This window comes from Neopararhizobium haloflavum, from assembly GCF_002750855.1.
Lineage (GTDB): Bacteria > Pseudomonadota > Alphaproteobacteria > Rhizobiales > Rhizobiaceae > Georhizobium > Georhizobium haloflavum.
Map to the genome: position 1 here is coordinate 48,755 of NZ_NWUC01000001.1, position 230,686 is coordinate 279,440.

Annotated in this window: 216 protein-coding genes, 2 tRNA genes and 2 pseudogenes (1 of these 220 only partly in view); 136 read left to right on the top strand and 84 right to left on the bottom strand. The window is 62.8% G+C overall.

The genetic code is table 11. The features are described 5' to 3' along the window. Positions 1-15: 15 nt before the first annotated feature. Positions 16-147, top strand: a pseudogene (locus CN673_RS21540) (DUF2019 domain-containing protein); the annotation flags it as partial. A 110-nt stretch (positions 148-257) separates the two neighbouring features. On the opposite strand, the gene murA reads toward CN673_RS21540, so the two are convergent. Continuing rightward, positions 258-1,547: a UDP-N-acetylglucosamine 1-carboxyvinyltransferase gene (gene murA / locus CN673_RS00400; protein WP_099863896.1), complete on the bottom strand. Its 1,290-nt coding sequence runs from the start codon at positions 1,545-1,547 to the stop codon at positions 258-260. A gap of 209 nt (positions 1,548-1,756) precedes the next feature. Continuing rightward, entirely contained in the window at positions 1,757-1,954 is a 198-nt protein-coding gene (locus CN673_RS00405) for a hypothetical protein (protein WP_099864954.1), read from the bottom strand. A 142-nt stretch (positions 1,955-2,096) separates the two neighbouring features. Between CN673_RS00405 and CN673_RS00410 the strand changes: the two genes are divergently transcribed. Beyond that, a tRNA-Thr gene (locus tag CN673_RS00410) sits at positions 2,097-2,171 on the top strand. Positions 2,172-2,194: 23 nt separating this feature from the next. On the opposite strand, the gene CN673_RS00415 is transcribed toward CN673_RS00410, so the two are convergent. The 3 genes from CN673_RS00415 to CN673_RS00425 all read right to left on the bottom strand — a co-directional run bounded on the left by CN673_RS00415 (position 2,195) and on the right by CN673_RS00425 (position 5,948). Further along, positions 2,195-4,288, bottom strand: a complete 2,094-nt coding sequence (locus tag CN673_RS00415; protein WP_099863899.1) for a TRAP transporter permease — start codon at positions 4,286-4,288, stop codon at positions 2,195-2,197. A gap of 61 nt (positions 4,289-4,349) precedes the next feature. Continuing rightward, positions 4,350-5,360 (bottom strand): TAXI family TRAP transporter solute-binding subunit, encoded by a 1,011-nt coding sequence (locus tag CN673_RS00420; RefSeq protein ID WP_099863902.1) that lies wholly within the window; start codon positions 5,358-5,360, stop codon positions 4,350-4,352. A gap of 117 nt (positions 5,361-5,477) precedes the next feature. Further along, positions 5,478-5,948: a hypothetical protein gene (locus tag CN673_RS00425; protein WP_157928741.1), complete on the bottom strand. Its 471-nt coding sequence runs from the start codon at positions 5,946-5,948 to the stop codon at positions 5,478-5,480. A 312-nt stretch (positions 5,949-6,260) separates the two neighbouring features. Here CN673_RS00425 and CN673_RS00430 point away from each other — a divergent pair, with 312 nt between their 5' ends. Then, positions 6,261-6,656: a DUF1236 domain-containing protein gene (locus CN673_RS00430; protein WP_099863908.1), complete on the top strand. Its 396-nt coding sequence runs from the start codon at positions 6,261-6,263 to the stop codon at positions 6,654-6,656. Positions 6,657-6,956: 300 nt separating this feature from the next. Here CN673_RS00430 and CN673_RS00435 read toward each other — a convergent pair whose 3' ends face one another. Further along, entirely contained in the window at positions 6,957-7,178 is a 222-nt protein-coding gene (locus tag CN673_RS00435; RefSeq protein ID WP_099863910.1) for a helix-turn-helix domain-containing protein, read from the bottom strand. Positions 7,179-7,344: 166 nt separating this feature from the next. Next, positions 7,345-8,376 (bottom strand): AraC family transcriptional regulator, encoded by a 1,032-nt coding sequence (locus tag CN673_RS00440; protein ID WP_198585846.1) that lies wholly within the window; start codon positions 8,374-8,376, stop codon positions 7,345-7,347. A 425-nt stretch (positions 8,377-8,801) separates the two neighbouring features. Here CN673_RS00440 and CN673_RS00445 point away from each other — a divergent pair, with 425 nt between their 5' ends. The 11 genes from CN673_RS00445 (at position 8,802) to fliF (ending at position 18,603) form a co-directional block, all read left to right on the top strand. Then, positions 8,802-10,199: a methyl-accepting chemotaxis protein gene (locus tag CN673_RS00445; protein ID WP_099863916.1), complete on the top strand. Its 1,398-nt coding sequence runs from the start codon at positions 8,802-8,804 to the stop codon at positions 10,197-10,199. Positions 10,200-10,272: 73 nt separating this feature from the next. After that, complete coding sequence (locus CN673_RS00450) at positions 10,273-10,572, top strand: STAS domain-containing protein (RefSeq protein ID WP_099863919.1); 300 nt, start codon at positions 10,273-10,275, stop codon at positions 10,570-10,572. After that, positions 10,569-10,934 carry a response regulator gene (locus CN673_RS00455; RefSeq protein WP_099863921.1) on the top strand — a complete coding sequence of 122 codons (366 nt, stop codon included), beginning with the start codon at positions 10,569-10,571 and terminating at the stop codon, positions 10,932-10,934. Before CN673_RS00450 ends, CN673_RS00455 begins: the two co-directional genes overlap by 4 nt. A gap of 13 nt (positions 10,935-10,947) precedes the next feature. After that, complete coding sequence (locus CN673_RS00460) at positions 10,948-13,104, top strand: chemotaxis protein CheA (protein WP_099863923.1); 2,157 nt, start codon at positions 10,948-10,950, stop codon at positions 13,102-13,104. Between the two features lie 4 nt (positions 13,105-13,108). Further along, positions 13,109-13,576 carry a chemotaxis protein CheW gene (locus tag CN673_RS00465; RefSeq protein ID WP_099863926.1) on the top strand — a complete coding sequence of 156 codons (468 nt, stop codon included), beginning with the start codon at positions 13,109-13,111 and terminating at the stop codon, positions 13,574-13,576. After that, positions 13,573-14,490 (top strand): protein-glutamate O-methyltransferase, encoded by a 918-nt coding sequence (locus tag CN673_RS00470; RefSeq protein ID WP_099863929.1) that lies wholly within the window; start codon positions 13,573-13,575, stop codon positions 14,488-14,490. Before CN673_RS00465 ends, CN673_RS00470 begins: the two co-directional genes overlap by 4 nt. Continuing rightward, the gene (locus CN673_RS00475; protein WP_099863932.1) at positions 14,487-15,533 is read left to right on the top strand and encodes a protein-glutamate methylesterase/protein-glutamine glutaminase; all 1,047 of its coding nucleotides are present in this window, start codon (positions 14,487-14,489) and stop codon (positions 15,531-15,533) included. The genes CN673_RS00470 and CN673_RS00475 overlap by 4 nt, the downstream gene beginning before the upstream one ends. Beyond that, a complete protein-coding gene (locus CN673_RS00480; protein WP_099864955.1) occupies positions 15,533-15,922 on the top strand; it encodes a response regulator in 390 nt (129 codons plus the stop codon). The genes CN673_RS00475 and CN673_RS00480 overlap by 1 nt, the downstream gene beginning before the upstream one ends. A gap of 2 nt (positions 15,923-15,924) precedes the next feature. After that, positions 15,925-16,467 (top strand): chemotaxis protein CheD, encoded by a 543-nt coding sequence (locus CN673_RS00485; RefSeq protein WP_245409719.1) that lies wholly within the window; start codon positions 15,925-15,927, stop codon positions 16,465-16,467. A gap of 9 nt (positions 16,468-16,476) precedes the next feature. Continuing rightward, positions 16,477-16,839 carry a DUF8776 family protein gene (locus tag CN673_RS00490; RefSeq protein ID WP_099863938.1) on the top strand — a complete coding sequence of 121 codons (363 nt, stop codon included), beginning with the start codon at positions 16,477-16,479 and terminating at the stop codon, positions 16,837-16,839. A 99-nt stretch (positions 16,840-16,938) separates the two neighbouring features. Next, positions 16,939-18,603, top strand: coding sequence for a flagellar basal-body MS-ring/collar protein FliF (gene fliF, locus CN673_RS00495; protein WP_099863941.1), 1,665 nt, complete (start codon positions 16,939-16,941; stop codon positions 18,601-18,603). An 11-nt stretch (positions 18,604-18,614) separates the two neighbouring features. On the opposite strand, the gene CN673_RS00500 is transcribed toward fliF, so the two are convergent. Next, positions 18,615-19,046 (bottom strand): hypothetical protein, encoded by a 432-nt coding sequence (locus CN673_RS00500; protein ID WP_099863943.1) that lies wholly within the window; start codon positions 19,044-19,046, stop codon positions 18,615-18,617. A 434-nt stretch (positions 19,047-19,480) separates the two neighbouring features. Here CN673_RS00500 and visN point away from each other — a divergent pair, with 434 nt between their 5' ends. Both visN and CN673_RS00510 read left to right on the top strand, forming a co-directional pair. Further along, positions 19,481-20,152 carry a transcriptional regulator VisN gene (gene visN, locus CN673_RS00505; RefSeq protein WP_245409720.1) on the top strand — a complete coding sequence of 224 codons (672 nt, stop codon included), beginning with the start codon at positions 19,481-19,483 and terminating at the stop codon, positions 20,150-20,152. Positions 20,153-20,248: 96 nt separating this feature from the next. Then, a complete protein-coding gene (locus CN673_RS00510) occupies positions 20,249-20,983 on the top strand; it encodes a helix-turn-helix transcriptional regulator (protein WP_099863948.1) in 735 nt (244 codons plus the stop codon). Positions 20,984-21,071: 88 nt separating this feature from the next. On the opposite strand, the gene CN673_RS00515 is transcribed toward CN673_RS00510, so the two are convergent. From CN673_RS00515 to motA, 6 genes are all read right to left on the bottom strand, one after another. Further along, entirely contained in the window at positions 21,072-21,518 is a 447-nt protein-coding gene (locus tag CN673_RS00515) for a BspJ family T4SS effector nucleomodulin (RefSeq protein WP_099863950.1), read from the bottom strand. 10 nt (positions 21,519-21,528) lie between these two features. Then, complete coding sequence (gene flhB / locus CN673_RS00520) at positions 21,529-22,611, bottom strand: flagellar biosynthesis protein FlhB (RefSeq protein ID WP_099863953.1); 1,083 nt, start codon at positions 22,609-22,611, stop codon at positions 21,529-21,531. Positions 22,612-22,671: 60 nt separating this feature from the next. Beyond that, positions 22,672-23,703 (bottom strand): flagellar motor switch protein FliG, encoded by a 1,032-nt coding sequence (locus CN673_RS00525; RefSeq protein WP_099863955.1) that lies wholly within the window; start codon positions 23,701-23,703, stop codon positions 22,672-22,674. Positions 23,704-23,714: 11 nt separating this feature from the next. Next, the gene (gene fliN / locus CN673_RS21530; protein ID WP_306456947.1) at positions 23,715-24,188 is read right to left on the bottom strand and encodes a flagellar motor switch protein FliN; all 474 of its coding nucleotides are present in this window, start codon (positions 24,186-24,188) and stop codon (positions 23,715-23,717) included. Positions 24,189-24,250: 62 nt separating this feature from the next. After that, complete coding sequence (locus CN673_RS00535; RefSeq protein ID WP_157928743.1) at positions 24,251-25,171, bottom strand: FliM/FliN family flagellar motor switch protein; 921 nt, start codon at positions 25,169-25,171, stop codon at positions 24,251-24,253. Further along, the gene (gene motA / locus CN673_RS00540) at positions 25,171-26,043 is read right to left on the bottom strand and encodes a flagellar motor stator protein MotA (protein WP_099863959.1); all 873 of its coding nucleotides are present in this window, start codon (positions 26,041-26,043) and stop codon (positions 25,171-25,173) included. Before motA ends, CN673_RS00535 begins: the two co-directional genes overlap by 1 nt. 191 nt (positions 26,044-26,234) lie before the next feature. Between motA and CN673_RS00545 the strand changes: the two genes are divergently transcribed. The 38 genes from CN673_RS00545 to folD all read left to right on the top strand — a co-directional run bounded on the left by CN673_RS00545 (position 26,235) and on the right by folD (position 57,252). Next, positions 26,235-27,017: a DUF1217 domain-containing protein gene (locus tag CN673_RS00545; protein ID WP_099864956.1), complete on the top strand. Its 783-nt coding sequence runs from the start codon at positions 26,235-26,237 to the stop codon at positions 27,015-27,017. Between the two features lies 1 nt (position 27,018). After that, complete coding sequence (gene flgF, locus CN673_RS00550) at positions 27,019-27,744, top strand: flagellar basal-body rod protein FlgF (protein ID WP_099863960.1); 726 nt, start codon at positions 27,019-27,021, stop codon at positions 27,742-27,744. 15 nt (positions 27,745-27,759) lie between these two features. After that, positions 27,760-29,178: a flagellar protein export ATPase FliI gene (gene fliI / locus CN673_RS00555; protein WP_099863961.1), complete on the top strand. Its 1,419-nt coding sequence runs from the start codon at positions 27,760-27,762 to the stop codon at positions 29,176-29,178. Continuing rightward, entirely contained in the window at positions 29,175-29,717 is a 543-nt protein-coding gene (locus tag CN673_RS00560; RefSeq protein WP_099863962.1) for a flagellar protein, read from the top strand. Before fliI ends, CN673_RS00560 begins: the two co-directional genes overlap by 4 nt. Positions 29,718-29,793: 76 nt before the next feature. After that, entirely contained in the window at positions 29,794-30,174 is a 381-nt protein-coding gene (gene flgB, locus CN673_RS00565) for a flagellar basal body rod protein FlgB (protein ID WP_099863963.1), read from the top strand. A 2-nt stretch (positions 30,175-30,176) separates the two neighbouring features. Next, the gene (flgC, locus tag CN673_RS00570; RefSeq protein WP_099863964.1) at positions 30,177-30,596 is read left to right on the top strand and encodes a flagellar basal body rod protein FlgC; all 420 of its coding nucleotides are present in this window, start codon (positions 30,177-30,179) and stop codon (positions 30,594-30,596) included. Between the two features lie 2 nt (positions 30,597-30,598). Further along, positions 30,599-30,949 (top strand): flagellar hook-basal body complex protein FliE, encoded by a 351-nt coding sequence (gene fliE / locus CN673_RS00575; RefSeq protein ID WP_099864957.1) that lies wholly within the window; start codon positions 30,599-30,601, stop codon positions 30,947-30,949. A gap of 12 nt (positions 30,950-30,961) precedes the next feature. Next, a complete protein-coding gene (gene flgG, locus CN673_RS00580; RefSeq protein ID WP_099863965.1) occupies positions 30,962-31,750 on the top strand; it encodes a flagellar basal-body rod protein FlgG in 789 nt (262 codons plus the stop codon). A gap of 10 nt (positions 31,751-31,760) precedes the next feature. Continuing rightward, on the top strand, positions 31,761-32,231 hold the full coding sequence (gene flgA, locus CN673_RS00585) for a flagellar basal body P-ring formation chaperone FlgA (protein WP_245409721.1): 471 nt from the start codon (positions 31,761-31,763) through the stop codon (positions 32,229-32,231). A 50-nt stretch (positions 32,232-32,281) separates the two neighbouring features. Beyond that, positions 32,282-33,337: a flagellar basal body P-ring protein FlgI gene (locus CN673_RS00590; RefSeq protein WP_245409767.1), complete on the top strand. Its 1,056-nt coding sequence runs from the start codon at positions 32,282-32,284 to the stop codon at positions 33,335-33,337. Beyond that, positions 33,334-33,858 carry a MotE family protein gene (locus CN673_RS00595; RefSeq protein ID WP_099863967.1) on the top strand — a complete coding sequence of 175 codons (525 nt, stop codon included), beginning with the start codon at positions 33,334-33,336 and terminating at the stop codon, positions 33,856-33,858. The genes CN673_RS00590 and CN673_RS00595 overlap by 4 nt, the downstream gene beginning before the upstream one ends. Continuing rightward, complete coding sequence (flgH, locus tag CN673_RS00600; RefSeq protein WP_099863968.1) at positions 33,855-34,565, top strand: flagellar basal body L-ring protein FlgH; 711 nt, start codon at positions 33,855-33,857, stop codon at positions 34,563-34,565. Before CN673_RS00595 ends, flgH begins: the two co-directional genes overlap by 4 nt. Before the next feature lie 33 nt (positions 34,566-34,598). Further along, complete coding sequence (locus CN673_RS00605) at positions 34,599-35,099, top strand: flagellar basal body-associated FliL family protein (protein ID WP_099864959.1); 501 nt, start codon at positions 34,599-34,601, stop codon at positions 35,097-35,099. Next, positions 35,096-35,833: a flagellar type III secretion system pore protein FliP gene (gene fliP, locus CN673_RS00610; RefSeq protein WP_099863969.1), complete on the top strand. Its 738-nt coding sequence runs from the start codon at positions 35,096-35,098 to the stop codon at positions 35,831-35,833. The genes CN673_RS00605 and fliP overlap by 4 nt, the downstream gene beginning before the upstream one ends. Before the next feature lie 62 nt (positions 35,834-35,895). Next, positions 35,896-36,153, top strand: coding sequence for a type II toxin-antitoxin system prevent-host-death family antitoxin (locus CN673_RS00615; protein WP_099863970.1), 258 nt, complete (start codon positions 35,896-35,898; stop codon positions 36,151-36,153). Continuing rightward, a complete protein-coding gene (locus tag CN673_RS00620) occupies positions 36,150-36,560 on the top strand; it encodes a hypothetical protein (RefSeq protein ID WP_099863971.1) in 411 nt (136 codons plus the stop codon). Before CN673_RS00615 ends, CN673_RS00620 begins: the two co-directional genes overlap by 4 nt. A 220-nt stretch (positions 36,561-36,780) precedes the next feature. After that, positions 36,781-38,112 carry a flagellin N-terminal helical domain-containing protein gene (locus tag CN673_RS00625; RefSeq protein WP_099863972.1) on the top strand — a complete coding sequence of 444 codons (1,332 nt, stop codon included), beginning with the start codon at positions 36,781-36,783 and terminating at the stop codon, positions 38,110-38,112. A 291-nt stretch (positions 38,113-38,403) separates the two neighbouring features. Then, a complete protein-coding gene (locus CN673_RS21415; protein ID WP_099863973.1) occupies positions 38,404-39,654 on the top strand; it encodes a flagellin N-terminal helical domain-containing protein in 1,251 nt (416 codons plus the stop codon). Between the two features lie 163 nt (positions 39,655-39,817). Beyond that, positions 39,818-40,495: a hypothetical protein gene (locus CN673_RS00635; RefSeq protein ID WP_157928745.1), complete on the top strand. Its 678-nt coding sequence runs from the start codon at positions 39,818-39,820 to the stop codon at positions 40,493-40,495. Then, positions 40,492-41,745: a MotB family protein gene (locus CN673_RS00640; RefSeq protein WP_099863975.1), complete on the top strand. Its 1,254-nt coding sequence runs from the start codon at positions 40,492-40,494 to the stop codon at positions 41,743-41,745. The genes CN673_RS00635 and CN673_RS00640 overlap by 4 nt, the downstream gene beginning before the upstream one ends. Before the next feature lie 5 nt (positions 41,746-41,750). Next, positions 41,751-42,932: a MotC family chemotaxis protein gene (locus CN673_RS00645; RefSeq protein WP_157928746.1), complete on the top strand. Its 1,182-nt coding sequence runs from the start codon at positions 41,751-41,753 to the stop codon at positions 42,930-42,932. Beyond that, positions 42,929-44,395 carry a flagellar hook-length control protein FliK gene (gene fliK, locus CN673_RS00650; RefSeq protein WP_099863979.1) on the top strand — a complete coding sequence of 489 codons (1,467 nt, stop codon included), beginning with the start codon at positions 42,929-42,931 and terminating at the stop codon, positions 44,393-44,395. Before CN673_RS00645 ends, fliK begins: the two co-directional genes overlap by 4 nt. Continuing rightward, positions 44,361-44,918, top strand: coding sequence for a transglycosylase SLT domain-containing protein (locus CN673_RS00655; RefSeq protein WP_099863981.1), 558 nt, complete (start codon positions 44,361-44,363; stop codon positions 44,916-44,918). The genes fliK and CN673_RS00655 overlap by 35 nt, the downstream gene beginning before the upstream one ends. A gap of 254 nt (positions 44,919-45,172) precedes the next feature. Continuing rightward, positions 45,173-45,844 (top strand): response regulator transcription factor, encoded by a 672-nt coding sequence (locus CN673_RS00660; protein WP_099864960.1) that lies wholly within the window; start codon positions 45,173-45,175, stop codon positions 45,842-45,844. Between the two features lie 101 nt (positions 45,845-45,945). Further along, complete coding sequence (locus tag CN673_RS00665) at positions 45,946-47,175, top strand: flagellar hook protein FlgE (protein WP_099863984.1); 1,230 nt, start codon at positions 45,946-45,948, stop codon at positions 47,173-47,175. 23 nt (positions 47,176-47,198) lie between these two features. Continuing rightward, positions 47,199-48,617, top strand: coding sequence for a flagellar hook-associated protein FlgK (flgK, locus tag CN673_RS00670; RefSeq protein WP_099863987.1), 1,419 nt, complete (start codon positions 47,199-47,201; stop codon positions 48,615-48,617). Between the two features lie 4 nt (positions 48,618-48,621). After that, a complete protein-coding gene (locus CN673_RS00675; protein WP_099863989.1) occupies positions 48,622-49,650 on the top strand; it encodes a flagellar hook-associated family protein in 1,029 nt (342 codons plus the stop codon). A 46-nt stretch (positions 49,651-49,696) separates the two neighbouring features. Further along, positions 49,697-50,044, top strand: coding sequence for a flagellar biosynthesis regulator FlaF (flaF, locus tag CN673_RS00680; protein ID WP_099863992.1), 348 nt, complete (start codon positions 49,697-49,699; stop codon positions 50,042-50,044). Further along, positions 50,041-50,490 (top strand): flagellar biosynthesis repressor FlbT, encoded by a 450-nt coding sequence (gene flbT, locus CN673_RS00685; protein ID WP_099863994.1) that lies wholly within the window; start codon positions 50,041-50,043, stop codon positions 50,488-50,490. The genes flaF and flbT overlap by 4 nt, the downstream gene beginning before the upstream one ends. Continuing rightward, the gene (gene flgD, locus CN673_RS00690) at positions 50,481-50,885 is read left to right on the top strand and encodes a flagellar hook assembly protein FlgD (protein ID WP_099863997.1); all 405 of its coding nucleotides are present in this window, start codon (positions 50,481-50,483) and stop codon (positions 50,883-50,885) included. The genes flbT and flgD overlap by 10 nt, the downstream gene beginning before the upstream one ends. A 10-nt stretch (positions 50,886-50,895) precedes the next feature. Beyond that, entirely contained in the window at positions 50,896-51,162 is a 267-nt protein-coding gene (gene fliQ / locus CN673_RS00695; RefSeq protein WP_099863999.1) for a flagellar biosynthesis protein FliQ, read from the top strand. Between the two features lie 110 nt (positions 51,163-51,272). After that, complete coding sequence (gene flhA / locus CN673_RS00700; RefSeq protein WP_099864961.1) at positions 51,273-53,360, top strand: flagellar biosynthesis protein FlhA; 2,088 nt, start codon at positions 51,273-51,275, stop codon at positions 53,358-53,360. Continuing rightward, entirely contained in the window at positions 53,357-54,112 is a 756-nt protein-coding gene (gene fliR / locus CN673_RS00705) for a flagellar biosynthetic protein FliR (RefSeq protein ID WP_099864001.1), read from the top strand. The genes flhA and fliR overlap by 4 nt, the downstream gene beginning before the upstream one ends. Before the next feature lie 2 nt (positions 54,113-54,114). Continuing rightward, positions 54,115-54,504, top strand: a complete 390-nt coding sequence (locus CN673_RS00710; protein WP_099864003.1) for a hypothetical protein — start codon at positions 54,115-54,117, stop codon at positions 54,502-54,504. Between the two features lie 138 nt (positions 54,505-54,642). Continuing rightward, complete coding sequence (locus CN673_RS00715) at positions 54,643-55,224, top strand: rod-binding protein (RefSeq protein WP_099864005.1); 582 nt, start codon at positions 54,643-54,645, stop codon at positions 55,222-55,224. 79 nt (positions 55,225-55,303) lie between these two features. Next, positions 55,304-55,672 (top strand): hypothetical protein, encoded by a 369-nt coding sequence (locus CN673_RS00720; RefSeq protein ID WP_099864007.1) that lies wholly within the window; start codon positions 55,304-55,306, stop codon positions 55,670-55,672. Then, positions 55,669-56,190, top strand: coding sequence for a hypothetical protein (locus tag CN673_RS00725; RefSeq protein WP_198585847.1), 522 nt, complete (start codon positions 55,669-55,671; stop codon positions 56,188-56,190). The genes CN673_RS00720 and CN673_RS00725 overlap by 4 nt, the downstream gene beginning before the upstream one ends. Positions 56,191-56,349: 159 nt before the next feature. After that, the gene (gene folD / locus CN673_RS00730; protein ID WP_099864009.1) at positions 56,350-57,252 is read left to right on the top strand and encodes a bifunctional methylenetetrahydrofolate dehydrogenase/methenyltetrahydrofolate cyclohydrolase FolD; all 903 of its coding nucleotides are present in this window, start codon (positions 56,350-56,352) and stop codon (positions 57,250-57,252) included. A 7-nt stretch (positions 57,253-57,259) separates the two neighbouring features. On the opposite strand, the gene CN673_RS00735 is transcribed toward folD, so the two are convergent. Further along, a complete protein-coding gene (locus CN673_RS00735; protein ID WP_099864012.1) occupies positions 57,260-58,312 on the bottom strand; it encodes a LacI family DNA-binding transcriptional regulator in 1,053 nt (350 codons plus the stop codon). A 335-nt stretch (positions 58,313-58,647) separates the two neighbouring features. On the opposite strand from CN673_RS00735, the gene CN673_RS00740 reads away from it, so the two are divergent. The 6 genes from CN673_RS00740 to CN673_RS00765 all read left to right on the top strand — a co-directional run bounded on the left by CN673_RS00740 (position 58,648) and on the right by CN673_RS00765 (position 65,740). Then, entirely contained in the window at positions 58,648-60,003 is a 1,356-nt protein-coding gene (locus CN673_RS00740) for an ABC transporter substrate-binding protein (protein ID WP_099864014.1), read from the top strand. 85 nt (positions 60,004-60,088) lie between these two features. Then, a complete protein-coding gene (locus CN673_RS00745) occupies positions 60,089-61,069 on the top strand; it encodes a carbohydrate ABC transporter permease (RefSeq protein WP_099864016.1) in 981 nt (326 codons plus the stop codon). A 10-nt stretch (positions 61,070-61,079) separates the two neighbouring features. Further along, positions 61,080-62,246 carry a carbohydrate ABC transporter permease gene (locus tag CN673_RS00750; protein ID WP_099864018.1) on the top strand — a complete coding sequence of 389 codons (1,167 nt, stop codon included), beginning with the start codon at positions 61,080-61,082 and terminating at the stop codon, positions 62,244-62,246. Between the two features lie 19 nt (positions 62,247-62,265). Beyond that, complete coding sequence (gene bglA / locus CN673_RS00755; protein ID WP_099864020.1) at positions 62,266-63,936, top strand: beta-galactosidase BglA; 1,671 nt, start codon at positions 62,266-62,268, stop codon at positions 63,934-63,936. A 70-nt stretch (positions 63,937-64,006) separates the two neighbouring features. Continuing rightward, positions 64,007-65,107, top strand: a complete 1,101-nt coding sequence (locus CN673_RS00760; protein ID WP_099864023.1) for an ABC transporter ATP-binding protein — start codon at positions 64,007-64,009, stop codon at positions 65,105-65,107. Between the two features lie 81 nt (positions 65,108-65,188). Beyond that, a complete protein-coding gene (locus CN673_RS00765) occupies positions 65,189-65,740 on the top strand; it encodes a fasciclin domain-containing protein (protein WP_099864025.1) in 552 nt (183 codons plus the stop codon). Positions 65,741-65,828: 88 nt separating this feature from the next. On the opposite strand, the gene edd is transcribed toward CN673_RS00765, so the two are convergent. The 5 genes from edd to CN673_RS00790 form a co-directional block, all read right to left on the bottom strand. Next, positions 65,829-67,646 carry a phosphogluconate dehydratase gene (edd, locus tag CN673_RS00770; RefSeq protein WP_099864028.1) on the bottom strand — a complete coding sequence of 606 codons (1,818 nt, stop codon included), beginning with the start codon at positions 67,644-67,646 and terminating at the stop codon, positions 65,829-65,831. A gap of 54 nt (positions 67,647-67,700) precedes the next feature. Then, positions 67,701-68,402, bottom strand: coding sequence for a 6-phosphogluconolactonase (gene pgl, locus CN673_RS00775; RefSeq protein WP_099864030.1), 702 nt, complete (start codon positions 68,400-68,402; stop codon positions 67,701-67,703). Between the two features lie 5 nt (positions 68,403-68,407). Then, positions 68,408-69,883, bottom strand: a complete 1,476-nt coding sequence (gene zwf / locus CN673_RS00780; RefSeq protein ID WP_099864032.1) for a glucose-6-phosphate dehydrogenase — start codon at positions 69,881-69,883, stop codon at positions 68,408-68,410. A gap of 81 nt (positions 69,884-69,964) precedes the next feature. Next, the gene (locus tag CN673_RS00785; RefSeq protein ID WP_099864034.1) at positions 69,965-71,251 is read right to left on the bottom strand and encodes an NAD(P)/FAD-dependent oxidoreductase; all 1,287 of its coding nucleotides are present in this window, start codon (positions 71,249-71,251) and stop codon (positions 69,965-69,967) included. Between the two features lie 7 nt (positions 71,252-71,258). Continuing rightward, positions 71,259-72,698, bottom strand: a complete 1,440-nt coding sequence (locus CN673_RS00790) for a glutamine synthetase family protein (RefSeq protein WP_099864037.1) — start codon at positions 72,696-72,698, stop codon at positions 71,259-71,261. A gap of 173 nt (positions 72,699-72,871) precedes the next feature. On the opposite strand from CN673_RS00790, the gene CN673_RS21610 reads away from it, so the two are divergent. The 6 genes from CN673_RS21610 (at position 72,872) to CN673_RS00815 (ending at position 78,028) form a co-directional block, all read left to right on the top strand. Next, entirely contained in the window at positions 72,872-72,958 is an 87-nt protein-coding gene (locus CN673_RS21610; protein WP_114149032.1) for a small membrane protein YohP, read from the top strand. Positions 72,959-73,259: 301 nt separating this feature from the next. Beyond that, complete coding sequence (locus CN673_RS00795) at positions 73,260-73,865, top strand: hypothetical protein (protein WP_099864040.1); 606 nt, start codon at positions 73,260-73,262, stop codon at positions 73,863-73,865. A 29-nt stretch (positions 73,866-73,894) separates the two neighbouring features. After that, positions 73,895-75,880 carry a methyl-accepting chemotaxis protein gene (locus CN673_RS00800; protein ID WP_198585848.1) on the top strand — a complete coding sequence of 662 codons (1,986 nt, stop codon included), beginning with the start codon at positions 73,895-73,897 and terminating at the stop codon, positions 75,878-75,880. Between the two features lie 132 nt (positions 75,881-76,012). Further along, on the top strand, positions 76,013-76,762 hold the full coding sequence (locus tag CN673_RS00805) for a phosphatase PAP2 family protein (protein ID WP_099864045.1): 750 nt from the start codon (positions 76,013-76,015) through the stop codon (positions 76,760-76,762). Next, on the top strand, positions 76,759-77,598 hold the full coding sequence (locus tag CN673_RS00810; RefSeq protein ID WP_198585849.1) for a DUF1206 domain-containing protein: 840 nt from the start codon (positions 76,759-76,761) through the stop codon (positions 77,596-77,598). Before CN673_RS00805 ends, CN673_RS00810 begins: the two co-directional genes overlap by 4 nt. Beyond that, the gene (locus CN673_RS00815; RefSeq protein WP_198585850.1) at positions 77,591-78,028 is read left to right on the top strand and encodes a DUF4112 domain-containing protein; all 438 of its coding nucleotides are present in this window, start codon (positions 77,591-77,593) and stop codon (positions 78,026-78,028) included. Before CN673_RS00810 ends, CN673_RS00815 begins: the two co-directional genes overlap by 8 nt. An 89-nt stretch (positions 78,029-78,117) precedes the next feature. Here CN673_RS00815 and CN673_RS00820 read toward each other — a convergent pair whose 3' ends face one another. Together CN673_RS00820 and aceA are read right to left on the bottom strand one after the other, a co-directional pair. Continuing rightward, positions 78,118-78,351: an SMc00767 family acetate metabolism repressor gene (locus CN673_RS00820; RefSeq protein ID WP_099864051.1), complete on the bottom strand. Its 234-nt coding sequence runs from the start codon at positions 78,349-78,351 to the stop codon at positions 78,118-78,120. Positions 78,352-78,446: 95 nt separating this feature from the next. Then, entirely contained in the window at positions 78,447-79,754 is a 1,308-nt protein-coding gene (aceA, locus tag CN673_RS00825) for an isocitrate lyase (protein ID WP_099864053.1), read from the bottom strand. Between the two features lie 232 nt (positions 79,755-79,986). Between aceA and CN673_RS00830 the strand changes: the two genes are divergently transcribed. The 6 genes from CN673_RS00830 to CN673_RS00855 all read left to right on the top strand — a co-directional run bounded on the left by CN673_RS00830 (position 79,987) and on the right by CN673_RS00855 (position 86,422). Next, positions 79,987-81,423, top strand: a complete 1,437-nt coding sequence (locus CN673_RS00830; protein ID WP_099864055.1) for a helix-turn-helix domain-containing protein — start codon at positions 79,987-79,989, stop codon at positions 81,421-81,423. 178 nt (positions 81,424-81,601) lie between these two features. Next, positions 81,602-82,219, top strand: coding sequence for a L,D-transpeptidase (locus CN673_RS00835; RefSeq protein ID WP_099864057.1), 618 nt, complete (start codon positions 81,602-81,604; stop codon positions 82,217-82,219). Positions 82,220-82,410: 191 nt separating this feature from the next. Beyond that, on the top strand, positions 82,411-83,496 hold the full coding sequence (locus tag CN673_RS00840) for a polyamine ABC transporter substrate-binding protein (protein WP_099864962.1): 1,086 nt from the start codon (positions 82,411-82,413) through the stop codon (positions 83,494-83,496). Positions 83,497-83,565: 69 nt separating this feature from the next. Next, entirely contained in the window at positions 83,566-84,702 is a 1,137-nt protein-coding gene (locus CN673_RS00845; RefSeq protein WP_099864061.1) for an ABC transporter ATP-binding protein, read from the top strand. 2 nt (positions 84,703-84,704) lie between these two features. Further along, the gene (locus CN673_RS00850; protein WP_099864064.1) at positions 84,705-85,604 is read left to right on the top strand and encodes an ABC transporter permease subunit; all 900 of its coding nucleotides are present in this window, start codon (positions 84,705-84,707) and stop codon (positions 85,602-85,604) included. After that, positions 85,601-86,422, top strand: a complete 822-nt coding sequence (locus CN673_RS00855; RefSeq protein WP_099864067.1) for an ABC transporter permease — start codon at positions 85,601-85,603, stop codon at positions 86,420-86,422. The genes CN673_RS00850 and CN673_RS00855 overlap by 4 nt, the downstream gene beginning before the upstream one ends. A gap of 25 nt (positions 86,423-86,447) precedes the next feature. Here the strand turns inward: CN673_RS00855 and CN673_RS00860 are convergent, their stop codons facing one another. Beyond that, positions 86,448-88,337 carry an AsmA family protein gene (locus tag CN673_RS00860; RefSeq protein WP_099864070.1) on the bottom strand — a complete coding sequence of 630 codons (1,890 nt, stop codon included), beginning with the start codon at positions 88,335-88,337 and terminating at the stop codon, positions 86,448-86,450. Positions 88,338-88,504: 167 nt separating this feature from the next. On the opposite strand from CN673_RS00860, the gene CN673_RS00865 reads away from it, so the two are divergent. Beyond that, on the top strand, positions 88,505-90,466 hold the full coding sequence (locus tag CN673_RS00865; RefSeq protein ID WP_099864073.1) for an acetoacetate--CoA ligase: 1,962 nt from the start codon (positions 88,505-88,507) through the stop codon (positions 90,464-90,466). A gap of 258 nt (positions 90,467-90,724) precedes the next feature. Here the strand turns inward: CN673_RS00865 and CN673_RS00870 are convergent. Then, positions 90,725-93,112, bottom strand: a pseudogene (locus tag CN673_RS00870) (ATP-binding protein); the annotation flags it as partial. 1,130 nt (positions 93,113-94,242) lie between these two features. Here CN673_RS00870 and CN673_RS00875 point away from each other — a divergent pair. From CN673_RS00875 to CN673_RS00885, 3 genes are all read left to right on the top strand, one after another. Continuing rightward, positions 94,243-94,701 (top strand): phasin, encoded by a 459-nt coding sequence (locus CN673_RS00875; RefSeq protein ID WP_099864079.1) that lies wholly within the window; start codon positions 94,243-94,245, stop codon positions 94,699-94,701. A 205-nt stretch (positions 94,702-94,906) separates the two neighbouring features. Continuing rightward, a tRNA-His gene (locus CN673_RS00880) sits at positions 94,907-94,983 on the top strand. A gap of 208 nt (positions 94,984-95,191) precedes the next feature. Further along, positions 95,192-96,172 (top strand): PAS domain S-box protein, encoded by a 981-nt coding sequence (locus CN673_RS00885; RefSeq protein ID WP_245409722.1) that lies wholly within the window; start codon positions 95,192-95,194, stop codon positions 96,170-96,172. Between the two features lie 140 nt (positions 96,173-96,312). Here the strand turns inward: CN673_RS00885 and CN673_RS20770 are convergent, their stop codons facing one another. The 4 genes from CN673_RS20770 to CN673_RS00895 form a co-directional block, all read right to left on the bottom strand. Further along, positions 96,313-96,453, bottom strand: coding sequence for a hypothetical protein (locus tag CN673_RS20770; RefSeq protein WP_157928747.1), 141 nt, complete (start codon positions 96,451-96,453; stop codon positions 96,313-96,315). Positions 96,454-96,719: 266 nt separating this feature from the next. Continuing rightward, on the bottom strand, positions 96,720-96,875 hold the full coding sequence (locus CN673_RS20775; protein WP_157928748.1) for a hypothetical protein: 156 nt from the start codon (positions 96,873-96,875) through the stop codon (positions 96,720-96,722). Between the two features lie 88 nt (positions 96,876-96,963). Then, positions 96,964-98,403 carry a DUF4214 domain-containing protein gene (locus CN673_RS00890; RefSeq protein WP_099864084.1) on the bottom strand — a complete coding sequence of 480 codons (1,440 nt, stop codon included), beginning with the start codon at positions 98,401-98,403 and terminating at the stop codon, positions 96,964-96,966. A gap of 94 nt (positions 98,404-98,497) precedes the next feature. Next, positions 98,498-99,328 carry a DUF2793 domain-containing protein gene (locus CN673_RS00895; protein WP_099864087.1) on the bottom strand — a complete coding sequence of 277 codons (831 nt, stop codon included), beginning with the start codon at positions 99,326-99,328 and terminating at the stop codon, positions 98,498-98,500. A 199-nt stretch (positions 99,329-99,527) separates the two neighbouring features. On the opposite strand from CN673_RS00895, the gene CN673_RS00900 reads away from it, so the two are divergent. The 3 genes from CN673_RS00900 (at position 99,528) to CN673_RS00910 (ending at position 103,325) form a co-directional block, all read left to right on the top strand. Then, positions 99,528-100,970 carry a phosphohexomutase domain-containing protein gene (locus CN673_RS00900; RefSeq protein ID WP_099864090.1) on the top strand — a complete coding sequence of 481 codons (1,443 nt, stop codon included), beginning with the start codon at positions 99,528-99,530 and terminating at the stop codon, positions 100,968-100,970. A gap of 28 nt (positions 100,971-100,998) precedes the next feature. Then, complete coding sequence (locus CN673_RS00905) at positions 100,999-102,402, top strand: mannose-1-phosphate guanylyltransferase/mannose-6-phosphate isomerase (protein WP_099864094.1); 1,404 nt, start codon at positions 100,999-101,001, stop codon at positions 102,400-102,402. Positions 102,403-102,554: 152 nt separating this feature from the next. Continuing rightward, positions 102,555-103,325, top strand: coding sequence for a DUF8692 domain-containing protein (locus CN673_RS00910; RefSeq protein WP_157928749.1), 771 nt, complete (start codon positions 102,555-102,557; stop codon positions 103,323-103,325). Here CN673_RS00910 and CN673_RS00915 read toward each other — a convergent pair. Beyond that, positions 103,258-105,057 carry an NAD(P)/FAD-dependent oxidoreductase gene (locus CN673_RS00915; RefSeq protein WP_099864963.1) on the bottom strand — a complete coding sequence of 600 codons (1,800 nt, stop codon included), beginning with the start codon at positions 105,055-105,057 and terminating at the stop codon, positions 103,258-103,260. The genes CN673_RS00910 and CN673_RS00915 overlap by 68 nt on opposite strands. Positions 105,058-105,290: 233 nt before the next feature. On the opposite strand from CN673_RS00915, the gene galE reads away from it, so the two are divergent. The 3 genes from galE to CN673_RS00930 all read left to right on the top strand — a co-directional run bounded on the left by galE (position 105,291) and on the right by CN673_RS00930 (position 108,380). After that, on the top strand, positions 105,291-106,277 hold the full coding sequence (galE, locus tag CN673_RS00920; RefSeq protein ID WP_099864964.1) for a UDP-glucose 4-epimerase GalE: 987 nt from the start codon (positions 105,291-105,293) through the stop codon (positions 106,275-106,277). A gap of 100 nt (positions 106,278-106,377) precedes the next feature. Next, entirely contained in the window at positions 106,378-106,938 is a 561-nt protein-coding gene (locus CN673_RS00925; protein ID WP_099864099.1) for a thioredoxin family protein, read from the top strand. 107 nt (positions 106,939-107,045) lie between these two features. Then, complete coding sequence (locus tag CN673_RS00930; protein ID WP_099864101.1) at positions 107,046-108,380, top strand: MmgE/PrpD family protein; 1,335 nt, start codon at positions 107,046-107,048, stop codon at positions 108,378-108,380. 41 nt (positions 108,381-108,421) lie between these two features. Here CN673_RS00930 and CN673_RS00935 read toward each other — a convergent pair whose 3' ends face one another. After that, positions 108,422-109,270, bottom strand: a complete 849-nt coding sequence (locus CN673_RS00935; RefSeq protein WP_099864103.1) for an HTD2 family dehydratase — start codon at positions 109,268-109,270, stop codon at positions 108,422-108,424. Positions 109,271-109,278: 8 nt separating this feature from the next. After that, complete coding sequence (locus CN673_RS00940; protein ID WP_099864105.1) at positions 109,279-110,451, bottom strand: acyl-CoA dehydrogenase family protein; 1,173 nt, start codon at positions 110,449-110,451, stop codon at positions 109,279-109,281. A 125-nt stretch (positions 110,452-110,576) separates the two neighbouring features. On the opposite strand from CN673_RS00940, the gene CN673_RS00945 reads away from it, so the two are divergent. Next, the gene (locus CN673_RS00945) at positions 110,577-111,509 is read left to right on the top strand and encodes a LysR family transcriptional regulator (RefSeq protein WP_245409723.1); all 933 of its coding nucleotides are present in this window, start codon (positions 110,577-110,579) and stop codon (positions 111,507-111,509) included. Here the strand turns inward: CN673_RS00945 and CN673_RS00950 are convergent, their stop codons facing one another. The 5 genes from CN673_RS00950 to CN673_RS00970 form a co-directional block, all read right to left on the bottom strand. Further along, complete coding sequence (locus tag CN673_RS00950) at positions 111,510-112,658, bottom strand: CaiB/BaiF CoA transferase family protein (RefSeq protein ID WP_099864110.1); 1,149 nt, start codon at positions 112,656-112,658, stop codon at positions 111,510-111,512. It abuts the gene before it with no gap. Between the two features lie 100 nt (positions 112,659-112,758). After that, entirely contained in the window at positions 112,759-114,381 is a 1,623-nt protein-coding gene (locus CN673_RS00955) for an ABC transporter ATP-binding protein (protein WP_099864114.1), read from the bottom strand. Between the two features lie 2 nt (positions 114,382-114,383). After that, on the bottom strand, positions 114,384-115,514 hold the full coding sequence (locus CN673_RS00960) for an ABC transporter permease (protein WP_099864117.1): 1,131 nt from the start codon (positions 115,512-115,514) through the stop codon (positions 114,384-114,386). 12 nt (positions 115,515-115,526) lie between these two features. Further along, entirely contained in the window at positions 115,527-116,450 is a 924-nt protein-coding gene (gene oppB, locus CN673_RS00965; RefSeq protein WP_099864121.1) for an oligopeptide ABC transporter permease OppB, read from the bottom strand. Positions 116,451-116,636: 186 nt separating this feature from the next. Then, on the bottom strand, positions 116,637-118,211 hold the full coding sequence (locus CN673_RS00970) for a peptide ABC transporter substrate-binding protein (RefSeq protein ID WP_370853001.1): 1,575 nt from the start codon (positions 118,209-118,211) through the stop codon (positions 116,637-116,639). A gap of 292 nt (positions 118,212-118,503) precedes the next feature. Between CN673_RS00970 and CN673_RS00975 the strand changes: the two genes are divergently transcribed. The 6 genes from CN673_RS00975 (at position 118,504) to CN673_RS01000 (ending at position 125,295) form a co-directional block, all read left to right on the top strand. Further along, complete coding sequence (locus CN673_RS00975; RefSeq protein ID WP_099864126.1) at positions 118,504-119,721, top strand: acyl-CoA dehydrogenase; 1,218 nt, start codon at positions 118,504-118,506, stop codon at positions 119,719-119,721. Between the two features lie 106 nt (positions 119,722-119,827). Further along, positions 119,828-120,952, top strand: a complete 1,125-nt coding sequence (locus CN673_RS00980; protein ID WP_099864128.1) for a CaiB/BaiF CoA transferase family protein — start codon at positions 119,828-119,830, stop codon at positions 120,950-120,952. Positions 120,953-121,133: 181 nt separating this feature from the next. Then, positions 121,134-122,411: a sulfite dehydrogenase gene (soxC, locus tag CN673_RS00985; RefSeq protein ID WP_099864130.1), complete on the top strand. Its 1,278-nt coding sequence runs from the start codon at positions 121,134-121,136 to the stop codon at positions 122,409-122,411. Further along, complete coding sequence (locus tag CN673_RS00990; protein ID WP_198585851.1) at positions 122,395-123,543, top strand: c-type cytochrome; 1,149 nt, start codon at positions 122,395-122,397, stop codon at positions 123,541-123,543. The genes soxC and CN673_RS00990 overlap by 17 nt, the downstream gene beginning before the upstream one ends. 28 nt (positions 123,544-123,571) lie before the next feature. Beyond that, on the top strand, positions 123,572-123,952 hold the full coding sequence (locus tag CN673_RS00995) for a c-type cytochrome (protein ID WP_099864134.1): 381 nt from the start codon (positions 123,572-123,574) through the stop codon (positions 123,950-123,952). A gap of 38 nt (positions 123,953-123,990) precedes the next feature. Next, positions 123,991-125,295, top strand: a complete 1,305-nt coding sequence (locus CN673_RS01000; RefSeq protein WP_099864136.1) for an NAD(P)/FAD-dependent oxidoreductase — start codon at positions 123,991-123,993, stop codon at positions 125,293-125,295. 61 nt (positions 125,296-125,356) lie between these two features. Here CN673_RS01000 and CN673_RS01005 read toward each other — a convergent pair whose 3' ends face one another. The 3 genes from CN673_RS01005 to CN673_RS01015 form a co-directional block, all read right to left on the bottom strand. Further along, complete coding sequence (locus CN673_RS01005) at positions 125,357-125,884, bottom strand: hypothetical protein (RefSeq protein ID WP_099864139.1); 528 nt, start codon at positions 125,882-125,884, stop codon at positions 125,357-125,359. Between the two features lie 168 nt (positions 125,885-126,052). After that, entirely contained in the window at positions 126,053-127,828 is a 1,776-nt protein-coding gene (locus tag CN673_RS01010) for a sodium:solute symporter family protein (protein ID WP_099864142.1), read from the bottom strand. 19 nt (positions 127,829-127,847) lie between these two features. Then, positions 127,848-128,111 carry a DUF4212 domain-containing protein gene (locus tag CN673_RS01015; RefSeq protein WP_099864145.1) on the bottom strand — a complete coding sequence of 88 codons (264 nt, stop codon included), beginning with the start codon at positions 128,109-128,111 and terminating at the stop codon, positions 127,848-127,850. Positions 128,112-128,342: 231 nt separating this feature from the next. Between CN673_RS01015 and ggt the strand changes: the two genes are divergently transcribed. Further along, entirely contained in the window at positions 128,343-130,106 is a 1,764-nt protein-coding gene (gene ggt, locus CN673_RS01020) for a gamma-glutamyltransferase (protein ID WP_245409724.1), read from the top strand. Positions 130,107-130,150: 44 nt separating this feature from the next. On the opposite strand, the gene CN673_RS01025 is transcribed toward ggt, so the two are convergent. After that, on the bottom strand, positions 130,151-131,758 hold the full coding sequence (locus CN673_RS01025; protein WP_099864147.1) for a peroxidase family protein: 1,608 nt from the start codon (positions 131,756-131,758) through the stop codon (positions 130,151-130,153). Positions 131,759-132,281: 523 nt separating this feature from the next. Here CN673_RS01025 and CN673_RS01030 point away from each other — a divergent pair. Continuing rightward, positions 132,282-134,108 carry a monovalent cation:proton antiporter-2 (CPA2) family protein gene (locus tag CN673_RS01030; RefSeq protein ID WP_099864966.1) on the top strand — a complete coding sequence of 609 codons (1,827 nt, stop codon included), beginning with the start codon at positions 132,282-132,284 and terminating at the stop codon, positions 134,106-134,108. A gap of 11 nt (positions 134,109-134,119) precedes the next feature. Here the strand turns inward: CN673_RS01030 and CN673_RS01035 are convergent, their stop codons facing one another. The 9 genes from CN673_RS01035 to CN673_RS01075 form a co-directional block, all read right to left on the bottom strand. Then, entirely contained in the window at positions 134,120-135,175 is a 1,056-nt protein-coding gene (locus CN673_RS01035; RefSeq protein ID WP_099864149.1) for an acyltransferase family protein, read from the bottom strand. After that, positions 135,159-136,901, bottom strand: coding sequence for an AMP-binding protein (locus CN673_RS01040; RefSeq protein ID WP_198585852.1), 1,743 nt, complete (start codon positions 136,899-136,901; stop codon positions 135,159-135,161). The genes CN673_RS01035 and CN673_RS01040 overlap by 17 nt, the downstream gene beginning before the upstream one ends. Positions 136,902-137,031: 130 nt before the next feature. Beyond that, positions 137,032-137,946 (bottom strand): NAD(P)-dependent oxidoreductase, encoded by a 915-nt coding sequence (locus CN673_RS01045; protein ID WP_099864154.1) that lies wholly within the window; start codon positions 137,944-137,946, stop codon positions 137,032-137,034. A gap of 39 nt (positions 137,947-137,985) precedes the next feature. After that, entirely contained in the window at positions 137,986-139,119 is a 1,134-nt protein-coding gene (locus tag CN673_RS01050; RefSeq protein WP_099864156.1) for a Gfo/Idh/MocA family protein, read from the bottom strand. A gap of 13 nt (positions 139,120-139,132) precedes the next feature. Then, on the bottom strand, positions 139,133-139,894 hold the full coding sequence (locus CN673_RS01055) for a sugar phosphate isomerase/epimerase family protein (RefSeq protein ID WP_099864158.1): 762 nt from the start codon (positions 139,892-139,894) through the stop codon (positions 139,133-139,135). A 133-nt stretch (positions 139,895-140,027) separates the two neighbouring features. Then, positions 140,028-141,158: an ABC transporter ATP-binding protein gene (locus CN673_RS01060; protein ID WP_099864967.1), complete on the bottom strand. Its 1,131-nt coding sequence runs from the start codon at positions 141,156-141,158 to the stop codon at positions 140,028-140,030. A gap of 5 nt (positions 141,159-141,163) precedes the next feature. Beyond that, positions 141,164-142,084, bottom strand: a complete 921-nt coding sequence (locus tag CN673_RS01065) for a carbohydrate ABC transporter permease (RefSeq protein ID WP_099864161.1) — start codon at positions 142,082-142,084, stop codon at positions 141,164-141,166. After that, on the bottom strand, positions 142,081-142,971 hold the full coding sequence (locus CN673_RS01070; protein WP_099864165.1) for a carbohydrate ABC transporter permease: 891 nt from the start codon (positions 142,969-142,971) through the stop codon (positions 142,081-142,083). The genes CN673_RS01065 and CN673_RS01070 overlap by 4 nt, the downstream gene beginning before the upstream one ends. A 101-nt stretch (positions 142,972-143,072) precedes the next feature. Then, positions 143,073-144,311 (bottom strand): ABC transporter substrate-binding protein, encoded by a 1,239-nt coding sequence (locus CN673_RS01075; protein ID WP_099864968.1) that lies wholly within the window; start codon positions 144,309-144,311, stop codon positions 143,073-143,075. Between the two features lie 223 nt (positions 144,312-144,534). Between CN673_RS01075 and CN673_RS01080 the strand changes: the two genes are divergently transcribed. Further along, entirely contained in the window at positions 144,535-145,575 is a 1,041-nt protein-coding gene (locus CN673_RS01080) for a LacI family transcriptional regulator (protein ID WP_099864168.1), read from the top strand. A gap of 7 nt (positions 145,576-145,582) precedes the next feature. On the opposite strand, the gene CN673_RS01085 is transcribed toward CN673_RS01080, so the two are convergent. Together CN673_RS01085 and CN673_RS01090 are read right to left on the bottom strand one after the other, a co-directional pair. Next, the gene (locus tag CN673_RS01085; RefSeq protein ID WP_099864969.1) at positions 145,583-146,419 is read right to left on the bottom strand and encodes a hormone-sensitive lipase; all 837 of its coding nucleotides are present in this window, start codon (positions 146,417-146,419) and stop codon (positions 145,583-145,585) included. A gap of 19 nt (positions 146,420-146,438) precedes the next feature. Beyond that, the gene (locus CN673_RS01090) at positions 146,439-147,926 is read right to left on the bottom strand and encodes an NAD(P)H-hydrate dehydratase (RefSeq protein WP_099864170.1); all 1,488 of its coding nucleotides are present in this window, start codon (positions 147,924-147,926) and stop codon (positions 146,439-146,441) included. Between CN673_RS01090 and CN673_RS01095 the strand changes: the two genes are divergently transcribed. Next, complete coding sequence (locus CN673_RS01095; protein ID WP_245409725.1) at positions 147,921-148,763, top strand: HAD-IIB family hydrolase; 843 nt, start codon at positions 147,921-147,923, stop codon at positions 148,761-148,763. The genes CN673_RS01090 and CN673_RS01095 overlap by 6 nt on opposite strands. 10 nt (positions 148,764-148,773) lie before the next feature. After that, a complete protein-coding gene (locus CN673_RS01100; protein ID WP_099864172.1) occupies positions 148,774-149,988 on the top strand; it encodes a glycosyltransferase family protein in 1,215 nt (404 codons plus the stop codon). A gap of 12 nt (positions 149,989-150,000) precedes the next feature. Here the strand turns inward: CN673_RS01100 and CN673_RS01105 are convergent, their stop codons facing one another. Both CN673_RS01105 and CN673_RS01110 read right to left on the bottom strand, forming a co-directional pair. Further along, positions 150,001-151,752 (bottom strand): sugar phosphorylase, encoded by a 1,752-nt coding sequence (locus CN673_RS01105; RefSeq protein WP_099864174.1) that lies wholly within the window; start codon positions 151,750-151,752, stop codon positions 150,001-150,003. Between the two features lie 45 nt (positions 151,753-151,797). Then, entirely contained in the window at positions 151,798-152,967 is a 1,170-nt protein-coding gene (locus tag CN673_RS01110; protein ID WP_099864176.1) for an MFS transporter, read from the bottom strand. A 122-nt stretch (positions 152,968-153,089) separates the two neighbouring features. Between CN673_RS01110 and CN673_RS01115 the strand changes: the two genes are divergently transcribed. From CN673_RS01115 to CN673_RS01150, 8 genes are all read left to right on the top strand, one after another. Next, a complete protein-coding gene (locus CN673_RS01115; RefSeq protein ID WP_099864178.1) occupies positions 153,090-153,932 on the top strand; it encodes a fumarylacetoacetate hydrolase family protein in 843 nt (280 codons plus the stop codon). Between the two features lie 230 nt (positions 153,933-154,162). Next, positions 154,163-155,755 carry an ABC transporter substrate-binding protein gene (locus CN673_RS01120; protein WP_099864180.1) on the top strand — a complete coding sequence of 531 codons (1,593 nt, stop codon included), beginning with the start codon at positions 154,163-154,165 and terminating at the stop codon, positions 155,753-155,755. Between the two features lie 13 nt (positions 155,756-155,768). Further along, a complete protein-coding gene (locus CN673_RS01125) occupies positions 155,769-156,728 on the top strand; it encodes an ABC transporter permease (RefSeq protein ID WP_099864182.1) in 960 nt (319 codons plus the stop codon). 5 nt (positions 156,729-156,733) lie between these two features. Continuing rightward, positions 156,734-157,558, top strand: a complete 825-nt coding sequence (locus tag CN673_RS01130; RefSeq protein WP_099864971.1) for an ABC transporter permease — start codon at positions 156,734-156,736, stop codon at positions 157,556-157,558. After that, positions 157,551-159,182 carry an ABC transporter ATP-binding protein gene (locus tag CN673_RS01135; protein WP_099864184.1) on the top strand — a complete coding sequence of 544 codons (1,632 nt, stop codon included), beginning with the start codon at positions 157,551-157,553 and terminating at the stop codon, positions 159,180-159,182. Before CN673_RS01130 ends, CN673_RS01135 begins: the two co-directional genes overlap by 8 nt. A gap of 20 nt (positions 159,183-159,202) precedes the next feature. Next, entirely contained in the window at positions 159,203-159,922 is a 720-nt protein-coding gene (locus CN673_RS01140) for an HAD family hydrolase (RefSeq protein WP_157928751.1), read from the top strand. 30 nt (positions 159,923-159,952) lie between these two features. Next, complete coding sequence (locus CN673_RS01145; protein ID WP_503128204.1) at positions 159,953-160,579, top strand: gluconokinase; 627 nt, start codon at positions 159,953-159,955, stop codon at positions 160,577-160,579. A gap of 5 nt (positions 160,580-160,584) precedes the next feature. Then, on the top strand, positions 160,585-161,190 hold the full coding sequence (locus CN673_RS01150; protein WP_099864190.1) for a GNAT family N-acetyltransferase: 606 nt from the start codon (positions 160,585-160,587) through the stop codon (positions 161,188-161,190). Here the strand turns inward: CN673_RS01150 and pqqE are convergent. Genes pqqE through pqqC form a run of 3 tightly spaced genes read right to left on the bottom strand, consistent with a single transcriptional unit; the run spans position 161,175 to position 163,323 of the window. Beyond that, the gene (pqqE, locus tag CN673_RS01155; protein ID WP_099864193.1) at positions 161,175-162,296 is read right to left on the bottom strand and encodes a pyrroloquinoline quinone biosynthesis protein PqqE; all 1,122 of its coding nucleotides are present in this window, start codon (positions 162,294-162,296) and stop codon (positions 161,175-161,177) included. The two genes, CN673_RS01150 and pqqE, sit on opposite strands and share 16 nt — an antisense overlap. After that, positions 162,293-162,592, bottom strand: a complete 300-nt coding sequence (gene pqqD, locus CN673_RS01160; RefSeq protein ID WP_099864196.1) for a pyrroloquinoline quinone biosynthesis peptide chaperone PqqD — start codon at positions 162,590-162,592, stop codon at positions 162,293-162,295. The genes pqqE and pqqD overlap by 4 nt, the downstream gene beginning before the upstream one ends. Further along, a complete protein-coding gene (gene pqqC / locus CN673_RS01165; RefSeq protein ID WP_245409772.1) occupies positions 162,589-163,323 on the bottom strand; it encodes a pyrroloquinoline-quinone synthase PqqC in 735 nt (244 codons plus the stop codon). Before pqqC ends, pqqD begins: the two co-directional genes overlap by 4 nt. Here pqqC and CN673_RS21420 point away from each other — a divergent pair. Then, a complete protein-coding gene (locus CN673_RS21420) occupies positions 163,264-163,386 on the top strand; it encodes a hypothetical protein (RefSeq protein ID WP_280951161.1) in 123 nt (40 codons plus the stop codon). The genes pqqC and CN673_RS21420 overlap by 60 nt on opposite strands. Here CN673_RS21420 and pqqB read toward each other — a convergent pair. From pqqB to CN673_RS01200, 7 genes are all read right to left on the bottom strand, one after another. Beyond that, positions 163,359-164,270, bottom strand: a complete 912-nt coding sequence (pqqB, locus tag CN673_RS01170) for a pyrroloquinoline quinone biosynthesis protein PqqB (protein WP_099864202.1) — start codon at positions 164,268-164,270, stop codon at positions 163,359-163,361. The two genes, CN673_RS21420 and pqqB, sit on opposite strands and share 28 nt — an antisense overlap. Positions 164,271-164,317: 47 nt before the next feature. Then, the gene (gene pqqA, locus CN673_RS01175) at positions 164,318-164,413 is read right to left on the bottom strand and encodes a pyrroloquinoline quinone precursor peptide PqqA (protein WP_099864205.1); all 96 of its coding nucleotides are present in this window, start codon (positions 164,411-164,413) and stop codon (positions 164,318-164,320) included. Positions 164,414-164,581: 168 nt separating this feature from the next. Continuing rightward, positions 164,582-165,280 (bottom strand): ABC transporter ATP-binding protein, encoded by a 699-nt coding sequence (locus CN673_RS01180; RefSeq protein WP_099864208.1) that lies wholly within the window; start codon positions 165,278-165,280, stop codon positions 164,582-164,584. Continuing rightward, on the bottom strand, positions 165,273-166,013 hold the full coding sequence (locus CN673_RS01185; RefSeq protein WP_099864211.1) for an ABC transporter ATP-binding protein: 741 nt from the start codon (positions 166,011-166,013) through the stop codon (positions 165,273-165,275). The genes CN673_RS01180 and CN673_RS01185 overlap by 8 nt, the downstream gene beginning before the upstream one ends. Further along, positions 166,006-167,013 carry a branched-chain amino acid ABC transporter permease gene (locus CN673_RS01190; protein ID WP_099864214.1) on the bottom strand — a complete coding sequence of 336 codons (1,008 nt, stop codon included), beginning with the start codon at positions 167,011-167,013 and terminating at the stop codon, positions 166,006-166,008. Before CN673_RS01190 ends, CN673_RS01185 begins: the two co-directional genes overlap by 8 nt. 5 nt (positions 167,014-167,018) lie before the next feature. Further along, positions 167,019-167,879, bottom strand: a complete 861-nt coding sequence (locus CN673_RS01195) for a branched-chain amino acid ABC transporter permease (protein WP_099864217.1) — start codon at positions 167,877-167,879, stop codon at positions 167,019-167,021. A 74-nt stretch (positions 167,880-167,953) separates the two neighbouring features. Continuing rightward, positions 167,954-169,120, bottom strand: coding sequence for an ABC transporter substrate-binding protein (locus tag CN673_RS01200; RefSeq protein ID WP_099864972.1), 1,167 nt, complete (start codon positions 169,118-169,120; stop codon positions 167,954-167,956). Between the two features lie 376 nt (positions 169,121-169,496). Here CN673_RS01200 and CN673_RS01205 point away from each other — a divergent pair, with 376 nt between their 5' ends. The 9 genes from CN673_RS01205 (at position 169,497) to CN673_RS01245 (ending at position 180,135) form a co-directional block, all read left to right on the top strand. Next, a complete protein-coding gene (locus tag CN673_RS01205; RefSeq protein ID WP_099864220.1) occupies positions 169,497-171,053 on the top strand; it encodes a benzoate-CoA ligase family protein in 1,557 nt (518 codons plus the stop codon). Between the two features lie 2 nt (positions 171,054-171,055). Beyond that, positions 171,056-171,871, top strand: coding sequence for an alpha/beta fold hydrolase (locus tag CN673_RS01210; RefSeq protein WP_099864222.1), 816 nt, complete (start codon positions 171,056-171,058; stop codon positions 171,869-171,871). After that, positions 171,868-173,433 carry a 3,4-dehydroadipyl-CoA semialdehyde dehydrogenase gene (locus tag CN673_RS01215; RefSeq protein WP_099864224.1) on the top strand — a complete coding sequence of 522 codons (1,566 nt, stop codon included), beginning with the start codon at positions 171,868-171,870 and terminating at the stop codon, positions 173,431-173,433. Before CN673_RS01210 ends, CN673_RS01215 begins: the two co-directional genes overlap by 4 nt. Beyond that, a complete protein-coding gene (locus CN673_RS01220; protein WP_245409773.1) occupies positions 173,411-173,917 on the top strand; it encodes a DUF309 domain-containing protein in 507 nt (168 codons plus the stop codon). Before CN673_RS01215 ends, CN673_RS01220 begins: the two co-directional genes overlap by 23 nt. An 84-nt stretch (positions 173,918-174,001) precedes the next feature. Then, complete coding sequence (boxC, locus tag CN673_RS01225; protein WP_099864226.1) at positions 174,002-175,696, top strand: 2,3-epoxybenzoyl-CoA dihydrolase; 1,695 nt, start codon at positions 174,002-174,004, stop codon at positions 175,694-175,696. 155 nt (positions 175,697-175,851) lie between these two features. Beyond that, positions 175,852-177,303, top strand: coding sequence for a benzoyl-CoA 2,3-epoxidase subunit BoxB (gene boxB, locus CN673_RS01230; RefSeq protein ID WP_099864229.1), 1,452 nt, complete (start codon positions 175,852-175,854; stop codon positions 177,301-177,303). 189 nt (positions 177,304-177,492) lie between these two features. Next, positions 177,493-178,695 (top strand): benzoyl-CoA 2,3-epoxidase subunit BoxA, encoded by a 1,203-nt coding sequence (boxA, locus tag CN673_RS01235; protein WP_099864231.1) that lies wholly within the window; start codon positions 177,493-177,495, stop codon positions 178,693-178,695. Between the two features lie 2 nt (positions 178,696-178,697). After that, on the top strand, positions 178,698-179,129 hold the full coding sequence (locus CN673_RS01240) for an acyl-CoA thioesterase (protein WP_099864233.1): 432 nt from the start codon (positions 178,698-178,700) through the stop codon (positions 179,127-179,129). Between the two features lie 85 nt (positions 179,130-179,214). Continuing rightward, entirely contained in the window at positions 179,215-180,135 is a 921-nt protein-coding gene (locus tag CN673_RS01245; RefSeq protein ID WP_099864235.1) for a helix-turn-helix transcriptional regulator, read from the top strand. Here the strand turns inward: CN673_RS01245 and CN673_RS01250 are convergent, their stop codons facing one another. Next, positions 180,136-180,951 carry an enoyl-CoA hydratase-related protein gene (locus CN673_RS01250; protein ID WP_099864237.1) on the bottom strand — a complete coding sequence of 272 codons (816 nt, stop codon included), beginning with the start codon at positions 180,949-180,951 and terminating at the stop codon, positions 180,136-180,138. A gap of 87 nt (positions 180,952-181,038) precedes the next feature. Between CN673_RS01250 and CN673_RS01255 the strand changes: the two genes are divergently transcribed. Continuing rightward, entirely contained in the window at positions 181,039-183,108 is a 2,070-nt protein-coding gene (locus tag CN673_RS01255; RefSeq protein ID WP_099864240.1) for an FAD-dependent oxidoreductase, read from the top strand. Between the two features lie 109 nt (positions 183,109-183,217). On the opposite strand, the gene CN673_RS01260 is transcribed toward CN673_RS01255, so the two are convergent. Genes CN673_RS01260 through CN673_RS01275 form a run of 4 tightly spaced genes read right to left on the bottom strand, consistent with a single transcriptional unit; the run spans position 183,218 to position 187,747 of the window. Beyond that, a complete protein-coding gene (locus CN673_RS01260; protein ID WP_099864243.1) occupies positions 183,218-183,916 on the bottom strand; it encodes a glutathione S-transferase family protein in 699 nt (232 codons plus the stop codon). Positions 183,917-183,929: 13 nt separating this feature from the next. Beyond that, on the bottom strand, positions 183,930-184,970 hold the full coding sequence (gene gtdA / locus CN673_RS01265; RefSeq protein ID WP_099864246.1) for a gentisate 1,2-dioxygenase: 1,041 nt from the start codon (positions 184,968-184,970) through the stop codon (positions 183,930-183,932). Between the two features lie 15 nt (positions 184,971-184,985). Further along, complete coding sequence (locus CN673_RS01270; RefSeq protein ID WP_099864249.1) at positions 184,986-186,608, bottom strand: benzoate-CoA ligase family protein; 1,623 nt, start codon at positions 186,606-186,608, stop codon at positions 184,986-184,988. Then, positions 186,605-187,747 carry an FAD-dependent monooxygenase gene (locus CN673_RS01275; protein ID WP_245409774.1) on the bottom strand — a complete coding sequence of 381 codons (1,143 nt, stop codon included), beginning with the start codon at positions 187,745-187,747 and terminating at the stop codon, positions 186,605-186,607. The genes CN673_RS01270 and CN673_RS01275 overlap by 4 nt, the downstream gene beginning before the upstream one ends. Positions 187,748-187,842: 95 nt before the next feature. Here CN673_RS01275 and CN673_RS01280 point away from each other — a divergent pair, with 95 nt between their 5' ends. The 5 genes from CN673_RS01280 to CN673_RS01300 all read left to right on the top strand — a co-directional run bounded on the left by CN673_RS01280 (position 187,843) and on the right by CN673_RS01300 (position 191,768). Then, on the top strand, positions 187,843-188,265 hold the full coding sequence (locus tag CN673_RS01280; RefSeq protein WP_099864255.1) for an acyl-CoA thioesterase: 423 nt from the start codon (positions 187,843-187,845) through the stop codon (positions 188,263-188,265). After that, positions 188,258-189,058, top strand: a complete 801-nt coding sequence (locus tag CN673_RS01285) for an IclR family transcriptional regulator (protein ID WP_099864259.1) — start codon at positions 188,258-188,260, stop codon at positions 189,056-189,058. The genes CN673_RS01280 and CN673_RS01285 overlap by 8 nt, the downstream gene beginning before the upstream one ends. A 112-nt stretch (positions 189,059-189,170) precedes the next feature. Then, positions 189,171-189,860 carry an exopolysaccharide biosynthesis protein gene (locus CN673_RS01290; protein ID WP_099864262.1) on the top strand — a complete coding sequence of 230 codons (690 nt, stop codon included), beginning with the start codon at positions 189,171-189,173 and terminating at the stop codon, positions 189,858-189,860. Between the two features lie 26 nt (positions 189,861-189,886). After that, positions 189,887-191,458 (top strand): TerC family protein, encoded by a 1,572-nt coding sequence (locus CN673_RS01295; protein ID WP_099864265.1) that lies wholly within the window; start codon positions 189,887-189,889, stop codon positions 191,456-191,458. A 13-nt stretch (positions 191,459-191,471) separates the two neighbouring features. After that, positions 191,472-191,768, top strand: coding sequence for a hypothetical protein (locus tag CN673_RS01300; RefSeq protein ID WP_157928752.1), 297 nt, complete (start codon positions 191,472-191,474; stop codon positions 191,766-191,768). Between the two features lie 7 nt (positions 191,769-191,775). On the opposite strand, the gene CN673_RS01305 is transcribed toward CN673_RS01300, so the two are convergent. The 3 genes from CN673_RS01305 to CN673_RS01315 are packed head-to-tail and all read right to left on the bottom strand — an operon-like array spanning position 191,776 to position 194,843. Next, positions 191,776-193,398 carry a DUF6311 domain-containing protein gene (locus CN673_RS01305; protein ID WP_099864270.1) on the bottom strand — a complete coding sequence of 541 codons (1,623 nt, stop codon included), beginning with the start codon at positions 193,396-193,398 and terminating at the stop codon, positions 191,776-191,778. Between the two features lie 28 nt (positions 193,399-193,426). Continuing rightward, positions 193,427-193,855 (bottom strand): GtrA family protein, encoded by a 429-nt coding sequence (locus CN673_RS01310; RefSeq protein ID WP_099864273.1) that lies wholly within the window; start codon positions 193,853-193,855, stop codon positions 193,427-193,429. Next, on the bottom strand, positions 193,842-194,843 hold the full coding sequence (locus CN673_RS01315; RefSeq protein ID WP_245409726.1) for a glycosyltransferase family 2 protein: 1,002 nt from the start codon (positions 194,841-194,843) through the stop codon (positions 193,842-193,844). The genes CN673_RS01310 and CN673_RS01315 overlap by 14 nt, the downstream gene beginning before the upstream one ends. Positions 194,844-195,281: 438 nt before the next feature. Here CN673_RS01315 and CN673_RS01320 point away from each other — a divergent pair, with 438 nt between their 5' ends. Then, a complete protein-coding gene (locus CN673_RS01320) occupies positions 195,282-195,575 on the top strand; it encodes a hypothetical protein (RefSeq protein ID WP_099864275.1) in 294 nt (97 codons plus the stop codon). Between the two features lie 180 nt (positions 195,576-195,755). Next, positions 195,756-196,859: a helix-turn-helix transcriptional regulator gene (locus tag CN673_RS01325; protein ID WP_157928753.1), complete on the top strand. Its 1,104-nt coding sequence runs from the start codon at positions 195,756-195,758 to the stop codon at positions 196,857-196,859. Between the two features lie 15 nt (positions 196,860-196,874). Here the strand turns inward: CN673_RS01325 and CN673_RS01330 are convergent, their stop codons facing one another. The 6 genes from CN673_RS01330 to dctP form a co-directional block, all read right to left on the bottom strand. Then, complete coding sequence (locus tag CN673_RS01330) at positions 196,875-197,135, bottom strand: hypothetical protein (RefSeq protein ID WP_099864279.1); 261 nt, start codon at positions 197,133-197,135, stop codon at positions 196,875-196,877. Positions 197,136-197,230: 95 nt separating this feature from the next. Further along, positions 197,231-198,436: a DUF4214 domain-containing protein gene (locus tag CN673_RS01335; protein WP_157928754.1), complete on the bottom strand. Its 1,206-nt coding sequence runs from the start codon at positions 198,434-198,436 to the stop codon at positions 197,231-197,233. A 494-nt stretch (positions 198,437-198,930) separates the two neighbouring features. Then, on the bottom strand, positions 198,931-199,374 hold the full coding sequence (locus CN673_RS01340; RefSeq protein WP_099864285.1) for a type II 3-dehydroquinate dehydratase: 444 nt from the start codon (positions 199,372-199,374) through the stop codon (positions 198,931-198,933). Between the two features lie 18 nt (positions 199,375-199,392). Continuing rightward, entirely contained in the window at positions 199,393-200,694 is a 1,302-nt protein-coding gene (locus CN673_RS01345; protein WP_099864288.1) for a TRAP transporter large permease, read from the bottom strand. Then, entirely contained in the window at positions 200,691-201,209 is a 519-nt protein-coding gene (locus CN673_RS01350) for a TRAP transporter small permease (RefSeq protein ID WP_099864291.1), read from the bottom strand. The genes CN673_RS01345 and CN673_RS01350 overlap by 4 nt, the downstream gene beginning before the upstream one ends. Positions 201,210-201,319: 110 nt before the next feature. Then, a complete protein-coding gene (dctP, locus tag CN673_RS01355) occupies positions 201,320-202,318 on the bottom strand; it encodes a TRAP transporter substrate-binding protein DctP (RefSeq protein ID WP_099864295.1) in 999 nt (332 codons plus the stop codon). A 239-nt stretch (positions 202,319-202,557) separates the two neighbouring features. Between dctP and CN673_RS01360 the strand changes: the two genes are divergently transcribed. The 4 genes from CN673_RS01360 to CN673_RS01375 all read left to right on the top strand — a co-directional run bounded on the left by CN673_RS01360 (position 202,558) and on the right by CN673_RS01375 (position 207,111). Next, positions 202,558-203,223, top strand: a complete 666-nt coding sequence (locus CN673_RS01360) for a GntR family transcriptional regulator (RefSeq protein WP_099864975.1) — start codon at positions 202,558-202,560, stop codon at positions 203,221-203,223. 127 nt (positions 203,224-203,350) lie between these two features. Further along, positions 203,351-204,199 (top strand): shikimate dehydrogenase family protein, encoded by an 849-nt coding sequence (locus tag CN673_RS01365; RefSeq protein WP_099864976.1) that lies wholly within the window; start codon positions 203,351-203,353, stop codon positions 204,197-204,199. Next, entirely contained in the window at positions 204,196-206,103 is a 1,908-nt protein-coding gene (locus CN673_RS01370; protein WP_099864298.1) for a bifunctional sugar phosphate isomerase/epimerase/4-hydroxyphenylpyruvate dioxygenase family protein, read from the top strand. Before CN673_RS01365 ends, CN673_RS01370 begins: the two co-directional genes overlap by 4 nt. 72 nt (positions 206,104-206,175) lie before the next feature. Then, positions 206,176-207,111 (top strand): AEC family transporter, encoded by a 936-nt coding sequence (locus tag CN673_RS01375; RefSeq protein WP_099864301.1) that lies wholly within the window; start codon positions 206,176-206,178, stop codon positions 207,109-207,111. A gap of 42 nt (positions 207,112-207,153) precedes the next feature. Here CN673_RS01375 and CN673_RS01380 read toward each other — a convergent pair whose 3' ends face one another. Continuing rightward, positions 207,154-207,507, bottom strand: a complete 354-nt coding sequence (locus CN673_RS01380) for a helix-turn-helix domain-containing protein (RefSeq protein WP_099864303.1) — start codon at positions 207,505-207,507, stop codon at positions 207,154-207,156. 443 nt (positions 207,508-207,950) lie between these two features. Between CN673_RS01380 and CN673_RS01385 the strand changes: the two genes are divergently transcribed. Further along, on the top strand, positions 207,951-211,703 hold the full coding sequence (locus CN673_RS01385; RefSeq protein WP_099864306.1) for a DUF4214 domain-containing protein: 3,753 nt from the start codon (positions 207,951-207,953) through the stop codon (positions 211,701-211,703). Between the two features lie 825 nt (positions 211,704-212,528). Here CN673_RS01385 and CN673_RS01390 read toward each other — a convergent pair. Continuing rightward, positions 212,529-213,362: a response regulator gene (locus CN673_RS01390; protein ID WP_198585855.1), complete on the bottom strand. Its 834-nt coding sequence runs from the start codon at positions 213,360-213,362 to the stop codon at positions 212,529-212,531. Positions 213,363-213,986: 624 nt separating this feature from the next. Here CN673_RS01390 and CN673_RS01395 point away from each other — a divergent pair. The 3 genes from CN673_RS01395 (at position 213,987) to CN673_RS01405 (ending at position 215,775) form a co-directional block, all read left to right on the top strand. Then, entirely contained in the window at positions 213,987-214,757 is a 771-nt protein-coding gene (locus CN673_RS01395; RefSeq protein ID WP_157928755.1) for a Crp/Fnr family transcriptional regulator, read from the top strand. A gap of 108 nt (positions 214,758-214,865) precedes the next feature. Continuing rightward, positions 214,866-215,156 (top strand): hypothetical protein, encoded by a 291-nt coding sequence (locus CN673_RS01400; RefSeq protein WP_099864315.1) that lies wholly within the window; start codon positions 214,866-214,868, stop codon positions 215,154-215,156. 43 nt (positions 215,157-215,199) lie between these two features. Next, positions 215,200-215,775, top strand: a complete 576-nt coding sequence (locus CN673_RS01405; protein ID WP_099864318.1) for a DNA-3-methyladenine glycosylase — start codon at positions 215,200-215,202, stop codon at positions 215,773-215,775. A gap of 51 nt (positions 215,776-215,826) precedes the next feature. Here the strand turns inward: CN673_RS01405 and CN673_RS01410 are convergent, their stop codons facing one another. Continuing rightward, the gene (locus tag CN673_RS01410; RefSeq protein ID WP_099864321.1) at positions 215,827-216,330 is read right to left on the bottom strand and encodes a YciE/YciF ferroxidase family protein; all 504 of its coding nucleotides are present in this window, start codon (positions 216,328-216,330) and stop codon (positions 215,827-215,829) included. Between the two features lie 325 nt (positions 216,331-216,655). Here CN673_RS01410 and CN673_RS01415 point away from each other — a divergent pair, with 325 nt between their 5' ends. The 6 genes from CN673_RS01415 to CN673_RS01440 all read left to right on the top strand — a co-directional run bounded on the left by CN673_RS01415 (position 216,656) and on the right by CN673_RS01440 (position 225,185). Beyond that, positions 216,656-216,904 carry a DUF6894 family protein gene (locus CN673_RS01415; protein WP_099864324.1) on the top strand — a complete coding sequence of 83 codons (249 nt, stop codon included), beginning with the start codon at positions 216,656-216,658 and terminating at the stop codon, positions 216,902-216,904. A 104-nt stretch (positions 216,905-217,008) separates the two neighbouring features. Next, positions 217,009-217,728, top strand: a complete 720-nt coding sequence (locus CN673_RS01420; RefSeq protein WP_198585856.1) for a Crp/Fnr family transcriptional regulator — start codon at positions 217,009-217,011, stop codon at positions 217,726-217,728. 46 nt (positions 217,729-217,774) lie between these two features. Further along, entirely contained in the window at positions 217,775-221,578 is a 3,804-nt protein-coding gene (metH, locus tag CN673_RS01425) for a methionine synthase (RefSeq protein WP_099864327.1), read from the top strand. Between the two features lie 158 nt (positions 221,579-221,736). After that, positions 221,737-222,144, top strand: a complete 408-nt coding sequence (locus CN673_RS01430) for a hypothetical protein (RefSeq protein WP_099864329.1) — start codon at positions 221,737-221,739, stop codon at positions 222,142-222,144. A 225-nt stretch (positions 222,145-222,369) separates the two neighbouring features. After that, positions 222,370-224,214 carry an ATPase gene (locus tag CN673_RS01435; RefSeq protein WP_245409728.1) on the top strand — a complete coding sequence of 615 codons (1,845 nt, stop codon included), beginning with the start codon at positions 222,370-222,372 and terminating at the stop codon, positions 224,212-224,214. A gap of 131 nt (positions 224,215-224,345) precedes the next feature. Beyond that, positions 224,346-225,185, top strand: coding sequence for a sugar transferase (locus CN673_RS01440; protein ID WP_245409729.1), 840 nt, complete (start codon positions 224,346-224,348; stop codon positions 225,183-225,185). A 32-nt stretch (positions 225,186-225,217) separates the two neighbouring features. On the opposite strand, the gene CN673_RS01445 is transcribed toward CN673_RS01440, so the two are convergent. From CN673_RS01445 to CN673_RS01455, 3 genes are all read right to left on the bottom strand, one after another. Then, positions 225,218-225,439: a hypothetical protein gene (locus CN673_RS01445; protein WP_099864337.1), complete on the bottom strand. Its 222-nt coding sequence runs from the start codon at positions 225,437-225,439 to the stop codon at positions 225,218-225,220. Positions 225,440-225,529: 90 nt separating this feature from the next. Beyond that, positions 225,530-226,924: a polysaccharide biosynthesis/export family protein gene (locus tag CN673_RS01450; protein ID WP_099864339.1), complete on the bottom strand. Its 1,395-nt coding sequence runs from the start codon at positions 226,922-226,924 to the stop codon at positions 225,530-225,532. Then, a complete protein-coding gene (locus CN673_RS01455) occupies positions 226,921-227,814 on the bottom strand; it encodes a glycosyltransferase family 2 protein (protein WP_099864979.1) in 894 nt (297 codons plus the stop codon). The genes CN673_RS01450 and CN673_RS01455 overlap by 4 nt, the downstream gene beginning before the upstream one ends. Positions 227,815-228,136: 322 nt before the next feature. Here CN673_RS01455 and CN673_RS01460 point away from each other — a divergent pair, with 322 nt between their 5' ends. After that, positions 228,137-229,297 (top strand): glycosyltransferase, encoded by a 1,161-nt coding sequence (locus tag CN673_RS01460; RefSeq protein WP_306456953.1) that lies wholly within the window; start codon positions 228,137-228,139, stop codon positions 229,295-229,297. A gap of 5 nt (positions 229,298-229,302) precedes the next feature. Here CN673_RS01460 and CN673_RS01465 read toward each other — a convergent pair whose 3' ends face one another. Further along, positions 229,303-230,439 (bottom strand): glycosyltransferase family 4 protein, encoded by a 1,137-nt coding sequence (locus tag CN673_RS01465; RefSeq protein WP_099864342.1) that lies wholly within the window; start codon positions 230,437-230,439, stop codon positions 229,303-229,305. A 211-nt stretch (positions 230,440-230,650) separates the two neighbouring features. Between CN673_RS01465 and CN673_RS01470 the strand changes: the two genes are divergently transcribed. After that, a protein-coding gene (locus CN673_RS01470) for a glycosyltransferase family 4 protein (RefSeq protein ID WP_245409731.1) crosses the window boundary here: on the top strand, positions 230,651-230,686 show its 5' portion. 1,206 nt of this gene lie beyond the right edge of the window; 36 of the gene's 1,242 nt are visible here — the first part of the coding sequence; the start codon lies at positions 230,651-230,653; the stop codon falls past the right edge of the window.

Genomic DNA, 230,686 nt, shown 5'->3' on the forward strand with positions numbered 1-230,686 from the left:
GGCGCGGCGGCCGCGACAGCGGCGATCGCGCCGGTGGCGGCGCGGCCCGCCATGGAGGCGATGCGCGCCTTGAAGTGGAACCCGCGAAGCATGGATGCGGGGATGTCGCTGTGGTTCTGGGATGAGGGGATATGGCAGCCGGAGTGAAAGCCTCCTTGCGGATCGGCGCGCCGATGACGGACGGATCGCCTGCGTTGCAAAGCAGATGGGCTCTCGCGGTGAGGTTTCGATCGTTCGCCTTTACGCCAGGTCGGTGACTAACCGGAGATGCGTTCGATCTCGGCGCCGCAATTGGAGAGCTTTTCCTCCAGCCGCTCGAAACCGCGATCGAGATGGTAGACGCGATTGACGACGGTTTCGCCTTCGGCGGCAAGGCCGGCGATGACGAGGGAGACCGAGGCGCGAAGGTCGGTCGCCATCACCTGGGCGCCCTTGAGGCGCGCGACGCCCTCGACGGTCGCCGTCTGTCCCGATAGCGAGATGTGCGCGCCAAGACGGGCCAGTTCCTGCACATGCATGAAACGGTTCTCGAAGATCGTTTCCGTGATGTGGGCGCGCCCCTTCGAATGGGTCATCAAGCCCATGAACTGGGCCTGCAGATCGGTCGGGAAGCCGGGGAAGGGATCGGTCGAGATATCGACCGGTTCGATGCCGGCGCCGTTGCGCCTGACGCGGATGCCGGCATTGGTGGGCGTGATGTCGGCGCCGGCGGCGCGGACCGCGTCGAGCGCCGCATCGAGGAGGTCGGCGCTGGTGTTCTCCAGGAAGACGTCGCCGCCCGTCATGGCGACGGCCATGGCGTAGGTTCCGGTCTCGATCCGGTCCGGCAGGACCCGGTGGCGCGCGCCGGACAGGGAGGTGACACCTTCGATGACGATATGTCCGGTTCCGGCGCCGGATATCTTCGCGCCCATGGCATTGAGGCACTTGGCAAGATCGGCGACCTCCGGCTCGCGCGCCGCGTTCTCGATCTCGAACGTGCCGTTGGCCAGCGTCGCGGCCATCATCAGCACGTGGGTGGCGCCGACGGAGACCTTGGGGAAGCGGTAGGTCCCGCCCTTGAGGCCCTTCGGCGCGCGGGCGTTGACGTAGCCGCCGTCGATGTCGATCTCGGCGCCGAGCGCGGAAAGGCCTTCCAGAAACAGATCGACCGGTCGCGTGCCGATGGCGCAGCCGCCCGGCAGCGAGACGCGCGCCTCGCCCATGCGTGCCAGAAGCGGGCCGATGACCCAGAAGCTGGCCCGCATCTTGGAGACAAGCTCATAGGGCGCGACCGTGTCGACGATGTTGCGGGCTGTGAAGTGGATGGTGCGGGCATAGCCCTCGCCCTGGCGCTCGCGGCGGCCGTTGACGGCGATGTCGACGCCATGATTGCCGAGGATGCGCACCAGCTGCTCGACATCGGCAAGGTGCGGTACATTCTCGAGCGTCAGTGTGTCGTCGGTCAGGAGAGAGGCGATCATCAGAGGCAGCGCGGCATTCTTGGCGCCAGAGATCGGTATGATCCCGTTCAACTGGTTTCCGCCGACTACCTTGATGCGATCCATGCCATCCACGGGCCAAGGCCCGTCCCCTGTTGCGCAGCGGCCGAAGGGCCGCGCTGTTTCATGACGCGCCGGGCAGCATTGTGCCGCGGGGCGCGTTGCGAACTGATCAAACCCCAGCGGCTATGGGCGAATTGCGAGGATATCAAGACCGATTCGATCATTCGGCAAGCCTCGCACCGAGCGGTGCGAAAAAGCAACAGGTGGCGGCTTCACTCGTCCTTGCCGGATGGGGCCGGTGCGGCGGGCAATCCTTCGCCCTCTTCCGCCTCACCCTTGCGCCGGGCGCGCTGCTGCGCCTTTCGCTGGCGCAAATTGCTGCGCAGGGCGTTTGCAAGCCGCGCCTTGCGCCGCTCGTCACGCCGCCTGACGTCCTCACCGCGTTTGTCGTCGTTGCGATCGTCGTTCATGGCGCTCGGCATAACCCGAAAAGTGCCGCGCGGCCAAGCACCCGGATCGTTACGCCAACGGCAAAAAAATGCGCGGTGCGGGCGCTTGCACTCCCGGTTCAGCTATGGCAATACCCGCCTGCCCGCGCACCCAAGCGCTTTCGCTGCCGTAGCTCAGGGGTAGAGCACTCCCTTGGTAAGGGAGAGGTCGAGAGTTCAAATCTCTCCGGCAGCACCATTTCAAGCCATTTCTAGCAGCGCTCACCCCTCGCCGGTCTGCGGCAGGGGGTCTGCTTTCGATGAGAAGGCCTGGGGCAGCTGTCGGATGAAGACGGGTGCGGCAAGAGCGATGCCGACGAGGGTGACATAGAAATCCGGAGCGACGAGCAGGATCGCGGCGAGTGCCAAGAGGACATGCTCGTAGCGGTAGAGCGGGGCGAAGAGCCAGCCGGTGAAAGCCGCCGACAGCACCCATATGCCTGCCATCGCGCCTGCGGTCGCGAGAATGAACGCACTCCAGGTGAAGCCGTCGACGACGATCAGCATGGAGGGCGAGAAGGCGAATACGAAAGGCACGAGCGCCTTGCCCATGCCGAGGCGGAACGCGGTGTTGCCGGTCTTGAAGGCGTTGGCGTCGGCGATGCCGGCGGCCGCGTAGGCGGCGAGCGCCACCGGCGGGGTGATGTCGGCCAGGACGCCGTAATAGAAGACGAAGAAATGCGCTACGAGCGGCTGTACGCCGAGCATGGAGAGGATCGGCGCGGCGACGGCGATCATGATCAGGTAGTTCGCTGTCGTCGGGATACCGCAGCCCATGAGGACGCAGACGATGGCGGTCATGATCAGCGTGAAGAGCAGTGTAAGGCTGCCGACCCCGATGATCTCGAACGGCAGGACCGCGAGCAGCGCATGGACATCCTGGGCCCACCCGGCGGCGACGCTCGTCACCATATAGGCGATCTTGAAGCCGACGCCGGTCAGGGTGACGACGCCAATGATCACGCCGACCAGCGCGGCGGCCGCCGTCACGGCGAGCGTATAGCGGGCGCCCAGGACGAAGCTGTCGAAGATGTCCCTGATCGTCTGGCCGAGAGACTGGACGAGGCCGTGCCGGATGATGTTCTGAATGGCGAGGACGAGAATACAGGTCGCGATGCCCCAGAAGGCGGCGAGATAGGGCGTCTTGCCGGAAAGAAGGATGGCGACGAGGACGAAGAGCGGCACCGTCGTCAGCCAGCCGGCCTTGAAGACGGTCCAGGCGACGGGCAATTCGTCCTTCGTCAGGCCGCGCAGCCCGCGCCGGCGGGCTTCCAGATGCACCTGCACGAGCACCCCGAAGAAGTGCATGAATGCCGGAACGAGGGCCGCGGTGAGAATCGTCGTCAATGGAACGCCGAGATACTCGACCATCAGGAAGGCGACCGCGCCCATGACGGGCGGCGTGATCTGGCCACCGGTCGAACTTGCCGCCTCGACGGCCGCCGCGAAGTGGCGCGGATAGCCGATGCGGATCATCGCCGGGATCGTCAACGCGCCCGTGGTCACCGTGTTGGCGATTGAGGAGCCGGAGATCGATCCGAGAAGAGCGGAGGACAGAACCGAGACTTTTGCCGGGCCTCCGGCATAGCGGCCGGCCAGCGCCGATGCCAGATCGATGAACAGCTGGCCGAGACCGATGCGCATCGCCATGACGCCGAACAGGACGAAGTGGAAGACGTAGGTCGAGATGACGCCGAGCGCGGTGCCGTAGATGCCCTGGCTCGTCAGATAGAGATGGTTGACGATATTGGCCCAATCGGCGCCCGGATGGGTGAGGACGCCCGGCATCGACTGGCCGAAATAGGCGTAGGCGATGAAGAGGAGGGCGATGACCGGCAGCGGCCAGCCCATGGCGCGGCGCGTGGCTTCCAGGAGCACGCCGATGAGAACCGTGCCCATGATGATGTCGATCGGCAGGGGAGCGCCGACACGGAAGGCCAGATCCTCGAAGATCCACGGCACATAGAAGGCGGAGACGATCCCGGCGATGGCCAGGGCCCAGTCATAGAGCGGCAGCCCGAGCGGGCTGAAAATGCCGCGGCCCGGATCGCGGCCGGTGCCGAGGGCACTGAACGAAAGGTAGATGAGGCCGAGCGTGAAGGCGAGGTGCAGCCCGCGATGTGTGGTGGCCTGGGGGATGCCGAAACCGGCCGTGTAGAAGTGGTAGCACGACAGAAGGAACAGCGCACCGGCCGTAAACCACGTCAGGGCGGGGCTCAGGCGCCGGAACCGGACTTCCGGATCATAGCGCTCCTCGAGTTCCTTCATGTCAGCTTCGCTCATCGCGTCGCTCTGTTCAGCCGTTCGGTCGTTCATGGCCTTCATCCCTTCGCGCGAGCGGTCGAGCCGGCCCTTGGGAGGGCCGGCCCGCTGTCGATCATTCCTTGATCATGCCTTCTTCGCGGTAGAACCGTTCGGCACCGGGATGAAGCGGGATGCCGACGCCATCGAGCGCGGTCTCCATCGTGATCTCCTTGCCCTTCTGGTGGCCGGCATCGAACTGGGCCCGCGTGTTGTCGTTCCACAACGCCTTGGTGATCTCGTAGATCAGGTCTTCGGGCTGGTCGGCGCTCGTGACCCACTGGGCCCCGACGGAAAGGGTCGTGACCTCGCCATCGACGCCCTCATAGGTGCCGCCAGGAACGATGTTCTCGGCGAAGAACGTGTATTCCTCGGTGATCGCGCCTGCCTCGTCACCGTCGATCGGTACCAGCACGACGTCGTGCTGGCTTGCCAGTTCCACGATGGCACCGGCCGGGAACCCGCCGACGAAGAAGAAGGCATCCATCGCGCCGTCGCGCATGCGCTCGGCCGCCTGGTCCGGCTTGAGGAAGGCCGCTTCGACGTCTTCTTCGGCCAGGCCATAGGCTTCCAGGATGATGCGGGCATCGACCAGCGTGCCGGATCCGGGCTCATCGAGCGATACACGCTTGCCGGCCAGATCAGCGACGCTTTCGATGCCGCTTTCGGCGCTTGCCACGAGGTGGATGGTCTCGGGGTAGAGGTTGGCGATGGCTCTCAGATTGTCGACAGCCTCGCGATCTTCCCAGATTCCCGTGCCCGTCTGAGCCCAGGTGGCGACGTCGGACTGGGAAAAGCCGGATTCAAGCTGGCCGCCGGCGATCGCGTTGACGTTGGCGACCGAACCGTTGGCTGCGAGCGCCGTGGCGATCAACCCCGGAACGCCGCAAGAGCCACCTTCTTCGCAAGGACGCGAGCCCGGCGGGTTGGAAATGGCGTTGGCGATCAGTCCGCCGATCGGATAGTAGGTGCCGGCCGTGCCGCCGGTGCCTATGCGGAAGAATTGCGGCTCCTGTGCCGCAACGTTGGTGATCGCTGCCAGACCGAGCGCAACTGCGCCGGCGAGAATGGATATGCGAGGGATCATGTTGCTCTCCTTTGCTCCTCCGTTTCACAAAACAGGATCGCGGGCCGGCGAGCAATCGTCCGTTGCCAAATGGATGAAATTATTCACGATGTCTTTGCAAGACACCGCGGTGAGGCGTCAATCCGGCGCTCCGACGGCACCTGCAGCGGGGCGCGTGCGCTCACCGGGGGATCGCGTGTCCGCAGACCCATCCTCGGCGGCCTTCGGGGCTGGCGGCGATGACCTGGCCGGCGCGTCATAACTGCCCGGCCCCGGCGCCGGACGGGTGCGCACCGCGCTTGGCGGCGCGCTGGCGATCGCCTCGTCGGACTCAAACCAGGAGCGGGCCCATCCGGGCACGGCGCATTCGTAGAGATAGGATACCATGCCCTTGGCCTCGGCCTCGTCGGCGATATCGTCGGCGAAGCGCTGCATTCCGTAGCGGTAGCCGCTCTTCAGCGCATATTGACCGACGCAACGATAAACGCGCGTCTGAATCAGAAGGTTTTCCCGATATTGCCAGGCGAAACCGGCAAAGCGCAGGGCCATGGTGTAGCAGGCGTTGTCCTCTCCGCAGGCGCCGCTCAGTGACGTGGTGAGACGCTGCATCCAGCCGGCGCGCTCCTCGGTCGGCACGTCGTCGCCCGGCGTCGCGGTCGTCGCGCAGCCGGCGAGAAGGAGAACGGCGATGAGTGTGGCGGCGCGCCGGATGGGACGTCTCTTTCGGTCAAGGCAGTGCAGATGGCTCGGTGCCTACCTCGCCGGTGAATGGGTCGGCGATACGGCGAAGAGATGGCGCGTTCGCGGAAATAGGGCGCAGATGCTCACGAAGCATTTCCAAATGACGCCAAACGTTCGGCAACGCGATGGAGGATGGCTCGTTCTTGTGCCGGGACGTTTCACAAAGAAAGGAAATAACCCATGAAACGCTTTGGAAAGACGCTCACCGCCTCTCTCATCGCCGGCTCGCTGCTGGCAGGGCCGGCCATTGCGCAGACCGTCATCGTGGAAGAGGCCCCGCAGACGCTGCCAGCGCCTGTCGAGGCTGCGCCGAGTGGAAGCGTGGTGATCACCACGGAACAGGTACCGGAAATCCGCCGCGTGTTCGTCGAAAGCGCACCTGAGCCGGTGGCCGTCGATTTCGATGTCGTGACCGGAGCGGTCGTGCCGGACACGGTGACGGTGCAGCCATTGCCGCAGCCGGTCGTGGAACTCGTTCCGCAATATGAGGGCTACAACTACGTCGCGCTGCAGGATGGCCGCTATGCGATCGTCGAGCCGGCAAGCTCCGAAGTCGTCTACGTCCTGGCCAATTGACGCCAACCCGGCGATCGGCGCGCCCGCGCGCCATCCACACCGGACCAGCCCGCCGCGCGCGCCGTGGCGGGCTTTCCGCGCGGCAGAAGGGACGGGAACAATCGTCCACCCCGCAGGTTCGGTGCGCACCAACAAAGAGGAGGACCTGAAGTGATGCGAGACAAGACCGGCCTGACCGTGACGGCATCGCTCATCTTGACGGCTGCGTTCGTGCTCGCCGTGCTCTTTGCGCTACGCCACAATCCATTCCACTGATCCGATCGCTCTTTTTCTTGGCGGCCGGTAAAGCGCAAGCAGCAGCTATCCCCCTAGATCGCGCATGGCGATCGCCAGGATGACAGCGTGAAGACGGCTCTTCGCGCCGAGCGCATCACGCGCTGAATCGAGTTGGCGCTCGACGATATGCGGTGGCAATTCGAGTTCCCTTGCAATGGCCGGCACATCGCGGCCATTTGCGAGAAGCGCAATGCATTCGCTTTCGACGACGCTGAGCGAGCGTCCCGTCTCGGACATCTTGGGCATGAGCAGCTTTCAGGGTATATCGTATCGGCGTTCGGATCCGGGCCCTCGAAGGCAGGTTCCCGGAAGTTTGACGCACGCGATTTCTATGATCGGGCGGCGTATATCATCAAACGCTGCATCAGCCTTTTTCCGGCGATGCCATTGATTTGTCCCACCGCGCGTTTCGTCAGCGCTCCCCGCCATTGCGACGCAATTGGGAGGGCGATCGCTCGAACCAGCGATATGCGGCGCGGGTCAAGGCGCTCTGTTGCGAAAAGCCTAATCTGCGGGCGACTTCCGACAGGTTCGTCTTCTCATCCGACAAGAGGCGCCGGGCAAGTTCGCGCCGTGTGGTGTCGACGATGTCGTTGACGTTCATGCCCTGATCGGCGAGCCGGCGCTGGAGCGTGCGCGGGCTCATTCCGACATGGGTCGCCATCATCTGGAGCGTCGGCGTGCCTTCGGTCAGGTGGTCGGCAATGTGCAGGCGCAGCGATGTCACAAGGTCCTGCTCGGCCGGCGAGGGACGGTGCATCGACTTGCATTGGGCTTCCATCAATCGAAAAAGCTTGGGATCGGATTTCGGATTGGTGGCGTCGGCGAGGAGGCGAGGAAAGACGATCTCGTTGACGGGCGCGAGAAAACGCAGGTTCGGGGACAGGCGGGCGCGGAACGGGACGATGTCGTTGGGCGGCGGGTGCACGAATCGAAACCGGGCGTTGCGCACCGCGGTTTCGGAAATGCCGCGCAGGCGCGCCACGTATAGGCATGTCAGGAAGTCGACGAACTGGTCAGAGCGCAGCACCGGCGACGGCGGCGCCCAGGACAGGCGGACCTCGCGTGTGTCGACGTGCAGCCGGAAGTGATGCGTATCCATGACCACCTGGACATGACGGACGGCGAACTCCAGCGCTTCCATGAGCGAGGGAGCCGTCATGATCCCATAGCCGTATGCGCCGCTCATGCCAGGCTCGTATGCGTCGGCCGCTTCGAGGCCGAAACTCTCGCGGCCCGAGAGCGTCGCCAGGGCATCGAACAGCCGGCACATGCGATCGAGGCTGACATGAACGGAGAATTCCGTAAAACAGGTGGGGTCGAGACCGACCGTGCGTGCGAGCGGTTCAAGATCAAGGCCAAGAGTGCGCGCACGCTCCGGCAAGGTCGCGCCGAGGGATGCTGCGACCTCGAACCGGTCGATAAAGCTGGAAGCTTTCTTCATTGTGGCGCGCGCGGTCAAGTTTTTGGCGCCCAATCCTAAGTCGACACAGTATTGGCTGTCGAATGAAAAGTGCATCTCCCTGCCGATCTTGTGTGGAGACAGCAAAAGAGTGTGCGTTGGACGCCGTCCCATCCGTTTTCCGGTGGGCTCGCGCGTTCGGCCGGCCAGACGCTCCGGGGCGTCCATCCCGACTGCCGAATGTTGCAAACCGGGTTAACCTTCATGCAAGGAATGCACCCCTAAGGTCGCCCGATACGACGCGGCGGGTCCCAAGATCGCAAGAGCGAACGACCCGCAGGCATGACGCCGTTTCGTCGTACCGGTGGCAGACCGGTATCCAGCAATCACCACAATGAGACGGGGCCGAAGGCGCGCGAGAAAACGCCGCGGCCGACGTGGGGCCGTTCGCGGCCGGGGGGCAATCATTGGTTCAGGCGTGGTCATCACACGGCACCGAGAGGAGCGGCGGGCAGGATGCCCTGCCGGTCGACCTCTGCGCTGGTGGTGAGCAGCAACGCCTGGCGCTGTCTCATACCTTCTGCCGCAGCGAGATCACCGCACTCATCGAGGCGCATCAGCCGCGCCGCTGGTTCGCGCGCAAGACATCATCGGAGCCGCTCGCCAGCGAGATCGGCGCGCGCCTTGAAGCCATGCTCGCCAACATCGAGGCATCGCTGCGCCATGACGAGGCAGCGCGAGAAGCGCGCCACGAACGGGACCTGGAGCGACGTTCGCTTGCGGTGTCGCAAGCGCTCGAGCGCCGACTTTCACCCGGTCTCGACGCGCTGGCGCGCGGCGATTTCCAGACGCGACTGCCGGACTGCGACAGACGACCGGAAGGGGAGCGCCGACTGGTCGATCAGATCAATGCGACGCTGAAGAGCCTTGAGGACGTTCATGCCAGGCAGGCGCAGGCGGCGCAGCAGATGGAACGCGGGCTCGACGCGACGATGACGCGGATGGCCGCAGCCGGGGAAGCGGCTTGTCAGGCGCAGGCGTTCATCGCGCCAGCCAAGGCCGAGCTTTCGTTGCTGGAGGCGACTTTCCGGCAGGGCAGTGGCGCGATCGCGGATACCGCGCAGAAAAGCGCGCGTGCAGCCGACGGCGCGAAGGCGCATGTGCAATCGGCATCGGCCGCAAAAGACACCATGGGAGCGATCGAAGCATCCGCCGAAACGATCGGCCGACTGATCGGCTCGGTCGACGAGATCGCGTTTCAGACCAATCTCCTGGCACTCAACGCGGGCATCGAGGCCGCACGCGCTGGCGATGCCGGACGTGGTTTTGCTGTCGTCGCTGCCGAAGTGCGCGCACTGGCGCAACGTTCGGCCGACGCGGCGCGCGAGATCAAGGCCATCGTCGGCGCGACCAAGCAGCAGGTCGAGACCGGCGTCGAGCGGGTTCGCCTCATGCAGGCAGCGATCGCTGAAATGGGCGAGGAGGTCGTCGCGATCAACGAGGCGCTCGAAAGCGCCGCAGCGGATCAGCAATCGGGCAGCACGCACGTTGACCGGTTGATGCAGCAGATCGGCGATATCGAGACCGCGGTGGGCGAGAGCGGCCGCCATCTCGGCGCGGCGGCCGGCGAGGCCGACGCGCTGCATACCGTCATCGTTGAACTGTCCGACACGGTGCGCGCCTTCACGATCCAGCGCCGCGCACGCGTGGCCAGCGAGGGCGCAAATCATATTCGACTGGTCGCCGACCGGGGGGCTTCCGCGTCAGCCGGGCGGGGTGGCGAGCGCTCGGCGCAGATGCATGGCTGGGGGGCAGCATCACATCAGGGGGAGGCGTGGGATGTCCTGCGCAGCCTCGGGGCATGACGACATGGCAAGCGCGCAGGCGAGAGCGACGGGCGCAAACCAATGGGCACATGAAAGGGCAATGAGGGGCGATATGGAAAGCAAGACCGACGAAAGCGACGTGGTGGCACTGGCAGCCATCATGGATCTGAACGCCGCCGCGCCGCTGCATGCAAAGCTTATGGGGCTGAAGGGGCGTCCCGTCGTGATCGATGCGGGCGCGGTGGAGCGGATCGGGGGACAGTGTCTTCAGGTTCTCCTGGCAGCGCGCAATGCCTGGGAGCGGTCCGGGACGCCGTTCGCGGTCAACGCGCATTCGCAGGCATTCGCCACGGGGCTCCAGCATCTCGGATTCCAGCCCGACCTGACAGGCACGACGGAGGTGGCACGATGAAGAAGAAAGTGCTGACGGTCGACGATTCACGAACGATCCGCAACATGCTGCTGATGACGCTGGACGGGGCAGGGTACGAGACGGTCCAGGCCGAGGACGGGGTCGAAGGGCTGGAAGTGCTGCGTGCCTCGACCCCGGACGTCATCGTCACGGACATCAACATGCCGCGGCTCGACGGGTTCGGTTTCATCGAGGGCGTGCGCAAGGACGAACGCTTTCGGGCGATCCCCATTCTCGTACTGACGACGGAAAGCGATCCCGAAAAGAAGAACCGTGCCCGCGAGGCCGGCGCCACAGGCTGGATCGTGAAGCCATTCGATCCAGCCAAGCTCATCGCCGCCATCGAACGCGTCACAGCCTGACGGGACAGCAGCCATGGATATGAACGAAATCAAGGAGATCTTCTTTCAGGAATGCGAGGAACAACTCGCGGAACTGGAAACGGGTCTTCTGGCCATCAATGACGGAGACAGCGATCCGGAAACCGTCAACGCCGTTTTCCGGGCCGTGCATTCGATCAAGGGCGGCGCGGGGGCTTTCGCGCTCGACGATCTCGTCGCCTTCGCGCATGTCTTCGAAACGACGCTGGATTGCGTGCGGTCGGGGCAGTTGGAGCCGAGCGCGGATGTCGTCAAGGTCATGCTCAAATCGGCTGACGTGCTGGCCGATTTGACCTATGCGGCGCGTGACGGCGGGAGTGTCGACAAGGAGCGCAGCGATGCGTTGCTGGTCGATCTGGAAGCACTGGCGCGCGGTGAAAAGCCGGGCGGTGCGCCGATCGCAGCGGCGCAGCCCGCTCCGGACGCGCCGGACTTCGAGCCTGTGCCCTTCTCCTTCGACGATTTCGACGACGTGGAGCCCGCGCTCGCGGCCGAACGCTTCACAGTGACCTTCCGGCCGAGGGCCGAGCTCTATGCGAAAGGCAACGAGGCAGCGCTGCTCCTGCGCGACCTGGCCAAGCTCGGGGAAGCGACCATCCGCTGCAATACGCAGGAACTGCCGGATTTCGACGCGCTCGATCCGGAGGGAGCGTATCTCGCCTGGGACATCGTTCTCCTGACCGAAAAGAGCGAAGACGACATACGCGCCATTTTCGAGTTCGCGGAATGGGATTGCACTTTCGAGGTGACGTCAGGCGCTGCGGAGACGGAGGCCGTTCCCGTTGCCGAATGCGAACCGGCCGAGGCCGGCCCGATGACCCCGGTTCCGTTCGACATGACCGCCTTTGATGCGATCATCGAAAGCGCCCCGCCAGCCGAGGCTGCAGTCCCGGCGCAGGACGCGTTCGTGGAACGGCGGCAGGCTGACCGGCGCGCCGCCGATGCGAGCCCGACCATTCGCGTCGATCTCGACCGCGTCGACAGGCTGATCAATCTCGTCGGCGAACTCGTGATCAACCAGGCGATGCTTGCGCAAAGCGTCAACGAGAGCACCTCGTCCGACCGGTCCGCGATCAATCTCGGGCTGGAGGAACTGCAGCAACTGACGCGCGAGATCCAGGACAGCGTCATGGCGATCCGCGCGCAGCCCGTAAAACCGGTGTTCCAGCGCATGTCTCGCATCGTCCGAGAAATCGCCGACATGACATCCAAATCGGTGCGGCTGGTGACCGAGGGCGAGAACACCGAAGTGGACAAGACAGTCATCGACAAGCTCGCCGAGCCGCTGACGCACATGATCCGCAATGCCGTCGATCACGGCCTCGAAACGCCGGAGAAGCGGCTGGCCGCCGGCAAGCCCGAGGAGGGCACCCTGCGGCTCGCGGCGAAGCATCGTTCGGGCCGGATCGTCATCGAAATCGCCGACGACGGCGCCGGCATCAACCGCCAGCGGGTTCGCCAGAAGGCGATCGACAACGGGTTGATCTCGCCGGACGCCAGCCTGTCCGATGAGGAGGTCGACAACCTCATCTTCCATCCGGGATTTTCCACCGCCGACAAGATCTCCGACATCTCCGGCCGGGGCGTCGGCATGGACGTGGTCAAACGGTCGATCCAGCAACTGGGCGGGCGCATCACCATTTCCTCGACACCGGGTCAGGGTTCGATCTTCACCATGAGCCTGCCGCTGACGCTTGCGGTGCTCGACGGGATGGTCGTCACGGTTGCCGGCCAGACGCTGGTGGTCCCGCTGACAGCCATCGTGGAGACGCTGCAACCGGAGGCCTCGCGCATTCACCGCTTCGGCGCCGGCCAGCGTCTGATCTCGATCCGCGACATGTTCTGTCCGCTTATCGATGTCGGGCGGGTCTTGAGCTTCCGGCGCGATCAGGCCGATCCGGCTGCCAGTGTGGCGCTGCTCGTCGAGACCGAGGGCGGCGGCCAGCGCGCGCTCATGGTCGATGCGATCCAGGGCCAGCGGCAGGTCGTCATCAAGAGCCTTGAAGCCAATTACGACCACGTGCCCGGCATCGCGGCCGCCACCATTCTTGGCGACGGACGTGTGGCGCTGATCCTTGACGTCGACGCTGTCGTCGCGGGGACGCGCGGCGATGCGGCAAAACCCGAACTTTCCCTGGCAGCAGTAGGATAGGACCATGAACCAGCTTGCGAAGAACCAGGCCGACGGCATCCGCGAACTGATCGCATTCCGCATCGGCGACCAGGAATTCTGCGTCGACATCATGTCGGTGCGCGAAATTCGCGGATGGACGCCGGCGACGGCGCTTCCCCATTCACCCGGCTTCGTGCTGGGCGTCATCAACCTGCGCGGTGCGGTGCTGCCGATCATCGATCTGTCGAGCCGGCTAGGCATGAAGGCGGCTGATCCGACCGCACGGCACGTCATCATCGTGGCGCAGGTTCATCAGAAGGTCGTCGGCCTGCTGGTCGATGCGGTGTCTGACATTCTTTCGGTCACCAGCGAGAACATCCAGCCGACGCCAGAGGTCTCGTCCGAACTCGACAAGAGCTTCGCGCGCGGCGTGCTGGCGATCGAGGGGCGGATGATCTGCCTCATCGAGCTCGAAGCGCTGTTCAGAGCGAGCGAAAGCGAAGCCGCATGACAGCCGTTCTGACGCGCAAGGCCGGTTCCGGCGGCAACGATCTCCTGGTGGACGGGGAATTCCCGCTCACCCGGCGCGATCTCTCCGAGATCGCGGCGATGATCTATGCCGATGCCGGGATCGCGCTCAACGAGAGCAAGGCCTCGCTCGTCTATTCGCGGCTGTCGAAGCGGATTCGCCAATTGGGCCTCGCTGATTTCGCAGCCTATTGCGCGCTCGTCGGGGCGCCGGGGGGCGAAGCGGAACGGCGCGAGATGCTGTCGTTCCTGACAACGAACTTCACGCGCTTCTTCCGTGAGAACCACCATTTCGACCATCTGCGCGATCATGTCCTGCCACCCTTGCTGAAGAGTGCGCGGGAGGGCGGGCGCGTGCGGATCTGGTCGGCGGGGTGCTCGGACGGGCAGGAGCCCTATTCAATCGCACTGACGGCGCTCTCTTTGATGCCGGAGATCGGATCATACGATTTCCGCATTCTGGCGAGCGATATCGATCCCAAGATCATCGCCAAGGCACGCGCCGGTGTCTACGACGACCACGCGGTCGAAACGGTGCCGGCCGCCATGCGAAAGCAGTGGCTGCGCGAGAACCCGACCGGCAGTGGCGGGCGGTGGAGCGTCGGCCCACAGGCCAAGGCGCTGATTGCGTTTCGCGAACTCAACCTCTTGACCGAATGGCCGTTCAAGGGGCCGTTCCAGGTCATCTTCTGCCGCAACGTCGTCATCTATTTCGACGAGCAGACACAGGCTCGTGTTTGGGGCCGCTATTGCGACATGCTCGCTCCCGGCGGCCATCTTTATATCGGTCATTCGGAGCGGCTGTCGGGACCGGCCAAGGATCGCTTCGACAACATCGCGATCACGACCTATCGGCGCCGGACGGACGATAGCCAACGCGCCGGGAGGTCACGATGAGTGCGCCGGCCAGGGTCCTGGTGGTCGACGATTCGCTGACCATGCGCTCGATGATCGCATCGGTGCTCGGCCGCGACCCGGATATCGCCGTCGTCGGGCAGGCCTCCGACGCGATGGAAGCGCGCAGCGCAATCAAGTCGCTCAATCCCGATGTGGTGACCCTCGACATCGAGATGCCCAACATGAACGGGCTGGAGTTTCTGGAAAAGATCATGCGGCTGAGGCCGATGCCGGTGATCATGGTATCGACGCTGACGCAGCGCGGCGCGGATGCTTCGCTCGCGGCGCTGGAAATCGGCGCCTTCGACTGCGTGGGAAAGCCGGCTCCGGGCGACGCCGCCCCCTTTGCCGACCTCGTGGCCAAGGTGAAGGCGGCGGCACATTCGAAATTGCGGCGCGAGCCGGCGTCACCGGCGCGCCCGTCGGAAGCGGCGATCGATGCCGACTATCGGCCGCGCCGCAAGGTCATCGCGATCGGTGCGTCGACGGGCGGGGTGGAAGCTCTCATCCAGGTGCTGTCGCGCTTTCCTGCCAATTGTCCGCCGACCGTCGTGACGCAACACATGCCCGGCTCCTTTACGCGCAGCTTCGCCGAACGGCTCGACCGGCTGTGTGCCCCGAAGGTGGCCGAGGCGCGCGACGGCGAAGCGCTGAGCTTCGGACGGGTCTACCTGGCGCCCGGCGGCAACCGCCATCTGGAAATCGTCAATCCCTCGGCGCCGCAGTGCCGGCTTGCCGAAGGCTCACCCGTCAACGGGCACTGTCCGTCCGTTGACGTCCTCTTCTCGTCGGTGGCCGAGACCGCCGGCAAGAACGCCATCGGCGCCATTCTCACCGGCATGGGCCGGGACGGCGCCGAGGGCCTTTTGAAGATGCATCGCGCCGGTGCGGCCACGTTGGGCCAGAACGAGCGCAGTTGCGTGGTCTATGGAATGCCGCGGGTCGCCTTCGAAATCGGGGCTGTCGGTAGACAGTTGCCGCTGGAGGCGATCGGCCAAGAAATCATTTCAATCACGGCTGCCAAGCCAGTTGGGAGTGCATGATGTCGTTAGCTCAGAAGATAAAGGTGCTCGTCGTTGACGACCAGGTGACCAGCCGTCTGCTCATCGGGGAGGCGCTGCAGACGCTCGGAATATCGCAGATCACGGTTGCGGGAGATGGCCAGCAGGGGCTGGCGATCATGCAGCAGCAGCCGCATCATCTCGTCATTTCGGATTTCAACATGCCGAAGATGGATGGGCTCGGCCTGTTGCAGGCGATCCGCTCGAACGCGCAGACCAAGCGTGCGGCCTTCATCATGCTGACGGCGCAGGGCGACCGCGCGCTGGTGCAGAAGGCGGCGCAGCTCGGCGCCAACAACGTCCTGTCCAAGCCCTTCACGGTCGACAAGATCCGCGCGGCGATCGAGGCGGTCTTCGGTGCGTTGAAATGACGATGACGCACGGGCGCGAGCGCCTGCACGTCATCCAGGGCGAATACGCCGTCAGCGCCGATCCGAACGTCGTCCTGACGACGATCCTCGGATCGTGCGTCGCCGCGTGTCTGCGCGATCCGGTGGCGGGCGTGGGCGGGATGAACCATTTTCTGCTGCCCGGCGCGGCGCAGGCCGCAAGCGGCAATGCGGCGACCCGCTACGGCGTGCACCTGATGGAACTCCTGATCAACGCACTGCTCAAGAGCGGCGCGCGGCGCGACCGGCTGGAAGCCAAGATCTTCGGCGGGGCGCAGACGATCAGCCAGTTCTCCAATGTGGGGCAGCAGAACGCGGAATTCGCCATGCAGTTCCTGTCCGACGAAGGCATCAGCGTGGTCGGCTCGTCGACCGGCGGAGACCAGGGCCGAAAGCTTGAATACTGGCCGGTCAGCGGCCGGGCGCGCCAGCATGCCCTGAGCGGGCGCGAGCGCACGCGCACCATCGAACTGCTGACGCCGCCGCCACCAAAACCGCCGGTCGACAACGGCGTGGAATTCTTCTGAGAGGCGCGAATGAGACAGACCCTGAAACACCAAGAGACGCGACCGGAAAGCGCACTGCGCGAGGTGCTTGCGCTCGTCAGCGCCGAACTTGGCGACATCGCTGCGAAGGTGGAAGAACTGGAGCCGCATATCGGTCGCGCGGGTGATGCCTCAGGCATGCGCAAGATCCAGTCGATCGACCTGACGGTCCAGCGCGTGCGGGCCCTTTGCGATTTTCTCTCGGTGCTTCAAAAGACCGTGCCGGACGATCTCCCGGTCGATGTTGCGGCCGCGCTCGGCACCGTCAAGCTGGCCGACGTGCAGCGCCGTCTTTCGGGCCACGGCACGACATCGCCGCGTCTCGAAGCGGTCGGTGATTGCGAACTCTTCTGACTTTGCCCGGCGACCGCCACCCTCGCGCAAGTTTCAGCCCCTAAGGTCATGCCCGACACCGTCTTATGGCGGCGACACTTGTGGTTGATTGGGCACAGAATGACTCTGTTAAGCCGACTGGCACCCCTATCCAGAAGCTTCCTGGCGCTCGGTCAGGGGCGCATCATTGCCGTCCTCGGTGGGGCAGCGCTGGCTATCGCGTTGGTCGTGGCGGCAGGCCTCTATCTAAACCGGCCGACGATGGAGACGCTCTATGTCGGACTGGAAGCCGAAGACGTCAGCAAGGTTTCGCTTGCGATGGCGGAAGCCGGCATGGATTTCGAGGTCGGAGCGGACGGTGCCAGCGTCAGGGTGCCTGTCGGTACCGTTGGCCGGGCAAGGGCGTTTCTCGCCGAGCGTGGCCTGCCGGACAGCGCCAATGCCGGCTATGAGCTCTTCGACAATGTCGGCTCGCTCGGCCTGACATCCTTCATGCAGGAAGTGACCCGCGTGCGCGCCCTGGAGGGCGAGATCGCGCGGACCATCCAGTCGATCAACGGCATCTCGGCCGCACGCGTCCACATCGTGATGCCCGACCGGGGCAATTTTCGCCGCGGCGAGCAGGAGCCGTCAGCCTCGGTGATGATCCGCACCTCCGGCAGCAACGGGCAGCGCTCGGCCGAATCGGTGCGCCATCTCGTCGCCGCATCGGTGCCGGGTCTCGGCATCGACAACGTGACCGTGCTCGATTCCATGGGGCAGTTGCTGGCGTCGGGCGACGACCAGACCAACAGCGCGCTCAACCGCTCTCTCAGTATCGTCCAGCTGGTCGAAGGCGAGATCGAGAACAATATCGACAAGGCACTGTCGCCGTTTCTGGGTGTCGACAATTTCCGCGCCAGCGTGCGCGCCAACCTCAACACCGACTCGCAGCAGATCATGGAAACGCTGTTCGATCCGGAATCGCGGGTCGAGCGCTCGATCCGGGTGACGCGCGAGGAAGAGTTGTCCAACCGCTCGGAAGGCGACGAACCGGCCACGGTGGAGCAGAACCTGCCGCAAGCCGACCCGGAGACCGCCGGCAGCAGCCCCAGCTCGTCGGAATCGCTTGAACGGCGCGAAGAACAGACCAATTTCGAGATCAACTCCAAGACCGTGGAGACGGTCAAGAACAGCTACGACATCGAGGGGCTTTCGATCGCCGTCGTCGTCAACCGGGGCCGGATCGAGGCAATGCTCGGCGAGGGCGCGACCAGCGAGCAGGTGGACACCTACCTTGCCGAACTCGAGCAGATCGTGCGCAGCGCGGCTGGGCTCAACGAAGAACGCGGCGACGTCATCTCGCTGAGTGCCATGACGTTCCTCGACCACGAGCTGCTGGAGGAAAATGCCGGAACGACGAGCCTGATGGACAACCTGTCACGCCACGCCGGCAGCATGGTCAATGCAGGAGCGTTCATCCTGGTGGCGCTCCTGGTGATCTGGTTCGGCCTGCGTCCGCTGGCCCGCTCGGTCGGAACCGCGGTCGTGCCTGCCGAGAACGATATGGGTCTTGGCGACTTCAGCCCCGCTGTCGCGGCCGACGGCACCAGCATGGAAGGTTTTGGCGCAGATTTCGGCTTCGAGCCCGGCGACGATCTTCTCGGGCTCGACCAGTCGAGCGATGGCGGGTTCAACCGCAAGGTCAAGGAAGGGCCAGAGCGGCGCCTTGCCCGCATGGTGGAGCTCAACGAGGAGCGCGCCGCCAAGATCCTGCGCAAATGGGCGTTGGAAAAGGCCGCCTGAGCGGCCGCTTTTCACAGATCGGTGTAGAGATCGCGCGAAAAGACGAAGAGGCCGAACAGCTCTTCGCCGCTCGCGGTGCCTTCGACCGTTCGATGGGAGCCAAAGCACTGCACTGCGCGCCGGCTATCGGGCGGTCCAAGTGTGGCGGTGAAGTGGAACGGCCGGTTCTCGAATGCGGCGTGCTCGAACAGCTGGATGATCCGGCGTTGCCGATCGCCGTCGTAGCAGCGGACGAATTCCAGAAGCCCGAAGCGCTCGCGCGCGGGGTCCAGCTGGTGGAACGTCTTGGCCTGATCCCCCATTTTCAGCATGGCGTTGGCGAGGTTGGCCGACCAATGGTCGACAACGCAGAATTCGGACAGCAGATTGACGTTCGGCTGGCCAACGACATCCAAAAGGTCGTCTTCGTCTCGCGTGGTCTTTTTCTCGGCTAATCCGAACAAATGGCCCCCCTGCTGCCAAGATGTCGTCTTCCGGCTCGAATTAATGTTACGTCATTTGTTTCTGCGCAAGTAGAGATCGTGATGATTCATGAACTGATCCCCCATCCTTTTGCCGGATGGCGGCTCGCGCGAAGCGTTGGTGCGCTCACTACGCCGGGTCGGCGGCTTCGGATCATCCCCCTTCGCCAGTCAGATGCGACGACCTGCGGATGTGAATGTCTGAAGTTGGTAGTGGACAGCAGGAGTCCGCGTACCTAACCTGTCCTCAGGCGGGCGAATCATATGACCTGCGGCGTTCCGGTCTCGCGTTAAAGCGTTTGGCGACACGACCTGGCGAGGGAGCCGAGGGTGCTGGGCATTATTGACGCAATGGCAGCGTCATCGATCGACGATTCCGGAGAGGGCCGCGTGGGCGGTTCACGCGGCGGATGCGCATGATCGGCCGTACGGAGCTGCTGCAAAAGCTTGAGTTGACAGTCGAGCGCAACGAGATCGCTGCCGGGCTGGAGTTGCTATCGGCCTTCGTCGGTGCGGAACATTATCTGCTCGCACGTTACGACGTGTTCGCCGAGGATGGCTACGACTACGTGGTATCGTCGAACTGGCCTTTCGACCTGCTGCGCTCGCTGGGCGCGGTCGTTGCTCGCCAGCAGTCGAAGCGCAACGAGGTTGAGCGTTGCATGGCAGCCATGGAGCCCGAATTCGTGCGATGCGGCGCGGGCATACGGTTTCCCGCACATCTCAGCCGCACCTACTGCGCGGTCACCTTCAATGCGGGACAGGCGCGGCTGATGCTGGTGCTGCTCTTTCGCGACGACGTCGTGAGGGCACAGGACCGGCTGCACGACGCGGCCCTCATTGGAGCCTACTATGCGGCACGCTTCGACCAGGCATCTTTCGTGCCGGAGAGCGTGCTGGACCTGACGGATCGGGAGATCGAGTGCCTGAACTGGATCGCGGAAGGCAAGACGAGCGATGAGATCTCGATGATCATCGGCATCTCGCGCAACACGGTGAACAACTACATCACGAGCATCATGCGCAAGACTTCGACCAAGACACGATCGGAAGCGATCGCTTACGCGGTGCGCAACGGACTGATCTGAGCAAAGGCGCGGGGCGGCGCCGGCGACAGGGACATATGCGGGGCATCATAGCGGTACGATGCCTGGTTTACGGGGAACCTTTAGGGGAATGCGGTCATGAACATGCAGATCAATCCCGGGCGGGTGCACAACGGTGCATGGGCGCTCAAGCACAAAGCGGGCGCTCCTGGCGCATCGGATGCGGATGAAGACATGCGGTCGATGGCGGCGTCGATCGGCGCGACGGCCCATTTCGTCCTGCATGTCGGGGCTCTGGCCAGCCGCAGCAGCAACCAGACGGCGGTGGTCGTGGCCAGTTCGACGTCGCCGTGCGAGCGGATGATGGCGCAGCTTGCGCCTTCGCTGATGTCACATATGGATGAGGCGATCCTGCCGCTTTCGGGCGGGCGACCGGACCTTGCCATGCTGGCAGGCTGCGTCCTGGCACTCAGACCGACGAAGGCGCTCGAAGCCGCGCTCGATGGCCAGGAGATAATCGTCTTCCCGGTCAAGCTCGGCGGCCTCGGCAACGGCGCCTCGGTCTTCGTCGGCGACCGGCTTTCGCTCGATTGCGACCGGGTGCTGGAGCTGCATCGCAAGAGCTACGGCGTGCTGAAGGCGCATCTGGCGATGGCTCTGAAGAAATCGGCGCCGCGACAAAACCTCAACGACCGCGAGCTGGAATGTCTGCAGCTTGCGGGCGAGGGCCTGAAGAGCGAGTTGATCGCAGAGCGGCTGACGCTGTCGGTGCATACCGTCAATGCCTATCTCGGCACTGCCACGGCCAAGCTCGACTCCGTCAACCGGATCCAGGCGATCGCCAAGGCGATCCGGCTCGGCTATCTCGCCTAGAGGTGCATCATCTTCAAGCGGATGCGGTCTGCCGGCGATATATTCGCGGCAGATGCCCGCCGTGCGGACCATTCGGCGAGGCGGGCTGTCAGTTTGCGTAGTGCGTCAGCGGGTCGGTCGGGCCGACGAAACGGGCATGCGTCAGGCTTTCGGCCAGAAGCAGCGTGTTCACGACAGGGTCGTCGGCCGGCTCGTCAAAGGCGATGTGGCTGATCTCGACGCCGGCCGTGGCATCCTCGAGCGTCAACCGCGTATAGACCGTCACGCCGGCGGGACGCAGTTCCAGATCGAGCACGACGCGCGGATGGGTGCCCCAGTCCAGCCAATAGTCGCCACCAATGCCAAGCTTGACGGTTCCGGGCTGGAAATAGAGTTCCGCCGCCGAGGCGACCAGATCGGTCAGATCGCCATAGCATTCGAACTTCAACATGGAGATCAGATCGCCGGCATCGATCAGGCGCAGCTCGCTGGCGACCGGCCTCAAGGCGTCCGCGACGATCTTTTCGCGTTCCTCGGTAAATGCTGATGACATCATCGTGGTCTGCTCACCTGCTGACGGTCTTGGCTTCGGACTTCGAATAGACCTGGTGGATCAGTTCCGCCACGGCCTTGTAGAACTCCGTGGGAATCACACTATCCACGGAGACTTGCGCAAAAATGGAGCGCGCGAGCGGCGGTTCCTCAAAAATCGGAATCTGGTTGTCCTCGGCGATCTCGCGGATCTTGAGCGCGATGAGATCCTGGCCCTTGGCAACGACAAGCGGCGCGCCGCCTTCGTCGCGAACATAGCGCAGCGCCACCGCGTAGTGCGTCGGGTTGGTGATGACCAGCGTCGCGCGTGGCACCGCGGCGATCATGCGTTTGCGGGCCCGGTCACGGGCAAGCGAGCGCTGGCGCGACTTGACGATCGGATCGCCCTCGCTCTGCTTGTACTCGTCCTTGAGCTCCTGGCGGCTCATGCGCAATTCGTTGTGCCAATGGAAGCGTGTCCACAGGATGTCGACCACGGCGATGACGGCGGTCGCCAGCAACACAATCACCAGGATCTTGCCCACCGTCGAGGACATCAGGGACAGGATCGCGGAGGGATCGACGAACATGGCCTGCAGCCATGAGAAGAAGTCGTCGATCATGGCAAATGCGATGATCGCGGACACGACCACGATCTTGAACACCGACTTGGCGAATTCCACCATGCCCTGGGCGCTGTAGATGCGGCCGAGCCCCTTGCCGAGCGACACCCGCGAGAGCTTGGGCTGAACACGATCGAGCACCGGGCGGGGCACGTTCTGCAGGATGGAGGCCGCTATGCCGAAGGCCATCATCAGCGCGAATGCGGGCAGCAGCACGGCACTCGTCTCGAAGAAGAGGTGATGAAAAAGATAAACCGCGTCCTGCCCGGTGGTCAGGCGCAATTCCTCGGGCTTTTCGAATATGTCGACCAGCGATCCCGTCAGGCTCTTGGCGCCCATCGGCAGGAAGAAGACGAAGAAGACCAGGATGGCCAGCGCCGAGGCGAAGATCGGCACCTCGCGGGAGAAGGGGATGTTGCCCTTCTCCATCGCATCGCGCAGCTTCTTTTCGGTCGGCTGCTCGGTTTTGCTGTCCTTGTCCTGCTCTTCCGACATCCGGCCGCCATCCCTTCGATGTTTCGACGATCAAAGGGCCGCCGTGCCGGCCATCCGGCTTCAGGCCGCTTCGAGAGTCTCGCGCCGTTCCTTGAGAACGATTCGATCGGCTGCCGCAAGGCGGATCGCTTCCTGCGTGATCGAGCGTCTTGCGATCTCGCTGTCGCGGGCAGAGCCGCCAGCGGCGGACAAATCCGTCTCGATCATCCGGCGCTGCCTTGCGCCGATCGAAGACAGCACACATTCGCGCATGTCCGACCCGACGCCGCGCAGCGAAGCCGTGATGATGTCGTTGGAGATGTCGTCGAACAGCGTGACACGGCTTGCAGCGGGCATCTCCAGAATGTCCTCGAACAGGAAGATCTTCGGGCGCACCCGCTCGACATCCTTGGACGAGATTGAATTGAGCGCACCGAGCAGCGCGTCGACCTGCGGTTTGGCGAGCTCGTTCATCATGTCGGCCACCTTGTTGGTGCCTGCGGAGTTCTTTTCCGCTTCGAGCGATTCCACCAGATCGACCACGCGCTTGTGGATGATCTCCGCGATCTTAGGATTGACCTGCTTCATGTTGACGGTTCGATGAACGATGTCGGCGCGCTTGGCTTCGGGAAGCTGGAACAGCGTCTTGGCGGCGAAGGCCGGCGGCAGCATGGAGACGATATAGGCGACGGTCTGCGGATGCTCGCTTGCCAGAAAGTTGCCGATGATTTCGGGTTCGGCGGATTGCAGCCGGTCCCAGACGGAAGCTTCATAGGCCTGGAAGGGCGTGCGGCGTCCAAGCAGGCCGTCGACCTCGTCCGGCGGAAGACCTTCTTCCAGGATGCCTTCCATGGCCTTGGCATTGTCCATCAGGCCGGCGCCTTCGGTGAAAAGGTCCTCGAATTCGTTGACCAGCACTTCCAACTCGTCGGCCGGCACCGAACGCAGTGTCTGGGCATTGGCGATGATCAGCTGAAGCTCCGACGAGGCGAAGTATTTCAGGAGCTTGCCGGCGATCGGCTTGCCCATGGCGATGAGAATGGCTGCCGCCTTCTGTGCCTTGTTCAATTGTGTGGTCGTTGCCGCCTGGCCGTACTCGCCGATCGCTTCCATACCCGCTAACCTTATTTCCTGACGTCGCCCATGACCTCGATCAGCTTGACGCCGAACCGGGTATCTTCCTCGCCGAGAACGGTGATCTCACCGCGACCGAACAGACGGCCGTTGACCATGATGTCCACCGGCTCGCCGATCTTGCGGTCGAGCCCGATCAACGAACCTTCGGTGAGGTTCATCAATCCCGATACCGGCAGGCGGCTCGTGCCGAGCACGATCTGCATGTCGATCGGAATGTCCATGATGAGATCGAGGTTGGGTGCGCCGGTGCTGGTGGGGCCTGCCTTCGTCTCGGGGATATGCGCGTCGATATCGTCGGCGGCATCGTCCTTGTCGCTGAGGACGAGGGCGGATGGAGCGTCCTCGAAATCGGCGCCGAAATCGCCAACCGCGGGATCGCCGTCCGCTTCGAAGGCTGCCAACGGGTCGTCTGCCGCCGTATCATCGGTATCGAGCTTGGCCTTGTTCGGGTTCGCACCCATTGCGTCTTCCCCTTATTTCGACATTTCCTGGGCCGGGTCGCCGCCCGGCAGGGTTCGGGTCGTCAGCCGGTCAGCTGGCGGATGAAGTCTTCTTCGCTGCCGTAGCGATCCTGCAGACGCAGCATGTAGCGATTGCCGGCCTTTCCGAACTCGCACCAGTAGAGGTCCTTGCCATTCGCCTTGAGCAGCACGCGCACATCCTTCTCGTCGGCAAAGGGCAGGACGTCACCCGGTTGCAGGCGGGAGGCAGCCGACAGCGTGACCGGCGCGAGCGCCACGTTGGCCTGCATCGTGACATGCGACATGTGCACCTTGTGGGTCAGCTGCTCGACCCATTTCGGGGCCCGCTGCGACGTACCCTCGGGCGCGCCCGGCTTTTGGATCACCGTCTTGAGGAGCATGTCCTGAGGCAAGACGGCTTGCAGCGCATAGGTCCTGCCGTCGAGTTCGACGAGAAGGCGGAGCGTTGCGGCGTACGCATCTTCGCGGGCATCCGACTCGCGCTTCAGCGGGCCGTCGAAGGCGAAGCCGCATTCATGCCCCGTCGCGCCGACCGTCGTACCCAGCGCCGAGGCAAAGGCCTCGAACAGAACGAAGGCCACGTCGCGCTCAATATCGGAAAGCGGCCGCGCGGCCGATTTCGCTGCGCCTGTCCCGCCGAGCAGGCGTTCGGTCGCGGCGATCACGAGGCCGCCGTCGCAGGCGAGCACCACATCGTCGGACCACTCCGTCAGCGTCGTTTCACACAACGCGGATTTGCCATCGAATGGTGCCGCCATCTCGGCGCGCGTTCCCTCGGTTGCACCGGCGAGGCTGCAGTCGAGCTTGATGGCGGTCGCCTGGAAAATCTTCTGCGTCAACGGCGCGCAGATGGCTTCGCCGATGGCGGTCACGATGCCGGCGATCGTCTTGCGATCACCCAGCTGGCCGGTCATGCGCGCGAGTAAACGGGCGTCGATGCGGGGTTGCACTGCGCTCGTCATCAGGCCGCTCTAGCCTCGCCGCCGGGGTTCATCATCTCCTGCTCGACCGCATCGATCGAAGGCCGTTCATAGGCGGAGATCGTCTTGCGGCCGTGCTCGAGCGCGACCTGCGGCACCGAGCCGTTCATGTAGGCGAGCAAGGTCTGCTTGACGATGACGTAGAGGCGGTTCTGCTTCTCGCGCACGATCTTGATGTTGGTGGCAAGCGGCCCGAGCACGGAATAGGACAGGAAGATACCCAGGAAGGTGCCGACGAGGGCAGCGCCGATGAGGCCGCCCAGGATTTCCGGCGACTGGTCGATCGCGCCCATTGCCTTGATGACGCCGAGCACGGCGGCAATGATGCCGATCGCCGGGCAGGCGTCCGAAACGGTCGACATCGCGTGATACGGCTTCATCTTGTCGCGCGTGATCGTATGGATTTCCTCGTCCATAAGCGCCTCGATCTCGTGGGAGCGGGCATTGCCGATGATGATGAGGCGGACGTAGTCGCAGATGAACGCAGTGAGCTCACGGTTCTTGAGGACCGTCGGCGCGGCCTGGAACAGCTCAGACTCGTCGGGATTGTCGATGTGGCTCTCGATTTCGTTGCGGGACTTGGCGCGCAGGTCGCGCATCAGCGTGTAGAGCACCCCGAGCGTGTCGAGATATTCGCGCTGTTTGGGCACCTTGTGCTTGAAGGCCTCCATCATCGCCTTTCCGGTATCCTTGATGGTCTTCAAGGGGTTGGCCATGATGAAGCTGCCGAGCGCGGCGCCGCCGATGATGACCAGCTCGAATGGCTGCATGAGCACGTCGAGATGCCCGCCCATCGCCATGAAGCCGCCGAGGATGGAGCCGAAAGTCAGAACCAGGCCGATGATGATGTTCATGTGAATTCCCGCGTGTCGCCTTAGCCTGTCCTGCCTAGACGGCGTGGCTTGCGTGAAGCTGGCTGATGCGCCGTGCGCGCGCTTTCGCCGAACAAGCTTCGCGCAAGCAACTCCCGCTACCTTCGCCAATCATGATGCGGCATGGCGCGTGCCTTAACGCATCGAGCTCCAACGGATCGGCGGTGCCTGGCGTGACGACCACCTATACAAGCTACAAGCTGCTTGCGGCGGATATGCCTCGCTCAATCGAGCGTGTCGCGGCGGAACCGATGGTGGCGCGCGAGACGCAGTATTTTCGCGACACGATCGAAACGGTGAAGTCGGTCGATGACTTCATGTCCGACAACCGGCTCTACAATTACGTTTTGAAGGCGCACGGGCTGGAAGACATGGCCTATGCAAAGGCCTTCATCCGCAAGGTTTTGACGGAAGGCGTGTCCAATGAGGAAAGCTTCGCCAACAAGCTGACCGACAGTCGTTACAGGGATCTGGCCCGCGCTTTCGATTTCGAGGCGCTGGGCGCGGCGGCAACGGGCACGGAGGCCGCGCGGCTCGGCACAGTCTCCAAATACATGCGCCAGACGCTGGAGCAGAATGCGGGCGAGGAAAACGCAGGTGTGCGGCTTGCGCTTTACTTCGAGCGGATGGCACCGGGTCTCGACAACATGTACGAGATCCTCGCCGACGATGCGCTGGCGGAAGTGGTGCGCACGACGCTTGGACTGCCGCCGGAGGTCGCCGCGAGCGACATCGACAAGCAGGTCCAGCTCTTCGAGAAGCAGTTCTCACTCGACGACTTCAAGGATACGGAGAAACTCTCCCGGTTCCTCGATCGATTCACCACCATGTGGGAGGTCGCGAACCCGAGCGCGGGCAGCTTCGACGCGAGCTCGCTCATCGGTCAGCAGACAAGCTTCGGCATCTCGCCCGATCTCATGCTCTCGCTCAACACTCTGAAACTGGGAGGCCGGTAATTTGGATACCGCGCTCTATGTCGGGCTGTCTGCCCAGATCGCGCTCGAAAAGCGGCTGACCACGCTCGCGGACAATGTCGCCAATGCGAACACTGTCGGCTTTCGCTCCACGGAGGTGAAATTCGAGTCGCTCGTTGATCGGCGGCGGCCCGCCGACGTCGATTTCGTCTCGTCTGGCAGCAATTATCTCTCGACCGAAAACGGCGGCTTGAACCAGACCGGCAATTCGCTGGATTTCGCCGTGCGGGGCGAGGGGTGGTTCGCTATCGACACACCGGCTGGTCAGGCTTTGACGCGGGATGGCCGGTTCACCATGACGCAGGAAGGCGCGCTCGTTACGCTCAACGGATACCCGGTTCTCGATGCCGGCGGTGCGCCGATCCAGCTTGATCCACTGGCCGGTCCGCCGGAAGCTGGCAACGACGGCACTTTGCTGCAGAACGGCGCACAGGTGAGCGCTCTGGGCCTCTTCGCCTTCGACCCCAATTCGAACTACCGTCGCTTCGAGAACAGCGCCATCATTCCCGATGGTGAAGCCGAGCCGATCGTCGACCGCTTCGATGCGGGCGTCGTGCAGGGCTATGTCGAACAATCCAACGTCAACCCGGTGGCCGAGATGACGCGTCTGATCATGGTGACGCGCGCGTTCGAGAACGCGTCCGCCTTGATGCGCGCTTCGGAATCAACCACCGAGGAAGCCATCCGAACGCTGGGCGGGCGCACATGATGATGGAGGCCGGCCTTGTCCGGTGAGGCGGCCACGGGGGCGTCGACCTCGCCGCATCTCAGCAAACTCGCCGCTGCCGCGCGCAGGTTTGCCGGGCCGGACCATGCGGTTCGCCATGGCGGGCGGGTGAGCGCGATCACCACCGGGCACTATGCCGTCACCGGCCTATCGCGCCACGTCCACCTTGGCGATTTCGTCGTTCATGAAAGCCGCACCGGCGCGCATCTCGGCGAGGTCGTGAAAGTCGAACCCGAAGCGGTCATCGTCTGCCCGATCGAATCGGGCGCGGCGATCGGCATATCCGACCGGGTCTTTCGGCGCGGGGCATTTCGAATCGCGCCGGATGCATCCTGGTGCGGCCGGACGATCAATGCCATGGCCGTGCCGATCGATGGCAAGGGGCCGCTGACGAACGGCAACGAACGGCGGTCAGTGATGGCGGCGCCGCCGCCCTCCATGGGGCGCAAACGCATCGACACGGCGCTGCGCACCGGCGTGCGCGCCATCGATATCTTTTCGCCGCTCTGCTACGGCCAGCGCCTCGGCATCTTCGCCGGATCCGGGGTCGGCAAGTCGACGCTTCTGTCCATGCTTGCGCAAGGGGACGGGTTCGACAAGGTGGTGATCGCCCTTGTGGGTGAGCGGGGGCGGGAAGTCCGCGAGTTCATCGAGGATACACTCGGCTCCGACATGGCGAAGACCGTGGCGGTGGTCGCGACGGGCGACGAATCGCCGATGCTGCGCCGTCTGGCGCCGCTGACCGCGATGGCGGTCGCCGAACATTTCCGCGATGCCGGCGAGCGCGTGCTGATGATCGTCGACAGCGTCACGCGATTTGCCCACGCGGTGCGCGAGGTCGGCGTTGCGGCCGGCGAGCCGCCGGTCGCGCGTGGCTATCCTGCGTCGGTGTTCACCGAATTGCCGAAGCTCCTGGAACGCGCCGGACCCGGCGGCGAGGATGCAGGCTCCATAACAGCCATCGTCTCGATCCTCGTTGATGGCGACAACCACAACGACCCCGTTGCCGATGCAACGCGCGGAATCCTCGACGGTCACATCGTGTTGAGCCGCACGCTTGCCGAGGAAGGGCGCTATCCGCCGATCGACCCGATGGCATCGATCTCGCGGCTGGCGCGCAAGGCCTGGGCTGGCGACGAGGAAAAGCTCGTCTCGCGGCTACGCGCGCTGATCCATCGTTTCGAGGAGACGAAGGATCTGCGGCTCATCGGCGGCTACAAGCCGGGCCTCGATGCGGAGATGGACATGGCCGTCAAGCAGGTGCCGGTGATCTACGAAGTGCTGCGCCAGATGCCGGATGCGCCGCTGGCCGCCGACGCGTTCGATGATCTGGCCCGAGAGATGAAAAAGGCCGCCGGCATTGGCGGCAATACTGGCGCGCCGGGTGAAGCGCAGCAGCCGAAAGCAAAACGATGAAGCCAACACATCCGCATCCTCCGCTGCCACCGAAAACGCCCTGGTATCGCCGGCTGATGACGTCCGACCGGGTCATCATGGCCGGGGGGGTGTCACTTGCAGCATTCGCCGCGTTCTTTCCCTGGTACGTCTTTCTGCATCAGGAGGAATTCGGGCCGAAGCCGATGGTCTATTCACGCAGCGAAGGGCTTGCCCAATGGCCCGGCCGCACGCTGCTGGACGCCTCACCGCTGGTCGAAGACAGCCCGGACAGCGAAACGTCGGAAACGTTCGATCCGCTGATGACGGCGACCGTTCCCACCCAGGCGGCACCGGCGGAAACGGATGACAGTGCGCTCGATCAGCCCTTTCCTTCCTCGCGCTCGCCATTCCGGCTGCTGCATGTGGCAAACGGCCGGGCGCTGATCGAGAACGGCGCCGGCATGTACATTGTCCGAATCGGCTCGGTGCTTCCCGACAACAGCCGCCTGGCGCGCCTGGAAAAGCGGGAAGGCGAGTGGGTCATCGTCACCTCTGACGGAGACGTGATCGCGCGCTGAGGCGCCCCGTCCATCCGCCGACAAGTCCCGCGCAAGATTGGCGGCCTAGGGTCGTCGCAACGAAGCGGAGATGCGTATGGACCCGATTCAATTGTTCGACCTCGCCTCACGGCAGGCGCACTGGCTTTCAGTGCGCCAGACCGTCGTTGCCGGCAACGTCGCCAATGCGAATACGCCGGGCTATGCGGCAAAGGATGTCGAGCCTTTCGAGAAGGTCCTCGCGACGACCGGAAACCGGATGGCGGCGACGCATCCGGCCCATTTCGTCGAGGATTCCATGCGCAACTCCGTGCGCTCGGAGCGGGTGGAAGACGGTGTCGATCTGCAGGTTTCCGGCAACAGCGTCACCGTCGCCGACGAGTTGATCAAGTCCGGCGAGATCCGTCGCCAGTTCGAGATGAATACCGGCCTGGTGCGCTCCTTCCATCGCATGATGCTGATGACAGTCCAGAGGTGATTATGGTCGACCCGCTTATCGCATCCCTCAAGATCGCTGCCTCGGGACTTGATGCCCAATCGACGCGGCTTCGTGTCGTGTCGGAAAACCTGGCCAACGCGCAGTCGACGGCCGAATTGCCTGGGGGCGATCCCTACCGGCGCAAGATCGTCGGCTTCGCCGCCGAACTGGACCGGTTGTCCGGCGCATCCATGGTCAACGTCAACTCGGTCGAGGAAGACACCAGCGACTTCTCGCTGGAATACGACCCCGGAAACAAGGCGGCGGACGAGAACGGCATGGTCAAGATGCCCAACGTCAACGTGCTGATCGAAATGGCGGACATGCGCGAGGCCAATCGGTCCTACGAGGCCAATCTGCAGACAATCCGCCAGGCGCGCGAACTCGTCTCCATGACCATCGATCTTCTGAGGACGCAATAATGGTGACGGGGCCGGTTCAGAACGTTTCCGCTCTTTCCTTCACGCGCCAGCTGGACGGCGTGCAACAGAGCGCGTCGTCTTCCTCGTCGAACATCACCAACCTGCCTGGGGCGGCCGGCAGCGCTGCCGCCGAGCCGGGGGATTTCCAGATGACCCTCGCCAGCATCGCCGGCGACATGGCCGCCAATCTGCGCACGGCGGAACAGGTCTCGCTGCAAGGCATCAATGGCGAAGCGGAGACCCGCGAAGTGGTCGACGCCGTCATGTCGGCCGAGCAGACACTGCAAACCGCCATCGCCATCCGCGACAAGATCGTCACGGCCTACCTCGAAATCAGTCGTATGCAGATTTAAGGATCGCGTCTCATGAAAGCTCTTGCCATCGCCGCAACCGGGATGAACGCCCAGCAGCTCAATGTCGAGGTGATCTCCAACAACATCGCCAACATCAACACGACCGGCTTCAAGCGCTCGCGTGCCGAGTTCTCCGATCTGCTCTACCAGGTCGAGCGTCACCAGGGCGTGCCGAACCGCGCCAACCAGGCGATCGTGCCGGAAGGTGCGCATGTCGGGCTCGGCGTTCAGACGACGGCAGTGCGCAACCTGCATATCCAGGGCTCGCTCGTCTCGACGGGCAACAAGCTCGACCTCGCCTTGATCGGCCGTGGCTGGTTCCAGGTGGAGACCGCGGAAGGCGACACGCTCTATACCCGCGCCGGCGCCCTCAACACCAATGCAGAAGGCGAGATCGTGACGGCCGACGGCTACCGGATCACGCCGGCGATCGTGGTGCCGGACAACGCGAGCGACATCGTCGTCAGCAAGTCGGGACAGGTGTTCGCGCGGATCGAGAACCAGCCGGAACTGGAGGAACTCGGCCAGCTCGAGATATCCAACTTCGTCAACGAAGCCGGTCTCGAACCACTCGGCGAAAATCTCTTCCGCCAGACGCCCGCTTCGGGCGAGGCGATCGTCGGGGCGCCGGACGATCCGGGATTCGCACGGATCCAGCAGGGTTACCTGGAAGCTTCGAACGTCGACCCGGTGAAGGAAATCACCGATCTCATCTCTGCGCAGCGCGCCTACGAGATGAACTCCAAGATCATCCAGGCGGCAGACGAGATGGCCTCGGTCGTTTCGCAGGGCATTCGATAGGACCGGCGTAATGGCGATGGGCGCTTTCAAACTGACGATCGGGCGGTGGTTCGCCGCCGCCGTGGTGATGGTGCCGCTGGCGGCTGCAGCGTCCGAGCCGGTGGCGATCGTGCCCAACGAGGTGATCTATCCCGGCCAGGCCATCGACGTGGCGCTGTTGCGCGAGGTCGCGGTGACCAATCCGAACGTGCGGGCCGATTATGTCTCGTCGCTGGAAGACTTGAGGGACGCGGTTGCGCGCCGGACCCTTCTGCCAGGCCGGGTGATCCCGATCTCGGCCGTGCGCGAGGCCTATGCCGTCGAGCGCGGAGCGCCGGTGCGGCTGGTCTTCTCCAATGCCGGACTGACGATCACCGCCTCGGGCAGCCCGCTGCAATCCGCCGCCATCGGCGATTTCATCAAGGTGCGCAACACCGATACGGGCGTGACGGTGTCCGGCACGGTGATGGCCGACGGCAGCGTTCAGGTGGTGGCCCAATGATCCGAGCCTGGATCACACTCGCCCTGCTGGTCGCGTTCGTGCCTGCGGGCATGACGGCGCAGGCGGCGTCGCGCATCAAGGACATCGCTTCGGTGCAAAGCGCCCGCGACAACCAGCTTATCGGCTACGGCCTTGTCGTCGGGCTGCAGGGAACGGGCGACGGCCTGCGCAATGCACCGTTTACCGACCAGTCGCTGCGCGCCATGCTGGAAAATCTCGGCATCGCGACCGAAGGCGGCCAATCCAACGCCAACAATGTGGCCGCCGTTCTCGTGACGGCCAACCTGCCGCCCTTCGCAAGCGTCGGCTCGCGCATCGACGTGTCGGTCAGCTCGCTCGGGGATGCGACCTCGCTGCGCGGCGGGACGCTTGTCATGACGTCGCTGTCGGGTGCGGACGGGCAGATATACGCCGTCGCGCAGGGCGGGGTGATCGTTTCGGGCTTTCAGGCCGAGGGCCAGGCGCAGACGCTGACGCAAGGCGTGACGACGGCCGGGCGCGTGCCGAACGGGGCCATCATCGAACGCGAAGTCGCCGCGACCTTCGAGGGTGCGGGCGAACTGGTGTTCCAGCTGCGCAATCCGGACTTCTCGACCGCCGTCGCGGTTGCCGACGCGGTCAACGCCTATACCGGGCAGCGCTACGGCGCGGTGACGGCGAAAGCGCGCGATTCGGTGGAGGTCGCGGTGGCGCTGCCGCAATCGGTTTCGCTGACGCGGTTCCTCGCCGAGATCGAGGGACTGAGAGTGGAGACGGACGCGCCGGCGCGCGTCGTCGTCAACGAGCGCACGGGGACCATCGTGATCGGCCACGGGGTGCGGATCTCAGAGGTCGCCGTCAGCTACGGGACGCTGACCGTCAGGGTCAACGAGGCGCCGACCATCGTCCAGCCGGCACCGTTCTCGGACGGGCAGACGGCGATCGAAGACCGGACCGACATCTACGCCGATGCCGAGGGCGGGCAGGTGGCGATCATCGACGGGCCGGACCTGCGCACGCTGGTCGGCGGCCTCAACAGCATCGGCGTCAAGCCGGACGGCATCATTTCCATCCTCCAGGGCATCAAATCGGCCGGTGCCCTCCAGGCGGAGCTCGTATTGCAATGACCCTTGCGGCAACCGTTTCGCGTCTTTTTCTTGCCGGCTTCGTTGCCGCCATTACCGGCCTTTCGCCCGTGGCGTTCGCCCAGGGGCTGGACGCGGCCAGCGAACAGAGCGCGATCGAGCGCGACATCGAGGCCTATTGCGGCAACATCGCCGATGCGGCGCGCGACCAGCGCTATGCGCTGCAGCGCCAGGATCTCGAAACGCTGCAGGGCGAGATCGACGACCGGATCGCGGTTCTTGAGGCACGGCGCGCCGAATACGAGGACTGGCTGACACGGCGCAACGACTTCCTCAAGCTCGCCGAAGACGGCCTTGTCGACATCTACAAGGGCATGCGGCCCGATGCGGCCGCCGAGCGGCTGGAACTGGTGAGCGCCGAAGTGGCCGCCGCCATCCTGATGAAACTCAACCCGCGCATGGCCGGCCAGATCCTCAACGAGATGGACACCAAGGTCGCGGCGACGCTGACGAGCGTGATTGCCAGCGCCGGCGACGAAACCACCTCGAGGAACCCGACATGAAACCCGCCATCCTCGCGATCGCGCTCAGTGCAACGCTTGCCGGCTGCGGATCGCAGACCTTCAACGAGATCGGGCGTGCGCCGTCGATGAGCCCGGTCGGCAGCGGCCTTACCTATGGCGCGACGCCGCAAATGGCGCTCTATCCCAAGCAGCCGCTGGCGACCAATCGCAGCTTCTCGCTGTGGCAGGACAGCCAGTCGGCGCTGTTCAAGGATGCGCGCGCGCTCAATGTCGGCGACATCCTCACCGTCGACATCTTCATCAACGACCGGGCGGCGTTCGACAACGAGACGGAGCGCAGCCGCGTGAACGAGAGCGGCATCGGCCTTGGCGGGGCCTACGAGATCTTCGGCGAGGTTGGCGAGGGCAATGCCGACATCAATTTCGGCTCCAACACGTCGACCAACGGCTCCGGTTCGACGGCGCGCTCGGAACAACTGCGTCTCTCCGTCGCCGCCGTCGTCACCGGCGTCCTGGAGAACGGCAACCTGGTGATCAGCGGTTCGCAGGAGGTGCGCGTCAACCACGAGCTGCGCATTCTCAACATTGCGGGGATCGTCAGACCGCGCGACGTCGACGCCTATAACCGAATCTCCTATGAGAAGATCGCGGAAGCGCGGGTTTCCTATGGCGGCCGCGGGCGGCTGACGGAGGTGCAGCAGCCGCCGGTCGGGCAACAGCTGGTCGACATCTATTCGCCGATCTGACGGCGCGCGCTTTGGTAAGGGGCAATGGGTGACATGACGACACCTGAGGACGGCAAGGCCAAGGGGCCATCGATGATCGTGACGCTCGCGGTCGTGGCGGTGCTCTCGCTGGTCGCGGCCGGCGGCGGATGGATGATGGGCGGTCTCCTGGCGCCGACGGCCGAGGCGGTTCAGACCGCGGCGCGCGAGGGCGCAACGGGCCACGGCGAGACGGCCGAGGCGGAAGGCGCGGGCGCCGAGGGCGAACCGGCCGATGCGATCATCGATCTCGCGGCGATCACCACCAATCTGGCCTATCCGGCGGAGAACTGGATCCGCCTCGAAGTCTCGCTGCTCTTCGACGGGGCGGGCGACGAGGCGATGGCGCGGGTCATCCAGGAAGACATGCTGGCCTATCTGCGCACGGTGTCGTTGCAGCAGATCGAGGGTCCGCGCGGCTTCCAGCATCTGCGCGAGGACCTCAGCGAACGGGCGAGCCTGCGCTCGGAAGGGCGGGTGACCGACCTTCTCTTCAAGACCTTCGTGATCGAATGAACCGTCTTTTCCTCACGGCCGTCCTGTTCCTGGTGTTTTGCGCCGGGGCGAAGGCGCAAGGCATCGACACCGATTTCCTCACCGAACCCGTCGACGGCTCGGTCGCCAGCTGGATCATCCGCACCTTCGGGCTGATCACGGTGCTCTCGCTGGCGCCTGGGATCCTCGTCATGGTGACGAGCTTTCCGCGCCTGATCATCGCCTTTTCCATCCTGCGGGCGGGCATGGGGCTGCAGACGACGCCGGCCAACCTCATCATCGTGTCGCTGGCGCTTTTCATGACGTTCTACATCATGGCGCCGACCTTCGACCGGGCATGGAACGAGGGCGTCCAGCCGCTGATGGAAGAGCAGATCACCGAGGAAGAAGCCTTCCCGCTCATCGCCGAACCGTTCCGCGACTTCATGATGGCCAATACGCGCGACGAAGATCTCAACCTCTTCATCGACATCGCCACCGAGCGCGGCCAGACGGTCGAGACCGACGGCGTGATCGACCTGCGCGTCCTGACCCCGGCCTTCATGATCTCGGAGATCCGGCGCGGCTTCGAGATCGGCTTCCTCGTCGTGCTGCCGTTCCTCGTCATCGACCTCGTCGTCGCCACCATCACCATGTCGATGGGCATGATGATGCTGCCGCCCACCGCCGTCTCGCTGCCCTTCAAGGTGCTGTTCTTCGTCCTCATCGACGGCTGGAACCTGCTGGTGGGATCCCTGGTGCGCTCTTTCGTCTGAGGTGATTGCCGAAATCTGTAACTTCTGTATGATGCAGAAATTACAGATCATGGTGATGACGGATGAAGACTTTCACTTTCTCTGACCTCAGCCGCCGATCGGGTGATGTCCTCGACGCCGCGATGACCGAACCGATTTTTCTGATGAAGCGCGGCAAAACGAAGGTCGTGATGATGCCCACCGGCGACTATGAGCGCCTGCTGCGCGGTCGAAGCGAACGCACTGCCTTCACGCTTGCCGATGCGCCCGCCGAGGATGTCGAGAATCTGGCGGCGGGCTTTCGACAGATCATCGATGAGGCGGAGACCTCCCGTGAATGAGGCGGGGTGAGGTCTACCTCTTCAACTATCTGTGGGGCCACGAGGCCGCACGCGGTGAGGAAAGCGGCCGGAAAATTCGCCACGTCTGCCTGATGATGCAGGTCGACCAGTGGCTCTATCTGTTTCCGATTTCCGGACGGCATCCGCAGCCGCGCATCGCTGATGAGCAACGGCTCTACGAAATCATCCCGGAAACCGAATGCCGGCGGGTCGGCCTTGGGACGAGCGGCAAGGTCAGTCACCTCATTCTCGATGATTTCAACAAAGTCCGCGCCGACGAACTCTATGATTTTGAAAGCCTGACGCCAGTGGGCTCTTTCAGTCACCGTTTTCTTGAGAAGGTGGCCCGCCGGTTTCTCGATGCCATGCAGCAGCGGCATCCGATTGCCGGCCTGACGCGGCGCTGAGCGAGCCGGCGGATTTCGGTGCCATATTAGCATTTCCTGTCCCGGCTTAACGCTTTGGCAAGACCCGTCTGCGAAGTTCCACTTCAACATGACGGGTTCGGCGATATGGGACGGGGTTCCCGCGCCGAGTGGCATGATGCCAGACCGCCATCGCCGGTATTGCGTTACCACTAGTCCGGTATGTCCCTCCTAATTCTCGCGTGGAAACAAGGGATATTTCATGTCCAGCATCATGACCAACACGTCGTCCATGGCGGCGCTGCAGACACTTCGTTCCATCAACGACCAGATGGGCACCACCCAGAACCGCATATCGTCGGGCCTCAAGGTCGGCAGCGCGTCCGACAACGCCGCCTACTGGTCGATCGCGACCACCATGCGCTCCGACAACGCAGCGATGTCCACCGTTTCAGACGCCCTCGGCCTCGGCGCCGCGCAGGTCGACATCGCCTACACGGCGATGGAATCGGTCAAGGACACGCTCGACGAGATCAAGACGAAGCTCGTCGCTGCACAGCAGCCGGACGTCGACAAGTCGAAGATTCAGTCTGAGATCAAGCAGCTTCAGGAAGACCTGAAGACTTTTGCAAGCTCTGCAACTTTCTCGGGCGGCAACTGGCTGGATGTTAGCGAAGCCGAGACACAGAAGGTCGTCGCTTCGTTCCTTCGCGATTCCAATGGTGTCTCGCTCGGCACGATCGATGTCGACACGGCTAAGACAGCCTTGTTCAACAGCGCAACCGATGAAACGGGACTGCTGGAGCAAGGCGACGCGATTACTATTGGGGCGAACGCCGCTGACGACGTCGAGTTCGACGGATCAACCGCCGCCGATACTGACCCCATCGAGATCGAAGACGTTTTCGTCCATGATTTCGCTGCGGCCGCCGATGGCGCTATCGACCTGAATGACGGCGGCGCGATCAAGTTCGATATCAATATCAATGGCGAAGAAACCCGCGTTACGATCAATGCGAAGACTCTCGAAGATGCTGGCATCACTGATGGCCTAGTTGACTCAGATGCAGACCTCCTCGCCGCATTCAACGCCGCTCTGACTTCCGCGGGCGTCAATGATCAGGTTGAGGCGGTCGCCGGCACGACAGGCGGCGTGAACATCCAGCAGATCGACGACGCCGGCGCTGTGGTCACCTTCGATGGAAACACGGACGACGCCAACACCTACGAACTGAGCGTCAGCAACGTTCGTACCTCCGACAACGGCAACTTCTTCGAGGCAACCGGCTTCGACATCTCCAGTGCCGGATCGCTCGATCTCGAGGAATATATGCAGGGCGTCGACTCGATGCTGTCTGCGGTCACCACGGCCGCTTCGGATCTTGGTGCCATCAAGACCCGTGTCGACAGCCAGCAGAGCTTCGTCTCGAAGCTGATGGATGCCGTGGATCGCGGCGTCGGCCAGCTCGTCGATGCGGACATGAACGAAGAGTCGACCCGCCTCAAGGCTCTGCAGACGCAGCAGCAGCTCGGCATCCAGGCGCTGTCGATCGCCAACAACGAGACGCAGAACATCCTGTCGCTCTTCCGCTAAGCGCATTGAGGCAAGCCGGCCATTCGGCCGGCCTGCCCCGACACTGACGAAGGCCGCACCCTGCACGCGCATGGTGCGGCCTTTTCTTTTGGCCTGTTACGCCCGTTAAGGTTTCGGCTACGAGAATTAACAGGTTGCGACGGCGATTAAGCTTCTGTTAACCATCGCACATTAACACTCTTGCAAGGAATCGCGTTCGTGGGGCGGTTCCGATGCGCATGATGCGCTGCAACGTCTCTCCGGCAATGCCGGAATGTCGGGATCAATGAGTTCAGGAACAGGGGCGAACTCGTGAGCAGCATCATGACAAACGCCGCCGCGATGGCGGCGCTTCACACGCTTCGCAGCATCAACAGCGAAATGGGCGTGACGCAGAACCGGATTTCGTCTGGTCTTCGCGTCGAAACGGCATCGGACAACGCCGCCTACTGGTCGATCGCGACGACGATGCGCTCCGACAACAACGCCATGTCGACGGTGCAGGACGCGCTCGGCCTCGGCGCGGCCCAGGTCGACGTCGCCTATACGGCGATGGAATCGATCAAGGACACGCTCGACGAGATCAAGACCAAGCTGGTCGCCGCCTCGCAGCCTGATGTCGACAAAGGCAAGATCCAGTCTGAAATCGCGCAGCTTCAAAGCGACCTTCTGACGTTCGCGAAGTCGGCGACCTTCTCGGGCGGCAACTGGCTCGACGTCAGCGGCTTCGGCATGCAGAAGATCGTTGCTTCGTTCACCCGCGACGAAGCCGGCAACATCGCGCTCGGCACGATCGACGTCGACACCGCCAAGACGGCGCTCTTCAATTCCGACCCTGCCGATTACGGGCTGCTGGAAGGCGAGGGGAACTTCTCGCTCGGCGGCCTGACAGTGGGCGCCTCGACGGCGAGTGAGTTCACCCCGGCGGCAGCTCCCGGCACGATCGAACTCGATGGTTTCACCGGACCGTTGTCACTCGCGCTGGGCGACAGCATCGAATTCGAAATGACCTATGGCGGCGTGACGGAGACGATCCGGATCGACGGCGAGGACCCGGCACTGGCGATCGCAGATGCCGCTGGACTTGTTACGCATCTGGACACCGCTGTGGCTGCGGCTTTCACAGGCTTCACTGCAACCGAAAACTCCGGTGTGATCACGATCACTACGACGACCCCGACAGGTGCCGCCGAGGCGAGCCCCGTCACCATCGAGAATCTGCGGGCCCGTCCCGGACAGCTCGATATCCTCGCGATCGATATCACGATGGTGAACGACGGCGATCTGGCCGGGCTGGTCGACGGCGTCGACCGGGCCTTGAGTTCCGTGACGACCGCGGCCTCGGACCTTGGCGCCATCAAGTCGCGCGTCGACAGCCAGCAGGACTTCGTCTCCAAGCTGATGGACGCGGTGGACCGGGGCATCGGCCAGCTCGTCGATGCGGACATGAACGAGGAGTCCACGCGGCTGAAGGCGTTGCAGACGCAGCAGCAGCTTGGCGTGCAGGCGCTTTCGATCGCCAACCAGAATTCGCAGCTGATCCTGCAGCTCTTCCAGAACTGACGCTTCGCGTTTAAGCGTTTTTGCGGCCGGTGCCTTCTCAAGGTGCCGGCCGTTCTGGTTCTTGACGGTCGTTATCCTCGCGCAAGTTTCATCGTCTAGCGTCAGTGCGATCATCCGGTGGCTGGCCGCCGGATTCTTCGCAGCGGCAATGGGATTTCAGCTCTTGGCACAGCTTCTTGGCACGCGCCCGGCGACCGGCGGCAAGGCGATGACGCATTCGATCGCGGATTATCTGCGCGATTTTGGCGGCGAGGCGGCGTATGCGGATTTCGAACCGGCGGCCGAAAAGCCCGGCATCGAGGTTTCGCTGAAGCGCGAGAAAGCCGGTGAACCCGATATCGCCTCGATCGAGGCGGCAGCCTATGCGCGCGGCCAGGCGGCCGGCGAGGCGGAGGCGAAGGCCGAGCAGGCGGCGGCGCTTGCCGCGATGACGGCGCGCCACGGCGAAGAGATCGACGCGCTGCGCAAGACCCTGACGGATGAAATCGCCGCGACGCTTGCCGCCCGGTTCGACGCGCTGAGCGGCAGCGTCGTCGAGACGCTGGGCCGGCAGACGGGCGCGGTGATCGCACCGTTCCTGGAAGAGGCGATGACCGAGCGGATGATCGCGGCGCTGGCGCTGGACGTTTCGCAGGCGATCGGCGAGGGCGCCGCGATCCGCCTTGCCGTCAGCGGTCCGGCCGAGCTTCATGCGCGCTTCGTCGAGCTTTTTCCCGACAAGGCCGTCAGCTTCGCCTTCACCGAGACGGACGGGGCCGATCTATGCGTGGATATTGACGGAACGGCGTTCGCCACGCGGCTTGCCGACTGGTCGACGGCTCTGAAGGAGGCGCTCGCGTGAGCGGCGAAAAGGAAATCGAACGCGAGATCGTCATCGTCCGGCGTGGTCGGGAAAGCGAGGGCGAAGGCCACCATGGCGGGGTCTGGAAGATCGCCTATGCCGACTTCATGACGGCGATGATGGCGTTCTTCCTCGTGATGTGGCTGGTCAACGCGACGAACGAGGAAACGAAGGCTTCGGTCGCGAGCTATTTCAACCCGATCAAGCTGATGGACGAGAAGCCGGCAGACCGCAACATCAGCGATGACGGCACGGCCTCGGAAGGCATCACCGACCGGCCGGCGGCGGACACGCAGGGCGAGGGCACAAGCGACGGCGCCAGCGCGGAACAGGGCAACGACCAGAACGCGACGGCCGGCGAGAAGGAAAGCTATTCGGAGGCGGACTACTTCGAGAACCCCTACGCGGTGCTTGCCGAGATCGCCATGGAGACGGGCCAGCAGACTAATATCAGCGATGCCGGCGAGGGCGGGGCGCAGCAGTCCGGCCCCTCGACGGGCGCTTCGGGCGGGGAAGCCTATCGCGATCCGTTCGATCCCGATTTCTGGTCGCAAGCCGCGGCGCCCGAGCCGACGCTGGACCCGGTGAGCGACACGCAGGCCATGCTCTCTCCCGAGGCGCTGGCCGAAGACCAGCCGGAATCAGAGGAGCCGGAGCCGGCCGCCCCCGTGGCCGAAGCCGCAGAACCGGTACCGGCGCCTGCAGAAGAGACGGCAGCGGCGGAGGCCGCTCCGCCTGCCGAGCCAGCGATCGACCCCGCCGACCTTGCCGCCGAACGCGCGGCGGCGGATGCGGCGGCTCTTCGTGAAGAGATTGCCGAGGCGCTGGGCGGCGCCAATGGCCGCCTGGCCGAGGGGCTCGATGTGCAGCCGGCGGAAGGCGGTGTGCTGATCAGCCTGACCGATGAGGGCGAGGACAGCATGTTCAACGTCGGCTCCGCGGTGCCGCGGCGCGAGATGGTTCTGGCGATGGAAGAGATCGGCGGGCTGCTTGCCGACCGTCAGGGCGCGGTGGTGATCCGCGGCCATACCGATGCGCGGCCCTTTACCGGCGAGGGCAACGACAATTGGCGGCTATCGACCGATCGTGCGCACAGCGCCTACTACATGCTGGTGCGCGGCGGGCTGGCCGAGGAACGCATCGTGCAGGTGTCGGGCTTTGCCGACCGCCGGCTGAAGCTGCCGGACGATCCGTTCGCTTCCGCCAATCGGCGGATCGAGATCCTGGTCGAGGGCAAGGGAGCGCCGTGACCGCCATGCTGCGTTTGGCTCTCATGGTTGTGGCAAGCCTTGCCGCCGGCAGCGCGGCGAGCGCGCAGTTCGCCGACACGTCGGCGCTGAAGATGGTGCGATCGCTGCAGTTCGTGCAGGATTCCATCGCCATGGGCGATCATTCCGCCATCGAGATGCAACGCCATCTGCTGGCGCTGATCGACGAGCGGCTGGAGGCGGCGGGCGATGACATCTTCCAGGAACGCGATACCGTCGAGGCGGCGCTGATCTATGCCATGAGCGGCGGCAACCCGGCGACCGTCGCGCATATCGCTTCGAGCGAGGATCCGGCGGTCGACCCGCGCGTGCTGCCACTCGTTGCCAGCTATCTCGGCGGGCGGGGCGCAGCGGTCGGAGAGGAGATCGCGGCGCTGCTGCCCGATTTTTCCGGCAGCCGGCTTGAGCCCTATCTGGCGCTGATCGCGGCCAACGGGCTGCTGTCCTCCGAGCCGGCGATGGCGCTCGAACTTTACGACAGGGCGCGGCTTCTGGCGCCGGGCACGATCATCGAGGAGGCGGCGCTGCGCCGCTCCATCGCGACGAGCGTCGGGTCAGGGCGCGTGGAAGACGGCGTCCACTATGCCGAGCGTTATGCGCGGCGCTTCCTGCATTCGCCCTATGCCGGCCAGTTTGCCGATCTGTTCGTCGATCTCGTCGTCGCCCATCCCGAAACGGTGCGGGCCGAGCGTATCCTCCAGATTCTTGCCAATATGGACGCCGATCGCCGCCGCTCCGTCTATCTGAGAATCGCGCGCAAGGCGGCGATCGCCGGTAACGATCAGCTTGCCGTCGAGACGGCGACAGCCGCGCAGGCGCTGGGCGAGGACAACGGCAAGGTGCGGGCGCTTGCAGGGCTTTATTCCGGTGTGGCGGGCGTGCCGATGCACGACGCGGCGGACCTTTCGGAAGAACTCGAGGCGATCGACGCGGCGGCGCTGAGCCCGCGCGACCTGGCCCTGCGGGCTGCCGCCCGCCGTGTCGCGGATGCCGTGACGACGCGGCCAGAGCTCGACCCTGTGCCGGTCGTCGACGTCAGTGAACTTCCGTCCGTGCCGGCGGAGACCGAGGCGATGCCGGAGGATGGCGACACGCCGATCGCCGATTTCGTCGATGCGCGGCGGGATGTGCTGCAGTCCGTGGATCAACTTCTGGAGGAAGACCGATGACCGGCCCAGTCGGCAATACGCTGCCCATGAACGCGCCCCAGCAGGCGGCTGGCGCGCGCGCCCGCCAAGGCGGCGGCGAGGCCGGCGATGACGCGCTATTCGGCGCCGCGATCCGTGCGGCCGACGAGCGGACGGGCGAGGAGGCCGGCGGGCGCCAGGAGGCTTTGGCGCAGGGCGAAGGTGAGCTCGTGATCGACCTTGCCGAAGGAGAGATTGTCCAGGATGAGGGCAGCGCGAAGGACATGGATATCGACCGCTTCTTCAAGCTTCTCGGTCTGGAAGAGGGGCGGCGCGTGATTCAGCCGCGCTTGTCGGTCGAGGCGAGGACACCTGACGCGCCACTGGACGGGATCCGCATGGAACTGGCGGCCCTTGTGGCGGCAGCTGCCGGGCGCAACAGGCCCGAAGCCAGCGGCGAGACGACGGCGCGCATCGATATCGAGGACCTTGCGCAGGCGCTGGCCGACCACGCCGAAAGCGGCGAACAAACCCCGGAACAGATCGAGGCGCTGCTGGCGGCAGCGTCCGCGCAGTCGGCGGGGAAGGGCGGCGATGCGGTGGCCGGGCTCGATAGTCTGCTGCGCTCGGTGCGGGCCGGCGTGGAGGCGCAGGCGACGATCGAGATGCCGCGCAACCGCGGGGTCGCGGTCGCTGAAGGCTCGCCAGCCGCGCCGAACGCGGAGGGCGCAAGCGAGGACGGCGACACGTTGTTCCGCTTTGCGCGGGCCGAGGGCACGACAATGCCGCCGGCCATGGAACGTGCGGCCACGCTGTCCGCCTCCACCGAGGTGCAAAGACCTGCTGCCCTGAAGGCCGAGCTTGCGGGCGCTGACGGTGAGGCGCGGCTTGAAGCAGTGGCCGACAAGCGCACCGGCACGCCCGATTTCGCGATCGTGGATTCACGCAAATATCTCGGCGTCGCGCTCGGCCAGACCGCGGTTGCGTCCGTCGTCGGGGCGATCAGCGACAATGCCGAGTGGTCGGCGATGCTGCGCCAGACGGCGGCAACCGCCGCGACCACGCTGGATGCGGCCAAGAACGCCGCCAGCAGCCTCAAGATCCAGCTCAGCCCGCCCGAACTCGGTTCGGTGATGGCAACGCTGCGGATGAGCAACGGGCAGCTCAGCATCGACCTGCGGGTCGAGACGGTGGAAGCCTATCGCCAATTGAACGACGATCAGAACGGGCTGCTGAAAGCGCTGCGCGGCCAGGGCTACGACGTCGATCACGTCACCATCCAGCATGCCGGAACCGACCGCGTGCAGGCGGCGAACGGCAATGCCGGATCGCAGCAGTCCACCAACCTCCAGCAGGGCCAGACGGCGCTGCAGGGCGAAGGGGGCAGCGCGCGCCAGCAGCAGGGCCGGGATGGCCAGGGCGGCTTCAACCAACCCGGAGGACGGCAGGGTGAAAGCGACGATCGCACTCATGAGCGCCGTTCTTCTAACGGCATCTATCTCTAGCACCGATGCGCGGGCAGCCGGCGTGCCCACGCTTTGCGAGGTCGAGATCGCGCAGGCGGCCGCAGCTTACGATATTCCGGAGGGCATCCTCTATTCGGTCGGGCTGACCGAGACGGGACGGCGGGGTTCTTTGCATCCCTTCGCGCTCAACATCGAGGGCAAGGCCGTGTTCGCGCACTCGAAAGCCGAAGCTCTGGCCGCCTTTGCCGATGCGCAGGGGAAGGGTCGGCGGCTGATCGATCTCGGCTGCATGCAGATCAATCACCACTATCACCATGACCGCTTCGCGTCGGTCGCGGACATGCTGGATCCGCGGCAGAACGTGCGCTATGCGGCACGGTTTCTGTCCGAGTTGAAGGCGCGCCATGAAAGCTGGACGATGGCGGTGGCGCGCTATCATGCCGGGCCGGACAACGACCCTGCCCAGAAGCGCTACGTATGCCGTGTCATCTCCAACCTGGTGGCCACGGGCTACGGGCAATGGACGGCGAACGCCCGCGCTTTCTGTGGGGTGGGAACTTAACTCAAAGTTGCAATTTTGCGACAGCCGTGAAATGGGGCGATTTCGGCTTTGCAAGCCCCATGTCGATCAAACGTTAATTTTTCCAATCACTAATTGTGCCATATTGAGCGATACCCACTATATATAGATCCAAATCGGACCTTCAGGGTTAAGCAACTGTTAATTCCAACCATTCATTTCCTCTAGTTGTTCCAGAATCCCGCGATTCGTAAAACGTGGTTAACGCGATGGGTGCGGGTGATTCGGGGGCAGCAATGATCGTTGTGGTTGACGAGCGTGAGCTCGTGACGGAGGGATTCAAATCCTTGTTCGGACGCGAAGGGGTTCCGTCCGCAAGCTTCGAGCCAGGGGAGTTCGAAGAGTGGGTCAGCACGGCAGCGGACACCGATCTCGACGCCGTCGAGGCGTTTCTTATCGGCCAGGGACAGACCCAGTGCGAACTGCCGCGAGCGATCCGCAGCCGATCGATCGCGCCGGTCATCGCCGTCAATGATGGACACTCGCTGGAATCGACGCTGGCGCTCTATGACAGCGGTGTCGACGATGTCGTGCGCAAGCCGGTTCATCCGCGCGAAATCCTTGCCCGTGCCGCTGCGATCCGCCGGCGCCTTCAGGGCATTGTCAACTACACCGACATCGGATCGATCCGCGTCTATTCCGACGGCCGCGATCCCGAAATCGACGGCGCAGCCTTCGCGCTTCCCCGGCGGGAGCGGCGCATCCTGGAATATCTCGTCGCCAACCGCGGCAAGCGGGTGACCAAGGGCCAGATTTTCAACGCCATCTACGGCATTTTCGACGAAGACGTCGAAGAGAACGTGGTCGAGAGCCACATTTCCAAGCTGCGCAAGAAGCTGCGCAAGCGGCTCGGGGTCGACCCGATCGATTCCAAGCGCTTCCTCGGCTACCGCATCGACTGGGCGTGAGCCCGGCGCGTGCGTCGGTCAGTGCCGGCGCGCGCAGCAACCAGCCTCGCGCAAGGCACGCCACCTAGCATCGGACATGAAGATCAAAGAGGATTGATGCGATGAGCCTCAACGGGATGATGCGCACCGGCGTTTCCGGGATGAACGCGCAGGCCAACCGCCTGAGCACGGTGGCGGAGAATATCGCCAACGCCGATACGGCCGGCTACAAGCGGGCTTCGACAGAGTTTTCCTCGCTGGTGCTGCCGACTTCGCAGTCGTCCTATAACTCCGGCGCGGTGACGACGGACGTTCGCTACAACGTCAACAAGCAGGGCGAGCTGGAATTCACCTCGTCGCCGACCGACCTTGCCATCGAGGGCAATGGTTTCATGATCGTGCGCGATCGCAACGGCGATCCGTTCCTGACACGCGCCGGCTCGTTCGTTGCCAACGGCCAGGGCGAGCTCGTCAACGCGGCCGGCTTCACGCTGCTCGGCTATCCCTATGACGGCGGCGATCCGGCAACGGTCGTCAACGGATTCAACGGGCTCGTTCCGATCAATGTCGGCCAAGGCAACCTTGCTGCGTCGCCTTCCACGATCGGAAATTTTGCGGGCAATCTGCCTTCTGGGGCAGCGGTGGGCGACGTGGAAAAGAGTTCACTCGTCGTCTACGACAACGTCGGAAACAGCGTGATTGTCGACCTCGTTTTCACAAAGACCGTAGCGGCGGACCCTACTGGCGGCGGGAATGAAGAGTGGGAGCTAGAGGTTCGCCGACAAGGCGACGACGTGCTTCTGAATTCAGACGGTGACGCCGACACCCTTACCTTCGATTACACGAGCGGCAAAATCGTCGGTGGATTGAACATGAATTTCACGGTCGAGCCGAACGATGACAACGCCATCGAAATCGAGATGGATCTCAGCCGGATGACCGCGCTTGGCTATGATTTCGACGTCTCTGATGCCGGTGTCGACGGGGCTGCGCCATCCAAGCTGGAAGAAGTCGAGATCGACTCAGCGGGCATTGTCTATGGAAAGTACGAGAACGGCGATCTTGAGCCGCTCTACCGCATCGCCATGGCCAATGTGCAGAGCCCGGACAAGCTGCAGCCGCTGCCCGGCAACGTCTACACGCAAGGTGTCGACTCCGGCGTCATCGTGACGGGGTTCGCCGAGACCGGCAATTTCGGCCAGATCATTTCCGGCGCGCTCGAGGGGTCGAATGTCGACATCGCCGAGGAGCTGACGTCGATGATCGAGTCGCAGCGAAGCTACACCGCCAATTCCAAGGTCTTCCAGACCGGCTCCGATCTCATGGAGATCCTGGTCAATCTGAAGCGTTAAGGTACTTGTACCGGGGTTCTTGAATGTCTCTGTCGTCAGCGCTCAATACCGCACAGTCGATCCTGTCGAACACCTCGACGCAGACATCTATTGTGTCGAAGAACATCTCCAATGCGAGCAACCCGCACTATGCGCGGCGCGCGGCGGAGCTGGCGACAAACGGCTGGGGCGCGCAGGTCGTCAACATCTCGCGCTCGGCCAACGACCTTCTTTTCAAGGACAACATCGCAAGCATCGGTGCGGCCAGCGGACAGGGCGCGTTGCTCGACGGCATCGATCAGTTGCGCGCGCTTCTCGGTGGCAATGACTACGAAACGGCGCCCTCGACGCTGATCAGCAATTTTCGCGATGCGCTGCAGCTCTTTGCCTCCAAGCCGAACGATGTCAGTGCGGCACGCTCGGCCCTTGCCGATGCCGGAACCCTGGCTGACGGCATCCGAGAGACTTCGGTCGACGTGCAGAAGCTGCGTCTCGAAACGGACAAGGAGATCAGCCGTCAGGTCGGCGAGCTGAACTCGCTTCTCTCCCAGTTCGAAAAAGCCAATAACGACGTCAAGCAGGGCACGCAGGCGGGCGAAGACGTGTCCGATGCGCTCGATCAGCGCGACCGGCTGCTCGGCGATATTTCGTCGATCATCGGCGTCAGTGTCGTCACGCGCAAGAACAACGACATCGCGCTTTATACCAAGGACGGCGCCACGCTGTTCGAGACGATACCGCGGGCGGTGACGTTCGAGCCGACGAGCGGCTTCGACGCGACGATCGCCGGCAATCCGGTTCTGGTCGACGGTGTCGCTGTCAACGTGGGAACCGGCGGCGCCACCAGCGCGCAGGGTTCGCTCGGCGGCCTTCTGCAGGTGCGCGACAGCGTCGCGCCGACCTATCAGGCGCAGCTGGACGAAATGGCGCGCGGTCTCGTCACCATGTTCGCAGAAGGCGATCCGGCAAGCGAGCCGGGTCTTTTCACCTGGGGCGATGATGCCTTGATCACCGGCGCACCGACGCCCGGTATCGCGATGTCCCTTCAAGTCGACCAGGCCTTCGTCGACAATCCGCTGAAGCTGCGGGACGGCGACAGCGTCGTCGTCAATCCGGATGGCAATGGTGGGTTCTCCGCACTTCTGGAATCGTTCGTCACGAGGTTCGATGAGCCGCTGGCGTTCGACGAGACAGCGCAGGCCGGAACGAACGTCTCGATCATGACGCTGGCCGCCAATTCGGTCGGCTGGATGGAGACGCTGCGGCAACAGGCCGATCAGGCGGCCGAGACCAAGAACGCTTCGTATTTCCGCTCCAGCGAGGCGCTTTCCGCGTCGCAGGGCGTGAACCTCGACGAGGAGATGTCCAAGCTTCTGGAGCTCGAGCAATCCTACAAGGCTTCGTCCCGCCTGATCGCGACGATCGACGAGATGCTGAACACACTGCTGGCGTCGGTGAGGTAACGACATGAAAACGACCTTCACCTCCACGATGGCAATGCAGAATGCGGTGCGGCTGGCGGTGCAGCGGGCGCAGCAGGAGCTGACGCAGACGCAGAGCGAGATCACCACGGGCAGGCATGCCGATATCGGACTGGCGCTTGGTTCGAAGACATCCCGCACCATCTCGCTGACGCGCGACGTGGCGCGTCTCGACTCCATTCTCGACAACAATGCCCTTGTCGCCCAGCGCCTTTCGGTTTCGCAGGATGCCCTTGGCCAGCTGTCGAGCAACGGCCAGACGATGATGGAAACGCTGATCACGGTCAGCAGCAGTTCCGACAAGGCACAGCGCGGCGTGGCGCAACGCGAGATGACCGCGATGCTGGAGAATTTCGTCGCCATTTCCAACACGTCCAGCAGCGGCGAGTTTCTGTTTGCCGGCGTCAATACCGACGTCAAGCCGATGGCGAATTACGAGGTTGCCGCGAAGGCAGCGTTCGACGCCGAACTGGATCTGGCCTTTGGTGCCGGTACGCCTGCGGGCGACTATACGGCCGCCGACATGGACACGTTCCTGACCAATCTGGAGGCGCGGTTCGACGCGGACTGGGGCACGCTCTGGTCGGAAGCGTCCGACACGAACATGACCAGCCGGATCACCAATTCCGAGATCATCGAGAGTTCGACGAACGCCAATGCCGAAGGGTTTCGCAAATTCGCGTTGACTGCGGTGATCGGCGCCGAACTGCTTGACGAAGACCTGTCCGGTGAAGCGCGCACCGTCCTCATGGAACGGCTTGTCGGCCTTGCCGGCGAGGCGATTGCCGGCATCGACGCGGAGCGCGCCGAACTCGGGGTTGCTGAATCGCGGGTGGCCAAGGCCAACACCGCGCTGACCGACCAGAAGGATGTGGTGGCCACCTATATCGGCGAGCTCGAGGGTGTCGATCCCTATGAAGCCTCGACCCGCATGAACACGCTGCTTACGCAGATGGAGGCGTCCTACGCACTGACCGCGCGAATCCAGCAATTGAGCTTGATGAATTACCTCTAACTTCGAAACCGCGGCCAAGCGGGGCGGAATGAACAAGGCGGGCTGAATGTATCAGTTTTCTTATGCCGAGATCCAGCAGGATGACGTTGCTGAATCCAAGGACCGGGAACGGCAGGTTCTCGACAGGTCGATCGCGCTGCTCGGTCAGGCGCAGGCCGCCGGGCCGAAGTCGCGCGAAGCGATCGAAGCCATCTACTTCACCAACCGGGTCTGGATGCGATTCATCGAAGACCTGAATTCCCCGGAGAACGAGCTGGAGGCGCAGCTTCGCGCCAACCTGATCTCGGTCGGCCTTTGGATCCTTCGCGAAGGCGAGAAGATCCGGAAGGGCGAGTCGGAAAACTTCCAGGGGATCATCGATATCTCCGCCATCATCCGGGACGGCCTGAAATGAAAAGTTCCCTGCGCATTTCGCTGAAGAGCGGTGAGAAGATCTTCATCAACGGTGCCGTCCTGCGCGTTGACCGCAAGGTGTCGCTGGAATTCCTCAACGACGTGACGTTCCTTCTGGAAAATCACGTGCTTCAACCGGAAGACGCCTCGACGCCGCTGCGCCAGCTCTACTTCATCGTCCAGATGATGCTGATCAATCCGGAAGGCGCCGATCAGTCGATGATCATGTTCAAGAAGTCTGTCATGATGCTTCTGAACTGCTTCCACAACGAAGAGATCCGCACCGAGCTCAAGCGTGTCGATGAAATCGTCAGTGGCAAGAAGCCGTTCGAGGCGCTGAAGGTCATTCGCGGCCTCTATGCATTGGAAGAGAGCATTCTCGACACGCCGGAGATGACCCCGGCGACGATCCAGTCCATCCAGAAGGAGATCGCGCCGTGGAGATAGGGTCGAGCGCCACCACATCGCAGGCCAGCGCCCGGACGAGCGCCGAGCAGGCCGAGAAGAAGGCGATGCTGGACTACGACAATTTCCTGCAGCTTCTGGTCGCGCAGATGCGCAATCAGGATCCGACGCAGCCCATGGACGCGACCGAGCAGATTGCGCAGTTGGCCACGTTCTCGCAGGTCGAACAGACGATCCAGACCAACCAGCGGCTCGAGATGCTGATGCAGTCCTCCGCGCTCTCCGAGGCCGATGCAGTGATCGGCCGCACGGTCACGTCGATGAACGGGGACATCTCGGGTGTCGTCAAGGAAGTGACGCTTTACTCGGACGGCATCATGGCGACCCTGGAGGACGGGACCGAGTTGCCGATCACGCCGGGCGTCAAGATCAGCTGACGCCAGTCCCATGAACGAGGCCGACGCACTCGAACTCGTCCAGAATGCGATCTGGACCATCATCGTCGCTTCCGGGCCGGCGGTCTTCGTCGCGATGGCTGTCGGCGTCGGCATCGCCTTTGTCCAGGCGCTGACGCAGATCCAGGAAATCACGCTGACATTCGTGCCGAAGATCATCGCGATCCTTGTCACCGTCGCGATCTCCGCGCCGTTCGTCGGCGCGCAAATCTCGCTCTTCACAAACATCGTCTTCTCGCGGATAGAGACGGGTTTTTGAAGCAGCGGCGCAATCACCCTCGCGCAAGTTTCGCCCTTTAGGGATCAGGGTCAGGCAGACGGTGGCCGTCGCATGAGGCGATGGCCCGTTCAGCACCGATCAGGGTGATCATGGCGCAGTCTCAGGCTATCGCAATTCCGGCCATCAATCCGCGCGGTCGTGACGTCGGCTTCGCGATCGGCATCGTGGCCATTCTGGCTATTCTCTTCCTGCCGCTGCCACCGGTCCTGATCGACGTGGGTCTTGCCTTTTCGATCGCGCTATCGGTTCTGATCCTGATGGTGGCGCTGTGGATTCAGCGGCCGCTCGACTTCTCGGCCTTTCCGACGGTTCTCCTGATCGCCACGATGCTGCGGCTGGCGATGAACATCGCCACGACGCGAATCATCCTTTCACAGGGTCATCACGGCACGGACGCGGCCGGCAGCGTCATCTCCGGCTTTGCCAATCTGGTGATGTCCGGCGATTTCGTGATCGGTCTTATCGTCTTCCTCATCCTGATCACGGTCAACTTCATCGTCATCACCAAGGGCGCGACGCGCATCGCGGAGGTCGGCGCGCGGTTCACGCTGGATGCCATTCCCGGCAAGCAGATGTCGATCGACGCCGATCTGTCGGCGGGGATGATCGACGACAAGGAGGCGCAGCGGCGCCGGCGGGAGCTGGAGGAGGAAAGCTCGTTCTTCGGCTCGATGGACGGTGCCTCGAAGTTCGTTCGCGGCGATGCGATCGCAGGCCTGATCATCACCGCGATCAACGTCTTCGGCGGTATCGTCATCGGCTATACGCGCCATGACATGCCGATCGGCGAGGCGGCGGACGTCTTCACGCGGCTCTCGGTCGGCGACGGCCTGGTCACACAGATCCCGGCGCTGATCGTATCGCTCGCGGCGGGCCTGCTCGTGGCGCGGGGCGGGACCACCGGCTCGGCCGACCAGGCGGTCATCAGCCAGCTCAGCAATTATCCGCGCGCGCTGCTCGTTGCCGCCGGTCTGATGATGCTTCTGGCCGTCATGCCGGGCCTGCCTTTCCTCCCCTTCGTCTTTCTCGGTGGCGCGATGGCCTTTGGCGGATGGTTCATTCCGCGCCAGATCGAGGCGGCGCGTCAGGCTGAGGTCGAGGCGGTGCAGGTGTCCGAACGCGAGGAGCGGGAGAAGGAAAAGGACTCCGTCAAATCGGTCCTCAAGACCGCCGAGGTGGAATTGCTTCTCGGCAAGCACGTTTCGGCGCGGTTGCTCGGCTCGCATCAGGAGCTGGCGTTTCGCGTCGGTAAGATGCGCAAGAAGTTCGCGTTGCAGTACGGATTCGTCGTGCCCGAGATCAAGGTCAGCGACGACTATACCGTGCCGCAGAAGGGTTATCAGATCCGCATCCACGGGACGGTGGTCGCTGCCAACGCATTGCGCGTCGGAGAGGTCATGGTCGTTAAGCAGGGCGGGCGGCAACCAAGTGTTCCGGGTGACGAAATCCGGGAGCCCGCCTTCGGCATGCCGGCGATCTCGGTACCGGAAAGCTTTACGGAAGACCTCAAGCGCGAAGGCTTCCATCCGATCGACAACGTATCGGTCGTCCTGACGCACATGAGCGAGGTGATCCGCAACAACCTGCCGCAGCTTCTGTCCTACAAGGACATGAAGGTGCTGCTGGATCGGCTGGACCCGGAATACAAGAAGCTTGCCGACGAGATCTGCTCGTCGCACATGACGTATTCCGGCCTTCAGGCAGTGCTCAAGCTGTTGCTCGCCGAGCGCGTCTCCATCCGCAACCTGCACCTGATCATCGAGGCCGTGGCGGAGCTGGCGCCGCATGTGCGCAAGACGGAACAGATCGTCGAGCATGTGCGCATCCGCATGGCGCAGCAGCTTTGCGGCGATCTGGCGGAAAACGGCGTTCTGCGCGTGCTCCGGCTTGGAAACCGCTGGGATCTGGCATTCCATCAGGCGCTCAAGCGTGATGCCAAGGGCGAGGTCGTGGAATTCGACATCGACCCGCGGCATCTGGAGGAATTCTCCGAGCAGGCCACCAAGGTCGTGCGCGAAGAACTCGACAAGGGCCGGCCCTTCGTCCTCGTCACGGCACCGGATGCACGGCCTTATGTTCGCATGATCATCGAGCGGCTCTTTGCGACCTTGCCCGTCATCTCGCATGTGGAGATCGCCAAGGGCCTCGAGATCAAGGTGCTGGGTTCGATCTCTTGATCGGCGATCCGGAAGGTACCGTGCTGGCGATGTTCGCGGCGTTCTGCCGTGTCGGCGCGTGCTTCATGCTGCTGCCGGGGCTCGGGACGCTGCGTGTGCCGATGATGATCCGGCTTTTCGTCTCCGTCGCCGTATCGTTCAGCATCCTGCCGATCCTTTGGGACGCGATCTATCCGCAAGTCTCCGAGGGCGGTCCGGGCTATATCGGCATTGTCGGGGTGGAACTGCTCATCGGCACCGTCATCGGGCTTCTGGCGCGCTACTATGTCCTGGCGCTGCAGTTCGCGGGTTCGGTGATCTCGATGCTGATCGGCTTCAATGCCATGCCCGGCGTCGGTATCGATGAAATGGAAAGCCAGACGTCGCTGTCGGCGATGCTGAGCTTTGTCGGGCTGCTCATCCTGTTCATGCTGGATTATCATCATATCGTCATCGTCTCGCTGACGAATTCCTACGATGTCATGCCGCTCGGCCTGGCCTTCGACAGCCAGTTGGCGCTGGTCAGTCTCACCGACACGCTGCTCGCCTCCTTCACGTTGATCCTGCAGCTTTCGGCGCCTTTCATCATCTATGGCCTGGCCTTCAACCTCGCAGTCGGGATGGTCAACAAGCTGGCGCCGCAGATTCCGGTCTACTTCATTTCCATACCGTTCCTGCTCGCCGGCGGTCTCATCCTCCTCTATCTCGGCTCCAATGATTTCTTCCGCCTGTTCGGGCGAGGGTTCGAGCCGATCTTCACCGGAACGCAGTGAGCATGAAGGCGCGATCGACCAAACTCAGGCGTCTCGTCTCCGTCCAGCGGCAGATCGAACGAATCGCCGAAATCGAGCTTGCCGAACTTGCGATGGAACGGGCCGCCATATCCGAGCGGCTCGACCACCTCGTCGACGCGTTGGCCTCGCCCAACCCGGTGCACAGCGGCTTTTCCAAGCTCTACGGTTCTCAGATCGCGCGCCTGAAGATCAAGGACCAGATGCTGGGCGGTCGCATGCGCATGCAGGAAAAGAAGCTGATGACCGAGCGGGCCAAGGCAGACCGCCTGGAGGATCACGCGCGTCATGCGGGCAATGACGAACGGCGGGCGGGAGAAGAGGAAGCGCTCTATGACATTCTCGATCGGATCGGTGACTCAAGCCTCCGGTAAGCTTCGGAATGCATAGTCAAATCAACGTCAGCCGACCGACCCTGCTCATGACGAGCCATCGGGCCGCGCGGCGACCTGTTGCACTGCGGCTGCGCTCCATGAGGGAGGGCGAAGACCGCCAACCGACGGATCAGACAGTTGGCCATATCCCCTCCCAGCGACATCGTTCTCGACGTCATGAAGGCGGCCGATCCCGTAGAACTTCGGCAAGCGCGCCAGGCGCTCGCCGCCAACGGTCCTGCAGCAACCGATCGCTCCGCCTCGCAGGCTGGCGAGCGCGCGGCGGCCGCGTTCGATCTTTCGTTCAACGCAGCACGCCTGGCCGCGAGCGGGCGTGAGACCCAAGCCAGCGACGTGACAGGCGAAGATGCCGCGCTGTTCGACAGCTACCAGAAATTCGAGGCGATGGTTCTTCAGAATTTCGTTCAATCCATGCTGCCCAAGGAAAGCGCGACCTTCTTCGGTGAGGGAACGGCCGGCGAAATCTGGAAGAGCATGATGGCCGAGCAACTGGCGGCGATGCTGGCCGAGGGCGGCGGCATCGGAATCGCACAAAGCCTGATGCCCGCTGATGGCGTTGAAGTGGATCGGCCCAGCGACGATCTTGCCGGCAGCCAGCACAACCTTGCCGCCGGCCCGGTGCAGGAACTGCAGCGCGCCACGCTCGACGAATGGTCGGGCGGGGGCAGTGACAACGACAAGTCCGGACTATGGGGCTGACCTGACGGTCCCGGGGGAGAAACGCGGCCGATCAACGGCGGCAAGATGACAATGCCCACAACAACGAAGAAGGCATACCATGGAAATGAATGGCACTGAACTGCGCATCAGCGGTGTTCTCGGACGGCTCGAAAACGTGCTTGCCAACGAGAATGCGCTCATCGGCGCCGACGTCAATTTTGACATCAAGGCATCGAACGCCCGCAAGAGCCGGTGTCTTTACGAACTGAACCTCCTTTTCAAGTCGACGCGGCCTGACGAATTTCCGCCAGCGTTCCGTTCGCGGCTGGAGGCGCTGCGAGCAATGCTCGACGTCAACGCTGTGCGGGTGCGGGCTCATCTGGAGGCGGTGCGCGGCGTGACGGATCTCCTCAATGACGCCGTCCAGGCGGCCGAGGCGGACGGCACCTATTCCATGGAGCAGTTCCGGTACGGCGCGCATCCATGATCAAGCTTGCCGTTACCGCTGTCTGGATATGCCTGATCACGCTCGGTTCCGTCTACGTCTCGATCAAGGCGTCGTCGGAGACGAGCGCGGAGGCGCCACCGGCCGATTTCTTCGGCGGTCTGGACTATGTCCGGGGCGAGGTGGTTTCCATCCCGGTGATCTCGGACGGCGCGGTGCACGGCTATTTCCTGGCCCGCCTCGTCTTCACCGCCGAGCCGGAGCAGCTCGCCCGCTTGTCGATCGATCCGCAGGTGCTGATCACGGACCAGCTCTACACGCACCTCGTCGGCAACAAGACCATCGATTTCGCCAATATCGAAAGCTTCGATCTGACCACATTTCGCACCGGTATCCGCGACGCGCTCAACGAGCGTGTCGGCGAGAAGGTCTTCCACGAGATCATCATCGAACAGGTCGACTACCTGACCAAGGAAGAAATCCGTTCCAACATGCAGCGTGGCGGCACACCGGTGGCGGCCCCGCCGTCTGCGCCGGCGGAACAATCCGCCAGCCACTGAATGGAAGCATGACGCGCCTCTTCGCGAAATGAAGCAAGAGCGTCGCCGACAGGCCGGCTGCCGGCTTGATTTTTCGGTCCTTCTGTCGTCAACACGCTGGGCGCGGGCAGTGAGCTTTCTCGCGCCGGCTGACGACGAACAGAAGTAAAGGCGAACGCCATGGCAGCAACGATACTCGACGGGAAGGCGACGGCGGCGGATGTGATCGCCCGCGTCAAGGACTTCACCGCGCAACTCGCCGCCGATCGCGCGACGACACCCGGCCTTGCCGTCATCATCGTCGGAGACGATCCGGCAAGCCATGTCTATGTCGGCTCGAAAAGCCGCAAGGCGAAGGAATGCGGCTTCAACTCGATCCAGCATACCTTGCCGGAAGACACCACGCAGGCCGATCTTGCGGCGCTTGTCGAACGACTGAATGGCGACGAGTCCATCCATGGCATCCTGGTGCAATTGCCTCTACCGCGTCACCTCGATTCAGAGGCGATCATCCAGTCGATCAGGCCGGAAAAGGATGTCGACGGGCTGCATGTGGTCAATGCGGGAAAGCTGATGACGGGTGACAGCCGGGGCGGCATGGTCTCGTGCACGCCAGCCGGGGCCATGGTTTTCGTGCGCAAGGTGCATGGCGATGACCTTTCCGGTCTCAATGCGGTCGTGATCGGCCGTTCGAACCTCTTCGGCAAGCCGATGTCGGCGCTCCTGCTGGCGGCCAATGCGACCGTCACGACCGCTCATTCGCGCACGGCGGATCTTTCGGCGGTGTGCCGCCGGGCGGATATTCTGGTGGCCGCCGTCGGCCGCGCGCAGATGGTAAAGGCCGATTGGGTCAAGCCCGGTGCCACCGTCATCGACGTCGGCATCAACCGGATCGATGCGCCGGAGCGCGGCGAAGGCAAGACGCGCCTTGTGGGCGATGTCGATCTTGCAGCCGTGAAGGATATCGCGGGCGCGATCACGCCGGTGCCGGGGGGCGTCGGGCCAATGACGATTGCCATGCTGATGGCCAATACGGTGATCGCGGCGAGCCGGGCGGCCGGCGTGGAGCCGCCGCGTTTCTGACGCCCCGTCAGCCGGCTTTGCGGCGCACCCGTTTGGTTTCGGCCGGCGCCGGCCCGGTCGATGCGCGCACGATCAGGTCGACGGGCCACACCTCCTGCAAGGGCTCCTCGCCGCCACCGGCAATGGCGCCGATCAGGCGTTCGCCGATGCGGGCGCCGGCGGCGCGGATGGGCGAACGCGTGGTGGTCAGCGGCGTCGAGAAATGTTCCGGCTTCAGATAGGGGAACACATCGTCATGTGCGATCAGCGAGATGTCCGTTCCAAGAGCAAGGCCGCGCTGGTTCATCGCACGCACGGCGCCGAGCGCCAGAAGGATCGACGAGCACAGTACCGCCGTCGGCGGCTCGGCGCTGTCTAGCAGGCGCATCATGCCGCGATAGCCGTTCTCGTCCGTCATGCCCGAATGCTGGAACAGTGCCGGATCGGTGGCCATGCCCGCTTCGGCGAGCGCCGCCTCCAGGCCCATGCGGCGGGCGATCGCGAATGTCAGATAGTCCGGTCCGTTGAGCAGCGCGATGCGCCGGTGACCGAGTTGCAGCAAGAGCCGCGCCGCATCGCGGAAGGCGCCCAGATTGTCGATATCGAGCAGAGGGAAATCAGGATCCTCCTCCAGCGTGCGGCCATGGACGACGAAGGGAAGGCTCAGTGATTTCAACAGGTCGATCCGGGTGTCGTTCCTTCGGATATAAGCAAGGAAGATCGCATCCACCGTACCGCCCGCTGCTAGTTTGCGGAACGTCATCTCCTCGTTTTCGGGTCGGCTCGGCGTAACCACGAGCAGCATGTCTTCCGACAGGCAGACTTCGCCGAGGCCCGAAAGGAACTCGGCGAAATGCAGGTCCGTGTCGCGTCCCGGTGCCGTGGGCATGATGACCCCGATAGACCCGGCCTTGCCGGTCGCAAGGCGCTGTGCGGCCCGATTGGGACGATAGCCGGTTGCCTGGACTGCCTGCATCACACGTTGACGTGTGCGCTCGTTGACCTCAGGATAGCCGTTGAGAGCGCGGCTGACCGTCGTCTGGGATAGGTTCAGGAACTTGGCCAGTTCTTTCAGATTCACGTTGCCGATCCGCCGATGCGCTCAAAGCGCTTTGATGTTTGCTGTCCGGCGCAGCCGTGCTCTCCCTCTGGTTGCACAGGGCCTGAGGAGCGTCAGACAAGAATATTGCGATGATAACTGGAAACAGACCAGATTCCAGACCGCACTGCAGCAATTCGGGAATCTTTTAAGTGGAACGGCCAAACGCCCTTGACTCTCACCGCATCATCTAATGTTCTCAAAGGAGCCAAAGCGCTTTGAAATTTCGCGGCACCACCCTTGTTCGGTCTAGCGTGTGCCGCATCGACTTTGACAGCCGTCGTCGCAGGAACGGCAAAATCGGGAGGAGTGATCTGATGAAAAGCTTGTTGATGGTGAGCGTTGCAGCGTTGGCGCTGTCGGCCACCGGCGCCGTTGCCCAGGAACTGATGTTCGCGCCGGGCGAGGACGATGCGTTCAACTGGGAGAGCTTCGACAGCTTTGCCAGCGAGCATGACCTCAGCGGTGAGTCGATGTCGATGACCGGGCCATGGACCGGCAGCGACGCGGAGCTGTTTGAATCCGTGATCGCCTATTTCGAGGAAGCCACCGGGGCGACGGTCAACTATTCGGGCTCGGACAGCTTCGAGCAGGACATCGTGATCAGCGCCGAAGCGGGTTCTGCGCCGAACCTGGCCGTTTTTCCCCAGCCCGGACTTGCAGCGGACATGGCGGCGCGGGGCTTCTTGTCGCCGCTCGAGCAGGATACGGCGGACTGGGTCCTGGAAAACTATGCCGCGGGTGAATCCTGGGTCGACCTCGGTACCTACGAAGGAGAGGACGGCGAAGACGCTCTCTATGGTTTCTTCTACAAGATCGACGTGAAGTCGCTCGTCTGGTTCATCCCCACCGCTTTTGAAGAAGCGGGCTATGAAATTCCCGAGACGATGGAGGATCTGAAGGGGCTGACGGAGCAGATCGTCGCCGATGGCGGCACGCCTTGGTGCATCGGCCTTGGTTCGGGCGCGGCAACCGGCTGGCCGGCAACAGACTGGGTGGAAGACATGATGCTGCGCACGCAGCCGCCGGAAGTCTACGACCAGTGGGTATCCAACGAAATTCCGTTCGACGATCCGGCGGTGGTCGGTGCGATCGAGGAGTTCGGCTTCTTTGCCACGAACGACGATTTCGTCGCTGGCGGTTCGGCAAGCGTCGCCAATACCGACTTCCGCGAAAGCCCGGCCGGTCTCTTCTCGTTCCCGCCGGAGTGCTACATGCACCATCAGGCATCGTTCATCCCGACGTTCTTCCCGGAAGGGACGCAGGTCGGCACCGATGTCGATTTCTTCTACATGCCGCCATACGAGGCGCAGGATCTCGGCCGTCCGGTGCTGGGCGCCGGTACGCTCTTCGCCATCACGCAGGACAGCGAAGTGGCGCGGACCTTCATCGATTTCCTGAAGACACCCATTGCCCACGAGATCTGGATGGCGCAGTCGGGCTTCCTGACGCCGCACACCTCGGTCAACGCGGAGGTCTTCCCGACCGATCTGCAACGCAACCTCAACCAGATCCTGATCGACGCGACGACCTTCCGCTTTGATGCCTCCGACCTGATGCCGGGCGAGATCGGCGCCGGCGCATTCTGGACCGGCATGGTGGACTATGTCGGCGGGGCGGATGCAGAGACCGTTGCGGCCGACATCCAGCAGCGCTGGGACTCGATCGAATAGGCTATCGACGAAAGATGGACGATCCCCGCGCGCCATTGCGGCGCGGGGATCGGCGACCCTTGCATTCTGGGAGGAGACGGCGGTCGTGAACCCACTCGTTCAAGGACTGATCACCATCGTCATCGGCGTCGGCGGTTGTGTCGGATATTTCTATCTGTCCAATCTTGTCGTCGACCATCTGATCTTCCCGGCCAAGGGAAAGAACGCCGGGCGAAACATCAACCGCGCCAACAAGGTGCGGCCCTGGCTTTTCCTTTTTCCGGCGATCTTCGCGCTTGGCCTCTATCTGGTCTATCCAGTTGTCGGGTCCTTCTGGCGATCGCTGTTCAACCGCGCCGGAACCGATTTCATCGGACTTGGCAACTACATGGCGCTGGCTGCGTCGGACGAGTTCCGCACCGCCGTCCTCAACAATTTTCTCTGGGTGCTTTTCGTGCCCGCCGGCGCCACCGCATTCGGGCTTCTGGCGGCCCAGCTAACCGACAAGATGCGCTGGGGGAACGTCGCCAAATCGCTGATCTTCATGCCAATGGCGATCTCCTTCGTCGGTGCCTCGCTGATCTGGAAATTCGTCTATGCCAACAATGCCGATATCGGCCTGATCAACGCCGTTCGTGAGGCGCTCGGGGCAAGCGGCCCGATCGACGTGCTGCAAATTCCCTTCTGGAACAATTTCTTCCTGATGGTCATCCTGATCTGGATCCAGACAGGGTTCGCGATGGTCATCCTGTCGGCCGCGTTGCGCGGCATTCCCGAAGAAACGGTCGAGGCGGCGGTGATCGACGGCGCCAATCCGTTCCAGATCTTCTTCAAGATCAAGGTGCCTCAGATGATGGGCACGATCGTGGTTGTCTGGACGACGATCACGATCCTCGTGCTGAAGGTCTTCGACATCGTCTACACGATGACGGGCGGCAATTTCGGGACGCAGATCCTGCCATCCTACATGATGGCCTACATGTTCCGCGACGACGGCAGGGCCACGGCCGTCGCCTTCGTCATCATGCTCATCGTGTTGCCGGTGATGATCTGGAATATCCGGCAGGCGCGCAGAGAACTGCGGTGAGGAGGGGACGATGAGCACGCACAATGTCGCAGGACGCAAATCGGCGCTCACCTGGGTCGTCAACATATCCGTCATCATCATGGTGGTGGCCTGGCTGATCCCGACGGTCGGGCTTCTCGTCTCCTCGTTCAGAGAGCGCGACCAGATCTCGCAGACCGGCTGGTGGCTGGCACCGCTGCCCGTCGAGCAGGCCTTTCGCGCCCGCGTTCCGGCCGAGGGCGCCACGCGGGATGGAGAGCGCTTTGTGGTGGAAGGCAATGTCTTCACGCTGCAGGGCGTGGCCAACGCGTTCCCCGGCGGAGGCGGGAACGTGACGGCGTTCGGAACACGCAGCATCCAGCCTGGCGAGTTCGAAGCCGGAACGACGGCAGAATTGCGTGACGGCGGGACCCTCACCGTTTCCGACGACGGAACCTTGCGCGCCGAACTTGTCGAAAATCCCGAGGAGGGGACACCGTTCGTCTATTTCTTCGCGGAGACCCCGCCGAAATTCACGCTCGACAATTACCGAACGGTGCTGAGCGCGGACAACATGGACATCGCGTTCATCAATACGCTGACCGTGACGATACCGGCGACGATCATTCCAATCCTCATCGCCGCGTTCGCCGCCTATGCCTTGGCCTGGATGCAGTTTCCCGGGCGTGGTCTCCTCATCGCGGCCGTGGTCGGGCTTCTCGTCGTGCCACTGCAACTGGCGCTGGTGCCGATGCTCTCGCTCCATACCCAACTCGGCATCGGGCAGAGCTTTGTCGGAATCTGGCTTGCGCATACGGGCTTCGGCCTGCCGCTCGCGATCTACCTCTTGCGCAACTACATGGTCGGGCTGCCGCGCGACATCATCGAATCCGCAAAGGTCGACGGAGCGACGGATTTCGAGATCTTCGTGCGGATCGTGCTTCCGCTGTCGTTTCCCGCGCTGGCGAGTTTCGCCATCTTCCAGTTCCTCTGGACATGGAACGATCTTCTTGTCGCCAAGGTGTTCTTGCCGAGCAACGACGCCAGCAAGGTGATGACGGTCAAGATCGCCGACGACCTCTTGGGCTCGCGCGGCGGGGACTGGGGAATTCTGGCCACGGCGGCCTTCGTTTCGATCGGGGTGCCCCTGGTCGTCTTCTTCACGCTGCAGCGCTACCTCGTGCGCGGCCTGCTGGCGGGATCAGTCAAGGGTGGTTGATAAAGACATGACAATTGCAATGAAGGCCGGCGAGACGACGGCGGCGCTGGTTGGCCGGGAGGCCGATCGCGACTGGTGGCGAGGCGCGGTGATCTACCAGATCTATCCGCGTTCCTTCCAGGACACGAGCGGCGACGGAATCGGGGATATCAACGGCATCACACGCCGGCTGCCCTACGTCGCCTCGCTCGGCGTCGATGCCATCTGGATCTCTCCGTTCTTCACATCGCCGATGAAGGATTTCGGCTACGACGTGTCGGACTATCGCAGCGTCGACGAGATGTTCGGCACGCTGCACGATTTCGACATGCTGATTGCCGAAGCGCACCGGCTCGGCCTCAAGGTGATGATCGATCTCGTCATCTCGCACACCTCGGATCAGCATCCCTGGTTCGTCGAGAGCCGCGCGAGCAAATCCAACGCCAAGGCCGACTGGTATGTCTGGGCAGATGCCAAGCCGGATGGCACGCCGCCCAACAACTGGCTGTCCATCTTCGGCGGTTCGGGCTGGCACTGGGACCCGACGCGGATGCAGTACTACCTGCACAATTTCCTGGCTTCCCAGCCCGACCTCAACTTCCATAACCGGGACGTTCAGGACGCGCTTCTCGACGTCACGCGGTTCTGGCTGGAACGCGGCGTCGACGGCTTCCGGCTCGACACGATCAACTTCTACTTTCACGACAAGGAACTGCGCGACAACCCAGCGCTCGATCCGACATTGCGCAATGCGACGATCGCACCGGCGGTCAATCCCTACAACTGGCAGGACCACATCCGCGACAAGAACCAGCCGGAGAACCTTTTATTCCTGCAGCGCTTTCGTGCGCTGATGGAGGAATACCCGGCGATCGCGGCGGTCGGCGAGGTGGGCGATGCGCAGTATGGCCTGCAGATCGTTGCCGACTACACGTCCGGCGGCGACAAGATGCATATGTGCTACGCCTTCGACTTCCTGTCCGGCGAGCCGCTGACGCCGACGCGCGTTGCGTCCGTGATCGGCCGCTTCCAGACGGCGGCGCCGGAGGGATGGGCGTGCTGGGCGTTTTCCAATCATGACGTCATGCGCCATTCCTCGCGCTGGCTGCATCTCGTCAGGGAACATGATTTCGAGCAGTATCTGCGCATGCTTTCGGGACTTCTGATGAGCCTGCGCGGTTCAGTCTGCCTCTACCAGGGGGAAGAGCTCGGATTGACGGAGGCCGACATCGCGTTCGAGGATCTCCAGGATCCCTACGGCATCCAGTTCTGGCCGGATTTCAAGGGACGGGACGGGTGCCGCACGCCGATGGTCTGGGAGCACGACCGGCCCTCAGGCGGCTTTTCCGTCGGCCAGCCCTGGCTGCCGGTGCCGCCCGAGCACCGCAACCACGCGGTCGACCTGCAGGACCACCGCCACGCGTCGATCCTCAACCACTATCGGCACTTCCTCAAGTTCCGGCGCAGCCAGCAAGCGCTCATCAAGGGTGACATGGAGGTGCTCTCCAGCGATGGCGACGTGCTGGTCTTCACCCGCAGCGTCGGCAATGAAAGCCTGATCTGCATGTTCAATTTCGCCGGGACGTACCAGACCGTGCCGCGCCCGCAGGGCGGGATCACGGGGCTTGAGGGGCATGGCTTTTCGGGCCTTTTGCGCGAGAGCGATATCGAACTGCCACCCTACAACGCATTCATCGGCCGGCTCGACTGAGCGCGGGAAGGACATTGCGGGCGCCGGCGGTACGGCCGCCCGCGACCCAAGGGAGAGCCGGGAGGGCACAATGACTGGACTGACACTGACCGACATCCGCAAATCCTATGGAAGCGTCGACGTCATTCACGGTATCGATCTGGAGATCCAGGAAGGCGAGTTCGTCGTCTTCGTCGGCCCGTCGGGATGCGGAAAGTCCACGCTGCTGCGCATGATCGCCGGCCTGGAGGACATCACCGGAGGAACACTCAAGATCGACGGGGAGACGGTCAACGATATCCCGCCGTCCAAGCGCGGGATCGCGATGGTGTTCCAGTCCTATGCGCTCTATCCGCACATGACGGTTTACGACAACATGGCGTTCGGCATGCGGATCGCCAAGGAGAGCAAGGAAGAGATCGACCGACGGGTTCGCTCCGCAGCCGCGATCCTGCAACTTGAGCCCTATCTCGATCGACTGCCAAAGGCGCTTTCTGGCGGCCAGCGCCAGCGTGTCGCGATCGGCCGCGCGATCTGCCGCGACCCGAAGGTCTTCCTCTTCGACGAACCGCTTTCCAACCTCGATGCCGCCCTGCGGGTGGCGACGCGCATCGAGATCAACAAGCTGCACGAGTCGATGCCGAATTCGACCATGATCTACGTGACCCACGACCAGGTCGAAGCGATGACGCTGGCCGACCGGATCGTGGTTCTCTCGGCCGGCCACATCGAGCAGGTCGGCGCGCCGATCGAACTCTACAACCGTCCGGCCAACCTATTCGTCGCCCAGTTCATCGGGTCGCCGGCGATGAACATCATCCCGGCCAAGATCGAGAGCGCGGGCGCACAGACGACGGTTACCCTGACCGGTGGGAAGTCCGTGACCGTCGACATCCCGACCGATCCGGCCGAGAGCGGAAAGGAGGCAAGCTTCGGCGTGCGCCCGGAAGACCTGACGGTGGCGGAAGGCGATGATTTCATCTTCGAAGGTGAAGTGGCGCTTGCCGAGCAGTTGGGGGAGGTGACGCTCTACTATATCGAGGGTCTGGTGAAGGATCAGCCGATCATCGCCAAGATGCCGGGCAACCATCCCAGCCGGCGCGGCGAGCGCGTCCGCTTCACCGCAGGCCGCGAAACGCTCCACCTCTTCGACGCGGCGGGGCAGACCTATCGCCGTTCGAGTGACGGCTGACAGGCGTTCCTGAAACCTTTTCCTGTGCGTTTCCGTATCTGCTCATGTCCCGACTAACGGACAAACCCAAGCGGAGGTGACATGAACAGGAACATTTCAGGCGGGTTGGCGCTGATCGCAGCGCTGGCCGCAGGGGCAGCCCATGCCCAATCCAACCCGACCGTCGGCGGTGCGCCGATGTTCGAGAACCGGTCGATTGTCGAGAATGCGGTAAATTCGCCGGTTCACACCACACTCGTGGCGGCGGTCAAGGCCGCCGGACTGGTCGAGACGCTTTCGGGCGCCGGCCCGTTCACTGTGTTCGCGCCCGTCAACTCAGGCTTTGCCGCGCTGCCGGCGGGCACCGTCGAGACGCTGCTGATGCCGGAGAACAAGGACCAACTCGTCAAGGTGCTGACCGCCCATGTCGTGGCGGGCGATCTCTCCGGCGGCGAACTGATGCGCGATGTCATGGCCAATGGCGGCCAGCTCGAGCTTCAGACGGTCAGCGGCGACACCCTCACCGTCATGCAGTCCGGCCGGGGCCTTGCCCTGATGGATGAAAATGGCGGGACGTCGGTGATCACGACAGCCGACGTCAATCAGTCGAACGGCGTGATCCACGTCGTCAATCAGGTGCTCGTGCCGAACTGACGGCGGCCTTACGGGGGCCGGGAGGGCTATGCGCGTCGAGCGACGCCATGGCCCTCCTGACGTCGATGATGCGCCCCGATCCAATTGCTCAGTACAAGACGCTCGCGCCTTCGCTCGCCGGCCCCGCATTGGCGCGCAAGGCGGCGAACAGCTCACGGCCCATGCCGAAGCCGTTCCGTTCGAGATCGGCATCGGCGGGTAGACGGTCCTCCCATGTGGCCTGATCCACCAGGACGGTCAATTCGCCCTTCACCGCATCGACGCGGACCATGTCGCCGTCTCTAACCTTCGCGATCGGACCCCCGTCGCAGGCTTCAGGCGTCACGTGGATTGCCGCCGGCACCTTTCCGGAAGCGCCCGACATGCGTCCATCGGTGACCAGTGCGACGTGATGACCGCGATCCTGCAAAACGCCGAGCGAGGGAGTGAGCTTGTGTAGTTCCGGCATGCCGTTCGCCTTCGGGCCCTGATAGCGGATGACGGCGACGAAATCGCGGTCCAGTTCGCCTGCCTTGAAGGCATCGATCAGATCCTGCTGGTCGTGGAAGACGCGCGCCGGCGCCTCGACGACATGCCGATCCGACTTGACGGCGGAGATCTTGATGACGGCCGCGCCGAGATTGCCGCTCAGCATCTTCAAGCCCCCGTTCGGCTGAAAAGGCTGATCGACGGTCGAGAGCACCTTGGGGTCACCGCTTTCCTTCGGTGCCGGGGCGCGGGCGACGGTGCCGTTTTCACCGAGGCGCACGTCGATGGCATAGGAGGCGAGGCCCTGGCCCCAGACGGTGCGGACGTCGTCGTGCACCAGGCCTTTCGACAGAAGCTGCGCGATCAGGTAGCCCATGCCGCCGGCGGCATGGAAATGGTTCACGTCGGCAAGGCCGTTCGGGTAGACACGGGCGAGCAATGGAACGACATCCGACAGTTCGGAAATGTCTTCCCATGTCAGGTGAATGCCGGCGGCGCGCGCCATGGCGACCAGATGCAGCGTGTGGTTTGTCGACCCTCCGGTCGCATGCAAGCCGACGACGCCGTTGACGATGGAGCGCTCGTCGATCATCTCGCCGGCCGGGGTGAACTCGTTGCCGAGCGCGGTGATGGCGAGTGCGCGCTTCGTGGCTTCCCTCGTCAGGGCATCTCTGAGAGGGGTGTTCGGGTTGATGAAGGAGGCGCCGGGCGTGTGCAGGCCCATGATCTCCATCAGCATCTGGTTGGAGTTGGCCGTGCCGTAGAAGGTACAGGTGCCAGGCCCGTGATAGCTCCTGGATTCGGCCTCCAGCAGCTCATCGCGCCCGACCTTGCCCTCGGCGTAAAGCTGGCGCACCCGTGCCTTCTCGTCATTCGGCAGTCCCGTCGTCATGGGTCCCGCCGGAACAAAGATCGCAGGAAGATGGCCGAAGGTCATCGCGGCGATCATCAGGCCCGGAACGATCTTGTCGCAAACGCCGAGATAGACTGTTGTGTCGAACATGTTGTGCGACAGGCCGATGCCGGCGGCCATGGCGATGACGTCACGGGAGAAGAGCGACAGTTCCATGCCCGGCTGGCCCTGGGTCACGCCATCACACATGGCAGGCACGCCGCCGGCCACCTGAGCAACGCCGCCGGCTTCCCTCGCAGCCTCCCGGATGAGCTCGGGGAAGCGCTCGAAGGGCTGGTGCGCCGAGAGCATGTCGTTATAGGCGGTGATGATGCCGAGATTTGCGGCCCGGTCGCCGGCCAAGGCCGATTTTTCGGCTGGTGCGCAGGCGGCGAAGCCATGGGCAAGGTTGCCGCAGGACAGGGTCGTGCGGTGCGGGCCGGCATCTGCAGCACGGCGCAGGCGATCCAGATACAGCTGGCGCGTCGGCTTCGAGCGCTCGATCAGACGGTTTGTGATGGCGGTGATACGCTTGTGGGCGGCCATGTTCTTTCGTCCTGTTTCAAGTGGTGGCCGGCGCCCTGGCCGGCGCGGTGAGGCTCAGGGAGCCCAGTAGATCTCAACCGGTGTCGCGGCCCGATGGAGCACGGCGCGCACCGGCATTTCGGTTTCGGCGCCGGATGTCTGCGCGCGCGCCAGCGTCTGCTTTTTTTCCGCACCCTCGATATGCAGCGCGAGGAACCGCGCATCGGCAATTGCAGGGAACGTCAGCGTCAGGCGCGCTTCCTCCGCGCCAGGGGCCGTCATGGCGATGACCGACTTGTCCGCCGCCTCCGACAGAGCCTCATCGAGGTTGTCGCCGCCGGCAAAGAACGAGGCCGTATGACCGTCATTGCCCATGCCGAGGATGATCGCATCGAAGGGGCGCGGCAAGCCGGCAATGACAGCACTCGCCCGATCAGCGGCCTGATGCGGCGTCGGCGCCTCGTTGTAGAGCGGCACGAAGCTGGCACGGGCCGCGTTGTTCTGCATCAGGCGTTCGACGACGAGGCGCTGATTGGAACGCTCGTCCGTTTCCGGTACGAACCGCTCGTCCACCAGCGTCACCGTGACCCTGTCCCATGCGAGTTCGCGGGTCGACAGTTCCTGAAACAGGCGGTGCGGCGTCGAGCCCCCCGATACGGCCAGTGTTGCCCGTCCACGCTCCGCGATGGCGCGGTCCAGGGTTTCGGCGATACGGCCGGCAAGTGCGGCGGCCAATGCATCGCGGTCGGCAAAGTCGTGGTGGGCGATATCGCTCATCGGCTTCAGCGCCTTTCGTGCCAGGTTCGCCCGTCGCGCTCGATCAGCGCGATGGCCTGACTCGGCCCCGACGTCCCTGCCGTATATCCCTGAACGGCCTGGGCGTTCGCTTCCCAGGCCTTGAGAATGGGATCGACCCATTTCCATGCGGCCTCGACCTCGTCGCGGCGCATGAACAGCGTCTGGTTGTTGCGGATGACGTCGAGCAGGAGGCGCTCATAGGCATCGGGATTGCGCACGTCGAAATTCTCAGCGAACGTCATGTCGAGCGGCACATGGCGCAGCCGCATCCCGCCGGGACCAGGATCCTTGATCATGATCCACTGCTTGACCGCCTCGTCGGGCTGCAGGCGGATGACGAGCTGGTTCGCGATCACCCTGCCGGCGCTTTCGTCGAAGACGGAATGCGGGATCGGCTTGAATGTGATGACGATCTCGGAGACGCGCTCGGCCATGCGCTTGCCGGTTCTCAGATAGAAGGGTACGCCGGCCCAGCGCCAATTGGCGATCTCGGCCTTTATGGCAACGAAGGTCTCGGTATCGGACGCGCCGTCGTCGAGTTCCTCAAGGTAACCCTTGACCGGACCACCGGCGGACGCCCCTGCGCGGTATTGGCCGCGCACGGTGACCTGCTCAACATTCGCCGCCGTGATCGGCTTCAACGAGCGCAACACCTTCAGCTTCTCGTCGCGCACCGCTTCGGCGTCCATCGAAGATGGCGGTTCCATCGCGACGAGGCAGACGAGCTGGAGAAGATGGTTCTGGACCATGTCGCGCATGGCGCCGGCCTTGTCGTAGTAGCCGGCCCGGCCCTCGAGCCCCACCGATTCGGCGACTGTGATCTGAACGTGGTCGATATGCGCCGAATTCCACAACGGCTCATAGAGCGCGTTGGCAAAGCGCATCACCATCAGGTTCTGGACCGTTTCCTTGCCGAGATAGTGATCGATGCGGAAGACCTGCTCTTCCTTGAATACGCTGCCGATCGTGTCGTTGAGCTCGCGCGCGGATGCAAGGTCCCGTCCGATCGGCTTTTCGACGACGATGCGTGTCTTCGCGGTGATGAGGCCGTGATCGCGGATGTGCTGCGCGATATCGCCGAAGAGCGCCGGGCCGACGGCGAGGTAGAATGCGCGGATGCGGCCTTCGCCCTCGGCGAGCAGCGCCTTCAGTTCGTCCCAGCCCTTGTCTGACTTCGCGTCGACCGCAACGTAGAACAGGCGCGCCAGGAAGCGTTCGACATCGTCCTTTCCAAGTTCGTCCGCTTTCACGTGCTCGGTCAGGGCGTCGCGCGCAAAGGCGCGGAATTCCTCGTGGGAAAGCGCAGAGCGCGACGCGCCGATGATGCGCGTTGGCTCGGTCAACTGTCCGGCGAGCTGGCGATGGTAGAGAGCCGGCAACAGTTTGCGCTCGGAAAGATCGCCGGTTCCACCGAACACGATGTAGTCGAAAGGCTCGACCGGAATGATCTGGCTGCTCATGTCCCGCTCCTTAATCTCTCGCGGACTTGTAATCTAATCGATTTAAAAAGGCCAGACCCGCGGTTCGATCAAACTGTCGCATCAAATCCTGTCGCGCAGGGCGAACCAGGTCAGCGCGAGGAACAGCAGCGGCGCGCGCAGCTTCGTTCCGCCTGGAAACGGGGGAACCTTCAGTTGTTCGAAGAGGGCGAGGCGGGTTCGGTCGCCGAGGATGGTGTCGGCATAGAGCTTCCCGCAATAGTTGGAGAGCTTGACGCCATGGCCGGAAAATCCGCCGATCGAGATGACGCCTGGCATGACTTCGCGCACGAAGGGCTTGCGCGGCAGGGTGATCGCCACCGAGCCGCCCCAGGCATGGGTCAGTTCGATGTCGTGCAGCGACGGATAGATCTCGGCGATCTGCTTGCGGATATGCGTCGAGATATCCTTCGGGTTCTCCGAGGTATAGGCCTCGCGCCCGCCAAAAAGCAGCCGGCCGTCGGCGGTCTTGCGGAAATAGCGCACGACGAAGCGGCTGTCGTCCACTGCTTCGCCGCCCGGCAGGATGGAGGCATCCTCGACAGGGACCGTCGCGCCGATGAACGAGCGGATCGGCATCACATGGGCTGCCGTCACGGGCTCCAGCCCGTCGATATGGGCGTTGCATGCGATGAGGCCATGCTTTGCGGTGATCGTTCCGGACCTGGTCGTGACGATGACCTTTCCGTTCCCCGCCTCGATCTTTTCGGCTCGCGTGCCTTCAAAAAGGCCCGCCCCGGCAGCCGCGGCGGCGCGCGCCAGGCCGACCATCAGCTTCATGGGATGGATGTGGCCGGTTCCGGTGTCGCGCACGCCCGCGAAGAACCGTCTGGAACCGACCCGCCAGGCCGTTTCTTCCCGGTCCATGAATGAGACATGCGGATAGTTCCATCGCTCGCGCATTTCATCGGTATAGCGGCGGAAATCATCGACATAGCGGGCCTTGTGGGCGAGCGAAAGCTGGCCGGGGCGGTAGTCGATGTCGATGCCGTATCGCTCGCCACAGTCGAGCAAATAGCGCTTTGCGTCCTCGGCGAGCTCGAAGAGCGCGCGGGCGCGCTCGGCGCCGTATTCGGCCTCCAGTTCGTCGGCGTCGGCACGCTGACCCGTTCCGATCTGACCGCCATTGCGGCCCGAGGCCCCGTCGCCGAACCTTGCCGCTTCGATCAGCGCGACGTCGACCCCCGCCTCGGCGAGGTTGAGCGCGGCCTGCATCCCGGTATAGCCCCCGCCGACGATGACAACGTCGGCCCGGCGCGAGCCGTCGAGCGGGTCGAATACCGGGCGGCCCGCAAGGCCGTCTTCATACCAGGACAGGCCCGGCGATATCGGGCTGCGATAGGTCGTCATGCCCGCCTCAAACGTTCAGAAGCAGATATTCGCGTTCCCACGGGCTGATGACCTGCATGAAGGTCTCGAACTCGCCCCGCTTCAGGCCGCAATAGGTTGCGATGAAGTCGGCGCCGAAGACCTCGTGGAAGGCCGGCTCGCTTTCGAGCAGGGACACCGCTTCCAGCAATCCACGCGGCAGGTCGACAGTCGTGCCTTCATTGGCGGTATGGGCGGTCGGGTCCGACGGTTTGACGCCGCGCACCATGCCGAGATAGCCGGCGGCCAGCGAGGCGGCGAGCGCCAGATAGGGGTTCGTATCCGAAGAGGGCAGCCGGTTTTCCACGCGGCGCGCCGTCGGGTCGGAACTGGGGACGCGAAAAGCGGTCGTGCGGTTGTCGTAGCCCCACGCGTTGTTGACAGGGCAGGCCATGTCCGGCGTCAGGCGGCGATAGGAATTGACGTAAGGCGCCATCATGACCAGCGATTTCGGAACGAAATGCTGCATGCCGCCGATGAAGGAGAAGAACTCGGGCGAATGGCTGCCATCCTCGAGCGCGAATATGTTGCGTCCGCTCGCCAGGTCGACCACCGACTGGTGGATGTGCATGGCCGACCCGGCCTGGCCCTGCATCGGCTTGGCCATGAAGGTGGCATACATGTCGTGTTTCAATGCTGCTTCACGCAGCGTGCGCTTGAACAGGAAGACCTGATCGGCCAGTTCGACCGGATCACCATGGCGCAGGTTTATCTCCAGCTGCGCGGGCCCTTCCTCATGGATCAGCGTATCAATCTCCAGCCCTTGGGCTTCGGAGAAATGGTAGATGTCGTCGATCAGTTCGTCGAACTCGTTGACGCCGGCGATGGAGTAGGACTGGCCACCGGCGATGGTGCGGCCGGAGCGCCCTTTCGGCGGTTGAAGCGGATAGTCCGGGTCCGCGTTCCTTGCGACGAGATAGAATTCGATTTCCGGTGCAACGACCGGCTGCCAGCCCCTGTCGCGGTAGAGCGCGACGACGCGTTTCAGGACGTTGCGCGGGGTATAGCCGACCGCCTTTCCCTGCGTGTCGACGATATCGCAAACGACCTGCGCCGTCGGGTCGGTTTCCCATGGTACGGCCGAGATGGTGCCGAGATCGGGCACCAGCTTCAGATCGCCATCGGTCGGATCGTAGCGAAAATCACCGGTCTCCTCGGGATATTCGCCCGAGATGGTATGGCGGAACAGCGCGGACGGCAGCGACAGCGAGGTGTTGGAGGTGAACTTGGAGGTCGGCATCATCTTGCCGCGGGGAACGCCGGCGATATCGGGCGTTATGCATTCGATGTCCTCGATACCACGCCATTTGAGCCATTCGCTGGCCTCCTTCCAGTCCTTCACGCCGCGCTTGACGTCGATATAGGCCGGCTTCTTGCGTGGGCGCCCCTCGCGCACCGAGCTCGGATGAATTTCATTACTGGAGGACATCGATCACCGTTGAGGACTTATTTCAGACAAGCATAAACCGCCGAGTGATGTGGGAAAAGGGCAGGACGGCAGGATTGTCGTTCGGCGGGTCGGCGAAAATAAGCGGCCGCGGATCGAAACCGCGTCTGCGACGTTGTGGCAGAAATCACACCTTTGTCGAAAGGACAGCACACATGTTGAAGTTCATTGGCGGAACCGTCGGCGTCATCTTCCTGATCGGCCTCCTGGTCGTGATCGGTATTCTCAGCTTGATTTTCTGACCAGGATTTTCAATGTTGCTACAACCTGCCGGCCGACGTGCCGGCAGGGGTCTTACTTTTAATTGCATTTTCCAGCTCTAGTTGTGGTTTGCCGCTGTACTTGCGCCCAGCTTCTTGCACTTGAGCGTTAACACTCCAGAAACCCAATCCTATTCATAAGTAGGTCTCGTCCGGACAGTCTTGGCCGTCCGCACGACGCGCGGCGGACATGACGTCAGGCCGACATCACTCAGTCATCGACGAATATTGACCGCTGCGGTGGGGCGTTGCCTTGCCGCGGTATTCGGGGGGATTCCGAACCATGCCGCTTCTTGATCGTGCCGGCACCCGCCGCGCCGCCCTGGCGCTGGCCGTCTTTTCGCTCGCCGCGCCAGCATCGGCCGGGCCAGGGCCCGACCATCGTCCGCAGGTGGCGCAGTATTTCGACAGTCATGTGGCTGGATGGATCGGCTCGGAGCCGATCGTTGCAGCGCTCAGAGCGCAGAACGCTGAAAACGTCCGCCTGACGCAGGGCGAGATCGATGAACTCGATGCGACATGGCGCGCGCAGATGGCGTCGGAAGGCAATCGCCGTCCGCTCGTCCAGGCCGTCATGGATCGGGAGGCGTCACGCTATCTCAAGGAGCGCCAGCGCGAAGCGGACTGGATGATCGTCGAGATCATCGTGATGGACGCGAAGGGCCTCAATGTCGCGCTCAGTACGCCGTCCTCGGATTACTGGCAGGGCGATGAGGCCAAGCACCAGAAGACCTTCCAGGCGGCCTCCCGCGTGACCCAGATCGACGCCGTCGAATACGAGGCGGAGACCGGGCTGCTGCTCTCCCAGGTGAACAAGACCATTTTCGATCCCGACACCGGCAGGCCGATCGGCGCCGTCACCGTGTCGGTGAACATGAACAAGCTTTGAGCGTATCGGGGAATCGCATGACCAGTTCAATGACTTCAGCTCCCAAGGCAAACCGGCGTTTCAAGGGCCTGTCGCTGACGGCGAAGCTTGCCTCCGTCATCGTCGTGATCAATCTCATCGGCCTCGCCGGCACCGTCTATTTCCTGCAGCAGCGGGCCGCGACGACGTTGCGCGAGGACGCCTTCGTCAACTGGACGCGCGAAGTCGAGCAGATCGGGCGGATCGCCGCTGGTGGAATCAAATGGAACGTGCCCGAAGCAATCCAGGAAGCCTATGGCGGGTATGCTTCGAGCGAGAACCACGACCTTCGCCAGGTCGTCGCGTTCAATTCCGACAAGGCGCAGCTCGACGCCTGGACGTTTCCGGGCTTCGAAGCAGCGCCGGCTCTTGCCGATATCGATCGTGTGATGGCCGGGGATCCCACGGGACCGGTGATCGACGATGTTCCCGAGGGCGACGGTAAGGTGACGATCGTCGTTCCGCTCGAGGCTGACAGCCAGGGCAATCCGCGCGGCTATGTTGCCACGGTCTGGAGCACGGAACGCCTGTCGGCAACGGGTGCGGCCTTCGGTCTCGAAACGCTGATGCTTCAGGGCGTTTGCATCCTGCTCGTCGTTGGCGCCTTTCTCTTCGCTCTGCGCATGATCGTCAGCAAGCCGCTTGGCGAGCTCACCGCACGCATCGGCACGCTGGAGGGCGGCGACTTGCAGTCGGACGTGCCGCACCAGCATCGCACGGATACGATCGGGGTGGTGGCCAAGGCGCTGGACACATTCCGATTGTCGGCTCAGGCGAAGGATGCGAGCGACGCTGAGGCCGCCCGCCAGCGCCAGGCATTCGAAGACGAGCGCCAGCGCAACGAGGTCGAGAGCGAACGTGTCTCGCGCGAGCAGGGTGAGGCCATGACGGTCGTCGGCGACGCGCTGAAGCGCCTCGCCGGCGGCGACCTGACGGTGCGCATCAGCGCGATTGGCGAGGATTTCCGCACACTGCGCGACGATTTCAATGCCGCTGTCGATTCGCTGGCCGAGACGATGGGCGAAATCACGGAGACGACGGGTGCGGTGCGCAACAGTTCGGGTGAGATCGCAACGGCCGCCGACGACCTGTCGCGGCGCACCGAGCAGCAGGCCGCATCGCTCGAGCAGACCGCGGCGGCACTGGACGAGATCACCCAGACGGTGCGCGGCACCACACAGCGCGCCGAGGAAGCCAACCGGATGGTAACCGATGCGACGGCCGGGGCGCAGACCTCGCGGGCTGTCGTGCGCGACGCCATCGCCGCGATGGAGCGCATCGAGGCGTCATCGGCGCAGATCAGCCAGATCATCGGCGTCATCGACGACATCGCCTTCCAGACCAACCTTTTGGCACTCAATGCGGGCGTCGAAGCGGCGCGCGCCGGCGATGCAGGCAAGGGATTTGCCGTTGTCGCGCAGGAAGTGCGCGAATTGGCCCAGCGCTCCGCCAACGCCGCCAAGGAGATCAAGGGACTGATCCACAAGTCCACCGACGAGGTGGGCGCAGGTGTGGCACACGTCAACAAGACCGGCGTGTCGCTGGAAGAAATCGAAAAGCACGTGCATCTGATAAGCGGTCACATCTCGGCGATCGTGACGTCCGCGCGCGAGCAGTCGGTCGGTCTCCAGGAGATCAACACCGCGGTCAACCAGATGGACCAGGTGACGCAGAAGAACGCCGCGATGGTCGAAGAGACGAACGCCGCCTGCCAAAGCCTTGAAGAACAGGCCGGTCAGCTGCGCCGCCTCGTCAGCCGCTTCCACACGGAGGGACGCGCCGGGCACGGCGCTGCCCCTGGCGCGGTCATGGCGGAGCCTCGCGGGCCGGCCGTTCATGTCGTCGGCGATAGCGGCGCGGCGCAAGCGAAGGCGCGGCGCGATGAGTCGCCCGCACGGGCGCTCGGCCGCCGTCTGGCCGGCGCATTCGGAGGAGGGGCGGGCGCCCAGGCGGCCGCGTTGAAGCCAGTCGATGATGATGGCTGGACTGAATTCTGACGCTGGCTGAATCGAGCATCCTATTTGTACTGAGGGCTTTCGCGGCATGACCACCGCGGGAGCCCATTTTCTATTGGCGGGGCTGCGGAACCGAAGCAGGCCGTTGCCGTTGTTGGGCGGAGAGGGGTGCCGATGCAATTTGCTGACCTGAAGATCGTCCTGTCCCGCAAGGCTGTCTGGCCGGCGGCGGTCATGTCGTTTCTGGCGGCTGGACTGTTCGTCTTCATCGAACTTGCCGAAGAGATCATGGAAGGCGAAGCGCTCGATTTCGACGAGGCGCTGCTGCTTGCCTTTCGCAACCCGGCCGATCTCGGCGACCCGCTCGGACCGCCCTGGCTGGAGGAGACCGCGCTCGAACTGACGGCGCTCGGCGGCTATCCGGTCATTGTGGTGCTGACGCTTGCCGTGGCAGGCTATCTCGGCGTCGCGGCCTGGCGCGGTGCGGCGCTCTACGTCCTGGCATCGGTGGCGGGGGGCAGTGCGCTTTCGGCGCTGCTCAAACGCTTTTTCGAGCGGCCGCGTCCCGATATCGTCGAACAGCTCGACGTCATTCACACGGCCAGCTTTCCCAGTGGACACGCCATGGTGGGGACGGTGACCTATCTGACGCTCGGCGCGCTTCTGGTGCGCTATGCCAAGACGCGGGCCGAGATGATCTATGTGGTGTTCACCGCAGGCGTCATCACGGTGCTGGTGGGGCTGACGCGCGTTTATCTCGGCGTGCACTGGCCGAGCGACGTCGTCGCCGGATGGGCCATGGGTCTGTCGTGGGCGGCGTTCGTCTGGTGCGTCGTCGCCGTTATCGAATATCGCGCGCAGATATCGGCCATCGGGTCGCGCGCATCGGGTTATCTGATAGGACGCGGGAAGGTCGAGCCATGAACACCGCAGCGATGGTCGCGCGCGCCGACAAGACCTGGTTCAAGCCGTTCGCCCGCATCGGCTATGCAGCGCGCGGGCTCGTCTATCTGGTCATCGGCCTGTTCGCCGCGCTTGCCGCAATCGGCGCGGGCCAGGAAATGGGATCGCGCGACGCGCTGCAGACGATGCTGAGTTCTGCGTTCGGCGACGTGCTGGCCATCGTGCTGATGGCCGGCATGGTGTCCTATCTCATCTGGCGGTTCATCCAGGCGCTCGCCGATACCGACCGCCACGGACGAGGCGCAAAGGGACTTGCCATTCGAGGTGGGCTGATCGCCTCCGGCATCACCTACGGTATTCTTGCCGTCTATACGTTCGGGCTCTGGAACGGTTCGGGTGGTGGCTCTGGTGGAGGATCGCAAGGCGGTGCCGACATCCCCACGGCCATAGCCGGCTTCGTCGGCAGCCAGGTCGTGTCAATGACACTCACGATCGTCTTCATCGGTGTCGGCATCGCTCATATCGTCAAGGCGGTCCGCAAGGGCTATGAGCGCCATTTCGCCGCGCCGTCAGGGGCCATGAAGATCATCCACCCCGTCGCGCGCGCCGGGCTCACAGCGCGGGGGCTGGCATTTCTGGTGGTGGCGTTTCTGTTTTTCTATCGTGGCCTGAACGCCGCGGAAGACGGAGGCTCGACGCCGGGGATCGAGGATGCGCTCTCCTTCATTCAGGATCTGCCTGCCGGATGGCTGCTGCTTTCTCTAATGGGCGTCGGTCTGGTCTGCTTCGCCGCCTACTCTTTTCTTGAGGCGATCTGGCGACGCATCAATGTCGAGGACGCCAATGCAGTTGGCTGAACAGAACGACGATTTCGACCGCACCAATGGCCCGGCGATCGCCGAGCTCTTCGACGACACGCCAAGGGGACGCGAAAGGCGGGCGCTTTTGCGTCGGCTCGAGCAGGTGGAAAAACTGTTCGACCGAAATTTCAAGCTGTTCGGGATCCGCTTCGGCTGGGATGCGATCCTTGGTCTGGTCCCGGTCGCCGGCGATACGGTGGCGGCAGGCGTTGCCGGCTGGATCTTCTGGAAGGCGCAGAAGCTCGGTGTACCAACCCCGCTCAAGGCCAAAATGGCCGGCAATATCGCCTTCGACTATATTTTTGGCGCAATCCCTCTCGTCGGCACCATCGTCGACGTCGCCTACAAGGCCAATACGCGCAACGTTCGCCTGCTGAAGGAGCATCTTCTGGAGGAGGAAGAAAGGGAGAGCCGGACGCACATGTGATGGCGACCGTGGAACCCTGAACCAACAGGGATATCTGGAATGGCGAAGGTCCGCCGGCAGGGAAAACGGCGGACCTTCTTCTGCGGGGCTTAGCGGCCCTGGGTCACGATAACGGGGATCAAGAGGTCGCCCCAATTGCCTTCCGAATGATGGCGGGCAGAGCGGACGAGTTCGACGGAGACCCCGGCATCCACCGCCTTCATCACGGACTGGTTCAGGCGGTGCAGGTCGTTTGCCACCATGCGGATCGCAGCCTGCTGCCCGTCCGTCATCGCCGATGCCTGTTCCTCGGCCCGTTCCTTGACGCGTGAAATCGATGCCATCTTGAAATCTCCTGTTTCTGGCTCGTGGTCTGGACCTTTCGGTCCGGGAACGCGGCGCTCGCCAAGGGGCCTTTTCGAGCGCCGCGCTATAGGGATCATTCCGCGGCGGGTTTGAATTCCTGCTCCGGTCTGAACTGGGCGCTCTCGGTCGATTCACCCATTGCGGTCGTCGAGGACTGGCCGCCTGTGATCGCCATCGATACGGCATCGAAATAGCCGGTGCCGACTTCGCGCTGATGCTTGGTCGCGGTGTAGCCGTTCGCTTCCGACGCGAATTCGGCTTCCTGCAACTGCGAATAGGCCGCCATCTGGCGATCCTTGTAACCGCGGGCGAGTTCGAACATGCCGTGGTTCAACTGGTGGAAGCCGGCCAGCGTGATGAACTGGAATTTGTAGCCCATCGCGCCCAGCTCGCGCTGGAACTTCGCGATCGTCGCGTCGTCGAGGTTCTTCTTCCAGTTGAAGGACGGCGAGCAGTTATAGGCGAGCATCTTGCCGGGATGGACCTTGTGAACACCCTCGGCGAACTTGCGCGCCTGCTCCAGATCCGGCTTGGAGGTTTCGCACCAGATGAGATCGGCATGGCGTGCGTAGGCGACGGCGCGGGCGATGCAGGGTTCGAGACCGTTCTTTACGCGGTAGAAGCCTTCCGCCGTGCGTCCGGCGTCGTAGTCGACGAAGGGCTGGTCGCGCTCGTCGATGTCCGATGTCAGGAGTTTGGCGGCTTCCGCGTCTGTTCGGGCAATGACGAGGGTCGGCGTTCCCATGACGTCGGCTGCGAGGCGCGCGGCGGTCAGGTTGCGGATATGGGCCGCGGTCGGGATGAGGACCTTGCCGCCGAGATGGCCGCACTTCTTCTCCGAAGCGAGCTGATCCTCATAATGGACGCCGGCGGCGCCGGCCTCGATGAAGGCCTTCATGATCTCGAAGGCGTTGAGCGGGCCGCCGAAACCAGCCTCGGCATCGGCAACGATGGGAGCGAACCACGTTTCGACGGAAAGACCGTTGCCTTCGGCCTGCTCGATCTGGTCGGCGCGCTGCAGCGTCTTGTTGATGCGCTTTGCGAGCTCCGGCGCCGCATTGGCCGGGTAGAGCGACTGGTCGGGATACATTGCAGAGGCGGTGTTGGCGTCCGCCGCGACCTGCCAGCCCGAAAGATAGATGGCCTTGAGGCCGGCGCGGACCATCTGCATGGCCTGATTGCCTGAAAGGGCTCCAAGCGCGTTGACGAAATCATCCGAGCGGATCAAATCCCACAAACGGTTGGCGCCGTTTTCGGCCAGCGTATACTTGATCTGGATCGAGCCACGAAGCCGCTTGACCTCTTCGGGTCCGTACGGGCGGTCGATGCCGTCGAAGCGTCCCTCAGGCGCAGATGGGATCAGGTTGTAAAAATCTGTCATAATGTCTCTCCAGTCTTTGGTCCGATGGATCGCGATCGATCCTGGAAGCCGATGATCTCGCGAACGTCGTGTGACATGATTTACATTGCGCTGCCGCAGAACGCCACATAATGCCGCAATATCAGCGCTAAATTCGGGTCACGCTGTCTTGTGTTTGACAAGATCGGGATGTAAAATTGTAAAAAATGTAAAATCCCAGATCTGCATGCGGGCTGTAAAGGTTTTCACAGAAATGGCCGAACAGAAGATTTTCGCGGGGCCGCGCGTGCGCCGCTTGCGCAATGGGCTCGACCTCACCCAGACCGCCATGGCCGAGGCGCTGGGCATTTCGCCATCGTATCTCAACCTCATCGAGCGCAATCAGCGGCCATTGACCGTTCAACTGCTGCTCAAGCTGTCTTCGGTCTTCAAGATCGACCTCGACGAACTGCAGGGGGAAGCAACGGCGACGGCCGGGGCCTTGAAGGAGGTTTTTTCAGATCCGCTTCTGGCCGGTGAACTGCCGGGGGATCAGGAGCTGATCGAGATCGCCGATGCCGCGCCCAACGCGGCGGCGGGCATTGTGAAGCTCTACCGCGCGTTTCGCGAGCAGGCAGAGCGCCTTTCCGACCTGTCCGAACTTCTGGCGCGCGAGGGCCACGAGACCGTCGCGTCAGGAGCCAAGATGCCGATCGACGAGGTGCGTGAAACGTTCGAGCGGCAGGCGAACCATTTCGATGCGATCGACCGGGCGGCGGAAGCGTTTCATGAGACATTGAACGCGGGCGACGATCTGTCCGGCGCAATCAAGGTGTGGCTGAAGCGCGAGCACGGCATCGTGGTGCGCGCTCTGCCGGTTCACGCCATGCCGAACCTGCGCCGTCGCTACGATCGCCACTCCATGCGGCTGTTCCTGTCCGAACGGCTGTCTCCGTTCGATCAGATGCGCGAGGTCGCGTTGGAGGCGTGCCAACTCGCGCTGCGCGAGGAGATCGTTCGCACGCTCGACGGCATGAGCCTGTCCAGCAATGAGGCACGCCGTATCGGTCGTTTCGAACTGGCCCGCTACGCCGCCCACGCGCTGATGATGCCATACGCGGCGTTTCTCGCTGCCGCGCAACGAGCGCGATACGACATCGACGTTCTGCGCTCACGCTTCAACGTCTCGTACGAACAGGTCGCCAACCGGCTGACGACCTTGCAGCGCAAGGGAGCAGAAGGCGTGCCCTTTTTCCTTCTGGAGATCGACAATGCCGGGCACAAGTTCCGAAGGGCAGGGGCGCGCGGCTATCCGCAGGCCCGATTTGGCGGCGATTGTCCGAAGCTCAACATCCATGCCGCATTTTCCCAGCCCGGGCAGATCCTGGTCGACGCGGTCGAACTGACCGACGGCGCGGAGTTCCTCGTGGTCTCGCGCACGCTCGAGGGTCCGCAGGCGGCGTTCAACGAGCGGGTTCGTCGCACCGCGCTTCTGGTCGGCTGCGACGTCGGTTTTCGCGACGAGATCGTTTATGGCCGCGCCGTGGGGAGCATCACCGGCAGCACCCGCGATCGCGACACAACCAAGGTCGGCACAGCCTGCCGTCTGTGCGAGCGACAGGGCTGCCTGGCGCGGGCGGAGCCGCCCGTAACCCGGCCGCTGGGGCTGGACGAAATGGTGACCGGGCTGAGTGCTTTCGACTTTCAGTGAGGTTCGAACGGCAATCCGGCCCCAGTGTCGACGCCAGCCGTTCAAAGGTGTGGCCGCTTGGCAATGCCAGGGGGAAAAGTCACACTCCGTCAACCTGAAGTTTCTGGCGTAAACGCAGCCTTAACCATAAGTGCCGTAGCTGCCCAGTACAGGGGCCACATTATTGTTCGGGGACACGATGTCACTTTCACGACGGGGATTTCTTGCTGGCGCGGCGGTATTCGTCGCCGGTTGCACCAACGCCGAGTATCAAACGGCCCGCCTTAATTACGCAGCGCTGCCCGACGAGCGGTTTCCTCTCGCTTCCGTGCCGCTGGCCGAGATCGATCCCGAATTGCGCCGGCAGGAAGTCGCCTATGACGGGAACGAGCCGGCCGGCACTGTCGTTGTCGACACGCCGGCGCGCCGGCTCTACTACGTCATGGGTGACGGACGGGCGATGCGCTACGGAATCGGTGTGGGACGCGAAGGTCTTGCGCTGCGCGGCGATGCAAGGGTCGGCCGCAAGGCGCAATGGCCGAGCTGGACGCCGACCGGCAACATGATCCGCCGTGATCCGCGCAACAGGCAGTTTGCCAGCGGCGTTCCGGGCGGCCCCAACAATCCGCTCGGCGCGCGGGCGCTCTATCTCTACAGGGGCGGGCGGGACACCATGTTTCGCATCCACGGCACGAACCAGCCGAGTTCCATCGGCCACGCCATGTCGAGCGGTTGCGTGCGCATGCTCAATCACGATGTCATCGATCTCTATGAGCGCGTACCCGTCGGCGCGAAGGTCAACGTCATACAGGCGTGAGGCTGCGCTCGCCGCCGGGTGTTTGAGGTCCGCACGGTCAAACGTGCCGGAACGGTAGGCAAATTGCGTTGCATTTATGCTTGTTCGCCTCCGAAAAGCCGCCTAATTTCGAACTCAATCAAGAAACGGCGCCGGTCCGCGCGAGGCCGGCGGCAACAGGGCGACTTCAGAAGGATTATCAGCACATGGGCATGACACGGGTCTTCGCCGCAGCAGCCATCATGGCGGCAGGCACAACCGGGGCGCTGGCACAGGATCGCGTGGTCAACGTCTACAACTGGTCGGATTATATCGACGACGAGATTCTCGCCGATTTCACCGAGGAGACAGGCATCGAAGTCGTCTACGACGTCTACGATTCCAACGAGATGCTGGAAACGCGACTTCTCGCCGGTGGCTCGGGCTACGATGTCGTCGTGCCGACGACCTCGTTCATGGCCCGGCAGATCGAGGCGGGCGTCTACCAGAAGTTGGACAAGTCCAAGCTGCCCAATCTGGAGAACATGTGGGATCTGATCACCGAGCGCGTCGCCGTGTTCGATCCCGAGAACGCCTATTCGGTCAATTACATGTGGGGCACCAACGGCATCGGCTACAATGTCGACATGGTCAAGGAGCGGCTCGGCCTCGAAACGGTCGACAGCTGGTCGGTGGTGTTCGACCCTGAGAACGCGGAAAAGCTCGCCGATTGCGGCATCCATTTCCTCGATTCCCCCGCCGAAATCTTTCCGGCGATGCTTGCCTATCTCGGTCTCGATCCGACGTCTTCGGACCCCGAGGACATCGCGCAGGCGGAAGAGGCGCTGATGGAAATTCGGCCCTACGTGCAGAAATTCCACTCTTCCGAGTATATCAACGCTCTTGCCAACGGCGATATCTGTCTGGCGATCGGCTATTCGGGAGACGTCTTCCAGGCCCGCGACCGGGCGGCGGAGGCTGATGCTGGCGTCGAGGTCGGCTATGCCATCCCGAAGGAAGGCACCGAGATGTGGTTCGACCAGCTGGTCATTCCGGCCGACGCGCCAAATGTCGATGAAGCGCACGAATTCATCAACTATCTGATGCAGCCCGAAGTCATCGCGAAGGCCTCGAACTACGTTTACTATGCCAACGGCAACGAGGCCTCTCAGGAGTTCCTCGTGGAGGATGTGATCAGCGATCCGGCGATCTATCCGCCGGCCGAGGCACAGGAGACGATGTTCACCAAGACACCCTATGACGCGCGGACCAACCGCCTCGTCACGCGGGCCTGGACACGGGTGAAGACCGGACAGTAGCCATCGACCAATCCGCCGTCTCCGGGACGTGCCCCCGGCGGCGGCCAGTGGAATGAAGGCGCACCGGCCATGAAGTCCCTGGGCAATATCCGGCGAAGTTTCTCGCCATGGTCGGATCCCGATGCACGGCCAATGATCGCGATCCGCAACGTCACCAAGCGGTTCGGCGAGTTCACCGCCGTCGACGATCTCAGCGTCGATATTCATGCGCGCGAGTTCTTCGCGCTTCTCGGGGCATCGGGCTGCGGCAAATCCACCTTGCTGCGCATGCTTGCGGGCTTCGAGGCGCCGAATTCCGGCACGATCGTGCTCGACGGGGTCGATCTGGCCGGCATCCCGCCACATCGGCGGCCACTCAACATGATGTTCCAATCCTACGCGCTCTTCCCGCACATGTCGGTGGCCGACAACGTCGCGTTCGGCTTGAAACAGGAAAAGATGGCCAAGGGCGCGATCGCCGAGCGCGTCGGCCAGATGCTGAAACTGGTGAAGCTGGATCGCTTCGCCGGGCGCAAGCCGCATCAGCTGTCGGGCGGCCAGCGCCAGCGTGTCGCGCTTGCCCGCGCGCTGGCCAAGCAGCCGAAAGTGCTGCTGCTCGACGAGCCGCTCGGCGCGCTCGACAAGAAACTGAGGGAGGAAACGCAGTTCGAACTGACCGACCTGCAATACGACCTCGGCCTGACCTTCGTCGTCGTCACGCACGACCAGGAGGAGGCGATGACCATGGCCGACCGGATCGCGGTGATGGATGCCGGGCGGATCTGCCAGGTCGCAACGCCCGCGGAGGTCTATGAAGCGCCCAACTCCAAATTCGTGGCGGACTTCATCGGCAGCATCAACCTCTTCGACGGCGAGGTGGCGTCGTCGCAGGCAAACCGCACGGTCATCGCCGGCCCCGACGGATCCGTCGTGGCGGAGGACCCGATCGAGCGCAGCCCGGGCACCAGCCTCTGCTTTGCCGTTCGGCCGGAGAAGATCGCCGTCTCGCACGAGCCGCCGGCGGAAGGCACCAACGGCATCGCCGGCGAGGTGTGGGACCTTGCCTATCTCGGCGACATGACGATCTTCCACGTCAAGCTTGCCAGCGGCACCGTCATCAAGGCCAGCATGGTCAACGCGGCGCGATCGTCGCGCGAGGTCTTCACCTACCACGACAGGGTATGGCTCTCCTTTTCGCCGGATGCCGGCGTCGTGCTGGAGCGTTGAGGATGGGCGCGGCGCGCAAATGGCTCGTCATCGCCGTGCCGTATCTCTGGCTCCTGGTCTTCTTCCTGGTGCCGTTCTTCATCGTATTCAAGATATCGTTCTCGACGACGGCGCTGTCGATCCCACCCTACACGCCGGTTTTCGAGTTCACCGAGGGGGTCGCCGGGCTGGTCGACAAGGCCAGGCAACTGACGCTCGACAACTACCTTTGGCTGACCCAGGACCCGCTTTATCTGCGCTCATATCTTTCGAGCGTCTGGATCGCGTTCGTCTCGACGCTTCTGACGCTTCTGATCGGATATCCTCTGGCCTACGGCATGGCGCGCGCGTCGCGGTCGCTTCGCCCGCTGCTGGTCATGCTGGTGATCCTGCCGTTCTGGACGAGCTTCCTGATCCGTGTCTATGCCTGGATCGGCATCTTGAGGCGCGAGGGCCTGCTGAACCAGTTGCTGACATGGCTCGGGGTGATCGACGCGCCGCTGACCATCATCAACACCAACACAGCGGTCTATATCGGGATCGTCTATTCCTATCTGCCGTTCATGGTTCTACCGCTCTACGCCGCGCTGGAGCGGATGGACGAAAGCCTGATCGAGGCGGCACAGGACCTTGGCTGCACCAGGCTGCAGGCCTTCTGGAAAATCACGTTCCCGCTGTCGCTGCCGGGCGTCGTAGCCGGCTCGATGCTGGTCTTCATCCCGGCCGTCGGAGAGTTCGTCATCCCTGACCTTCTCGGCGGCTCGGAAACCCTGATGATCGGCAAGACGCTCTGGGTGGAATTCTTCTCCAACCGCGACTGGCCCGTCGCCTCCGCGGTCGCCTCCATCCTGCTTCTGATCCTGGTCGTGCCGATCGTTCTGTTCCAGCATCAGCAAAGCCGGCAGAGCGAGGACGGACGATGAACGGGCGCTGGTCGGGGTTCAATATCGTCTCGGTCGTCGTCGGCTTCACGTTTCTTTATCTGCCGATCGTGCTCCTGGTGATCTATTCCTTCAACGCTTCGCGCCTCGTGACGGTCTGGGGTGGCTTCTCGACGCAATGGTATGGCGAGATGCTGCGCAACGAGGCGTTGCTCGCCGCTGCATCCGTGACCTTCCGCGTGGCGCTCGTATCGGCGACGGCCGCGACGGTGCTGGGCACGCTTGCCGCCGTCGCCCTGACACGGTTCATGCGTTTTCGCGGACGGTTGCTCTTTTCGGGCATGGTCTTCGCGCCGCTCGTCATGCCAGAGGTGATCACCGGCCTGTCACTGCTGCTGCTTTTCATCGCCATCGACCTCGACCGGACGATCGTGACGGTGATGCTGGCGCATACGACCTTTTCCATGTGCTTCGTTGCGGTCGTCGTCCAGTCGCGTCTGGTGACCTTCGATCGATCGCTGGAGGAAGCAGCGCAGGACCTCGGCTGCCCGCCCTTAAAGGCATTTCTCACCGTCACGCTGCCGGTCATCGCGCCGGCGGTGATCGCGGGATGGATGCTCGCCTTCACGCTGTCGCTCGACGACCTCGTCATCGCCAGCTTCACATCCGGGTCTGGGGCTACGACGCTGCCGATGCGCATCTACAGTCAGGTGCGTCTTGGCGTAACGCCCGAGATCAACGCGGTGTGCACCGTGTTGATCGCGCTCGTGACGACAGGTGTCGTTGCCGCGTCCATCCTCAACAAGCGCAGCATGGTGCGGCGTGAGCGCGCCGAACGGATGGCCTTCGACGAGCGGTAGGGTCGGGCGCTTGCCGGACTTTTCGTCAGTTCTGAAAGATCGGCGAGATCACCGGGTTCGGCCAGGAACCGCCGATGAAGAACCGAAGGGGCGGGGTGCTCGACGGCGAGGCCGGCGGCTGGCCTTCGCCCTGCAGTACGCTGTTGGCATCCTGACCCGGTGCAAGCGGGGCGGACGGTGCGAGGATCGCCCCCGACATGGCAAGACTGCCGCGATCATAGGGGATGAGCCCTGAAAGAACGATCCTTGCATTCCCGGTGGTTATCTCTCCGGTCTTGATCTCGGCGGTGCCGTTGGCGAAGTCGGCGACGAAACTGGCCGAGGTAAAGCCGAGTTGGCCCTCCGCGGCCTGATCGATCTCGAAAAAGCGCTGATTGCTGCTCAATTCGCGAAAGCGTGCCAGATTGAGCATCGGCACGGCACCATTCTGCATCGTCATCTCGATGCTGCCGCGCAAATCCTGCAGGGCGGTTGCCCATATGGGATTTGGCGAGACGATCGACATGTTCATCATTCCGACACCGCGCGGCAACGGTCCGCGAATGCCGATCGCGTCGTAGACCGCGCCGAAATCGACGCCTTGCGCGGAGAATTGCAGCTCGCCGCCGCCGTCGAATCCATCTTCCGAGATCGCGATCCGCCCCAATACGTTGCCGCCATAGGCCGTTGCGTCGCCGATGTCGAAAAGCGCGCGCCCTTCCTCGATCCGGGCAGCGGCGGCCAGGTTGCCGAGCGTCAGGGTTCCTACCCGTGCCGTCTGCGCGGACAGGCGCAAATCCATGCCAAGCTGGCGCAAGAACCCGGTATCGATGGTGCTGGCGATCGCATCGCCATCACTCGGCAGCGGCGTGAAAGCGCGCAGGAACGCGCCGACATCAAGCGTATCGTAGGCGAGCGTGCCGGCCACGGTCGGTCGCTCCGCGTCCTGCCAACTGATGTCCAGAGCACCGATGCCGCGGTTGTCGTCTATGTCGATGATGAGGTCTTCCAGGCGAACCTGCGGCAGGGCGGTCTGAACTTCCGCCTCCAGCTCGAGCGCACCGATCGCCTCGCCGGGCTTGATCTCGGTGCCCGACCAGCGCAGCGCTCTTCGCACCGAGGGGCTGGCGAGTGTGATCTCACCATCCAGTACGGGGACCGCGCGCAAACTGGCCGTGCCGTTGTAGCTCAAATTCAAGAGATCGGACGTGAATGTCAGGCGCAAAGGGGCAACGTCGCCGGCAAGAAGATCGGCCGGTCGTTCGGCGCTGGCAACCAGCCGAACGGGCTCGTCACGAAGGACAGCGGCCAGTTCGACACGCGCGCCGAGGCCGACGCGGGGCCAGGACAGGGTTCCGTTGACAGAGGTCAACGTCTCCTCACGGCCGCGTCGCTCGTCGCGTATCCGCACGACCCCGTTCTCGATGCGCACGATGCCGAGCGGCGCCATCGGACCTGTCTGCATCGGAGCTACGTTCTGCGTGGCGGGGTTTTCCGTCGGCGTCTGGCGGTCGGATGGGCGCCAGTTGTTCGTCCCATCGGCACGGATGGTGATCGCCAGTTCGGGCGCGATGAGCGCGACGTTGGAGAATTGCGGCCGGCCGGTCAGGGCGGACATGATGGCGAAATCGGCGCGGACCTCGCCAGCAGCCAGAAGGGTCTCGTCGGCGCTGGCCGTCGACGAGCGCACCTCAAGATCACGCGCGATGACAGTGGGTATCGGCAGGAAAGCGATCTCGACCGCCTCGCCGATCGTGACGCGATGCCCGGTCACCGCACCGACGTCCTGCTCGAGCCTTTCGCGCAACGCATCCTTGGAGATGAGGAGCGGCACGGCGACGACGATGACGACGGATAGAAGGACGACCAGCGCGATGGCGGACAGCAACCAGCGCGACGGCGCGCCGTCATCCCTCTTGCTTTCAGCTGCGGCCAACCGGGTCCACCAATTCTGTACCTAACAGCTGACAGTGGTTAAAGGCTTGTCCGTGCGAATGCAATCTTGCTTGGCCGGGATCGCCGAGCGCGATACGCCCTTCCATTGGCGCCGGCTGGGGTGGTAAGCGGTGCTGCGATGCGACAGTTCGTGAGGAGGCAACACGCATGACGACCAGCGATCAAACCCCGCTCTGGAGCCCGACCGAGACGCAGATCGCGGATAGTCGCATGGCCGATTTCATGGCGTTCGCGCGGCCGCGCGCGGGACGCCCGATCGATGACTACGATCAGTTGCACACCTGGTCCATCGACGACATCGCGGGCTTCTGGTCGACCCTCTGGGACTATTTCGAGGTCAAGGGCGACAAGGGTTCGCGGATCGTCGACGATCTGGAGAAGATGCCCGGTGCGCGTTTCTTTCCCGAGGCGCGGCTGAATTTTGCCGAGAACCTCCTGTCGCGAACGGGCGATGCGCCGGCCCTGATCTTTCGCGGTGAAGACAAGGTCGCCTACGAGATGAGCTGGGACGAGCTGCATGCGCTGGTCTCCCGGCTTCAGCAGGCGATGCGTGCCGAGGGGGTCGGCCCGGGCGACCGGATCGCCGCGATGATGCCGAACATGCCGGAAACGATCGCGCTCATGCTTGCCGCCGCCTCGATCGGCGCGATCTGGTCGTCCTGCTCGCCCGATTTCGGTGAGCGCGGGGTGACCGACCGGTTCGGCCAGATCGAGCCGAAGCTGTTCATTGCCTGCGACGGCTATTGGTACAATGGCAAGTCGCAGGAGGTGGCGGCAAAGCTCGGCCCCATCGAAGATGCGCTGCAGCCGGCGAAGACGGTGATCATTCCTTATCTCGGCAAGGCGGATGCGGTTGCCAGCGGGCTGAAGAACGCTGTGACACTGGCCGATTTCATGGCGCCCCACACCGCGCAGGAGGTCACGTTCGAGCGTCTGCCCTTCGATCATCCGCTCTACATCCTTTTCTCCTCGGGCACGACCGGCATTCCCAAATGCATTGTCCATTGCGCTGGCGGCATCCTGCTCCAGCATCTGAAGGAGCATGGACTGCATTGCGGCTTGCGGGCTGGCGAGCGGCTCTTCTATTTCACGACATGTGGATGGATGATGTGGAACTGGCTTGCCTCGGGCATCGCCGTCGGCGCCACGCTCTGCCTCTATGACGGATCGCCCTTCTATCCGGACGGCAACGTCCTTTTCGACTACGCCCAGGCGGAGAAATTCGCCGTCTTCGGGACTTCGGCCAAGTTCATCGACGCGGTGCGCAAGGCCGAGTTGGCGCCGATCGCGACCCATGACCTGTCGTCGCTTCGTCTTTTGACCTCGACGGGGTCTCCGCTATCGCCGGAGGGCTTTGCCTTCGTCTACGACGGCATCAAGCCCGACGTGCACCTCGCCTCTATTTCGGGCGGCACGGATGTATGCGCCTGCTTCGTCATCGGTGTGCCGACAAAGCCGGTCTGGCGCGGGGAAATCCAGGGACCGGCGCTCGGCATGGCCAGCGATGTGTGGAACGACGACGGCCAGCCCGTCGTCGGTGAGAAGGGCGAACTGGTCTGCGATCGCGCCTTTCCGTCCATGCCGATCAAGTTCTGGAACGATCCGGCCGGCGAGAAATATCATGCGGCCTATTTCGACCGCTTCCCCAACGTGTGGTGCCACGGTGATTTCGCTGAACGGACGGCGCATGGCGGCTTCATCATCCACGGCCGATCGGACGCCACGCTCAATCCCGGCGGCGTTCGGATCGGGACTGCCGAGATCTACAACGTCGTCGAGCAGATGGATGAGGTGAACGAAGCAATCTGCATCGGGCAGGAGCATGATGGCGATGTGCGGGTCGTGCTGTTCGTGCGCCTCGCCGAGGGCGTCGACCTCGACGAGACGCTGGAAAAGGCGATCCGGACCAATATCCGGTCTGGTGCTTCGCCGCGCCACGTGCCGGCCCGGATCGTCGCGGTGAGCGATATTCCAAGGACCAAATCCGGCAAGATAACCGAGCTTGCCGTGCGCGATGTGGTGCATGGGCGGCCGGTCAAGAACCAGGAAGCGCTGGCCAATCCGGATGCGCTGAAGCTCTACGAGGATATCCCGGCACTGCGTGAGTGAAGGATGGTTAGCAATGTGTCGACGCGCGCGTTAACCACGGCCCGCGTCTTCTTTCCCGAACGTTAAATCTGGCGGATGGTCTTAAGGTTTCGGTAACGAACGGGGCGACATGGTGTGGGCAACTTGAGAACGTCGCTTGCCTTTGCCCAAAGCCATTGCCGCCAGCGGCGATCGTCCTTGCTCAAGTTCGGAAAACAGCATTTGCTTTTGAAAGGGGGCCCTTCGGCCTCCTTCTTTTTTTGCGCCAGCCGATGCGCGTCAGTCCGCCAGTACCCGCTGCGAGGGGAAGGCGATCTGCGCCAGCGTGCCCTCGCCGGGCGTCGATTCGATCGTGAACTGAGCCCTGTTCGCCTCCACCATGGCTTTCGTCAGCGGAAGCCCGAGCCCCGTTCCATCGCCACGCGGCCACGAAGGGCTGGTGCTGCCCTGTCGGAAGGGCTTCATGGCCTGGTCGAGTTCGATGCGCGACATGCCTATCCCCGTATCGCGCACCCGCATCACCACGCGTCCGGCCGCATCATAGGCCGTCGAAACGACGATCTGTCCGCCGGCCGGCGTGAAACGCACGGCGTTGGACAGGAGATTGATCGCGATCTGCTTGATCGAACGCTGATCGGCAACGACGTCCGGCAAAGCCGTCGACAGGCTGGTGCGGATGATGACCCGCTGCGCGTTCGCCTGCGGCTGGAGCAGCGACACGGTTTCCGCCAGCGTGTCATTGAGCGAGACGGCGGTGAAATCCATCTGCTGCTCACCAGCCTCGATCTTCGAGATGTCCAGCAGATCGTTGACGATGTCGAGGACGTGACGCCCGGATCGGCCGATGTCGTGGGCATATTCCAGATAGCGTGGCGAGCCGATCGGACCGAAGCGCTCTGTCGCCATCATTTCCGAGAACCCGATGATGGCGTTGAGCGGCGTGCGAATCTCATGGCTGACGCGGGCGAGGAACTCGCTCTTGTGCGCGTTGGCCGTCTCGGCTGCCCGCCGGGCGGCGCGCAGGTCTTCCTCAGTGCGCTTCCACTGCGTGATATCGCGGATCACGGCGCAATAGCCGTTCGAGCCTTTGAGCCGGCCGATCGTCATGAAGATCGGGATGAAACCACCGGAGGCTTCGCGTCCTATCACCTCACGGCCGTCGTTCAGCACACTGGCTACGCCATTGTCGGAAAGACCCGCCACATAATCGAGGACGGCGCGCTGGCTTTCATGGGCAAACAGCATGGCAAAGGGCTGGCCGGCCGTCTCGTCGTCGTCATAGTCGAACAGCGCGCTGGCGGAGCGGTTCATGGAGCGGATGGAGCCGTCTTCATCGAGAATGATGACACCGTCCGTGGCTGTTTCCAGGATTGAGCGCAGTTCGCTTGCCTCGATCTCCGCGGCGCGGGACGGGTGAACCGAAGGCGCGGCGTGCGCCGGCTCGGCGGGCAGTGGCGAAAGCGCGAGCAGCAAGGCGTGAGACCCGTGCCAGCCGATGGATTGGAGGCGTGCCTTGACGGGCAGCTCGGCGCCATGGGCGGCACGCATGACCAAGGGTGCCCCCCGTCCGGAAGCGTCCTCGTCCCTTTGCGGTGCGCGTTCGGTCTCGGCAAAAAGGGCCCCGATGCCGCCGGCGCGCGCAAGCGCCGGCACGTCATAACCGGTCAACTCGCGCCATTCGTCGTTGGCGTGAAGCAGCTCGTCGCCGCGATGGACGAGAAGCGCGAGCGGCAGGCTGTCAACGAGTGCGCGGGTCATCACCGCACGCGCCGGGTTGATAGCCACTTCGTGCTCGGCCGCTGCCGTGTCAGCCGATTGTTCCACCTCGATCGAAACGCCGACTTCGACGACGGGCAGGTGCACGGCCGCGATATGCTCCGCGGGCGCGGGAGGCCGCGGCAGTCCGACAGCCTTGACGGGTTCGGGCGCAGGTATTGCCCGTGTTGCCGAAGGCGCCTCATTCTCAGGAGCGTCGATGCCGATCCGCTCGGCACGTGTCGCCAGGCGCCGGCCGAGTTCCTCGCCGATCTGGTTGAAGATCGCCTGGTCCATGCGCGACAGACCCTCGCGGCCGCGGCTGCGATGCCGCTCCAGGTCGATGACCTTGTCGGACGTACGGCGTGCCGGTGTTTCGACCACACGCAGGGCCGGAACCTCGCCGAGAAACGGATCGTCATCGTGATGGTCAAGTGGCGCGGCAGGCTCAGAAGGCTCGGTCGGCGCGTTCGGCTCTGTGAATGGTGCGGGCGGCTCGTGCGCGACATGGGGCGGGGCATGGTCGTCGTTCGACGGCGTCGGGACGCCCAAGCCGAGGATCGGTTGCGACCTTGGTGCGCGATCATCGGGAAACGTCGCTGAAGACGGCCGCAATGCAAGCCCGAGCCGTTCCGGATCATCGGCGGCATCGGCAATGCGGATGATCCCGAACCCGCGAAAGCCGTCGAACACGCGCTCGCGCGAGTAGGTCGGCAGGGCGGCAAGATCCACCGGCACGCATAGCGGCGTTCCCTGGACCGGCCAGTTCACCGTCTTGCCGGACCAGGTGTCGCGCCGGCGCAGAAGCTCGCCGATGACACCATCCGGATCGAGATTGAAGACACGCGCCAATTCATCGAATGTCCGGCCGATCACGTCGGCAGCATTAGGACCTACGGCCGCGGCGAATTCCGGCGATATCTCGCTGAAGCGGCCTTGCTGATCGATCTTCCAGACGAAGCGAACGGGCCGGCCGCCCGGATCGAAGGCAAAGGGCGCGCTGCGGGGTTCGGTGCCGGCAGGTGCCGGAACACCGACTGGCGGCGGCGCAGAGCCGACCGTGTCCGCATGCGAGGGGGATGAGGGCGAGAGGCTCGCGGGTTCTTCCGGTGCATCGCCAGGCGTCGCAGCAAACACCTGCGGTTCGGGTTCGACCGCAAAGACCAGATAGAGCGATGGATCATCGCCGATATGCGCCGTTGCCGCAGGCAGAGTGCCGAGGCGCGTGCCCAGTTGCCGCTTGACGAGGCGCGAGGGCTCGCGCTCGATCGCCTCGATCATCGCTTCGAGCGCGATCGGCTCAATGGCAAGGGTCGAAAACGTTGGCGATGCGGCGATCGTGTTGGCATCGCGATCGAGAATGGCGACGTGCGTGTCGGTATCATCAAAACCGCCGATCATCGCCTCAGCGCGGTGAAGGCTGTCCTTCAAACGATCGTCGGGCGGCAGGGCGAGCAGCAGTGCGTCCTCGCCGTCGGGCAGGCGAATACGCTCCAGTGTGCAGGTTGTCGCCATGCGACGGAAGCCGGAACCGATGCGCAGCACCAGCTTGTGCGGGCTGCCATCGCCGATACGCGGAGCTGCAGCGGCGATCTGCCGGGCAATCACCGTGTCGCCGAAGGTCTCGTCTTCCAGAAAGCCGTAGATCGAACTGTAGCCGAAGCGCCGCGCCGCTTCGCCGTTGGCCCAATGGACATAGTCGATATCGCGCGAAAGGACGGCAAGGCCGGCGCCCTCGGCGTAGCGCTGGCGAACGGCCGGGTGGACGGCGATCTCGATGAACGGATAATCACGAGCCGGCATCGGGCAATCCGCGGAGCGTTGTCAATTTGTTAATGATAGCATCCATTAAGGCTTTTTTAATAAACGCGGCTTGCCGGGTCCACTGCCGCTGCGTTTGCCCCCTGGTGTTTCGCGGCAAAGGGTTAACGTCGATGCTGCGTCGCAAAAAAATGTTGCAATGCACAAATCGGTTTGTTATATAGGGCGCATCGCATTATCGGGGTGCCTCGAAGAGGGCCCGTAACAAAGGAGCGCATGAAATGGCTACCACCAAGAAGACCACCGATGCAGAAATCTTTTCCTTCCCGGCTTTCGATCCGGCCAAGGTCACCGACACCTATCGCGAATTCGCCGAGAAGGGCGTCGCCCAGTCGAAGGAAGCCTACGCGAAGATGAAGACCGCCGCCGAAGATGCGACGAAGACCATGGAAACCACCATGGAAACGGCGCAGGCCGGCACTGTCGAACTCGGCCTCAAGGCCATCGACCAGATGCGCGTCAACACGGAAAGCACCTTCTCGCACATGGAAGCGCTGCTCGGCGTCAAGTCGGTTGCTGAAATGATCGAACTGCAGTCGTCGTTCCTGCGCAAGCAGGTCGAGACGGGCGTCGATCAGGCCAAGTCCTGGCAGGAATCGGTCCGCAAGGTTTCCGAGGATGTCACGAAGCCCGGCAAGAGCGCCGTCGAGAAGACCATGAAGGACGTCAAAGTCGCCTAAGGCGCTGACGCCACGCACGAACCATTGAGAAAGGCCGGGCGTTTGCCCGGCCTTTCTTTCGTCAGCTATCCCGGCTGAGCATTGTGATGTCCCCGGATGCGGCCGGTCCCGTTTTTTGATCGCAGGGGCTTGCCGCGCCCTTGCAAATGCGCCGTTATCCAAGTATCTGGACGCCCGGAACAAGCGCGATGCAGGCATCGCCCGTGCGGTTGTAGCTCAGTTGGTTAGAGCGCCGGATTGTGGATCCGGAGGTCGGTGGTTCGAGCCCACCCAACCGTACCATCCATTTCTCCCAGATCTTTCGAAACCGTCTTTTCTCCAAGGTCTTGTCGGCTGTCCGTATTTTGGAACGCAGAAAGCCTGCCGGCGTTGGTGTCGTTGCAACTGTGAACAACGGCACAACGCAATGGCGTGAGCCAGGGTGGCTTGGTACGAGACGGCTATGTCGAGCTCTTCCAGACTGACGACGAATTCATTCGCGAGCGACAGCATGCTGGCTGCGATCGTCGAATCGTCCTTCGATGCGATCGTCAGCAAGGATCTCAACAGCGTCGTCACCAGCTGGAACGCCGGCGCTGAGCGGATTTTCGGCTATTCGGCCGAGGAGATGGTGGGACGGTCGATCACGATCCTGATCCCGGTCGATCAGCATACCGAGGAAGACGAGATCATCGCGCGCATTCGCAGAGGCGAGCGGATCGAGAGTTTCGAGACCGTGCGCGTTCGCAAGGACGGAACACCGATTTTCGTTTCGCTCACGATCTCGCCGATCAAGAACGCGCGCGGCGAGATCGTGGGAGCGTCGAAGATCGCCCGCGACATCAGCGCGACAAAGGAAAGCGAACGGCGTATCCGCGAACTCATGCGGGAGGTCAACCACCGGGTCAAGAATCAGTTTGCCGTGATCTTGTCGATGATCCAGGCGACGGCGCGCCATACGGCGGATTCAGCGCAGTTCGAGCGTGGCGTGCGCGAACGCATCATGGCGCTGGCGCGCTCGCACGATCTGCTCGTCGAAGCGAACTGGGCCGGAACCAGATTGACGGACCTCATCCGGGCGCATCTCAAACCGTTCGGCTCCGGCGACGTGGCTGACATTCGCGGTCCCGATCTCGTTCTCTCGTCCAATGCGGTCCAGTATCTCGGCATGGCGCTGCATGAGCTCGGCACGAATGCAGCAAAATATGGCGCCTTTGCCCATGGCGGGACCGTCGATGTCGCCTGGTCGATCGACGCCTCTGCGCCGGAGGCGCCCCGCCTGACGCTCTCCTGGTTCGAGACGAGTACGCCGATCGAGGATCTGCGCATCGACGAGGCCGCGAGCAATCCTTCCGGCGGGCTGGGGTCCATCGTTCTGCTGCGAATCACACCGCAGGCGTTGAGCGGGGAAACGCGCATCGAGCGAGGCTCGGACAGCTTGACATGGACGCTTTCCGCGCCGGTGGAGGCCCTCGTGCCGCGGAAAGACTGAGCCGGGGGCGGATCGTCGCTCTAAACGTCTCTAACGCAGCGCATAGCCGAAGATGATCGCCGCGAGCATCAGCGCCACCATCATGAGGATGATGATCGCGATCCAGGGCGAGGGCCGACCAGCGGGGTGCTGCATTGCACTCAACCCTGGTCGATGACGCTCGTGGCCGGGGCGTTCAAAAGATCGCCTCCGAAGAAATACCAGGCTAGTGCGAAGAGGACGGCTGCCGCCAGGAGGGCGATCAGCCAATTGCGCATTGCGTGATCCTGCATCCTGTCCATGACACGATCTCCAGCTTTTCAGGTCGGCCTCGTCAGGAGAACCATGCAACGGTCAAAAGCAGCCCGTATTCGACGAGCAGGATGGTTGAGAGGCCGATCGACGCGATCCTGACCGCGCGGTAGAGCGGTTGCATGGCAAACTCCATCGGTGAAGACAGCAGTCTGCGCCTGCTTAACGAGACCCGCCTTGATCTCGATCAGCGTTCCAAATCCAAACGGCACCGGGCGCGATCGCTCCTGCGCAATCACGCCGCTGGCCAGAACGCCTATCCGCCGTTGCTGTCCGCGGCCTGCTGGTCGCTGACGACGGGCGCGTTGTCGGCAATCTGATTGTCGGTTTGCTTGGCCGAGAAGAAATAGGCTGCGGCTGATATCGCCACAATGAAAGCCACCAAACCGACCACGTCTTTCACGTAGGTCATCGGTCTCTCCTTCAGTGCAGCCGTAATCTAGCACATCAGGCAGTGTTCTTGGAGAGCCGATGAGAGTGGGGCCTTGATCGCGCCGGATTCAGCCGACCCAGAAGCCGTTCTCGACGTCCGCGGCGCTGATGCCGACATATTCGGGCAGTTGGGTGAACTGCACGAGCACGTCCGCCCTGTCCCCCTGACCGTCCGTCAGGAAACCGGTCCAGTATTCGATGCCGGCCGTCTCGCCGTCGCGGTCGAGGACGTTTCGGTAAAGTTGGCTGACAAAGGCCCGGTCGTCCAGATCACTGCCGTAAGCGTTGGTGAATTCGGCGCTGCCGATGAAGCCGACGGCTGCATCGTGGAGCGACCGGCCCTGATCGAGCCAATCATCCGTCCAGTATCGCAGTCCCGCCTCCTCTGGCGTGCGGTTGAAGGCGCCGCCATAGAGGCGGTAGGCGGCAGGAGCGTTGGCGCTGTCGATATCGAACAGAAGGTCGCCGTCAAGGAAGCCGACACGCTCGATGGATAAAAGCAGATCGGAAGAGCCGTCCGGTTTGGCGATGGTCACGGAGCCGTCGTCGTTGAGGACATGCGCAAAATCGGCGCGCACGCCGGCGTAGTCGATCCCGTCGCTGCCGGCCGCGCCGTCGTATCGATGATCACCCGCCTCGCCGGCGAACATATCGTCGTTAGGTCCGCCCGTGATGTGCTCGACGCCGCCACCCGTCTCTGGACGGCTTTCGGCCGGGTCAGCGAGCGGAAGGCCGCCGCGGGCGACGGTGTAGCCGAGGTCCTGAAGGATGGCGAGATCCACCTCGCCGATCTGCCAGCGGTTCTGTTCGTAATTGCCGAACTCGGACATCATGCCGCGTTCGATCGGACTCAGCGCGCCGGTCTCGTAATGGTCGCGCGAGCCGGTGGTGGCCAGCGGCAATGCCTCGCCGAGAAGGGCGATCGTGTTCTCGCCGACGAAGACATGCTGTCCGCCGCGCTCTTCGGTGAGGCGGTCGAAGGCGCTTTCGCCGAAGCCGGCGCCATGTTGCGCGAGCGACCAGAAGCCCAAAGAATGCATCGTCTCGTGCAGGAAGATCGAAAAGAAATCATGCGTTCCCGCAGGCACGGCGCCATCGTCCAGCGGATCGGGTTCGGGATCGAGAAAGAGTGGCACGCCGTAATTGGTCAGTGTGCCGTTGGTGTTGGGCAGGATGTAGGCTCCAGCGTCGAAATCGGCGCCGTTGGCATCGATCCCGCTCAAGGCCTCCTCGGCGGCATGGGTATTTCCCGAGGCGGCGATGCCGCCATAGGAGGGCAGCTGTCCCGACCCGTCATGCCCGAACTGGAAGGGATCGCCGAACTGGACCACGAAGTCGAGCACGCCGTTCCATTGAACATGGTCGGCGATGTATGAGATCGCGGCGACGGCGTTGGATTCGATCACACCGGCAAGATCGGCGAGATCGGCTGGCAGGTCGGCGATGGTGAAGGTGTAGTCGTTGAGAAAGGTCGAACCGCTGGTTGTCTGTTGGGTGCCGTAGACCATATCGCGTCCCCCCGTGGATTTGGCTCGTGCATCGGCAGTGTGGAACCCGCGGCAAAGCGATGTCAACCTTACGGTTGCACAATGGGGATCGCGATCAACTCACCGGTGCGCGGTCGGTTACCCGCCGCCAGGTGCCACCGTCGGAAAAGGCCAGAACCGACCCGCCAGCCTCGTCCCACACATGGAGTATCGCTCCGGAGCCGGAATCGGCGGGCGAGGGCAGGCTGGCCAGAGCGTAGCTTTGAACACGAAGAGGGCCGTTGACGTGCAGCGTGGTGGTGGGTGCATCCGTGGCGATGCCGACATGGCCGCTCGCCGGATCGATTGTCACGGACTGGTACCAGGTGATGCCATCCTCGCTGACCTTGATGCGGAAGGCATCGTCACCCGGCGTGCCAAACTCCGCACGCCCCGAATATCCCGTCTGGAACAGCAGGCTGGCGGTGTCGCCGGATGCGGCTTTGTTGATCTTGATCTGATGGCCGGTTCCGGCATTGTTGAAGAGCGATGCGTCGGCCGCCACCGTCAGCCGGTTGGTGTCGTCCGCGCTGGCGTTGATGCCCAACCGTTCGATGACCTCAGGCAAATCGACGAGGGGCTGCCATGCGTCATTGGTGAAGACGAGCGCTGCGCCATCGTCGCGGACCCATGCGACCCATCCGGGTGCTGGCGGGTAGAAATGCCACGCACCGTCCTGGAAAGCGGCAATCATGCCGTCTTTTCCGGCCCATGCGTCCTGCGCCGCGCTGGCCACGATATGGCGATCGCCGTCGGTGCTGGCGAGAGGCGGTTCGGTGCGGCCGCGATCGGCCACGGTCAACTGGACGAGCGCATCGAGGGCGCGGATGGCCTCGTTGTGCGTCACATGTTTCTGAGCCTGGGCGGGAGCAATGTAGGGCAGCGAGAGGTTGGGCGTCTGGTCCATCTTGTCTATCCTTCCGGTTGAACCCGTCATTCTAGGCTTACCCGGATGGCCGGGGACATTTCGGCGACCGCCTGACATATAATGTCAACCGGGTCCGGCTGGAGAGGCGGCGGCGCGGGTTGCTTGCGAACCGAGCCTGTGCTTTCACGGCTGCCTTGTCGCCTGGCGGCCGGATGCCTTTGAAATCAGGGGGATTGCCTTGGATATCAAGTTCGGAACGAGTGGACTGAGAGGCCTTGCGGCTGACCTTCTGGCGGGGGCCGCGCTTGCCCATGCCGAAGGCTTTGGCCGCCATCTTCTGTCCACGGGGCAGGCGCGCGCGGGAGACCGTGTCTATGTCGGCCGCGATCTTCGCGAGAGTTCGCCGGCCATCGCCGCAGACGTGTGGCGCGGTCTTGCGGCCGCCGGCCTCGTCCCGGCCGACTGCGACGCATTGCCGACGCCGGCGCTGGCCCAGTACGCCCTGTCGCGCCGGGCGGCGTCGATCATGGTGACCGGATCGCACATTCCGGCCGACCGAAACGGATTGAAATTCTATCGCCCGGACGGGGAAATCGACAAAGAGGACGAGGTGGGGATCGCGAAGGCCGCGGCAGAGGCTGCGGCGAAGGACGCGCCGATGCCGGAGGGCATCGAGGACCGGCATGAGGCGGCGATCGCCGCCTATCTCGCGCGATACGACGGATTCATGGAGAGCGATGCCCTGCGCGGTTTGCGTATCGGCATCTACGAGCACAGCTCGGTCGCGCGGGGTATCGTTGCGCAGATCGTCCAGCAATTCGGGGCGACCGTTGTTCCGCTCGGACGCAGCGATGACTTCGTGCCCATCGATACCGAAGCGATCGATCGTGAGACCGTTGCCCAGTTCGGGCGCTGGGCCAAGGACCATCGGCTCGATGCGATCCTGTCGACCGATGGCGACGGCGACCGGCCGCTCGTGGCGGATGGATCAGGACAGCCGCTGCGCGGCGACGCCCTCGGGCTGATTGCCGCAATGCATCTGAAGGCGGACCGCGTGGTAACGCCGGTGACCTCGAATTCGGGCATCGATGAAGACCGCGGATTCTCGGTGATCCGCACGCGGGTCGGGTCGCCCTATGTGATCGCCGGTATGGCGGATGCGCTCGCCGACGGTGGACAGGCGGTGATCGGTTTCGAGGCGAATGGCGGCCTCCTCACCGCCACCGCGATCACGCGCGGAGAGACCCATCTCACTGCGCTGCCGACGCGCGACGCGGTCCTGCCCATGCTGTGCGTGCTGGCCGAGGCGGCCGGCCGCGGCACGCCGATCGCGGCGGTCGCCGCCGATCTGCGCCTGCCCGTGGCGGTGAGCGGGCGGATCCAGAATTATCCGGGCGAGCGCAGCCGGACACTTGTCGATGCGCTGGCTGGCGACCACGCCTGGGCTGGGCGCTTCGTGGCCGACAAGGCCGCCATTCGCCGGATCGATGCGACGGACGGCGTTCAACTGTTCTTCGATGACGGCGCCATGATCCATTTTCGCCCTTCCGGCAATGCGCCGGAGATGCGCTGCTATGCCGAGGCGCCGACACGCGAGCGCGCGGAAGCGCTTCTGGCGCGCGGCCTTGAGCGCATCGAGACCTATCGGCCCGAGAGCGTACCGCAAACCGCGGCTCGCTGAGCATTCGCTCAAGAAAGGAAAGACGATCTTGCTGCTTCCCGTCATCCTCGCCGGCGGCTCCGGCACCCGGCTCTGGCCGCTGTCCCGCCAGCTCAATCCCAAGCAGTTCCTGGCGCTGACCAGCGAGCACACGATGCTGCAGGAGACCGTGCGCCGGCTCGACGGATTCGAGATCGGTGCGCCGATCGTGATCTGCAACGAGGAACATCGCTTCCTGGCGGCCGAACAGATGCACGGTCTTGGCTTCTCCGACGCGACGATCATGCTTGAGCCAGTCGGACGCAACACGGCGCCGGCGATCACACTGGCGGCGCTGAAGGCCATGGGCGACGGAAAGGACCCGCTGCTTCTCGTGCTTGCGGCGGACCACCTGATCCGCGACCGCGGCGCGTTTCAGGCCGCCGTCAGCGCGGCAGAGCCGCTCGCGGAGGCGGGGCGTCTCGTCACCTTCGGGATCGTGCCTGATCGGCCGGAGACCGGATATGGCTATATCCAGCGCGGCGCGGCCGACGGGCCGACCGGCTACAAGGTGGAGCGCTTCGTCGAAAAGCCGGACCTTGAGACGGCGCAGGGTTATGTCGACGGGGGGCGGCATTTCTGGAACAGCGGCATGTTCCTTTTCCGCGCCAGCCGCTATCTCGGCGAGTTGGAGCGCCATCGACCGGAGATGATCGCCGCATGCCGAAAGGCGCTCGATCATGCCGCCAGGGACCTCGACTTCGTGCGCATCGATCGGCCTGCCTTCGAGGCATGTCCGTCCGACTCCATCGACTATGCCGTCATGGAGAAGACGGATGACGCGGCGATGGTGCCGCTCGACGCCGGGTGGAGCGATATCGGCTCTTGGTCGGCGCTTTGGGACGTCAGCGAGAAGGATGCGAGCGGCAACGCCTTTGCCGGCGACGTGCTGAGTTCGGGCGCCAGCAACACGCTGGTGCGCGCCGACCAGCGCCTCGTCGCCGTGGTCGGGACACACGATCTTGTGGTGATTGAAACGAAAGACGCGCTGCTCGTCGCACACAAGGATCGTGTGCAGGACGTCAAGAACATCGTATCGCAGATCAAGGATCAGGGCCGGCAGGAGCACTTCAATCATCGCGAAATCTATCGCCCGTGGGGACACTACGACACTGTCGACGGCGGGAGCAGGGACGCGGTGCGGCGCATCACCGTGAAACCGGGTGCGCGACTGGCGACGCAAATGCACAACCACCGCGCCGAACACTGGATCGTCGTCAGCGGCACGGCCGCGGTCACCAAGGGCGATCAGGTGATCACCCTCAGGGAGAACGAGTCGACCTATATTGCTGCCGGAGAGATTCATGGCCTGGAGAATCGCGGATCAGTCCCGCTCGAAATCATCGAGGTGCAGACCGGCAGCTATCTTGGCGAAGATGACGTCACGCGCTTCGAGGGGACGCACTACGACTGATCGGAGAACGAAGCGCGAGACTGCCTGGCGGCAGGCGCGCCATCCAATCGGCTCGACCAAATGACGTTCGGGTTAAGCCGAAAAGCCGACTTTTCAACAGAGCGGAGAAAAGGAAATCTTAATCGGGGCCGATGATCAATTCGAGGGGTGACATGGCCCAAATTGCAGCGACTATCGTATTCCTGAACCTGGTCCTCGTCGCTTCGGCACTCTCGATCGGACCGGCCTACGACATACCGCCATCGGCCTTCTATCGCGATCCCGTAGCGGTGTTCGACGGCAAGTTCGCGATTGGCTGGTTCTCGAACCTCGGTGGCCTCTTGTGGTTTGCGACCGCAGCCGTTCTGATCTTCACGGCTCTCGCGGCCCAAGCGAAAACTCAGGAGCCGCTCCTGGTATTCGGGCTGCTCACCGCAGCCCTCGGCGGCGACGACCTCTTCATGCTGCATGACGGGTTGCTGCCGTTTCTCGGGCTTCCGGGCGTTCTTCTCTACGGCCTCTACGCGGTCGTCCTCCTGACATGGCTCTACCGCTATCTGGATTTCGTGGTCGGCACCCAACTTGTCTATATCCTCACCGGAGGATTTCTGCTGATGGTGTCCGCGGGATCGGACATCGTGGTCGACAGCGCGGGATTGCACGGCGACACCGCCTATCTCATAGAAGACGTCGCCAAGCTATCGGGCATCATGTTCTGGTCGGTCTACGGTGTCAGTACCGCCTGGGCTGCGATGCGCGCCAACAGGCATCCGACGGGTGAGACGTCTCTCCGCTTCGATCCGACGTTCGAACCGCAGCGGCAGACTTTCGAACCCGCCTACAGAACACCGGCCAGCGCCGCGCCTCTCGATGCCCTCAACCTGAATGGTGCACTGGCTGCAGCCCGTAGACCGGTGTCGGAATGCCCTCCATCCGCGCCTTGAGTTGCAGCGACAGGAATTGGGAATAGTGGCGCGACTGATGCAGGTTGCCGCCATGGAACCAGAGCGCGTCCTGCTGGGTCGGCTTCCACATGTTGCGCTGTTCGCCTTCCCAGGGTCCGGGATCCTTTGGCGTGTCGGATCCGAGGCCCCAGACCTTGCCCACCTTGTCGGCCGTCTGGCGATCGATGATGTCGGCGACCCAGCCGTTCATCGATCCGTATCCGGTCGCATAGACGATCACGTCCGCAGGGATTTCCCTGCCATCGTCCAGCTTGACCCCGGTTTCGGTGATCTCCTCGACCTGCCCGGCTTCCAGCTTGATCTTGCCGTCGATCACGAGCTGAGAGGCCCCGATGTCGATGTAGTAGCCGGAGCCGCGGCGCAGATATTTCATGAAGAGACCTGAATCGTCGGCGCCGAAATCAAGACGAAACCCTGCCTTTTCCAGGTCCTCGTAGAACTTTGCGTCGACCTCGCGGATCTTGTCGTACACCGGCTTTTGAAACTCGTGCATGATCCGATAGGGCAAGGATGCGAAGATGAGATCGGCCTTTTCCGTCGTCATGCCGGACTGCACGGCGCGTTCGGAATAAAGGTCGCCGAGGCCGATTTCCATGAGGGAATCGGAGCGCACGATGTGCGTCGTCGAGCGCTGGATCATCGTCACGTCAACGCCGGCCTCGTAGAGCGCGGCACAGATGTCGTGTGCGGAATTGTTCGAGCCGATGACGACGGCCTTTCGGGCCTTGTAGCGATCGGGGCCGGGATGCCGGGACGAATGATGCTGCTCGCCCTTGAAGCGCTCCTTGCCCTTGAATTCGGGAATGTTGGCCTTGCCCGACATGCCGGTTGCGAAGACGAGCTGCTTCGGCTTCAGCACGATTTCCTCGCCATCGCGATCGACTGTCACCGACCATTCACCCTTTTCCTCGTCGTAGCTGGCGGAGGTGACGGTGGAGCGCGTCCAGTAGTTCAGCTCCTTCACCTTGGCATACATCTCCAGCCAGTCGCCGATCTTGTCCTTTGGCGAGAAGACCGGCCAGTTCTTCGGAAAGTCGATATAGGGAAGATGGTCGTACCAGACAGGGTCATGCAGGCAGAGCGACTTGTAGCGCTTGCGCCAACTGTCGCCGGGACGATCGTTCCTTTCCACGATGATCGTCGGAACGCCGAGTTGGCGCAGACGGGCACCAAGCGCGATGCCGCCCTGGCCGCCGCCGATGATCACCACATAGGGCTGTGTCTTTCGCCCCAGCGTGGCCAGTTCCTCTTCACGTTCCTCGATCCAGTTCCTTACGCCCACGTCCTGTCCGTGCTTGGCGCCGAGCGGCCGGGTGTAGCCGGCGCGTTCCTCGTGGCCCTTGAGTTCGACCATGGTCGTGAGCAACGTCCAGATCAGGCCGTCCTTCAGCCGGATCAGGCCATAGCCGCGCGCGACCTCGGTTTCGAAGGAAATCCAGGCTTCGAGAACGCCGTCGGCTTCGCTCGCGTCCTGGCCCTCGGCCACGTGCCATTTAGAAGGTTTGGTCGCCGCGAGCTGGCTTTCGAGCATGGCGCGAACTTCGTCGCGGCCCTCCATGGTCTTGATGTTCCAGGTAAAGGCAACGAGGTCGCGCCAGTAACACTCCTGCGCGAACATGGTGACCGCGTCGTCGATCTTGCCCTTGGCGAGCGCCTCGCCGAACGTGTCCAGGACGCGCTGAAGGCGACCTGTTGGTGTGTTGTCGAGCATCCGATCTTCCTCCCTCGGCTGCATTTGCAGGCCGGCCTGCTCCTACCCGGACCAGCCACGATCGATGATGGCAAATGCTGACACATCGGGTGCGCGGGCGCGATTGTCCGAAAGCACAAGACCGCAGTGCCGGTCGAATAATTGCCGGCGCATCGAATTTTAGCGAAATCCCGAACGTTTCCTTGGAGGCTGTGGGCGCATGGTCCGCGAAAGGTTTTGCGGATGGATCGACCATGGCAGTTCTTGTGACGGGCGGTGCCGGCTATATCGGCAGCCATATGGTGTGGACGCTTCTGGAGCATGGCGAGGACGTCGTCGTGCTTGACAGGCTGTCGACGGGTTTTGAATGGGCGGTCCCGCGCGAGGCCGAACTGGTGATCGGCGATGTCGCCGACCAGATGCTGGTTGAAAAGCTGATCCGCGATCGCCGCGTCGACGCGATCATCCACTTCGCCGGATCGATCGTCGTGCCGGAGTCCATGGCCGATCCGCTGGGCTACTACCTCAACAACACCGTCAAGTCGCGCGCGCTGATCGAATCGGCCGTGAAGAGCGGCGTTGGCAATTTCATCTTCTCCTCGACAGCGGCGGTCTATGGCACGCCGGATCAGATTCCGGTCCGCGAGGATGCGCCGACCCGGCCCGATTCACCCTATGGCGCCTCAAAGCTGATGACCGAGATCATGCTGGCCGACGCGGCGCGGGCGCATGACCTGCGCTATACGGCGCTGCGCTATTTCAATGTGGCCGGCGCCGACCCGTGCGGGCGCACGGGACTGTCGACGCGCGGTGCGACCCATCTCATCAAGGTCGTCTGCGAGGCTGCGCTCGGCAAGCGCGATCACGTCGAGGTGTTCGGGACGGACTACGACACGCCGGATGGAACCTGCGTGCGCGATTTCATTCACGTGAGCGATCTGGTCGAGGCGCATTACCTGGCCTTGCAGCGTCTGAGGTCGGGCGGTAGCAGCATGGTCGCCAATTGCGGCTATGGCCGGGGGTACACCGTGCTCGAAGTGGTCGATGCGGTGCGGGATGTCGTGGGGCGGGTCTTCGACGTGCGCCTCGGCGGACGCCGCCACGGCGACATCGTCACGATGGTGGCCGACGCGCAGCGCGCGCGCATCGAGCTTGACTGGCACCCGCGACACGACGATCTCACGCAGATCGTCAGCCATGCGCTGGCCTGGGAGGACGCGCTCAGCCGGCGCAACAGCTAGCGTCCTGAGCGCACGGTGACGGAAAGTCCGCAGCGCATTGCCGGGGTGGTGCTATCGCACTAGTCTTGCCGCGAAGAGGATCGTTCGCGAGGAGGAACCCATGGCAGCGACACCACCGATCTGCGACTTCGGCTGGAAGGCCATCGATGCGCGGCTGCCCGGCACGGACGGACAGATCCATGCACTCTTCGATCAGGCAGGCCCGCGGGGGCTTGTGGTCGTCTTCATCTGCAACCATTGCCCGTACGTGAAGGCGGTCATCGACCGGATCGTGCGTGAGGCCCGGGAGCTGGAGCGCTATGGGATCGGATTCGTCGCCATCAATTCCAACGATGCCGAAAGCCACCCGGACGATTCGTTCGACAACATGCAGTTTTTCGCCAAAGAGCATGCGTTGCCGTTCCCGTATCTCCACGACGAGGATCAGACGGTCGCCCGTGCGTATGGCGCGGTCTGCACGCCCGATTTTTTCGGCTTCAACGCCGAACTTGCGCTGCAGTATCGCGGCCGGCTCGACGCATCGCGCAAGCAGGCGACGGACCCGGATGTCGCCCGCGATCTCTTCGAGGCGATGAAGATGGTCGCCAACACCGGCAACGGCCCGCGCGAACAGATCGCTTCCATGGGCTGCTCCATCAAGTGGAAAGACCAGGCAGCCTGATTCCCATACACTCCCGCAATAGCCGTCAGAGCGATTGGTTATTGGCACATTTCGGCGTTTTCGGCTTCGATCGGCCGAACGCCCATCAGCATGAAGGATAAGCGGCCATGAGCCTGACCAGCGACCTCGTCCAACTGATCCGGAACAAGCCGGTGTCGCAGGACGACCTCGATCGTGCGGCCAGTTTCGTGGTCGATACGCTCGCATGCGCGCTCGCCGCGCGCCAGACGCCGCCAGCAAGGGCCTTGAGCGCTGTCGCGCCGTGGACAGCCGGCGACACGGCGCGCCGCGCCTTCCACTTCGGCGGCTTGTCCCACATTCTGGAACTGGACGATCTGCATCGCACATCCGTCACACATCCGGCGACAGTGGTGATCCCCGCTGCGGCCGCGGTGGCAGAGGCCGAGGGACGCGACGGCGTTGCCTTCCTGACGGCGGTCCTGCATGGATATGAAGCATGCTGCCGGGTCGGGAACGCTGTCGGCAAGGCGCACTATCGGGTTTGGCACAACACGGCGACCTGCGGCACTTTCGGTTCGGCCATGGCCGCTGCCAGCCTCATGGATCTTTCAGAAGAGCAGACGGTTTGGGCGCTCGGCAATGCGGGAACGCAGTCGGGCGGGCTCTGGGAATTCCTTTCGGCCGGCGCCATGAGCAAGCATCTGCACACGGCTCGCGCCGCCGAATCCGGCGTGCTCGCCGCCGCGCTGGCCCGTGAAGGCTTTACCGGACCCGACACGATACTGGAGGGGGAGAAGGGCTTCTTCGTCGGGCTATGTCCCGATCCCCAGCCGGAACTGGTGACGGCCCAGCCAGATGCCGCATGGGAACTCACTCGCTCGTCAATCAAGCCATGGCCTTGCTGCCGGCATACCCATCCCACGATCGACGCCGCCATTGCGCTGCATGGCCGTCTTTCCGGCGCCGCCATTGCCTCGATCGAGGTTGCGACCTACCAGGCGGCACTCGATGTCTGCGACCGGCCGCAGCCGACGGAGCCCTATGGTGCGAAATTCTCCTTGCAGCATTGTGTCGCGGAGGCACTGACATCGGGCCGCGTGACACCGTCGAGCTTCGATGCCGACCAACGGGACGCGCTTTCCGACCTGCGCGGGCGCACGGCGCTCAGCGTCGATGGCGACGTCAACGCCGCTTACCCGGCTGCATGGGGTGCCAAGGTCACCGTCGTCACGGGAAGCGGGGAGCGATTGGTGGAAACGCGCGCGGTGTGCAAGGGTGATCCCGACAACCCGCTGACCCGCGACGAACTCACCGAAAAAGCCGTCGCGCTGTTCGTGCTGTCCGGCATGGAAGCCAGAGGTGCGGAGACCCTGGTCGAGGACATCTACGGGCTTGCCAGCGGTGCGCCGCTGGCCGGTCTCTTCGATTCCTGCTTCACCCAAAGCGTGGCGCCGGCGCGCCCTGTGGCGGTTAGCGCCTAGGCAGTACGGCGTCCCATCGTGGCTGCAACTGGTCCGCCTCGCTATTGCGGGGCGAAGCCGGTGCGGCTCGTCATGATCAGGGTGTCGTCTGTCCTGCGGGCCTCATAGGCGACCTTGCCATCCTCGTTCGGGGTGCGAACCAAGCGCAGTTCCGGGCCGCAGAAGAAGGGCGAGACCGCTCTGAACTCAAAGGTCTCCGCCGTCATGCCAGGGGCGTCGCGCCGCGCGGCCTCGAACAGCATCATGGCGATCAAGGGCCCATGGACGATGAGACCCGGATAGCCCTCGGTCCCGGTGACATAGGGAAAATCGTAGTGAATCCTGTGGCCGTTGAAGGTCAGAGCCGAAAAGCGGAAGAGCATGACTTCGTCCGGCGTCACAGTCTCCTCGCTGACGATCTCGCGCTCCGACCTGGGTGGCTCGGGCGGCCTTGCAGCCGGGTCGGCCGCTTCGCGGTAGACGATGTCGTGCTCCTCGGTCGCCGCAACCACACCGTCTTGCAGGATTTCATGGCGCACGGTGACGAAGGCCAGCGGGCCGGAGCGGCCCTTCTTTTCGGCGATGGAGGCGATGGTGGAGTGCTTCTCGGCCGGCGCGTTGAAACGCAAGGCAGAGGGAAAGGCAAAGCGCCCACCGGCATACATGCGCCGCGGCAGTTCGATCGGCGGCAGGAACCCGCCTTTGGCGGCATGACCGTCGGGGCCGATCGCATCGCGCGGCGTTGCATCGAGGAAGAAAAGCCAATGCCAAAGCGGCGGCAACGTCTCCGTGTCGTGCGAATAGGCGGCGGAGAAGGTGCCGAGCGTCGCGGCCAGCCGCGCGGCGGGGCTGCGTACGATGTCGTCCAGGCGCGTCTCGGCGCGTCCGATCCATTCATTCATGTCGGTCATGGCGAACCTCAGAAGGAGCGGGGGAGGCCAAGCACCTTCTCGGCCACATGAGAGAGGATGAGATTGGTCGAGATCGGTGCGATCTGGTAAAGGCGCGTCTCGCGGAACTTGCGCTCGACGTCGTATTCTTCAGCGAAGCCGAAGCCGCCATGGGTTTGCAGGCAGGTATCGGCGGCATGCCATGACGCTTCGGATGCGAGCATCTTGCCCATATTGGCTTCCGCCCCACAGGGCTCACCCTTGTCGAAAAGGTCGATCGCATGAGCGACGGCAAGGCGCGCGGCATGCAACTCGACATGGTTGCGCGCCACGGGGAACTGGATGCCCTGGTTCTGGCCGATCGGCCGGCCGAACACCTTGCGCTCATTGGCATAGGCGACGGACTTTTCGATGAACCAGCGACAATCGCCGATGCATTCCGACGCGATCAGGATCCGCTCGGCATTCATGCCGTCGAGAATGTAGCGAAAGCCCTTGTGCTCCTCGCCGATCAGCGCGTCGGCCGGAATTTCGAGATCATCGAAGAAGACTTCGGTGGTCGCATGGTTGATCATCGCCGGGATCGGGCGGATGCGCAGCTGGCTCTCCGGTGCCGCCTTCATGTCGACGAGGAAGACGGACAGCCCGTCGGTGCGCTTTTCAAGCGAGCCCTTGGGCGCCGTGCGGGCGAGCAGGATCATCAGGTCGGAATGCTCGGCCCGGCTCGTCCACACCTTCTGTCCCTTGACGATGTATTTGTCGCCCTTCTTTTCAGCCGTCGTCGAAATGGAAAGGGTGTCGGTGCCCGCTCCGGGCTCGGTGACGCCGAACGCCTGGAGGCGCAGTTCGCCGGATGCGATCTTTGGAAGGTATTTCTGCTTCTGCTCTTCACTGCCGTGACGCAGCAGAGTGCCCATCGTATACATCTGTGCATGGCAGGCGCCGCCGTTGGCGCCGGCGGCATGCACCTCTTCCAGGATCGCTGCGGCGGCCTTGAGCGGCAGGCCGCTGCCGCCGTATTCCTCGGGGATCAAGGCAGCAAGCAGCCCGGCTTCGGCCATGGCGTCGACGAATTCGCTCGGATAGGCGCGCTCGCGATCGAGCTTGCGCCAGTATTCCCCGGGAAACCTCGCACAGAGCGCGCGCGTCGTGTCGCGGATGGCTTCGAGATCTTCATCGGGCATGGCATTCGCACTCGTCATCGCGTCGATCACTCCTTTGGCGTGTCGGTTGTCGGGCCTGAGATTGGGCCAGACGTACCCATAATGCAAAGATAATCGAGGGCTAGCTTCGATAACAAAAGCCTATATCTTCCTTGCTCATGGACATGCGTCATCTGAGATATTTCGTGGCGATTGCCGAGGAGGGGTCGCTCTCCAAGGCGGCAGAACGCGTGCGCGTTGCGCAGCCGGCGCTCAGCCAGCATATGCGCAACATGGAGATGGACCTCGGCACGGAGCTCCTTTTCCGATCCTCGCGCGGTGTGAAGCTGACAGAGGCAGGGGAGCGGCTTGCCGCCCAGGCCCGTGTCCTGATCCAGCAGTTCGACGAACTGCCGGACATCGTCAGGGGCACCGACGTAGAGCCGGCCGGTGAGGTGCGCTTCGGGGTCCCGGGCACGGTCAGCCAGGTGCTGACGGCCCGGCTGGTGCGCGACGTCGCGCAGCGCTTCCCGAAGATCAAGCTGCGGGTCGCGGAGGCCATGAGCGGCTTCATCCTGGACTGGCTGCGCGAGGGCAAGGTGGATATTGGCGTGCTTTACCGCCGGCCCGATGCGCGGGGTCTTCAGCTCAGACTGGCGCTGCAGGAAGAGTTGCGGCTCTTTGGGGCCAGCGGCTCTGATCCCGGCTGCGTCACGCATGGCGCGGTGCGCTACCGCGATGCGATCGATCTGCCGCTGGTGGTGCCGAGCGCCGGCCATGGATTGCGCGATCTTCTCGATGAGGTCGCGGCGGCGGCAGGCGGCGGTGTTGTCAATGCAACGACCGAGATCGACTCCTATGTGCCGATCAAGAAGCTGGTGGAGGAAGGCATGGGCTATTCCATTCTTCCCGCCATGGCGATCAAGGCCGAATGCGCGCAGGGGCGGCTTTCTTCCTGGGCCATCATCGAACCGGAGTTGCGACGCGACGTATTCGTCGCCGTGCCGGGTGACAAGCCGCTGACCGCCGCGACACAGGCGGTGGAGGCCATGTGTCATGATCTGCTGACACAGCTCGTCGCCGAAGGCGTATGGGACGCGGCGACCAGCGAAAGCTGATCAATTGATACCCGTCGTGGCTGGCTTGCGGCCGAACTCGGCTCGAAGCGATGCATCGTGGCTGCCGATCTCGGGTACCGGGCCTGCGCGCCGGTCACCATCGGAGAATTCCGCGGCCCGGCCGAAGATGCGCAGCGGTCCGCCCGGCGTCTCGACCTCGACAAACCGGGCCTGGGGATGCTCGGCAATATCGGCGAGCTCCGACAGCCTGCCAAAGGCGATGCCGGCGGCGTCGAGGCGGCGGGCGACGGTGTCGCGGTCCATCTTCCCCAGCGCTGCCTGCACGGCCGCGTCCGTTGCTTGCCGGTTGGCCACTCGATTGTTGTTGGTGGCAAAGCGCGGGTCTGCCGGCAATTCCGGCCTTTCCAGAACGTCGGTGCAGAGCTTGTTCCACTCCGGCTCGTTCTGGATCGAGATGAGAAACGCCGCGCCGTCGCTGCACTCGAAGACGCCATAGGGTGCGATGGAGGGGTGAGCGAGGCCGACGCGCTTGGGTGTCTTCCCGCCATATTCATGCGCGATCCACGGCACGTTCATCCAGTCCATCATCGAGTGAAACAGCGATACGTGCACGCCCGTGCCGCGCCCGGTCTTGCCGCGCTGTATGAGCGCTTCGAGGATGGCCTCGTAGGCGTGCATGCCGGTGGCGATGTCGCACACCGAGACGCCGACACGGGCGGCGCCGTGCTCGGTTCCTGTGATCGTCGCCAGTCCGCTCTCGGCCTGAACCAGGAGGTCGTAGGCCTTGCGCGTCTTCATCGGGCCATCGGCGCCATAGCCGGAGATGTCGCAGGTGATGAGCTTGGGGAAGCTCCGGCGCAATTCGGCACTGCCGATGCCGAGCCGATCCGTCGCACCGGGAGCCAGGTTCTGGATGAAGACATCGGCCTTCGCCAGCATCGCGCGTACCAGGGCGAGATCGCCGGGTGCCTTCAGGTCGACGGTGCAGCTTTCCTTGCCACGGTTGAGCCAGACGAAATAGGATGACGAGCCGTTCGCATAGGCGTCATAGCCGCGGGCAAAATCGCCGGCGCTGCGCTCAAGCTTGACGACACGCGCGCCCGCGTCTGCAAGACGGCAGGAGGCGTAAGGGGCGGCGACAGCCTGTTCAAGCGCGACGACGAGAAGTCCGTCGAGGGGGCCGGGCATGGTGGCTCCTTGTTGGTTCAGGGGCCATCATCCTGCGCAAATCCGGCAGCGATTGCCAATACAGAAGCTCTATCAAAGCCATAAGCCGGAGTTTCGGCAATCAGCCGGCCTGGCGAAACCGCGTCTGGTCGACCGCGGCGGCCATCAGCGCGCGCGTATAGTCCTTTTCCGGATGGTCGAAGATCGACGCCGTGTCGCCTTCCTCCACGATGCGCCCTTCCTTCATGACGATGATATGGTCGGACATGGCACGCACCACTGCGAGATCGTGGCTGATGAACAGATAGGCGAGGTCGTGCGCCTGCTGCAGGTCGCGCAAGAGATCGACGATCTGCTTTTGAACCGAACGGTCGAGCGCGGAGGTTGGCTCATCCAGAACCACGATCTTCGGCTTGAGGATCATGGCACGCGCGATCGCGATGCGCTGACGCTGACCGCCGGAGAATTCGTGCGGATAGCGGTTTCGCATGATCGGATCGAGTCCGACCTCTTCGAGCGCTTCTATCGCCCGCCGGTCACGCTCGCGCCGGGAGAGGGCCGGTTCGTGGACACGCAGCCCCTCGGTGACGATCTGGCCGATGGTCATGCGCGGGGACAGCGAGCCGAAGGGGTCCTGGAAGACCAACTGCATGGCATGGCGAAGCGGCCGCATGGTGGATCGATCCGCCGTAGAAATGTCGCGGCCATCGAAGTGTACGGCGCCTTTCGAGGGCAGCAGGCGAAGCAGGGCGCGACCAAGCGTCGATTTGCCCGACCCCGATTCCCCGACGACGCCGATCGTCTGGCCACGTCGCAAGGAAACCGAGATCCGGTCGACGGCCTTGAGGTCGACCGGTGCACCCTTCAGGAATCCGCCGCCGATCTGGAAGGTCACGGCAACATCGCGGCCGGCAAGAAGCACCGGGGCATCGGGCGCAGGGGGCGGCTTGCTGCCCGTTGGCTCAGCCTCCAGCAACATGCGGGTATAGGGGTGGCGGGCATCGGTGAAGAGCGCTTCGGTCTTGCGCGTTTCGACCACTTCGCCCTTTTGCATCACATAGACCCTGTCGGCAAAGCGGCGCACGATGTTGAGATCGTGCGTGATGAAGACGATCGCCATGCCAAGCCGCTTTTGAAGATCGGCCAGCAGTTCCAGGATCTGGGCCTGGATCGTCACGTCGAGCGCCGTCGTCGGCTCGTCGGCGATGAGAATGTCGGGATCGTTGGCAAGCGCCATGGCGATCATGACGCGCTGGCGCTGGCCACCGGACAGTTCGTGCGGGTAGGAATCGATGCGGCGCTCCGGGTCGGGCAGCCCGACGAGCTTCAGAAGCTCGATGATGCGCGGACGCGCGTCCCGCCGTTTCGTCCTGCCATGATGAACGAGCGGTTCGGCAAGCTGGCGCCCGATCTTGTAGAGCGGATCCAGCGAGGTCATGGGCTCCTGGAAGATCATGGTGATCTTCTCACCGCGGATCTTGTTGAGGGCACGTTCGGGCAGGCCCAGAAGTTCCTGACCGCGATAGCGGGCCGAACCGGTGGCGCGGCCATTCGCGGCGAGCAGCCCCATCATGGCCATGGTCGTCTGGCTCTTGCCCGATCCGCTCTCGCCGACGATTGCGACGGTTTCGCCGGGCAACACGTCGAGGTCGATGCCCTTGACCGCATTGACGACGCCATCATTGGTGTCGAAGTCGACGCGAAGGCCGCGAACGGTGAGGATTGCGTCATGCGTGTCGCTCATCTTCAGCGGTCCTTCGGGTCGAGTGCGTCACGCAGACCATCGCCGAGGAAGTTCAAGGCGAAGAGGATGATGGTCAGCGTGATGGCGGGATAGATCAAGAGCCAGCTTGCGCCGCGCATATTGGCCGCTCCGTCGGAGATCAGGAGCCCGAGGCTGGTCAGCGGCGGCTGAACGCCAAGTCCGAGGAACGACAGCAGGCTTTCCAGCAGGATGGCTTTCGGCACCAGCAGCGTGACGAAGACGATGACCGGACCAAGCGTGTTGGGGATGACGTGCCGTCGCAGGATTCCCCAGCTCGTCACACCCATCGCCTGGGCGGCCTCGACATATTCCTGTCGTTTGATCGTCAATGTCTGTCCACGCACGATCCGCGCCATATCGAGCCATTCGGTACAGCCGATGGCAATGAAGATCAGCACGAAACTTCGCCCGAAAAACACGACCAGCAGGATGACGAAGAAGATGAAGGGCAGCGAGTACAGGATGTCGACGAAACGCATCATCACGTTGTCGACCCGCCCGCCGAGATAGCCTGATACAGCCCCGTAGGTCACACCGAGAAGCAGCGCCATCATGGAGGCAAGAAGCCCGATCGCCAGTGAGATGCGTATGCCGATCATCGTGCGGGTGAGCACGTCGCGGCCATTGGCATCGGTGCCGAAGAGAAAACGCAGCCTCTGCACGTCGGCGACCATCTCGCCTGTCATGCCGTCGGCGGATAGGTTCTCGATGCGTGCATTGGAGAAGAGATCGGACCGGTCGACATAACGGGTGATGCGCTCATCGATCGGTTCGTCGTCGGAAATCGCGGCGCGGGCCTGCGAGCCCTCGACGGTGACTTCGCCGATATCGACGCGGGCGCGGGCAAGGGCGCTCTCGAAAGCGGGCAGGATGTTGTCGGCGCGCGGATAGGCTTCGAAGCTTGCCGGCGCGCGGACGTATTGCGGGTAGATCCGGTCGTAGGGATGAGGTGAAAACATCGGCCCGAATATGCCGATGAGCGCCATGGCGGCCAGCACGAGCATGCTGACGATTGCGGCCTTGTTGCGTTTCAGCCGCGACCAGGCGTCCTGCCAAAGCGAGCGTCCCTGGCCGTTTTCGAGCACGTCCGTCTCGAGCGAAATGTCGGTCATGCCGGGCGCTCCTCAATCATAGCGAACGCGTGGATCGAGCCATGCGTAGAGAATGTCGACAATGAGGTTGAAGACGATGACGAACATGGCGATGACGATGACGGTGCCCATGACGAGCGTGTAGTCGCGGCCAAGCGCGCCCTGCACGAAATAGCGGCCGATGCCGGGAATTCCGAAGATCGTCTCCACGACGACGGAGCCGGTCAGAAGGGCCGCCGCTGTCGGGCCGAGATAGGATACGACCGGCAACATGGCGGCGCGCAGGGCGTGGGTTCCCACGACGACCCGTTGGGGCAGGCCGTAAGCGCGCGCCGTTCTGACGTGATTGGAGCGCAGCGCCTCGATCGTCGCGCCCCGCGTCAGCCGGGCAATGATGGCGATCTGCGGCAGGGCGAGGGTCGCCACCGGCAATATGAGATAACGCAACTGCCCGCCGCCCCATCCCCCGGCGGGGAGCCAACCGAGCATGACCCCGAAGAACAGGCTGAGGACGGGTGCGATGACGAATGGCGGTATGGTGATGCCGAGCGTGGCGGTGCCGACCACCATGTAGTCGACCCAGCTGTTCTGGCGCAGCGCGGCGAGGGCGCCGAGAAAGGTGCCGATGACGAGCGCGAGCGAGAGCGCCATCGCGCCGAGCTGGATGGATACGGGCAGACCGGTGCGGAAAAGATCGACGACCGAGAAGTCCCGGCGAGTGAAGCTCGGGCCGAGATCGCCTTGCGCCAGATTGCCGAGGTAAAGCAGGTATTGCTGCCAGATCGGCTTGTCGAGGTTATAGGCGCGGTTGATGTTTTCCATGATCAGCGGATCGAGCGGCCGCTCCAGATCGAACGGGCCGCCTGGCGCGATGCGCATCATGAAAAAGGCGATGGTGACGATGATGAACACCGTCGGGATAGCGCTGAGAAGGCGCCGGAACACGTAGGCCAGCATGTCGAGTCCTTCCTCGGTGCCGGGATGGCGCCGGATGGCTCAGCCGTCGATGCGCATGGGACAGATGGCCGGGCGGCCCGCTGCCCGCAGGCTCTCAATCAGGCAGTGCGTAGCGATGCCTTTGGTCGCGGCGGCGCGCCGACGTGCCATGATGACACCCGACACGCCGTCTCGACGACATCGGCTTTACTGCGAAATCGACATCCAGCGCGTGCCGTGGACATTCATGATGTTGTCTTCCCATCCAACCAGCTTGTCGGAGACGAGAGAATTTGCCGTGTAGTAGAGGATCGGGATGACCGGCACTTCCTCAAGCAGCAGGGTCTCCGCCTGTTTGAGGATTTCGGCACGAGCGTCGAGATCCGTCTCGCTTTCGGCATCGCTCATCAGCTGGTCGTATTCCTCGTTCTCCCAGCGCGAATAGTTGAAGCCGAGATTGTCGCTCTCATGCAGGAAGAGGAAATTCTGCGGATCGGAATAGTCGCCGATCCAGCCTGCGCGCACCACATCGAACTCGCCGTCGGAGCGCAGATAATCGAAATAGGTCGCGCCTTCCATCTCCACGGTGGTGGCATTGATGCCGATGTTTCCGAGCATGTCGGCGATCGCCGTCATGGTGTTGGCGTTGTTCTCGGAGGTGTTGTAGCGCAGTTCGACCGAGAGTTCGCCTTCGCCGAAGCCCGCCTCCTCGAGCAGCGCGATGGCCGCATCTTCCCGGTCAAGCATGTCGTCCTCGGCATAGGGCAGTACGGCAGGTTCGCCGTAGTTGCCGATGCCTTCGGGAACGAAGGAGTGGGTCGGCACCATGGCGCCCTGCCAGATTTCCTCGGCCAGGAACTCCCGGTCGATCGCCATCGACATGGCCTGGCGCACACGCGGGTCGGAGAGCTCCTCCTTGGTGGTCTTCACCGGCAGGTAGTAGGTGCCGAGATAGGGCACGATCCGCATGGAATCGGCCAGGTTCTCCTCCATGTAATCCATCTGCTCTAGCGGGATATCGGAGCATGAGAGCACTTCATCGGCCTCGAAGCGGCGCAGGCACGTGGCGCGGTCCTCGAAGGGGATATAATTGACGACGTCGATCGCGACATTGTCGGCGTCATGGAACTCCGGGTTCTTGCGCATGACGATCATGTCGTTCGGCGTGAAGCTTTCCAGCATGTAGGCGCCGTTGGTGACCATGTTGTCCGGCGAGGTGTAATCTGCTCCATGCTCCTCAACGGAGGCCTGATGCAGCGGCAGGCCGGTCTGGTGCGTCAGGAGCTCGAGGAAATAGGGGGTCGGGCCTTCCAGTGTGATCTCGAGCGTTCGATCGTCGATCGCCACCACGCCGAGTTCTTCCGGATCCATCTCGGAGTTGTTGATCGCTTCGGCATTCTTGATCGGGTAGTGGATGTTCGCGTAGGGCGCGGCGGTCTCGGGGTCCTGCAGGCGGCGGTAGGCGAAGACGAAATCGTTCGCCGTCACGGGGTCGCCGTTGGACCATTTCGCGTCCTCGCGCAGATGGAACGTGTAGACGGTGCCATCCTCGGACATTTCCCATTCCTCGGCGACGCCCGGAACGATTTCGGCAGTTGCATCCTGGACGACCAGCCCTTCATAAAGATCGCGCATCAGGTGGCCTTCGGCGACAGTCGAGGTCAGATGATGATCAAGCGTCGAGGGGTCGGTATCGTTGCCTCGATTGTAGACCACTTCGCCATCCTGGGCGAATGCCGGCATCGGCAAGGACGCGGTCATGGTCATTGCAGAAGCGAGCATGGTCGTGTTGAGAAGGTTCCTGAGCATCGAGATGTTCCCTGTCTTGTCGTTGTTCGATTGCCCCAGCGACCGCGCAGTTTACGTGCGCGTCCGCATCCCGGGCAGAGGTTGTTGGAATAGAAAATGGCTGTCAAGCACGCAGGCCCGCTAATCACGGGCGATCAAACCGCTTTGAACGGATTGATCCGAATTGCCTCGAAATCGCCCCGAAAATTGCGCCACTGACCCTAGTCTAGCAGCCGGCAGCAGTGCTATAGCTGAGGCAGATATTTCAAGTTTAAAGGAGTTGAAGATGAGCGAAGCGCTGAAGGCCAAGGACCGTCCTGATGGTGCCGCGGGTTTCCAGTGGGACGACCCGTTTCTCATCGATGACCAGTTGAGCGACGACGAGCGGATGATCCGCGATGCCGCCAAGGCGTTTGCCGCCGACAAGCTCGCACCGCGTATCGAGAAGATGTATCTCGACGAAGAGAGCGATCCATCGATCTTTCGCGAGATGGGGGAGGCTGGACTTCTGGGCGTGACCGTGCCGGAGGATTATGGCGGCGCGGAAGCCTCCTATGTCGCCTACGGTCTAGTCGCGCGCGAGGTCGAGCGCGTGGATTCCGGCTTTCGATCGATGATGAGTGTGCAGTCCTCGCTCGTGATGTACCCGATCTACGCTTATGGGGACGAGGACCAGCGCAAGAAGTACCTGCCGAAACTGGCGAGCGGAGAGTTCATCGGATGTTTCGGTTTGACCGAGCCGGATGCCGGCTCCGATCCCGGCGGGATGAAGACGCGCGCCCAGAAGATCGAAGGCGGATACCGGCTGACGGGATCCAAGATGTGGATCTCCAATTCCCCGATCGCCGACGTCTTCGTCGTATGGGCCAAGTCGGAAGCGCATGACGGGAAGATCCGCGGCTTCATTCTGGAAAAGGGCATTAAGGGGCTTTCCGCACCCAAGATCGGCGGCAAGCTCAGCCTGCGCGCCTCGATCACCGGTGAAGTGGTCATGGACGGGGTCGAAGTCGGCGAAGATGCGCTGCTGCCCAATGTTTCCGGACTGAAGGGGCCGTTCGGCTGTCTCAACCGGGCACGCTATGGCATTTCCTGGGGCGCCATGGGCGCAGCCGAGGACTGCTGGCACCGCGCCCGCCAGTATGGCCTGGACCGCAAGCAGTTCGGCAAACCGCTTGCCGGCACGCAGCTTTTCCAGAAGAAGCTCGCCGACATGCAGACGGAGATATCGCTGGGGCTCCAGGCCTCGTTGCGGGTCGGCCGCCTGATGGACGAGGGGCGCATGGCCCCCGAGATGATTTCCCTGATCAAGCGCAACAATTGCGGCAAGGCGCTGGATATCGCCCGACAGGCCCGTGACATGCATGGCGGCAACGGCATTCAGATCGAATATCATGTCATGCGCCACGCCCAGAACCTGGAGACGGTGAACACCTATGAAGGCACGCATGACGTTCATGCGCTGATCCTCGGGCGTTCGCAGACGGGGCTGCAGGCATTTTTCTAGGTGTCGACAGTGGTGCTCGCCGGGTTTCAGGCACGCTCCAGCCGTGCGAAGGAAGCGCGGGGCGCATTCGCGCCCCGTTGCATGACGACAGTTTGAGGTTCGATAGATGAGAAAGCCGCTGGCCGGTGTGCGTGTGGTGGAACTGGCGCGCATTCTTGCCGGGCCATGGGCCGGGCAGATCCTGGCCGATCTCGGCGCGGACGTGATCAAGGTCGAGGCGCCATCGGGCGACGATACCCGCGGTTGGGGCCCGCCCTTCATCACGCGCGCCGACGGCGAGCGCGAGGCGGCCTATTTCCATGGGACGAACCGCGGCAAGACGTCGATCACGGCGGACCTCACGGATATGAAGGATCGTGAGAGGGTCATCGCACTGGTGCGCGAAGCCGATGTGCTGATCGAGAACTTCAAGGTCGGCGGGCTGACGAAATACGGCCTCGACTACGAAACGCTGAAGGCCATCAACCCCCGTCTCATATACTGCTCGATCACGGGTTTCGGGCAGACCGGCCCTTACAAGGACCGGGCGGGCTATGATTTCATGATCCAGGGCATGGGCGGTATCATGGACCTGACGGGATCACCCGATGGCGAGCCGCAGAAGATGGGGGTCGCATTCGCCGACATCTTCACCGGTCTTTACAGCGTCATCGGTATCCAGGCGGCGCTGATCGAGCGGCAGCGCAGCGGCAAGGGGTGCCAGATCGACATGGCGTTGTTCGACTGCATGTCGGGGGTGCTGGCCAACCAGGCGATGAACTATCTCGTCTCTGGAACGCCGCCGACGCGGCTCGGCAACGCGCATCCCAACATCGTGCCCTATCAGGTGTTCAACGTCCTCGACGGTCACCTCATCATCGCGGTCGGCAACGACCGGCAGTTCAAGGCACTCTGCGCGATTCTCGGTGTCGACGCGGGCGACGATCCGCGCTTTGCCACCAACCCGGACCGGGTGGCCAACCGCGCCGAGTTGTTGCCGATCATAGAGCCGCTGATCGGCGGGTGGCGTCGCGATGCGCTCTTGAAAGCGCTCGAAGCGCGCTCCGTTCCGGCAGGACCCATCAACACGGTGGCGGACGTCTTTGCCGATCCGCAGACGCTTGCGCGCAGAATGCGGCTCGATCTCACCGATGCCGATGGCACGGCCATACCAGGGGTCAGGCTGCCGATCCTGTTCGACGGGGATGTCGCGGCAGCCGACACGCCCTCGCCGCGCCTTGCAAGGCGATAACGTCGGCTCTCGCACGGTTTCCAATCAACACATTCAAAAAATCAAATTTATGCATTGATCGTCTCGGGTCTTGCAGCTAGGCTTTCGCTCATGGTGGAGGAGCGGCGGCATTGACCGGAGAACCGCATCTTCCGTGACGACGATCGCGGGTGCCGCTCGGCACCTGTCGGGGAGGGCATCAATGAGTGACGACGACACGATGGCGGCACGCGGCCGTGGCCGACGCGGGTTTCTGAAATCCGGGCTTCTTGGCGGCGCGGCGCTGGCGGCGGGGTCGCTCACGGCACGTGCCGAAGGCGATCCGGCCATCACCGAAATCAAGGATTGGAACCGGTATCCGGGCGAAGGCGTCGACGCCCGGCCCTATGGGACGCCCTCGCAGTTCGAATCCGAAGTGGTGCGGCGGAACGTGCCCTGGCTGACGGCGGAAAGCATTTCGTCGGTCAACTTCACGCCGCTGCACGAGCTCGACGGCATCATCACGCCGAACGGTCTTTGCTTCGAGCGCCATCATGCCGGCATCGCCGAGATCGATCCGGCCGAGCACCGGTTGATGATCAACGGCATGGTCGACACCCCGCTCGTCTTCACAATGGCGGATCTCATGCGTTTCCCGCGCGAGAACCGCGTCTATTTCCTCGAATGCGCCGCGAACTCCGGCATGGAGTGGCGCGGCGCGCAGCTCAATGGATGCCAGTTCACGCACGGCATGGTCCATTGCGTGATGTATACCGGCGTACCCCTGAAATACCTGCTTGAAGAGGCAGGGATCAAATCCGGCGCCGCATGGCTGCTGCCGGAAGGAGCCGATGCGTCTGCGATGACGCGGTCGGTTCCGCTCGACAAGGGTCTGGAGGATTGCCTGGTCGCTTTCAAGATGAATGGCGAGGCGCTGCGCCCGGAGCAGGGCTATCCCCTTCGCCTCGTGGTGCCCGGCTGGGAAGGCAACATGTGGGTGAAGTGGCTGCGCCGGATCGAAGTCGGCGACAAGCCATGGGCGCAGCGCGAGGAAACGTCGAAATACACCGATCTGCTCAAGGGCGGAAAGACGCGGATGCACACCTGGGAGATGGAGGTGAAATCGGTCATCACGTCACCCAGTCCGCAAAAGCCGATCGTCCATGGTCGCGGACGGACGGTCATTGCCGGACTGGCCTGGTCGGGCCTCGGCGCGATCGATCGGGTGGACGTTACGATCGACGGCGGCATGAACTGGCATACTGCGCGGCTCGACGGTCCCTCGTTCCCCAAAGCCCTGCATCGCTTCTACTACGAGTTCGACTGGGATGGTTCCGACCTTCTCCTGCAGTCGCGTGCGATCGATGACCAGGGTTACGTTCAGCCGACCAAGCAGGAGCTTCGGGCCGCGCGCGGACCAAACTCGATCTATCACAACAACGGTATTCAATCTTGGCATGTCAATGCGGAGGGAGCGGTCGAGAATGTGGAAGTTTCCTGAAGGCAAAGCCGCAGTCCTGGCAGCCGCAATCGTGCTTTCCTCCGGCACGGCGGCATCGGCTCAGGATGATGCCGGGGACGCGGCGGCCGGCGAAGCGGTCTTTCGTGCCTGCGCGGCCTGCCATGCGGTAGGAGAGGGCGCGACGAACCGCGTTGGTCCGCAGCTCAACGCGTTGTTCGGGCGGACCGCCGGCGGGGCTGATGACTACGCCTATTCCGATGCGCTGGTTGAAGCGGGTGAGGGCGGCATGGTCTGGAACCATGAAACGCTCTCGACATATATCGCCGATCCGCGTGGCACGGTGCCCGGCACGAAAATGGCCTTTGGCGGCATCAAGGACGATCAGGACATGGCCGATCTGCTGGCTTATCTGGCCGGATTTTCGGAAGGCGATGCTGCGCCGGATGATGCCGAAGCCAGCGCCGATGACGAGCCTGAATCGGGAGACGCCGCAGCCGAAGCGGCGCCGGCCGTTGAGACGGAAAGCAACGCGGCCGTACCGGTCGACCAGCGTCCCGGGCCCGGCGATCACGGCAATTTCGGTATCGGACGTCCGGCCAGCGAAGAGGAGATCGCAGCCTGGGATATCGATGTGCGCCCTGACGGCAAGGGCTTGCCGGTCGGGTCGGGCACCGTGCTCGATGGCGAGCAGGTCTATTTCGATCAATGCGCGACCTGTCACGGCGATTTTGGAGAAGGCCTTGGGCGCTGGCCTGTGCTGGCGGGCGGCATGGGCACGCTGGAGGATGATCGGCCGGAAAAGACGGTCGGTTCGTTCTGGCCGCACGTATCCACCGTCTACGACTACGTTCGGCGCACGATGCCATTCGGCAACGCGCGATCCTTGTCCGATGACGAAGTCTATGCGGTCACGGCCTATGTGCTCTATCTCAACGACATTGTTCGGGACGAGGAGTTCGAGCTTTCCAACGAGAACCTCGCCGACATCGAACTGCCCAATGCCGGCAATTTCATCGCTGACGACCGCTTCGAAGAGGATCACTACGCTGAGAAGGATCCGTGCATGAGCGATTGCTTGGATGCCCCGGCTGAGATTACGATGCGGGCGCAGGTTCTCGATGTGACGCCGGATTCCGGCGATGAGGGTAGCGGCGGCGGAGCCATCGACTGACCGCGCAGAAAGTGGAGGAGAACGATCTTTGGCATTGCATTCGATCCACTCCAATCCAAGCCCGGGAAAGGCGGCCCGCCTGGCCGCCATCCCAGGCTTTTTCTTTTTGCTTGCCGTACCCGCTCTGGCTGATCAGGAGAGCGATGGATTCGTCGAGCGCGTGCTGGCCGTCGACGCCAATGCGGCCTATGGCGAGTATCTTTCGAGCCAATGCACGGCCTGCCATGGGCGCAGTGAGAGCCAGATCCCGGTGATCAGGGGTCTGCCCGCCGAATATTTCGTCGAAGCATTGCATGAATACCAGACCGGCAAGCGCGACAACGACGTCATGAAAAGTCAGGTCGGCAGCCTGTCGGAAGAGGAGATAGCGGCGCTGGCAGCGTATTTCGCCAACCAGGAGCCGCAATAGAAGTGCGCTGGGACTGATCTCAAACGGGAGGGCATTTCATGAAACGGAACACCATCATCAAGCCGGGCGGCGGACTGCTTACGCGCCGTCGGTTCGGCATTCTGGCGGGGGCAGGCGCATTGACGCTTGCCCTGCCGACCTATCTTCGTGCCCAGGAAAATCCGAAAGTCGTGGTGATCGGCGGAGGTGCCGGCGGCGCAACCGCAGCGCGCTACATCGCCAAGGATTCCGAGGGATCCATCGACGTGACGCTGATCGACGATTCCGAGAGCTACACCACCTGTTTCTTCTCCAATCTTTATCTTGGAGGGTTCAAGGATTTCCAGCAGATCACGCACGCCTACGACGATCTGGTGGCCAATCACGGCATCACCAAGATCACCGGCATGGCCACTGCCGTGGATCGCGAGGCCAAGATCGTGCGGATGGAGGACGGAAGTGAGGTTCCCTACGACCGGCTGGTCGTCTCACCCGGCATCGACCTGATATGGGATTCTGTTCCCGGTTATTCGGAGGCTGCGGCCGGGATCGCGCCCCATGCCTGGAAAGGCGGGCCGCAGACCGAGCTACTCAAGCAGAAGCTGGATGCGCTGGAGGATGGGCAAAGCGTCGTTATGGTCGCGCCGCCCAATCCCTATCGCTGTCCGCCCGGACCCTATGAGCGCGCCTCCATGATGGCGCATGTCTTCAAGGAGAAGGGGTTCGAGAATTCCAGGGTCATCATTCTCGATCCCAAGGAGTCGTTCTCGAAACAGGGGCTTTTCCAGGAAGGATGGGAGAAGCACTATCCGGGCATGGTGGAATGGTACGGCCCGGACGTGATCGGAGAGATCGTCTCGGTGGATGTTGAGGCCGGCGCTGTGGAAACCGGTTTCGACACGTTCGAAGGCGCCCTGCTCAACATCATCCCGGCGCAAAAGGCCGGCATGATCGCGCAGGAGGCGAGCCTGACCGACGACAGCGGGTTCTGCCCCGTCGAGGCGGACAGCATGCGCTCGACCGTGGACGAGAACATCTATGTCATCGGCGACGCCTCGATCGCCGGTGACATGCCGAAGTCGGGCTTTTCGGCCAACAGCCAGGCCAAGGTGGCCGCGATGAACGTGCGGGCCGACCTGACCGAGGCGCAAGCCTTTCCGGCGCGCTATTCCAACACCTGCTGGTCGCTGATCGAGACGGACGATGGCGTGAAAGTGGGCGCGCAGTACCAACCGGTCGACGGCAAGATCACGTCGATGGAGGGCTTCGTCAGCCAGACCGGCGAGACGGCGGAACTGCGCAAGGAGACCTACGAGGAGTCGGAAGGCTGGTACAGCGGGATCATCGAGGACATCTTCTCCTGATCGCGCATGCCCTCATGAAACTTCGCGGCAGCCCCTTGCCGGGCTGCCGCGACGCAGCGTGTCATGCCCCGTCACTTCCGCAAACGATCTCAAGCAAGGGGTCGTTCTCCTCGAGTGAAACCCACACGACATTCTGCGGCATGCCATCATCGGCGTAGGTGGTTTCATTGGTGAGGTCGGCGCGCCTTCCTCCCTGGCAATCGACGATCTGGCGCGTCTGTAGCGTCGGTTCGTAGCGCTGTACGAAAATCAGGTCGAACATCGCATAGCCGGGCAGTTGTTCATTGCGCCGGATGGCCGAACGATCGACCGCAGTGAAACGATTTGTCCGCGGCACGATATAGGTCCAGGGCTGCAACGGCCCCTGGTAGTCGAGGCTGTCGACGATTGCGACCTGCTCGGGCAGTTCGCCGGCGGTCCGCCCGTACCAGGAATAGTCGTTCCACACGACAAAAGCGACGAGCGCGATGCCCGCTGCGAGCGGCGGCAGGCCTTTGGGTGTCTTGCGGCGCGTCAGCCGGAAGGGAAGCGTTATCAAGGCCGCGGCGCTGATGGCGACGAGTAGCGCGCCGATGAGAATGAAGATCATGAGCTGGCTTTTCCAATATTCCTGGCTGGCCGGTCTTGATGGCGTGTCGTCGCGACCCACGCAAGCGCTGGCTACCACCTGATGTGAAAAAGCCCCGCTTCCTTGGCGGGAGCGGGGCTTTTATGGTCAGACGACCCGGCGCGCCGTCGCACGCCGGGGATGTCATCCTCAGTGGTTGCTGGCCGCTCCCGCGCCGCGCGGAACGCGAACGCTTTCGACAAGCTCCTGGATTTCCTGCGGCGGGGACTCCGTCGCATTGGACACGAAGTAGGCAACGGCGAAGTTGATGATCGCGCCGATGGTGCCGACCGAGACCGGCGAGATGCCGAAGACCCAGTTTGCGGCGTTGTCCGGAAGCAGGTTGGTGCCGGGGATGAAGAGGAAGCCCTTGTAGGCGAAGACATAGGCAAGGGTGAAGATCAGACCGGCGAGCATGCCGGCAATCGCGCCCTTGTTGTTCACCCGCTTGGAGAAAATCCCCATCATCAGGACCGGGAAGATCGACGATGCCGCCAGACCGAAGGCGAGTGCCACTGTCTGAGCCGCAAAGCCGGGCGGATTGAGCCCGAGCCAGGTCGCCAGCGCAATCGCGAACCCCATGGAGACACGAGCCGCCATGAGCTCGCCCTTCTCGGAAATGTTCGGATTGATCACGCTCTTGATCAGGTCGTGCGATATCGCGGAGGAAATCGCCAGCAGGAGACCTGCTGCCGTCGACAGCGCGGCGGCAAGACCACCGGCGGCGACGAGGGCGATGACCCATCCCGGCAGGTTCGCGATTTCCGGGTTGGCGAGCACCATGATGTCGTTGTTCACGGTCAACTCGTTGCCCGACCAGCCGTTTTCTTCAGCCGTTGTCGCGAAGTCCGCGTTGCCTTCGTTGTAGAACTGGATTCGGCCGTCGCCGTTCTTGTCCTCGAAGGTAAGCAGTCCCGTCGTCTCCCAGTTGCGCATCCATTCCGGCCGCTGCTCGTATTCGAGTGCGCTTTCCGTGACGGCAGCGTTGCCGGGATAGATCGTCTCGATGAGGTTGAGACGCGCCATCGCACCGACAGCCGGAGCCGTGAGATAGAGGATGGCGATGAAGACCAGCGCCCAGCCGGCCGACCAGCGGGCGTCGGCGACGCGCGGCACCGTGAAGAAGCGGATGATGACGTGCGGCAGGCCTGCCGTGCCGATCATCAGCGACATCGTGAACAGCGCCGTGTTGAGCGTGCTGTCATGGTGGCCGGTATACTGGTTGAAGCCGAGATCGGTCACGATCTGGTCGAGCTGCGCCAGAAGCGGCTGGCTCGACGCGTTATGTTCGGAGAACAGGCCGAACATCGGGATCGGGTTGCCGGTCAGTTGCAGGGAGATGAAGACGGCCGGCACCGTATAGGCCAGGATGAGCACGATGTACTGTGCCACCTGGGTATAGGTGATGCCCTTCATGCCGCCGAGAACCGCGTACATGAAGACGATCGCCGCGCCGATCAGAAGACCGGTCGTCGTATCGACTTCGAGGAAGCGGGCAAACGTCACGCCGACGCCCGTCATCTGCCCGATGACGTAGGTCACCGAAACGACGATGAGGCAGACGACTGCCACGATGCGAGCGGTCGGCGAATAGAAGCGGTCGCCGATGAACTCCGGCACGGTGAACTTGCCGAACTTGCGCAGATAGGGCGCAAGCAGCATGGCCAGAAGGACGTAACCGCCTGTCCAGCCCATCAGATAGGTGGAGTTGTCGTAGCCGACGGAGGCGATGAGACCGGCCATTGAAATGAAGGATGCAGCCGACATCCAGTCGGCAGCCGTTGCCATGCCGTTCATGACGGGATGAACGCCGCGGCCGGCAGCGTAGAATTCGCCGGTCGATGCCGCGCGCGAATAGATCGCGATGCCGATGTAGAGCGCAAAGCTCGCACCGACCACGATCAGGTTCAGTGTATATTGATCCATGATGCCCTCCCGAGCCCGCTTACTGTTCGTCGACGTCGAATTCGCGGTCGAGCTTGTTCATGCGCCAGGCATAGAAGAAGATCAGAACCAGGAAGACGAGGATCGAGCCCTGTTGGGCGAACCAGAAGCCAAGATCGGTGCCCCCGACCGGGATGCCCGACAGAAGCGGGCGGAAGAAGATGCCGAAGCCGAATGAGACGAGCGCCCAGATGACCAGCGATATCTTGATGATTCTCAGGTTGGCCTGCCAGTAGGCCTCCCCTTGTGTGGATTTGGGATCCAAAACAGTATCCTCCCCTAGAAGTCCATGTCCTTGCACGCTGACGCGCGCAACCTCCTGCGGCAGCCCACCACCGCTCGTGCACACTATGTTCGCGGCCCGCCCAGAGCCAGTTAAACGATCGCCTCATAAACGAAGGTCGTAGACGATGCTGTGGATGAGCGGGGCGGCGATTTGATTTGACCCCGCGGGCAATGGCGCTAGCCTTTCCTCGTGTCAGCAAAGGAGAGGACGATGCGCGCAGCATGGATGAAACTCGGTCTGGTCCTTGGTGCTGCGGGTGGCCTCGCCGTGCCCCTGGCCAGCGCTCAGGAGGCCCGGCCGGCGCCGGAAGTGGCGACGGGGCGCGGTGTCTCGAAGGCGACAACGGCCGAGGACTTCATGGTGGCGGCGGCGCACCCGCTCGCCACGGAAGCCGGACACGCCGTGCTCGCTGACGGGGGCAATGCGATCGACGCGATGGTGGCCGTGCAGATGGTGCTCAATCTCGTGGAGCCGCAAAGCTCGGGCATCGGCGGCGGGGCTTTTCTCGTCTATTACGATGCCGAGCGGGACGAACTGACGACCTTCGACGGGCGCGAGACGGCGCCGATGGCCGCCGATGGCGACCTCTTCCTCACCGATGGCGGCGAGCCGATGGAATTCTGGGACGCTGTGGTCGGCGGCCGGTCGGTCGGCACGCCCGGCACCTTGAAACTGATGGAAACGGTTCACGCGCGGTATGGAGAAAAGCCCTTCGAGACGCTGCTGGAGCCAGCGATCAGCCTTGCCGAAGATGGATTCGAAGTCGGCGAGCGCCTCGCCGGACAACTGACGGGTGAGGTGGCGGAGCGGTTGCAGTCGTTCCAGACGGCCCGGTCCTACTTCTTTCCGGACGGGACCGCGCTCGAAGCGGGGTCGACGCTGCGCAACCCGGAATTTGCCGAGACGCTGAAGCTCATCCAGGCGGAGGGGAGCGATATCTTCTACGATGGCGAGGTCGGGGAAGACATCGTCGCCGCCGTTCAACAGGCATCGAAGAATCCGGGGCTTCTGGAGATGGAAGACCTTTCGGCCTACGACGTCGTCGAGCGCGATCCGGTCTGCCACCCTTATCGCGCGTACGAGGTCTGCGGCATGGGACCGCCAAGTTCCGGCGCGCTGACGGTCGGACAGATGCTCGGCATGCTGGAGCATTTCGATCTGCCGTCGATGGGTGCGGACAATGCCGACAGCTGGCATCTGTTTGCTGAAGCGGGCAAGCTGGCGTTCGCGGACCGCAACATGTTCATGGCCGACAGCGATTTCGTCTCGGTCCCCGTCAAGGGACTTCTCGATCCGGCCTATCTGACCGCACGGGCTCAACTGATCGACATCGACGCGGCCGCCGAGACGCCGGTGGCAAACGGCAATCCCCCCTGGCGCGAGGCGATGCTTCAGGCGCCTGACACTTCGCCAGGACGGCCGGGAACGAGCCACGTCTCGATCATCGATGCCGAAGGCAACGCCGTCAGTCTGACCACCACGATCGAGAGCGGCTTCGGATCGCAGATCATGGTCCGTGGATTTCTGCTCAACAACGAACTGACCGATTTCTCCTTCGCGCCGGAAAGCGACGACGGCCGGCCGATCGCCAACCGTGTCGAACCGGGCAAGCGGCCGCGCAGTTCGATGGCCCCGACCATTGTGCTCGACGAGGACGGCGACGTCGAACTGGTTGTCGGCTCGCCGGGCGGCGTCTCGATCATCGGCTATGTGGCGCAAGCGCTCATTGCTACTCTTGACTGGGATATGGATCTGCAGGCCGCGCTCGACCTTGGGCATGTCTTCAACGCGAACGGCGCGACGACACTTGAGGAGGGTACGCAGGCGACCGGCTTTGCCGAGGCGCTGACAGCGCGTGGCCATGAGGTGCGGACCGCCGACATGAACAGCGGGCTCCATGCCATTCGTGTCGAGGACGGCAGCCTCATCGGCGCCGCCGATCCGCGCCGTGAGGGCGTAGCGCTTGGAGAGTGAGGCGAGGGACCCGGTGTCGGCCGGGTCCCAACAGCCAGTCGCGATCAGGTGCCGATCGGATTGACGTCGTCGATGAAGCGCAGCATGTCGGCCATGGTGAACGTGCCGGCCGTTTGCGCCGGAAGCGTCGGCTTCCAGTTCTTGACCTGCCAGAGATAGGACTGGGTGTCGCCGTGGACGAGGCCGACGAAGACTTCGGCGACGATCGTTGATCCCACCGGCCCCAGCCGCTCGCCATTGTGGCGCACGGACGCTTCCTTGAGGATGTAGTACCAAAGCGGCGTGGCCTTATCGAGGCCCTGCTGGCGCGCCACCTGTCCGTCCGGGCCGCTGGCGATCTCGTCGGCGGTGAGCGGATTCTTGACTTTCATGTGACGGGCGACCTCCTGGCCCGACGGCAGGCCGAGGTTGACGCCGCGCTTGAGGTTGCGGAAGGCCAGGTTGCCTCCGTTTCCGGGCAGATTGTGCAGTTCCTCGACCAGGAACGGATCGATCCGGCGCGTCCGGTTGAATGTGAAGCCGGTCGCGGCGGGTGTGCCGAGGTCGTAGAAGCGTCGCCAGTCGATGATCCAGTTGCTGGGAAGAACCGAGACGGGAAGCGGGCCTGTCGGCGGATTGGGCGCAAGGTCGCCGATGATCTGGCCGGACAGTCCGCTGAAGCCGAACAGCAGGTCGAACCCTATGTCCTGGAAAACCCGGTTGTGGCTGTAGCGCTGGCGCACCATGGAATGACCGAGCCGATAGGCCGCGGCGGAGAATTCGACGGGCATATAGGGCGTCTTCTTGAAGCGGTAGTATTTGCGCCCGTCGTGCAGGATGCGGGCGACGATGCCGGGTTCCGTCAGCCGTTCGACCCAGTCATGCAGCACCAGCCATTGATAATGCCAGGTAACCGTCCGACGGGCTTCCGCAAAGATGTTCTCCGGCGGGTTGGCGCCGGATGACAGCATATCGCAGACCTTGTTGTGGAACTTGAGGAAGGCGAGGTGGGTCTGCGCGACGAGAAGGTTTTCGTCGTTGCGGTGATCGCCGATCAACGCCATGCCTTGAGGAGAGCGCGGCAAGTCGTTGAAGAAATCGCCCGTGACGCCGCCGAAGCCGACCGTCATGTTCTTGCCGATGAGGAATTTGGGACCGTGCTTCGACAGGTCGGCGGGATTGCGCTCGTAAAGATGCGGGCTGCCGTCGGGGCCGAGGCCATAAAGCGCATCGAGGTCGAGGCTCGGGGTCCTGAAGTTCTCGACGCCGAGCGGGTCCTTCACCTTGTCGGCGAGCGAGGTGAGGTCGAGCGTTATGTCGTGATCGACGAACTGTCCGAGATAGGTAAAACCTGCCGGGATATTCGGGTTGTCCATCGTCGTGTCGGTTGGGTCGCCGTCGAGCATCGCATCGGCGAGTTTTTCCAGCTTTGTGTCGGGCACTTCCAGCGGCGGTAGCTTGGGAAACATCCGCCCGAACATGCCAGGGTCCTTGTGACCGGAAAGCGCGTCCAGCAACTGTCGTGTGGGATGACGACCGGCCGTCCCGTGTCCCGGCGTCAATTTGATCGCGGATTGGCCCGCGGCAAGCGCATTCATCAGTTCCGGCGGCAAGGCACCAGTGGACGGGTCGGCCGGCTTGGCCTTCGGCTTGGATTTCGTTTTCAAAGACATGTTGCATCTCCCTCTTCACGACGCATGACCGATGCGTCCGGATCGGGTCGCCACTTGTCCCTTCGCGAGTCCCCGCTCGAACATGCCCTTAGGGGTCATGGTTTCGAGTTGATGCCATTTTCTATGTGATGGGCTGCGCGACGCGATGCGTCGACCAATGCGGCGGAAATGTTCCCGGCGAGCCATGATGCAGCAGCCAACTGCGCCATCGGTCGCATCGTCGATCAAGGGCCCCGATCGCCCCGGCGCTCACAGACCGTCCCGTCGAGAACCCGCCGCAACCTGGACCGAGCGCTTGACGGTGAAATACGGTGTGCAGTCGCCACCGATTGAAAGAAGCGGACCTTCAGCCCGCCTACCGCAGAGTTTTACACAAGCATATTCTCTTTTTCCCGCGTCTAATTCAATACGCAATGTAGGCTGTTCGCATGCGCAGGACAGCCATGCCGCCAGCCGGGTATCGCCGCTGCGAAAGCAGGGTAATATCGCGCACGGACAAACGGCGGTTTCAGCGAGGTCGATGATGGCGGTAGAAGGTTCGGGCGGCGATCTTGCCCATGTCGTGGTGTTGCTTGGCGCTGGCGTGATCGCCGTCCCGATCTTCAAGCGGCTGGGGCTGGGGACCGTTCTCGGTTATTTCACCGCCGGGCTGATCATCGGGCCTTTCGGTCTTGGTTTCTTCTCGGACCCGGAGACGATCCTGCATGTCGCCGAACTCGGCGTCGTGATGTTCCTGTTCATCATCGGCCTGGAGATGCAGCCGTCGCGGCTGTGGTCGCTGCGGCGCGAGATCTTCGGGCTCGGCTTGTCGCAGGTCTTCCTGTGCATGGCGCTCTTGTCGGTGGTGGGCGTGTGGCTGCTGGGGCTCGAGCCGATCGTCGCCTTCATCGCTTCATCCGGCTTCGTGCTGTCGTCGACCGCCGTCGTGATGCAGATGCTCGACGAGCGCGGCGAGACCTCCACAGCGCCCGGGCAGCAGGCCGTGTCCATTCTGCTTCTGGAAGATCTGATGATCGTGCCGCTTCTCGCCATCGTCGCCCTCATGGCCCCGGGCGAGAGCGAGAGCGCCGGAGCGCGGGCCATGCAGATTGTCATCGCGCTCGGGTCGCTCGCGGCCCTCGTTGCTGCGGGGCGCTGGCTGCTCAACCCGATGTTCCGGGTGCTGGCGTCGGTCGAGGCGCGAGAGGTGATGACGGCAGCGGCGCTGCTCGTGGTGCTCGGTTCTGCCCTGCTGATGGATGTGGGCGGATGGTCGATGGCCATGGGCGCGTTCCTGGCAGGCGTGCTGCTGTCGGAATCCACCTTCCGACATCAGCTCGAAGCGGATGTCGAACCGTTTCGCGGGATTCTCCTCGGGCTGTTCTTCCTTGCCGTGGGCATGTCGCTCGACCTTGCCGTCATCGCCGCGCAGTGGCCGCTCATCGCGCTTGCCGTCATCGCCTTCATGGTGACCAAGGGGGTCGGCATTTATCTTGTGGCGCGGCTTTTCGGCAGCGGGCATCCGGTTGCCGTCACGCGGGTCGCGCTTTTTGCCCAAGGAGGTGAGTTCGCATTCGTGCTCTATGCGGCGGCTGCGAGCGCGGGGCTGTTCAATGTCGAGGCGAACGCCATCTTCTCCGCCACCGTCATCATCTCGATGGCGCTGACACCCCTGATCGCGATCGTGATGCAGCAGTTCATGCCGCGCACGCCGCAATCCATGGACGGGATCGACGCGGCGGACGGTCTGGAAGGCAACGTTCTGATCATCGGCTTCGGCCGCTTTGCGCAGGTGGCCAGTCAGGGTCTCCTGGCACGCGGGTTCGACGTCTCGATCATCGAGAATGACGTGGAGATGATCCGCGCCGCCTCCGATTTCGGGTTCAAGGTCTATTTCGGTGACGGGCGGCGGCTCGACATCCTTCATGCTTCAGGGGCCGCGGAGGCGCAGGCCATCCTCGTCTGCGTCGATGACCGCGATGCGGCCGATCGGATCGTCGATCTCGTCAAGACGGAGTTTCCGTTGACGAAGCTCTTCGTGCGGGCTTTCGATCGCGGGCACGCGCTGGATCTGATCGAAAAGGGCGTGGACTATCAGATCCGCGAGACATTTGAGTCGGCCATGGCGTTCGGCCATGCGGCGATGATCGGGCTTGGCGTGCCGGCCGATGACGCGCAGGCGATCACGGACGATGTGCGCAAGCGGGATCAGGAACGTCTGGAACTGCAGATCGTCGGCGATCTTTATTCGGGCCGCGACCTAATGCGTCGCAACGTGCCTTCACCGACGCCATTGACCACGCCACGCCGCGAGGGACGTGTCTATGGACAGGAAAATGCCGATGCCGACACGGCCGAGCGCGTCGAATAGCGCACCCTTGCTCAATGCCGCTCCAGCCGACCGAGACGCAACGGGCGCAGGTGAGCGAGCAGGCTGCCCGGCAGGACGGGCGCCAGTGACCGACGCAGCCAGTCATTGCCTTTGAGCCGGCGCCATACCCGAAGCGTTGCGGTGGCCATGAGCCACGCAAGGAGACTGCCGCACATGGCAAAGAGCCAGGCACCGCTCTGGTTCTCAAGGCCAAGACCCAGCGTATAGATCCGCAGGAAGATGACATGCAGCAGGAAGATCGTGAAGCTTGCCTGTCCGACGATCTGGAACAGGCGCGCAAGGCTTTCCGGCAGGCGCAGTCGCGGCCAGTATGAGAGAAGGACCACAGACATCGACAAGGTCCAGAACTCGAGCGATCGCAATCCGAAGGCAAGCGCGGCGCAGGCAATCGTCAGCGACACCAGCGCGACACGGTTCCAGCGTGGCGCGAGCGGGCTCGCGAGCGCGAAGAAGACCAGGCAGCCGAGAATGAAGTTCCAGGCGATCCTTTGCGGCGGGATGGTACGCAGCGCATCGGGAACATGATCCTGCGAGAACAGGCGACCTGCCGCAAACACGATCAAGAAGACGATAAGCGTGGCGGCGAGGGGCCGAGCCGTGAACTGTCGAGCGGCGGCGGGAATGGAGAAAACGAGGGCAAGGCACAACAGCAACTGCACGACCACCTGCGGATACCAGACGAAAAGGAAGGCGAGATCGTTTCCGGGAAACCAGTTGCTGATGAAAAGAAGTTCGGCCAGATCGAACTGGCGGCGTATTGCGAAGGACGCGAGCACGATGGCAAGGCAGGGCAACCAGATACGCGTGGCAAAGCGGAGGATGACGGTCGGCAAATCCTGCGTTTCGGTTCGGCTGAGTGCGAAGCGGGCGAGGCTGTAGCCGGCGAGCATCAGCAGCACAGTCATGCCGCCGGCATAGTTGAACGGTCGAACCGGGTGTGAATGGTTGAAGACGACCGCGCTGATGGCGATCGCCCGCAGGACGATATCCGTTTCGATGATCCGGCCGGAGTGGCCGGACGCATACCGGTCAAATGCGTGCGGCATGGCTGCGCATCTCCTCGAGTTCGTCGACGCTCATCTGTTCCCACCGCGGCGGAACCGAACCCAGATACTCCTCCAGCGCCATGTGTGTTTCGACATAGACCAGCGAATCGCCGTTGAGATCGGTGAATGTGCTGGCGCCAGTGGCGCCTTGTCCGACCAGCGTGGCGTAAATCTGCTCGACACCACTCCACTGGCTTTCCTGGAAGCCGACGATGCGTGCCATTTCCCGGCCGATTTCGCGCAAGAACGTGCCGGACATCAGGCCGGGAAAATCGGCTGACCTTTGCGATGCCGACCCGGCGGCTTCCATCACCGCGCGGTAGTCGACCTTGCCGGTCGATAGCCTTGGTATCTCACGAAGCCGCACAATCTCGAAAACGAAGTCCGGCAGGCCGTGGTGTTCCGCGAGGCGGGTGGTCAGCGCGGCGCTGTCGACAGGGGCGTCATGGCCGTTCGCCGGCAGGGCGATGACGATGCGCCGATCGTCACCCGCACATACGATGCCCGGCAATTCGGGCGCCAGCAAATGCTCGATCTGATCGAGATTGATGCGGATGCCGAACGGTTTCACGAAGCGCGCGGTGCGGCCGACGATGCAAAACAGTCCATCGGCATTTCGGCAAGCGACGTCTCCCGTGCGCAATTGCCCAGCCGAGCAATCGGTGCCGAGGTCGGCAGGACCAACGGCATAGCCCATCATGACGTTCGGCCCACGATAGACGAGTTCGCCGGCAACATCGGGCGCTTCGATGTCCCGGCCGGTCTCGTCGATCAGTGCGATCTGGCCGCCGGGGATGGGAATGCCGATGCAGTCCGGATGGGCGGCGGCCATTTCCGGCGGCAGATAAGCCATTCGTGGTGATGCCTCGGTCTGTCCGTACATCACGTAGAAGCGCCAGCCATGGCGTTCGCCAAGGTCAGCGAAATGACGAACCATGTCTGGTGGAAGGCGCCCGCCCGCTTGTGTTGCATAACGGAGAGAGGGTGCGTCGGCCCATGAAAAGCCGGCCAGTCGCAGGCGCTCGTAGACATAGGGTACGCCGGCGAAGCTGGTTCCGGCATGGGCGCGCAGTAGCGTCCAGAACGCCGCTTCGGCAGCGGACCGCTCGGTGAGCACCAGCGTGCCGCCGGTTGCGATATGGCTGTTCACCACGGACATCCCGTAGGAATAGTTGAAGCGCAGGCTCGTCACCGCCCGTTCGCCAGCGGCCAGCTGCAGATACTCCGCGATCGAAAGCGCGTTTGATGAAATGTTCCGATCCGACAGTTTGACGAGCTTCGGTGCGCCGGTTGAACCGGATGTGGAGAGCAGGACCTGCAATTGGGGATGAAGCGCGTGGGTCACGCGGTGCGGGTGGTCTTCTTCAAGCCGACCTGCGTTGAATGACAACACGACATTTGGCCGGAACAGTTCGACGCGCTCTGCCAGTTTGTCGCGTTCGTCTTCGCCGAAAAGATGAACGACATGACCGCCTTTCAGGCAGCCAAGATAGGCGGCAATCGCCGATGTGTGGTTGCGCGCTTCCAGAAAGACGAGAGATCTGCGGGCGCCAAGCCTTTCGCTCCAGCATTGCTGCAGGTCGGCGAGACGGCGATACGTGATCGTCTGCCCATCCTCGATAAGGGCGGGTTGGTCGTCAAAGCGAGACAGGTCACTGCAAAACCGAGCGTTCGGCCGCTGGTCTTCCGATGCGTCCTCCTGCGCGCGTGGATCCGGGCTCTCCATCATTGCCCCTTCGGCCAGTCCCTCGACGGCGCCCCAACAGTGCAATTGGGAAGCCTAAGGGGCGGTGCGGCCATGGGCAGGATGGCCGATAGTCGAAGGGGACATCCATCCGGATGAGGTCAGGCCGCGTTCAGCTAAGGTCCTGTTCGCGCTCCTTGAGCTGGCGATAAAGCGCGGCATGGTCGAGATCGCCGCCACCCATCTCCTCGACCAGGGCGCGATAGCGCGTGCGCACCGCTTCGGACAGCGGCAAGGCGAGGTTCAGGCTGCTAGCCTCGGCGATGATGTTGTTGAGATCCTTCAACTGGATAGACGACTTGCCCCCGGGCGTGAAATCGCCTTCGCTCATGCGCCGTCCGTGAAGCTGGAGGATGGTGGAGTCTGCAAATCCACCCTTCAACGCGTCGCGGAAGGCGGCGGGATCGCCGCCACCGCTTTCGACCAGCAACGTTGCCTCGGCGACGACGCCGATGGTCACCGCCACGATCGCCTGATTGGCCAGTTTGGCGAGTTGCCCGGCTCCCGAAGGGCCGACGCGCACGGGACGGCCGAGCGCCTCAAGCACAGGCTTTGCCCTCTCAAAGCAGGGTTCCTCGCCGCCCGCCATGATGGCGAGGGTCGCGGCCTCGGCGCCCCTGGTGCCGCCGCTGACGGGCGCATCGAGATGATCGATCCCCGCTGCGGCAAGACGCTCGGCATGATCGCGAGCCTCCTGCGGCGTGATCGAACTCATGTCGACGAAGGTGGCGCCCTTCTGCATGGCTTTCGCGACATCTTGCGAGAAGAGCAGATCGGCGACCGCCTTGCCGTCGCTGACGATGGTGATGACCAGGTCGGCGCCGCTGGCCGCTTCGGCCGGGCTCTCGGCGAGGAGGGCGCCGTCTGCGGTCAGGGCCTCGGCCTTCTCCCGCGTCCGGTTCCAGACAACGACATCATGGCCGGCCTTCAAAAGGTTGCGGGCCATGGGGGCACCCATCAGGCCCGTCCCCAGAAATGCGATCGTCTGCTTGGTCATCGTGTCTGCGCTCCTCGTCCCATGGTTCATCGGGGTTAGCGTGGCCAGACGAGGCGCGCAAGCATCGGGTCACGCCAGCAAGGCCCTGGCCTCCTCTATGCCCAGTGCGGCCGGGCGCTCGCACGTTGTCTCCAGCGTGACGAATTCGCCGGTTTCACCCGATCGCAGAATGGCGAGCAATATCTCCATGCCGTGGAGGCTGCGCTCGAGCGAGCAACGGGCATCGCGCTTCTCGGCGATCGCCAACGCCATGTCCGCCAGGCCGGCGGTGCGGTAGTTCGCCATCATGGCGTGGTCATGCTTCTCGTTTGGAACGCCGAGGGGATGCTCCCATGCCTGCATGTCCTCGATGGGATTGTCGCGCGCGGCGATTTCAACCGTCCCGCCGAAGAAGTTCGGATCGGGCACGAAAATCGACCCTTCTGTACCGTAGAGTTCCATGTTGGCATGGCGGTGCGCCCAGACGTCCCAACTGGCAGAGAGCGTCACGGTGGCCCCGTTGGCAAATTCCAGAAGCGCGTTGATGCTGGTCGGCGTGGAGACCGCCAGCGTTTCACCCTTGCGCGGCTGGCTGGTGATGGTTCGTTCGGGAATGGGCGTCGTTGCCAGGGCGGCGACCCGTTTCACCGGACCGACGAGATTGATCAGGTTGGCGATGTAGTATGGCCCTAGATCGAGAATGGGCCCGCCGCCGGGCTTGTAGAAGAAGTCCGGATTTGGATGCCAGTGCTCCATGCCGTGGTTCATCACGTGGCAGGTGCCGCCGATGATCGTGCCAACCGCGCCTTCGTCTATCGCCTTGCGCGCCAGTTGGTGCGCGCCGCCAAGGAAGGTGTCGGGGGCGGAGCCGACCGACAGACCCTTTTCGTCAGCGATGGCCTTCAGTTTCAGGCCCTCCGCCATGCTGAGCACCAACGGTTTTTCGGAATAGACGTGCTTGCCGGCCTGCAGAATGCGCTTGGATACGGCGAAATGGGCATCGGGTATGGTCAGGTTCACAACGAGACCAATGCGCTCATCCGCCAGAAGCGCATCGACGTCCATCGCTTCGACACCAAACTCGGCGGCGCGCGCATCGGCGGCCGCGCGATTCATGTCGGCGCAGCCGACGATGCGGATTCCGCGAAATTTCGGGGCGTAGCGGAAATAGGTCGCGGAGATGTTGCCGCAGCCAATGATGCCGATGCCCAATTCGTTTGTCATTGCAGTCTCCCGATCAAAAGGTTCTTGCCGCAGCGATGGATCGGCGGGCAAAGCGCTCCTCATCGGCGGGATTGTCGTGTTCCATGATGAAATAGCGCACTGGTGTGTCGCGCAGCGCCGTCATGATCGCCGGCCAGTCGACCGTGCCATGGCCGACATCGGCCCAGCCATCCTCGTCGGCGTTCTGTCCGGCTGGCGCGATATCCTTGATATGCACCGCGGAAATCCTGTCGCCGTAGCGCTCGATCCATTCAAGAGGGTCGGCGCCGCCGCGCACGATCCAGGCGATGTCGGCTTCCCAGGAAAGATCGGGAGCGGTATCGAAGACAATGGCCTGAGGCCGCCGCTCGCCATCGATCGGCGCAAACTCGAAATCGTGGTTGTGCCAGCCGAAGATGAGGCCGGCATCGCGCATCGGCTTTCCCGCTTCATCGAGCCGCCGGGCAAAGGCCTGCCAGCCGGCGACATCGCCTGGCCGATCCTCGGCCTGAAGATAAGGGCAATATACTGCCTGAACACCCAACGCCCTGGCGGCAGCGACCGCTCGTTGCGGATCGGCTTCCAGCATGTCTAGCCCGAAGTGAGCCGTCGGCATGGTCAGGCCGGCCTTGTCGAGATCGCTCTTGAACCGGGCGATGCTGCTTTCGTCCATCCCGTCGAAAAGCGCGCCGTAGCCTTCGACCTGGCTGTAACCCAGCTCACTGAGCATGGCGAGCGTCCTGGGCAGCGGCCCGAAATTGCGCGAGGAGTAGAGCTGATAGGAGAATTCGGTCATTTCAGTTGGCCTTTCTGGTCTCATTCGGTCCTGGCGGTCGCAGGGCCGAATTTCGGTTCCGGTTGTCTGATTGCGATGTCGTGACCCGGACCTCGGCAATCGCCGCGATCGAGGTCTGGCGATGGGGTGGACGTCACAGACGCTCTTCTGTCTCGGCATCGAACAAGGATGCCATCGGCATGGCGAAGGAGACGTGGAGCTCTTGCCCCGGGTCGAAAGTGTTGCCGGCCGACGTGCGGGCGGACAGGTGCTGACCGTCAAGGTCGAGCCAGACAAGGCTGTCGGCGCCCATAGGCTCGTCCAGCTCGAACTGTGCGGGATAGGCGTCTTGTCCGCCTTCGCTCGATAGCGCGATGTGCTCGGGGCGCACGCCGAGCGTGACTCTCCGGCCCGTGCGCAGCGGCTCCGCGCTTTCGTAGCCGGCAAGGTCGATCATCAGATGGCTCATACGGAACGCCGGCCCGTCCGGCGTTTCGACGAGCTCTCCTTCAAGGAAGTTCATCGCCGGTGAGCCGATAAAGCCGGCAACGAAGCGGTTGGCGGGACGATTGTATATGGTGAGCGGCCGATCGAGCTGCTGTATGACGCCACCCTTCATGACAGCGATGCGGTCGGCCAGCGTCAAGGCCTCGATCTGGTCGTGGGTGACATAGATCATGGTGTTGTCGAGCGTCTGGTGCAGACGCTTGATTTCGACGCGCAGTTCGGAACGCAGCTTGGCGTCGAGGTTGGACAACGGCTCGTCGAACAGGAAGACATCGACATCGCGCACCAGCGCCCGGCCGATCGCGACCCGCTGGCGCTGGCCACCGGAGAGGGCGGCGGGCTTGCGGTTCAACAGCGGCTCGATCTGGAGGATGCGGGCTGCGCGCGCGACGCGCCGGGCAATCTCGTCCTTCGCCATCTTCGTATTGCGCAGGCCGAAGGAGAGGTTTTTCTCCACACTCATCTGCGGATAGAGGGCATAGGACTGGAAAACCATGCCGATGCCGCGGTCCTTCGGCTCCTTCCAGGTGACGTTTTCGCCCTTGATGAAGATCTGGCCGTCGGAGATGTCGAGAAGGCCCGCGATGCAGTTCAGCAGCGTGGACTTGCCGCAGCCCGACGGGCCCAGCAGAACCAGAAACTCGCCGTCGGCCACGTCGAGATCGAGATGCGTCAGGACGTCGATGGCGCCGAAGCTGAGCGACAGATCCTTGATGGAAACGCTTGTCGCCGTATCCTTTTCAGTCGCGTCGGCGACGATGGGTGCTGGGGCATGCATCGGCATCATCCTTTCACCGCGCCGGCGGCGATGCCGCGCACGAAAAGCCGTCCGGAAACGAAGTACACGAACAGCGGCACCGCCCCGGTGAGCAGCGTTGCGGCCATGTTGACATTGTATTGTTTGACGCCCTGCACGGCGTTGACGATGTTGTTGAGCTGCACGGTCATGGGGTAGTTTTGGCTGCCGGCGAAGACCACGCCGAAGAGGAAGTCGTTCCAGATCCCGGTGACCTGCAAGATCAGCCCAACGACGAAGATCGGCAGCGACATCGGCAGGTAGATCTGCAGGAAGATCTGCCAGAAGCCTGCGCCATCGACGCGCGCCGCCTTGAAGAGCTCGACTGGCAGGGCAGCGAAATAGTTTCGGAACAGCAGGGTGAGGATCGGCATGCCGAAGATCGTGTGGACCAGCACGATACCCGTGAGCGTGGAGAAGATGCCAAGCTCGCGCAGCAGGATCACCAGCGGATAGAGCAGCACCTGATAGGGGATGAAGGCACCGAACAACAGGATGGTGAAGAAAATCTCGGATCCCTTGAAGCGCCAGTTGGCGAGCGCATAGCCATTGACCGAGGCGATGGCGATGGAGACGATGACGCCTGGCACGGTGATCTTCACGGAATTCCAGAAGCCGACCTTGATGCCTTCGCAGTAAAGTCCGGTGCAGGCGCTGTCCCAGGCGGTGATCCACGGCTCGAAGGTGATATCGACGGGTGGGGCGAAGATGTTCCCCATGCGAATTTCAGGCATCCCCTTCAGCGACGTGACCACCATCACGTAGAGGGGAAGAAGATAATAGAGCGCGGCGATGATCAGCACCGAATAGAGCATGATCGTCGAAGGCGCGAAGCGGCGGCGTGGCTTGGCGCCGCGCGGCCCGGCGCTGAGGCTGCGTTCCGGCAGCGTCATCGTGATGTCGCTCATGGCTTCTTCTCCCGGAATACGAACAGCGCCCAGGGCACGAGAATGATGAAGACGGTGACCAGCATGACCGTCGATGCGGCAAGGCCCTGGCCGAGGTTGGCGCGCTGGAACATGAAATCGTAGACGTATTTCGCCGGAACCTCGGACGCGAAGCCGGGGCCGCCCTGCGTCATGGCGACGACGAGATCGTAGAGCCGGACGATGCCCGAGGCGACGATGACCAGCGTGGTGATGAAGACGCCTTTCATCATGGGAACGATGATGAAGAGGTAGGTCTTCCATGCGGGAATGCCGTCGACGCGGGCGGCCTTCCATATCTCGTTGTCGATGCCGCGCAGGCCGGCGAGCATCAGAACCATGACGAAGCCCGTGCTTTGCCAAAGGCCGGCCATGACCAGCGCGAAGAGCACGGTGTCGGGATTGCCGAGAAGCGCAAGGTCGAACTGCTCGAAGCCGAGGTCGCGCATCAGCTTCGGCAGACCGAGACCGGGATCGAGAATCCATTGCCAGATGAGGCCGGTGACGATGAAAGACAATGCGAAGGGATAGAGATAGATCGTTCGGAATGTGCTTTCGAAGCGGATCTTCTGGTCCATCAGAGCGGCCAGCAGGAACCCCACGACGAAAGAGAAGACGAGCAGCAGCGAGCCGTAGACCGCGAGATTGTAGATCGAGACCGACCAGCGCGGTGTGTCGAAGAGCCGGGCATACTGACTGAAGCCAACGAAATTCGTGCTTGGCAGCAACCGGGAGTCGGTGAAGGAATAGACGATTGTCCAGATGGTGCCGCCGACGAACACGCCGAGCGCCGTCAAGATCATCGGCAGAGCGGCGATCTTGGCGCTGGCGTTGCGAAAGAGGGAAAAAGGACGAGTGGCGGCGGCCATCGGCTTCCGGCTCCAACGTAAGAAAAGCTCCAGTGCCGGAGCGACCGATCGTGTGCGCGACGATCGCCCCGGACCGGGTCGAGGTGGGGTGAGACTGGGCCCTACCTCGCTTGGGAGATGATCTCGGCCTGCCGCTCGATGGCGTCATCGACGCTCATGTCGGAGGAGAAGAACTGCAATGCGAGGTCGATCATCTGGCCCTGGGTATCGGAATCCAGCATCTGCTCGGTCGATGGCATGACGCCTTCTTCCGAGCTCAGGATTTCAAGCCCCTTGGCCATGCAGGCGTTTGCCGCTTCCATGTCGATATCGCCGCGGATCGGCAGCGACCCCTTGGTGAGATTGAATTCGACCTGCACTTCTTGTGAGACGAGCATGCTGGCGAGCTCCAGCTGGGCCTGGCGAGTCGCCTCGTCTTCGATGAGCGGGAAGTAGAACGCATCGCCTCCCGTATCGAGCACGGCGTTGTTGCCGAGGCCGGGCAGGCAGTCATAGTCGACGCCAGCTTCCTGGCCGGCCATTGCAAACTCGCCCTGGGCCCAGTCGCCCATGATCTGCGCCGCCGCATCACCCTGGATCACCATGTTGGTGGCAACGTTCCAGTCTCGACCGGAATAAGCGTCGTCGACCATTTCGCGGGCCTGGGCAAATGCCTCCCATACGGCGCGGTTGTCGTCGCTGCGGATGGCGTCCTCCGACTTGTCCTGGTTGACCGCAAGGAAGGTTTCAACGCCGCCGATGGCGGTCTGCATGACATTGCGGATGCCGTCCACCTGCCAGGGTGCGCCGGTCGCAAGCGGGATGACGTCGGCCTCGCGCAGCGCAGGCGCGGCTTCTGCCAGTTCCTGCCAGTTGGTGGGAACTTCAAGGCCGTTGTCCTCGAAAACATGGCGGTTCAGCCACATCCACTGCCAGGAGTGAATGTTGATCGGCACGCAGTAGATCCGGCCTTCGAATGTGCAGGTTTCCAGAAGACGGGCAGGGCGGATGAAGTCGGCCCAGCCTTCCTCCTCGGCAAGTTCGGTTAGGTCGGTCATCAGCCCGGCCTCGATCAGATCTTCGGCGTCGCGCCCGGTGTTCATCTGGGTTGCCGCCATGGGATTGCCGCCCAGGATGCGGCTGATGATGATCGGATTGGCGGTGGTCCCGGAGCCGGCGATCGCGCCATCGACCCAGGTATGCTCGGTGTTCTCATTGAAATTGTCGGCAAGCACCTTGACCGCCGCGGCCTCCCCGCCCGACGTCCACCAGTGCGTCACCTCCAGATCGACTGCATGAGCTGCGCCGGTCGGCAGGGCCGTGGAGGCCGCCAGAACCGCAGCAATGGTACCGATACGCATCGCCATTTCCTCCCTGAACTGTAACGTTGCAGTAAGAGGCTAATTCAATCAGAATGAAGATGCAATGCCCTGAGATGGGCAAAAATTTTTGCATCGCAACACGATTGTCGTGACGCTAGACACCAGAAACTATAACGTTGCAGTTGGCGATGGTTTTGCGGCATTGTCGGATTTGCACGAGCGCGGTGGCCAGGTGAGCTCGTGCTTGATAGAGACGCAGGTTATGGACAAGCCTTCACCGACCATGGAGCGTGACGAACCGAGCGCGACGAGCCACCGTTCGTCGGAACGACCGACGTTGAAGACGATCGCCTTCATGACGGGACTCGGCATCACCACCGTTTCGCGCGCGCTCAAGGACGCCCCGGACATCGGCGCCGATACCAAGGAGCGCGTGCGTCTTGTGGCCAAGCAGATCGGCTACCGCCCCAACAGGGCGGGAGTGCGGCTGAGAACCGGCAAGACCAATGTGATCAGCCTGATCCTCAACACCCATGAGGAAATCATGGGTATCACGTCCAACATGGTCTACGGGATCTCCGAAATTCTGGCCGATACCCAGTACCATCTCGTCGTCACGCCCTATGCCCATTCCAACGATCCGATGGAGCCGGTGCGCTACGTCCTCGAAACGGGATCGGCGGACGGCGTCATCATTTCGCGTACCGAGCCCGACGATCCGCGCGTGCGCTACCTGATCGAACACGATTTCCCCTTCGCCACGCACGGGCGCACCGACATGGGGCTCGTTCATCCGTTTCACGATTTCGACAATGCCGCATTCGCGCAGCGCTCGGTGGAACGGCTCGCGCAAAAGGGACGGAAGCGGCTTGCCTTGCTGGCGCCGCCGGTGGGGCTCACCTATTACACCCACATGATGGGCGGCTTTTCGAATGCGATCCACGATCTGGGCCTCGATGCAGTGCCGCTGTCGGGCATCGACATCGATCGCGCGCTCATCGACATCAAGGCGGGCACGGAGAGGATCATGCGGGCGCGCGGCCGGCCCGATGGCATCGTCTGCGGCAGCGGGGCATCGGCGATCGCCGTCGTTGCCGGTATCGAGGCAGCCGGCCTGGTGCTCGGCCGGGACGTCGACATCTGCTCCAAGCAATCGACTGCCATCCTGCCCTGGTTCCGTCCGGAGATCAGCGTCTTCAACGAAGATGTGCGCGAGGCGGGGCGCGAATTGGCGCGCGCCGTTCTCGGCCATATCGAGGGCCGAGATCCCGCCACGCTGCAAAGCCTGATGGACCCTCGCTAAGCGCGCGTCAGGGCAGGCGAAGCAGCGCCGCGGTCAGCGGGTGATCAGGGTTCGCCAGGCCGTCGATGACGTCGAAGTGGTGCCGCCCTTGTTCTTCCTGGGTGCTGGTCTCAATGTCGAACCCGTCCCACATCAGGCCAATCAGCCTGTTCTGCCGCAGGAATTCCGGCCGTTCATCGGCGCCGCACCAGGCAACAAGACGCGCGCCAGGTTCCGGACGGAGCAGAGCGGGGCTTTCGCTGCGTGCTTCGGCGTCGTCGATGCGAAGGGTCTCGTTCATCTGTGTGGCGCACAGCGGCCTCAGATCGTGCAGTCCGGAAATCGAAACGGTGTTGACGATCCGGGCGCGAATGTCCGGCGGTAGCGGCGAAGGATCGGCGATCATCCGGCTGACGAGGTGACCGCCGGCGGAGTGGCCGGCAAGGCGGATCGGGCCGTCGACCAGATGGGCAACAGCTTCGATGGCGGCGGCGATTTCTCGCACGATCTCGCCGATCCGGGCCTGCGGGGCCAATGTATAGGACGGCATTGCCACGGCATGCCCCTTGGCGAGCGCGCCGCCAGCCAGATGTGACCAGGACGATTTGTCGAACGCTTTCCAGTAGCCGCCATGAACGAAGATGACGAGGCCTTTTGGCTCGGCGGCGGGCTGGAAGAGGTCGAAGCGGTTTCGGTCGCCCTCGCCATAGGCAATGTCGAGGCGGCATCGTCCCGTCGCCGTCTGCGCGCTGCGGAAACGGGCGGCCTCGGTGGCCCAGCGCTCGGGGAAGGCGTCGCTGCCGGGGATGTGGGCTGCGTTGGCGTAGGCATCGTCCCAATCGACGATCGGATAGGGTTTGGTCATCAGGGTCGTGGCTTCCATGTCAGGCAAGAATATCGGCAATGACGGTGCGGAGCGCTGCATCGAGGTCTTCGGATATCATGCCGGGGCCGGCTTCGTGCCCCGCCTCGCCGTGCAGCCAGACGGCCGCAGCCGCAGCCTCGAACGCTGGCATCGACTGGGCAAGGAGGCCCGTCACGATGCCGGCCAGGACGTCGCCTGTGCCGGCGGTGGCAAGCCAGGCGGGCGCGTTGGCGTGGATGGCGATGCGCCCGTCCGGGGCTGCGATCACGGTGTCCGCTCCCTTGAGCACGATGACCGCCCCGCTGCGCAGGGCCGCGCTTCGCGCGCGATCGGTTTTTGCCGGAACGTCCTTCAGATCCGCGAACACCCGGGCAAACTCTCCGTCATGCGGCGTCATGACCGTCTTTGCGCTGCGTGCCTTGATCTTCTCGAACAAGGCCGGTGGGTCTGCGTTAAAGACGGTGAGCGCGTCGGCATCGAGCACGATGCCCGCCTCGCTTTCCAGCGCCACCTCGACCAGTGCGCGCGTGCGTCCAGCCTGCCGATCGTCGGCGCCAAGGCCGGGTCCGAGCAGCACCGCGTTCAGCCGCCGGTCGGCGAGCAAGCGGGCAAGCTGATCGGCGTCGTCGCAAGGCTTGATCATGACAGCGGTCAACCGGGCGGCGTTTATCAGCAGAGCGTTGCGGGGCGAGGCAAGGGTCGTCAGGCCAGCGCCGGCGCGTAGCGCGGCGCGCGCAGCAAGGCGCGCGGCACCCGTTGCGGCGGGGCCACCGGAAAGGACGAGGGCGTGTCCACGGCTGTATTTGTGCCCCTCCGGCTTCGGGCGCGGATAGGCCGCCCACCAAAGAGGTGGCGCGTTTTCGTGGATCGCCGGCGCGATGCGTTGAAGCGTATCGGGTTCGATGCCGATCTGCGCCAGCGTCAGCCGGCCGCAATGGGCGCGTCCCGGAAACAAGAGGTGGCCCGGCTTCTTGCGGAAGAACGTCACCGTTTCGTCGGCGGTTATGGCCGTGCCGCGCACCCGCCCGGTGCGCCCGTCGATGCCGCTTGGCAGATCGACGGCAACAACCGCGCCGGCCCTCTGATTGACCGCTTCAATCGCCTCGGCCATGGCGCCTTCGACGTCGCGGTCGAGTCCTGCGCCGAGAAGCGCATCGACGGTCAGATCGAACGGAACATCGGGAATGAACGGGACCGTTTCGCCGGTCCATTCCTCAAAGGCCGTCTTCGCGTCGCCCTTGAGGCGCTCCGGGTCACCGATGAGGGTGAGGCAAACCGACATGCCGCGCCGGCGCAACACTTCCGCCGCAACGAAGCCATCGCCGCCATTGTTGCCGATGCCGGCGACGACGAGGACGCTCGCGCTCGCGGAGGGGCCTACGCGCCGTTCGACGGCGTCCGCGACGGCTGTTCCGGCGGCGCGCATCAGTGCGATGCCCGGCACGCCGCTTTGGATTGTCAGGCGGTCGGCCTTGCCCATCTCTTCCGGCGTCAGAAGTTCATGCATCTCCCTACTTTCCTGCTTGGTCGCATGGCGATGAATCTGCTAGCCTTTTTGACGATGATCATATTCACCGATCTGGACGGCACTCTTCTCGACCATCAGACCTACTCCTTCGATGCGGCGCGCGACGCTCTGGCCGCGATCAAGGCCAAAGGTATCGCGCTGATCTTCGCAACCAGCAAGACGGCCGCAGAAGTTCGGCCGCTGCAACGGGCGGTCGGAATCGATCTGCCGGCGATCGTCGAGAACGGCGCAGGCATCGCCTGGCCGGCGAGGTCTGATGGCGATGATGATCCCTACCTTTCGATCCGCCGCCATATCGCCGCGCTTCCGCGCGAGGCCGCCGGCGCGTTTCGCGGCTTCGGCGACATGAGCGCGGACGAAGTCGCCGAGGCCACGGGACTTTCACCGGAGGCCTCTCGCCTTGCCCGGCAGCGTCGTCATTCCGAACCGGGTCTCTTCACCGGCAGCTTGGAACAAAGGCGGGCTTTCGATGCTTTTCTCGCCGAGGCCGGATTGAAGGCCGTCCAGGGCGGACGGTTCCTGACGATATCAGCGGGGAGAACCAAGGCGGACTGCATGGACGAGATCATCGAATGGCACGGCAACGGTGAAACGGGGCAGCGGCCGGTGACGCTGGCGCTCGGCGATGCGCCGAACGACGTGGCGATGCTCGAACACGCCGATTTCGCATTCATCGTGCGCAATGATGCCCATCCCGCGTTGCCACGGCTCATCGGTGAGGACACCGGCCGCATCCGGCGCACCCGCGAGCCGGGACCCGCCGGATGGAATGAAGCCGTCCTGTCCTTCATCAATCTCCATTCAACATCCACATAGGGTTCCGCTCATGAGCGACTTCCATCAGACCGGCGCCGTCGCCACGCTCCACAATCTTACGCGCCGGCCTACGGAAGAAATCGAGCGCGAGTTGCTTGCCTTCTCGCAGAACAGGCCGATCTCGCTCATCCTGCCGTCGCTCTACTCCGAACTCGAGGGTGAGGCGCTGCCTGCGATCCTCGATCATCTGGAGAAAGTGCCGTATCTCGGCGAGATCATCATCGGTCTCGATCGCGCCAGCGAGGCCGAGTTCGACAAGGCGAAGGCCTTCTTTGCGCGGCTGCCGCAACATCACCGCATCCTGTGGAACGACGGGCCGCGACTGACGGCACTGCACGAGCAACTCGTTAAGGCCGGTGTGGCTCCGACGGAACTCGGGAAGGGCCGCAATGTCTGGTATTGCATGGGCTATGCCTTGGCTTCCGGCCGGTCCGATGTGGTGGGGCTGCATGATTGCGACATCGTCACCTACAGCCGGGACATGCTGGCACGTCTGCTCTACCCTGTCGCAAATCCGCGCTTTGGATATGCATTTGCGAAGGGCTATTACTCGCGCATCGCCGATGGCAAGCTGAACGGCCGCGTCTGCCGGCTCCTCGTCGGGCCGCTCCTGGATGCGCTGGAGCGTACGATCGGCAAGCAGCAATATCTCGATTATCTGGCCGCGTTTCGCTATCCGCTGTCCGGCGAATTCGCACTGCGCATGGCGACGATTCCCGACATTCGCATCCCGACAGACTGGGGGCTGGAGATCGGCGTCCTTTCCGAGATGCGGCGCAATGTCAGCCAGCGCGCCATCTGCCAGGTCGATATCGCCGACATCTACGACCACAAGCACCAGGACCTGTCTGCTGACGATCCGGAGAAAGGCCTGTCGCGGATGGCGATCGACATCACCAAGGCTGTTTTCCGGAAGCTTGCGACGGAAGGCGTGACATTCTCCTCCGGCACGTTCCGCTCGCTCAAGGCGACCTACTATCGCGCCGCGCTCGACATGATCGAGAGCTATCAGGCAGACGCCGTGATGAACGGGCTGGGGCTCGATCGTCACCGCGAGGAACAGGCGGTGGAACTGTTCGCCGCTAATATCATGAAGGCCGGCGAGATGTTCCTGGAAAACCCGATGGAGACGCCGGTCATTCCCAATTGGCGCCGCGTCAATTCGGCCGTGCCGGGTATTCTGGAAGATCTCAAGCGGGCGGTCGAGGCCGACAATGCTGCTTGACGGTGGACGCCGTCACGAGGCCCGATTGGTCAGCCAAACGCTCTGATAGGGCGCCAGGACCAGCTCGGCGCCGATCTCGGCGTCCACAGTCTCTCCGCTCAAGATATCGGTCCATGTCTCGCCGCGGATCAGGTTGAGGTTGACGAGTGGCACGGCGATGGCGCGGTCCGTGAGGTTGTTGATCGCGAAGATGGATTGCTCGCGGTCCATGCTCTGCCGCCACAGGCCGAAAAGCCCGCCACCCAGTTGCAGTGTGAACTGGGTCGCATTGGGGTGGAACGCCTTCTGGTCGGTCCGAATGGCGATGCGGCGCTTCAACTCGCCGAGGATGACCGCTTGGTCGCTCAAGGGATCGGCAAGGCGTGCTTCGAGATCGGGATAGTTCCACTGGTGGCGGTTGAGCGAGCGATTGTGGCCGGTCCGCTCGCGCCTGTCATGATCGTTGGGGGTCGCCAGCAGGCTATGGATGTAGAAGGCGGGTATGCCTTCCAGCGCCATCATCACCGTCTGCGAACTCAAGAAGCGCTCACGCCGCCATCCGTCGGGCACGCCGTCGATCTTGCCCTTAAAGGCGTCGTAGAGCGCAATGTTCATCTCATAGGGACGGAACGTGCCGTCCGGCATGGCGCGCAGGGAGACGGCGCCGCCGAAGGCCTCCACCGCAGCGATCATCGACGCAAGTTCCTCCTCGCTCAACAAGCCTTCGGCGGGGCGAAGGCCGATGCCGTCATGCGATGCGACGAAGTTGAAATAGAAGCAGCCGCGCGGTGCCGGCGGCATCGTCATCTGCCACCGGTTGAGCGCAGTGGCGTCGCCCGTCAGCAATGCGTGGACAATAAGCGGCGGGAAGGAGAAATTATAGACCGCATGCGCCTCGTTGCGGTTTCCGAAATAGGAGAGGTTCTCCATGTTCGGCACGTTCGTTTCGGTGATCAGCAGCAGCGGCACTTCGGCATAATCGGCAAGAGTGCGCATCAGACGCACGATTTCGTGGGTCTGCGGCAGGTGAATGCAGGACGTGCCGATTTCCTTCCAGACAAAAGCCACCGCATCGAGACGGATGGTGCGCACACCGTTTTCGATGTGGAAACGCATGATGCGCAGGAATTCCAGCAACATCTCTGGATTGGCGAAGTTCAGATCGACCTGATCTTCGGAGAATGTGCACCAGACGTGACGCGCGCCTCCGGCCGTGTCGACCTTTCTCAAGAGCGGATGCGGTCTCGGCCTGACAACTGCGGAAAGATCGGTGGCCGGGTCGACCTCGATGAAGAAGTCCTTACCGGGAGCCTTGTCCTGCAGGTACTCGGTAAACCATACGGAAGAGGACGAGACGTGATTGAGGACAAGGTCCGCCATAAGACGGTAGGCCTTGCCGAGCCGGCGCAGATGATCCCATGAACCGACGTCGGAGTTCACCCGGTAGTAGTCCACGACGGCGAAGCCGTCGTCGGAGGTGTATGGAAAAAACGGCAGGACGTGCACGCCGTGGATCTGCCGTTCGAGATGATGATCGAGGAAGTGGTGCAGCAGCGTCAGCGGCGGATGATCGCCATCGACCAGCGAATTGGCATAGGTGATGAGGATGGTCTCGCGCTCGCTCCATGGCGGCTTGTTGGTCAGCCGTCCGCGGGCGCGTGGCTTCGCCTTGCCCGTCTCGGGCCAGAAGGCGGCGATGATCGCGTCCACCAGCGCTGCGCGCTCTTCGTCCGGATAGATGACAGCGATATGGCTTTCGAGGCGTGAGCGCAGATAGGACGGCATGGTCGCAGCTTATCGCGCTGCAGCATGAAATCAATTGCACCGCGCTCAAACACGCGTCGCCATCCAGCCGAGCACTCCGCCGATGACGGCCGCGACGAAGATGACTGCCAGTACCAATCCATAGCCGCCGACCAGCCATACGAGCGAGCCAAGCGTTGGTGCGAGCGCCACGCCGAGCAGATATGGGACGGCCATTGCGCCGGAGATCGCGCCGAAATTGACACTGCCGAGAACCTGCCGCGTCATTGCCGGACGCACGATGCTGACGACGCCGTAGCTGGCGCCTTGAAGGACGACGAAGCCAACGAGCAGGGCGGGGACCAGGCCGGCGGCCATCAAGAGCAATGTGGCGGCGCAAACGCCGACAAAACATGCCAGCATGATTGCGCGCATCGATACGTGGCGCTGCGCCAGCATCATGGCGACGCGGCCGGCGACCTGCATCGGTCCGATCATGGCCGCGGCCAGTACGGCGGTGTCTGGCGCGATCCCCCGCTCGTGCAGGAGGGGAAGCAGATGGTTGAGGATAACGCCGTGGTTCATGACCAATAGCGTGAAACCGATTGCGAGCAACCAGAATGCGGGCCGAGTGAGCACGCTGGATCGGCCGGAGGGCAGGGATGTGCTCGCTTGTGGTTCGATAACGACGTCGCGTTCGATGCGGCGGGTCGCGAACCACATGAGCGGAACGGCGACAAGAAGGATCAGTCCGCCATAGACCAGCGCCGCCATGCGCCAGCCGGACGCTTGCGCGACGACATGGCCGAGCGGGAAGGAAAGCGTCCCGGCAAAGCCTGCGACCAGGGAGACGAGGGTAATGGCCTGGACGGCGCGTTCTCCCCGTGCGCGGGTGAGAAACGCGAAGCATGGCTCGTACAAACAACAGCCCATCGCCGCGCCCAGCGCGATCCATGCGAGGTAGAACGTCAGATGCGTATCCACCACGGCAAGGAGCAACATCGTCAGGCCGCCGAAGGCCGCTCCGACCGTGAGGACGAGCGGGCCGCGGCCGCGATCGATGAGGCGGCCGGTCAGCGGTGATACGAGCGCCGACGTGACGATCGCAAGGGTGAGCGCGCCGGTCAGTTCCGGCTTGCTCCAGCCGAAATCGCGCTCCCACCAGACAATGAGGGCCGGAAAGGAATAGAACAGCCCCGACCAGACAAGCGTCTCGGCAATGGCGATCATCCATATGACGCGGGTGGGGTTCGGCATGGTCTCGATCCGGCTTGGCGATCGCGCCGTCGATAGCGGACGCTTGAGCGCAATTGCGGTGACAATCGGCCATCGGTGTGCGATCAGGCAATAACCCGAATGGAAGAGGCGAGGATATCCCCTTGAAACTGCTACGCATCGGCGCGCCTGGCCAGGAGCGGCCGGCACTTCTCGACAGCAACGGCATCGCGCGCGATCTCCGCGCGCATGTTGGCGACATCGGCGGCGATGCGCTTTTGCCGGACACGTTGGCGCGGATCGCGGCTCTGGATCCTGAAAGTCTGCCGGCACTGGAGGCGGGCCGCATCGGCCCTTGCGTGGCGGGCGTTGGCAAGTTCATCGGGATCGGGCTGAACTATGCCGACCACGCCGCCGAATCCGGCATGCCGGTTCCCACGGAACCGATCGTCTTCATGAAGGCGACCAGTTCGATCTGCGGCCCCGATGACGACGTTGTGATTCCGCGCGGTTCGGCGAAGACCGACTGGGAAGTGGAGTTGGGTATCGTGATCGGGCAGCCTGCCAAATACGTGTCCGTCGAGGACGCATTGGCGCATGTCGCGGGATATTGCGTGGTCAACGACGTCTCCGAGCGCGCCTATCAGACGGAGCGGGGCGGCACCTGGGACAAAGGGAAGGGCTGCGACACCTTCGGACCCATCGGGCCGTGGCTGGTGACTGCCGATGACGTCGCCGATCCGCAGTCGCTCGACCTATGGCTGGAGGTCGACGGCGAACGGGTCCAGAACGGAAACACCCGAACCATGATCTTCTCCGTCGCCGAGATCGTCAGCTATCTGAGCCAGTTCATGAGTCTCAATTCCGGCGATGTCATCGCGACAGGCACGCCGCCTGGCGTCGGCACGGGACACAGGCCGCCGCGGTATCTCAAGGGCGGCGAAACCATGCGCCTCGGCATTGATGGACTGGGCGCGCAGAACCAGCCGGTCCGCCGCGACGACTGAGGGTGCGACCAGGGCTCTGCAAGCCTTGCGGCAGAACGCTTCAGGGAGATCGCGGGCGGCTGCAACGCCATCGGTATCCACCGAAGGCGGTATGCAGCCGGGTCGAGAAGACAGGACATCGGCGGCTTTTTTGATTGATCAATCAATCAATCAAACGGTTGCGTCATGGTGTCGATCGCACCTATGATATATCCAATCACAAAGGCTAACGAAGACAGGGGAATGGGATCATGAGCGATTATACGCGATATCTTTCCAGGCAGGTGACGCGCGGCCGGATGAGCCGCCGCGAATTTCTCGGCCGCTCGGCCGCGCTCGGCATCACGGCGGCGACGGCCAATTCGATCTTCTCAACCGCCGTACGGGCGCAGGCGCCGCAAAAGGGCGGCGCACTGAAGATGGGACTCGTCGGCGGCGAATCGACCAACAGCCTCGATCCGGCGACCTTCCTTACGCAGGTGCCGCAGAACTTCGGCAATTGCTGGGGTGAGCAGCTGGTCCTGCAATCGCCTGAGGATGGCAGCGCGCAGCCGCAATTGGCCGAATCCTGGGAACCGTCCGAGGACGCAACCGAGTGGCGCTTCAAGATTCGCAAGGGTGTTACTTTCCACGACGGAAAGGAAATGACGCCGGAAGACGTTGCGCAGACGATTCGCCGCCATTCCGACGAGAAGACGCAGTCTGCCGCCGCTGGCGTGCTGACCGATATCGACGACATTTCGGTGGACGGCGACTACGTCGTCTTCCGCATGGCGCGCGGCAATGCCGACCTGCCGCTGCTGCTCACGGACTATCACCTGATCATCCAGCCGAACGGCGGCTATGATGCGCCGGATGCGGGCATCGGCACCGGACCCTATCGCGTCGAGGTCAACGAACCGGGCGTGCGCCACGTGGCGACCAAATACGACGGTTACTGGCGCGACGATGTGGGCCATGTCGATTCCGTCGAAGTGATCGTGATGAACGACAACACGGCTCGCATGTCCGCGCTGCAGTCGGGCCAGGTGCACATCATCAACCGCGTCGAGCCGCGCACGGTGGAACTTCTTGCCCGTGCCGCTGGCGTCGCGATCGAGAACGTGCCCTCCAAGGGGCACTACATCTTCCCGATGTTCTGCAACACGGCGCCCTTCGACAACCATGATCTGCGCATGGCGCTGAAGCTGGCGATCGACCGCCAGGCAATGGTGGACCAGGTCTTCCAGGGCTACGCGTCGCTCGGCAACGACTTCCCGATCAACGAGAGTTACGCCCTCTTCTCCGACGACATCGAGCAGCGCGCCTACGATCCCGATCAGGCGAAGTTCCACTACGAGAAGTCCGGCCATAGCGGACCGATCGTGTTGCGTACTTCGGACGTCGCGTTCCCGGGCGCCGTCGACGCCTCGGTCCTCTTCCAGCAACAGGCGGCGGCAGCCGGCATAACGCTCGACATCCAGCGCGAGCCGGGCGACGGCTACTGGACGGAAGTCTGGAACAAGCAGCCATTCTGCGCCTCTTACTGGGGTGGCCGGCCGACGCAGGATTCCATGTACTCGACGGCTTATTATTCGGACGCCGAGTGGAACGACACGCGCTTCTTCAATGAAGAGTTCGACTCCATCCTGCTTGAGGCGCGCGCCGAACTCGACGATACGAAGCGCAAGGACATGTATCGCGACATGGCAATGATGGTGCGTGACGACGGCGGATTGATCCTGCCCGTCTTCAACGACTTCATCGATGCCCGCCGCGAAGAGGTACAGGGTTGGGTGTCCGACCCGAACCACGAAACCTCGAACCTGAAGGCGGCTGTCCGCGTCTGGCTCGACCAGTCCTGACGGGATTGGCCGGATGGGCGGACCGCTCCTCACCATGATCGTCCAGCGCATTGCGCTGGGCGTTCTTCTTCTTTTTGCCGTGTCGCTGCTGATCTTCGCCGGCACGGAAATCCTGCCCGGCGACGTGGCGCAGGCGATCCTCGGTCAGACGGCCACCCCCGAGGCGATCGCCAACATCCGCGAACAGCTCGGCCTCGATCGACCGGCACCGATGCGCTACCTGGAATGGCTCGGCGGAGCGGTTCAGGGCGATTTCGGCGTCAGCTACTCCAACCGGCAGGAGATTGCCACGCAGATTGCCGGCCGGCTGGGCAATACGCTGTTTCTGGCGGCCGCGGCCGCCGCCATCGCGGTTCCGCTCGCCATCATCCTCGGCATCCTGTCCGTCCGCTACCGCAACACCTTTTTCGATCGCATCATCTCGATCGTGACGTTGACGACGATCTCGCTGCCCGAGTTCTTCTCCGGCTACATCCTGATGTTCGTCTTCGCGGTGTCGCTGCAGTGGTTCCCCTCGAGCGCCACCGTCTACGATTCCATGACACTTCTGGAGCGGCTCTGGGCGATCGCCCTGCCGGTGATGACATTGGTCCTCGTGGTCGTTGGCCACATGATGCGGATGACCAGGGCAGCGATCCTCAATGTCTTGTCATCGCCCTATGTCGAGACGGCCGAACTCAAGGGGTTGAGCCAGTCGCGCATCATCTGGCGGCATGCGTTGCCCAATGCGGTGGCGCCTATCATCAACGTCGTCGCGCTCAACCTGGCCTATCTTGTCGTCGGCGTCGTGGTGATCGAGGTCATCTTCGTCTATCCGGGTATGGGGCAATACATGGTCGATCATGTCTCCAAGCGGGACGTGCCGGTGGTGCAGGCCTGCGGGCTGATCTTTGCTTCGGTCTACATCATCTTGAACACGATCGCCGATGTCGCTTCGGTTCTCGCCAATCCGCGCCTCAGGCATCCGAGGTGATGGCGATGTTCAAGACAATGCCCGTCTCTGCCATGATCGGTCTCTTCGGGGTCTGCTTCTACGTTTTTCTCGCTGTCTTCGCGCCGCTGATCGCACCTTACGGCGAAACGGAAGTGGTCGGCGGGGTCTGGCTGACGCCCACGGCGCAGTTCTGGCTGGGAACCGACAACCTCGGCAGAGACCTGCTCTCACGCCTGATCTACGGCGCGCGCACGACGTTGTTCATCGCCGCTGTTTCCACGGTCGTCGCCTTCATCATCGGCATTCTGCTTGGCTTCCTTGCGGCGGTGATGCGTGGCTGGGTCGATCAGGTCTTGTCGCGTCTCAACGACCTCCTGATGTCGATCCCGACGCTGATCTTCGCGCTGGTCGTGCTGTCGGTCCTGCCGAGCGAGCTTTATATCCTGATCCTCGTCATGGCGGTGCTGGAGGCAACGCGCGTCTACCGGGTCAGCCGGGCTGTCGCCGCCGACATCGCGGTGATGGACTACGTGGAGGCAGCGAAGCTGAGGGGCGAAGGTTGGGGTTGGATCATCTCGCGCGAGATCCTGCCGAACGCCGCGTCGCCGCTATTGGCAGAATTCGGCCTGCGCTTCGCCTTCGCCGTGCTCTTCCTTTCCGCGCTCTCGTTCCTCGGGCTCGGTATCCAGCCGCCGGCCGCCGATTGGGGAGGCATGGTGAAGGACAACAAGGACGGGATCGTCTTCGGCATCGGTGCAGCTCTCTTTCCCGGCGCGGCGATCGCGACGCTCGCCATTTCCGTCAATCTCGTCGTCGACTGGCTGCTCAACCGGACCTCCAGCCTCAAGGGAGGGCGCGGCGATGGCTAGCCTGCTTTCTGTTCGTGATCTCAAGATTGAAGCGACGGCCTATCCGCCGGGCGAACCGCCCAAGGACATCACCATCGTCGACGGCATTTCGTTCGATGTGGAGAAGGGCAAGGTTCTCGGTCTGATCGGCGAATCCGGTGCCGGAAAATCGACGATCGGCCTTTCCGCACTTGCCTATGGCCGGGGCGGGGTGCGGATCACCGGCGGCGAGGTTCGCCTGAATGGGGAGGACCTGCTGAAGAAAGGGCCTCGAGGCATCCGCCAGGTGCGCGGCGCGAAGGTGTGCTACGTCGCCCAGTCGGCTGCCGCGGCGTTCAACCCGGCGCACAAGCTCGGCCGGCAGATCGTCGAGTCGGCCGTCAGCCACGGCATCATGAGCAAACGCGAGGCTGAGGATCGCGCCCGCTACCTCTTCAAGGTTCTTGGCCTGCCCGATCCGGATCGTTTCGGTCAGCGCTATCCGCATCAGGTGTCCGGCGGTCAGCTGCAACGCGCGATGACGGCGATGGCGCTTTGCTCCAACCCCGAGCTCATCGTCTTCGACGAACCGACGACGGCGCTCGACGTCACCACGCAGATCGACGTGCTCGCGGCGATCAAGGCGGCGATCGAGGAGACCGGCACGGCGGCGCTCTACATCACGCACGATCTGGCGGTGGTGGCGCAGATATCGGACCACATCATGGTTCTGCGCCACGGGAAGATGGTGGAATACGGGCCGGTTGAGCAGATCATCGAGGCGCCCGAAGAGGAGTATACGCGCGCGCTCGTCAACGTGCGGCGCGAGCGCAAGGAAGAAGCAAGAGATCAGGAGGGCGCAGTCCTCAAGATCGAGAACGTCGACGCCGGCTATGGCGAGGGCGCCCAGGTGCTGTTCGACGTTTCGATGCATCTGCCGAGGGGGCAGACGCTCGCGGTCGTCGGCGAGTCCGGATCGGGCAAGTCGACGACCGCGCGCGTTGTGACCGGGCTCCTGCCGGCCAAGGCCGGACGGGTGCTCTTCAAGGGCGAGGCGCTGCCGGCCGCGTTGAAGGACCGCTCGCGCGACCAGTTGCGGCAGATCCAGATGATCTACCAGATAGCAGATACCGCGATGAACCCGCGCCACACTGTGCGCGAGATCATCGGCCGGCCGCTGACCTTCTATTTTGGCCTGCGCGGCCGAAAGAAGACGGACCGGATAAAGCAACTGCTCGAACAGATCGAGATGGGCGCAGGGTTCATCGACCGCTATCCGGCCGAGCTGTCGGGCGGGCAGAAGCAGCGCGTGGCCATTGCGCGCGCGCTTGCCGCGGAACCAGAGGTCATCCTGTGCGACGAGCCGACTTCGGCGCTCGATCCGCTGGTCGCCGACGGGATATTGAACCTGTTGACCCGGTTGCAGGCCGAGACGCAGGTGTCCTATCTTTTCATCACGCACGACATCGCGACCGTGCGTGCGATCGCCGATTCGATCGCCGTCATGCACCGCGGCCGGGTCGTGCGCTTCGGACCCAAATCGCAGGTGCTCGCGCCGCCCTTCGACGATTACACCGATCTCCTGTTGAAGTCGGTGCCCGAGATGCAGGTCGGATGGCTCGAGAATGTTCTGAAAACGCGCCGGATGGAAAGCGCGGGCCACTGAAGCGGACTGACGATAACGCCATGCGGAACATTTCTGCGATCCTTTTCGACAAGGACGGAACGCTGCTCGATTTTGCGGCGACCTGGGGGCCGGCGACGGCGGCGGTGCTGCGCGAACTGAGTGCGGGCGATGATCGTCATCTTTCCGCGCTCGCCGACATGGCCGGCTTCGATCATGCGGAGCAGCGTTTTCGTCCGGATTCTCCCGTCATCGCCGGCGATCCGGATTCCTTCGCACCGGGATGGGCGGCGCAACTGGGCGTTGCCTACGACGCGGCGTTCAGCGACCGCGTCAACCGGCTGTTTCGCGAGGAAAGTCTCGTGTCTCTCAAGGCCTTCGAGGACGTTTCGGCCGTGCTCGATCATCTTGCGGCGGCCGGTCTGCGCATCGGACTGGCTACCAACGACGCAGCCGCGAACGCGCATGCGCATCTTGAGCGGATGGGCGTTGCCGACCGGTTCGATTTCATCGCGGGATACGATTCCGGACATGGCGCCAAGCCTGGGCCCGGCATGATCCGAGCCTTCGCCGAGGCATGCGACATTGAGACATCTGCCGTGGCGATGGTCGGCGATACGCTGCACGACATCGAGGCGGCCCGAAACGCCGGGGCGCTCGCCATAGCGATCGCGCGCGACGAGACCGCTATGCGCGCGCTCGAGGGGCATGCCGACATAATGATCGGCGAATTGAATGCGCTGGTCGAATGGGTTCGCGTGCAGCACCAGGCCGCTGGCTGACCGGATGCTGTGGGCCGGAAGGTCCGAGCCATGCGCGGCGTGACGCCTTTGCCCTGTCCTCACGTCGCGATACGAGTGCATTCGCGCCAACGACGAACCAATCGTTTCCTTGCGGGAGCGAAACAGTCCAGACGAGGCACCGAGATGGCGATCGATCCTTTTCTCCTGGTCATGGGTGTGAGCGGCACCGGCAAGAGCGCCATTGCCGCTGAGCTGGCGAAGGCGCTTGACGGCACGCTTGTCGAAGCCGATGCGCTTCATAGCCGCGAGAATATCAAGCGCATGGCCGCCGGCCTTCCCTTGACGGATGCCTTGCGCCTGCCGTGGCTGCGTGCGGTCGCCGATGCGGCGATCGCGGCGCGAGGGCAAGAGCCGGTGGTCATCGCTTGCTCTGCGCTCAAGCGAGCATACCGCGAGGTCTTGCGCTCCAAGCTTCGATCCATGACCATCGTTTATCTGACCGGAGAGCGCGATCTCATCTTTCAGCGGATGCGGGCGCGCAGCAGCCATTTCATGCCGGCCTCGCTGCTCGACAGTCAGATTGCCGACCTGGAGCCACCTGTCGGCGAACGCGAAATCACCATGGACGTCGCGCTCTTGCGGGAGGCCATCGTCGAGGCCGTGCTGAAGCGGCTCAACACGGACGGAGCAGGGTAGGGCGAATGCATGTTTCCCTCGACACGCTGAAAGGCGATGAAATTCATCCCTTCATCGACGATCTGGCCCGTCTGCGGATCACTGTCTTTCGTGCGTTTCCCTATCTCTACGATGGATCGGCCGACTATGAAGCCAGATATCTGGCGACCTACGCCCGTTCTCCCGACAGCGTCTTCGTGCTTGCGCGGGACGGTGATGAGATCGTCGGTGCAGCCACGGGCATGCCGATGGCGGATGAGACGGACGACGTTCGCGCACCGTTCAAGGCGGCTGGTCTTGATCCGGCGGAGATTTTCTATTTCGGCGAATCCGTGCTGCTTGAAGACTATCGCGGCATGGGCGTCGGCGTTGCCTTCTTCGATGAAAGGGAGGGCCATGCGCGACAGCTTGGCCGTTTCGTGTCCACCGCGTTCTGCGCTGTCCAGCGCCCCGTCGACCACCCGCGCCGTCCGGGCGGCTATGTGCCGCTCGATCGGTTCTGGGAAAAGCGGGGCTATCGTCCGGAGCCGGGGCTGGTGACCACCTTCACCTGGCAGGATCTCGACGAGGATCGGGAGAGCGCCAAGCCGATGCAGTTCTGGACCAAGCGTATCGATCAGCGCCCGCGATAGACGAAGGGGTCCGGTGTGGCTGCGGCGTCGCGTTCTGCCGCTTCGGTGAGGCCCTTTCGCAGCGGCGAACGGATACACACCGGATCGGTCGCGGCCGGATCGCCGGCAAGAGCCATGGCCTGGCAGCGGCAGCCTCCGAAATCGACATGCTTTCGCTCGCAAGAGCGGCAGGGCTCCTGCATCCAGTCGTCACCGCGGAACGCATTGAAAGCCTGACCTTCATACCAGATTTTCGAAAGGGCCCGGTCGCGGACATTGTCGAACGTCAGTGACGGGATGGTTTCGGCGGCGTGGCAGGGCAACACCTTGCCATCGGGCGCGACATTGATGCCGATCCGTCCCCAGCCGCCCATGCAGGCCTTGGGATAGGTGGAATGATGATCGGCCGGCACGTAGTCGATGACGATCACGCCCTTCAGCCGTTCACGCGCCTGCTCCACCAGCACGTTGGTCCGCTCGACCTGGGCACGGGTCGGCATGAGCGCAGTGCGGTTCTTCTCCGCCCAGCCGTGGAACTGCACGGTGGCGACCTCGATGCGCCGTGCGCCGAGGTCGACCGCGAGATCGATCATGTCGCCCAGTTCGTCCATGTTCTGCTTGTGACATACCGCATTGACGGTCAGCGGAATCCCGGTGGCGCGCACCCAGCCGGCCACCGCCATCTTGCGCTCGTATCCACCGCGATAGCCACCGACATGATCGGCCATCGTCGGCGTCGATCCCTGGATGGAGAGCTGGACGTGATCAAGCCCCGCCTCGGCGAGTTCGGCCATGCGCTTTTCGGTGAGGCCGACGCCGGAGGTGATGAGATTGGTGTAAAGCCCGCGCTCGCTCGCCGCCGCCGTCAGTTCCACGAGGTCGCGCCGCGAAGCCGGCTCGCCGCCGGACAGATGCAAATGGAGAATGCCCAGAGCGGCGGCCTGGTCGAAGATGTCGATCCACTCGGCTGTGGACAGTTCTTCCTTGATCCCGGTGAGTTCCAGCGGGTTGGAGCAGTATGGGCAGGCCAGGGGGCAGCGGTGTGTCAACTCGGCCAGCATCGCCATCGGTGGGGGTGCCTTGACGATGCGGGTGGATTCCGGGCGGTCGAGCAGGGTGGTCGTCATGCAATCACCTCCAGCATTCGGCGGTCGGCCAGTTCCTGGACGAAGGCCGCGACATCATCGGCAATGCGCTGACGTGGAGCGCCGAATTCGGCGGCGAAATCGTCGGCAATGCGGTCGAGTGAGCGCTCGCCGTCAAGCGCCTCGACGATCTTGACCGCGATCTCGTCCAGCGCCATGGCCCGCTCGGGTGCGAGCAGCACCTTCTGTCCGCGCACGGCATCCTCGCGCAGGCGCACGCCGCGGGCAAGCTTGGCGACGGTCGCGCCATCAATGGTGATGCCGCCTTCCTGCGTCATTCCGCTGGCCTCCTCATGGGCTCGTCATCCATCGTCACAGCTTCGCTGCCATCCCATCCGCCGGGCGGAATTGCAGCGGGGGTAACGTAAGCGGCATGCAGCGCATCGAGCTGAGACCAGAGAACATCGGTCTTGAAAATGAGCGCGGCGGCTGCGGCGTCCTGTTTTTCAAGCGTGTCGGCATGGTCGAGCACGTAGTTCAAACCAAAACGGACATCCTTCGGGGCCTCGTTGAGGCGCTGGCGGAAATAGGCCAGCGTCGCTTCGTTGGCGAAGGTGTAATGCTGAAGCAGGCCGGCGATGCGCTCGGTATGGATCTTTGGCGCGAACAGTTCCGTCAACGAAGCGGCGACCGCCTCCAGCATCGGCTTTTCGCGGACAAAGGCAACATAGGCATCAACGGCGAAACGGGTGGCTGGCAGCACGCCACGCGTTGACGCGACGTAGTCCGGATCAAGACCCACGGCTTCAGCCAGCACCAGCCAACGGCGGATGCCACCGCCCGCGTCGACTCCACCATCGTGGTCCTCGATGCGTGAGCGCCAGGCCCGCCGCAAATCCGGGTCCGCGCAACGCGACAGGAAGGCGGCGTCCTTCATCGGAATCCGGCTTTGGTAGTAATAGCGGTTTATCACCCAGGCACGAACCTGCGTCATTGAGCAGGCGCCGCCATGCAGACGATGATGGAATGGATGACGATCGTGATAGCGCTCGGCGCCGATGACGCGCAGGCGCTGTTCGAATTCGGCGCGCGATACGCCAGCGTTCACAGCGTCACCTCCATCCCGTCGTGACCGATCTCCATCCCTTCGGCCTCCACACGCGCCCGCTCGGCGCTCTGGCGCCAGACGGGGTTGGTGTTGTTGATGTGGACGTAGATTGTGCGCTTGATCCCCAAACCCTTCAACCCGGCCAAACTGCCGTTCGGACCATCCATGGCAATATGGCCCATGCGGCGCCCGGTCTTGGTGCCGGTGCCCGACGCGATCATTTCGTCGTCCCGGAACACCGTTCCGTCGAAAAGGACGAGGTCGGCGCCGCGTAGGCGCGCGGCCAGCGATTCCGTCACCGCCCCGCAGCCGGGAATGTAGTAAATGCGGCGTCCGGCCGCCTTCATCTCGACGCCGACAGTCTGTTCTCCTTCCAGCGCGACGTCGGGATCATCGCTCTCCATGAACAGCGGTACTTTGCCAGGAACGGCGAACAAACGCGTCTCGACCCCCTTCAACATCTCGAAAGGGGCATCGAGAGCGATCGAGCGGCGTTCGACGAAAGCCGCGTCGAGTGCTGCGAACATCGGGTTGGCTGCGATAATGTCATGCAGTCCGGCGGTGGCGTAGAGGGTGAAGGCCTGCTTTTCCCTCAGGACCAGAAGACCTGCGATATGATCGATATCGCCATTGGTGACGAGCACGGATTCCAATGGGCTGTCGCGCAGGCAGCGCGGATGCAGCTGCGCGGCGGCACCCAGTTGCTGGCGAATATCGGGAGAGGCATTCAGCAGCGCCCACGATCGCCCGTCGAGCGATACGGCGAGCGATGACTGCGTCTGCGGTTCGACACCCGAACCCACAGTGCGGGCGGCCACGCAGTTGGCGCATCCGCAATTCCACTGGGGCAGGCCGCCGCCGGCGGCTGCTCCAAGAATAAGGGCGCGGAAACGATGATCGTCGGTCACGCGCCCTCTACTTCGATGTCAGTGATCTGGTTGGCCTTCGCCTGCCGTTAAAACAGTACTGGCTCGTTGCCATCAGCCGGCGCATACCGGTTGATCTCCATGCCGCAGCTCACTTCGATGAATTTCGGTGTATGCCAAGCCATGCTTTTCCTCCGATGTTCATAGCGACAATACAAATCCATACCCGAGATGTGGGCATGTGATCTGCCAATCGCAAACATTGCACCATCAATATGGCGTCTTTGCAACGCGGGAAGGACTACGCGAGCTAGTACCTTCGTACGGCGATCGGAGAAAAGATCGCCGCCGGTTCAAACACCGAGCCATTGGCGCTGGACGTCGGTACGCGTGCGGATTTCCTGCGATGTTCCCTGCCAGGCCGTGCGGCCGCGGCCGATGATGTGAACATCGTCGGCAAGTGCCGTGGCAAATCCGAAATTCTGTTCGACCAGCACCATCGTCATGCCTTCGCGCTTCAGCTCGGCAAGCTTTTCGTGAATCTGGCGCACGATGATGGGGGCGAGACCCTCGGTTGGCTCGTCCAGGAGAAGCAGCTTGGGATTGGTCAGCAGGGCGCGAGCGATCGCCAGCATCTGCTGTTCGCCGCCGGACAGCTCATTGCCGCCGTTGGACAGGCGATTGGCAAGGTTGGGGAAAAAGGTGATGACGCGATCGAGCGTCCAAGCCGAATTCCTGGGCGCCAGCCTAGCGGCGAGTTCCAGGTTCTCGCGGACGGTGAGGGACGGGAAGATGTCGCGGGTTTCGGGAACATAGCCGATCCCCGAGCGGGCGATGTCGAATGTGCGCCGCCCGGCGATATCCTGTCCGTCGATGCGGATCTTACCCTGGCTGGCCGGCAGGAGGCCCATCACGGCCTTCATCGTCGTCGTCTTGCCCGCCCCGTTGCGGCCCAATATGGCAAGCACCCGTCCGGCGGCGGCCTTCAGTGTCAGCCCGAAGATGACCCTGGTTTCGCCATAGCCGGTGTGGAGGTCTTCGATGTCAAGCATCGACGCTGCCTCCCAGATAGATTTCGTTGACAAGACTGCTTTCGCGCGTATCGCCCGGCGTGCCTTCGAAAACGACCTCGCCATAATTGAGGACGGTCACCTGATCGGCGACGTCGAAGGCCAGGTCCATGTCGTGTTCTATGATCAGGACTGTCAGGTCGCGTGGCAAAGATTTCAGCAGATCGTGAAATGCGCGGATCATCTCGGGGCCGACGCCAGATGTCGGTTCGTCCATGAGAAGCACGCGCGGATTGGTGGCCAGTGCCAACCCCACTTCGAGCTGCCGGCGCGCGCCGTAGGAAACGGAATCGACCGGCTGGTCCAGCAGTTCACGCAGATTGACGCGGGCGGCCACTTCCTCGATGCGCTCGACGATGGCCGGATCCCTCAGCGTATCGCCCATCCGGCTGGCTGCGCCGGTCGCCGTGGCGATAGCGAGCGCCAGGTTGTCGCGGATGGTCAGGTCGTTGAAGAGATTGTTCTTCTGATAGCTGCGTGCCAGACCGCGCTTGGCGCGTGCCTCGACGCTATGTCCCGTGACGTCCTCGCCGCCAAGGCGGATGGTTCCCGATGTCGGAGAGAGCTCGCCGACGAGAATGTTGAAGAGCGTGGTCTTGCCGGCGCCGTTCGGGCCAAGAACGACGCGGCGCTCCCCCTTCTCAACCGCGATCGAGACGTCGTTGGTGACGCGGACCTGGCCAAAGGCCTTGTGAAGGTTGCGGGCTTCAAGCATGGCTTTCCTCCTGTTCGGAGGCCGCTTCCAGGGACGATTTGGCTGGAGCGACGGGTCGGCGACGGTGCATGATCATGTGCTCGATCTGCCCGTAGGCGCCCCGATTGCCGAGAACGACGACCAGGATCAGAACGATACCCACAATCATGTGCCAGTAACGCGTGAGCTCGCTGACCTCATGCTGCAGGAAGACGAAGAGGACGGCGCCGACGGCAGGCCCGACCAGGGTGCCGAGGCCGCCGAGTATGACGATGACCAGCGCTTCGCCGGACATCATCCAGCCCATCATCTGCGGGGAGACGAACATGGTCTGCTGTGCGGCGATCGTTCCGGCCAGAGCGGCAAGGGCCCCCGATATGGCAAAGGCGACTGCCTTGTAGCGACGCACCGGCAGGCCGAGCGCGCGCATGCGCCCTTCGTTGGATCTGATGCCGACGAGCGTGCGTCCAAAGCCGGAGCGCAGGACCGCAGCGGCAACGACATAGGCGAGCCCCGCAAGCACGATCGAGAACCAGGCGAATTGCATGGAATTGCCCATGTCGAGGCCAAGCCACGAAAGATCGATGCGCTCGACACCGGACAGGCCGTCGTCGCCGCCGAGCGCGCGGTTCTCGAAGACATAGACGTACACCATCTGCCCGAAGGCGAGCGTGGTCATGATGAAGAAGATGCCGCTTGTCTTCGACGTTACCGCGCCGACGAAGAGGCCGAATATCGCGCCGGCGACGATTGCGGCCGGCAGCGCGATGAGCGGCGAGATATCGTACATCGAGGTGAGAACGGCGAACACGTAGGCGCCGATGCCGAAGATCGCGCCATGGCAGAGCGAGATCATGCCGCCATAACCGGCGACAAGATCGAGGCTGATGGCCAGAATGACGAGATAGGCCGCCTCGATGATCAGTTCGCGGCCGTAGAAACCCGCAAAGCCGGTGTAGAGTGCCATGCCCGCCAGCAGCAGGACGATCGTGATCGTTTTGGTTCGGGTTTGCTGAAACATGGGCGTTACGCCTTCGCCGGAAAGAGGCCGGCCGGCCGGAAGATGAGCACCGCGGCCAGAAGGGCATAGATGGAGACGGAAGCGAGCTGGGGCGCGAGCACTGCGCCGAACGTCTGGATGAAGCCCACCATCAGCGATCCGGCGATTGCGCCCTTGAGCGATCCCAATCCACCGATGACTACGACGATCAGTGTGGGTATGAGGATTTGGGTGCCCATGTCGGGTGTCACGGACAGGACGGGCGCGGCAACGGCTCCCGCCAATCCGGCCAGCGCGCAGCCGATGCAGAAAACGATGAAGAAGAGACGTTCGACATTGATTCCGAGACAAGCGGCCATCTGGTCATTGTCGACGCCGGCGCGGATCATCGCGCCGATCTGGGTCCGCGACAACAGCACCCAGAGACCAAGCATGACGGCAAGGCCGAGGCCGATGATGAAGAGGCGGTAAGTCGGGTAGGCGACGCCGAGCAGTTCGGAGCGGCCGGTGAAGAGCGTCGGCTCGGCGATCGAGAGGGCAAGGTCTCCCCAAGTGATCCGCATCAGGTCGAGAAAAACGAATATGAGACCAAAGGTGACCAGCACCTGGCTCATCGGGCCCGCCTTGCGCATACGGCGGATGAGCCCGGTGTAGAGGACGACCCCGGCCATCGCGACGGCGAGGGGAGCAAAGACGAAGCCGCCCCAATAGGTGCCGGTCGCCGCCACGGCGCTGACAGCCGCATAGGCGCCCAGCGTATAGAGCGCGCCATGCGCGAGGTTGACGAAGTGCATCAGGCCGAAGATCACGGTCAGACCGATCGACAGCAGAAACAGCAGCATAGAAAGCTGGAGGCCGTTGAGGGCCTGGACGATCCAGAACGTCATCGATCTTTCCGCAAGTAATTGGTGCAGGCCGCGGAGGGAAAACCCCCGCGGCAGCTATCGTGTGGGAACGCGGACTATTCCAGTTCGCAGCCGTTCGGCTCGTCGCGGACAGCCTCGACGGTATCGATCAGTTCCTGGGTCAGGCCGTTCTCACCTTCGACGATGTCGTAGATGTAGACGTTCTGCACGATGTTGTTCGTGGCCGGGTCGATCTCAAGCGGACCACGCGGTCCGGTGTAGCTGACCTCGCGCAGCGCTTCCTTGATGGACTCGCGGTCGGTGGCGCCGGCCTTCACGGCTTCCACGAGCGAGCGGCCCGCGTCGTAGCCCTGAACGGCGTATTCCGAAGGCAAGCGGTCCGCAGCAGCCTGGAAGGCTTCGACGAACGCCTTGTTCTCCGGCGTGTCGAGCGTTGGAACGTAGTGCAGCGACGTCACGACGCCAACGGCGGCCGGTCCCTCGGCTTCCAGGTAGAGCTGCGAGGTCAGGAAGCCCGAACCGTAAAGCGGGGTTTCTTCCTTGATGCCGAACGAATCGTATTGCTTGACGAAGTTGATCGCTTCCGAGCCGGCGTAGAATACGAAGATCGCATCGGGATCAGCCGCCTGTGCCGTCGTCAGGTAGGGGCCAAAATCCTGTGTCTGGCCGAAGGGGGTGTAGTCCTGGCCGACGACTTCGCCGCCTGCTTCCTCGAACGCTTCCACAAAGGCGCCGATATGCTGCTGACCGGCCGCGTAGTCCGGTGCAAGCGTATAGACCGTGCGCATGCCCTGATCATAGAGCCACTGACCCATCGGCCGGTTGACCTGGGCATTGGAGAAGGAAACCCGGGTGATATAGGGGCTGCAATCCTCACCGGTTGCTTCATCGTTGCCGGCGTTGGAGACGATCAGCGGTGTCTGCGACTGGTCGACGAAGTCGCGCACGGCGCCGAGAACGCCGGACGAAACAAGACCGGTCAGAACGTCGACTTCGTCTTCCAGGATCAGCTTGCGGGTCGCCGCGACGCCGACCTGCGGCGAGGCCTCGGTGTCTTCGCGGATGATATTGAAGCGGTCGGTCATGCCGGCTTCTTCCAGCGCCAGCATGAAGCCCTGGTCGATCTCTTCGCCAAGCGAGGCGTAAACGCCGACGTAAGGCAGGATCATGCCGACGTCGATCTTTTCCTCATCCTGCGCGAATGCGGCGGAGGCCGACAGTGTCATCGCACCTGCGAGTGCGGTCGTCATGGCCAGTTTCATATGCATCTCCTCCCTGATTTTGATTTGCGAACCCTGCCAAAGGGTCGCCCGGATTGGCACGGCTGCCCAGTTTTCCCGTCACTTGCGAGAAAGCAAGGCGTTTCCTCTCACGCCAACACTCTATCCAAGCCCCTTTTCGCAATCAAGCATTATAATGCATATCAATGCGTCAGCTGTTTGAATTGAATTAAAATATTGATTTTGTTATTTTATTGTTCCCTGTTGATGATTGTGTTTCTCGAATTCGTCGAAAGAATTTAGGCATTATGTTGCAACATTGGCCGGCCGGGGGCATAGTGCGCCCCGGCTCGCGGCGGTCGTTGCAGCAGGAGAACGTCCACCGCCACCACGACACCGTTCAAGGGAGGAACATGCGTTGCTGAGGGAAAGCGCGAACGCCGCCGGCTTTTTCGTCGACAGGCATGCCGCGGGTGCGGCAGCCGACAAGCCCGCCTTCATCGAGGGCGGCGAGGCTGGTCGGTCGATAAGCTATCGTGAACTTGGCAAGGCCACGGGCCGCATGGCCGATCTCTACCGTCGGCACGGCATCGGCCGTGAAGACCGGGCTGCGATGATTGTCCTCGATACGATCGATTTCCCGATCATCTTCTGGGGCAGCCTCAAGGCGGGGGTGGTGCCCGCGCCGCTCAACACGCTGCTGTCCACCGAACTTTATGCCTTCATCCTGCGCGACAGCCGCGCGAAGGTATTGTTCGTCTCCAAGGCGCTGCTGCCCACGGTGGAGCCGGTGCTGAAGGACATGCCGTTCCTCAAGGCAGTGTTCATCGTTGGCGGCGACGGGTCGGAAGGTTATCTCGATTTTCAAGCGGAACTCGATCGCAGCCAGACGAGCGATGAAACGCTCGACGTGTCGGGCGACGAGACTGCGTTCTGGCTCTACTCGTCAGGTTCGACCGGTCAGCCCAAGGGCGTGCGGCATGTGCATTCCAGCCTGAAGGCGACCTACAACACCTATGCCGCGCAGGTTCTCGGCATACGGGAGGACGATACCGTCTTTTCCGCCGCCAAGCTCTTCTTCGCCTATGGGCTTGGCAACGGCATGACGTTTCCGATGGGCGCCGGCGCCACAGCCGTGCTTTTCGCCGGACGGCCGGTGCCGGGCGATCTGCTCGCGGTGGCCGAAAGGACACGGCCGACGATCTTTTATGGCGTGCCCACCCTCTATGCGGCGATGGTGCAAACGATGAACGGGGCGAAGCCGTCGGGCTTCGAAAAGCTGCGGCAATGCGTTTCGGCGGGCGAGGCGCTGCCGGAGGAGGTTGGCAAGCGCTGGCACCAGACCACGGGCGTGGACATTCTCGACGGGGTCGGTTCGACGGAGATGCTGCATATCTTCCTGTCCAACGCGCCCGGCGCCGTCGCCTATGGCACTTCAGGCTTTGCCGTGCCCGGATACGAACTGCGCCTGGTCGATGAGGCCGGCGCCGAAGTCGGTGTCGGAGAGGTCGGCGAGCTTCTCGTCAAGGGGCCTTCGGCGGCGGACGGCTACTGGAACCAGCGCGACAAGTCGCGTGCCACGTTCGAGGGCTACTGGACGCGGACCGGCGACAAATACGAGCGCCGCGCGGACGGCCGGCTGGTTTACTGCGGGCGCACGGACGACATGTTCAAGGTGTCCGGCATCTGGGTCTCGCCCTTCGAGATCGAACAGGCGCTGATCACCCATCCAGACGTTCTGGAGGCAGCCGTCATTGCGCAGAAGGACGAGACGGGTCTCGAAAAGCCCAAGGCATTCGTTGTTGTGAAAACCCAACCGGTACCTGCCGGGTTCAATGACGTTCTCAAGGAGCACGTCAAGGACAAGGTCGGGAAGTGGAAATATCCGCGCTGGATCGAAATCGTCGACGAGTTGCCGAAGACGGCCACCGGCAAGATTCAGCGCTTCAAACTGCGCCAGCAGGAGGTGGCTTGATCATGGCATGGCAAACGGACAGCGCAATTACAGTCACCGCCGGCGGCAAGCAGCTCGAAGCGCGTTGCTATGGTCCGCCACCCGGTGAAAGACCGACGGTCGTAATGCTCCACGAGGGCTTGGGGTCGGTCGGGCTCTGGCGTGATTTTCCAAGGAAGCTGGCGGACGAGACCGGTTGGGGCGTCTTTTGCTTCTCTCGGGCGGGATACGGCAACTCCGAGCCGGTCGATCTGCCTCGCCCGCTCGACTACATGACGCGCGAAGCCGTCGACGTCCTGCCCGATGTGCTCCATGCCATCGGGTTCAAGGAGGGCATTCTTCTCGGCCATAGCGACGGCGCGACGATCGCGGCGATCTATGGTGGCAGCGTGCAGGACCATCGCGTGCGCGGGCTTGTGCTTATCGCGCCGCATTTCTTCACCGAGCCGGAGGGGCTGGCCTCGATCGCCGAGGCCAGGAACGCCTATGGGGCGGGCCTTCGCGAAAAGCTCGCGCGCCATCACGCCGACGTCGACGTTGCCTTCAAGGGCTGGAACGATGCCTGGCTGGATCCCGGCTTCAAGGAGTGGAACGTCGAGGAGGTCATCGACTATCTGCGCATACCGGTCCTGGCGATGCAGGGGAGGAACGACCAATACGGGACGCTGAAGCAGATCGAGGCGATAGAGAGCCGCATCTATTCACCGGCCGATGTCGAGATCATCGAGGATAGCCGGCATGCGCCGTTCCTCGACCAGCCTGAAAAGACCCTCGCCGCTGTCGCGGAATTCGTGGCCCGGCTCGACAGAATCGAACACACACAAGTGGAAATGGCATGAGATTGGAAAGCTATATCGCCGGCGGTTGGGTCGCCGGCCAGGGCGAGGCACGCCCTTTCGTCAACCCAACGACCGGCGAGACCCTCGGCGAAGTTTGTGACGGCGGCATCGACGTCGCGGGTGCGCTGGATTTCGCCCGGCGCGAAGGGACGGCGGCCCTCTCTGCGTTGAGCTTTGCGGAACGTGGAAATCTCCTGCGCGCGGTTGCCGATGTGCTCACCGCCAATCGGGAGAAATATGCCGATATCGCGCGCCGCAATTCCGGCAATACCCCGACTGATGCGGCGATCGACATCGATGGCGGCATCGCGACACTCAAGGTCTATGCCCGATACGGCAAGACGCTTGGCGATGCCCGGACGATCATGGAAGCGGGCGAAGAGCAGCTTGCCAAGGAGCCTGTCTTCTACGCCCGCCACCTCTGGACGACCCGTCCGGGCGTCGCGTTGCAGATCAACGCCTTCAATTTTCCCTCCTGGGGTCTTTGGGAAAAGGTCTCGACAGCATTGCTGGCCGGTGTCGCCAGCGTTGCGAAGCCCGCCTCGGCGACCGCCTGGCTTTCCAACGAAATGGTTCGCGACGTCATTGCTGCCGACGTCCTGCCGAAAGGCGCGCTGTCACTTGTCTGCGGACGCGGTGCCGGTCTCGTCGATCATCTCGGCCCGATGGACAGCCTTGCCTTTACCGGTTCGGCCGACACGGGGCTGAAGCTGAAGTCGGGCGAGGCGCTGATGAAGAGCGGGGCGCGTGTGACGATCGAGGCCGACAGCGTCAACGCAACGATTGTCGGTCCCGATGCCGCGCCTGGCACGGTCGTCTTCGACCTGGCCGTGCGCGAAGCGGTCAAGGCGCTGTCGGTGAAGGCCGGACAGCTGTGCACCAATATTCGCCGCGTCTTCGTTTCGCGCGATCACCTTGCTGCTTTCGAAGAAGCGGTGGCGGCCAAGCTTGGCAAGATCACTGTGGGCGATCCGGCGCTGGCGACCGTGCGCATGGGGCCGCTGGTCGATGCCGCTCAGCGCGACGCGGCACTGCAAGGCATCGCGACGCTGGCAAGGGAAGCCAAGATTGTCACGGGGGGCGAGATCGGTGCGGCGGAAGGCGCCGACGCCAAGGCCGGTGCGTTTCTCCAGCCGACGCTCCTGCGTTGCGACGATGCGGCATCGGCCCGTGCGGTTCACGAAACCGAAGTGTTCGGTCCGTGCGCCACGGTCATGGCCTATGATGGTATCGACCAGGCTGCGGCACTTGCCGCGAAGGGGGAAGGGTCGCTGGCGCTCAGCCTTTTCTCGAACGACGCCGACGTTCAGAAGCGAGTGGCCGACACCCTCGGGCCGTGGCACGGGCGGATGTTGCTGGTTGATGAGACCGTGGGCAAGAATCACACAGGCCACTCCATCGTCATGCCGCAATGCGTTCATGGCGGTCCAGGACGGGCAGGCGGCGGCGAGGAGCTGGGTGGCCTGCGCGGCCTGCGCTTCCATATGCAGCGATCGGCGGTTCAGGGCTCACCCGCGTTGATGAAAGCACTTAGTGACGATGCCGCCGAAGCCGCTCTGTGAGGCGGATGCTTTTCGCACGGCCCACGATTGGCCGCTGCCCGGGGAGCCCTATCTTCCCGGACTGACGGCTCGCCCATCGGGCGCTGACGACGTGCATAGGGTGGCCGATCTGGCGCCCGACCCGACAGACGCACAGGCATGGCGCGCAAATGCGCCATACCTTGCCGGCTTTCGGCTCTACAATGCGGGGTTCGGCTGGGAGGCGCATGAGGTCTGGGAGCCGGTGTGGATGCATGCGCGCTCGCACAGCGCGGAGCGCTATATGGTGCAGGGCCTGATCCAGCTCGCCAATGCGCGGCTGAAATGGACGATGGGCCGCACCAACGCCTCGGTCCGACTTGCCGGGATCGCGCGGGAGTGTTTGCTGCAGGCCCGCTTTGCCTCGACCGATGCCCTGGTGATGGGGGTTGATCTGGAGAAGCTGGTTATGACTCTCGACGCCGCAGGTGCAGTGGAATTGCCGAATGTGCATTATAATGCATAAATTGGTGACGAGATCGGGAACTTTATCCCCCTAGGCGACTGTTTTCTCCGCGCAGGGTCTGGACATGATGCATTAAATTGCACTATGAGATGGTCAACGCATTCAGAGGAGGGCATTCAAGTGTCCAAACGCATCGATTTTCAGGTCGACCCGGAAAACTACCGTCACTGGCGCGTCGACTATGAGGGCGACGTCGCGAAGCTTTACATGGACGTCGACGAGAAGGGTGGTCTGTTCGATGGATATGAACTGAAGCTCAACTCTTACGATCTCGGCGTGGATATCGAACTCTCGGATATCGTGCAGCGCATGCGCTTCGAGCATCCGGAAGTGAAGGCAATCGTCCTTCAGTCCGGCAAGGAACGTGTTTTCTGCGCCGGTGCGAACATCCGGATGCTTGGCGGAGCTGCGCACTCCCACAAGGTGAACTTCTGCAAGTTCACGAATGAGACGCGCAACACGTTCGAAGCTGCCGGACAGGAGTCCGGCCAGCACTACATCTGCGCGGTCAGGGGTGCCTGCGCCGGTGGGGGCTACGAACTGGCGCTTGCTTGCGACCACATCATCCTGGCCGATGACGGCTCGTCCAATGTGGCGCTGCCGGAAGTGCCGCTTCTGGCGGTGTTGCCGGGAACGGGCGGCCTGACGCGCGTCACCGACAAGCGCAAGGTTCGCCGGGACCGGGCCGATGTCTTCTGCTCGATCGAAGAGGGCGTGAAGGGCAAGCGCGCGGCGGAATGGAACCTCGTCGATGAAGTCGTCGCCAATTCCAGGTTCGATGAAACGATTGCCGAACGTGCAAAGGAATTTGCCGCGCGGTCAACGCGGGCGGCGGCGAGCGAGGGCGTCAAGCTGACGCCGCTCAAGCGCACCTTCAACGACAACGGCGTCACTTACTCCACGATCGAGGTCGATATCGAGCGCGAGAAGGGCCTGGTCACGATCACCATCAAGGGACCGGACGGCGATGCGCCGGCCTCGATCGATGCGATCGCGGCCGAAGGCGCGGATGCCTGGATCCTGCGTGCGGCCCGTGAACTCGATGATGCGATCCTGCATCTGCGTTTGAACGAACTGGAACTCGGCACCTGGGTCATCCGCAGCCAGGGCGATCCAGCAGCGGTCCTTGCCCATGAAAAGGTTGTCACCGACAATGCCGATCATTGGCTGGCGAACGAAATCCTGCTCTACTGGAAGCGTGTGCTGAAGCGCCTCGACGTCACGTCCCGGTCGCTTGTCGCGCTGGTCGAGCCGGGCTCCTGCTTTGCCGGCGTCCTGGCCGAAGTTCTCTTTGCGGTCGACCGTTCCTATATGGCCGAAGGGGATTTCGAAGGCGACAACCGGCATGTCGCGGCGATCACGCTCAGCGACAACAATTTCGGCCGGTTCCCAATGGCGAACGACCTCACGCGTCTGCAGACCCGCTTTCTCGGAGAGCCGGGGAAGGTGGACGAAGCCAAGGGCCGTATCGGCGAAACACTGGAAGCATACGATGCCAACGAACTCGGCCTCGTGACCTATTGCTTCGACGATATCGACTGGGAAGACGAAGTTCGCATCTTCCTGGAAGAGCGCACCTCATTCTCTCCGGATGCGATGACCGGCATGGAAGCCAATCTGCGCTTCCCCGGCCCGGAGACAATGGAAACAAGAATTTTTGGACGGCTTACGGCTTGGCAGAACTGGATTTTCCAGAGGCCGAATGCCGTTGGCGAGAACGGAGCCCTGCAGCGCTACGGAACCGGTGTCCGCGGCGATTACGATATGCGCAGGGTGTGACTGCTGACTGGTAAGTAGTGAATAGCGAACGGGTGAGAGCGAATTAGGTGCGTCTGTGACGCGCTCGTGAGTTGGCGAAGACGTGAAGAACAATTTCTTCAAAGCGCGCTTCACCGTTCACTATTCATCATTCACCCCAGAAACGGGAGATATCAATGCTTGATCTCATCAACGTCGCCTACGATACGCAGATTCCCAACAATGTCGGTCTGTCTTCCGACAAACGCGTCCTCAAGGCGCTGGAAAAGTGGCATCCAGGCTATATCAACTGGTGGAACGACCTGGGTCCGGACGGCTTTCAGGAAAGCCTCGTCTACCTGCGCACAGCCGTATCGGTCGATCCGAAGGGCTGGGCGAAGTTCGACTACGTGAAGATGCCAGAATACCGCTGGGGCATCCTGCTTGCGCCGCAGGCCGAGGGCCGGACCATTCCGTGCGGCGAGCACGTCGGTCAACCGGCCTGGCAGGAAGTGCCGGGCGAATACCGCAACATGCTCAAGCGCCTGATCGTCATCCAGGGCGATACGGAGCCGGCATCGGTCGAGCAGCAGCGCCATCTCGGGAAGACCGCGCCATCGCTTTACGACATGCGCAACCTGTTCCAGGTCAACGTCGAGGAAGGCCGGCACCTTTGGGCGATGGTCTATCTTCTGCAGAAGTATTTCGGTGCCGACGGGCGCGAGGAAGCGGACGACCTGCTTCGCCGCACCTCCGGCTCGGAAGAAGCGCCGCGCATGCTCGGTGCCTTCAACGAGGCAACGCCGGATTGGCTGTCCTTCTTCATGTTCACCTACTTCACCGACCGTGACGGCAAGATGCAGCTGGAATCGCTCGCGCAGTCGGGCTTCGATCCGCTGTCGCGCACCTGCCGCTTCATGCTGACGGAAGAGGCGCACCACATGTTCGTCGGGGAGACCGGCGTCGGCCGCGTCATCCAGGCGACATGCGAGGCGATGAAGGAAGCCGGCATCGATGATCCCTACGACATCGAGAAGGTGCGCGCGCTCGGCGTCATCGACCTGCCGACGATCCAGAAGAAGCTCAACCTGCACTATTCGCTGTCGCTCGATCTGTTTGGCTCGGAAGTCTCGACAAATGCCGCGAATGCCTTCAATGCAGGCATCAAGGGCCGGTATCAGGAAGCCAAGATCGACGACGATCACCAGCTTCACAGCGATACCTACCCGGTCATCCAGCTCAAGGACGGCAAGATCGTCTGGGAAGACGTGCCGGCTCTGTCGGCGATCAACATGCGTCTTCGTGACGACTATGTCCGCGACGCGTCGGGTGGCGTGAAGCGCTGGAACGCGACGATCGAAAAGACTGGCGTCCAGTTCGAGATGAAGATGCCGCACCAGGGCTTCTATCGTCACATTGGCGTCTTCGCGGACGCCAACGTCGATCCCGACGGTGCGATCATCTCCAAGGAAGAGTGGGATGCGAAGAAGGACGAGTGGCTGCCGACCAAGGCCGATGGCGATTTCATTCAGTCGCTGATGAAGCCTGTCTGGGAGCCCGGCAAGTTCGCCAGCTGGATCGCACCGCCGCGCGTCGGCATCGACAACAAGCCGGGCGACTTCGAATACGTCAAACTTCACATGGCTTGAGACATTGCGCTCCGCCGTCATTCTCTCTTGTTTTGAGGGTGACGGCGGGGGCGCGGGTTTCGATTTCTGCAAATGGTCGGGACGTGCCCGATCATGACGGCGGCGAAAGAGTTTCGGCCGCTCTTACCCAGAGTGCCAGGCGCATAGCCGTCTTGCGCCAAATGCCCAATATGGCGAGGGTCCTGTCCCATGAACGCACCGCTGAAACAGCATCTGATCGATCCGGAAATCTGCATCCGCTGCTATACGTGCGAGGAGGCATGCCCCGTCGATGCGATCACGCATAACGAGGACAATGTGGTCGTCGATGCGTCTAAATGTGATTTCTGCATGAGTTGCATCGCGCCGTGCCCCACCGGATCGATCGACAATTGGCGCGTCGTTCTCGAGCCCTATTCGCTCGAGGAGCAGATGGAGTGGATGGAGCTTCCCGAACAGGCGGAGATCGCAAAGCCGGAAGGCAGCGACCAGGACGGCGGCGACATTGAAGCGCTGGAAGATTCCGTCGAACGGCTTCTGGCCGAAGCCCATGCAGGCGCCGGAGGCAAGGCCAAGGCGCCGGCGACAGCAACAAAGCCGTCGATCAACCTCTACAATCTCAAGAAGCCCGCAACGGCGACCGTGCAGGGCAACTACCGACTGACTAGCGAGGGCGCCGACAGCGATGTGCGCCATATCATTCTCGATCTCGGCAATCAGCATTTCCCTGTGCTGGAAGGCCAGAGCGTCGGTATCCAGCCGCCTGGAACAGATGAGAACGGCAACCCGTATCTGCCGCGTCTCTATTCCATATCGAGCCCGCGCGACGGCGAACGGCCGAACACCAACAACCTTTCGCTCACGGTCAAACGGGAGGAGCATGGTGTCTGCTCCAACTACGTCTGCGATCTGAAGAAGGGCGACGAGGTCAAGCTGACGGGACCGTTTGGCGCAACGTTCCTGATGCCGAACGATCCGCAGGCCAACATCGTGATGATCTGCACCGGAACGGGCTCGGCGCCGTTCCGCGCCTTCACGATGCGTCGCCAGCGCACGGCCGGAGAAGGGGGCGCGATGATGCGGCTCTTCTTCGGGGCGCGTACCTCGGACGCTCTTCCGTATTTCGGTCCGCTGAAGAAGGTGCCGGACACGGTGCTGGAAAAGCATCTCGTGTTCTCGCGTGCCGAAGCCGTGGAAAAGGAATATGTGCAGGACCGGATGCTGAAGCAGAAGGCCTCGCTTGCCGAACTCATCCGGGCCGACGACACGCATGTCTACGTCTGTGGCCTGAAGGCGATGGAAGAGGGCGTCGAGGCGGCGTTTCAGGCGATTGCCGATGAAGCGGGCAGCGACTGGCATGCCATCCGCGACGCGATGCGCGAGAGCGGCCGCTATCATGTCGAGACCTACTGAGGATGGCCGAATCCGGGGACAGGTTCGTCCATGACATCACCGTGCGCTGGTCCGACTGCGATCCCGCGAATATCGCCTATACCGGCCGGATACCGAATTTCGCGCTGGAAGCGATCGACGCATGGTGGGCGGCAAAGATCGGAATTGACTGGTTCGAGCTTAACCTCGACCGCAACACCGGAACGCCGTTCGTCAAGCTGTCGATGGAATTCCTTTCGCCGATCACCCCGCGGCACACATTGCGCTGCACGGTGCGGCTGACCAAACTCGGGCGGACGGCGATGACCTTCGCCGTCGATGGTCATCAGGACGGTAAGGCATCATTTGCCGGGGAGTTTGTCTGCGTGGCCGTTCAGGCCGATCGCTTCAAGGCAACGCCGCTGCCCGAGGACATGCGGCTTACCATGGAGAGCCTGGTCGATGCTGAAGGGTAATCGTCGCGGCTGATATTGCGTGTGATGCAATATAATGCATAATTGACGCGTGCATTCAGATTCGCATGCAGTATGGTTCGTGTCAATGGACGAGATCGTTACTTTCGGCGGGACGGTTACATCGCTGGAGCGGGCACGCTCCGTAGAAGACGAATCGACACGATTCCTCGAAATGGTCGGCGAGCGGGTGCGGGCCGCGCGCTCGCGCAAGAACATCTCTCGCAAGGTGCTCTCGGAAATGTCGGGCGTGTCGCAGCGCTATCTCGCCCAACTCGAGAGCGGCACCGGCAACATCTCCATCATCCTCCTGCGGCGTGTCGCCGACGCGCTCGACCACCGGATCGAATGGCTGGTGGGCGAGGAAGACCCCTATACGTCCGAAGTGCATTCGGTCACCTCGCTCTACCGACAGGCGACGAGCGAGCAGCGCATGCGCGTTCTGGAGATACTGGATCCGGAAAATCCCAATCTGCGACGTTCGGGACGCATCGCGTTCATCGGGCTGCGCGGGGCAGGAAAATCGACGATCGGACGACTCGTTGCCGATCAGCGGCACATGCCGTTTCTCGAACTCAACGAGGAGATCGAGCAAGCCAGCGGCATGCCGGTCAATGAGGTCATCGCTCTTTACGGCCAGGAGGGCTATCGCCGGTTGGAGCGGCAATCGGTCGAGCGGATCGCTGCGACCTATGATTCGATCGTCCTTGCCGTTGCCGGAGGCATCGTCTCGGAGCCGGAAACCTTCAATTATCTCTTGCGGCACTATCACACGATCTGGCTGAAGGCGCGGCCGGAAGAGCACATGGGAAGAGTGAGAGCGCAAGGGGACGAACGTCCCATGGCCGGCAACCCGGCGGCGATGGAAGAACTGCGCAACATCCTGATGAGCCGCGAAGCGCTCTATGCGCGGGCCGAGGCCGAAATCAACACCAGCGGCAAGGGTGTGCCGGAAACCCTGGCCGCCGTCTCCGAGATTGTCGACAAGCGCGGTTTCCTAAAGAACTGATCACCGCCCCCTGAAGGTGGCTTGCCGCTTTTCGAGGAAAGCCAGAACGCCCTCGCGATAGTCGCTCGTCTTGCCGGCAAGGCCTTGCAGACGCGCTTCTTCAGCCAGATAAGTTTCGAAATCGCTGGTATGCGCTGCCTGCACTGCCTTCTTGATCGCGCCATAGGCAGCGGTCGGTCCCTCGGCGAGGGCAGTGGTCAATGCATCGATCTCGTCGGTCAGATTGGCGCTTGGAACGGATTTGAAGGCGAGGCCCGCCTCGACCGCCTCTCGGCCGGTCAGCGTCCCGCCGGTAAGCATCAGGCCGCGTGCCCGTGCCGGTCCCAGCGCCTGCACAAGGGCAAAACCGGCGCCGGCATCGACCGAAAGCCCGACCTTGGCAAAGGAGAGGATGAAGCGTGCATCGTCAGCGGCCAGGATGATGTCGGCCGCCAGGGCGATGGCTGCGCCAGCGCCTGCCGCGACACCAGAGACGGCAACCACCACCGGTTTTTCCATCTCGCGCATCAAGCGCACGACCGGATGAAAGAGGCGCGTCTGAATGGCTTCCAGATCGAATGGTTCAGCATGCTTGCGCGGATCTCGATCGGCCAGATCCTGCCCCGCGCAAAATGCCTTGCCGGCGCCGGTAAGGAGTACTGCGCGCACTGTCTGGTCTTGTTGCGCGGCCTTGAGGGCATCTGCCAGTTGGATCAGCAGGGCCTCGGTCAAGGCGTTCAGCTTCTGAGGTCTGTTCAGCGTGATTGCGGTGAGGGCGCCGCGCTGTTCCACAAGGATTGGTGGCGCTGTTTCGGGTGTATCGCTAAACGTCGTCATAAAGCGCCGCGTTTCCTCGTCAAAGTGGTGTTATTGTGCACATGATGCACTATAACGCACCAAACACAAGCAGTGGAGGTGCCACCAATGGCCGTTCAAATCACCCGCAAAGGCGATGTCGCAATCGTCAGCATCGACAATCCGCCGGTCAATGCCATTGGACATGCAGTGCGAGCCGGGTTGCTGGAAGCGGTCGAAACGCTTTCGGCTGATGGGACGCTGAAGGCGGTGGTGCTGACCGGAGCAGGAAAGATATTCGCTGCCGGCGCCGATGCGCGCGAGTTCGATACGCCGCCCGAGTCGCCGCACCTTCCTGACGTGGCTCTTGCCATCGAGACGGCGCCCCAGCCCTGGATCGCAGCAATCAACGGCGCTGCGCTCGGCGGAGGATGTGAGCTTGCGCTCGCCTGCCGCATGCGCATCGCCGGCACGAACGCGACGATCGGACTTCCCGAAGTGACGCTTGGCGTCGTGCCCGGAGCCGGCGGCACACAGCGCCTTCCGCGGCTTGTCGGATTGAAGAGCGCGCTCGATATCATTCCTCAAGGCAAGGTGTTGAAGGCGGATGCGGCGAAGGCCGTCGGTTTGATCGACCGTATCGCCGACGATCCCGTTGCCGAGGCAATGGCTCTCGTTGATGGCGGCAAACTCGGTTTCGGTGCGCGTCTGTCCGAGCGCGCTGCGGTCGAAGCAGACGCGACAGCGGTCCTTGATGCGCGCAGCCGGGCCGCAAAGCGCATGCGCGGCCAGATCGCGCCGGAGCGCGCGATCGACCTTCTGGAGCGCGCGACACAGGAGGATTTCGATCGCGGGATGGCGCAGGAGCGCGAAACCTTCCTTGAATTGCGGCAAGGTGAGCAGGCCAAGGCCCTGCGCCATATCTTCTTTGCCGAACGTGGCGCTAAGAAGCCCGATTCGATCGCGGCAGAGCCCGTGCCAGTGGACACCGTCGTCGTGATTGGCGGCGGGACGATGGGGGCTGGTATCGCTTATGCGCTGGAACGCGCAGGCTATACTGTCACGCTGGTCGAAACCGACGAGGGCGCGCGCGAGCGGGCCGAGGCCAATGTGGGGCGATTGTTCAAGGATGCGGTCAAGCGCGGATTGATGGCGCAGGAAGAGGCGGACGAACGACAGGCGCGCATCACGCTCGTCGTAGGCTATGACGATCTGCCGCCGGCCGGCCTCGCCATCGAAGCTGCCTTCGAGAGCATCGAGGTCAAGCGCGAGATATTCGGCAAGCTCGACGAAGCTTTGCCGAAGCACGCGATCCTGGCGACCAATACCTCGTATCTCGACGTCAACGAGATCGCGGCGTCGACATCGCGGCCTGAGCGCGTTCTCGGCCTGCATTTTTTCTCGCCGGCGCACATCATGAAATTGCTGGAGATCGTACGGGCCGACAAAACCTCTCACGAGGCGCTGGCGACGGGCTTTGCGGTGGGTGCCAAGCTGAAGAAGATCCCGGTGCTCGCCGGCGTTTGTGATGGTTTCATCGGCAATCGGATACTGTTCCGCTATCGCGAGGAAGCCGATGTCTTGATGATGGACGGTTCTCTGCCCTGGCTCATCGACGAGGCGATGGTGGAGTTTGGCATGGCGATGGGGCCATACGAGGTGCAGGATCTCTCCGGTCTCGATATTTCCTATGCGCAGCGCAAGCGCCGGGCTCCGACGCGCGATCCGAACCGCCGCTACATACCCATCGCCGACCGTATGGTTGAAGAGGGGCGCATCGGCAAGAAGGCCAGTGTTGGCTGGTATCGCTATCCGGGCGGCGGCGGCGCCGTCGTCGATCCCCTGCTGGAGGATTTGATCACCGAGGAAGCGCATTTCGCCAAGGTCACACGCCGCGAAATCTCTCCTGACGAAATTCGGGAGAGGCTGACATTGGCGATGATCAACGAGGCCGCCGACATTCTCAACGACGGGATCGCGCAGAAGGCGTCTGATATCGATCTCGTGATGGTCCACGGCTACGGATTTCCGCGTTGGCGCGGCGGACCGATGCACTATGCCGACACGATCGGGGCAGCCGCGATACTCGACAAGATCCGCGCATTCGAGCGCGACGACCCGGTGATGTGGCGGCCAAGCCCACTGATCGTGAACCTCGCCGCCAGTGGCGGACGCTTCGCAAATGCCGGACAAGTTTGAGAATCGTCAGACTGCGGGCATGATCCGAAACCGTACGTAACGAAGGCATGCCGGGCGGGTTGGGCTTGCGCTCAACCTGCTCCATCGTGATCACCAGGCAGTCCAGCATTCAGATGTCCAGCAGATGCCGGGCGTCCTGATTGTAAAGCGTGGGGTTGTTGCCGGCGTTGTGTTCGCCCTTGTTCTGCCGATCCTTCATCAGATCGATCGCCTTGCGCACGGCGGGCCGGTTCTTGATCGTCTCGCGCCAGCGTTGGACCTGCGGGAACGGATCGAGGGAGACGTCGAGGTTTTTGGCGATGAAGGCCCATGGAAACGAGAGCATGTCGGCGACGGAGTATTCGCCGAGAATGAAATCGCGATCGCGCAGGCGCCACTCCAGTACGGCGAGCGTGCGCTCATATTCGCCGCGATAGCGCGTGAGCGCGTAGTCCTGCCCGTCCTTCGGCCCGTACATGCGGAAATGCGATAGCTGACCCGCCATCGGACCCTGGTTGCCGGTCTGCCAGAACAGCCACTCCATCGCTTCCTTCCGGCCCAAGGGGTCGGAAGGCATGAAGCGGCCTGTCTTGTCGGCCAGATACCACAGGATCGCGCCGGACTCGAAGACCGGCACGGGATCGCCGGCAACGTCATGATCCACGATCGCCGGCATCTTCGCATTCGGGTTGATGGCAAGAAACTGCGGTGTGAATTGTGCGCCGTGGAAGATGTCGAGGAAGTGCGCGGTATAGGGCAGCCCGCATTCCTCGAGCATGATGGAGACTTTCCAGCCGTTCGGGGTGGGCGCGTAGTAAAGGTCGATCATCGATATCTCGTTTTCAGGCGTTGCCACGCGCTTCGCGCCAGAGGCCGAGCTTTTCCTGCACGGCGCGATCCGAATAGGAAAACAGCACGGATTCCTCTGCCGGTTCGTGGACCACCGGCTTCCAGGAAGGCGCGACGAAGATGTCCTGCGGTCCCCATTCGATCACGCTGTCACCGATCCGGCTCTTACCCTTTCCTTCGACGCAGACGAACACGGTGGCGTCGGTCGAACGGTAGGGCGTGGTGCCGCCTTTCGGCAGGAGCTGGATGAAGGTCGCGATGGTCGGCATGGCGAAGCCGCCGTCGAGCGGGTTGGTATAGCGCAGCTTGTAGCCGTGGCACGGATCCGGGTCGCCGCCCTTTTTCATGGCATCCAGCGTGGCACGGCTCTTTTCATACGGATAGTTGAAGATCGGCGAGACATGGCCGCCGCGCGGCGCGTCGACCGGCATCAGATTGTGGCCGAACTCGTTGTAGGATTGGCCGGTCTGACGTGTGATCTTCTGCGCATCATCGTCCATGCCCTCGGCGAAAGAGGCGTCGAGAAAGGATACCAGGGGGATGTCGAGACCATCGAGCCAGAACATGGGCTTGTCGGTCTCATTGCCGTGGTCGTGCCAGGCCATCTGCGGCGTGATGACGAAGTCGCCATAGTTCATCACCGTCTTCTCGCCGTTTACCGCCGTGTGTGCGCCGGAGCCTTCGAGCACGAAGCGCAGCGCTGATTGTGTGTGGCGATGGGCCGGCGCAACCTCGCCGGGGAGCACGAGCTGGACTCCCGCATAAAGCGACGTGGTGACCTTCGATTCCCCGCGAAGTCCCGGATTTTCTAGGATCAGGACGCGGCGCTCGGCTTCCTTCGCGGTGATCAGACCGCCGGCCTCCATCATCGCGTCCCGGATTTCGGCGAACCTCCATCCAACTGCCTGGCACTTCGACTTCGGTTCCGGCGTGACGAGCGCACCGAGCACGGTCCAGAGCGGCGTCATGTTCTGCTTGTCGATCTTGTCGTAGAAGGCGCGTCTTTCGGGTGTGTCCTGCGGAGCCTGATGCATGGCGGGCGTCCTTGTTCAGCGTTTCGATAGGGCCTGGCGGTCGAGCTTCCCGGTGCCGGTTTTCGGCAATTCGTCGAGATAGTCGACCAATCGAGGATATTTGTAGGGCAGAAGCTTGCGTTTGACGAAATCCTGCAGCGCCTTGGTTTCGTCCGCATCCGGATTGAAACCCTCGCGCAACCTGACAAACGCACGCAGCGTCATGCGCTTGTCCTCCATCTGGTGGGCGAGCACGGCACATTCGTGAACATGAGGATGCTCGGCCAGGCAGCGTTCGACCTCGAGCGGCCACACCCACTGGCCGGATACCTTGATGAGGTCGTCGGCGCGGCCTTGAAAGAAGTAGAACCCGTCGCGCTCGACAAAGCGGTCTCCCGTGTAAAGCCAATCGCCGCGCATCGTCTCGGCGGTCTTGTCCGGGCGGTTCCAGTAAAGCGGCGCGGAAGAGTGCCCGCGCACCCACATGACGCCTTCCTCGCCGGCTGAAATTTCCTTGCCGTCATTGTCGCGCAGGACGATCTCGTAGCCTGGAACGCGCCGGCCGGCCGAGCCCAGCCGCTTGTCCGATCGCGTGTTGGAAACATAGATGTGCAGAACCTCCGTGGAGCCCAGGCCCTCCATGATCTCAAGGCCGGTCAGGCTTTTCCACTGGCCGAAGATTTCCTCCGACAGAGTTTCTGCCGCGGAGACCGAAAGCCGGATGGAGGAAAGGTCGCGGGTCTTGGCGGCGGGATCGCGGCAAAGGGCGGTGTAGAGGGTCGGCAGGCCGAAAAAGACCGTCGGTCGGAACCGTTCCACGGTTTCAAGGATCCGGTCCGGCTCCGGCCGTCCTGGCATCAGCAGGCTGGTGGCGCCGGCAGCGAACGGAAACGTGATGCCGTTGCCGAAGCCGTAGGCGAAGAAGAGCTTCGGCACCGAAAAACAGACATCGTCCTGCGACAGGTCCAGCAGGTGCCGGGCATAGGACTGCACCGTATAGGCCATGTCGTGCTGTAGATGTACGATCCCTTTCGGGCGGCCCGTCGACCCGGATGAATACATCCAGAAGCACATGTCGTCCGGGCCGGTGTCGGCGCAATCCAGCGTGTCCGGCATGTCATCGGTGAAGTCCGATGCCAGGATGAACGGTGCCTTGCCCGCTGAAACCTCGCCATTGGCGATGACCACCTTTTCAAGTGCCGTGCCATTCATCGCTTCGCCGCTGAATACGGCCGCGAGATCGTGATCGCAGACTGCGACGCGCGCTCCGGTGTCGGCCAGGAAGAAGTTCAGCAGATCGGGTGTGGTCAGCGTGTTGAGGAGGACGGGCACGAAGCCGGCCCGCACCGCCCCGAAAAAGGCCGCGACGAAGGCCGGTGTATCGTCGAGAAAGAAGGCGATGCGGTCGCCTCGCTTCAGTCCCTCGGCGGCAAAGGCGTTGCCCCAGCGCGCGGCCTCGGCACACAACGCGCGATAGGTGCGCTCGCCTGCCGGCCCGGTTACCGCGAGCTTGTCGGGATTACGGGCGAGATTGTCGAACAGTATCGCACTCGCATTGGAGTGCGCGGCCTTGTCGAAGCCGATTTCGGCGGCGCCTGCGGTTTCGCCGACATGGTCGATGATCCTTGCGTCCGATGCTTCGGGCAGGTCCGCCGTCATGTCGCGCTCCGCAGCTTGTGTGTTTCGTAGGCGGCCATGAAATCCGGCGCCAGCCCGCGCAGCCGGTCCATGTCGACGCGTCCTGACCGGGTGATGTAATCGAAGCCGAAATCAAGCGGCTCGAGGCTCATCTTTTCCGGGAAATGATCGTACCAGAGCGCGGAGGTGTTCGCGGCATCAACGATCTTCCGGGCGATCGGCATACGGTCACGCGCGAAAGCCGCAAGCGCTGCGGCAAGGTCCTGACTGTCCCGAAGCGCACGGGCAAGGGCGATCGCATCTTCCATCGCAAGGCGCGTGCCCGAGCCTATGGAGAAATGCGCCGTGTGCGCCGCGTCTCCGAGAATGACCCTGTTGCCTGCGACCCAACCGCTGCACCAGAGCTTGGGAAACCGGCGCCATGCGGATTTGTTGGTGATCAGTGGTGCGCCCTCAAGTGCGTCGGCGAAGATTTCCTCGCAGATGCGCGCCGACGCGTCCTCGTCCATGGCATCGAAACCATATGCATCGTAGGTCGCGGCGTCGCATTCCACGATGAAGGTGCTCTTGCCCGGTGCGTAGCGATAGTGATGGGCGTTGAACGTGCCCTTGCCGGTTTCGACGAAGGTCTGCGTCAGCGTGTCGAATGCGCGGTTCGTGCCGAACCAGGCGAACCGGTTCTGGAAGTGATCGAGCGCGGGGGAAAAGGCGTCTTCCTGCGTGCGGCGGACGAGCGAGTTGAGCCCATCGGCGCCGATGACGAGATCGGCGCCCATTGACGCGAGGTCAGCGACCGGCTTGCTGAAGCGCAGTTCCACGCCGGTATCGGCCGCCCGCTTCTGCAGAAGCTGGAGCAGTTGCAGGCGTCCGATCGCGGCAAAGCCTATGCCGTCGATCGTCACGCGCTCGCCCTTGAGAACGAGCGTCATGTTGCGCCAGCGCTCCATATGCGGCGTTATGAGATCATGGGTGGCCGGGTCGTCCGCCTTGAGGAAGTCGAGTGCCTGATCGGAAAAGACAACGCCGAAACCAAAGGTCGCATCGAGCGGATTTTGCTCATGCACCGTGACACGCGCCGAAGGCATGGCGCTCTTGATCAGCGTTGCGGCGTAGAGGCCCGCCGGCCCACCGCCAATCACGTCCACCGCCGAAAGATTCACCAAATCCCTCCTCCCTAGACCGGCCATCAAGCTTGACAGAAAGCGTAACGAACGTTTGCATATGATGCAAACATTTTTACCCAAAGGAAAAATGAATGAACGATTCCCTATTCGAGCATGTCGTGCCGGTGAGCTTCGGCCATTGCGATCCTGCCGGAATCGTCTTCTATCCCAACTTCTTTCGCTGGTTCGATGCAGGATTTCATGCCTTCCTCGCCCATCGTAGCTGCCCGCAATCGGTTCTGGCCGAGAAGCTCGGGACGATCGGTCCGGGGCTGATCGATGTCGGCGCCACCTTTCGTTCGCCGGTCACGCATGGCGACGAACTGCGTCTTTCCGTGCAGGTGGAAGCGTGGCGCACGCGCAGTTTTCGCGTCGCCTATCGCGGCATGGTGGGGCAAAGGTTGGCGCTGGAAGGCTTCGAAGTGCGCGGGCTCTTCATGCGCGAGGATGATCGCCTCGTTGCCGCTCCGGTCGCGCCGTTGAGGGCGATGGTCGAGGGAGGTGCGAATGGCTGACGACATACCCCGGCAAGCCGAGGCGCAGGGCGGAATCCAGTCGCTCGACGCCGCATTGCGTGTATTGATGGCGATGGCGAACATGGAAGGTGCGGTGGGGGTCTCCGATCTTGCCCGTGCGTGTGGCATGCCGGTCAGCAAGACGCATCGGTATCTTGCCTCGTTCATTCATGCCGGGCTCGTCTGTCAGGCCGGGCGATCGGGGCGCTACGATCTCGGGCCGCGCGCCATCGAGATCGGACTGGCCGCGCTGAGCAGGCATGATTTCGTCAACGCCGCGTCGGACGATCTGCATCGGTTGACAGTAGAGACCGGGCTGACAGCGCTCCTTTGCGTCTGGGGCAATTCCGGACCCACCGTCGTGCGCTGGGAGCGTGCGGCATCGTTCATTGCCACCTCGCTCGGTCTCGGGACGACCCTGCCGCTTTTGACCTCCGCGACCGGCCGGATATGCCTAGCCTATCTGCCGGGCGCGGTCACGGGGGCGCTTCTGGACGAAGAACTGGCGCGCGGACTGGCCAGCCCGCAGATTTTCCACGATCTGGAATTAAACCAGGCTGACGTCGCGCGGTTGGCGGCGGACGTGCGCGATCAAGGATATGCCACGGTGGATGGCCGGTTCATTCCCGGTCTCGTGGCCCTCGCAGCGCCGATCCTCGATTGGCAAGGTGAGGCGCAGGCCGTGGTGACGCTGATCGGGGCCGATCCGCGCCTGATCGAACCGGGTGCCGCGCAGATCGGCTCGTTGAAGGAATTCTGCGCCAGCCATTCGATCGTCTCGGTCAGCCGTTGAGAGGTGTCAGGCGCCATATCGTTTTTTGTCACTGGTAATCGCCGGGTTGCGCCTCTAAGTATCGCAGACGCCAAATTGCACGAGGCCGGAACTTCCGGACAGCGAATTGACCATGCAAGGCCAAGCGGACGACGATTCGGGCTCAAACGATGAGGAGCCTCCAAGTCCGCGTTTCAAGCGACGGCGGGGGCGCAAGGTCCGCCGACTGCATTTTTCCGAGATTCTGGCGGACCTCGCCAATGACGAAGACCGCGAGCGCATATCCGTCGGCGATCTTCTGATCGCCATGGGGGATCGTGCCTTCGGCGCATTGATGCTGGTGTTTGCATTGCCGAACGTGATCCCGACGCCGCCGGGCACATCGGCCATTCTTGGAGCGCCGCTCGTTTTTCTCGCGGCGCAGATGATGTTCGGTCAAAGACCGTGGCTTCCGAAGGTCATTGCGGCCCGGTCCATGACGCGGGTCGATTTCGCCGCTCTCGTTGACCGGCTCGGGCCGTGGCTCGCGCGAGCGGAAAAGCTGCTCAAGCCGCGCCTTTCCGCACTCACCGTCCAACCAGCGGAAAACGTGATCGGGCTGCTGTGCCTGATCATGGCGATCATCCTCGTTTTGCCGATTCCACTCGGGAACATCCTGCCGGCTCTTGCCATCAGCATGTTTGCCTTCGCCATCCTCGAGCGTGACGGCGTATGGGTCATCCTCGGCACGAGCGTCTTCGCGCTGACGCTGTTTGTCGTTGGCGGGGTCGTCTACGCGCTTTTCAAGGCAGCCGTCTTTCTCTTCAACAAATCGTTCGAATAACCAGTTCTTCCAACGGAATCGCCGTCATGATCTTCGAATGGATGTCCGATCCCGCAGCCTGGGCAGGACTTGCGACTCTCGTCCTGCTTGAGATCGTGCTGGGTATCGACAACCTCGTCTTTATCGCGATCCTCGCCGACAAGCTGCCGGAGCACCAGCGCAACAGGGCCCGCATCATCGGGCTCTCGCTCGCGCTCCTCATGCGACTGGTGCTGCTCGCCTCGATCGCCTGGATCGTCACCCTGACGCAGCCGCTCTTCACCGTGGCTGGACTGAGTTTTTCGGGCCGCGATCTCATCATGTTGTTCGGCGGCCTGTTCCTTCTGTTCAAGGGGACGATGGAATTGCATGAGCGTCTCGAAGGAGCGGCGGGTCAGCAGCAGCGCAAGGTCGCCAATGCCGTGTTCTGGCAAGTGATCGTCCAGATCGTCGTGCTCGACGCGGTGTTCTCGCTCGACAGCGTCATCACGGCTGTCGGCATGGTTGAGGAACTTTCCATCATGATGATCGCGGTCATCATCGCCATCGGCGTCATGATGATTTCGTCCAGGCCGCTGATGGCGTTCGTATCGAAACACCCGACGGTGGTTATCCTCTGTCTTGGCTTCCTGATGATGATCGGCTTTTCGCTGGTCGTCGAAGGCTTCGGTTTCCACATCCCGAAGGGCTATCTCTATGCGGCGATCGGCTTCTCGATCCTGATTGAAGCCTTTAACCAGATCGGCCGCAGAAACCGCGAGAAGCTGGTTCAGAAGGGGGATCTTCGCAGCCGGACCGCCGATGCGGTGCTCGCCCTTCTGGGTGGACGCAGCCGTCAGGCCGGGCTGGGGGAAACGGCCGATGTGATCGCCGAACAGGCGCGCGAGGCTGAGGTCTTCGCGCCCGAGGAGAAGGAGATGATCCAGGGCGTCCTTACGCTTGGCGGGCGGCCGGTCAAATCGATCATGACGCCGCGGACCGAAATCGATTGGCTGGACATATCGGCCTCCGCAGATGATTTGCGCCAGAAGATTCTTGAAATGCGCCATTCGCGCTTTCCGCTGGCTCGCGGTGGTCTCGACGATTTCATCGGTGTTGCTTTCACCAAGGACCTTCTGCGCGACCTGCTCGAAGAGGGTGTCATCAATGTCGACCGGTCGGTGCGCCAACCGTTGGTGGTGCATGAGAGCGCGAACGTTCTCAGGCTGATGGAGCAGTTGCGGCGCTCGCCGCTTCAGATGGCGCTCGTGTTGGACGAGTACGGCTCTCTGGAGGGGCTGGCCACGCCCATCGACATATTGGAAGCGATTGCCGGCGACTTTCCCGAAGAGGGTGAGGAAGAGGAGACCGTGGAGCGCGGCGAGGACGGCAGTTGGGTGGTCGACGGCTGGATCGATATCCGGCGTGTTTCTCACCTGATCGGGACGGATCTGGTGGACGCGACGGACCGCTATTCGACCCTTGCCGGCTTTCTTCTTTGGCAACTCGGCCATCTGCCGGAAGCCGGGGAGCGGGTGACGCTCGGCGACCTGATCTTCGAGGTGGTCACGATGGACGGCCGGAATATTGGAAAAGTCCGGATCGGTGAGACGTCGCTGCAAGATCCGGCCGTCGAATGAGGCCGGCGGCTGGATGAGACACTTCTTCCGAAATCGCTGGGATGGCACAATACCGCTCGCCACGCTCTTGTGGCGGGACATGGTGATCGTCGCGAGCCTCATCAATCTCGCGTTCTTCGGCGGCGCCATTGTTGCGCTGGAGATGGGCGCACCGATCGCCTTGGCCGTCCTCTTCTTCGCAGCGCCGATTCCATACAACATCTTTCTTTGGGGCGCGCTGTGGCGCACGAGCGCCCGCACAGGCGGTGCCGCGGCAGCCGGGGCGCGGCTGATCGCGACGCTCTGGCTGTTTCTGGCGATCCTGATCTAGAGCGGGTCTACCGCGCCACGGTGAGCGGCAGGTCGATCTTCTGCCAGTCTTCCCGCGTCGCGCCGGGGTAGCAGACAATCACCGCACTCCACGCCGTCCATTCGGCACAGGTGCCGTCGGCAAGGCCCGTTCGCACCGCAGGCTCAAGGGGCACATCTGCCTGCCTTGCGAAGGAGACATGCAGAGTGCCCTCCTGCAAGGGGTCTTCTCCGGGGCCGCTGCAGTCCGCATCGGTGCGCGCCAGATACCCGTTGTCGATGGAAGCGCCAGCCTCGGCGGCGACCATCTGGAAGTAGAGATACTTCATGTTCTCGACGGCGGGCGCGCAGCCATAGGCCGGGGAAAGCGAAACCTTGCGGAATCCGAACCCGGCGTCTTGCCACTGGGCGAAATCAAAACGGTCTTCGGCATGCGCCCTATGGGTGATGTGTGCTAGCGGCTGCTTAGCATCGATCGCTTGGACCGCAATGCAAGCAAGAACAAAGATTGCGGTCGCGCGCGTACTTTGGCTGAGGATCGCCGCTAGGGAGGTGAAAGCGACAACGTAACCCACCGGCCAGAAAAAGCGCCCCGAGGCGCGGAAGATGCCGGCGATCAAGTCTTGCCCCGGAAGCATTGCATACATGAACCAACGATCCTGAGCCAGGAAAACCTGGTTAGAGATGGCAAACAGCGTCATTACGACAAGGCCGGCGACGAGCAACCAATGACGCTTTAGCGTGCCAAGCAAATAGGGCAGAGCTAGCAACGAACCCGTGGCGACAAGGGCAAGCCCGCCGAGACCGAAATAGGCCATACCCTCGTACTGGCCGCCCGTTGCATCAAACGGACCACAAGGCACGAGTCTGCCCGCGCAAAACGGCGCAAGCAGATTCATCGAAAAATGTGCATAGCCGTCGGCCTGCGTGCCGGCCGCGTTTGCATAGCCGAGAGCACCGGCGGCCAGCGCTAGGCCGGCTACTGCGCAAAGGCCAATCCCAAGCGTGCGCAATGGATGCGGATCGCATAAAATTCTGCGTCCAAAATCGGCGAGGAAGAAGGCGAACGACATCGCGAAGAGGTAGGGGTGTATTAGGAGGGCGGTAAGCGACAGCAGAGAGAACACGATGGCGCTGCGGCCTAATGCCCAACCGTCCGATGCACGAAAATAACAGCCAATGGCAAGAAGGAGAACCGCATGGGTCAGCAGAGCGGTATGGTTCATCCGGTCAAGCCATGCAGGCCAGAGTAATGCGAGCGCCGCTGCCGCGACCGCTGCCAAAAGGTCGCGACAGCCGAGAGAGCGGATAAGGAATACCGCACCACACCCTTGCCCGATCCACGCGAACAATTGCCAGATTCCAATATAGTGGAAGTCGTCGGGCAGCAGCGGTGCAAAGGGCTTCATGATGAGCGCCATCAGCGGAATACTGTCGGTGAGGATAATGCTGCTTCCTTCAGGCGGGTCGATAAGCTTTGTCGTCAACAGGGGAAAGCGCCATGCATCGGCTGCGAAGAGGAGCCAGCCGCTGACGTGCTGCGGAGCATCGCCAACCTGGAAGAATTCACCGTCGCCCAGGATGAAAGTGAAAGGATGAACCGCCAGAAAAAGGGCAAGCGCCATAAGCGCTGACAGCCCATAGGCGGGCATTCGACCCAAGCACGTTGTGCACCGATTCTCAGCCACGCGTTGCATCATGCTGCGGTTTCACGCGAAAGACCCAGAGGCGGGAAGCAACGAAGGTGATGACCGGAACGGTGAAGACCGCGATGGCTAGCGCTGCAGGTCCCGGCAGAACATCGATGCTGGTCAGCGCGACGAGAATGGCCTGGCCGATCAGAAACCCCGAAAAGGCGGTGAGAAAAAATCGTGGCAGGCGCTGCGCATGGCGGCGCTCGCTCGGGTCGAGGCGGAAGGTCAGATGGAGGTGGCCGAAATAGGACACGAAGAAAGCCGCCCCGAACCCGAAAGGATTGGCGTAGGCGATCGGCATCATCAGCGACAGCGCGAGTGCCGTGAGATAGTGCACGAGCGTTGCCGCGACGCCGACGCCGGCGAAGGTGGAAATCTGGCGCAGGAATGCGAAAAGCCTGTCAGTGGTGCTCATGACGGGGATCCTGCTCGTCGAGGCCGTGAAGACGCGAGGCCAGATAGACCGGCCGCCGCTTCACCTCCGAATAGACCCTGCCGAGATATTCGCCAATGATGCCGAGGCCCACAAGCTGGACGCCGCCAAGGAAGAGCACCGCCGTGAGTGAGGATGCGTAGCCGGGCACCTCGACCCCCATGATCAGGGTCTGGGCGATGATAAAGGCGCCGTAGATGAAGGAAATGAAGGCGATGAACATACCGAAATAGGTCCACACGCGCAGCGGGACGGTCGAGAAGGATGTGATGCCGTCAAGTGCGAAGTTCCACAGCCGCCAATAGTTGAACTTGGTCGCGCCGTGTTCGCGGCTTGGACGCTCATAGTCGATGACGGCGGTTGGAAATCCGACCCAGGCAAAAAGACCCTTCATGAAGCGCACCCGTTCGGGAAGCAGCTTCATTGCCTCGACGACCCGTCTGTCCATCAGCCGGAAGTCACCGACATCCGGGGGGATCTTGGAGTGGCTGATGCGATTGAAGAAGCGATAGAACTGTCCGGCCGTCAGCCGCTTCAGCGCCGTATCGTCTTCCCGTGTGCGACGGCGGCCACAGACGACGTCATAGCCTTCGCGCCAGCGCTCGACCATCGGCGCCAGCAGGTTCGGCGGATCTTGCAGGTCCACGTCCATCACGACGATCATGTCGCCGGTGGCATGGTCGAGACCCGCGGTCATCGCAGCCTCCTTGCCGAAGTTCCGGGTAAGATCGACGATCTTGATGCGCGGGTCGCCAGCGCGCAGCGCAACGAGCACGGACAAGGTGTCGTCGCTGCTGCCATCGTTGGAAAAGACGATCTCCCAATCGAGGCCGAGCGCATCGAGGTAGGGCGCCACGGTTTTGCAGAAATGCGGTGCGGCCTCTTCCTCGTTGAAGACGGGAACAACCACCGAGATGCGGGCCTGACGATCAATGATCCTCGGCGTGAGGTCTGGACGGGACATGGTCATTCAGGTCTCTGCTAAGAACGCACTTTCAGCCGGGCGTCAGTCACGCCGAAGCGATCCGGGCCGATCGATCCTTTTTGTCCCTTGTAAAGGGTGTCTCGCAAGGATGAAAGCATCGGCGATCTTACGAGGCATCGAGGCGACATTGCGTTCGCGCGGATTGGGCAGCCGGCCCTCAAGCGCATAAGGCAGCATAGATGGCCCAATCGGGTTATTTGATGACGTCTGTTGTTCGATCATACTGCCGAATATCGATGATACGAGACGGTGCCTCGACGAAAATCCGGAAATTCCCGGCCCTGTCGTTGAGGCCCAGGTGCCGCTTTGAATATTAATCGTATGTATACCGTAATTATACTTATATGAGATGTTTTCATGCAATTCTTGGTTGATGCGGAACCTTCCACTTGTCGCATTCTTGTATTCCCGGATAGCGATAGGATGCGGCTGCAACGGGTCAAGGCGGCACTGATCACCGCGGTCGAGCGGGTCCATGGTCGCCTTGATGAGACGCCTGGGAGTTTCCTGCTTGCGATCGACGGCACAGAAGCGAGGTTGTGGATCGACACTCATACATTCGTCGAGATTGGCGAGGAGCCTCGATACCAGTTCCAACTCGGGACCGTGGAGGGCGCCGCGCCGCTTCTGGCAACCAGCAGCGAAACGACGCTGGGCATGGTTCTCTTCCACTACGCCAACGCGGTCATCGAGGCCGCAAGCAGCCGGTCGGTTTAGCGTCGCCGTCCTTCCTGGTCCGTGGCCCTTCCGCAGCCTTATGCACCGCGGCGCCGTTTCAGCGGCGTGCCCGGACCTCTTGAGCGAATCCGAAAACTCGTCAATATGGTTGTATGACCGGTTGCGTCACAACCATGAATGAGCCTGTGTCATTTGTATTCCAGAAAGGCAACGGACCACATGCTGGAAATTCACAACGAGGAAATCTTGTACTCGGACGTGCGGGAGATCATCGACGACGTCTATGATCCCGATCGCAGGGAGATCGATTGGGCTGCCATCTGCTCAAAGGTCAGCGAACGCGACGAGGATTTCGACGTCTTCTTCTATGAGCGGAACCGTCTCTCCCGCTCCGTCGACAACATCATCAGTAATATCGACGCCCGTTACCTCGAAACGTACAAGTCCAGATATGTGAATGCCAATCCTTTCCTCAAGAAACTGGACAATTCCGGCGGGGTTTATCGGGCGACCCGGCTGTTGTCCCCAGTCGAACTGGGGCGTTCGGAGTTCGTGACGGAATGGTTTCTGCCGCAGGGCTACCGCGAGGCCGTCATGAGCTACTTCGGCGACGACGCCATCATGCAACAGCTATTCGCGCTGAAACTGCGGACCGACGACGATAAGGTCGTTCGCCGTGCGCAGGCGCTTTTGACGGCACTCTATCCGCATTTCCGGCGTGCCTCGACGCTGAAGGCCCGGTTGCGATTGCTGGAGAACGAGCGGCGCACATTCTTCAGCGAGACATACAGCTTCGTTTTCGGGAAGGACTGCAGGGAGCGCGGCGAGGCCGTCGATGGCTGGGTGCAGTCGATCGCCTATGACGGCGCCACGCTGCGCTTCGAACGCCAGGACGGCCGGGGCATCGCGACGATGTCATCCGACCAGATCGCGGCTGCGGCACGGTCGTCGATCGCCACGCCCCTGTCGACCGAGAATGGTCGCATCGTTGCATGTTTCATCATGCCTTCGCAAATGGAGGACGGTTTCGTCGTCAACGTCATCGACACGGAGAGCAAGCCCATGTGGTTCTCCGATTTCTTCTGGCAGCGCAGCGTTTCCAAGTCAGAGTATGGCGTGCTCGCCGCCTATTGCCTCGGCATGTCGATCAAGAACATCGCGGATATCCGGCAGCGTTCGGCGGAAACGGTGAAGCGGCAGTTGAAGAACGCGATGGCAAAGATCGGCGTCACCAAACAGGAGGATGCGGTGCGCGCATTCTTCAAGCTCATGCTGAAGGATGAGCAGCTTCTGGCCAGCACCATGAGCGACACGGGCGGCTGATACGCGACTGCGCCGTCAATTGTCGCGAACCGCCGCTTCAAGACGCAAAAGATGGCGGTGGATCGCCTTCAAGGACGGCTGCGGGACTTGCCGATCGTCGGGTGCGGCCTGTTCTGTGGCCGTCACGCAGTCTTCGAAAACGCGCGCCACGAGAATGCGTCCTTCAGTGTCCTTTTCCTCGATGCGAATGAACATCGCGACGACCAACAGTTCCAGGGCCGAGAGTGCGTCTTCGATCTCGGTAGGTGCGATTGTATGGTCTTTGCGTCCCAGCAATGTCCGTTCCCGGCTTCCGTCAGGTGCTTGCAGAATTGAAGTGGGAGCGGCCAGGGGCAATGGTCCGCTCCCACCTTTGTCGGCTTCTCCGATCGTCAGCTGATGAAGATGAAGGAACCGATTTCGTCCTGGGTGTTCATGACGTTCTCGTTGGATTCGGAGATGCTCGCGAGGACCTGCCCGCGTGAGACACCTCTGTCTTCCAGTTCGCCAACCCAGAAGTCCTGGTCTGCGCTGTTGGCGTCGCGGCCCAGGATGTTTTCGTAAAGAACCTCGACGAAAGCCTCGTTGGAGAGCGAGTCGTTATCGCCAAAGTTCTGCCGGAACTCGTCGGAATTGACGAAACCCTGGCCGATCCGGTCGAGGCCCACGCCGACGTCAACCTGCTCGATCCAGAAATCGAGACCGGGTGCGTCGGGCATGCGGTCGAGCGCGGCCGAATACAGGCGGTAGGCGATGCCGGCATTTTCGCCGACCCCGACATCGAGGTGCAGCGTTCCGTCGCTGAATTCGATGCGCTCGACGCTCTGCATGTAGTCGATCACCTCGCCATCATTGAGGAAGATCGAATCGGAGCCGATGTCGACGTCGAACTCTGTTGACGCGCGCCCTTCATAGATCGCCGTGTCGAGTTCGCCCGCACCCGCGACGAAGGTGGATTCCTCGCCGATCGTGAAGGTATCGCGCCCGCTCGTCCCGATCAGCTGCGTGTCGTATTCGTCGGGATCTGTCGGGCCGGCAGGCTCCGGATCGGAATTGTTCTCGCCGAGCAGCAGATCCAGCACATCGTCGAGCAGGTTCTGGTCATCGTCGCCGATGATCGGCGACACCAGGTCTCGCACGAGGCCGGGGTCGCCGGGGCTGTCGAGGAGGTCGCTGACGAGGCCATCCGTGCCAACGCCACCGACATCGAGACCTGACAGGAGTTGCTCGAGAACGCCTTCGTCAGCCGTGCCGCTGCCGACTGCGCCGAGAAGACCTTCGCCGTTCAGCAAGTCTTCAACGGCCAGGTCGTCGCCGAGGATGCCGTCAAGATCGACCACATCGCCAAGGATCGGCAGGTCACCCAGAAGCCCGTCGCCGCCACCGCCCAGTATCGGGTCGAGAACGCCGTCGAGATCAAGGATCAGGCCATCACCGCTACCGAGAAGGCCGTCAAGTGCGCCGCCACCCAGGAGGCCGTCATCGCCGCCGAGAAGCCCGCCGTCGCCGCCGAGAAGCCCGCCGTCGCCGCCGCCGAGAAGTCCGCCGTCGCCACCAAGGCCGAGTACGCTGTTTGGAGTTCGATTTTCTGTTGCCACATTCATTCTCCCTACTGCCTCAGAATGTCGTCAAAATAAGACTGCGGCAGGGGATTCGATCAATAACCCGATTGGGTTACAACATATTGAAAACAAACGATTAATAGACGCACTGACGTGGTCCGGAAAGATGCGAAAGGGCTGTACGGAAGGACAACCTGAAATAGCATAAGCTGTTCTATAATATAACTTTTTGGTGTGTTTTTGTGGCGTTGCAACCCGTTAGCGCAGCTGGAATTGGGCGTGGCTGGCTGTCAGAATTTCGCTCAGGCGCCCCAATTTTTAAGCTGCTTGCACCTGAGGGCGCGGTTAACGATGTCGGATGCATGCGCCAAAAATGTCACGGGATTAGGCGGTCTTAGGGCTGAAATCGGGTTCAGTCGAACGAGCCGTCGTGATCGATCCGCGAATATCTCGCCTCAAGGATGCTCTCGACCCTGCGATTCGCTGTGCCAGATCAATGCGGACGCGAAGGTCTGTGTCAGAATGGCCCGCTAGGCGGGGCGGCCGACGATCCGGTCCATCGCGCCGATGGCGACCGCATATCCTTCCGGTCCCAGCCCGGCGATAACCGCCGTCGCGATCTTCGACACGAGCGAGTGGTGATAAATCGCCTCGCGCCGGTGGATATTGGAAATGTGCAATTCGATGATCGGGCAGGGCGCCATCTTCAGCGCGTCCAGAATGGCGATCGACGTGAAGGTGTAGGCTGCCGGATTGATGACGATGCCGGCTGCCTTGTCGTCGATCGCGTCGTGAATGAAACCGATGATTTCATGTTCGGCGTTCGATTGACGAAAGACGATGGCGCGATCGCCGGCTGCCTCGCGGCACATCGTCTCGATATCGGCAAGCGACGTATGTCCGTAGATTTCCGGTTCGCGGGTGCCGAGCCGATTGAGGTTCGGTCCATTCAGGATGTGAAACGCAGCAGCCATTCGAGACGCCTTTGCAATTTAGCCGCCATAGCCGAAGAGGCGCGGCAGGAAGAGGACGATGCCCGGCACGAAGGTGATCACCATCAGTGCGGTGAGCATGGCGAACAGGAACGGGAGGACATCCCGCACGATCGCCCGCAACGGCGCACCGGAAATGTTGGTCATGATGAAGAGAAGCAAGCCGTAGGGCGGCGTTATGAGGCCGAGCATGATGTTGACGACGACGACGATGCCGAAATGGACCATATCGATGCCAAGCGCTTGAGCGGTTGGGATAAGGACCGGAACGATGATCAGGAGGATCGTCGTGCCTTCGAGCAGACAGCCGAGGATCAGCAGCACGATGTTGACGAGGATCAGGAAGCCGATCGGCGACAGATCGAAACTCTGCAGATAGGCGGCCAGCGCATTGGGGATGTTCTCGACCGTCACGACGTAGTTGAAGACCAGGGCGCCGGCGATCAGCATGCCGATCGACGCTGTCGTGCGGGCACTGGCGAGAACGGAGTGGTAGATGCTGGACAGGGTAAGGTCGCGGTAGAGCAGCCCGGAAATGAGCAGCGCGTAGGCTGCAGCCACGGCAGCCGCCTCGGTCGGGGTCATGACGCCGCTGTAGATGCCGCCGAGCAGCACCACCGGCATCATCAGGGCGGGAAATGCGCGCAGCGTGATGCGCGGCAGTTGTCGCAGCGGCACCGGCTTTTCAACCGGAAAATTGCGCTTTCGCGCCGTGTAGGCGATCAGCGCCATCTGCGCCGCGCCCATCAGCGCTCCGGGTATCATGCCGGCAAGGAAAAGGTAGCCTATCGAAGCGTCGGAAACGAGCGCGTAGATGACGACTGGAATGGAAGGGGGGATGATCGGTCCGATCACCGAGGAGGCCGCGGTGAGGGCCGCCGCGTAGCTGGCGGGATACTTCCCGTCGCTGGTCATCATCTTCTGCATCATCTTGCCCGTGCCCGCGGCATCGGCGATCGCGGAGCCGGACATGCCGGCGAAGATGATGCTCTGCAGAACGTTGACCTGGGCAAGCCCGCCCCGAAAGCGCCCGACGATGGCGTCGCAGAAACGCAAGAGCCGTTCGGTCATGCTGCCGGAGTTCATCAACTCGGCCGCCAGGATGAAGAGCGGCACGGCGAGCAGGATGTAGCTCGTGAACATGCCGTTCAAAAGCTGTTCGGCCGCGGTCCCCATGTCGAGGCCGGCCGTGTAGAGATAAAGAATGGAGGAGGCGATCATGGCGTGACCGATCGGCAAGCCCAGCAGGCTGAGGACGACGATCGACACCACGGAGAGTGTGAAGGGGTCCGCCAGGTTCATACGCCGGAACTCGCCTTGGTCGGGTCGAAATCTTCCGGCTCAGGCCCGGTGATGGCTGCCCAGAGGATCCACAGATAGCGCAGTATGATGGCGACAGCGAAGATCACGTAGATCGAGAACAGCGCATCGAAACGGATTTTCAGATAGGCTGTCGACTGGACCTTCATGAAGGTGACGTAGTCGACGACGGCAGGCAGCGAGAAGGTGTAGATCGCCAGAAGCGCAAGGGAGAAGACGACGGCCAGGATGCGGCGCGCCTTGGACGATACCGCGCCGTAGACGATGTCGAAGCGAATTTCCTCGCGTTCGGTAACGACGAATGCCGCGCCCCACAGAACCAGCCAGAGCCACATGATGAGCGTGACTTCCGATGTCCAGCCGATCGGAAGATTGAGGACGTATCGGAAGACGATCTGCGCCATGAAGGCGAGGAACATGACGGCCAGCATCAGCGCTGCGACATTTTCCGCGCGGCGCCGCAGCCAGCCGCCGATTTTGGCAAAGCGTGTTGGCATCGATCGTCCCTTGGCGGACCACCCGCCTGAGCTCGCTCAAGCGGCGCGGGCGCAGTTGCAAGAAATGCGGCGCCGGCAAAGACGGCGCCGCGATGGCTTGTCGTTTTACCTTAAAGACCGTTGATGCGGTCGAGCATCCCTTCGGGCCAGTCGGCCGCGAGGTCCGAATTCAGATACTGTTCCTGCGCATAGGTCCTGAACGCATCGACGTCGGGCGTATAGACCTCAAGGCCCTCTTCCTCGAAGAACGCGACCAGTTCCTCTTCCTGGGCAAGATGCTGTTCGGTGCTCCAGGCGATGGCTTCATCGGCAGCGCTCTGGACGGCTTCCTGTTGCTCCGGAGAAAGTTCGGCCCATGTGTCGAGCGAGATGGTCAGCAGGTCATAGCCGACAAGATGCGATGTCAGCGCGATCTGGGACATGACCTCGTAGAACTTCATGTTCTGAACGTTCGGCAGCGGGTTGTCCTGGCCGTCGATGGCCCCGGTCTGCAGTGCGGTGTAGGTCTCGGCGTAGGCGACCGCGGTCGGATTGGCGCCGAGCGCCTGGCCAAGGAACTGCCAGGCCTCGCCAGGCGGCATCCTGAGCTTGATGCCGGCCATGTCTTCGGGCGTGTCGATCTTCTCCTCGGTGGCGAGCCCGACCTGGCGTGAGCCGAAATAGGTCGGACCGAGAATCTTCACGTTGAGCTGGTCTTCGACCATCTGCTTCATTTCGGCGCCGGCTTCGCTGTCGAAGAAGGTCTGAAGGTGGGCGGCATCGCGGAACAGATAAGCGGATGTCAGGATCGACCAGGCGGGAATCTGGTTCGAGATATCCTGTGGGGCGATATTGCCCATCTCCAGATTGCCGCGCTGCATCGCGACGAGCTCGGTTCCCTGCTTGAAGAGATTGCCGCCGTAATAGGGCTGCAGGGCAAAGCCGTCGCCCAGAGCATCGGAAAAGCGCTGCATCATCTCGGCACGGATATCCTGCTCGGAGAAGACGGCAGAGAAGCGAAGCTCGATCGGCTCTTGCGCATTGGCCGGAGCGGTGAATGCGGTGGCCGAGGCGAGGGCGGCGAGAAGCGCGAGCCCGGTGAGGCGGCGACGTGTGACGTGGATGTTCATGGCGAATGATCCTCCCTTGATCGATGGCCGTGACGGATGGGTTCAGCAACCCGGGTGCCGTCAGTTTCCGAATTCATGCCATCCGCATCGGTGCATTTCAATAGGCATACTGATGATTGTCTGATATTTTTGATTATGTATGGTGATAGCCTGCCGCAGGCTGAAGACGTTGTGCGCCACGCCTGCTCCATGCAATAAGGTGCCCATCCATTGCGTGCGTGAGAGACACATTGAGTGCAATCATCGACTCCAGCGTCGAGACGATCGGCGAAAACGCTTATCGCCGCATGCGCAGCGACATCATATTCGGCCGCGCGCGGCCGGGCCAGAAGCTGCGACTCGACCGGTTGCGCGAGACCTACGGTGCCAGCGTTTCAACCTTGCGCGAGATATTGAATCGTCTTGCGTCAGAAGGGCTTGTGGTCGCCGAAGGCCAGCGCGGATTTGAGGTGTCGCCGGTTTCCGTCGAAAATTTGCGGGAGATTGCGGCCCTTCGCTTATTGCTGGAAAGCCACGCGCTGAAGGAATCCTTCGCAGTCGGCGACATGGAATGGGAAGGGCGCGTCGTGGCCGCGCACCACAAGCTGGCGTCGATGGAGCGGCTGATGGAGAGCGGCGAGCGCAGCCATACCGAGGACTGGAAGCGCTACGACTGGGAATTTCACCAGGCGTTGATTTCGGCCTGCGGATCGGCCGCGCTGATGGAAACGCATGCCGCGATTTTCGACAAATATCTGCGTTATCAAATGATTGCGTTAAGCTTTCGCGGCGACGTCGCGGCCCGGGAGCATCAGTTGCTCAGAGATTGTGCGCTGAAACGCGACGCAGACGCAGCCGCGCGTGTTCTAGCGGACCATGTCAATGGCGGGGTGGACCATGCTTTGGCCACAGGAACGATTTCCTGAGAAAAATATGACGAAACGAATTTCGTCATAGAAAATTGATGATCTGCGTTGATCGCGCAATCCGCTCAAGCTAAGCCTAGCGGGTATGGCCGCGTGCGCGGCTCCGCTCTTTCGGAAGGAGAACGACATGGCCGCGATCCGGCTTGGACTGATCGGAGACAATATCGCACGATCACGTTCGCCGCGTCTTCACGAGTTGGCGGGCGCGCTTGCAGGTCAGGACGTTTCCTATGAACGGCTCATACCGAGCGATATCGGCCAGGATTTCGAAAGCACCTTCGATTTCTGCATGCGTGAGGGTTTCCGCGGCATCAATGTGACCTATCCCTACAAGGAAAGGGTGGTGCGCAAGCTGACCGTGGCCGATCCGGTGATCGCGGCAATCGGCGCCTGCAACACCGTACTCTTCGAAAGCGAAGGACCGCAGGGTCACAACACCGACTACACCGGGTTTGTCCATGCGTTCCGGTCCGCCTTGGGGGACATGTCGCCAGGTATTGTCGCCATGGCCGGGGCAGGCGGGGTTGGCAAGGCCATCGGCTTCGCGCTGGCAGATCTCGGTTGCGAGAGACTCTTGCTGTACGATCTCGATGAGGCAAAGGCAGAGGCGCTGCGTGCATCCCTGCAGCCCAGCGGCATGACGGTGGCGATTGCGGACAGCATCGACGCGGCGTGCCAGCCCGCCGACGGCTTGATCAACTGTACGCCGATCGGCATGGTGGGCTATCCGGGCAGCGCGATGCCGGCGCCACTGCTCGGCGGCAAGCGGTGGGCCTTCGACGCCGTCTACACGCCGGTGGACACGCAATTCCTGATCGAGGCGGAGACGGCAGGCCTGCGCACGCTTTCCGGATATGAGCTCTTCTTTCACCAGGGCGTCGATGCGTTCAGATTGTTCACCGGCCTTGATGTGGACGAGGCGGCGTTGCGTGATGCGCTCGAAGCGACCGATCCAAACCTGAAGCAAACGGCATGAAGACATCGATCGCCACAGTCTCGATCAGCGGTGACCTGAAGGAAAAGCTGGCGGCCATCGCGGCGGCCGGTTTTGACGGTGTGGAAATCTTCGAGAACGATTTCCTGGCCTATGACGCAACGCCCGCGGAAGTCGGTCGGATGGTGCGCGACCATGGGTTGGACATCACCCTGTTTCAGCCGTTTCGCGATTTCGAGGGACTGCCGGAGCCACAGCGTCGGCGCGCGTTTGAGCGTGCGGAGCGGAAATTCGACCTGATGGGGGAAATGGGCACGGACCTGATGCTCGTCTGTTCTAGCGTGTCGCCGGTGGCGCTCGGCGGGATCGACCGCGCTGCCGCTGACTTTCGCGAGTTGGGTGAGCGGGCAGCAACGCGCGGCATCCGGGTGGGCTACGAGGCGCTTGCCTGGGGGCGGCACGTCTTCGACCACCGGGACGCCTGGGAAATCGTTCGCCGGACCGATCATCCCGCGATCGGGATCATACTCGACAGCTTTCACACTTTGGCCCGCGGCATCGATGTGGAGACGATCCGCTCGATCCCCGGTGACCGGATATTCATCGTCCAACTGGCCGACGCACCGCGCATCGATATGGACCTGCTCTATTGGAGCCGGCATTTCCGCAACATGCCGGGCGAGGGCGATCTCGACGTCGCCGGTTTCATGCGCGCCGTCGCGGCCACGGGCTACGATGGGGCGCTGTCGCTGGAGATCTTCAACGACCAGTTTCGCGGAGGTTCGCCGCGCTCGATCGCCGTCGATGGGCGGCGCTCGCTGGTCGCCCTGATGGACGCGGTGGTTCGGCGCGAGCCCGACGTGAAGATCGCCGTTCCGAAGATGCCGGACAAGGTATCGGTTTCCGGCGTCGAGTTCATCGAGTTCGCGGCGGATGAAGAGGAAGCGGCGACGCTCGGCCGGATGCTGCGCGGGCTCGGGTTTCGCCAGGTGGGCAAGCATGTTTCGAAAGAGGTCGTCCTCTGGCGGCAAGGCCCGGACAAGAGCGGAATCAACCTCATCATCAACAGCGAGCGCGAAGGCTTCGCCCATGCCTCCTATGCCGTGCACGGTACGTCAGTGTGTGCGATCGGCCTGAAGGTCGCCGATGCGGCTGCGACGGTGGCGCGCGCACGCGCGCTCGGTGCCGAACCCTTCGACCAGCCGGTCGGGCCCGGCGAGCTCAAGATACCGGCGATCCGTGGCGTCGGCGGCGGGCTCGTTCATTTTCTTGACGACAAGACCGAATTGACCGCCGTGTGGGATAAGGAATTTCGGCCCGTCGATGGCTTCGAGGCGTCGCCGGCGGATGGCCGGCTCACCGGCATCGACCATGTCGCGCAGACCATGAATTATGAGGAGATGCTGACCTGGCTGCTCTTCTACACCGCGATCTTCGACACACGGAAGACGGCGATGGTGGATGTCGTCGACCCGGCGGGCCTTGTGCGCAGCCAGGCGATCGAAAACGGCGAGGGATCCCTGCGCATCACGCTCAACGGCGCGGAGAATCGGCGCACGCTCGCCGGTCGCTTCATCGCAGAAAGCTTCGGTTCGGCCGTTCAGCATGTGGCATTCGTCACCGACGACATCTTCGCCGCGGCGCAGGCGATGCGCGACAACGGGCTTACCCCGCTGGAGATATCGCGCAACTATTACGACGATCTGGAGGCCCGATTCGGTCTGGAGCCGGATTTTTCCGACCGGCTGCGGGCGCACAACGTCCTTTATGACCGCGATGGCGACGGCGAATGTTTCCAGATTTACAGCCCAAGCTATGGTGAAGGCTTCTTCTTCGAGGTGGTGGAGCGCCGTGGGGGCTATCGCGGCTATGGCGCCGCCAACGCGCAGTTCCGCATCGCCGCGCAGAAAAGACATCTGCGCGCGCCGGGGATGCCGAGACAGTAGCGGTGTCAGCGGCTATGGTGGCCGTCATCTGATGCGCCCAATCCATTTCAATTCCTTCCTCTTTCGCGGCGAATGCTAGACCTCTTTTCCATCACCGCGCCGATCTTCCTTCTGATCGGGGTCGGCTTCGTCGCCGTGCTGAGCGGCATCGTCGCCAAGCATCAGGCGCAGGCCCTGGCTGTCTTCGTGCTCAATTTCGCGCTGCCGGCTCTGATCATCGACGCGCTTTCGACCAAGCCCTTCGACCAGCTTTTCGACGCACGCTATCTCGCCGCCTATGCGATCGGATCGCTTCTGGTTTTCGGCGCGATGTTCCTGGTCATGCGCTACGCGGTCGGGCGATCCTTGTCCCATGCCGCGATCGCCGCGCTCGGCAGTTCCGGGTCCAACAGCGGCTTCATCGGCTATCCGGTGGCGGTGCTGGTGATCGGGGAACTGGCCGCGGTAGGGCTGGCGCTCAACATGATGATCGAGAACATGGTGATCATTCCTCTCGCTCTGGCACTGGCGGAAAGCGGCCTGCAATCCGGGCAGTCGTTGGCAACGATCCTCAGGGCGACGGGGCGGCGGCTCGTGCGCAACCCGATCATCATCGCCATCGTGATCGGCATGGCGCTTTCGCTCTCGGGCGTCACGCTTCCCGGCCCGGTCGATACGGCGATCGGCATGATGGCGACGGCGTCAGCGCCCGCTGCACTCTTCGTCATCGGCGCGGCACTGGTCGGATTGCGCCTTGGCAGCATGGCGCTCGATGTCGGTCTGATCGTGGCGGCAAAACTGATCGCACACCCCCTGGCCGTCGCCTTCGGGTTCATGCTGCTTCCAGGGGTCGATCCGGATCTCGTCGTCGCAGCCGTCATTTTTGCCGGCGTGCCGATGCTGAGCGTCTATCCGATCTTCGGTCAGCGTTTCGGGATGGAGGGCGTCTGTGCGGCCGCGCTCATGGTGGCGACCCTCGCCGCATTCTTCACGACGACGATGCTGCTCGGCATCGTATCCGGCAACTGACCGGCTATCGGTCAGCGCGCATTCATTCACATCCGGAAACGGTCAGCCTTCCTGCTCCGCGCGGGCGCGGGTCGCGCCGATCTGCGGCGAAACCGGATCGCGCGAATACAGAATGTCGTAGGTGATCGGATCGTAATAACGAAGCAATTCCTGGACGAAATGCTTGGGATCGATCCCGAACGCTTCGGCAAAGGCCAGATAGCGCTCCGGCGGAATGCGGCCTCGTCCGGATTCGATCTGCGAGATAAAGCTGTAATAGTCGATCCCCGTCGCCTTGGCGAGTTCGCGCTGCGACAGACCTGCGTTCTCGCGCAGAATGCGAACCCAGCGGCCGGCACGCTGCCTGAGACGAAGGACTTCCGACGTATCCAATCCCTGTTGCGGATGCGAGTACACGGTGTTCGACCTTTGCTATAGAGCCCGATATCCCAAGAAGTAAAAGTTGCACGTCGTCTTACTCAAGCTGACACTAAAATCGATAGCAGTCGCCGTTTAGTGCAGCAAATACAATCGCGCCCATTTTGATTGCTTTGAGCCGTCATTCGCCTCTCCATTCTGGACCAAATAACGCCACCATTATGAGTGGTGAATCGGCGTCGCTGGATCAAACCTGCGGTTCTGCGCCATGTATGTAGTCTTGTATGGTTTAAAAATTGACAATCAATATGATCGTTAATGACAAAAATCAGTATTAGTGTCCCCGTTTGGGTTTGAATATACGATTGACACCTTAACGTACCAAGTCTAGTGACTGGTTGACCTTGGAGGTCCGGGCGGGATGCCGGAATGGTGTCTTCGGGTGCCTGATGTAACTGTGTACAATTGGAGAGGATGTTCCCATGGCTAGTGTGCAGGGAATTTATATTGCGTTGTTCGGGCGTCCGGCGGACCCGCGGGGGTTGGCATTCTATCAGAATGCAACAAACAATGGGGCGAACCTGGACGTTATCTATGGTTCTCTGGCGGGCGAAGAAGAATATCTCGCCCGTTTTGAAGGTCTTTCGTCAGACGACATCATCAACTCGATCTATCAGTCGCTTTTCGAGCGCGACGCGCAGATGAGCGATCTGGCCTACTGGGTCGAAGTCTTCGAAAACGGCACTTACACGATCGAGCAGATCGCGATCGCGATCTATGACGCCGCGCAGAACCAGGACCTGGCAATGATCCAGGCGAAGGAAGCAGCGGCCAACATGTTCACGGCTTCGATCAACACGCAGGCCGAGATCAACGCCTATGTCGGCGGCGATGCCATCGCCTTCGGTATCGCGTTCCTCCAGAACGTGACCTCGAACCCGGCCAGCCAGCCCTCGCAGGCACAGGTCGACGCCGCCCTTCAGGATCTCGTTGCCGGCGTTCAGGACCTCACGGTCGCCGAAGCGCTGGAAAGCGAAGACCTGCCGACTTTCTACCGCATCGTGGGCGAATCCTTCGACGCCGGCGCGGTGACCATCGCCGAAGCGATGGCGTCACTTGCCGCCGTCACGGAAATCCTTGAAGGCGCAGTCAACTCCGACGAGCTCGACATCGCCGACTACTTCACGTGGTCGATCGAGGATTCTGCCGACAACATTCTCGCCAATGCCGATGATCCGGCGATCACCGGCGCTGATTCCGTCACGGCGACAGAATCGCCTTCCGGTCCGCTCACCGTGGCCGAAGCCGAAGCCCTGCTCGCGATCGCGACATTGGGCGAAGGCGTGACCTTCGAGATTTCCGACAGCGCGGCCAACCTGCTTGCGGCCGACCCGGCGCTTCTCGACCAGGCCTCTGCTCTCTCGCTCGATGGCAGCGACGAGACGATCACCTCCGACCAGGCAACGGGCCTGATCGAACTCGGTCTCGACCCCGATACGTTCCCGCCGGTTCCCTCGTCGCTGCTGACGACGGGTATCGACGTTCTCACGATCGGCGAATTCGACACCGTCGTCGGCACCAGCGCGACCTGGGACGAAGGCGACTCGATCACCGGTTCGTCCGGCACGGTCAACTTCTTCTTCACTGACAGCACGGAAGCCGGCTCGCTCGACAACATTTCCGTCGTCAACATCAATCCGAACGGGACCGTCGTCGTCAACGCCGAGAACTGGACCAATATCGAGCAGGTCAACATCATCGAGGTCGACGACAACACCGACTTCCTGATGCGCGAAATCCAGGGCACGGAAATTCCGAGCATTCTGGCCAATGACGTCGAAGTCGGCAGCACCGTGACGCTGCATTTCGACGGTCAGGACCTCAACACCAGCGACAAGACGGTGAATGTCGCCGTGCGTGAGTTCAACGGCACGCTCGAACTGCAGACCGACGCCAACTCGAGCACCGAGACGGTCAATCTCGACGTTCAGGACACCGAAGATTTCGGTTCGACGATGGAAGACCTGATCGGTGTCGACACCAAGACGCTGAACATCTCGGGCGGCGCGGCCGGTCTTGCCTTCACGATCGTCGGCGCACTCGATGCCTCGATCACGACGCTTGACGCTGCGGAACTGGAATCGGATGCCAGCCTCAACGTTTCGGAATCGACCGAGACGATGACGGTGACGCTCGGCTCCGGTGACGACACGATCGACTTCGGCGACACGTTGGTCGACGACACGGTCGATGGCGGCGAAGGCGACGACACCGTGGTGGCCGAATTCACCGACAACGGCACCCGCATGCCGACCATGACGAGCGTTGAAAGCCTCGACGCGGTCTTCAATGCGGCCGTCACCTTCGACGGCACGAATGTCGACGACCTGGCAACCGCCAATCTCGGCGCTTCGACCGGCCGGGCCGACTTCAACAACATGGACGAGACCTTCGCGACCATCAACGTCGAAGGCAATCTCGATCAGGGCGTGGAAGTCGACTATGACGGCGAAGGCGAGACCGACCTGACGGTCAACATCGTCGGCGGCACCACAGCCATCGGCAATGCCGGCAACGACAGCGGCATCGAAGCCCGTAACGCGACCAGCTTTGCGCTGAATCACAACGGCACGGCCAATGTCACGGTCTCCAACGGCATTCGTGTCGACGAAGACACGACCGAAAGCGTGACCATCACAAACAACTCCGCCGCGGACCTCACGGTCAACGAGTCAAACGACGCGAATACAGTGATCGTTGATGGCAATGCCGTCGAAACGCTCTCAATTGTTTCAACCGCAGCAGGCGATGTTTTTCTGCCGGGTATCGGCGGCGATTTGATGAGTGAGGCTGGCAGTCTGCAGACCTACTCGATCACATCGGCTAGCGATAGCGACATCGCCGTTGGTTCGATTGGGACGGATGAAGAAGCAGAGGATCTGGAGAACATTACGATTAGCGCAGGCGTGAGTTCGTTCATTGATGTCGGTGAGATTGAGGCTGATGGTCCCGATGGTGCTGCAACCATCGATCAGATTGCCATCACGACCGGCACCAGCGCACAGGTCACGCTTCGCGGGGACGATTGGCTTTCTGCTGCTTCCGTCAATCAGATGACCATCAACTCTGCACAAGGTGCAGTCGTGCAGGGTGATGCATTCGGCGACGTCAGAATGAATGCGATGCCGATCGGCGGACTTATCGGTGCCCCCGACTTTGACTTTGTCAATCGTAACAATCTCATCGGACTAGACCTCAATGCTCAGGCAGGCGGGTCGCTCCTCGAAGTGTCGGGAGCCGGTACGGTAAGCGGCTTCCTGTTCGCGAACGATAACTTCGCGACCATAGATGCTGTAGGCTTAACAGGCTCTGGATTGACCGTGATCCACGCTGACCCGACTGATGCATCTGGCTTCACCTTCAACGGCTCGAACCAGGCTGATCAGGTATCCGCTACCCACGAGGACGATGTCCTTAACGGTAACGGTGGTGATGATGTGCTGATTGGCCTGTTCGGAGACGATGTCGTCAATGGTGGTGCCGGCAATGATCGTCTGTATGGCGATACGGGCTACGATGAAGATGTTGGCGACACCGACGGTACGGACATCACGTCTGACTTTGGCAACACTGGCATTGATGACGATGATCAGATTGCTGGGAACGACGTTCTCGATGGTGGCGCTGGCAATGACATCATTGTCGGCGGCGCAAATGGCAACGCCGATCCCGACAACGGCATCTTTGGGGATGTTCTGACCGGTGGCGCTGGTGCGGATCAGTTTTGGTTTGACTTCACTGACGGCAAGTTCCCCGATGCAGTGGAAACGGGCAAATCAAACAACCCGAACGGCTTCATGCAGGACACGATCACAGATTTCTCCGGCTCGAGCGACGTGATCTTCATCGACACTGACGGGGCTTTCACCGGGAACTACTTGATCGCAGTTTATGAGGACGATGCAGCGACGATCATCGGAGCTGGCGATCCAACGCTGGATGTTCGAATGGTCGCCCGCATCGGCAATTACAACGAAAACGGCACGTTTAATCAGGACACCAACGGCGCCGACGTTCAGCTGCTCTTCAACGAAGACGCTGGAAGTTTCGGGATCGCACCTTTCCTCAATGACGGAGGAGATGTCCTGTTCAACGAAGCTGAATTTGAAATCGCCTTGGAAGGTGCAGCCAATCAGTTCGGCTCGATCTCTTCCAGTTGGGTCGACTTCGTCTAAGGCCGGGCGGGGAGGGGCTTTTCGTACTGCGTGCCCCGACCTTGGTGGTCTTTCAGCGTCCCGGCTTCGTGCCGGGGCGCTTTTTGTTTTGTGCGGTCGGCAGCGGGCGCGCGAAAGCGCCCTTTCGGCCCATGCGGGCGCCAGGGGGAAAGCAGCAGTGACGGGTCCGGGGCGCAAGGATCGAGCCGCCTGGAGATGTGTGTTGTCATGGCGCGGTCTTCGCGCCCCGGCGGCGTTCTCGGGAGCATCCTCCGTCAGATCCCGGTTCAAGCTCTCTGCGCGGACCGGCCATCCCTTCGGGCGCTCGGCCTTTCGGGGACGCGCGGCCGGCCCGCTTGCACGGGCACGCAGCCGAACCTGGTCATAGTGCCAGGGGGAACCGTTTCGGGATCTCTCCGGCCGGCGGCCACGTTTCACCGCTGGCGGAAGCGCCGTCCTTCGCCCTGGGCCGGACCGTCGACCTGTCCCATCCCGTCGCGGCGAAGGAAAGGAGAGTATGGCACGGGCGCGAGGGACGGGGAAAAGGGGGAGGGTGATGTCTCTCTCCTCCGTCACTTCTGTGCTTGTCACAGAGGTCCATGCCTCTCCCCTTTCGGCTCGGGCGTTCTGTCGAGAGAACCTTGCTGCGGGGCGCTCAACGGTATGGATGCCTGTGACGAGCACAGGCATGACGGAGGAAGGGGGTTGCGGGAGGCTAGACTGCTGGTGAATCGACGAGCATGCTGCGGTGAATCCGTTCCTCCCGGTTGGCTGCGCGCACAAAAAGGCCGGGGCCTTTCGGCCCCGGCTGTCAGTGCAGTTCCCCGGTAGAAGGTCGGCTTCTTGTCAGTAGAGGTCGCGGCGGGTCTGCTGCGCGTCGAAACGCAGGATGCCGCCGCGGGTAATGCGGTCGATGAACTGATCGCGCACCTGATGGCCGCTGTCAGTCAGAGAGAGAAGCCAGCTGCGCCGGTCGGCCGGATCCTCAGTGCGTTTCACCAGGCCGTAATTTTCGAGCCTGGCGAGATGGCGCAATGCGGTGGCCGACGGTGCATGGCTGGCAACGCACGCACTCGAGACGGAAATCTTGCGGCCGAGCCCCTCGGCCAGCGCGATTTCCAGAAACATATGCCAGGCGATGTCGGAAAGTTCCCGATCCCCCAGTATATGCTGGCGCGCGTTGCGCGCCGAGGTGAGGTGCGCGATGATCTTTTCGCGTCCCTCGATCGTGACGGACTCACGGCCGCCATCGCCTTCACCGACACGCGTGACCATGGCCCGGTTGATGGCGCTCATGAGTTCGTCTGTGGAGACCGGCTTCAACAAAAAGTCGGTCACGCCATGGCGCAAAGCGGAGATGGCATCGTCGAACGTCGCGTCGTTGGCGACGAGAATGCCGGCGAAATATCGCCGCTTCCAGAAGGACAGTTTGCGAATGAGTTCGATGCCGCTGATGCGCGGCAGGTCGATATTCGCGATAACGAACGAGATGGAGCCCTGTTCACCGAACCGGATCAGCGCCTCGTCCGCGCTGCTCGCCACGTGGCAGTCCACTTCGTATTGCTCCAGTTCCGAGCGTACCCTGTCGAGAAACGTCAGATCGGAGTCGACCAGCAGGACCGACTGGGCCGTCGCCTTGCGCCGACCGATATGCGGTTGCTGTACTGAGTCTGTGGCCAAGTTCAACATCGATCACCAACTTTGCTACGCTACGATGTGAATTTACCTTTTCTATACTAAGCAGAAACGCCCCGAATATAAACCCCAAAAACTTTCAAATTGACAATCAACCCCTGTCGCCTGGGCAATTAGGGTTCAGTCTGATGCCTTTCCGGGTTAATTCCAGGTGAATCTTGCCCGTATAATGTACCGCTATGAGTTCGAAATTGTATATAGGGGTAAATACTTATCGGCGCACCAATAAGTTGCTTCTTCAAATTCGTCTACTAAAGGTTCTGGGAGTGGGTCTCAGTCGCTCAACAGAATGGCGAAGCAAAGGTCAGGTCAATGCTGATGCATAATCCGGATTTTTTGCCTCAACACAACACTGCTTCCGGCTAGGAGGCGCTTTTTCAACAGTGCTTCTATTTTCAGCTTTATCAACCAGCGAGATTCCTTCGATATCTGAAACGTTTCAGGGCATCGCGCCATCTGCCTTGGGGTTGCGTGACACACGAGCGGCGCCGCATGACCGAACGTGTGTTTTGGCCTGGCGTGCCCGCACCATCCAGCCTTGCGATTAACATGTGTAAGTTGCGGGCGGCAGGGTTGCGGATAATGTCGCTGCCGACTCGGGGGAGCAGCATGCAGTCGCGGCCACTCCACGAGTATGTCCGGTCCACATCCCGTCCTCTTCATGTCCGCATTGATCCCTTCGTCCATCGCTCAAGCCATGCCCGGCAACTGTTCCACGGACCGATGTCGGTGGGTCCTGCCGCGGTGAAGCTCGAAGACATCTTCTCCCAGATACGAACAGTGCCGGCGAAAGCGCAGATCGCCTGCGCGGAGGCGGCGCCCAGCATCATCTATGTGCATGCCGGGCTTTGCGTCGGCTATGATCTGCTGTCCGACGGAAGACGGCAGATCTTGGCGATCTATTGTGCCGGCGACCTCATCAATGCGACGGCGCTCGGCGGGGCGAAGGCTGCGGGCAATATCCTCGCCATGAGCGAGGCGATGATCGCGAGCCTTTCACCCGGCGAACTGTCTGGCGCGATGCGGACGAATCCCAAGGTGGATGGTGCGATCATTCGCCAGATGGGCAGGCGGCAGGCGATCCTGGAAGCATGGATCGGTGCGCTCGGCCGCCGGTCCGCGCTGGAGCGCATGGCGATGCTTTTTTGCGAGCTGGCGGTGAGGATAAGAGGCGGTGAGCCGGTCAACGGGTCGCTTGCCGTCCCACTGAGCCAGGCGGACCTTGCGGATGTGCTTGGCCTGTCGGTCGTCCACGTCAACCGCGTGCTGCGTATCATGCGCGAGAGCGCCCTGGCGTCCTTCGAAGCCGGTCGACTCGATATTCTCGATTGCGACCGGCTGGCCGCCATCGCGGAATTCGACGGCGCGTATCTGCGCTGAATCGTGAGAACTGTTGCAGAAGATCAAATCATCGCCCGGTTAACCTTTGTTATTGCGCTGAATTAGGCAACGCGAAAACATCCTGCCACGTTTGAAAGGACGGTGGTTATGACGAACGTTTCGGAAGAACTGCTTGCGCATGTCAACGATCCGAAGATACCCGACAAGGCCCGGCTTTTGCGAACGCGGCGGCTGGCCGCGGAACTCGCGCTCGGAATCGCGGACAGGACGACGGGCGAGCGGATGCTTCGCTCGCTGAACGATGCCTACCTCAATCTTCAATTGGCGACAGTCGCTGGTGATCCCGGCATGCTTGCGCAATGCCGCAAGGATTGCATCGCGCTCATTGGAGAAATCCGCCAGCAGTCGATTGGGACGGACCAGGCCGCCAGCGCCTGAGGCCATCATCCACAATCAGCGCCGGCCCGGCTAAGGTGAGACCATGACGTCTTTTCCAAAGCCGGTGCCGGCCGATTTTTTTGAGCGCAGCGCTCGTGCCGTCGCGCGCGATCTCATCGGCTGCCATCTTCTCGTGCGCGGCGTCGGTGGCGTCGTGGTGGAGACGGAAGCCTATCATGGCGATGACCCCGCCTCGCACAGTTTCCGCGGCGAAAGGAAGGGAAACCGGGCGATGTTCGGCCCGCCGGGGCGCGCCTATGTCTATCGCTCCTATGGCGTTCACTGGTGCCTCAACGTCGTGTGCCGGAGGGGAGACGCGGTCCTGATCCGCGCGCTCGAACCGACGACCGCCATCGCGTTGATGCAAGAGCGACGCGGACGCTCGGACCTGCGCTCGCTTTGCTCGGGGCCGGGAAAGATCGGTCAGGCGCTGGCCATCTCTCACGCCGACAACGGCCAGCCCTTTCAGTGCGATACGTTCGGTTCCATCGCGTTGCCGATGGCGGCCCCCGTGGGCGATGCTGTTCTGAGCGGGCCGCGCATCGGCATATCGAAGGCCAAAGAACTGCCGTGGCGGTTCGGCCTTGCCGGCTCTTCCTTCGTCAGCCGGCGCTTTTGATGGTCATGGGCGCAAAAGCGTCCACGCCCATGACCGCTTCCATGGCTGGCATCACGCAGCCAGACTGTTGACGCGGCTTTCGGCCAGGTCGGTCAGTTTGGCATCCGCGGCCTTTTCCTCTTCGAGGTTCTGCTTGAGCAATTCGGCGCAGTCGTTTCGCCCCAGCTCGCGCGCCCAGGCTATCAGCGTGCCATAGCGCGTCATCTCGTAATGCTCGACAGCCTGGCAGGCTGCGACGATAGCCGCGTCGAGGACCTTTGGGTCGTCCACTTCGCCGGAAATCTCGTCGCCTTCCTTCAAGATGCCGTCGATCGCGGGGCAGTTGACGGCCTTGGGCTTTTCGCCGTGCATCTCGAAAACCCGTTCGAGCCGTTCGACATGGCCGCGCGTTTCCTTCAGGTGATCTTCAAGTCCCTGTCGCAGTTGCGCATTTCCGGCTTTTTCGATCATCTTGGGAAGCGTCTTCTCGATCTGCATCTCTGCATAGTAGATGTCGCGCAGCGTATGCACGAAGAGATCGTCCATCGTCTTGATATCCTTCGAGAACAGTCCCATCGTTTGATGCTCCTTTTTCGGTGGGCGCCGTGCCGTCCGGCACGGGGTCCTGCCGAACCGGGAGCCATGTCCGATGTTCCGGACCTTGGACATGTGGCACCAGAAAAAGTCTTTGCCGTCGGCCGGGAACATCGCCGCCTTGCCAGGGTTCAGGAGTCGGAGCCGCGGGCCGTGTCAATCGGACGCGACGGCATAGGGCACAGGACGGTTTTTCCGATTTCCCGCCTGGCCTTGGGATCGGCACCCACCCTTGTCCCGTCCGGTCCGCGACTCTCGCCGCCGTTGCGGCATCCCGATCCAAGGTGATGCCGAAGCATGGGTACTCATGGTGGAGAAAACGTTGCCCACCTATTATTTCGAGTTTTGCGGCAAAGACGGCTTCGTCGATCGGTCCGACGGCATCGATCTGGCAGATGGCGCGCTGTGCGAGGAAGCCGTCAAGGGTGCCAAGGATCTCATGCGGGAGGGCATATCGGAGGGCCTCGACAGAACCGGCTGGGTCGCGCAAATCTATGACGCCGAGGGCGAATTGGTCTTGCGGTTCAGATTCTCCGACCTTCTGCGCCGGGAATAGATCGCCAACGAAATCGGGGGGAAGGATATTTCAATGATCATGCAGACCAAGCTGCTTCGCCGTTCGATTGGCGGCACGGTTGAATTCACGCGCGAGCTTTCGTTTTGACCAATCCCCTGCTTCTTCATCTGGAAAAGCGCGATGCGCTCAGTCCTGCCGAGCGCGACATCATCCTGGAGATGAGCGCGAACCAGAAGGTTTTTCCGGCGAAGGTCGACATCGTGCGCGAGGGCGACAACCCGACCGAAAGCTGCATGCTGCTTTCCGGGTTCTCCGCGCGGTATCACATTCTTGCCGATGGCAAACGACAGATCAGCGCAATCCACGTTCCCGGCGATTTCGTTGACCTGCACAGTTTTCTGTTGGCGCGCATGGATCATTCGGTTGCCGCCCTGACGGATTGTCGCGTGGCGATGGTCCCACACACGCACTTGCGCGAACTTTCACAGACGCAGCCGCATCTGACGCGTCTGTTGTGGCTGTCCACACTGATCGACGCGGCGATCCACCGGCGCTGGATCGTGACGTCCGGGCGTCTGTCGGCGGCGGGGCAGCTGGCGCATCTGATCTGCGAGATGTTCTGCCGACTGCAAGTCGTGGAGATGGTGGAAGAGGACAGTTTCCGCCTACCGATCAGCCAGATCGAGCTTGGCGATGCGCTCGGTCTTTCGACCGTCCATATCAACCGCACGATCCGCGAATTGCGCGAACGCGACCTGATCCGATGGCAAAACAGTCAGATCACCATCGTCAATTGGACTTCACTGAAACGGTTTGCGCAGTTCGAGCCCATCTACCTCAATCTCGAGCCCGAGCGTCGTTGAGGTAATGACATATTGACATAAAGATGTCTTTATGTGAGCTAGGCATATGGCCAATGCTCCCACAGATTCCGCGCCCTTCAGTGATGCTCTTTTCGGTCCCGACGACGGGCCACGCTCGGGCGTGGATGTCCTGACCGCGCTGCGTCGCGCTGCGGCGGAGCGAATTCTCATCCTCGACGGGGCCATGGGCACGGAAATCCAGGGTCTGGATTTCGATGAGGACCATTTTCGCGGCGACCGGTTCAGCGGCTGCGCATGCCACCAGCGCGGCAACAACGATCTTCTCATCCTGACGCAGCCCGCTGCGGTCGAAGACATTCATTACCGCTATGCGCTGGCGGGAGCGGATATTCTCGAGACCAATACGTTTTCGTCAACGCGGATCGCACAGGCCGACTACGGCATGGAGGACGCGGTCTACGAACTCAACCGCGACGGCGCGCGCCTTGCCCGGCGTGCGGCACGGCGGGCTGAAGACAAGGACGGCAAGCGGCGGTTTGTGGCCGGCACGCTCGGTCCCACCAATCGCACGGCGTCCATTTCGCCGGATGTCAACAATCCGGGCTACCGCGCCGTCAGCTTCGACGACCTGCGCGAAGCGTATGGCGAACAGATCGAAGGACTGGTCGACGGCGGGGCCGACATCATCCTGATCGAGACGATCTTCGACACGCTCAACGCCAAGTCTGCGATCTTTGCCTGCCGCGAGGTGTTCTCGCGCAGGGGGATCACGCTGCCGATCATGATTTCCGGCACGATCACCGATCTGTCGGGCCGTACGCTTTCCGGTCAAACGCCAACGGCGTTCTGGCATTCGGTGCGCCATGCCGACCCGTTCACCATCGGGTTGAACTGCGCCCTCGGCGCTGATGCCATGCGGCCGCATCTGGCGGAACTCTCCGAGGTCGCAGAAACGCTCGTCTGCGCATATCCCAATGCCGGTCTTCCAAACGAGTTCGGCGGATACGACCAGAGCCCGCAAGAAATGGCCGACCAGGTCGAGGTGTTCGCCCGCGAAGGCCTGGTCAACATCGTTGGCGGGTGTTGCGGGTCGACGCCCGAGCATGTGGCGGCAATAGCGGCGGCGGTGTCCCGCCATGCGCCGCGTGTCGTGGCCACACCGGAGCGGCGGATGCGACTTTCGGGTCTCGAACCCTTCACGCTTCGCCCCGACATTCCTTTCGTCAACATCGGCGAGCGGACCAACGTGACCGGGTCGGCGAAGTTTCGCAAGCTGATCACGGGCGGTGACTACGCGGCGGCGCTCGCCGTGGCACGCGATCAGGTCGAAGGCGGCGCGCAGATCATCGACGTCAATATGGATGAGGGTCTGATCGACTCGGCCGCCGCGATGCGGGATTTTCTCAACCTCGTCGCTGCCGAGCCGGATATCGCGCGCGTTCCGGTGATGATCGACTCTTCAAAGTGGGAGGTCATCGAAGCCGGGCTCAAGTGCGTTCAGGGCAAGGCGCTGGTCAACTCGATCTCGCTCAAGGAAGGGGAAGAGGGTTTCGTCAAGCAGGCGCGGCTTTGCCGCGACTATGGCGCGGCCATCGTCGTCATGGCCTTTGATGAAAGCGGACAGGCCGACACCCGAGAACGCAAGGTCGAGATCTGCGCTCGTGCCTATCGCATCCTGACCGAGACCGTCGGATTTCCGCCGGAAGACATCATATTCGACCCCAACATCTTTGCCGTCGCGACAGGGATCGAAGAGCATGACAATTACGGCGCCGATTTCATCGGCGCGACAGGTGATATCCGCAAGACGTTGCCGCATGTGCACGTGTCGGGCGGCGTGTCCAACCTGTCCTTCTCGTTCCGGGGCAACGAGGCGGTGCGGGAGGCCATGCATGCTGTCTTTCTTTACCATGCGATCCAGGCCGGCATGGATATGGGGATCGTCAATGCCGGCCAGCTGGCCGTCTACGAGACGATCGATCCGGAACTGCGGGACGCCTGTGAAGACGTTGTTCTCAATCGGGTGCCGTCGCGCGGCGACGCAACCGCGACCGAGCGGTTGCTGGAGCTTGCGGAGCGCTACAAGGGAAGCGGTGGCCGCGAAGCCAGGGAGAAGGATCTGGCCTGGCGCGAATGGCCGGTGGAGAAGCGGCTGGAGCATGCGCTGGTCAACGGGATTACCGATTTCATCGATGCCGATACCGAGGAGGCCCGGCAGAATGCGGAGCGTCCGCTTCATGTGATCGAGGGCCCGCTGATGGCCGGGATGAATGTCGTCGGAGACCTTTTCGGATCCGGCAAGATGTTCCTGCCCCAGGTGGTCAAGTCTGCGCGTGTGATGAAGCAGGCCGTTGCCATCCTGCTTCCCTACATGGAAGCGGAGAAGAACGCGCAAGGCGAAGCCGCCGGCCGGAAGACGGCGGGCACGATCCTGATGGCGACCGTGAAAGGCGACGTCCACGATATCGGCAAGAACATCGTCGGCGTCGTCCTTGCCTGCAACAATTTCGAGATCATCGATCTCGGCGTCATGGTGCCTGCGACGAAGATCCTGGAAGTCGCGAAAGAGCGCCATGTCGACGCGATCGGGCTTTCCGGGCTGATCACGCCGTCGCTCGACGAGATGGCTCATGTGGCTGGCGAGATGGAGCGCGAGGGCTTCGATGTACCACTTTTGATCGGTGGCGCCACGACGAGCCGGGTGCACACTGCGGTCAAGATCCACCCCCGTTATGAACGTGGGCAGACCGTCTACGTGACGGACGCCAGCCGCGCCGTCGGCGTGGTCTCCAAGCTTCTGTCGAAAAGCGCCGCGCCGGCCTATATCGAGACCGTGCGGGAGGAATATCGGAAAGTCGCCGATGCCCACCGCCGCTCGGAAGCCGAGAAGCAGCGTCTGCCATTGGAGAAGGCGAGGGCAAATGCCTTCAAGATCGACTGGACCGACTATCAGCCACCGCGTCCGTCCTTTCTTGGTACCAAGGTCTTCGATGATTGGGATCTGTCGGAGCTTGCCCGCTACATCGACTGGACGCCGTTCTTCCAGACCTGGGAATTGAAAGGGCGTTTTCCCAAAATTCTGGAAGACGAGAAGCAGGGTGCGGCGGCGCGGCAGCTCTATGCCGACGCACAGGCGATGCTGGCGAAGATCATCGAAGAGAAGTGGTTCCGTCCACGTGCCGTCATCGGCTTCTGGCCAGCAAACCGCGTCGGTGACGACATCCGGCTTTTCGCCGACGAGACGCGGGAACGCGACCTCGCCACGTTCTATTCGCTGCGTCAGCAACTGTCCAAGCGCGACGGCCGGCCGAATACCGCGCTGGCAGATTTTGTCGCGCCGGAAGATGGCGGGCACACCGATTATCTCGGTGGTTTCGTCGTTACCGCCGGTATTGAAGAGGTGGCGATCGCCGAACGGTTCGAGAGGGCAAACGACGACTACTCCTCCATTCTGGTCAAGGCGCTGGCCGACCGTTTCGCCGAGGCGTTCGCTGAACGGATGCATGAGTGCGTGCGTCGCGAATATTGGGGTTATGCCCCCCAAGAAACATTGTCGGCCGAGGATCTGATCGCAGAGCGCTATCACGGCATACGACCCGCGCCAGGCTATCCCGCACAGCCCGATCATACCGAAAAGGCGACTTTGTTCGGGCTGCTGGATGCAACGAACGCCACTGGCGTCGAATTGACCGAAAGCTATGCGATGTGGCCGGGTTCCTCCGTCTCAGGCCTTTATTTTTCCCATCCAGACAGCCACTATTTCGGTGTCGCCAAGGTCGAACGCGATCAGGTCGAGGACTATGCGGCCCGCAAGGCAATGGCCGTCCGCGACGTCGAGCGCTGGCTGAGCCCGGTCCTCAACTATGTGACCCGCGACGAGGCCGCATGATCGCTCCGCCAGATCGCGGATTTTCGGCAAGCCTTACCAAGGATGGGCGAGGGCGTGTGGCCGCATCCGTCAAACGGAGGTCTGCTGCCTGATCCTCATTCGGCTATCATTTCGCAGGCGCCCAGAGCGTTGTCGGCTGATGGTGAAAGGTGAGGATCATGCGGTTCTTCGTCGGAGAGTTGACGGCATCGTCGCTTGACGGGCGCCGGCTCCAGCGTCTGCAGCGCGTCCTTGCGCAGGTGACGACGGACATTGAGCGAGAGATCGGCCGGATCGGACGGCAACGGGCGCGTGCCGCATCACGTGCCGGCTTTGCCATGCAGGCTCTCGAAAACGATGATGGGCGAGCCGGGCTCCAATCCGCGGTCGACGTCATGGAAGAGCGCATGTGCGCCGGTGAAAGGCGATCGGCCGAACTGGCTCTTCAGGCGCGGTTCCTGGCAGACCTGCAACTTTCACTTCCGGTCGTCTTCAGGGACGGTCGCCAGGCGACCAGCCACAGCAAGGCTGCCACCGGCCATGCCGCCGTTTCCCGCTTTCCGTCCGGGCCGATGCCGATTGGATGACCGCCAACGGCCCGGTGTAACGCTCCTACCTCCTATGGCGGCGTTTACGTTTTAATGGGCAGGCGTAAGCTTTTCGGCAGGTCAGGGCCGCACATTCAAAAAGGTTCGAACGAAACAGGCGACGGCTCTTCCAGAGGAAGGCCGTGGTCGTGGTCCTGTCATTGCCGAACGCGTTGAGCGACACCGCCAACAGCCCAGTGCGCTTGGAACCGATTGGGGCCCTGAATGGATAGTATGTTGACTGCACCGTGGCGATCGGTTTCCGACCAGAAAAACAGGGCGGAATCGGACTTCGTCAGCCTGTCCGACATTATGGGCTTTGCGCGACGCTACGCGATATCCATCGCGATCTGCATGGCGATCGCCGTGTCAATCGCATGGTTCTACGTCGCGACGAGCGATCCGATCTATACGGCGCGGGCCCAGATGCTCATCGATCCGAAGTTGCCTCAGCTGCTTCAGCAGCAACAGACGGGCGACGTCAATCTGTCACTCGATACTGCCCAGATCGAAAGCCAGATCGCCGTCATGCAGTCGGAGAAGATCGCCTGGATGGTCATCGAGGAACTCGGGTTGAAGACTGATGCGACATTCAACCGCTCGCGCAGTCCCGACCTCGATATTCGTCTCCAGCGCTTCTTCGCAATCATCGGCGTGGCTACGGGATGGGCCGAGCATCCATGGTTCGTGAACACACAGAACTTCGTCGTCGGTCTCTTCGCCGATGATGCGGCGACGCGCACGGCGCCGACGGAATTCGAGCAGGACCGGCGCACGATGAACCTGTTTCGCGGCGGCCTGGACGTCCGGCGGCTCGGCGTGTCCTACGCGATCGACATCACGTTCCGCTCGCTCGATGCCGAGAATGCGGCCGCCGTCGCGAATGCGGTGTCCGAACAGTTCGTGCGTGAGCAGGTGGAAACCAAGGCGCAGGCAGCGCGCGAGGGTGGAGCATGGCTTGAAAGCCGGCTGAACGAGATGCGTGCGCAAATGAACGAGGCGACGCAGATTGCCCAGGCCTTCCGCGCCAAGCACGACTACAGCGTCGCTCCGCGTGCCGAGCGCGAACTGGACACGGATGGACAAACACCGCAATCGCCGACGCTGGAAGAGCTCGTCGTGACGGCGGACACCTATCGAAAAATGTACGAAAGCTTTCTTCAGGCCTATACGAGCTCGGTTAGCCAGCAATCCTACCCGGTCGCCGATGCGCGTGTGATCACGCCGGCGACGCCGCCCCTGTCGGCAAGCGCGCCGCGCTCCAAGCTTGCGCTGGTCTTCGGCGCGCTCGCCGGGCTGATGGGCGGGGTGAGCCTGGCATTCTTGCGCTTCACGCTCGACAACACGGTCCGCTCCGCACGGCAGGTGCGCCACGCATTCGATGTCGATTGCCTTGGCGAGTTGCCGACCGTGGGCTACGGCCGAAATCGTGCCGGCCGGCTCGATGAGGCACGCCGCGCGCCGCGTTCGCGATTTACCGATGCGATGCGGGAAGCAAAAACGGCGATCAATCTTGCCGAGGCCGCTCATCCGATGCGTTGCATCGGGCTGACCTCGCCGGCTGGTTCATATGCCCGCAGCGTGGTCGCCAGCAACCTTGCGCTTTTGTACGCTGCTTCGGGCATGCGCACGCTCGTCATCGATGCGGATATCGACCATGCGGGACTTTCAAGGGCCCTGGCACCGCGTGGGGCTTCCGCTCAGGTCTATCTCGAAGACGAAGCGATCGAGCATAGCGTCGTTCCCATCTTCCAGCCAGGCTACGACCTTATCCCGAGCAGCTTCAGCGCGGCGCGCGGTTTGCTGAATCCGAAGAATTTCAAAGCCGTCCTCGCCGATCTGGAGGATTACGACGTCATCCTCGTAGATCTGCCACCGCTGTCTTCCGGCGCCGAAAAGCTGGCGATCGGCGGCATGCTCGACGGCATCATTCCCGTTGCAGAATGGGGTGAGACCTCGATGGAACTTCTGGCCGGACTGGTGACGGCGCTGCACGCCAACAAATGCCCGATCATCGGTCTCGTCATCGCAAAGGTGGTGATCGCTTCGCGTGACCGGTATCGGCGATAGGTGAGACGGCTAGTGCCTTCGGCTTAGGACGTAGGCACATCACTGCTGCCGATACCACCTTTGCCGTCCTTGCCCGAAATGGGCTGAAACTTGGAGACTGGGGGCTCAAAGTGGCATTTCGGCATAGGCACATGGGCACCGTAAACCTGCAGAGCTGGCTTCGCCTCATGGCATTCGATCGCGGACCGCATCCGGCCGTTGCCGCAGCGATGGGCACGGTCGCGCCGGCCGGGCCTACCAACGAGAAAAGCGCGCCGGCCGGGATGATATCCCAGATGATGAGCCATGAAGCGGCGGCATTCCCGCGTGACACACATCGGCCGAGTGGCACCGGCAACCGGATCGCGCCGGCCCGGCCGATAGGCGGATGGATCAAGCGGGGGCTGGATCTTGCGATCGCTCTGACCGCCCTGCTGCTGGCTGCCCCGATCATGGTAATCATCGCGATTGTCCTGCGGGCGACGACCGGCGGCTCGGCGATTTTCGCCCACCGAAGGGTCGGGTTCGATGGCAAGCCGTTCGATTGCTACAAATTCCGTACGATGGTCATGAACGGTCAGGATGTCCTGGCCGAGCATCTGGCGCGCAATCCCGAGGCAGCGGCCGAATGGGAGCGATGCCACAAGCTTCGTCGTGACCCGCGCATTACCTTCTTCGGATACATCCTTCGCAAATCCAGTCTCGATGAGCTGCCGCAACTCTTCAACGTTCTGAAGGGCGAGATGAGCTGTGTCGGCCCGCGTCCGATCGTAGCTGATGAACTGCCGCGCTATGGCGAGCAGGTCAGCGACTATCTTCGCGTGCGTCCCGGACTGACCGGGTTGTGGCAGGTCACCGGCCGTAGCAGCACCGACTATGCTTCGCGCATCGCGCTCGATAGCCAGTATGTGCGCGGATGGTCGATCGGGACAGACCTCGTCATTCTCCTTCGCACCGTGGTCGCGGTCATGCGCTTCGATCAGGCATCCTGACAACCGTGTCGCTTACGCGGCCGATGCGGCCGTCAGGAGGAGCGGCGACGCCACAGCATCAGCAGGCAGAGGCTTGTCAGATAGGCGGACTGCAGGATCAGGACGAGCCAGACGGTCGACCACACGCGGTTTTGGTCAAAGAAGAAGAAGCCGGCTGCGATCGTCAGGAAAGTTACCGCAAGAAGCGCCGGGGCGCGAAATCGCAATCCCATGAGCATTCCGATGGCTGCAACGGTGACGATGCTCCAATGCACCCTCGTCTCCCCTGATCGCACGCGGACTTCTTCAATCGGAGATAGATCGCCGGTGGTCAAGTTCAAATCGCCGGATCAGGCGTGTCGCGCTCAGTTCGTCGAGGCGGGGCGTGCGCGATCTGCGGCGGCAATGCCGCCGGTCAAAGATGGCGAGATGGGGTCTGGTCCTTGGAGCGCGCCCGGTGTTCGGCTCATCAGATCGAGCCGCTCGTAGTCGGGCAGCGGCAGTTCGACCTTGACCGTATCGCCCGGCTCAAGGGCCGTGCTTTCTTCGGCCGGTATCTCGGTGGTGCCTTCCGTACCCGGGCGCAGGATGGTGTAGGTCGGTTCGGCGCGTTCGGTCTGTCGACGCAGTGCCAGGAGCCGTGGTGCGGTGACCTCTGAATCATGGAGCAGTTGAACGGTCGTGTCCGCCCGGCTGGCGAGCTCGTCGAGCTGTGCCTGCGTGTCTCGCAGCGCGACGGTAACTTCGTTGCGCCGGCTGTTGCGCAGCTCGAGGATGGCGAGCTGGGTGCGGCTGATCTCCTGGCGCGCGCGCATGAGGCTGGTGCTGGCCGACAGGCGCTCGCTCTGCGCCTGGGTCAGTGACCGCTCCAGCGAGATCTCGCGGGGTGCCACGGCGAGGCCCTTGCTGACCAGCGCCGACACGCCGGACAATTCCTTCTCCACCAGGGCGATCTGCTTGTCGTAATAGACCATCTGGCCTTCCAGCGCCGTCAGTTCTTCCTTCAAGAAAGCTTCCAGCTCGGTGAGGGCGCGCACCTGCGTGGCAAGGCCGTCGCGCCGTGCCTCGAAAATCAATTGTTCCTGATCCATCAGCATGCGGATCGACGGCTCCTGACCGAGCGCGCTCAACTGCTCGGAGAAGGCGATCTCCGGGGCATCTTCCAACTCGGCCTGCAAGCGGGCGCGGCGTGCCTCCAGGCCGATCTGCGACAGGCTCAGCAGATCGAGGTCACCGCGCACGGCGATCACCTCGCGCTCCAGCCGCGAAGCCGTCTCTTCACTCGATTTCAACCCGCCGCCGATGCTGACGGCCTGCAGTACCGTGAGGCCGGGCCTGTAGGGGAATTCGCCGGGCTGGACGACCTGTCCGACGATGTAGAATGGCCGGTACTGAACGATCTCCACTGCCACGTCAGGCGCGCGCCCAAGGCCCATCTGATTGCGCAGGCGCTCGGCGATCGTGCGGGCCAGGTCGCCCTGCAGGGTGCCCTCCGCCCTTATCTCGCCGATGAAGGGCAGGAACAGCGTGCCGTCCGCTGCCACGGTGAACTGGTCGTTGAGCGCAGTCCATTCGAAAATGGTGTCGTGCGAGGGCCGCCACTCGTAGATCTTGAGCCTTATGCGATCCTGCGGACCAAGCTCGTATTCATCGGCCGCGGCCGGCATTGCTCCGGCGAGAACGGCTGCTGACAGCGCCAATGCCAATGCGCGAGAGGCCCTCCGGCGCCGGATCGGCCTTGCGGTATCGCAGCTGTTCATGGCCACCACCTGATGCGCTGGATGTTGACGATGTATTCCGGCTCGACCCGTCCTCTCAACAGATGCGCAAAGGCCAGCAGGTTGCCGCGCAGTCGCCCCCGGCGGTCGACATGGGGCTCGGGACGCAAGCTGCGAAAGAGGTTTGCGGCTATATTCCGCAGCATCAAGGGCAGCGCGAAGCTAGCCGGCACGGTGCCCTTGCGCACGAGATAGATCGGGTTGACGATCTGCGAATACCCGAAGCGTTCGCCGCTGACGCGGCCCGATTTGAGGCCGAGGTGCACGCCGCGCAAGTGGCTCAGCTGGACGCAGCGGCCATGGGCGCGCATCTGGCTGGTGAAATCGATGTCTTCCTGCCAACCGTAAAGCGCCAGCCGCTCGTCGAACCGCAATGGGCCGATGGCGGCGGCACGGATCGACATGTTGCATCCGTAGGCGCCGACATGTTCGATGATGGCCGGCAGGGGCGGCGGCTTTTGGGAGGTCTCGGCGAGGGCCGTCAGCGCATCGTCCCAGTCGAAGCCGGCGCCGGTTGCGCCGTCGAGGACGACACGGCCCATGACCACCGACCATTCGCGATGGGCGGTGAAGGCACTGACGATCCCGTCGAGGTAGTCGTCGGCCGGGACGAAGTCGTCGTCAAAGAAGGTCACGATATCGAATTTGCCCGCCACGGCCTCAAGCGCCGAGTTGCGTTGCGCCGCCAGGCCCTTCGGGCCGAAGATGGCCGAAACAGGAAACGACGAGAGGGGAAAGCGTTCGACATGAGTGGGGTCCGGAGCCGAAACGATGACGGCGTCCGGGCGGCGCGTCTGCCGGTCCAGATGCGCGAGCAGGCGGGTTACCTGACCGCAGCGACCAAGGGTGGGGATGACCACGACCAGCTTCATCATGACGTGTCTGGCGACCTTTCACGGCGTGTGTTCGAACCCGACCGTAGCGGACCGGCCACTTCGCCTTAAGTTCGCACAATGGGGGCGTTTCGTGCGTGTGTCGGTCGGACCATCCCCCGTTCGGATGATGGTCGCGCCCAGCCTGCCCAATACCTGCACCGTCGGGCGTAACCTGCAGTGCCTTTTGCCCTCCATGGACGGTCTTGCGACGCGCATCGGCGCTTCACACTATCGGCAGTGACAGATGGGCGTGGAGGCAGGCGCAATGACGATGGCGGAACGCAATGTGTTGCCGATCGAGCGCGCGGACGCCAGCGCGATGATGCAACAGGTATTGGACCGCAATGCCCGTATCGCGATCGTTCACGACTGGTGCCCGGATTTCAGGGGCGGGGAGCGCGTTCTGGCGCGGCTGTGCCGCATCTTCCCGAACGCAGAGGTGTTCACGCTGTTTGATTTTCTGACGCCGGAAATCAAGGCCGAGCATTTCCCGGGTGTGCGTTTTCACACCTCGCCAGCCAATCGGCTGCCGATGGTTCGGCGCTACTACCGCTCTCTTTTCTTCCTTTGCCCCTTTCTTATCGAGCAGTTCGACGTCACCGTCTATGACGCGGTCATCAGTTCATCGGCCGCGTTCGCCCGCGGTGTGATCACGCGGCCGGATCAGCCCCATCTTTCCTATGTGCACAGCCCGGTCCGCTACGCGTGGGACGAACAATTTTCCTATCTGGCGCAGGGCCGGCTGGGCTGGGGTCCGAAAGGCCTCCTTTGTCGCTATCTCTTCCACCGGCTGCGTTCATGGGACACCCGAACGGCCAACGGGCCCGACCTCATGCTTGCCAATTCGTCCTATGTGCGCGGGCGGATCGGGCGGATTTACGGGCGGTCGGCTGAGGTGGTCCATCCGCCCGTCGATACGGACCATCTGCCCTATGTCTCGAAGAAATCCGATCATTATGTCGCGGCATCGTTTCTGGCACCCTACAAGAGGACGGATCTTGTCATCGAGGCATTCAATGCCATGCCGCAGCGCCGGCTCGTGGTGATTGGCGATGGGCAGCAATCGTCGGCCTTGCGAAGACTTGCCGGCCCCAACGTCGAGTTTGCCGGCTTTCTGCCACGGGCCGACTATGTCCAGACCGTCGCCTCGGCACGGGCCATGGTCTTCGCGGGCTGCGAGGATTTCGGCATCGCACTCGCCGAGGCACAGGCATGCGGTACGCCTCTCGTCGCGTTCGCGCGCGGCGGCGCAGCCGACATCGTGGCGCCGCTCGGCCGTGCGCCTCGTCCGACCGGCGTCCTGTTCCGGCGTCAGGATGTGGCGGCGGTGATCGAGGCGGTCGAGCGGTTCGAAACCGAGGGGGGCGCGATCACGCCGCAGGCCTGCAGGGACAACGCGATGCGATTTTCCGAGCAGCGTTTCGACGAAGAGATTGCCGAAGCGTTTGCCCGCCTGGCCGTGCAGATCGCCTCTCACTGACAGGTTCAGCTGACTTCGGCGCGCTGGCGCGGTTGCTCTTCCTCAATGAAGTGGCCGTCGGCCCGCGCCATTGCGAGAAGATAGGCTTCTGCCGACATTTCCCAGCGAAAATGGCCTGCCCTGGCCCGGCCACGCGCCGCAAGGTCCAGCCGCAGCGCCGGAAACATAAGAAGCCGGCGAAACTGGTCCAACCATGCATCCGCATCGTCCGGCGCGGCATAAAGCGCAGCATCCGCGCAGATTTCGGGTAGGCTCGCCCGGTCCGATACCACGACCGGGCAGCCAAGTGCCATTGCTTCAAGCGGCGGCAATCCGAAACCTTCGACAAAGGAAGGGAAGGCAAGGCAAAGGCTGTCCTTCAAGAGCGCTGCCATCTCGGCATCGGAGAGCCGGCCGAGCCACAGAACATTGTCCACCGGCTGGCGCATGGCCGTTTCACTGAAAACGCGCGGATTGCTCATGCCCACAATTGCAATGCGCAATCCGAGCTCCTTGAGCCGCTCAGCCATATCGAGCATCAGGCGCATGTTCTTGTGGGGCGCTGGACTTCCGATCATGACGATCAGATCGCGGCCGGCGATGGCGCGTGTTGCCGCCGAATGAGCCGGACGCCAGCGTGCCGCGTGGTCGTGGCCGTTCGGTGCGACGAGAATGCGGTCTGCCGTCGCAACGCCATGGGTCACGAGCTCGCCAGCCGAATAGTGCGATACCGTCGCGACATTGGCCGCACTGCGGCCCAGCCGCGGCAGCAATTGCCGATAGAGCGCGCGAAAGGCCAGCGAATAACTCTGCGGCCAACTGAAGACGTTCGTGTCGTGAATGCACACGATCTGCCGGCCCACCGTGATCGGGCCTGTATTGCAGAAGCTGAGAAGCCCGCCTGAAGCAACGGCGGTGGGAAGCGCGGCCTGTTCCCAGGCATGGCCTGTCAGATAACCGACGCGCCTGATCGGTATTGTCTTCAGGGCCAGCACATGGTCCGCATTGGGCGGTGCCAGAACCTCGATTTCCAGATCACGGGTCAGGAGCTGTCCGGATGCCATCAGCCGATCGAGGGCGGTGACAATTTCATGGGCATAGCGCTGCACCCCTGTGACAGGCTGCGCCAGGAAGCGACCGTTGACGATCCATCGCCGTGTCATCGCCGTGATCTCCGATCCACATTCGAGCCTGCAGTCTGGCGTAAGGGTTGTGCTGCGTCAGGTCGTTCTTTCGTGGAGCGGCCGGCCACGGCATGGCCGTTCCTCATCCAGATAGGCGCTGCGGACGCCGACCGATACCTCCAATGTGGGAAGGCGTGGGACCTGCACACGATGCTAGAAACGGATGGACCCGATATGAAGGCAGATCCGCGTGACGCCCACACCTTCACAAGAGCCGTTCGACCGG

Coding starts and splice junctions, on each gene's coding strand:
- CN673_RS01455 (WP_099864979.1), bottom strand. CDS start 227,814: ATGAAGCTGGTCGTGGTCATCCCCACCCTTGGTCGCTGCGGTCAGGTA.
- CN673_RS01310 (WP_099864273.1), bottom strand. CDS start 193,855: ATGAGCACCACTGACAGGCTTTTCGCATTCCTGCGCCAGATTTCCACC.
- CN673_RS01250 (WP_099864237.1), bottom strand. CDS start 180,951: ATGACGACGTTTAGCGATACACCCGAAACAGCGCCACCAATCCTTGTG.
- CN673_RS01340 (WP_099864285.1), bottom strand. CDS start 199,374: ATGGCTGCTGCGTTTCACATCCTGAATGGACCGAACCTCAATCGGCTC.
- CN673_RS00470 (WP_099863929.1), top strand. CDS start 13,573: ATGACAGCCGTTCTGACGCGCAAGGCCGGTTCCGGCGGCAACGATCTC.
- CN673_RS00710 (WP_099864003.1), top strand. CDS start 54,115: ATGAAGGCGCGATCGACCAAACTCAGGCGTCTCGTCTCCGTCCAGCGG.
- CN673_RS01215 (WP_099864224.1), top strand. CDS start 171,868: ATGAGATTGGAAAGCTATATCGCCGGCGGTTGGGTCGCCGGCCAGGGC.
- CN673_RS01220 (WP_245409773.1), top strand. CDS start 173,411: ATGCCGCCGAAGCCGCTCTGTGAGGCGGATGCTTTTCGCACGGCCCAC.
- flgK (WP_099863987.1), top strand. CDS start 47,199: ATGTCTCTGTCGTCAGCGCTCAATACCGCACAGTCGATCCTGTCGAAC.
- boxB (WP_099864229.1), top strand. CDS start 175,852: ATGCTTGATCTCATCAACGTCGCCTACGATACGCAGATTCCCAACAAT.
- CN673_RS00510 (WP_099863948.1), top strand. CDS start 20,249: ATGAACATGCAGATCAATCCCGGGCGGGTGCACAACGGTGCATGGGCG.
- CN673_RS01325 (WP_157928753.1), top strand. CDS start 195,756: ATGCTGGAAATTCACAACGAGGAAATCTTGTACTCGGACGTGCGGGAG.
- CN673_RS01435 (WP_245409728.1), top strand. CDS start 222,370: ATGGATAGTATGTTGACTGCACCGTGGCGATCGGTTTCCGACCAGAAA.
- CN673_RS00970 (WP_370853001.1), bottom strand. CDS start 118,211: ATGCTCGCTTCTGCAATGACCATGACCGCGTCCTTGCCGATGCCGGCA.
- CN673_RS00595 (WP_099863967.1), top strand. CDS start 33,334: ATGACCCTTGCGGCAACCGTTTCGCGTCTTTTTCTTGCCGGCTTCGTT.
- CN673_RS01195 (WP_099864217.1), bottom strand. CDS start 167,879: ATGACGTTCTGGATCGTCCAGGCCCTCAACGGCCTCCAGCTTTCTATG.
- CN673_RS00835 (WP_099864057.1), top strand. CDS start 81,602: ATGTCACTTTCACGACGGGGATTTCTTGCTGGCGCGGCGGTATTCGTC.
- CN673_RS01430 (WP_099864329.1), top strand. CDS start 221,737: ATGCGGTTCTTCGTCGGAGAGTTGACGGCATCGTCGCTTGACGGGCGC.
- pqqA (WP_099864205.1), bottom strand. CDS start 164,413: ATGGCTTGGCATACACCGAAATTCATCGAAGTGAGCTGCGGCATGGAG.
- CN673_RS01190 (WP_099864214.1), bottom strand. CDS start 167,013: ATGTTTCAGCAAACCCGAACCAAAACGATCACGATCGTCCTGCTGCTG.
- CN673_RS01000 (WP_099864136.1), top strand. CDS start 123,991: ATGAAACGGAACACCATCATCAAGCCGGGCGGCGGACTGCTTACGCGC.
- CN673_RS01440 (WP_245409729.1), top strand. CDS start 224,346: ATGGGCACCGTAAACCTGCAGAGCTGGCTTCGCCTCATGGCATTCGAT.
- CN673_RS01370 (WP_099864298.1), top strand. CDS start 204,196: ATGAAGACATCGATCGCCACAGTCTCGATCAGCGGTGACCTGAAGGAA.
- CN673_RS00800 (WP_198585848.1), top strand. CDS start 73,895: ATGACTTCAGCTCCCAAGGCAAACCGGCGTTTCAAGGGCCTGTCGCTG.
- CN673_RS01120 (WP_099864180.1), top strand. CDS start 154,163: ATGAGCGATTATACGCGATATCTTTCCAGGCAGGTGACGCGCGGCCGG.
- CN673_RS01270 (WP_099864249.1), bottom strand. CDS start 186,608: ATGACGGCGGACCTGCCCGAAGCATCGGACGCAAGGATCATCGACCAT.
- CN673_RS00740 (WP_099864014.1), top strand. CDS start 58,648: ATGAAAAGCTTGTTGATGGTGAGCGTTGCAGCGTTGGCGCTGTCGGCC.
- CN673_RS01450 (WP_099864339.1), bottom strand. CDS start 226,924: ATGAACAGCTGCGATACCGCAAGGCCGATCCGGCGCCGGAGGGCCTCT.
- boxC (WP_099864226.1), top strand. CDS start 174,002: ATGAGATGGTCAACGCATTCAGAGGAGGGCATTCAAGTGTCCAAACGC.
- CN673_RS00830 (WP_099864055.1), top strand. CDS start 79,987: ATGGCCGAACAGAAGATTTTCGCGGGGCCGCGCGTGCGCCGCTTGCGC.
- CN673_RS00795 (WP_099864040.1), top strand. CDS start 73,260: ATGCCGCTTCTTGATCGTGCCGGCACCCGCCGCGCCGCCCTGGCGCTG.
- CN673_RS00615 (WP_099863970.1), top strand. CDS start 35,896: ATGAAGACTTTCACTTTCTCTGACCTCAGCCGCCGATCGGGTGATGTC.
- CN673_RS00475 (WP_099863932.1), top strand. CDS start 14,487: ATGAGTGCGCCGGCCAGGGTCCTGGTGGTCGACGATTCGCTGACCATG.
- CN673_RS01280 (WP_099864255.1), top strand. CDS start 187,843: ATGAACGATTCCCTATTCGAGCATGTCGTGCCGGTGAGCTTCGGCCAT.
- CN673_RS01320 (WP_099864275.1), top strand. CDS start 195,282: ATGCGGCTGCAACGGGTCAAGGCGGCACTGATCACCGCGGTCGAGCGG.
- CN673_RS00805 (WP_099864045.1), top strand. CDS start 76,013: ATGCAATTTGCTGACCTGAAGATCGTCCTGTCCCGCAAGGCTGTCTGG.
- CN673_RS00955 (WP_099864114.1), bottom strand. CDS start 114,381: ATGAGCGACACGCATGACGCAATCCTCACCGTTCGCGGCCTTCGCGTC.
- CN673_RS01055 (WP_099864158.1), bottom strand. CDS start 139,894: ATGACCGAATTCTCCTATCAGCTCTACTCCTCGCGCAATTTCGGGCCG.
- CN673_RS00850 (WP_099864064.1), top strand. CDS start 84,705: ATGGGCGCGGCGCGCAAATGGCTCGTCATCGCCGTGCCGTATCTCTGG.
- CN673_RS00490 (WP_099863938.1), top strand. CDS start 16,477: ATGAGACAGACCCTGAAACACCAAGAGACGCGACCGGAAAGCGCACTG.
- CN673_RS01010 (WP_099864142.1), bottom strand. CDS start 127,828: ATGGATCAATATACACTGAACCTGATCGTGGTCGGTGCGAGCTTTGCG.
- CN673_RS01045 (WP_099864154.1), bottom strand. CDS start 137,946: ATGAACCATGGGACGAGGAGCGCAGACACGATGACCAAGCAGACGATC.
- CN673_RS00440 (WP_198585846.1), bottom strand. CDS start 8,376: ATGAAGAAAGCTTCCAGCTTTATCGACCGGTTCGAGGTCGCAGCATCC.
- CN673_RS01025 (WP_099864147.1), bottom strand. CDS start 131,758: ATGTCTTTGAAAACGAAATCCAAGCCGAAGGCCAAGCCGGCCGACCCG.
- CN673_RS01405 (WP_099864318.1), top strand. CDS start 215,200: ATGACGTCTTTTCCAAAGCCGGTGCCGGCCGATTTTTTTGAGCGCAGC.
- CN673_RS01255 (WP_099864240.1), top strand. CDS start 181,039: ATGGCCGTTCAAATCACCCGCAAAGGCGATGTCGCAATCGTCAGCATC.
- CN673_RS01295 (WP_099864265.1), top strand. CDS start 189,887: ATGATCTTCGAATGGATGTCCGATCCCGCAGCCTGGGCAGGACTTGCG.
- CN673_RS01200 (WP_099864972.1), bottom strand. CDS start 169,120: ATGAAACTGGCCATGACGACCGCACTCGCAGGTGCGATGACACTGTCG.
- CN673_RS01065 (WP_099864161.1), bottom strand. CDS start 142,084: ATGAGCGACATCACGATGACGCTGCCGGAACGCAGCCTCAGCGCCGGG.
- CN673_RS00665 (WP_099863984.1), top strand. CDS start 45,946: ATGAGCCTCAACGGGATGATGCGCACCGGCGTTTCCGGGATGAACGCG.
- fliN (WP_306456947.1), bottom strand. CDS start 24,188: ATGGGTGCGAACCCGAACAAGGCCAAGCTCGATACCGATGATACGGCG.
- soxC (WP_099864130.1), top strand. CDS start 121,134: ATGAGTGACGACGACACGATGGCGGCACGCGGCCGTGGCCGACGCGGG.
- CN673_RS01300 (WP_157928752.1), top strand. CDS start 191,472: ATGAGACACTTCTTCCGAAATCGCTGGGATGGCACAATACCGCTCGCC.
- CN673_RS00675 (WP_099863989.1), top strand. CDS start 48,622: ATGAAAACGACCTTCACCTCCACGATGGCAATGCAGAATGCGGTGCGG.
- CN673_RS00785 (WP_099864034.1), bottom strand. CDS start 71,251: ATGACGACCTATCGCAGCCCGATATCGCCGGGCCTGTCCTGGTATGAA.
- folD (WP_099864009.1), top strand. CDS start 56,350: ATGGCAGCAACGATACTCGACGGGAAGGCGACGGCGGCGGATGTGATC.
- CN673_RS00765 (WP_099864025.1), top strand. CDS start 65,189: ATGAACAGGAACATTTCAGGCGGGTTGGCGCTGATCGCAGCGCTGGCC.
- CN673_RS01110 (WP_099864176.1), bottom strand. CDS start 152,967: ATGCCGAACCCCACCCGCGTCATATGGATGATCGCCATTGCCGAGACG.
- CN673_RS00930 (WP_099864101.1), top strand. CDS start 107,046: ATGAGCCTGACCAGCGACCTCGTCCAACTGATCCGGAACAAGCCGGTG.
- CN673_RS00840 (WP_099864962.1), top strand. CDS start 82,411: ATGACACGGGTCTTCGCCGCAGCAGCCATCATGGCGGCAGGCACAACC.
- CN673_RS00435 (WP_099863910.1), bottom strand. CDS start 7,178: ATGCCCAAGATGTCCGAGACGGGACGCTCGCTCAGCGTCGTCGAAAGC.
- CN673_RS01315 (WP_245409726.1), bottom strand. CDS start 194,843: ATGACCATGTCCCGTCCAGACCTCACGCCGAGGATCATTGATCGTCAG.
- CN673_RS01375 (WP_099864301.1), top strand. CDS start 206,176: ATGCTAGACCTCTTTTCCATCACCGCGCCGATCTTCCTTCTGATCGGG.
- CN673_RS00645 (WP_157928746.1), top strand. CDS start 41,751: ATGCTGCGTTTGGCTCTCATGGTTGTGGCAAGCCTTGCCGCCGGCAGC.
- CN673_RS00725 (WP_198585847.1), top strand. CDS start 55,669: ATGATCAAGCTTGCCGTTACCGCTGTCTGGATATGCCTGATCACGCTC.
- CN673_RS00945 (WP_245409723.1), top strand. CDS start 110,577: ATGCGTCATCTGAGATATTTCGTGGCGATTGCCGAGGAGGGGTCGCTC.
- CN673_RS00895 (WP_099864087.1), bottom strand. CDS start 99,328: ATGGACCAGACGCCCAACCTCTCGCTGCCCTACATTGCTCCCGCCCAG.
- CN673_RS20770 (WP_157928747.1), bottom strand. CDS start 96,453: ATGGACAGGATGCAGGATCACGCAATGCGCAATTGGCTGATCGCCCTC.
- CN673_RS00430 (WP_099863908.1), top strand. CDS start 6,261: ATGAAACGCTTTGGAAAGACGCTCACCGCCTCTCTCATCGCCGGCTCG.
- CN673_RS00525 (WP_099863955.1), bottom strand. CDS start 23,703: ATGGAAGCGATCGGCGAGTACGGCCAGGCGGCAACGACCACACAATTG.
- CN673_RS00655 (WP_099863981.1), top strand. CDS start 44,361: ATGAGCGCCGTTCTTCTAACGGCATCTATCTCTAGCACCGATGCGCGG.
- CN673_RS01415 (WP_099864324.1), top strand. CDS start 216,656: ATGGTGGAGAAAACGTTGCCCACCTATTATTTCGAGTTTTGCGGCAAA.
- CN673_RS01150 (WP_099864190.1), top strand. CDS start 160,585: ATGCATGTTTCCCTCGACACGCTGAAAGGCGATGAAATTCATCCCTTC.
- CN673_RS00460 (WP_099863923.1), top strand. CDS start 10,948: ATGGATATGAACGAAATCAAGGAGATCTTCTTTCAGGAATGCGAGGAA.
- CN673_RS01125 (WP_099864182.1), top strand. CDS start 155,769: ATGGGCGGACCGCTCCTCACCATGATCGTCCAGCGCATTGCGCTGGGC.
- pgl (WP_099864030.1), bottom strand. CDS start 68,402: ATGAGCGATATCGCCCACCACGACTTTGCCGACCGCGATGCATTGGCC.
- CN673_RS01095 (WP_245409725.1), top strand. CDS start 147,921: ATGCATCTCCCTACTTTCCTGCTTGGTCGCATGGCGATGAATCTGCTA.
- CN673_RS00990 (WP_198585851.1), top strand. CDS start 122,395: ATGTGGAAGTTTCCTGAAGGCAAAGCCGCAGTCCTGGCAGCCGCAATC.
- flgA (WP_245409721.1), top strand. CDS start 31,761: ATGGCGATGGGCGCTTTCAAACTGACGATCGGGCGGTGGTTCGCCGCC.
- CN673_RS00845 (WP_099864061.1), top strand. CDS start 83,566: ATGAAGTCCCTGGGCAATATCCGGCGAAGTTTCTCGCCATGGTCGGAT.
- CN673_RS01085 (WP_099864969.1), bottom strand. CDS start 146,419: ATGACCAAACCCTATCCGATCGTCGATTGGGACGATGCCTACGCCAAC.
- CN673_RS00925 (WP_099864099.1), top strand. CDS start 106,378: ATGGCAGCGACACCACCGATCTGCGACTTCGGCTGGAAGGCCATCGAT.
- CN673_RS01290 (WP_099864262.1), top strand. CDS start 189,171: ATGCAAGGCCAAGCGGACGACGATTCGGGCTCAAACGATGAGGAGCCT.
- zwf (WP_099864032.1), bottom strand. CDS start 69,883: ATGAGCAGCCAGATCATTCCGGTCGAGCCTTTCGACTACATCGTGTTC.
- CN673_RS01260 (WP_099864243.1), bottom strand. CDS start 183,916: ATGATCGACCTTTACTACGCGCCCACCCCGAACGGCTGGAAAGTCTCC.
- flaF (WP_099863992.1), top strand. CDS start 49,697: ATGTATCAGTTTTCTTATGCCGAGATCCAGCAGGATGACGTTGCTGAA.
- CN673_RS00415 (WP_099863899.1), bottom strand. CDS start 4,288: ATGAACGACCGAACGGCTGAACAGAGCGACGCGATGAGCGAAGCTGAC.
- CN673_RS01040 (WP_198585852.1), bottom strand. CDS start 136,901: ATGGAGAGCCCGGATCCACGCGCGCAGGAGGACGCATCGGAAGACCAG.
- CN673_RS21610 (WP_114149032.1), top strand. CDS start 72,872: ATGTTGAAGTTCATTGGCGGAACCGTCGGCGTCATCTTCCTGATCGGC.
- CN673_RS01185 (WP_099864211.1), bottom strand. CDS start 166,013: ATGCTTGAAGCCCGCAACCTTCACAAGGCCTTTGGCCAGGTCCGCGTC.
- fliK (WP_099863979.1), top strand. CDS start 42,929: ATGACCGGCCCAGTCGGCAATACGCTGCCCATGAACGCGCCCCAGCAG.
- CN673_RS00480 (WP_099864955.1), top strand. CDS start 15,533: ATGTCGTTAGCTCAGAAGATAAAGGTGCTCGTCGTTGACGACCAGGTG.
- oppB (WP_099864121.1), bottom strand. CDS start 116,450: ATGCTGGCCTACGTGTTCCGGCGCCTTCTCAGCGCTATCCCGACGGTG.
- CN673_RS00975 (WP_099864126.1), top strand. CDS start 118,504: ATGAGCGAAGCGCTGAAGGCCAAGGACCGTCCTGATGGTGCCGCGGGT.
- CN673_RS00560 (WP_099863962.1), top strand. CDS start 29,175: ATGAAGCCAACACATCCGCATCCTCCGCTGCCACCGAAAACGCCCTGG.
- CN673_RS00960 (WP_099864117.1), bottom strand. CDS start 115,514: ATGACCGACATTTCGCTCGAGACGGACGTGCTCGAAAACGGCCAGGGA.
- galE (WP_099864964.1), top strand. CDS start 105,291: ATGGCAGTTCTTGTGACGGGCGGTGCCGGCTATATCGGCAGCCATATG.
- CN673_RS00535 (WP_157928743.1), bottom strand. CDS start 25,171: ATGACGAGCGCAGTGCAACCCCGCATCGACGCCCGTTTACTCGCGCGC.
- fliP (WP_099863969.1), top strand. CDS start 35,096: ATGAACCGTCTTTTCCTCACGGCCGTCCTGTTCCTGGTGTTTTGCGCC.
- CN673_RS00750 (WP_099864018.1), top strand. CDS start 61,080: ATGAGCACGCACAATGTCGCAGGACGCAAATCGGCGCTCACCTGGGTC.
- flhB (WP_099863953.1), bottom strand. CDS start 22,611: ATGTCGGAAGAGCAGGACAAGGACAGCAAAACCGAGCAGCCGACCGAA.
- CN673_RS01105 (WP_099864174.1), bottom strand. CDS start 151,752: ATGCCGTCCTATCTGCGCTCACGCCTCGAAAGCCATATCGCTGTCATC.
- CN673_RS01240 (WP_099864233.1), top strand. CDS start 178,698: ATGGCCGAATCCGGGGACAGGTTCGTCCATGACATCACCGTGCGCTGG.
- CN673_RS00810 (WP_198585849.1), top strand. CDS start 76,759: ATGAACACCGCAGCGATGGTCGCGCGCGCCGACAAGACCTGGTTCAAG.
- ggt (WP_245409724.1), top strand. CDS start 128,343: ATGCGCGCAGCATGGATGAAACTCGGTCTGGTCCTTGGTGCTGCGGGT.
- flgG (WP_099863965.1), top strand. CDS start 30,962: ATGAAAGCTCTTGCCATCGCCGCAACCGGGATGAACGCCCAGCAGCTC.
- CN673_RS00455 (WP_099863921.1), top strand. CDS start 10,569: ATGAAGAAGAAAGTGCTGACGGTCGACGATTCACGAACGATCCGCAAC.
- CN673_RS00625 (WP_099863972.1), top strand. CDS start 36,781: ATGTCCAGCATCATGACCAACACGTCGTCCATGGCGGCGCTGCAGACA.
- flbT (WP_099863994.1), top strand. CDS start 50,041: ATGAAAAGTTCCCTGCGCATTTCGCTGAAGAGCGGTGAGAAGATCTTC.
- CN673_RS00950 (WP_099864110.1), bottom strand. CDS start 112,658: ATGCCCGGCCCCCTCGACGGACTTCTCGTCGTCGCGCTTGAACAGGCT.
- edd (WP_099864028.1), bottom strand. CDS start 67,646: ATGGCCGCCCACAAGCGTATCACCGCCATCACAAACCGTCTGATCGAG.
- CN673_RS00910 (WP_157928749.1), top strand. CDS start 102,555: ATGGCCCAAATTGCAGCGACTATCGTATTCCTGAACCTGGTCCTCGTC.
- CN673_RS01090 (WP_099864170.1), bottom strand. CDS start 147,926: ATGCATGAACTTCTGACGCCGGAAGAGATGGGCAAGGCCGACCGCCTG.
- CN673_RS00425 (WP_157928741.1), bottom strand. CDS start 5,948: ATGCAGCGTCTCACCACGTCACTGAGCGGCGCCTGCGGAGAGGACAAC.
- CN673_RS01285 (WP_099864259.1), top strand. CDS start 188,258: ATGGCTGACGACATACCCCGGCAAGCCGAGGCGCAGGGCGGAATCCAG.
- CN673_RS00890 (WP_099864084.1), bottom strand. CDS start 98,403: ATGGTCTACGGCACCCAACAGACAACCAGCGGTTCGACCTTTCTCAAC.
- CN673_RS00915 (WP_099864963.1), bottom strand. CDS start 105,057: ATGCTCGACAACACACCAACAGGTCGCCTTCAGCGCGTCCTGGACACG.
- CN673_RS01035 (WP_099864149.1), bottom strand. CDS start 135,175: ATGCCGCACGCATTTGACCGGTATGCGTCCGGCCACTCCGGCCGGATC.
- CN673_RS01460 (WP_306456953.1), top strand. CDS start 228,137: ATGATGCAACAGGTATTGGACCGCAATGCCCGTATCGCGATCGTTCAC.
- CN673_RS00605 (WP_099864959.1), top strand. CDS start 34,599: ATGACGACACCTGAGGACGGCAAGGCCAAGGGGCCATCGATGATCGTG.
- CN673_RS00720 (WP_099864007.1), top strand. CDS start 55,304: ATGGAAATGAATGGCACTGAACTGCGCATCAGCGGTGTTCTCGGACGG.
- CN673_RS00940 (WP_099864105.1), bottom strand. CDS start 110,451: ATGACGAGTGCGAATGCCATGCCCGATGAAGATCTCGAAGCCATCCGC.
- CN673_RS01385 (WP_099864306.1), top strand. CDS start 207,951: ATGGCTAGTGTGCAGGGAATTTATATTGCGTTGTTCGGGCGTCCGGCG.
- flgC (WP_099863964.1), top strand. CDS start 30,177: ATGGTCGACCCGCTTATCGCATCCCTCAAGATCGCTGCCTCGGGACTT.
- CN673_RS00515 (WP_099863950.1), bottom strand. CDS start 21,518: ATGATGTCATCAGCATTTACCGAGGAACGCGAAAAGATCGTCGCGGAC.
- CN673_RS01365 (WP_099864976.1), top strand. CDS start 203,351: ATGGCCGCGATCCGGCTTGGACTGATCGGAGACAATATCGCACGATCA.
- aceA (WP_099864053.1), bottom strand. CDS start 79,754: ATGACAGATTTTTACAACCTGATCCCATCTGCGCCTGAGGGACGCTTC.
- CN673_RS01050 (WP_099864156.1), bottom strand. CDS start 139,119: ATGACAAACGAATTGGGCATCGGCATCATTGGCTGCGGCAACATCTCC.
- CN673_RS01080 (WP_099864168.1), top strand. CDS start 144,535: ATGGACAAGCCTTCACCGACCATGGAGCGTGACGAACCGAGCGCGACG.
- metH (WP_099864327.1), top strand. CDS start 217,775: ATGGCCAATGCTCCCACAGATTCCGCGCCCTTCAGTGATGCTCTTTTC.
- bglA (WP_099864020.1), top strand. CDS start 62,266: ATGAAGGCCGGCGAGACGACGGCGGCGCTGGTTGGCCGGGAGGCCGAT.
- fliF (WP_099863941.1), top strand. CDS start 16,939: ATGACTCTGTTAAGCCGACTGGCACCCCTATCCAGAAGCTTCCTGGCG.
- CN673_RS00820 (WP_099864051.1), bottom strand. CDS start 78,351: ATGGCATCGATTTCACGCGTCAAGGAACGGGCCGAGGAACAGGCATCG.
- CN673_RS00620 (WP_099863971.1), top strand. CDS start 36,150: ATGAGGCGGGGTGAGGTCTACCTCTTCAACTATCTGTGGGGCCACGAG.
- CN673_RS01305 (WP_099864270.1), bottom strand. CDS start 193,398: ATGCCCGCCTATGGGCTGTCAGCGCTTATGGCGCTTGCCCTTTTTCTG.
- flhA (WP_099864961.1), top strand. CDS start 51,273: ATGGCGCAGTCTCAGGCTATCGCAATTCCGGCCATCAATCCGCGCGGT.
- motA (WP_099863959.1), bottom strand. CDS start 26,043: ATGAACATCATCATCGGCCTGGTTCTGACTTTCGGCTCCATCCTCGGC.
- CN673_RS00660 (WP_099864960.1), top strand. CDS start 45,173: ATGATCGTTGTGGTTGACGAGCGTGAGCTCGTGACGGAGGGATTCAAA.
- pqqD (WP_099864196.1), bottom strand. CDS start 162,592: ATGACGCAGGAAGGCGGCATCACCATTGATGGCGCGACCGTCGCCAAG.
- visN (WP_245409720.1), top strand. CDS start 19,481: ATGATCGGCCGTACGGAGCTGCTGCAAAAGCTTGAGTTGACAGTCGAG.
- CN673_RS01060 (WP_099864967.1), bottom strand. CDS start 141,158: ATGCATGCCCCAGCACCCATCGTCGCCGACGCGACTGAAAAGGATACG.
- CN673_RS20775 (WP_157928748.1), bottom strand. CDS start 96,875: ATGACCTACGTGAAAGACGTGGTCGGTTTGGTGGCTTTCATTGTGGCG.
- CN673_RS00935 (WP_099864103.1), bottom strand. CDS start 109,270: ATGACCGACATGAATGAATGGATCGGACGCGCCGAGACGCGCCTGGAC.
- CN673_RS00450 (WP_099863919.1), top strand. CDS start 10,273: ATGGAAAGCAAGACCGACGAAAGCGACGTGGTGGCACTGGCAGCCATC.
- flgB (WP_099863963.1), top strand. CDS start 29,794: ATGGACCCGATTCAATTGTTCGACCTCGCCTCACGGCAGGCGCACTGG.
- boxA (WP_099864231.1), top strand. CDS start 177,493: ATGAACGCACCGCTGAAACAGCATCTGATCGATCCGGAAATCTGCATC.
- gtdA (WP_099864246.1), bottom strand. CDS start 184,970: ATGCATCAGGCTCCGCAGGACACACCCGAAAGACGCGCCTTCTACGAC.
- CN673_RS01030 (WP_099864966.1), top strand. CDS start 132,282: ATGGCGGTAGAAGGTTCGGGCGGCGATCTTGCCCATGTCGTGGTGTTG.
- CN673_RS01005 (WP_099864139.1), bottom strand. CDS start 125,884: ATGATCTTCATTCTCATCGGCGCGCTACTCGTCGCCATCAGCGCCGCG.
- CN673_RS00865 (WP_099864073.1), top strand. CDS start 88,505: ATGACGACCAGCGATCAAACCCCGCTCTGGAGCCCGACCGAGACGCAG.
- CN673_RS00980 (WP_099864128.1), top strand. CDS start 119,828: ATGAGAAAGCCGCTGGCCGGTGTGCGTGTGGTGGAACTGGCGCGCATT.
- CN673_RS00760 (WP_099864023.1), top strand. CDS start 64,007: ATGACTGGACTGACACTGACCGACATCCGCAAATCCTATGGAAGCGTC.
- CN673_RS01075 (WP_099864968.1), bottom strand. CDS start 144,311: ATGCGTATCGGTACCATTGCTGCGGTTCTGGCGGCCTCCACGGCCCTG.
- CN673_RS00420 (WP_099863902.1), bottom strand. CDS start 5,360: ATGATCCCTCGCATATCCATTCTCGCCGGCGCAGTTGCGCTCGGTCTG.
- CN673_RS01100 (WP_099864172.1), top strand. CDS start 148,774: ATGAGCGACTTCCATCAGACCGGCGCCGTCGCCACGCTCCACAATCTT.
- CN673_RS01135 (WP_099864184.1), top strand. CDS start 157,551: ATGGCTAGCCTGCTTTCTGTTCGTGATCTCAAGATTGAAGCGACGGCC.
- CN673_RS00405 (WP_099864954.1), bottom strand. CDS start 1,954: ATGAACGACGATCGCAACGACGACAAACGCGGTGAGGACGTCAGGCGG.
- CN673_RS00790 (WP_099864037.1), bottom strand. CDS start 72,698: ATGTCCTCCAGTAATGAAATTCATCCGAGCTCGGTGCGCGAGGGGCGC.
- CN673_RS01140 (WP_157928751.1), top strand. CDS start 159,203: ATGCGGAACATTTCTGCGATCCTTTTCGACAAGGACGGAACGCTGCTC.
- CN673_RS00590 (WP_245409767.1), top strand. CDS start 32,282: ATGACGGCGCAGGCGGCGTCGCGCATCAAGGACATCGCTTCGGTGCAA.
- pqqE (WP_099864193.1), bottom strand. CDS start 162,296: ATGACGACCACCCTGCTCGACCGCCCGGAATCCACCCGCATCGTCAAG.
- dctP (WP_099864295.1), bottom strand. CDS start 202,318: ATGAACATCCACGTCACACGTCGCCGCCTCACCGGGCTCGCGCTTCTC.
- CN673_RS01400 (WP_099864315.1), top strand. CDS start 214,866: ATGACGAACGTTTCGGAAGAACTGCTTGCGCATGTCAACGATCCGAAG.
- CN673_RS01130 (WP_099864971.1), top strand. CDS start 156,734: ATGTTCAAGACAATGCCCGTCTCTGCCATGATCGGTCTCTTCGGGGTC.
- CN673_RS00885 (WP_245409722.1), top strand. CDS start 95,192: ATGCTGGCTGCGATCGTCGAATCGTCCTTCGATGCGATCGTCAGCAAG.
- flgH (WP_099863968.1), top strand. CDS start 33,855: ATGAAACCCGCCATCCTCGCGATCGCGCTCAGTGCAACGCTTGCCGGC.
- CN673_RS01070 (WP_099864165.1), bottom strand. CDS start 142,971: ATGGCCGCCGCCACTCGTCCTTTTTCCCTCTTTCGCAACGCCAGCGCC.
- CN673_RS00855 (WP_099864067.1), top strand. CDS start 85,601: ATGAACGGGCGCTGGTCGGGGTTCAATATCGTCTCGGTCGTCGTCGGC.
- CN673_RS01210 (WP_099864222.1), top strand. CDS start 171,056: ATGGCATGGCAAACGGACAGCGCAATTACAGTCACCGCCGGCGGCAAG.
- CN673_RS01180 (WP_099864208.1), bottom strand. CDS start 165,280: ATGCTTGACATCGAAGACCTCCACACCGGCTATGGCGAAACCAGGGTC.
- CN673_RS01395 (WP_157928755.1), top strand. CDS start 213,987: ATGCAGTCGCGGCCACTCCACGAGTATGTCCGGTCCACATCCCGTCCT.
- CN673_RS01350 (WP_099864291.1), bottom strand. CDS start 201,209: ATGCCAACACGCTTTGCCAAAATCGGCGGCTGGCTGCGGCGCCGCGCG.
- CN673_RS01145 (WP_503128204.1), top strand. CDS start 159,953: ATGCGCGGCGTGACGCCTTTGCCCTGTCCTCACGTCGCGATACGAGTG.
- fliQ (WP_099863999.1), top strand. CDS start 50,896: ATGAACGAGGCCGACGCACTCGAACTCGTCCAGAATGCGATCTGGACC.
- CN673_RS21420 (WP_280951161.1), top strand. CDS start 163,264: ATGCAGACGATGATGGAATGGATGACGATCGTGATAGCGCTCGGCGCC.
- CN673_RS01245 (WP_099864235.1), top strand. CDS start 179,215: ATGGACGAGATCGTTACTTTCGGCGGGACGGTTACATCGCTGGAGCGG.
- murA (WP_099863896.1), bottom strand. CDS start 1,547: ATGGATCGCATCAAGGTAGTCGGCGGAAACCAGTTGAACGGGATCATA.
- CN673_RS00485 (WP_245409719.1), top strand. CDS start 15,925: ATGACGCACGGGCGCGAGCGCCTGCACGTCATCCAGGGCGAATACGCC.
- CN673_RS00875 (WP_099864079.1), top strand. CDS start 94,243: ATGGCTACCACCAAGAAGACCACCGATGCAGAAATCTTTTCCTTCCCG.
- CN673_RS01345 (WP_099864288.1), bottom strand. CDS start 200,694: ATGAACCTGGCGGACCCCTTCACACTCTCCGTGGTGTCGATCGTCGTC.
- CN673_RS01410 (WP_099864321.1), bottom strand. CDS start 216,330: ATGGGACTGTTCTCGAAGGATATCAAGACGATGGACGATCTCTTCGTG.
- CN673_RS00465 (WP_099863926.1), top strand. CDS start 13,109: ATGAACCAGCTTGCGAAGAACCAGGCCGACGGCATCCGCGAACTGATC.
- CN673_RS01465 (WP_099864342.1), bottom strand. CDS start 230,439: ATGACACGGCGATGGATCGTCAACGGTCGCTTCCTGGCGCAGCCTGTC.